Source organism: Vibrio gallaecicus (assembly GCF_024347495.1).
In the GTDB taxonomy this organism is placed as follows: Bacteria; Pseudomonadota; Gammaproteobacteria; order Enterobacterales; family Vibrionaceae; genus Vibrio; species Vibrio gallaecicus.
Genome location: NZ_AP025490.1, coordinates 749,728 through 980,413, shown reverse-complemented (window position 1 = coordinate 980,413; position 230,686 = coordinate 749,728). Strand labels below are relative to the sequence as shown.

The window sequence follows — 230,686 nt, the reverse complement described above, 5'->3', positions numbered from 1 at the left end:
ATCAAAAGATCAGCTAAAAGCGGTGATCAGTTGCCAAGGGCGACCACAGTATCAAGCTCAGTTGCAAGTTGCCTCTGTGCAAGTGTCTGAAGATGTTCAACAAGCGTCAGTAAAACGCTTTGAAGCCAACACTTCAGCACCTGTAACAACGGCACAAGCTCTATACAGTGACGGCACTCTGTTTCATGGACCAAGACTGCAAGGTATTACCTCAGTTGAACGCTTTGACGACTTAGGCTTACTGGCTCAGTGCCAATTGCCTCAGATTAAAAACAGCGACTGCGGATCATTTATTCCTAAGCAAGGTTTTGGCGATAGCCAGCCATTTGCTGAAGATTATCTGTTGCAAGCCATGTTGGTATGGGCTCGATTGAAATACGGCGCGGCAAGCCTACCGTCTGCAATCGGTGAGTTTATTTGTTACGCACCGATGCACAATGGTGACCAAGGTTGGCTAGAGCTGAGCGTGATAAAAAGCACGGCTCGTTCTCTGCAAGCTGATATCTCGCTTTACCACCAAGATGGTCGTTTAAGTGCGGTAATGAAAGGTGCCAAAGTCACCATCAGCAAGAGCTTAAACGATGCATTTTTGCCGAAGTCTAGCTCAGCAGTATCAAAGAAAGAGGCGACTAAGAACGCAGAAAAGGAGCAATTGTCATAGTGACTGTTCCTACTAATAAAGCGATGCCATTGCGCATCGCTCTTTTAGCTCAGCCAGCAAACGCGGCTGAGCTTTCTGCCGACTTATCACCTTCGCTTCCAGAGATTGTTACTGTCGTGGTTGATGGCAATTTTAATCAAGCACTTGCTCACGCCATCGAGACAGTCAATCAAGGTAATGTTGTTAAGCTTTGTTTGGATTCTCATTCTCCATCATTGTTGATGTTGAACGCGCTGACCGCTGCTCAAAACAAGATTCATCCACACGCTTATCTAGCGGGTTTTGTAGATACAGCTATCGGAGATAGCATTCAGCTAGCTCTGGATATTGCACGTCGCCCTGCGACAGATTTAAGCCATCAACAACAATATTCTGCACTTTCTGCTTCGCAGCAGTTTGATGAGTTGTTGAATATAGTTGAGGCGATATCGAGCCGTTCATTGCCGAGCCATTCATTAGCTAATAATTACTGGTTCACTGAGCCGAACAAAGCTCGTGTTTCTGCGTTAACTTTCAGTGACGATAGCCAAAAATCCACCAGCCTGATATTGACTCAAGCGACCGGTTTGCAAGAACCAAAACCCTTGCTATCAAGCGAGCGTTTGATGTTTGTGGTTTCAGGCAACGAACAAGCCGAGTTGGTTTCTCAGTTAATCTCGTTAAGAGAAGAGCTTAAATGCGTTAACGAAGCGGCAGACAGCAAACTTGCTATCGCCAGCTTGATGCATTCAAACCTAAGCCACTTTCAAAGCGTTCAACACAATGCTGGCCGTGGTGTGAACATCGTGATTCAAGCGGCTTCAATTGAGGCTGCACTACAAGAGATCTCAGCGCTAGAAAATGCGTTGCCAAAAGTAATGACTGACAATAGCCATTACAAAACGCCAGCGGGCAGTTGTTTCTCACCGATGCCTCAAAGCAAAGGTGGTGTTGCATTTGTTTACCCTGGTGTTGGCACGGTTTATCCCGGTATGTTGCGTGAATTTCACCACCATTTCCCACAGTTATTTGCTCGCTTAGAGCGCGAAGGTAACTTGAAAGAGATGCTGCAGGCTGAAAAAACCTACGCTGACGACTCGCAAGAAATGTCGCTCAGTGAGCTGGCAATTGCAGGTGTGGGCAGTAGTTATCTGTTAACACAACTGCTATGTGATGAATTCAAAGTACAGCCAGATTTCGCCTTGGGCTACTCCAAAGGTGAAGCCTCCATGTGGGCTAGCTTAAATATTTGGAAAAATCCACATGCGCTGATTGAGATGACTCAAACCAGTCCTATCTTCACTACGGCTATTTCTGGCGAACTCACCGCAGTGCGTCAAGATTGGCAGCTGAACGGCAACGAAAGCATCCAATGGAATAGCTTTGTGGTTCGCAGTGATGCGCAAGCGATTGAGGCTCTGTTACCAGAGTTTCCACGTGCTTACCTTGCCATTATCCAAGGTGACACTTGCGTACTGGCAGGCTGTGAAAGCACCTGTCGTGCTCTGCTCAAGAAACTGGGTAAACGTGGCATTGCCGCGAATCGTGTTACCGCAATGCACACCACACCAGCATTGAGCCAACATAGCCAAGTGCGTGAGTTTTACACACAACCACTGTTCGACGAGTTGCCAAAGCATATCCGCTTTATCAGCGCAGCAGGTCTACCGACTGGCGAACCAATCAATATAGACAGCGACAGCATAGCCCTTTCGATTGCCGACACTTTCTGTTCGACGCTGGATTTCACCGCGTTGATCCAGAGTGCGCGTCAACAAGGTGCTCGCCTGTTTGTTGAAGTGGGTGCCGATCGTCAAACCAGCACATTGATCGACAAGATCAATCGTAGCGACAACGTAGCCGACCAATACTGCTCAATCGCTTCCAATGCCAAAGGCGGGGACGATATTGTCACGCTCATCAAATGTATTGGTCAGCTCATTACTCATCAAATTCCACTGTCTGTCGAGCCATTTATTCAAGGGTTAGAACAACAGATCACCACGAAGCAATTAAGTGGTGTGTCTCAAGGCAGCACAATGAATCATCAAGGAGAGCTAGTATGAGTTCTCAATCGAATCAGGCTCAGAACAAACAGCAAGTGAAGTGCAATAAGATCGCGATTGTCGGTATTGCTAACCAATACCCAGAAGCTGATACGCCAAAAGATTTTTGGCAAAACTTGCTAGATAAAAAAGATTCTCGAACCACATTAAGCGCTGAAAAGTTAGGTGCTAAACCCGAAAGCTATCAGGGCGTACAAGGCGAATCAGACCGCTTTTACTGTGACAAAGGCGGCTACATCGAAAACTTCAATTTCGATAGCAATGGCTACCGCTTAACAGCAGAATCGTTCAACGGTGTTGACCAGAGTTTTCTATGGGCTTTGGATACCAGTCGTAAGGCGCTAGTCGACGCAGGCATTGATCTGAATGCCGATGTTTTAGAGCGCACAGGCGTGATTATGGGTGCCCTTTCGTTCCCAACCACACGTTCAAACGACCTGTTTCTTCCGATGTATCACTCGGTGGTCGAGAAAGCACTTAAAGATAAATTGGCTAATGACCAATTTTCACTGCTACCAACCAATGAAACCGCGCAAGACCTCAATCCTATCAATGGCGCTGCAGCACACAACGCCTCTAAGTTAGTGGCTGATGCATTGGGTTTAGGTAACGTGCAACTTAGCCTAGATGCGGCATGTGCAAGTTCAGTGTATTCATTGAAGTTAGCGTGTGATTACTTGAACACGGGCAAAGCCGACATGATGTTGGCAGGAGCGGTATCAGGTGCTGACCCATTCTTTATCAACATGGGTTTTTCCATCTTCCACGCTTACCCTGACCACGGTGTGTCGGTTCCGTTTGATAGCAACAGTAAAGGTCTGTTTGCTGGCGAAGGTGCGGGTGTTTTAGTCCTAAAACGCTTAGCTGATGCAGAGCGTGATGGCGACAACATCTACGCAGTCGTCAGCGGTATTGGCTTGTCGAACGATGGCCGTGGCCAGTTCGTATTAAGCCCAAATAGCAAAGGACAAGTCCAAGCCTTTGAACGCGCTTACGAGGCTTCGAACTTAACACCAGACAGCATTGAAGTGATTGAGTGTCACGCAACCGGCACGCCATTAGGTGACAAGGTTGAGTTAACCTCAATGGAGCGTTTCTTTGCTGACAAATTGAATGGTTCTAACCCGCCACTGATTGGCTCTGCGAAGTCCAACCTCGGCCACTTGCTGACTGCGGCAGGTATGCCAGGGATCATGAAGATGATCTTTGCGATGAAAGAAGGTGTGCTTCCGCCAAGTATTAACTTGGATAAGCCACTATCGTCGCCGGAAGGTTTATTTGGCTCACAGACTCTGCCAACACAGGTTCAACCTTGGCCAAGTAAAGCGGGCAACCCAGATCGCTGCGCGGGTGTTTCTGTATTTGGTTTCGGTGGTTGTAACGCACACTTACTGCTTGAAGCGTATTCAGACACGAGTCATGTAAACCAGACTCAAGAGTCGACTTCTCCAAGCCTACAACCGTCTAATTTAAGCATTACAGGCCTCGCGTCTCACTTCGGTTCTCTGCAAAGTATCAATGAGCTGAACACTGCGATTGAAACCAACAACGATGCTTTCATTGCTTTGCCTAAGAAGCGCTGGAAAGGCTTAGACCAACATCCAGAATTACTGAATCAGTTTGGTTTACGCGGCATTCCAAACGGCGCGTACATCGATCAGTTCGATCTCGACTTCCTGCGCTTTAAAGTGCCACCTAATGAAGATGACCGTTTGATCTCTCAGCAGTTGCTACTGATGAAAGTCGCAGACGAAGCGATCAAAGACGCCAAGCTTGTTGCAGGCCAAAAGGTTGCGGTTTTAGTCGCGATGGAAACTGAGCTTGAGATGCACCAATTCCGTGGACGCGTAAACCTGCATAGCCAATTGGCTGACAGCTTTACCAACATGGGTATTGAGCTAACACAAGACGAATACCAATCGCTAGAAACCATCGCGATGGACAGTGTGATGGACGCAGCTAAGCTGAACCAATACACCAGTTTCATCGGCAATATCATGGCTTCACGTATCTCTTCATTGTGGGACTTTAACGGCCCTGCCTTTACGATTTCAGCCGCTGAACAGTCAGTTGCTCGTTGTATTGATGTTGCGCAAAACTTGATGTCGCAAGAATCGATGGATGCAGTCGTGATTGCAGCCGTTGACCTTAGTGGCAGTGCAGAACATGTGATTCTGAAGAACAGCGTGAGCCCAGTGTCACTTTCTCCAAAATTCGGGCAACCGCAAGACGGCAGTTGGAATGCAGGTGAAGGCGCAGGTGCAATTGTTCTTGTTGAAGAAAACCAAGTAGCGAGCAACCAATATGTGGCTTACGGCAGCATCAACGCATTAGCCTTTGGTTCAAGCGAGCGTAACAACGCCGTTGTTGATGAGTTACTGACTCAAGTCGGTATGAGCTCGAACGATGTTTCTCTGCTTGAGCTTAACCATGCACCAGAGTCTTCGTCTCATCAGTTTTCGTCTCTAAGTTTAGCGAGCACAAAGACGACTCAAGCGTGTCAGCGTGTTGGTCATTGCTCTGCAGCTTCTGGCATGGCAAGCCTGCTACACGGTCTGCTGAACCTGAATCTTGCACCTCTGAATCCGAATGTCAGCTCTAAAAACGCGATTGTTGCCAACATCAGCGAAGGACAATGTTCACAGCTGCTACTAAGCCAATCGAGTGTTGAATCTCAATCACTTTCCGTTCGTTTAAGCAATGAACAGGCGAGCGATGCTAAACGTCAATTAGTTAAGCAAGTGACTCTTGGTGGTCGTGATATCTATCAACATATTGCCCAAACCCCAGTGACCAACTTGGCAACGATTCAACAGAAAGCTTCTGGTAAACAAGCAGCAAGAGTGGCGTCGATTCCAACGACAGCAAGCATTCAAGCAGCCCTTGCGCAAAAAGAGTTAGAGAAGAAAGCATTAGCGCAGAACGCGGTAGAGCCAGTCATCGAAACTCCTACATCAGTATCCCCTACTCTGGCGCCAACTCGCCACAGTCAGCTAACAGGTAACCACAGCAATATGACTCATGTCCTATCCGCTAAAAATGGCACGTCTCAAATCGACGCTAATACGGATGCAGCATTACAGCCGTCTGTAACACCACACAACCAAGCTTTTGCTCAAAACCAGCAAGCAACGCAGCAAGTACACAAAGCATTCCTGCACACTCGTGCCCAAGGCATGCAGATGGCTGATGCACTATTGAAAGCACAGTTAAACGCAATTACGTCTGGTTTAGATAGCTCAAGTTTAGAGAACAATGCCCTTTCTCAACAAACGAGTGGTCAACAAACGCTAGCTCAGCCTGTTCAAGCTCAACCAACTCAGGTTCAGTCAACGCCAGTCAACGTACTTGCGACGCCAGCACCAGTAAAACCTATCCGTAAACCATGTATCTGGGATTACGATGATCTGGTTGAATACGCTGAAGGCGATATTGCGAATGTATTTGGTCCTGACTACGCGATCATCGATAGCTACTCGCGTCGCGTTCGCTTGCCAACCACCGACTACCTACTGGTATCTCGTGTAACCAAGCTCAACGCGACAGTCAACGAGTACAAGCCAAGCACCATGACCACCGAATACGACATCCCAGTTGATGCGCCGTATCTTGTCGATGGTCAGATCCCTTGGGCAGTGGCGGTAGAATCTGGTCAATGCGATCTAATGCTGATCAGCTACCTAGGCATTGATTTCGAAAACAAAGGCGAGCGTGTTTATCGCCTGCTTGATTGTACGCTGACTTTCCTTGGTGACTTGCCTCGTGGTGGCGATACGCTGCGTTACGATATCTCAATCAACAACTTTGCTCGCAATGGCGACACGCTGCTGTTCTTCTTCTCGTACGAATGTTTCGTTGGCGACAAGATGATCCTGAAAATGGATAACGGCTGTGCGGGCTTCTTCACTGATGAAGAGCTAGCAGACGGCAAAGGTGTGATTCACACTGAAGATGAAATCAAGGCTCGTAAGCTTGCAACTAAGCAACGCTTCGACCCTATGCTGCACTGCCCTAAAACGCAGTTTAACCACCAAGAACTGCGCCACCTGCTGACTGCCAACATTGCAGAGTGTTTTGGCCCAACTCACCAATCTGATCGCCACCAGCCTTCTCTATGCTTCAGCTCAGAGAAGTTCATGATGATCGAAAAGGTCAGCCGTGTTGAACCGCAAGGCGGCACATGGGGACTTGGTCTGATTGAAGGTCACAAGCAGCTAGAGCCTGAGCACTGGTACTTCCCTTGTCACTTCAAAGATGACTCAGTAATGGCTGGTTCTTTGATGGCAGAAGGTTGTGGTCAACTGCTTCAGTTCTTCATGATGCACCTTGGCATGCACACGCTTGTTCAAAATGGTCGTTTCCAACCGCTTGAAAATGCGCCTCAACAAGTACGCTGTCGTGGTCAAGTTCTGCCACAATCGGCAGAACTGACGTACCGCATGGAAGTGACTGAGATTGGTCTAAGCCCTCGCCCATACGCGAAAGCTAACATCGATATTTTACTGAACGGCAAAGTGATTGTTGATTTCCAAAACTTGGGTGTGATGATCAAAGAAGACGACGAATGTACTCGTTATCTGCCTTCTTTAGAAACAGCTGTCGTGACCCCTGTTATCGAAAACTTGAGCCATACACCAGCAGTGAACCAACAAGCTTCAGCAAATGCGCCACTTATGGCTCAAATTGAAGACCTAGAAACTGCGCCAAACAAAGGTGTGGTTCCTCTTCAACACGTTGAAGCGCCGGTGACTCCTGATTACCCAAATCGCACACCCGATACGGTTCCATTCACTCCATATCACATGTTCGAATTCGCAACCGGCGATATCGAGAAATGTTTCGGTCCTGATTTCTCTATCTACCGTGGAATGATTCCACCACGTACTCCGTGTGGCGACCTACAGCTAACTACTCGCGTTGTTGAGATCGACGGTAAGCGTGGCGACTTCAAGAAGCCTTCATCGTGTATCGCAGAGTACGAAGTGCCAGAAAATGCATGGTACTTTGATGAAAACAGCCACCAGACCCTAATGCCTTACTCGGTATTGATGGAGATTTCACTACAACCAAACGGCTTTATCTCTGGCTACATGGGCACAACACTGGGTTTCCCAGGTGAAGAACTGTTTTTCCGCAACCTAGATGGCAGCGGCAAAATGCTGCGTAACGTCGACTTGCGTGGCAAAACAATTACCAACGATTCTCGTCTGCTTTCAACAGTAATGATGGGCACCAACATCGTACAGAGCTTCAGCTTTGAACTGAGCACTGACGGCGTGCCTTTCTACCAAGGTACCGCGGTATTTGGTTACTTCAAAGGCGCAGCATTGAAAGATCAGCTTGGTTTGGACAACGGTAAAGTGACTCACCCTTGGCACGTTGATAACAACCGCACGCCGGATGTAAACATCAACCTGCTAGACAAAACGACGCGTTACTTCAATGCACCTGTTTCTGCTACTGGTGAAGTACAAGAGCACTACCAACTGGCTGGCGGTCGTTTGAACTTTATCGATACGGTGCAGATCACCAGCGATGGTGGTAAAGACGGTCTGGGTTACCTATACGCTGAGCGTACGATTGACCCAAGTGATTGGTTCTTCCAGTTCCACTTCCATCAAGACCCAGTAATGCCAGGTTCTCTAGGTGTCGAAGCGATCATCGAACTGATGCAAACCTACGCTCTAAACAAAGACCTTGGTGCAGGCTTCCGCAATCCGAAGTTTGGTCAAATCCAATCTGAAGTGAAATGGAAATACCGTGGTCAGATTAACCCTCTGAACAAACAGATGTCTCTGGATGTACATATCACTGCGATTAAAGACGAAGACGGTAAACGTATCATCGTTGGCGACGCAAACCTGAGCAAAGATGGTCTGCGTATTTACGAAGTGAAAGACATCGCAATTTGTATCGAAGAAGCATAAACCTGACACGGGACTAGGAAAGAAAGAAATAATTATGACAACTCAAACTACAATCAATAACGAAAAGCTATCTCCGTGGCCTTGGCAGATTAAAGAGAGCACAACTCACTTTGATAACGCGGCAATGTCGACAATTTTGAAAGATTTGAGCCTTGCTTGTTACGTAGTGAACCACCCAGAAAAAGGGTTAGGTGTTAGCCAACAAGCAGAGATTGCATCGGGCGATTCAGCAAGTTCAGCGAACAGCCAACCTGTTAGCGCTTTTGCTCCAGCTCTTGGTACACAAAGCCTAGGCGACGAAGATTTTCGTCGCTGCCACGGCGTGAAATACGCTTACTATGCGGGCGCAATGGCAAACGGCATTTCATCTGAAGAGTTGGTGATTGCCCTTGGTCAAGCTGGCATTCTTTGTTCCTTTGGCGCGGCGGGTTTAATCCCGTCTCGTGTTGAGCAAGCGATTAACCGTATTCAAGCAGCACTACCAAACGGCCCTTACGCGTTTAACCTGATTCACAGCCCAAGCGAACCCGCGCTAGAGCGCGGCAGTGTTGAGCTGTTTTTGAAGCATAAAGTAAAAACTGTTGAAGCTTCTGCCTTCTTGGGGCTAACACCGCAAATCGTTCACTACCGTGCAGCTGGTCTTAGCCGTGATGCACAAGGTGAGATTCAGATCGGCAACAAGGTAATTGCCAAAGTAAGCCGTACTGAAGTTGCGAGCAAGTTTATGCAGCCTGCTCCTGCGAAAATGCTGCAAGCTCTAGTTGATGAAGGTCGAATTACAGCAGAGCAGATGGAACTGGCACAGCTAGTTCCTATGGCTGATGACATTACTGCAGAAGCTGACTCTGGTGGTCACACCGATAACCGTCCGCTAGTAACACTGCTACCAACGATTCTAGCGCTGAAAGAGCAAATCCAAGCACAGTACCAGTTCAAAACACCACTGCGTGTTGGCTGTGGTGGTGGAGTAGGCACACCTGACGCTGCGCTCGCGACGTTTAACATGGGCGCTGCTTACATTGTTACTGGTTCAATCAACCAAGCGTGTGTTGAGGCTGGCGCGAGCGAACACACACGTAAGCTGCTTTCGACAACTGAAATGGCTGACGTGACGATGGCTCCAGCGGCAGACATGTTCGAAATGGGTGTGAAACTGCAAGTGGTTAAGCGTGGCACCTTGTTCCCAATGCGTGCCAACAAACTGTACGAACTTTACACTCGCTACGATTCAATTGAAGCGATTCCAGTAGAAGAGCGCCTGAAGCTTGAGAAACAAGTCTTCCGTTCAACACTGGATAATATTTGGGCAGGGACTGTGGCTCACTTTAACGAGCGTGACCCTAAACAGATCGAACGCGCTGAAGGCAATCCAAAGCGTAAGATGGCGTTGATTTTCCGTTGGTACTTGGGTCTTTCTAGCCGTTGGTCAAACACCGGCGAACAAGGTCGTGAAATGGATTACCAAGTATGGGCAGGCCCTGCACTTGGCGCATTCAACGCATGGGCGAAAGACAGCTACCTAGACGATTACCAACAGCGTAATGCCGTTGATCTTGCTAAGCATCTGATGCACGGGGCTGCGTACTTAGCTCGTGTTAACCTGCTGACTTCGCAAGGTATCAAGCTTGATCCAGAGCTAGCACGTTGGAAGCCGACGCAAAGAATGGCGTAAGTCACTCATTACTTAGCAAACTTAAATTAGCTAGGCTCAACGAATAAAAAAAGCGACCACTTAGGTCGTTTTTTTTTGGACGTTCTTATCTAAATTAGACAGACGATTAAGAGTTTTGCATACGCTTTTTCAGTCGAGCTAAGTCAATTTCACTAGAGCGAACAGTCAACTTAATACACTCGTAATCGTACTCTTCTTTAACCACACTCATGTTTGAGCGAATCTCACCGATGATGCCTTGGCCAGAATAAGGGATGGTGATCTCTTCTTCGATCATGCCTTCTTCAGCAACACCAACGATGTACTTGTGTAGCTTCGTGATATCTAGAGGATCACGAGTCGACGTCAGCATCGCATCTGGGAATTCTTCGATCAGCTCTAATTGCTGTTCTTCAGTCAATCTATCGCACTTATTCAGCACTAATAGTTTTTCGCTGCCTTCTACACCCACTTGAGCTAATACGTCGTGTACCACATCAAGTTGTGCGCGGAATGAAACGTCAGAAGCATCAACGACATAAAGCAGCAATGAAGCATCATGCGCTTCTGCTAGCGTTGAGTGGAATGATGCAACCAGATCGTGTGGCAATTTCTTGATGAAACCCACCGTATCTGAAACAAGAATACGCGGTTGAGTGATTGGCTGAAGCGCACGAACCGTAGTGTCTAGCGTTGCGAACAGTTTATCTTCACCCACCACTTCGGTTGCGGTCATTGCACGCATCATCGAAGATTTACCGGCATTGGTGTAGCCAACTAAAGCAACAGTGAAAAGCTCCGCACGCCTTGTGCGTCGGGTCTTCATTTCATCTTGTACGCTTACTAGCTCACGCTTAAGCGCAGCAATTTGGTCACGTACGTTACGACGGTCTAGCTCTAGTGAAGTTTCACCGGCGCCCTGACCCATTTGACGCTCTTTATCGCCCTCAGCCGTTTCACGAAGACGTGGCACTAAGTAGTTTAAACGAGCGATATCAACTTGCAGACGAGCAGTACGAGTACGAGCGTGGCGGCTAAAGATTTCGATGATGATGCCAGTACGGTCAAATACTTCCACACCCAAACTCGCCTCAACAGTACGCATTTGAGATGGACTTAAATCACAGTCAAATACCACAACATCAGCGGCACCGTATTGGAAATTGCCCGTTGGAAGATCATCAAAATCTAGCTCATCGATTTCAGAATCAAACAAACCCGACTCATCAAGAAAGTCTTCATCTTCAGCTTCTTCAATAGAGCCTTGGTAACCAGTTAGATGTGCAATTTCGGCGAGTTTACCTGCACCCAACACATTCTGTCTTTGAGATGAACTGTGGTGTTGCGATTGCGTACCGACGACTTTAAACCCTAGGGTTGTCACTAAGCGAGCAAGTTCGGCAAGAGACTCTTTTGCTTCGTCACCTTTAAAATCCGGTGTCGTAATAGAAATAAGTAAAGCGTTATTCGCCGCTGGTTTTGCTGTTAGTTTCATGTATTCTTCTGTTTATGCACCAAGGTGCAGCCTAGTTTCTGGTCTAAAGTAGTGTGATCCTACGCGTTTCTACGTCAGCTTTATAGAGCTAAGGGATACTAAATCACGATATTATTGCAGTAGAAGCATATATATCGTTTATCCCTCTGTTTTTATAAGGAATAAAAAGCAAGTATAGACAACGAAAAAGGCAGCATCACATTACTTATAACTAATTGGTGATACTACCTTTGATTTAGACATGAACTTTGATTGTTAAACTAACTCAGCAACTAGAATTCGATTCTCGCTTCGGTTTGAGCATCGAAAAATACCGCCTTTGATAAGTCAAAATGAAGCGGTGCCATTTGCCCAACCGACACTTCAAACTCTGGTGACAAACGACACGCGACTTCTTGGTCGTTCACTTTAACCATTGCGATGGTATCTGGCCCTGTTGGCTCCAACACTTCCAATTGCAGATCTAGTTTTGTGGTTGCCGACACATCATCACCTTCTTGCTCAGTAATGTGTTCTGGACGTAACCCAATGACCAACTCCTTGCCATCTTGGTCACGCATACTCTGAGGCAATCGAATGTGGTGTTCTTGCTCCGCCGTGCCAGTTACTTTGATGATCGGATTCTGTTCCTCATCCAAGTCCACCATGGTTTTAATGAAGTTCATTGATGGTGAGCCCATAAAGCCCGCCACGAACATATTATTTGGCTTGGTATAGATCTCTTGTGGTGTGCCTAACTGCTGCAGTTCACCGTCTTTCATTACTGCGATGCGATCAGCCAGTGTCATTGCCTCGATTTGATCATGGGTTACATAAACAATCGTGGTATTCAGCTTCTGATGCAGACGTTTAATCTGATGGCGCATTTCAACACGCAGCTTGGCATCCAAGTTAGAAAGCGGCTCATCAAATAGATAAAGCTTAGGACGACGAGCTAGAGCACGTCCCATCGCGACACGTTGACGCTGACCACCAGAAAGCTGCGACGGTTTACGATCCAACAACTGTTCGATTTGCAGCATTTCCGCCACTCGGTTGACCTCTGCATCAATCTCTTGCTGCGGCATCTTGCGAATCTTCAGACCGAAAGCGATATTGCCACGTACCGTCATGTTTGGATAAAGCGCGTACGACTGGAATACCATCGCAATATCACGATCTTTAGGTTCTACCTGCGCCACGTCTACACCATCAATCACGATTTCACCCGAGCTAATATTTTCGAGCCCAGCGATGGTGTTCATTAGGGTGGATTTTCCACACCCCGAAGGGCCGACAAGTATCAAAAATTCCCCCGAATCGATACTAATGTCGATGCCCTTTAACGTTTCGTTGTCCGCGTTGCGATAGGTTTTACGGATCTGTTTTAAATCTAATGTTGCCATGAGTAATTATCCCTTTACTGATCCTGCCGTTAGGCCACGAACAAAATATTTTCCTGCGAAGACATACACCAACAACGTTGGCAGTGCAGCGATGATCGCGGCGGCCATGTCGACGTTATATTCTTTAACGCCAGTACTGGTGTTGACTAGGTTGTTTAATGCCACGGTAATCGGCTGAGTATCTGAGCCGGAATAAACCACTCCGAACAAGAAGTCATTCCAGATAGCGGTGAACTGCCAGATCACCGTGACCATGATGATTGGCGTTGAGATCGGTAATAAAATCTTAAAGAAAATGGTAAAGAAGCCAGCACCATCAAGCTTTGCCGCCTTGATCAATTCATCAGGAATCGAGATATAAAAGTTACGGAAAAACAGAGTCGTAAACGCCATGCCGTAGATAACGTGCACAATCACCAAGCCGATAGTTGTGTTTGCCAAACCCATTTTTCCTAACATGGTTGCCATTGGCAGCAACACCACTTGGAAAGGAATAAAGCAGCCAAACAACAACAAGCTAAAGAACAGATTTGAACCTCTGAATTGCCATTTCGTCACCACATAACCATTAAATGCACCGAGCAATGTTGAAATCGCAACCGCAGGAATCACCATTTGGAACGAGTTCCAGAAGTAGCCTTTGATGCCTTCACATTTCACGCCAGTACAAGCGGTGTCCCACGCTTTATACCAGGCATCAAACACCCACTCTTTTGGCAAGCTCATCAGGTTACCCGCCTTGATATCAGGCAGAGTTTTGAATGACGTCAGCGCCATCACGAACAATGGCATTAGATACACTAAGCAGAAGAAAAGCAGTGCTGAATAAATAAAGATTCGAGCAAAATTGATGTTATTCATCATGACTTTTTCTCCCTAAGTTCAGAGTAAAGATAAGGCACGAGAATCGCTAAGATACCGGCAAGCATCATCATGGCACTGGCAGCACCAAGGCCAATTTGTCCGCGAGTAAAGGAGTGTGCATACATAAATAGCGCAGGAAGATCCGATGAATAACCGGGGCCACCAGCCGTCATTGCCGTCACAAGGTCGAAGCTCTTAATCGCAATGTGCGACGTAATGATCACCGCACTGAAAACTACAGGGCGCAAGCAAGGTAAAATGATTTTGAGATAGATGGTAGGTAAGCTTGCCCCATCAATTTGCGCCGCTTTTATGATTGATGAATCAATACCGCGTAGCCCTGCTAAGAACATTGCCATCACAAACCCTGAAGACTGCCAAAGTGCCGCGATAACCAAGGTATACACCGACATTTCGGAGTCGACTAACCAATCAAATTTGAAGTCAGTAAATCCCCAGTCTTGCATTAGCTTTTCAATGCCAAGACCCGGATTAAGAATCCATTTCCACGCCGTACCCGTCACAATGAATGACAGCGCCATTGGGTAGAGATAGATGGTACGAATCGCCCCTTCTTGACGGATATTCTGGTCAAGCAATACCGCTAAACCAACACCAAGCAAGATGGCAATCGCCATAAATAGAAAACCAAACACACCGAGGTTGGTGATTGAGGTGATCCAGCGATCGTTATCCATCAGCTTTTCATATTGGGTTAAACCAACGAAGTTAAAACTTGGCAGAAATCGAGAGTTAGTGAACGACAGCGCTGCCGTCCAAAATATATAGCCGTAGATACACACCACTGTCACTAACGCGGTGGGCGCCAATACTATTTTAGGTAACCAATGTTGCAACCTGTCAGCAAAACTCGGTTTCGGTGCAGGCTGGCTCCTTGTGGGTTTTGGAGTCGACTCAGTCAAAACATGCTCCATAACTTATCCTTGTTGCACAATCGAGCCGATGGCTTACCTTTCGGCACCACATCAGCATCACGCATATCAGAATTGGGAGTAAAGAGTAGATAGGCTCCCTACGAGCCTACCCACCCTGGGGGTTTGGTAAAGCAACACAACCCGTCACTCACGTGCGTTGTATGTTGCTTATCAAGTTAGATTAGATAGCCGCTTTCACTGCTTTAGCTAACTTGGCAGCTGCTTGTTTAGGATCGGCATCTTTCTCGTTGAAGAAGTTGGTCACCACGTCATAGATAGCGCCTTGAGCGTAGCTTGTTGTCGCTAGGCCGTGAGCCATACTCGGAACAAGATCCCCAGACTCAGCACTTGCTTTGAAGGTTGCCATTGAGTCCAACGCACATTGGTCAAACTTAGACATGTCCATATCTAGGCGTACAGGGATAGAACCTTTGTTAAGGTTGAAGACTTCTTGGAAATCTTTGGTAAGAATGGTTTTCGCTAGGTCTTGCTGCGCTTTTTGGTTCTCTTTGTCACTTAACTCAAAGAACGCAAAGCTATCGATATTGAAAGTGAATTGGCCATCAGTACCTGGAGCTGGCGCACAGATGTAATCTTTACCCGGCACTTTGCCTGCTGCAGTAAACTCGCCTTTCGCCCAGTCACCCATGATTTGCATCGCGGCTTCACCATTGATAACCATTGAGGTTGCTACGTTCCAATCACGACCTGGAGAGTTGCTGTCGATGTAATCACGCATCTTTTTGAACTTGGTGAACACTTCCACCATTTTGTCGCCAGATAACACGTCCATATCAAGATCAACAAACGCTTTGTTGTAGTCTTCACTGCCTAGTACATCAAGTGCCACGGCTTCGAATACCGTTGCGTCTTGCCAAGGCTGACCACCATGGGCCAGTGGAATGAAACCAGCCGCTTTAATCTTGTCTGCAGCAACAAAGAATTCATCTAATGTTGTAGGAACCGTAACGCCGGATTTTTCTAAAACAACAGGGTTAGCCCAAAGCCAGTTAACACGGTGAACATTGACAGGGACCGCCACATATTCGCCATCCCACTTCATTACTTTAGTCACTACTTCTGGTAGTAGTTCATCCCACTGTTCTTGTTTCGCCGTTGCATCGAGAGACGTTAGAAAACCTAAACCACCCCACTCTTGAATATCATGACCTTTGATCTGCGCAGCAGATGGAGGATTGCCCGACACTGCTCGAGTTTTCAAAACAGTCATCGCACTTTCACCGCCGCCACCAGCAACAGCGAAATCTTTCCAAGTATGACCTTGTTCTTCAATCATCTCTTTCAGTACCGCAGCAGATTTCGCTTCACCACCGGCAGTCCACCAGTGGAGTACTTCCACTTCACCAGCTTGAGAAAATGTTGAGGCAGCAAGAAGAGATAGAGTAAGTAGGGTTTTATTGATTTTCATTATTATCTTCCATGTTTTAGCGGACTCGACGTCCGGTTCAATAAAGAGTCTACTTATTCTGATTTATAAGATTGAAACAAAAGGTAAGCCCAATGTAACGCAATTGTTACATTACACTTCTAGACCTGTGGGGATATAGACTTTGGCTTCTAAGCCACCTTGAGAAGAGTTGCGAATAATGAGATCTCCGCCATGTCCATGCAGGATATTTCGGCATATACCTAAGCCAAGACCGTGCCCTTGGTCATCCGTCGCCAGCCTAAAATAAGGCTCAAAGACCATCTCTAACTTGTCTTCTGGGATACCATCACCACTGTCTTGAATAGTGACAATAACCCAAAACTCATCACCACAGATTTCCACCATAGCTGATGAGCCATACTTAACCGCGTTGTCAATTAAGTTGGTGAGTACTCGCTTAATCGCCAGTGGTTTCGCGACCAATGGCTCTATGACAGCAGGCTCAAACTCAACCTTTGTCTGATACTGGTTATGCGACTCAATCACAGAAAGCACCATCTCGTTGAGGTCAATAACGGCATTATTTTCGTGCAAGTCGGTGTCTCTTACCGCCTGCAAAGCACCCTTCACCATCATTTCGAGCTCATCCAGATCTTTGTTGAACTTATCTTTCTTTACTTCACTCTCCAATAACTCAGCACGTAATCTAAGGCGGGTTATCGGAGTCTTTAAGTCATGGGAGATAGCAGAAAAAAGGTGCTCACGGTCCGCAACATAGCGACGAATACGTTGCTGCATACGATTAAAAGCTCGGGTCGCCGTCACCAGTTCCGTTGCCCCTTCTTCTTTTAGTTGGGGCTGCTGAATATCCATGCTCATTTCATTGGCTGCTCTTGCCAATTTTTTAAGAGGACGCACTTGGCGACGAATCATCAAGTAAGTCAGAACCAATAAAATGAGTGTCGAGGAGACCAAGAAAATCACTTGCTCACGACCGAGAATCGTATCGTCTAGTTTGACGTATGGAGCAGGTAACAATGCCGCAATGTATACCCATTCGTGACTGGTCAATTCGATTTGTACAACCAGAATGGGCGGATTCAACGGCTCTAACGTTAAAGTATGATGTGCCCACGATCGCGGGAGATCGCTTAAGTAGATATCATTTTTAAGTAAGCGAAGGTGTTCCGGTCGTGAAAAGTCTACGCGTACCGATTCCACTTTATTAAGCTTGCTACTCAAGACACTTTCTATCGCATCAATCGAGGCAGTTTTTAAGCGGGTGTCAGGGATGGGGTCGACAATCAAAGCCTCTTTATTGAAAGAAACAAAGAAACGTGTTCCTCCCATATTGCGAATTTGATCCAAAACGATATGACGATATTTGACGGGAAGAGACTGAAAGAAGGTTACCGTTGAGGCAAACATGTTCGCCATACTAGATGATGCAGAGCGAATACCTTCCAGTTCTTTGTGTTTTGATTCGCTATACCATATAGACGTAGCAATTCCTTGGGCAATAACCACAGCTAACAAAGTTAACAACAAGGTTCTTGCGACCAAAGAGTTTGGCTTGAATCGGCTTAACCAGTTCATACGAGATACTTCATACGGAGTACTGTTTTAGGAGTTAGGAGCTTCATGCTTAGTGTTGATACTGAACCGGCACGGCAAGAATATAGCCATTTCCGCGCATGGTTTTGATGTAGTGAGGATATTTACCACTGTCGCCCAGTCGGCTTCTGAGGCGGCTAAGCTGTACATCAATACCACGTTCAAAAGGCAACGCTTCGCGACCTCTGGTGGCGAAAGAGATAGTGTCACGGTCAAGAACTTCGTTAGGACGAGTTAAGAACAACATCAACAAAGAAAAGTCACTGCCTGACAAATCCATCTCTTCTGAGCTGTCATTGTGGGAAATTCGATGCGCCAGCGTATCAAGCGTCCAGTCACCAAAAATAATTTGCTTTGGCAGTGCATCACTTGGCTTGTCATCCACCACTTGGACGCGGCGCAATAACGCTTTAATACGCGCAATTAATTGGCGAGGGCTGAATGGCTTTGCAATGTAATCATCTGCGCCAATTTCCAATCCAATAATCTGGTCTGTTTCATCTGAAACCGCAGTTAACATGATAATTGGCACATTGGATTGCTTTCGTACTCGCTGACACAAAGTAAAACCATCGTCACCAGGTAGCATCACATCAAGCAGAATTAGATCTGGATAACCTTGGTTTTGTAGATGAGCTTCTAGTTCAACACCGTCTCCAACTGAAGAGACATTGAAACCAGATTTTGTGAGGTACTCTTCCAGCAGTTCGCGGATTTCTTGATCATCATCCACCACGAGAATTCGAGTATTTGTTGGCATCGCCCAAACCTATTAAATTTACAACTTATTTACATAGTGTATAGGCTGACCGATTGTTTGATTATTAGCATGGTTGTAAAGTTAGAAGAGTAGACAGATAGAGATCACATCTTGGTGACCTCTATCTACATCTTACTGACTTAGAGCGCTATTTGTTGACTATCGCAAAAGATTGATTATCACGAACAGTTGATTATCAAAAGCATTCGATTACCACGAGTAGGTAACTAAGACGAACAGCTGATCTCCATCCCTTTACCCCACTCTGGTGGCAGCGCAGCTAAGTATTCATATTCAGGGTGTTCACTGCATGGATCGGCTAGTACCACCATCAGCGCTTCAATATCACTAGTATCACCTTGCTCAGCTTTATCTATCGCAAGCTGCGCCAAATAATTACGTAATATGTACTTAGGGTTTATTCCCCTCATGCTTTCACAACGCTCTTGTGGTGAATTGTCTTCTAATTCGCAACGCTGCAAATAATTAGCCAGCCACATTTTGGCGGCTTCTCGGTCTAAGACAAGATCTATGACTTCCTGAGAATCCACCGTATCTAAATTAGACAGAGTTCTAAAGAACCTTGGGTAATCGACTCTGTTCTGCGACATCAATTCGAACATCGATTCAAACAAACGACCATCACCTTCTTGTTTTGAAAGCAGCCCTAGTTTACGACGCATCAATTGGCTGAAATAACCATTCATTTGTGGCTCGTACTGCTCTAATGCCGCTTCAAGGTCAGCTTTATCTATTAATGGTGACAGTGAATGTGCCAGTGCAGACAAGTTCCACAACCCAATTCTTGGCTGCTGATTAAAGGCATAGCGCCCTTGGTAGTCTGAGTGGTTACAAATTAAACGAGGGTCATATTCATCAAGAAACGCGAACGGCCCATAGTCAAAAGTTTGCCCTAATATAGACATGTTATCAGTGTTCATTACGCCATGAGCAAAACCATTAGCTTGCCACAGTGCGACCATTTCAGCAGTGCGATCGACAATGAGGTTGAACATGCTGGCATAAGGTTTATCATCTTCAAGGCACTCAGGGAAGTGCCATTCCAATACTTTATCGGCTAACAATTTGTGTTCAGCAATTTGATTAGTATAGAAAAGGTGCTCGAAATGCCCAAAACGTATATGAGACTCACTCACTCGGACCAATAGCGCTCCTTTCTCCTGCTTTTCACGATAAACAGGTGTATCACTGCTCATCATTGCTAGCGCACGAGTAGTAGGGATTTTCAACCCAGCCATTGCTTCACTGCATAAATATTCTCTTACTGTTGAACGAATCACCGCTCGCCCATCCCCCATTCGAGAATAAGGCGTTTTACCGGCACCTTTGAGGTGTAAATCAAAGGTTTCACCACTTTTCGCAACCACTTGCGTCAATAACAAGCCTCTTCCATCACCTAAATCTGGGTTATAAGAACCAAACTGGTGACCTGCATACTTCATTGCTAATGGGAAAAACGGTGCAGGTTCACTTGTGCCAGAAAGAGTTGAAAGCAGTTCCTCTGAACATTGTTCAAATTCCGGAAAGCCTAGCTCTAATGCTAATTTTTTATTCCAAGCAAGCCATTGAACATTGCTAAGTGAAGTGGGTTGAGCTGGAGTATAAAAGGAACGTGGAAGTTCACTGAACCGGTTATTAACAGAGATAGAATCCCAGATAGACATGAGTAACACTCTTGATGAAACAATTCGTGCCAGACTATCACATTTTAATAACAATTATTGAAGCCGTAATGATTGAAACAGTTAAAGAAATAAATTGGGAATGGATAGAGATTAATAGCTCTTGAGATTAATAGCTCTTGAAATTGATAGTGCTTGAATTCATTAAGCTTATAATGACTGAAGATGGGTTGTGGGATTTAGGACGGGTAAAAATAGAGTAGAAAAGAAGATTGAAAAGATAAAATTGAAGTGGCTAACCTAGTGAGAAAAGCCACATCGATGAGAAAGGTTGGAAAGTGTATAAAAACTAAATTGAGATGGTAATACGCGTATAAATCGAAGAATCATCATAATTACATTGTCGTTGTTACATTATGTCTGGTTACATTAACGCCAAAATGCCTACAAGAGACAAAGTTGCGAAAATCCAAGTGCGGCTAATAACGCCAAAATTACTATGTTGAATCATTTCTTGATGCTGCATATATCTCTCCTAGAGATTTGAATAAGTAACTATAATATATCGGTATAACGCTCAAATCAGCAAGCATATATATATTAACCTTTTATTACAGCATCAAGAATTTTCTGTCACATTAGCAATAATTTCTCACTTTCATAGCTAAGTGCGACTCGTCGTTGATAACAAAGCACCAGCACTGATGAACACCCCACCTGTCACTCGATTGAAGATTTTGGCTCTGCCTTGTGCAAATAACCAATTGGAAGACTTCGCTCCTAGATAAGCATAAAGCAACAGCCATGAAAGTTCCATTACAGCAAACGTTGTAGCAAACACAATAAACTGAGGCATAAGTGCTAAAGTCGGGTCGATGAACTGAGGAAACAACGCGGTAAAAAATAGAATCGCTTTTGGGTTGCTTGCACCAACAATAAAACCACTAAGAAAATGCTGCTTGTTAGTGCCTTTCGAGGGGGTATCTTCAGAAGAAAGTTGATCATAGCTTTGCTGAGAAGAACGCAAAGACTGCCAGCCAAGATAAATAAGGTATGCCGCGCCCGTCCATTTAATGATATTAAATACCACTTCGGATGAAGCGATAATCACGCCTAAACCAGTAAAAGAAAGGGTTAGAATAGTTGAAATAGCCGTTAAGCTACCTAATGCAGTAAAGACTGAAAGCTTAAAGCCGGATTGTACAGCCTTAGTCATACACAATAACGAGCTTGGACCCGGTGATGCTGTTAATACCAACACAGCAAGGAAGTAGTAAACCCACGTTTCTATAGCCATTATGAATCCTCCATGATTCACTTAATGTTCAAAAATCGAACACCAATATGTGTTAAGTATGCATATTGATCAACTAAATATTAACCACTTAATTTGTAGGCTTTAATGAATTTAGCTTATTTCTCCCATAAAAAACGCCATGCGTTGGCGGCATGGCGTTTTAATAATTCACTTGCGTTTCTACGGCTCAATCTCTGAGACTTTATGTCTGAAACTAGCGCTCTAAACGCTTAATCTCTGAACTCTATAACCACAGAAATTTATAACAACACAAACCTATAGCGACAGAAGTTTAATCTTTGTAGATTGAAAACTCATCCGCACAAGCAACTAACTGCTCGCGAGTGATCATGAACACACCATGACCGCCATTAGAGAATTCAATCCATGTGAACGGAAGTTCTGGGTATTGTTCCATCATGTGGATCATAGAGTTGCCCACTTCACAGATCAAAATACCATCTTCAGTCAGGTAATCTGGTGCATTAGCTAAAATGCGACGAACCAATTTCAAGCCATCAGTGCCAGCAGCTAAGCCTAATTCAGGCTCATGCGTAAACTCATCAGGTAAGCTGTTCATATCTTCTTCGTCTACGTAAGGCGGGTTAGATACAATCAAGTTGTACTTTTCTTTTGGTAAGTCACGGAACAAATCCGAACGAATTGGGAACACTTGCTGTTCCATACCGTGGTCTTGTACGTTTTGCTCAGCAACTTGCAGCGCGTCAGTTGAAATGTCAATCGCATCGACTTCAGCGTCTGGGAATGCGTGCGCACATGCGATTGCGATGCAACCACTGCCTGTACACATATCCATGATACGTGTCGGCTCTTCTGTTAACCAAGGTTGGAATTGCGCTTCAATCAATTCGCCAATTGGAGAGCGAGGCACAAGTACACGCTCATCAACGAAGAATTCAAGACCACAGAACCACGCTTTGTTGGTTAAGTAAGCCGTTGGAGTACGCTCATTGATACGCTTAATAACACGCTCAACAATACGTAAACGCTCGCTGCTTGTTAGGCGAGAGTTCATAACATGCGAAGGAACATCAATCGGCAGATAAAGAGTAGGTAAAATAAGTTGTACCGCCTCATCCCACGCATTATCAGTACCATGACCATAAAATAGGCCAGCAGCGTTAAAGCGACTAACAGTCCAACGAATTACATCTTGAAGCGTGTGTAGTTCTGATACCGCTTCTTCTACAAAAATCTTATCCAAAATTGTCTCCGAAAAGCGCTACAATACTGCTAATTACGTTTCAAATTAGAATTCATAACCTGATGAGCAAAAAAGACACCGACTTCGATGACGATTTCGCCTTATTCAACGATGCAGTAAAGGGCGTTAAAAAGTTGCAACAGGATACCATAATCCAGCAGCCAAAAAGAAATACCAAACAAAAAGAAATTACTCGAACTGCAAGACAAGCCAGTGACAGTGAATTCTATTTCTCGGATGAGTTCATTCCTCACTTAAGTGATGATGGACCAACTCGTTATGCTCGAGATGATGTGTCTAAATATGAAGTCAAAAGGTTGCGTCGCGGTGTGTATGTTCCCGATGTTTATTTAGATATGCATGGAATGACTCAACAAGAAGCGAAACGTGAATTAGGTGCAATGATTGCCCACTGCATAAAAGAAAGTGTGGCGTGTGCGTGTGTTCAACATGGAATTGGCAAGCACATATTGAAACAGAAAGTGCCGTTATGGTTGGCGCAACACCCCGACGTAATGGCGTTCCACCAAGCTCCTCTCGAATTTGGCGGTCATGGTGCATTATTGGTTTTATTATCGATACCAGACAAGTAACCATACAAAAGGTCTGACACCCATTAACCGATACTAAATCTATGACTCGAAGAATAAAGAAAGGGCGCATCAATCACTGATGCGCCCTTTCTATTTAATCGCCATTAAAGCAAACCAAATTCAGTTCACCTCGATATTCAAACCAACACTTCAATATCCAAACCAAAAAGACACTATGGCTGAAGCTTATGGATTAATATTCCAAAGCAATTCACCTTTACGTGTCTCTAAATCGAATTCAATACAAGCCATGCCAGAAGGTGGAAACATAGGTGGAGTCATGCCCGTAGCGAACTCTGCAGTTAAATACCCAACCAAAGGTAAATGAGAAACAAATAAAAGGCTATCTAGCTTCTCAACTTCAGCTAAAGCCAAAGTGAAATCAAACACTTCGTCAGACACACCGTATGGAGTAATGTCTTCACTGGTTTCTACCTTATCGGCATTAAATACCTGAGAAATCTCTAACCATGTTTCTTGCGCCCTTAAATAAGGGCTAACCAGCACTTTATCAAATTGACTATAGCCTTGCTCAACAGCTGCTTGTGCCACTGCCAAAGACAGTTTTTTGCCACGTTTAGTTAGGGCTCTTTCTGCATCCGAGTTCGCAAAATGTTCCGCTTCACCGTGGCGCATAATGAATATTTTCATGTTTTATCCTATCTATGTAGCATTCTCATATATCGTCATAACAGGCGAAATCGCTACTTCGTTTTTGACTCTCAATATTGAGAAACTTCAATCAATATAAATAATTATATCAAGTCGCTTGCCAAAGAGTTCGACTTTCTTAACAATCTATTAAAAAGAAACTTAATAACAAGAAAATAAATACCTGATCAAAGATATTGAAAGCACTACTAGTGATGCTTCCACACTTTCAAAACGCACTTATATCTCAAAATATGACTGCAAGATTTGCACCCACTTGTATCAGGTACATAATTTAATAATAAAAATCTCTGGAGAGACCTTGTGCATTTAAGCCCTAACGATGAACATCAATATCGCTATCTCACCTTATCAAATGGATTACGCACCTTGCTGGTAAGAGATCCCGACGCGCAAAAAGCAGCGGCGGCATTGGCTGTAAATGTCGGTCACTTTGATGATCCAGCAGACAGAGAAGGCTTAGCACACTACCTAGAGCATATGCTATTTTTAGGCACTGAAAAGTATCCAAAAGTTGGAGAGTTCCAAAGTTACATTAGCCAACATGGTGGCAGTAACAATGCGTGGACTGGAACAGAACATACCTGCTTTTTCTTTGATGTCGATTTAAATGCTTTTGAATCTGCACTTGACCGTTTCTCTCAGTTTTTCACCGCCCCTTTATTTAATGAAGAAGCTTTAGACAAAGAACGCCAAGCCGTTGAATCTGAGTACAAGATGAAGCTCAATGACGACTCTCGCCGACTTTATCAAGTACACAAAGAAATTGTTAACCCAGCCCACCCATTTGCCAAATTCTCGGTAGGTAACCTCGAAACCTTAGGCGACCGTGATGGTCAATCTATTCGACAAGAAATCTTAGCGTTCCACCAGCAAAATTATTCCGCCGATTTAATGACACTCACCCTCTCAGGGAATCAAGAGTTAGATGAGATGCAAGCTTGGGTTGAGTCGCGCTTCTCCGAGATCAGTAATCATCAACTGAGCAACAAATCTATTTCAGAACCTATCACAACCGAAGGCAGTACGGGTATTCAAGTCTTTGTTGAGCCAGTCAAAGAAATACGAAAGCTCATTTTAAACTTTCCTATGCCTTGCATGGACGAGCATTACAGCACAAAACCACTTTCCTTTTTTGCACATTTACTTGGCTACGAAGGTGAAGGCAGCTTAATGATGCAACTGAAAGAGAAAGGCTGGGTGACCTCCCTTTCTGCGGGTGGTGGCGCAAGCGGCAGTAACTATCGAGATTTTAATATCAGCGCAACTCTAACACCTGAAGGTTTATCAAAAGTCGATGATATTACTCAAGCCGTATTCCAATATATAAAGTTAATTGAACAACAAGGTATGGAAGAGTGGAGGTACCTTGAAAAGCGCGCGGTATTAGAATCAGCTTTTCGCTTTCAAGAACCGTCTCGCCCACTCGATGTTGCCAGTCATTTAGTGATGAATATGCAGCATTACCCTGAAGACGATGTAGTGTATGGCGACTATAAAATGTCTCATTATGATGATGATCTACAACGTTCTATTTTCCAATACTTTACCGTAAAGAACCTGAGATCAACTCTGGTTGCCCATGATTCTAATCCCAACAAAGAAGCAGGGTATGACTACGAAGCCAAATGGTATTTCACACTTTATTCCACTCAAGATTTCACATCGGAGCAGCAGCTAAAGTTTGCTCAAATTAACCCGAGTTGGAAATTTGAACTGCCTAGTAAAAACCCTTTCATTTGTTATGACCTTGAGCCTGCTGCCATTGAAAGTGGTCAATCTCAACCTGAGTTAATCGAAAAATTGGATGGGTTTTCTCTTTGGCATCTGCAAGACACTGAATTTAGAGTACCTAAAGGCGTTGTTTATGTCGCGATAGATAGCCCACACTCCGTGGCTAGCCCTAGAAATATCGTAAAAACTCGCTTATGTGTTGAGATGTTCCTCGATTCTCTGGAAAAAGAAACCTATCAGGCTGAAATTGCAGGTATGGGGTACAACATGTACACCCATCAAGGCGGTGTGACACTAACCCTTTCAGGCTTCAGTCAGAAACAGCCTCAACTTTTAGAAATGATATTAAAACGTTTTGCGGCGCGTGATTTTAGCGCAATTCGATTCGATACAATTAAGCAGCAACTTCTGCGCAATTGGCGCAATTCAGCTCAAGATCGTCCTATATCTCAACTATTTAACGCTATGACAGGAATGTTACAACCAAACAACCCTCCTTACTCCGTTCTAATTGAGGCATTAGAAACCATAGAAGTCGATGAACTATCTTCATTTGTTCAGGCAATCTTGGCTGAGTTACATGTCGAAATGTTTGTCTATGGTGATTGGCAGCGAGCTGATGCACATAACATGGCAACGACCCTAAAAGACGCCCTACGCGTTCAAAACCAAGCCTATGAAGAATCTTTACGACCTTTAGTCATGCTCGGTGAAAATGGTAGTTTCCAACGCGAAGTCATATGCAACCAAGATGACTCTGCAATTGTGGTCTACTATCAATGCCCTGATATTTCATCAAAAAACGTTGCGCTTTATTCCTTAGCAAACCATTTAATGTCTGCCACTTTTTTCCACGAAATTAGGACCAAGCAGCAACTCGGTTACATGGTGGGTACAGGGAACTTACCGCTTAATCGTCATCCTGGTATTGTTCTGTATGTCCAATCACCAAATGCAGCTCCAGCAGATTTAATCAGCTCGATTGATGAATTTTTGAATGCATTTTACATGGTGTTACTGGAATTAAATGAATACCAATGGCACAGCAGTAAACGTGGGTTATGGAACCAGATATCGACACCAGACACCACTCTTCGTGGAAGAGCTCAACGTTTATGGGTTGCGATAGGCAATAAAGACACCGACTTTGACCAGCGTGAGCGAGTGTTAGAAAACTTAAAAACGCTTTCACGCTCAGATATGATCCGCTTTGTCGTAAACCAACTTAAGCCTAGAACCGCTAACCGTTTGATTATGCACACACAAGGTAATGCCCATAATGAAGATGAAGCTCTGTCAGTTGGGATGGAAATTGGGTCAATTGATGAATTTCAACTTCGCCCTAAAGACTGTGAATTAGGGTAGTTCTGATTTTTAAGTAATTTTAAAACACATGATTTAAGCAACATAAACTGAACGCTTACTGAAATCGCCACGTATATAACGTACATCGAAAACCAGTAATATCAGTTTACGTCAGTGAGCTGGTTACATAAGTAGCCAATCACTCGCGAATATGGAGCTTAAATGAATCAAATCAACCCAAAGAAACTATTAAACAGCAAGTGGACGGCGGTCAATCCAGTTAAAAAAGAGAAGCACTTTTTAGTGACTGACGTAAAATTTGAAGAAGATGAAATCGTACATTGCTTAATTGAAGCTGTGATGTCTAAAAGAACAGAGTCCATTGACTGGACGGTTCTAAAAGCTCAAGAAAACTGGCTTGCTGGATGGAAATAAAAAGTAAAGTTTGACCATTCGGCTCACCAAATATAGCAATTCCATCTTAAATTTTATCTAATAAAAAACGCTTACTTTTCAGTAAGCGTTTTATTTATTGAATATTCCAAACAGGTTTGGGATTAACAAATAGCTGTGTAATCAGTTATTTGTTACTCAGGCTGACTACTTATAAAAAGTTTCGCCAAGCCCTGCTCTTGTGAGTAACCCATCACATGGCGCAAATCGGTCCCCGTATTTTTTGGCAAAATCATTCATCATTTCAACCAAAGACTCGATTCCAACTTGATCCATATAACGGAATGGACCACCTAGGAATGGAGGAAAACCAATACCAAAGATTGCACCAATATCCCCATCACGAGGGCTACGAATGATACCTTCATCTAAACAACGCACCGCTTCATTAAGCATTGGAAGTACGCAGCGCAATGAAATGTCGTTATCACTCAGTTTTGGTTCAGGCTGTAACTTCAGAAGCTTATAAACGGATTTATCCACTTCTTTGTCTTTACCTTTATAGGTATAAAAGCCCTTTCCACTCTTTCTGCCTTTACGACCATCATTTAACAGGACGTCAAACACATCAGGTCCTTGGAACCTTTCACCTAACTCATTCACTAGAATCGGGATGATTTTCGCGCCAATATCCACGCCAACTTCGTCAAGTAAAGTAATCGGTCCGACAGGGAAACCAAAATCAAGCAATGCGCTGTCTAGCTTCTCGATAGGTTCATTAGCCAGAAGCAAATGCGCAGCTTCATTCATGTATGGCGCTAGAATACGGTTAACGTAAAAACCTGCCGTATCTTTAACGACAATTGGCGTTTTACCCTGTTTCTTCGCTAACGCTACAACGGTTGAAATGGTTTCATCAGAGGTAGTTTCATGCGGAATAACTTCAACTAAAGGCATTTTTTCTGCTGGGCTGAAGTAATGTAGACCTACTACGTTTTCTGGGCGTTCCGCTTTTTCTGCAATTTTATGGATCGGCAATGAAGAAGTGTTTGTCGCAAAGATAGTATTCGCTTTTGCGTTCGCTTCAATATCCGCCACCATCGACTGCTTTAAATCCAAATCTTCAAAAACAGCTTCGATAACAACATCAATATGATTAAAGCTTGTAAAATCAATACCGCCAGAAAGTTGGAGCATGTTCGCTTCTAACCCTGACTTACTGATAATTCGACGCTTACGTTGTTTATCAAATAACTTAAAGTTGTAATTTAAAGCATTCAAAACGCCATCATTTGAAACATCTTTAATTCGGACTGGTACTTTCGCTTTAGCAACGCTCACATGGCTAATGCCCGCCCCCATCAAGCCGCCGCCTAAAACACCGACTTTTTGAACTGGCGCTGGTTTTGCATCTGCACCATTTTCTTTTTTCATTTCGGTCGTCGCAAAGAATATAGAGCGCAGAGCTTTAGATTCGGTGGTCATTACCAATTCAGAGAATCGCTTCGCTTCGTATTGTAAGCCTTTTTCAAAACCGTTTTCTAAGCCGTAACGAATCACATCCAAGATGGCATCTGTCGCAGGGTAATTACCGCGCGTCTTTTTATTCGTTTTCTTCGCAGCTTGCTCAAAAATCACTTTTCTTCCAAGACCGTTACGAGAAATCATCTTCTCTTTCGTGGAAGCTTTGCTCTTAGAAGCAATACGTTTTCCGCCTTTCTTACCTGAACCTTTAGAAGCATGCTTCTCGACGAAATCTTTAGCGACATTCAGCAAAATAGTTTGTGGGACACACGCATCGACCACACCCAATTTTTTAGCTTTCTTCGCACGTAACTGCTTACCCGTAAGAATTAAATCTAGCGATGGCAATAATCCAATTAAGCGAGGTAAACGTTGAGTACCGCCAGAACCTGGAAGTAAACCTAATTGAACTTCAGGTAAACCAAGGCGAGTTTTATCTGAATCACTGCATACTCGGTAATCACACGCTAGTGCTAACTCTAAACCACCACCTAAACATGGGCCATGGATAGCAGCAACAACCGGGTAAGGTAAGTCAGATAAGGTTTGGAACATGTCCTGACCTTGACGAGCCAGTGATTCAGCCTCGTCGACTGTTTGGCAAGCATCGAGCATGCGAACATCAGCACCTGCAATGAAGTTATCCGGTTTTAGGGAGTGAACAATCAAGCCCTTAATGCTGCTTTGTTTATCTTTTAGCTGTTCAAAAACCGCTTTCATTTCTTCTGCAAAAGCCGCTTGAAGCGTATTCATTTTTTCATTGGGAACGTCAATCGCAAGCCATGCTAGGTTCTGTTCATCAATGGTTAGGCTAAAAGCTTTTTCTGCTTGAGCCGCTGTTGTTGAGTTACTTTCTGTTGATGAGTCGATAACCGTAGACATTATTCTACCTCCAAGATCATAGCTGCACCTAAGCCACCAGCCGCACATGCAGTATTAAGTGCAAGCCCGCCGCCACGACGTTTTAATTCACGTAATGTTTGAGTCATCATTCGCGCACCAGTTGCAGCGAATGGGTGACCATAGGCAATAGAACCACCCAACACGTTGAATTTATCCATATCAATAACACCCATCGCTTTAGAGCGACCTAAGTGTTCCTGCGCAAATTTATCACAAGCGAACATCTTCACGTTTGCGAGTGCTTGAGCTGCGAATGCCTCATGCATTTCAATCAAATCTAAATCTTCAAGCTCTAAACCGGTATTCTTAAGTACTTTAGATGTTGCGTAAGATGGCCCCATTAACATGTCGCTTTCTACGCCAATCGCCGAAAATGCGTAACCTCGGATATAACCCATAATTTCAAGACCCAGCTCTTTCGCTTTGCCTTCTCTCATGAGCATTACGGCTGCGCCGCCATCAGTTAAAGGAGTCGCATTTGCCGCCGTCACACTGCCGTACTGACGGTCAAACGCCGGACGCAATTTCGCATACCCTTCGACCGTGGAGTCATGGCGAATATTATTATCTTCAGATATCGACTTTTTATAAGGAGCAGGGAAAGCCGTCATGACTTCACCTTGTATCTTTCCTTCCTTCCAAGCTTGAGAAGCTAAAGTATGGGAACGGTGCGCTAAAGCATCTTGTTGCTCACGAGTAATACCATGTGTTTTAGCCATTTGCTCAGCGGTTTGCCCCATAGACAATCCAGTCGAATATTCAGCAACCGCAGGTGGAACAGGCATGAGATCTTTAAAGGATAAAGCTTTTAGTATTTTTAGTTTTTGACCAATAGTTTTCGTTTTGCTCAAAGCCAATAAATTAGCCGCAAGTTTCTTCGAAACACCAATAGGCAATACAGAAGAGGAATCTGCCCCGCCGGCAATACCAACATCAATACTTCCCGCCATAATACTTTCCGTTACATTAACGGCAGCCTGAAAACTGGTAGCACATGCGCGAGTCACGCTGTAAGCATCAGTATGAATGTTCATTCCCGTGCCTAGTACAATTTCACGGGCAATATTGGGCGCTTCAGGCATTTGTACAACTTGCCCAAAAACCACTTGCTCAATTAACGCAGGATCAATATCAGTACGTGCAAGCATTTCACTTACGACCATTTTACCTAGGTCTACCGCAGGCACTTGGCTAAATTCGGTGCTCTGACGAGCGAAAGGGGTTCTTAGTCCGGCTACTACGGCAACGCGCTCTCCAGAGCGAGTTTTGAGTTCCTGTATGCCCATGGTTTCTCCTTGAGGGTAAGAGGTCTGACCTGAAGCATTGTAAAGAAGTTGTTAATAAAATCAAACGGACGTTTAAATAAACGTGATGCGAGTACATGAAGCTGAAAAGTAGTAGCTCAGAGGATATTGCCTAAACTTATAGTACTGAATCAGTCATAGTGCTTAATTAGCCATAGCGCTTAACTAGCCATAGCGTTTAATCAGTAAGAGTACTGAGTTGTATTTTATTCAGGCAAAAAAAAACCACACAAAGCTGTGTGGTCGGAATGTATATAAAGCAATTAACTTAGCGCCAATTGAAATAATCAGTTTCCTGATTAGGAGAAAGTAAAGTCAGCCTTCAAAAGGAAGTGTTGTCTTGCTCAACACGCTAGCCATAAATGACTAACTAGACAACAAGGTGTACTATAGCCTGTTCGAAAGCTCAGATTTTGAAGTAGATCAATTTTAATTACGATTTTACGATTTCCAATGCATGAATACGTAAAAAATAATCTATCCGCAGAGCGATAATGGAGGCTCCTGTGTCGATAATGAAAATATTCGGAAAGAAACCGGCGAATACCCCGGTCAACTCTGATATGGACAAACAAAGAAAATACGAAGCACTTGTACGTGCCTATCACGGAGACCTATTCCGCTATGCATATTGGCTGTGTAAAGACAAAAGCATTGCAGAAGATTTGGTGCAAGAGACCTGCTTAAGAGCGTGGAAATCTCTCGATAGCTTACAAGATGAAAAAGCCGCAAAATCTTGGCTCATTACTATTTTGAGAAGAGAAAATGCGCGCCGCTTTGAACGAAAACAATTTGATCTAGTTGATATAGATGACCACAGCAATGATGCTAAAGTGAGTGACGACCCACATCATCAACATGAATGGTTACAAGCTCAGATCATGAAATTAGAAGTCGATTACCGTGAACCTCTATTTCTGCAAGTGATTGGTGGATTTAGCGGAGATGAAATAGCAGACATACTCACTCTTAATAAAAACACAGTAATGACACGTTTATTCCGAGCTCGTAATCAGCTGAAAGACATGCTTGATTCCGAAGAAACCGTAAGGGGGCAACATAATGGATGATTTAGAATTTCGTCGTCGCGTTTTGTCAGATCCTAAGCATCGTGATCAAGACATTATTGGCGCACTGACCGAGAACGAAGCAAACAGTAAATTTTTAGATGATGTTTTGTCCCTTGATAAGCAAATACATCATGCAATGAAAGTGGATGTGCCGGACGATTTAGCCGACCGCATTCTTTTCAATCAAACATCAAGTGAAGAAAGCAATGTAATACGTCCTAACTTTGCCAAAAGAGCCATGGGCTTAGCTGCTTCTGTCGCATTTGTTTGTGGTTTACTCGTAGGGCAAGTGAATTGGGGGAATGTTTTGGTTCCACCAGCGCAAGCTAGCCTAGCTGATACTGCAATGAAGCATGTGGTTAATGAAAAGAGCTTTGTTAGTGTCATAGACGAACAGGTCACTTCGCAGCAGATCAATGCAAAGATGAATCCATTTGCTTTTCAATTTGATGAAGCTTTCCCGTATCACGTTTATTACCTAAATCATTGTGGTTTTGGTAAATCAAACGCTATGCACATGGTCTTTCAAGGTGAAAAAGGCAAAGTTACACTCTTTTTAACAGGCATCCCGACAGAGAAAGCTCTCGGCTTTGATGAAGAAGGTATGACAGGCTCAGTCACCCCTATTGACGACTCTAGCCTTATCTTAGTTGGAGAGAATGGAGAAGATGTGTCTAAAATTGCAGAGCAACTTTCTAAGATAATAAAACCAATGAGTTAAGTGCTCTTCACTGCAAATAGAACCATAAACCCGACTTATGCAAGATGAAGTCGGGTTTTTTATTATACATCCCACCCAAACCATTCCCCATACTAATTAAAAATAGAGTACTAGCTCTAAAAAACGATATTTATCACCAATTTCATGTCAGATAGACGCCACTTCCATAATTTTCCCCTCAAAATATCGAATGGTCGGATTTGTATATCGTATACTTCGGTCTAGGATCAGCCCCATATTGAGCAAAAGCTCAAATAAATCGCCCTTTAGAGGCGGAATAAAAAGGAAATAATAATGACTAAGCAAACGCGTCTGTTTAAAAAGTCTCTTTTAGCAGTAACAATTACACTAGCCTCTTCGCAAGCAATGGCTGCAGGCTTCCAACTTAACGCACAATCAGCAACCGGTATTGGCCGTGCTTTCGCTGGTGATGCAGTAATCGCCGATAACGCTTCTGTTATGGCTCGTAACCCAGCGGCAATGGCACTATTTGATAGTGTTGAATTGTCACTGGGTTTCGAAAGCATTACTTCAATGATTGAAGTGAAAGATGCGACATATACAGACTTCCAAGGTGGTACTCACGACGCTAGCTATGACGATGCTGGTGGTACATCAATCGCACCAAATATTCACTTAATTGTTCCTATCAATGAAAAATTTGCGGTTGGTTTTAACGCTTACTCAAACTTCGGAACAAAAACTGAATTTAGCGATAGCTATGTTGGTGGCGAGTACGGCGGCTTGACTGATGTTAAAAGCGTAAACTTAGGCCTAGCTGGTTCTTACCGCTTAAATGACCAATGGAGCTTTGGTGCCGGTCTAGATTTCATTTACGGTAAAGGTGAACTTAAACGCTCGATGAGCTCTGAAGCTAATACTCCTGGAATGGCTCCATTTCCTCAACCAGGTAGCACAGCCTTAGATGCTGAAGCTGATGGCTGGGCGGTTGGTTTTAACCTAGGTACTGTATATGAGTACGATGAGAACAACAGATTTGGTCTAGCTTATCATTACTCTCCAGAGCTAGAAGCTGAAGGTGACATTACTTATATTTCAGGTAATCCACAGGAAGCTAAGAACGATACTTTATACATGCCTCTTCCTGATCTTCTAGAGTTTTCAGGCTACCACCGATTGGAAGACACTAAATGGGCTGTTCACTACAGCGTTCAGTGGATTGGTTGGAGTTCATTTAAATCTCTTGATTCAAAAGCACACGGAACACTTAATAACTACGAATGGCAAGATGGCATGCACTACTCTATTGGTGGTACATACTTCTTAAATCGTGATTGGACTCTACGCGCAGGTTACATGTATGACACCAGCGCTCAGGATGACGTAACTTCAGTTTCTGTTCCAGATTCAGATCGTCAATGGTTCTCAACAGGTTTCACTTACCACATCAACGAAAAATCTAACATTGATTTTGGCTTCACTTACCTAGTGGGTAAAGATGTGAAAGTAAATGAAAATACTGAAAACCCAGCGTCAGGTATTATTGGTGGAGATAATATTTCTTCAATCAGTGCTACAACTCGCGCAGATGCAATCTTGATGGGTATTCAATACAGCCGCAGCTTCTAAATTTAAGCTTAAGCTAATAAACTTTAAGGGTCGCATTGCGGCCCTTTTCTTTGCCTAAAAATCCCCTTCCAACAGCTATTTAAGCTTACAAGTGTAGCCTGCAAAGGTCATTTCTAGCTACATGTGTACGCTGAAAACCCGCAACACTCACGAAACATTCAGTCAAATAATCTACCAAACACTCTTATTTAACAATTTAATCGCTAAAACACTGTTTTATTCGAATTTCATTTTTAAAGTAAAGACTCTAAACGTAAAATCACGCTACTTAAAATTAATAGTTCAGCGAACATCATAATGAAAACAAATAAGACTCTCCTATCTGCCGCAGTGGCATTCGGTTTACTTTCTACTTCGACAGTGACGCAAGCTGCTGGTTTTCAACTTGCAGAATATTCTGCAACCGGCTTAGGTCGAGCTTATGCGGGTGAAGCTGCAATGGCAGACAATGCAGGCGCACAATGGCGTAACCCTGCAATGCTGACTTACCTTGAAGGCACTCAAGTTTCTATTGGTGCTATCTATGTTGACCCGAATATTGACCTTAATGGTACATCGACCTCAATGCTAGGCACCAAAACTTCATCTAGTTCAAGTGATTTTGCACATAGCGCTGTTATTCCAAATTTTTACATCTCTCATAAGTACAACGATAAGTTTGCGTTAGGCTTTGCTGCTGGCACAAACTACGGGATGGAAACTGACCTAGGGACTGATTTCGGTGGTGCAAACCACGGTAATGAAGCGAGCGTTATCAGCATGGAGCTAAACCTTAATGCTGCATACCAAGTGTTGGACAATGTGTCTGTTGGTGGTGGTATTCGTTATGTAATGGCTGAAGGTAGCTTTGGTGCAGTTTCAACAGAAAACTCATTAGTACAAGTACCAGCTGGAACCGCTTTAAAATATATGGAAGGTGATGATACTGCTTGGGGCTGGCAAGTAGGTACAGCATGGCAAATTAATGATGATCATCGTGTTGGTTTTACTTACAAATCTGAAGTGGACTTAACACTTGAAGGCTACGCTAAAGGTCTTGGCTTCAATCAAGCAGATCCAAATGCACACAAAAGTGGTTCTATGGATCTAGCGTTACCAGCAACAGCTGAAATAGCAAGCTTCCACCAGATCACAGAGAAAGTTGCTATCCACGCGAGCATCAACTGGACTGATTGGAGCAGCTTTGAAAAACTTGTTGCTGATTTCCCAGGGGAAAGCAGCGTTGAGATCAAGCAAGAAAACTGGGAAGACAACTACCGCTTTGCGATTGGTACAACTTACCAAATGACACAGAAGCTAGCGTTACGCTCTGGTATCGCATACGACACTTCTGCAGTAAGTGACGAACACCGCACTGCAACTATTCCAGAGACAGATCGTACCTGGTTAAGTGTTGGTGCAGGTTACCAATGGTCTGAGCAACTTTCATTAGATGCAGGTTTCACATACATCCTTGCGAAAGATGCAAGCATGGTTGAAAACGATGCAACTTCAGCACCATTTGGTGGTAAATTTGAAGGTGAAGTAACTGGTAGCATTTGGCTTATCGGTGTGCAAGCAAACTACCGTTTCTAATAAGAACTTTAAACTATCTGAGTTTAAGATGATCAAAAAAGGGGCAGATGAAATCATCTGCCCCTTTTTATTTTAAGTACTACTTTTAAGAGAAAGCCAGCAGCTTAATATTCTTCATCAAGGTAGTCATCAATGAAGTCTTCCTCTTCTTGATCAAACTCTTCAATGTCTATTTCAGCTTTAAAGTCTCTGCGCTGAATATAGATTTCACGAGTCAATGCATAAGGATCTGGTGAGTCATAAAGAATAGATTCTTGAGGCACAACCATCGCTCTCTTCTCCATGCCTTCAAATGCCCATTTACCTAGACTTCCCCAAAAAGATATTAAAGACAATGGTGCGTACAAACCATCAACTTGCTCTGTTACTTCACGAGTCGTTATAGGTCCGTAGCCCGGAACCATAAAGTAAGGTCCATTTCCGACCCCATAGTGACCGACTGCATCAGAAAATGACTTATCATCGTACTTGGTTATGCCGGCGGCACTGGCAACATCAATCAAACCTAATAAACCAAATGAGCTGTTGATCCAAAAACGGTTAAAGTGATCGACGGCTTTTTCTCCATTGCCCATGATCAAGTTATTAATCATGCTTGCAGGCTCATCAAGGTTTGCAAGGAAATTAGAAATACCGCTGCGAATAGGCACCGGCGTATAATCTACATAGGCAAGAGACACAGGACGAACCAAGTATGGGTCCAAATACTCATAGTTAATCTCCCACATAGCTCTGTTAAACCCTTCAAAAGGATCATTAGGATGCGAAGGTTCAACTTGAGCCGCTGCTGTTTCTATTTCAGTATTTTCAGACTCTTGCTCTGGAACACTAGAACAACCTACAGCAAAACTCGCGGTAACAGCAATGCAGGTTAATCTCAAAAAACGTGTCGTCATGTGACCTTTTCCATAAGGGGGCTGAATAATAAAAAAGGCCAGCAATCGCTGGCCTCAATTGGTGTCGTAAGTTTATACCGTTTCGATAAGAATCGGAATGCTTACTACTGAATACTATTGATATTGTTTCTCAATATTAACTGTTACTGGCGCGCCAAGTTCTACAACTTCGCTTTCACCATACCAATCAGCATCACGTGTAGCGACATTACCATCACTGTCTAACCTTGCTCTAACCATTAAAGTATCTAAGCTGGAAAGGTTACGGCCTTGCATCATGCTGTTACCATCATCCAACACAACCGTGCGAGGAAAACTGCCAAGTGGGTAACGAGCAGCAGCAATAGGCATTGGCGAGCCATCAGCACTATGAACAGACACTATTAATACTGAGTCAGGCGAAGTATTCACTTGATCAGAGAGCGTTAAAGTCACCGCAACACTTTTACCTGCTACCGCACTCTCTGATGGGCTCATTTTCTTCTTAGCACTTTCAATGCTTCGAGCCAGCATTTCATAACGACTATCTTCAGGGCCAATCATCTGCTGCATGATGCTCCAATATTTAGCAGCACCAGCATAGTCTTGTTGCTCAAAAGCATCAAAAGCTAACAAAGAGAACACTCGAATATCCACATAATCATTTTTAATCAAGCGGCTAAGTAATAAACGAGCTTCATTTTGTTCAGCTTCATCTTGAGACAGCATTAACGCTTGCGCATAACCAAGTTGGACGTCTTCATTTTTAGGCTCAAGTTTGTATGCTCGCGCCATTGCATCGATTGCAGTTCCTGCATCACGATTAGCTAAGGCGATACGACCTAGCAGTAACCAACCTGTTGAATCTTTTGGCTGATAATGGAGGCGAGTACGAAGTGCAAGAGTAAGGTCTTCCAATTCATCATCACTAAGAACCTCTCCACTACCCGACATTAATTTTTTAGATAATGCAGGTAAGTTAGAGCTCACTTCTTGCCAGTGAAGAACTTTATCTGAAGCACCGAACTTGTAGTACATACCATAAGAAATTAACACCACTAAAAGTACAGAAGGAACAAGTACTCCAGCGATAGAAGTCTTTGTTTTCTGCTGTTTCTGTTGTGTTGGAATATCATCAAGCAGTGATTGTTTTAGATCGGCAATCAGGTCTTGTTGGTTCTCCACCAAACCTTCAGCAGCTTCTACTTCAAGTTCAGACAAGCGATCTTTATAGAAAGCTTTGTTCAATTCATCACGCAGTGCTTCATCGTTGTTCGCTTTTCTTTTCAAGAAAGGCACAGCAATCAAGGCAATTGCAGCTAGAGTTAGAACAACCGTAGAAATCCAAAAAAGCGTCATTATTCTTTATCTCCGTCGTTCTTCTCGTTTAGCAGCGCTTTTAAGCGTGCTTCTTTATCTTCATCCCAACTCTTTTTAGAGTCAGCAGTTTTTGCTTTGGTCTTACGACTTCTCAATATGATCAAACCAAAACCTAAGATGATGACAGAAAAAGGACCGACCCAAAGAATCGATGTCGCTAGTGTTAGCGGCGGATTATAGGTAACAAAATTACCGTAGCGAGCAATCATGTAATCAATAATTTCTTGCTCAGACTGCCCTTTCTTGGTCATTTCATATACTTTTTGGCGAAGATCTTGTGCAAGTTCTGCATTAGAATCACCAATAGTATTGTTCTGACATTTAGGGCAACGCAAAGTATTACTTAAATCTTTAAATTGCTGCTCTTGATCCAGTGTATCGAACTCATACACTTCAATTGCTGCCGTTGCAGTTAAAGAAATAGCGAAAGTGGCAAGTAATGCGAGTAAAACACGTTTCATCATTTCGCTTCCTCCAATAACGCTTGGTACATTGGCTTCAATGTTTCTGCCCAGTTTGTAGGATTAACGTCCCCTACATGGCGGTAACGAACAATGCCATTTGCATCAATGAGAAAAGTTTCTGGTGCGCCATAGACACCAAGGTCTAAACCAAGCATGCCATCGCCATCAAATAAACTGATCAAATATGGGTTACCCAACTCATTTAACCAACCAACAGCCTTAGTACGATCATCTTTATAGTTCATACCGATGATTTTCACGCCTTCCACAGACAACTGATTTAAATATGAGTGCTCTGCGTAACAAGTTGGACACCAAGTCGCCCAAACATTCAGTAGTAAAGGCTCACCTTTAAAGACGGCTTGGTCATACAATTTGCCAGGTTCCGCTAAGTCTTCTAATCGAAACTCAGGCACTTCTTTACCAATCAGGACAGATTCCAGTTTTGTTGGATCATCCCCTGTTTGGTTACGAACCAGTTGCGTAGCAAATATGGCGGCTAGCACCATAAATGCAACCAGTGGGATAAATAGAATCTTCTTGTTCATTTATGCCTCCTGCTCTACTGCTTCTTGCTTTTTCGATGGTTTACGAAAACGGTAACGACGGTCAGTGATTGCAATAATGCCACCTAGAGACATAATGATTGAACCAGCCCAGATCCAGCGTACAAATGGTTTGTAGTAAATACGCACAGCCCAAGATTTGTTGTCATCTAAACGTTCGCCCATTGCAATATAAAGATCGCGTGTAACGCCTCTATCGATTGCAGCTTCAGTCATCATCGACTTAGCAGTTGTGTAAAAACGTTTTTCAGCGTGCAATGTATTGATGTATTTACCTTCTTTGGTGATTTCAAAGTCAGCAATATAACCATCATAGTTAGGGCCATCTTTATCTCGTACACCAGAGAAGTAGAAGTTATATTCGTTCAGTTGGAAGTTTTCACCAGGAGCTAAACGTACATCTCTTTCGATACTGTAGTTTTGAACCATAGCAATACCAATAACAGCCACTGCTAAACCAAGGTGACCACACACCATAGCCCAATGACTACGTTGCAACTTAGTAACACCTTTCCAGAAAGTATGACGATGGGTTGCGCGCTCATGCAACTCAAAACCGTGCATGGAAATGATCCAAATAGCCATCACCCAACCAGTGAAAGCAGTACCATTGAAGCGCTCAGCTAGCACTGTGATCAGTAGACCACCGAGTGTCAGCGAAACAACACCTGAAATAAGCATAGGTTTAACAAGCTTAGATAAGTTGTCACGCTTCCAACGGATCAGAGGACCAATACCCAATAAGAACGAGAATGGAATCATCAGCCAAAAGAACAACATATCAAAGAATGGTGCGCCAATTGAAACTGAACCCAAACCAATTTGTTTATGGACCAATGGTAATAATGTACCCACTAAGACAACGACCAGCGCTGCGATAAGTATGATGTTGTTACCTAATAAAGCGTTTTCTCTTGATACAAGATCAAAGTTACCACGCACTCGTACTGCCGCGCCTTTTACAGCAAACAATAATAGTGAACCGCCAATAACAAATACTAGGAAGCCTAAGATAAACATACCGCGAGCTGGATCCGACGCAAAAGCGTGAACAGAAACCAAAATGCCCGAACGAACTAAGAACGTACCTAATAAACTTAATGAGAATGCAGAAAGAGCCAGTAACACTGTCCACGCTTTGAATGTACCGCGTTTTTCAGTCACCGCTAGTGAGTGCATTAGCGCAGTACCCGCTAACCAAGGCATAAATGATGCGTTTTCAACTGGATCCCAGAACCACCAACCACCCCAGCCAAGTTCATAGTAAGCCCACCATGAACCAAGAGAAATACCTAGCGTTAGGAACAACCATGCTGCGATTGTCCAAGGACGAGACCAACGTGCCCATGCTGTATCTAAACGACCGCTCATTAAAGAGGCAATAGCAAAAGAGAAAGCTACCGAGAAACCAACATAACCCATGTAAAGCATTGGTGGGTGAATGATTAGACCCGGATCTTGTAGAAGTGGGTTTAAATCACGACCATCAACAGGGAAGAATGGAAGAGTACGTAAGAATGGGTTAGAGGTAATAATGATGAACAGTAAAAACCCTACTGTTATCAGACCCATAATTGCCAATACGCGCGCCACTGATTCTTGTGGCATTCCACGGCTAAATGTGGCAACGGCAACAGTCCAGCCCGCTTGGATTAGAACCCAAAGCAGCAATGAACCTTCATGAGCTCCCCAAACCGCAGTAATCCGATAGTACCAAGGTAGTTGGCTATTAGAGTTACTTGCTACGTATTGAACAGTAAAGTCGTTGGTATAAAAGGCATAACATAAAATGACAAACGACACGGCTAGAAATAGGAACATCCCCCAAGACAGTGGTCTCGCGGTGTTCATTAGCATTGTGTTGTTTTTGGCTGCGCCATACAAAGGTAAAACGCTTAATAATAATGCCAAACCCAATGATAGGATCATGGCAAAATGGCCGACCTCAACGATCATTCATATGCTCCTTTTTTTTGGTCTTCCGAATATTGCAAAGGCTCATGGGTTTTCTTCATGGCTTCAGCAACTTCAGATGGCATATATTCTTCATCATGCTTTGCAAGTACTTCGAAAGCTTCGATGGTTGTTGCATCTTTTAATACACCTTGAGCGACAATACCTTGCCCTTCACGAAAAAGATCAGGAAGAATACCATCGTAAGTGATGGTAACTTTTGGACCAATATCTGCTAAATCAAAACTTACGCGTAAAGATTCTTGGTCACGTTTCACTGATCCGACAACAACCATCCCGCCAATACGTAGACGCTGCCCTACTTCAGGTTTCTTACCATCTTTACCATTTACAAGCTCAGTCGGTGTGTAGAACAAATCCATGTTCTGGTTAAGTGCATAGACCATTAAACCAATTGTCGCACTGATACCAAAAAAGATTGCTAGTACTATGCCTAACCTCTTTTTACGTCTCGGATTCATAGAGTGTTCTCCATATTTTTTGCTGCATCAATTCGCTCTTGGCGATCAATTTTTGCTTGTACTTCAGTGAGTAGCTGTTTTCCACGACGAATACTTACAATCATAAGAATAAACATCGATAAAAAGGTAATTCCAAACGCGCTCCAGACATACGAGGCATAGCCTCCCATTGCAAAGAAATCACTCAGAGATTCAAAATACATAATAATCTACCTTACTGTGCTTTTTCAGCGGCGAGTTTACGGACCCAAGGTCTATGGCTTTCTTTACTTATAATCTCGTTGCGGAAACGAATCATAGTCAGTGCACCAAAGAAGAAGGCAAAACCAAAGATATTAAGTAGTAATGGCCATAACATATCAGATGAAATTGAAGGCTGATCAAACTTGGTAATAGTTGCGCCTTGGTGAAGCGTATTCCACCATTCAACTGAGAAATGAATAATTGGTAGGTTAATCACACCAACGATCGCAAGGATGCCTGCCGCTTTGGCAGCTGTTTTTTGATCATCAAATGCGTGGTGTAAAGCAATCACACCAAGATATAAGAATAAAAGAATAAGTTCAGAAGTTAGCCGTGCATCCCATACCCACCATGCGCCCCACATTGGTTTACCCCAAACAGCACCTGTTAGTAATGCAATAAAGGTAAACACTGCACCGATAGGTGCCATCGCAAGAGCGGCCATATCAGAGAGGCGAACTTGCCAAACAAGTCCTATAAATGCTGCAATTGCCATAGACATATACACGCCCATAGACCAAATGGCAGAAGGAACATGGATATAAATGATTCTAAAGCTATCGCCTTGTTGATAGTCCGAAGGAGCAAATGCTAAGCCCCAAACAGTACCTACAGACAGGCACAATAACGCTAGAATTGAAAACCACGGCAAAAGTTTACCAGCGAGCTGGTATGAAGCCTCTGCTTTGGCGTAGGGATGTAGCCATTTCCACATTATATGTTCTCACTCTTACTTCATATTGCTCACAACAACTATTAGCTGTGATTATTATTATTTTGTATTTGCTTGTTTACCGGACTCTATGAGTCAAATAATTGTAATAAGTTCACTATCCAGAAATTAATTCACACTGACTCTCAGAGCTGCGCTGATCGCAAATGGAGTTAGAGTCATCGCCCCCATAAACATTGCCCCTAAAATGGCAAGCTGCCCATCATAAGCTACACCTAAAGCTGCAGCATCTATCGCTGATGTAGCAAAAATAAGTATAGGTATATAAAGAGGAAGAATTAACAGGCTTAATAACACCCCCCCTTTTTGTAAACCTACAGTTAAGGCAACGCCAATTGCACCAATAAAGCTTAATGCAGGTGTACCAACCAATAAAGTTAAGACAACGGCTAACCAGGTATCGAAGTCTAACGATAGGAGAACAGCCAGTAATGGACTAATTAAAATCAAGGGTAACCCAGTCAATAACCAGTGCGCTATGACTTTGGACAAGACGACCAACTGCAACGGGATGGGCATGAGCATCATTTGCTCAAGCGCTCCATCTTGGAAATCATCGCGAAATAGCCTCTCTAAAGACAATAAAGCTGACAATAAAGCTGCCACCCATACAATACCGGCCGCGATACGCGCCAGTAAGTTTGGCTCAGGACCAATACTTAAAGGGAATAAGGTAATAACAATAATAAAAAACCACAGAGGGTTAAAAATATCAGCTTGACGACGAAATGCGATAAGTAGCTCGCGTCGAATAATTGTAGTCATTGAAGAAACCATATTACTCACCCAGCTTAATTTTTCGAAGTTTAGGGCTATCTGCAAACATATCTTGGTGGGTTGTTAATAAAACAATACCACCGTTATCGGCATGTTTAGAAAAAAGTGATTCCAAAACTTTTACACCCTGTTTGTCGATTGCTGTAAGTGGCTCATCCAAAATCCAAAGCATTTGATTGCTTAACCACAAACGTGCGAGAGCAACGCGTCGTTGCTGTCCTGCGGATAACTGTCCTGCTGGTACATCTTCTCTTCCAGCTAAACCCACTTGAGCCAATGCTCCATAGATATCATCTTTTGTTGCATTGACATTATGGATAGATTGGTAAAAACGTAAGTTTTCAAATGCACTTAGCTCACGCTTTACTCCAGTTTGATGCCCTAAAAACAATAGATTTTGATGATAAGAATCACGATTAGACTGAATTGATTCACCTTCCCAATAAATTGAACCTTCATCTCGGTCACCTAAGCCCGCAATTATCCTGAGAAGTGTTGTTTTTCCCGTGCCATTCCTTCCTTCAACTTGAACAAGTTCACCCGATTTCAGTTGAAAAGAAAGTGATTCAAAAAGAACCCTTTCATCACGAATTGCAGTTAAGTTGGTGACTTCTAACATAGGTATTTTGGTCTAATCTGTAGGTAAATTGGATCTCATAATAAGTGGGCTATAGTAACACAGCACTCAAGGGACAAAATAGGACTAGGTCTTTACGAAACAACAATCTCGGTAAGAAACTGTAACTACACCATCACAATTTACATATTTTCTCTTATTTAAAGTAATTACTACTGATACATAGACTTATAAACATCGTTCTATAAATAGAGTGTAAAAAAAACAAAAAAAGAAGCCGAAGCTTCTTAATTTTAGAGTTGTTATAGGTTCGAGAACACTAGCGTCGTTGCGGTTTTCTTCTATCTTGGTGATGAGACCTTTCATGATTCGATGAAGGATCGCTGCGTAACGGTGGAACCTTTTCTTTTCCAGCTAGCTTGTTCTGTAATGACATCATCAATTCAGCTTCAGCTTTTGGTAATTCACATTCCTCAATAAGCTCATTGATACCAGCGCCAAGTTGTACCATCTTAGTCGCTCTTGTATAAAGCCGACCGTCAGTGTCTACATGTTCAAGCTCTACAATTCGTTCGCTAAGATGTTTAATAACATCTTCTTGCTCTGTCACTTTTTGACCTAAACCAATAACAACAGAACGAACTTCTAAAAGTTGTTTACTTGATTTTTGAAGTTCTTTCTCAAGATTACGAACGTGCAGTCGAGATTGATCTACTTGTTTCTGAATAACATTTTTCACACGGGTCAATAACCCGATAAGAAGTAAGCTAATCAACCCTGCTCCAATCAGTAATAAAGCAGGGCTTATTTGAAATGCATCAAACATTATAGGTGAGCCATCTCATCCCACTCGTCTTCGCTTAATAATTTGTTAAGGTCGACTAGAATAAGTAGTTTGCCGTCTCGGTTGCTCACACCTTGGATGAACTTAGCACTTTCATCAGTACCCACACTTGGCGTTGTATCGATTTCAGAAGAACGCAAGTACACCACTTCAGCTACGCTATCCACCAGAATACCAATAACTTGACGCTCAGATTCAATCACAATAATACGAGTATTATCAGTGATCTCACCTTGCATTAGACCAAATCGAGAGCGAGTATCAATAACTGTGACAACATTACCACGCAGGTTGATAATCCCTAGTACATAGTCAGGAGCGCCAGGTACAGGAGCAATTTCGCTATAACGTAATACTTCACGAACTTGCATTACATTGATGCCGTAAGTTTCCTCTTCTAGTTGAAAAGTTACCCACTGAAGCACTTCATCATTACCTTGATCTTTTCTTACTTCAACTTCGTTCATCTTTAATCCTCTTAATGTCGTGCCCGACTTATTTTTTTAATCTAATGCTTTTACATCAAGCCCTGCATTAAGCATAGCTATTAATGCTTCAACGTGAATCAAAGCACACATTTTTTCCTTCACCATACCAGCGAGCCATGGTCGTTTACCTGCCATTTCTCGCCAGCGTACTTTGTCTGCATTCAGTAATTCGGTACCTTTGAGCTCAGTACTTGCTAAGCCCCATAAGCTTTCACCAAGCATAACGATGTATTGGTACTTTTCTTTGTACTCATCATCCGTTAATTTTTCTGGCATTACCCATTTTGCAGTATCAACTACATCAAGCTGATTATCTTTATTGGTCTGAAGACCAAGATACCACTTAGGTCTACCAATCAAATGACTCACATCACCAAGTTGATGAATACCACCTAATTCATCTAGTGGGACCGCAAAAGTGACACCATTTACATCAAAATAGAGCACTTGAAAATCTTCACTTCGTATTGTGCTTTTCCAAGTATCTAAATCACTACCACCACTTTCAGTCTGTAATTCAGTTTCAGGTAGGCTTGGTGCTTCAATTTCTTTTTCTTCAATAACCGAAGTATCTTCAGCTATTGATGCTGCCGCGGATAGAGCTTGTTTAGCCCATAACGCTTCATCCGATATTCTTTCTTCAATTTCTGGTTCTGGTATATCCCAGCCTTGAATTTCTTCTTCAACAATCGCAGTATCATTAACAGGAATAGTTTCTGGAACTGCTTCTTCCGCCTGCAAAGCTATCTGCTGAGTATTTCTATCCATGACTTCATCGAGGTTTAATTCTTCCACGATGTTAGTCGATTCCAATTGACTTAGAAGCTTTTGGACATCTTCTAAGTTTGGAACTTCAAATTCTTGAGCCCTAAGTTCAGCATACGTTGAAAACGTTTTAGGCTGAGGTTGTGGCTCTGGCTCTGGCTCTGGCTCTGGCTCTGGCTCTGGCTCTGGCTCTGGCTCTGGCTCTGCAGATGATAAATCAGCCACCTGGTTAATAAGAGGACTTTCTTCATCAAATTCAGGCGTTTCATCTAATAGCGCAGTAAAGTAATCATCTAGAGCTTGTTCGCCAGATAAACTGTTAGTGATGCTCATTTATCGCCAACCTCTCAAGGTAAATAAGCAATTGTTTATACGCAAAAACACCACGGCTACCGGATGCAAAATGAGAAGCGGGGAGCCTTTTCAAACTTGCATCTCTAAATTTCGTATCTATTGGTACAGCTGATGTCCAAACTTGGTCTGGATATTCTTGCTTTAACTGAGTCAGTGTTTGTAAAGAAGCCTTCGTTCGCTTGTCATACATAGTCGGCACAATAGTTACCTGAAAAGGTGACTTTCGAGATTTCTGCATAATAGTAAGCGTTCTGATCATTCGCTCTAAGCCTTTTAATGCTAAGAATTCGGTTTGAACAGGGATCAAAATTCTGTCACTAGCAGCCAAAGCATTAACCATCATCACACCCAAAACCGGCGGACAGTCAATCAACACATAATCATATTTACCGTGCAGTGCTGTGATTGCTCTTTTTAGAATCAACCCCATACCGCTACGATTCCCCATGACACGATCAAGTGTGGCAAGTGACATATGCGCAGGAATAATATCGATCCCTTCAACTTCTGTTTTTAAAGTAAGTGGTTTAACACTTTGCTTCGAAAATTCACGAAGTTGAAAAAGATCAAATAAACTGGCTTCTACCGTATCTGAATCATAACCCAGATACGTGGTTAGTGATGCATGAGGGTCGGTATCCACAAGTAACACTCGGTGCCCTTTTTGACTAAGTAAGCCAGCTAAAGTAACCGTTGTTGTGGTTTTTCCAACACCACCTTTTTGGTTTGCAACACTCCAAACTATCATGTGCTATACCTACGATAATCCAACTTCGACAAGCATTCTTTCAGCAATTCGCTCTAATGGAAGATCTTCTGTTGAGATCCCCGCTTTCGCGACAGCTTGAGGCATACCGTAAACAACACAGCTTTCTTCATCTTGTGCCCAGATTGTTGCACCTGCCGATTTAAGCATGCGAGCACCTTCTCTGCCGTCTGCACCCATGCCTGTAAGCACCATAGATAAGACCTTATCACCGTATATTTTCGCTGCAGAACCAAATGTCACATCAACACAAGGTTTATAGTTCATTCGTTCCCCGCCATCTAGAATGCGAAGACGTGAAGAACCAGCTCTGCCATCAATCATCATTTGTTTGCCACCTGGAGCTAAATAGGCAACACCTGGCTTTAACACATCACCATCTTGCGCTTCTTTCACTTCGATTTTGCATAAAGTGTTCAAACGGCTAGCAAAAGCGGCAGTAAAGGTAGCCGGCATATGCTGAATTAGCACAATGGGATGAGGGTAATTAGCAGGTAAACGAGTCAGAATTTTTTGTAACGCAACAGGACCGCCAGTTGATGTCCCAATTGCAGTTAATTGATACTTTTTACCTGATGCTCGATATTTAGCTTTAACCACTGATGCTGGTTTTGCCGTTGTCGCTGTTTGGCGAACAGGCGCTGATGCAGTAGGAGCTGGACGAATTGGAGCTCGGCGCATCAATCCACGTTTAGAAGCGATTTCTAGAACTCGCTGCTGGAGTAAAACAACCGCATCGTCCCTATTTCGGGCAATATCTTCAAACTTCTTAGGTAAGAAATCTAGAGCACCCGCGTCTAATGCATCTAACGTTGCTTTAGCACCGTCGTGAGTCAGTGAAGAAAACATCAAAATCGGAGTTGGGCAAGCAGCCATAATTTCACGGACAGCAGTTATGCCATCCATAACAGGCATCTCAATATCCATAGTAATAACATCAGGTTTGAGCTGCTTTGCTTTTTCTACTGCTTCTTTACCATTTACTGCAACATCTAGAACTTCTAGGCGAGCCTCTGAATTAATGATCTCACTTACGCGACGGCGAAAAAAGCTCGAATCATCAACGACTAATACTTTAATCGCCATATCTATCCTTAATTAAATTCTTGAAGCAGCTGCATACTGCTTTAGTAGATCAGGCACGTCTAAAATCAATGCAATGTGCCCATCACTTGTAATTGTCGCACCTGCCATACCTGGCGTTCCTTGCAACAAGTTATCTAAAGGTTTGATAACCACTTCTTCTTGTCCAATCAAGGTATCAACCACAAAACCTACACGTTGACTGCCAAGTTGCACAATAACAACATGCCCATGTCCCTTACGCAGTTCAATAGTGCCAGCTTGCGGCGCTAACCAATTCTGTAGATAAAATAGTGGGATTGACTTGTCTCTAACAATGATAGTCAATTGCCCATCAACCACATTGGTGCGGCTTAAATCTAGATGGAAGATTTCATTTACAGATGCAAGTGGTAGTGCAAATGGGTGACCCGCAACACCAACCATTAACGTAGGTAAAATTGCTAACGTTAGAGGTACTTTGATTGTAATCTTGGTTCCTTTACCCAGCTCTGAATCGATATCAATAGAACCATTTAGAGTATTGATTGCTGTTTTAACAACATCCATACCAACACCACGACCTGAGATATCGGAAATCTTTTCTTTACTAGAGAAGCCTGGAGCAAAAATTAAGTTGAAGCACTCTTTGTTTGATAAACGCGAAGCCGCGTCTTCATCCATAATCCCTCGTTTGACCGCAATCCCACGTAATACATCTGGGTCCATACCACCACCATCGTCAACGATAGCCAGTTCAATATGGTCACCCTCTTGAGAGGCTGAAAGGATTACTTTACCAGTACGAGACTTACCAACAGACAAACGGTCTTCTGGCATTTCAATTCCGTGGTCAACCGAGTTACGAACCAAGTGAATAAGTGGATCGGCAAGAGCTTCTACTAAGTTCTTATCTAAATCAGTTTCCTCTCCACGCATTTCAAGAACGATGTCTTTTTTCAAGCTACGTGCTAGATCACGTACAACGCGAGGGAATCGACCAAATACTTTCTTGATTGGTTGCATACGCGTTTTCATTACCGCGCCTTGCAAATCAGCTGTTACTACATCTAGGTTAGAAACGGCTTTCGCCATTTCTTCATCATTACTATTTAGCCCTAAGCTCACTAGACGATTTCGTACTAGAACAAGCTCACCGACCATATTCATAATGGTATCAAGTGTTGAGGTGTCAACACGAACGGTAGCATCCGCTTGAGGCTTCTTAGTTGCCGGAGCCTTAGCTTCTTGTTTTGCTGGGGCTTTCGTTACTGGTTCAGCTTTAGCTGCCGGTTTAGGGGCAGGTGCTGGCGCAGGAGGCGGTGTTGGTATAGAAGCTGCTGGTGCAGAAGGAGCAGGTGCGGCTGCCGGTTTGGTTGCAGCATCCAATTCTTCAACAGATGGGCCATTACCCGAACCGTGCAATTGGTCAAGTAAACTTTCGAATTCAGCATCCGTCATTAGATCGTCACCAGCAAATGCAGAAGTAGCTGGCGGCGGTGTAACTGGCGGAGGTGGCGGTGTGACATCATTAGACGTAGGGCTATTGCCGGTACCATGCAACTCATCAAGCAACTTTTCAAACTCATCGTCTGTAATATCACCTGAATCAGACATCGCTGATACTGGAGCAGGTGCAACAGGGGCTGAATCAGCTACTGCGGCATTTGGAGCGCCACCTTTACCATGAAGTTCGTCTAGTAATTTCTCAAACTCATCTTCAGAGATTTCATCAACTGAAGATGCGCTAATATCTGTTGCTTGTACAACAGGCTGAACTGGCTCAGGAGCTGAAACTGGGATTTCAGGAATTTCAACAGGCGCGTCAGCAGATTCTGGTTTGCATAAGCGATGAAGCTCATCAAGTAACTCTTGAGTAGCAGGAACCAAAGGCTCTCTATCTTGCACAGCTTGAAATTGAACGTTAATAGTATCAAGTGCCTGAAGCATCGTATCCATTAAACCAGCGGTTACACTGCGTTGACCATTTCGCAAAATGTCGAAGATGTTCTCAGCACCGTGACAAGTATCAACCAGCTCCGTCAATGCTAAGAACCCAGCGCCACCTTTCACCGTGTGGAAACCACGGAAAATTGCGTTTAACAAATCTTTATCATCAGGGTTATTTTCTAATTCTACTAACTGTTCTGATAGTAATTCTAGAATCTCTCCAGCTTCGACTAAAAAGTCCTGAAGAATGTCTTCATCTAATTCGTAGCTCATACGTTACCTTTAAAATCCGAGACTGGATAACAAATCATCGACTTCATCTTGCGATGCAACCGCATCTTCACGTTCTTCAGGGTTTAGAATTGGCCCCTCAGCTTCGATGGATGCTTTTTTCTCTGCATCGGTATTCTGTTCTGATTGATTTGCCCCAAAGACAGTAAGGATCTCAACTAAGCGACCTTCGACTTCATTCACTAAGGTAATCACTTTAGTAATGATCTGCCCTGTTAAATCTTGGAAGTCTTGTGCCATTAAGATTTCGGTTAATTGCCCACGTAGTTCGGTACTATCACCTTCTACTTGAACCAACAACCCATCAATGCGGTGACATAGAGCTTTGAATTTCGCAAGCTCAATTCGACCGTGCATCAGTTCATTCCATTGCGGCCTAACTTGGAGTAAGCACTCATGAAGGTTGTCTGCAATTGGCATACAACGATCGACAGCATCCATCGTTTTGTTGGCAGCAATCTCTGTCTTATCTATGACGTATTGAAGGCGATCCCTTGCGTCAGGGATTTCGTCATTCGCGATAACACTCATGCGATCGTCAAAGTTAAATTGAGTTAATGAGTCATGTAGATCACGAGTAAGCGTACCAATCTCTTGAAGCATTGGATTATCTTGAAGGGTCGTATTATCACTATCTTCATAAATGCTTTTAACAAGAGAGTCAGCTTCTTGCTGCTCGTGATTTTCAAGCAACTGCACCAGTTTTTTTGCTTGTTCTAATGAAATCATCCTGATCAGGCCTTTCTCCGCATGTTTCTTACGCTTCTTAAATAAGCCTACATAAATGGCTGTTTGCAATTAATTAGGAAGCGCCTTGAAAACAAGTATTCCGTGCTTATAAACGCTCGAAAATCTTGTCTAGTTTTTCTTTTAGAGTTGCAGCTGTAAATGGTTTAACAATGTAACCATTTACGCCAGCTTGTGCTGCTTCAATAATTTGCTCACGTTTTGCTTCAGCAGTGATCATCAGAACAGGCAAGTGCTTAAGTTCAGCATCAGCACGAACGTGCTTCAATAGGTCGATTCCTTGCATTCCTGGCATATTCCAGTCAGTTACTACGAAATCGAACTCACCTTTTTTAAGCATTGGTAGCGCAGTTAAACCATCATCCGCTTCTTGAGTGTTATTAAAGCCCAAGTCACGTAATAAGTTTTTAACAATACGGCGCATCGTTGAAAAGTCATCAACAATGAGAATTTTCATGTTTTTGTTCAAAATTGCCTCCACTGAGTAGAACCAGTGTTGTTAGTCGTTCTGAGTCCATGCACTTAGTTTAGTGCGTAGACGCTGCATAGATTGGCTTAATATTTGGCTGACACGAGATTCGCTGACACCTAATACTTCCCCAATCTCCTTCAAGTTTAATTCTTCATCATAGTAGAGCGAAAGTACTAAACCTTCACGCTCTGGAAGTTGTTTTATCGAATCAATTAATGCTTGGCGGAATGACTCATCGGCAACACCTTGAAAAGGAGTATTATCATGTGAGTCATCATTAGGAGATATCGCGTCGTCCGACACCCCTAAATCTTCTATTCCAACCAATCTTGAACAATTGATGTCAGTAAGTGCACTGTGGTATTGCTCAAGTGAAAGTCCCATATGCTTAGCCACTTCGGCGTCACTAGGATCACGGTTGAGTACACTTTCAAGCTCTGAGATCGCGCTGCTAATTTCGCGATTATTTTTATGTACGGATCTCGGAACCCAATCTCCACGGCGGATGTCATCAAGCATCGCACCACGAATTCTTATACCGGCGTAAGTTTCAAAACTTGCACCCTTTGAGCCATCATAATTTTGTTGAGCTTCAATCAAGCCTATCATTCCTGCTTGAATTAAATCATCAACTAATACGTTAGGCGGTAATCGCCCTAATAAATGATGAGCGATACGTTTAACCAACACAGAGTACTTCTCAAAAAAAGCCTGCTGGCTATTGAGGTTTGCATGCTGATCATAAGTAAGCGCTTTATTCACCAAACGGTTCCTCTAAGAATTCATTACGATTTAGCAATCTTTCTACAAAAAACTCCAAATGACCACTAGGTGTTTTTGGAATTGGCCAAGTTAAGGCTTTATTGGCTAAAGAGCTAATTGCCAAAGCAGCTGGCGAACGAGGGAACGCATCCACTACGATCTTTTGTCTCTTAACTGCTTGTCGTACTTTATCATCTAAAGGAATACATGCTACGAGTTCGAGGCTCACATTCAAGAAGCGCTCTGTGACCAAGGTCAACTTTGCAAATAATTCTCTGCCCTCGCGGTAGCTTCTGACCATATTTGCAACAACTTTGAAGCGCTGCACCTGATGTTCTCGGCTTAATAGTTTAATTAAAGCATAGGCATCAGTAATAGATGTAGGTTCATCACAAACAACAATAACAACATCTTGAGCGGCTCTTGAAAAGCTCACTACCATATCAGATATACCAGCAGCCGTATCAATTAATAAGATGTCCATTTCATCTTCTAATGAACCAAATGCACGAATAAGACCAACGTGTTGAGCGTGAGAAAGTTCAGTCATACTCTGTGCGCCAGAAGTCGCAGGTATGATTCGAATACCATGAGGACCTTCAACAATTGCGTCTTTTAGCTCACATTCACCAGCCAGTACATGCCCTAAGTTACGTTTAGAACGAATACCTAGCATGACATCTACATTTGCTAATCCTAAATCAGCATCCAAAACCATAACCTTTTTACCTTGACGAGCCATACAAATGGCAAGCCCTAAGGTTACATTCGATTTACCGACACCGCCTTTACCACCTGTAACCGCAATTACTTTAGTAAGTGAAGGCTTTGTTAAGCGACGGAGGCCGCTAGCTTGATCATGTATCATATTTTGAGTCATATTTGTCCGCCGCCTAGAGTCCTTCGGAATCACTGTTCCAGTAATGAGGTTCATTCTCTGTTGATTTTTCAAGCAAGTCGTTAGCCTTAGCAATCATGTACTTTGGCTGTGCTATCACAATATCTTCAGGAACTCGTTGGCCATTTGCTATGTAAGCAACTGGTAATGCATTTTGAATTACTACACTGATGAATTCACCCAAACTCAATGATTCATCAAGTTTAGTCATAATGCATCCCGAAAGAGGAATGCGTCTAAAATGTTCAATTGTCTCTTGCAATACTTTGCGTTGGGCTGTAGCAGGGAGAACTAGGTAACTATGAATCACAGATCCACTCTCTTGCATTAGCGTATCTAACTGTTCCGATAAACGAACATCTCGCTGCCCCATACCTGCTGTATCGACTAAAATCAGTCGTCGATTACGTAGCTGATATATTACATCGGCTAACTCACTGGAATCTTTAGCAACTCTTACAGGACAACCCATAATTCTGCCATAAATTGATAATTGTTCATGAGCACCGATACGGTAAGTATCTGTTGTAACCAACGCGACGTTGTCTGAGCCATACTCCATAGCTGCACGCGCAGCTAATTTTGCAACTGTCGTCGTTTTACCTACACCAGTAGGTCCAAGCAAGGCAACAATGCCACCTCGCTTCAAAATATCTTTTTGAGTAACCGTTATTTGGTCTGCAACTAGTGAAAGCAAAGCCTTCCACGCTCGGGCCGGTTTTGTATCTTCGGGAATATAGCAGGCCATTTGGTCTGCAAGCTCAGAAGACACACCCATGCGTTCTAATCGTTTGATCAACATTGCTCTTAAAGGTTCACGGCGTTCGACTTCTTGCCACATCAGTCCGGAAACTTGATGCTCTAATAAACGGCGAATAGACGTCATTTCTTCTCGCATCGTTTCCATCTCGGTATCAGAGCTTTTTTGTGGGCTTGATTCACGACCTCGGTCGTAACGAGTTGGATCTAGTCGTGGAGCGGGACGCTCAACACGACGATCTTCAGAGATAAGCTTTGCCAACCCTGATTCATGACCGAAAGCGCCGTCAACATTGTGCGAACTCTTAGCCTGTCGATTTAGAAGAGCTGAAAGTGAATCTTCATTCTCCGCTTTATGCTCTTGTGTTTCATCCGCCCCGTTACTGTATTGCTTTAGCATATTGGCAAATCGTTTTGTCATCGAACGACCTGCTTCTGAGTTCGCATTCAAGCTCACTCTGTCATCTTCTAATGAACGACGTGCAGCAGTAGCTGCGGATGAAGACATTTGTGTGTATTGAGCTTGCTGCTTCTGAGGCTGAGTTAAACGTGGGTTTGAGGAGGAATTACCCGCTTCACCATCAATAGCCGCTACTATTTCAACCCCACCAGCGACTTTTTTGTTTGACATGATCACAGCTTCCGAGCCAAGTTCTTCTTTAACTTGGAGGAGCGCCGTTCTCATATCTTTGGCAAAAAACCGTTTAATTTTCAATTCAATAATCCGTATTGTTTAGGGGATCTAATTACCGACAGCTTGCACTATTCGTATCTGTTTTTCGTCTGGTATTTCTTGATAAGAAAGTACCCTTAAGCTAGGGATCGTATTCTTAACAAATTTGGCGAGTGTAGAGCGTAATACGCCAGAAGTAAGTAGCACCGCTGGTTCGCCTTTCAATTCTTGTTCTTGTGTTGCTTGGCTAAGTGATGTTTGCAACCTTTCAGCAAGACCCGGCTCTATACCAGCCGACTCACCACCCGACGCCTGCATGGTTTGATGCAAGATTTGTTCCAATTCAGGTATTAGAGTAATTACTGGCAATTCCGGCTCTATACCATTGATTTCTTGAACAATTAATCGTTTCAAAGAAATTCTCACAGCAGCTGTAAGTATGTCAGGTTCTTGACTCTTGCTTGAATACTCTGACAACGTCTGCACAATCGTTCTTATATCTCTTATAGGTATAGCTTCATTTAACAAGTTTTGTAGGACCTTAACCACAACTCCTAACTGCAATTGGTCAGGAACAAAGCCTTCTACAAGCTTAGGTGTCGAGCGACTCAGCATTTCAAGTAAGTTCTGAACTTCTTCATGTCCAATCAACTGAGAAGCATTATTCGTCAATAATTGACTTAGATGTGTAGCTAGAACTGTTGATGAATCTACAACCGTATAACCAAGAGCTTGTGCATGCTCTCGTTGCTCTTCACGAATCCAAACAGCTTCTAGGCCAAAAGCAGGGTCAATCGTCGGTTCACCGTCAATCATGCCATAGACTTGACCTGGGTTAATTGCGAGTTCTTGATCCGGTCTGATCTCTGCTTCCCCAACTGCTACACCCATCAAAGTAATTCGGTAACTGTTTGGCGTTAATTCCAGATTGTCTCGTATATGTACGGCAGGGATTAGGAAGCCAAAATCTTGCGAGAGTTTTTTTCTAACCCCTTTAACTCGTTCCAACAATTCACCACCTTGGTCTCGATCAACAAGTGGAATCAGTCTATAACCGACCTCAAGCCCTATGATATCGACAGGTTGAACGTCGTCCCAAGAGAGTTCTTTCTGGGAGGCTGCTTCCCCACCTCCTTCAACCGCAGCGGGTAAACTCGGCTCTTTTTCTGCTTTTTTCTGTTTTCTATCTATCATGTAAGCACAACCACCCGCGATAGCAGCAAGGCTTAAGAATGAAAAATGTGGCATTCCCGGTACAATACCCATCACACCTAAGATAGCAGCGGTGATCATTAAAGCTTTAGGGTTATCAAACAGTTGGAAAACTAACTGCTGCCCCATATCTTCATCAGTATTCTGACGAGTTACCATCATTGCAGCTGCGATAGAAAGAAGTAGCGATGGAATTTGAGCAACAAGACCGTCACCAATAGTCAGCAAAGTATAGATTTCGATTGCTTCTCTAAAACCTAAATCAAACTGAACCATACCGATACTCAACCCACCAATGATGTTGATGAATAGAATCAAGATACCGGCAATCGCATCACCTTTTACAAATTTTGATGCACCATCCATTGAGCCGTAGAAGTCAGCCTCTTTGGTTACTTCAAAACGACGAGTACGCGCTTGTTCTTGGTCGATAAGCCCAGCATTTAAATCGGCATCAATCGCCATTTGTTTACCAGGTAACGCATCTAGCGTGAAACGAGCACTTACTTCTGAGATACGACCAGCACCTTTGGTTACAACCATAAAGTTAATAATCATTAAGATTAAAAACACGACTAAACCAACTGCGTAGTTACCACCGATAACCACATTACCGAAGGCTTCGATAACGTTACCTGCAGCGTCGCCCCCTTCATGACCATGGAGCAATACCACACGTGTAGAAGCAACGTTTAGCGCTAGCCTTAACAGAGTTGCAATTAAAAGTACGGTAGGGAAAGCGGCAAAATCTAATGGTCTACGGGTATAAACCGTCACTAAAAGCACAACCATTGAAAGAGCAATATTGAAGGTAAAAAACATATCCAACAGAAAAGCTGGGATAGGTAATACAACCATCGCGAGTGTTGAAAGCACCATAACAGGCGCGCCAATTGCTGGCATCGCTCGGTTAGGGATGTTGGGAAGCTTATTCGCAAACGGTAAAGAAAACTTCATAAGTTATAGCTACGTCTCGGTTAATTCGGTTAAGAGCACATTTGAGATGTCTTGCTCATGTGTGAGGCTGAAAAGAAGTGCTCATAGGTATAGCAATCTCTATACCACTGTTTTCGTCAATTTAACGGCGCTGAGTTTATATTAAAAAACGAAACGAATGTATTAAGTATTTCATTCCTATCCAATATAGCTATTAATGACAAAGCAATTAGTGACGTAAATCAGGAGGTATAGGCAAGTTAGTATCTTGTAATTTAGGGCGCTGACCACCTTTCTTTCTGTATTGTTTTAGTTGGAAAACATAGGCCAGTATTTGTGCCACTGCCGTGAACAATCCATCTGGAATTTCTTGTTCCAGCTCTGTCGTATGATACAGAGCTCGGGCTAAAGGGGGTGCCGGAACAATATATATATCATGCTCTCTAGCGACTTCTCTAATCTTCATCGCCATATGGTCAACACCTTTGGCAACCACAACTGGTGCTCGGTCTTTATCTTGCTTATAACGAAGCGCGACAGAAAAGTGCTCTGGGTTAGTGACGATCACATCAGCTTCAGGCACATCTGCCATCATTCGTCTTTGAGCCGCTTCACGCTGGAGCATACGAATACGCCCTTTTACTTCTGGCTTACCTTCCGTATCTTTGAATTCATCTTTCACTTCTTGCTTTGTCATTTTCAATTGATCGGCATGCTGCCAAATTTGAAATGGAATATCGATAGCGACCACTATCAATAAAGAGCAACTAATCAATAAAATAAAATTAAGTAAGATATCCAGAGCGTGGATAATATTCTGCGGATAAACATCCAAACTCAATTGCATCAGATCAGCCTGAGAGGCTTGAATAAGATAAATCGCAACGCCAGATACAAGCGCCACTTTTAATATGGATTTTAAGAGCTCAACCCAACTTTGCAGACCAAACATACGTTTAATGCCACTGAGTGGATTCAACTTAGATGCTTTCGGCATAGCGGCTTGCATTGAAAAGTTAATACCACCTACGCCAGCTGCACCAATGACAGCAGCAACAAAGAGTGTCATTAGAATAAGGAAAAGTGGGAAAAGTAGATTAACCATCGCCCCACCTGCAATTTCTAGCAATTTTGTGACATCAAAAATCTCTTCTCGACTCAGCGAAAACAAACGCCCCATCATTTCTAATAGCGCTTTTGCCATGGATTCGCCAAACCACATCAATGCAATTGCACCAACGATAAGTACTGAAGCTGACGCTAATTCTTTTGACCTTGCAACCTGCCCTTTCTCTTTTGCCTGTTGCAAGCGTTTGGGCGTGGCGTCTTCTGTGCGTTCTTGACCGTCTGACTCTGCCAATTCAGCCTCCTAACAATTCAACCGGATCAAGCGACAAATTTGTTGCTCACCCTGCATCCAGAATAGCTCATAGTGGCTATATAAGCCGCCTAAAATATACCAGCACAGTAATAAACCAACTAGCAATGCAAATGAAAAGCCTAACGCAAAAATATTTAGCTGAGGCGCGGCACGAGTCATAACACCAAACGATAAGTTAATGGTTAGTAGAGCAATAATGCCTGAAAGAGACATAGCCAAAGCCGTTTTGAACATAATGCCCAGCCAGCCCGCCAGCTCACGAAAATCAACTGCAGTCAAAGAACCACTACCTATTGGTAGAGTTGTAAAGCTGAAAATAACCAGCTGCAGCATTTTCAAATGACCATCAGTAGCCAAGAAAAACATCGTCGCGAGGAACATGAATAATTGGCCTAAAACGGGCGTATTTTGCCCGTTTGCGGGGTCAACCATAGAGGCAAAACCCAAACTTGATTGCATACCAAGAATTTGACCAAGCATAACAAAAGTTTGAATCATGAACTGGGTAACAAAACCCATAGCCACGCCAATGACGACTTGCTCAAAGAGCGTTAAAAAGCCTTTAAACGAAAGTAATTCAATATCTTGAGGTACAGCAGGAATCGCAGGCATCACAGCAAAGGTTATGGCTAAACCTAAATAAAGTCGGATTCTTGGGGAAACAAAACGAGCTCCTGTCACCGTCATAACCATCAGCATTGCTGAGATGCGAGTATAAGGCCAAAAGTAATTTGCCAGCCAGTCGAGAACAACCGTAGTTGGGTATTCCATTCGCTAGTACAGAACCTGGGGTAAGCGTTCGATAAGCTCAAAGAAAAACTCCATCATCATTTGCGTCATCCAATGGGCAAACATCATGAGGGCAAGCAAAGTCACGATTAAACGAGGTAAGAAGCTTAATGTTTGTTCATTAATTGATGTTGCAGCTTGGAAGATTGCAACGATCAAACCAATCAACAAGCTTGGAATAATGATTGCGCACACCATGACAAGAACCATCCATAGTGCGTCTTGAAAGAGGTCGACAAATATCTCTGGATTCATAAATACTCCAGCTACAAGGCGAAGCTACCGGCGAGCGTGGATAATATGAGGTTCCAACCGTCCACCAGCACGAATAGCATTAATTTAAATGGCAAGGATACAATCATAGGGGAAAGCATCATCATACCCATAGCCATCAACACTGAGGCCACCACCAAGTCGATAATCAAAAACGGCAAGAACAGCATAAAGCCTATTTGGAATGCGGTTTTAAGTTCGGAAGTAATGAATGCCGGAATGAGCACCGCCATTGATACATCTTCTGGGTTCGTAACTTCAGCACCAGATATTTGCACAAAGGTTTCCAAGTCTTTTATTCGGGTTTGCTTCAACATGAAGGCTTTGATCGGCTCTTGAGCCACGTCAAATGCTTGCCTTGCTGAGATTTGTTCATTCAAATAGGGCTGAACGGCTTGCTCATTTACCTGATTAATCACAGGTGACATGATGAAAAAGGTTAAGAATATGGCGATGCCAATAATAACTTGGTTTGAAGGTGTTTGTTGTAAACCCATTGCCTGACGCAAAATCGACATCACAACAACAATACGAGTGAAAGATGTCATCAAAATAACCATGGCAGGCAAAAAGCCGAGCATCGTCATTAACGCCAGTATTTGCAGGTTTATGGAGTAATCTTCGCCACCTTGCGCATTCGTCGTCATTGTGAATGCAGGAATACCCGCGCCATTACCACTAATACTGGATGTTGATAAGGTTTGAGAGTTAGCTTGAGTCTGGTTAAGAGCATTGACGGTTATCGAACTTGCTCCCGCTGCATTCGCTGGGATTGAAGTCTCTAACTCAGATTGAGCAAAAGCCGATGCCGAAAATAAAATCGACATCCACAATGAAAATTGCAGAATCAGTGTTTTGGCACGGTTACTTTTTAGCATCTTTCTTTAATAGCTGGGAAAGCTGGCTTGAAAACGCGCTTTTTTCCAGCATCTCCTGTGTGAGAGGTTTATCAAGCTTAGAAATCAATTGAATTGAATGAGCTGTAATGCCGACAAGAAATTGCTCTTCTCCTGCCTGAACAATCGCAATGCGCTCTTTAGTGCCAACAGCAATTTGTCTAACAATAGACAAACCTTGCTGATTCGTCATTGTCGGGACTTGCATACGTTTGAGTAACCAAGCAAGAAACAATATGAAGACAATAACGAAAAGTAGCGACCCAAATGTGGTCGCTAAGTCTAAAGAGTCAGCACTGGCAGCAAAAGTAGCTGGAGAGATTGATACCATCAAACTGCCAATAAGCACACGAAGATTCATGTACTTAAAACGAGGCTGAATGCTCATTAACGCAGTTTCTTAATGCGTTCAGTCTGGCTAATTACATCCGTTAAACGGATACCAAACTTATCATTGACGACAACGACTTCGCCATGGGCAATCAAAGTACCATTAACCATTACATCCAATGACTCACCTGCAATTCGGTCCAATTCAACAACAGAACCTTGGTTCAATTGAAGAAGGTTACGAATGCTGATCTGAGAGCGCCCAACTTCCATCGAGATGGTGACTGGAATATCCATAATGGTATCCAGTTTACGACGTTCATCTTCAGAAATTGGGGTCGAAGAATCTGTTAGTTCATCAAGGGGCGCTGCTAGTACATCATCCACATCAATTGAAGGTGCTGCTGGGTCTTCACCAAGTGCGGCTGCCCATTCGTCTGCTAGCTTTTGGTCTTCACTAGGTTCCATTACAAATTCCTATTTAATCTTGCTTTATTCTTCAGTTTCTTCATCGCCATCAAGGTCAGACATTATATCTTTGCCTAGGAATGCGAGATCTGTTTTTACTACATGCGGTCTTTGAATTTTTTCAGAAACTTGAACCGCTAATTTTTCACCAGAACGCCCCATTTTCACACGGTAAGTCGGCAGTTCTTCTACAAACATGGTGGCATGTTCCGGCATGTCAATTGGAATAACATCCCCAGGGATCAACTCCATTAAATCTCTTAATGAAATATCACGTTCAAGTAAATTCACTCGAAAATTAACCGGAACATCCATGATTTCATCGCGCAGTGCACTGCTCCAACGCACATCAGTTTCCATTTTGTCCGACTGGACACCAGCATCCAGAAGTTCACGAATAGGTTCAACCATGGAGTAAGGCATCACGACGTGAAAATCGCCTCCACCACCGTCAACTTCGATATGGAATGAGCTAACTACAATCACTTCCGTAGGGCTAACAATGTTCGCCATGCTTGGGTTAACTTCTGAATCTAAGTATTCAAATTCAACCCCCATTACTGGAGACCATGCTTCTTTGTAATCTTCAAATACGATTTTCAGTAAAAGCTGGATAATACGTCTTTCTGTCGGCGTGAATTCACGCCCTTCGATTTTTGCGTGAAATCGCCCATCACCACCGAAGAAATTCTCAACCAGGATGAAAACTAAACGAGCCTCCATGGTAATCAAAGCGGTACCTTTCAAAGGTCTAAAGCGCACCATATTTAAACTAGTTGGTACATATAATGTATTTTGATATTCACCAAACTTCATCATTTGTACGCCGTTGATCGAAACCTCGGCTGTTTTACGCAACATATTAAATAAGCTGATTCGCATATGTCGTGCAAAACGTTCATTAATAAGTTCAAGCGTAGGCATTCGACCACGAACAATGCGGTCTTGAGAAGAGAAGTCGAAGTTAACGGCATTTTCGTCTTCGGGTTCTAATATATCATCAACTTCATCAACGTCATCGACACCATGTAAGAGTGCATCAATTTCGTCTTGGCTTAATAAATCGGTCACGAGTTACCTATTGAATAACAAAATCAGTGAATAACACTTTTTCTATAACAGGCTTGCCTACCGCTTGGGTTAAGCTTGCTTTAATATCTTCAGTTGCTTTATCACGCAGCTCTATGCGACCTGTTGGCGAACGAAGTTGGTCAACCGTGGCAGAGGCAAATGTAGCAAGCAACGTACTTTCTACTAGTGGAGAGTGGTATTTAGCCATTTCTTCATTTTCACTACCGCGCACCATAAGCTGAGCTTTGATCTGAACTAAGCGATCTTTAGAATCTCCAGATACATTAAATAAAAATGGCTGAGGAATATTTACGTAAGCGACAGGTTCTGTTGCAGCAACGACAACTTCTTCTGTTGCACTTTCTTCACTTGAAGAATCATCAGAGCCCATTAAGAAAAATGCTGCGCCACCGCCACCAACAAGTAGTACGACAACAGCTATTATGATAATGAGTAGTTTACTCTTCCCTTTTGGTGCATCTGCTTGTTGTTCATCTGCCATGATATTCTCTAAAGTAGTAATCGTTGATCTGTATGCGCTTCTTAACAAAGACATTTGTTAGTTTAAGCATAATAGCTAATTCCATCACGCTTTGATGCGACATTCAATTCAAGATTGACATCAGACTCAAGGTTTTCTCCACCTTGACCATCATTTGTGCGGTTACCGCCTGATTGTTGATCGTTTCCACCGCTGTTATATCTGTCTTGACCTTGCCCGGAACTTTGCTGCTGTACTGATGATTCAGCCAACTGTAAACCTTGCTGGGCAAGCATTTCTCTTAAACGAGGTAATGTTTGCTCGATGATATCTCTCGCTTGCTGATTCGCAACAGTGAAATGAACGTTAGCAATATCATTGTTCATCGTCATTCGGATTTGCATACGACCCAATTCAGGTGGATCAAGTCGAATATCTAAGTTCTTCAAATTCTTCGACATCATCATTTGAACCTTTTCAGCAACCTGTTCATTAGCCAGTTCTTTCGTTAGCTGAAGTGGCGCTTGTTGAGCAGCTTGAATTTCAGCTCTTGTAGGTGCGGTACTTGGCATACCTTGCTGACCAGAAGCCGCTGCAATTTGCTGCGCTAGTGTTCCTTCTTTACCATCATCTTTCTGAGTGGTTTTAGATAAACCGGCCAGTGCGGCACCACTAATGCCCGCTTTTAAAACTGCCTCTGAAGGTGATGATTTTGCTGCACTTAATGCCGCATCAGGAACTGCACTGAACGGAGTTGTTTGAGCAAATGCTGCTGTATTATCTAGGCTTGTAGACGCAACTGATGCTGAAGATGCTGCCATCGTTTTATCCGCGGCTGAGGCATTTTGTGCTAGCGCTTGCTGAACGGAAGCTGCAACACCGGTTTGAGCCGTTTTTGTCGCAATTGAATTTTCCGAACTCGCTTTATTTTCAGCCGTAACTTTTACGTCAGTTGCCGAGCTTCCCCAAGCGATAGCGTTGGTCGGGAGTTCACTTTCAGCAGCTGCCGCAGCACTATCATTATTTGGGCTCCCCACTACTTGATAATATGATTCTTGGCTAAGAATACCTTTTTGATAAGCTTCAGTATAAAGCTGTTTTGCTTGCGCTGTTACAGTTACAAGTTGCTCATTCAACGCTTGAAGGTCTTGTGTTGCTTTCTCTAACAATACTTGCTCTTCAGCTACTAATTCAGTTCCACTCGCTTGTTTAACTTGTAATTCATTAACCACAGCTTCTGCCATACTAATTTGGGCATTCAGTTGATTAATTGCCTGAGTATGCTGCTCAACTTCTATAACTAACTGCGCATCACTTTCAGATAATTCAGGAGTTCTTCCTGACTGCATCATATTCGCGGTCAGTGCTGCTGAGCTGCTTAAATTTGAAGTTTGGTTAAGTTCCGCATTCACTTTTTCATTCTGTAAGCTGGCTTCAAGCTGTTGTATTGTCACGCCCTGATTAAGTAATTGCTGTACCTGTTGATCACTTAATGAAGAGACAGGCGCTCCTTGTGTCAGCTTCATGATTGCTTTTTCATTCGCTTCTACCGCTAACTGCTCCTCGGATTTAACAAGTATCTGGTCTAAGTTTGTTGAAGGAATAGTACTAAGGGGTACACCTGCCGTTCCAGCAACAGATGCAGCCTCGCCAGCACTAGAAGAACTAATAACTTGTGAGTTAGTCATAGCTTGTGGGTTCAACATAGCTTGCGCATCTAACTTACCTAATGCCGTTATAGGTACTGATACTCCCCCACCTTCAGAGCTGACTTGAGGCAAAGCCTTGCCGTTCGCTTGCGGCTGAAGTGTCTTATTCGCTTCATCGAGCTGACCAAGTAATTTATTACCTTCATTCATCGCAGCAGAGGCTTTCACCGCAGTTTCCGCTTTGATGCTTTCGCCTTGCCCTTGAGTTGTATATTTACTTAAAGGAGAAACTGAACCTTGATCTGATTTGGTCTTAGAGTCTGATTCCCCTTTAGAGTCAGATACAACTTTAGAATCTTTGCCAACAAGGCTTTCATCTACTTCGCCTTTAGTTATTTCAGAGGTCTTCAGTGCTTTATTATCAGAGGTAACCTGCTGGTTAGATGAATCTAATGCTGCTTGAGATTTAACATCACCCTTACCCAGTTCAGATTCATCATTATTTTTAGCCTGTTTAAGCAATGTTTCTTCAGATTCATCCGAAGTAAGCTGTTGTTCGCCTTTATTTTTACTACTTCCAACACCTTCAGTTTCACTTGAAGTTTGTTCGCTTTGTTTTCCTTTGGAAGCATCTGAAGCCACTTTTTCAGAGCTATCGTCTGATCCCTCTGATACTTTGTTTTCTGATTGGTTTTTTACAGATTCTACATCTGATTTAGAACTTGTTTCCTTCGATGAAAAAGCCTCTTTGAGTGTTTCAAAGAAACCTTTAGAACTGCCACTTTCTTCTGTTTTTATATCAGCAGCATTCGACTCTAATAATGAAGAGGTTTTATGACTCGTCGAACTTGAAGGAAGGCTTATATTCATATATCTGGCTCTATCTATTCGCGTCACTGCTAACGATTAAGTAAAGCAATGAAAAGAAAGTCGGACGCATTTAAAGTAAGAGGTAAATGCGTGTATCAAAGATAGTTAAAGCAAGAAATACGCCAGAAGTTAAACAAAATGAATGTGTAGGGAGGAAGTTGGACAGAACGTCATAAAAAATGAATTCTAAAAATTGTTACGGCGACGGCTATAAAGCAATGTAGAAAACTCATCCATCTGCTTCCGTTCACGTTGGTCTTGCTGTTTCGCTTTTTCTTTCTGTTTTTTTTCAAGTAACCACTCATAAGATTTACGCTGCTTACGCAACTCCATCCAATACTCTTGGCAGTTATCAACTTGGCTTTTAAAGTGACCTTCAGCCTGTCTTTGCTTAGATAAGGTTTCATCTAACTGCGTTAGAAACCGATTCAAGTGACCATATTGACTTGCTGTTAACCCTGATTTACCACGATCAACAAGTTGCTGACAATAATCGAGACGGTATTGCTCGATTTGAGAAACTTGTTTGTAATAATCTTGGAGCTCAGAATTCGCTTTATTCAAAGCAAGCACGGCTTGATTTTCTTTGTCTTTCGCTTGTTCTAATAAAAACTCTAAAGCATTATCCATTGTCTACTACCCTCCTAATACATGCTTTAACATATTGACGCACATATCGTAAGGTACGGTTTCTTTCATTTTTTGCTGTAAGTAATCATCAAGACGTGGCTTTAGTGTAAATGCACTGTCTATCGCTTGATCGGTTCCAGGCTTATAAGCGCCGATTGAAACAAGATCTTGGTTTTTACGGCATATTGAGAGAACTTGCCTCACAGCTTTTGACATCATGACGTGTTCTTCTGTTGTTATCTGAGGCATAACACGACTCACCGACTTCTCAACATCAATAGCAGGGTAATGACCTGCATCAGCCATTTCACGCGAAAGAACAATGTGACCATCCAAGATTGCTCGTGATGCATCAGCGATTGGATCTTGTAAATCATCACCTTCAGTTAACACCGTAAAGAAAGCCGTTATTGAACCTTGTTCATCACTACCATTACCCGCTCTTTCAACCAGAGCCGGCAACTTTGCAAATACAGAAGGCGGATAACCTTTCGTTGCCGGTGGCTCGCCAACGGATAATGCAATCTCACGCTGCGCTTGTGCAAAACGAGTGAGTGAATCCATCAGCAGTAAAACATCTAAACCTTGGTCTCTAAAATATTCTGCAACTGTTAAAGCGGTTTGACAGCCTTTCAATCGCATTAAAGGTGATGAGTCAGCAGGGGCTGCAACCACCACAGAACGTTTACGTCCATCTTCACCTAAGATTTCTTCAATAAATTCTTTTACTTCTCGGCCACGCTCACCAATTAAGCCTACAACAACAACTTGCGCGGTAGTGCCTCGTGTCATCATTCCTAGAGTCACAGACTTACCAACACCGGACCCAGCAAACAAACCAATCCGTTGCCCTTTACCAACAGTGAGCAATCCATTAATTGCCTTCAGCCCAACGTCAAGAGGTTCTGAAATAGGCTTTCTAGACAATGGATTAATAGGGTCTGAGTTAAATGACGCTCTGTGCTCCGTATAAATAGCACCTAAACCGTCTAGCGGATTACCAACACCATCTATCACTCGTCCAAGTAGTTCCATACCAACAGGAATACCACTTTCAGCGGTTACAGGCGTCACACGTGCTCCGGGCAAAATACCGGTAATTTGCTCACTCGGCATCAGGTAAAGGTTATCACCAGAGAAACCAACCACTTCAGCTTCCATTTCTCCTGACATGGTTTCCACCAGACACAAGCTACCTATAGGTGCTTTACACCCAGTAGCTTCTAGCGTTAAGCCAACAACTCTCACTAAACGACCTGATGCGATAGGACGTGATTTAAGACCTTGAACTTTGTATTGGCTTAAGCGTTCGGCTAATTCAAGCATTACTCATGACCTTGATGACGGTTAGAGCCGCAGAAACTTTGGATAACGCTACGTACACGCTCTTCCATCCGGTAATTTACACTGGATTCTCCCGCTTCGATTTGTACATCTCCACGGTTTAATGCTGGCTCTGAAACCAGAGTCCAATTACGAGTATCAAGCTCACTTTCACCATAAGCCGAACGTATGATTTGTACATCTTCAGGGTTTAGTTTCAAGGTAATAGCATGCCCAGAAACAGGCAATGACTCGACAGATTCTTTCACGGTATCAAGAATAATTTGGGGGTTAGTCTGCACTTCAATATGCACAACTTCTTTAACCAAAGTTAATACCATATCCACCAACTGCTTTTCTACTTGAGCATTCATCAGCTCTAATGGCTGAGCAAACTGATTGGCTAACCCCATAAAAATAGCAACTTGCTGTTGTATGTATTCTTGACCAGCGGTCACACCTTCAAGTTTTCCTGCTTCATTACCTTCAGCGTGACCTGCAGTAAAACCTTCTTCTTTACCTTTTTCAAAACCTTGCTTAAAGCCAGCTTCTTGCCCTTGCTGCATGCCTTCTTGATAAGCACCTTGCTTAATCAATTCAATCTGCTCTTCCGTTAATATCAGCTCTTCATCTTCAATAGCTTCATCAACAGTCGGCATCCAGCTTGGGTCATAGTTAAAAGCTGTCTCTTTGGCATTTTTATTGGCATCAGAGGTGTAGTCAGGTAGCCCCCACTTTTGAGGCTGTGCCACTGTGTTATCTTCATCTGGACGAAGGAAGCCGCGTTTTCGCTCACCTGACATATGAATACCTATATAGAAATGAAATGTGCTTAAACTAATATCAAGCAATTGTGTGAAAAAATTCGTGTCGTTCAATACTCATTAAGTGAATTGGAATTACTTCATTCAATACAACAAGTATGGTTGTTCTGTATCTTCATAAAAAGAAAAGCCCCAACATGTGGGGCTTTGAGGTTTCTAAACTTATAGGAACTCGTCGGCACCACCAGACAGCATAATTTCCCCGCTGTCTGCCATTTTCCTCGCGATTCCAAGAATCTCTTTCTGCGCCGCCTCTACATCAGAGACTTTAACTGGAGGCATTGCCTCAATATCATCACGCATCATATCGGCTGCACGTTTAGACATGTTCTTGAAGATCTTCTCACGCAACCCATCATCTGCACCTTTAAGTGCTTTTTGAAGGACATCTTGAGGCACATCACGCAGCAATTTCTGAACACCCTGATCGTCCACTTCAATAAGGTTTTCAAAGACAAACATAAGGTCTTGAATTTGAGTCGCCATATCTTCGTCTTGATCGCGGATTTGATCCATCAACACCCCTTCAACGTTGTTGTCCATGTAGTTCATGATTTCAGCAGCCGCTTTCAGGCCACCAATTTTCGCGGCTTGAGCACCAGCTTGACCAGCAAACTGTTTCTCCATGATTTCGTTCAGTTCAGCAAGAGCTGATGGCTGAACTTCTTCTAAGTTCGCAATACGCATCATCAAATCTAAACGAACACGTTCAGGGAATTGAGATAATATTTCAGCCGACTGATCAGACTCTAAGTAAGATAAAACAATGGTTTGGATCTGCGGGTGCTCATTAATGATAATGCTTGCCACCTGACGCGGGTCCATCCATTTCAATGAATCAAGACCTTTCGACCCTGTTCCAAGTAAGATCTGATCAACAAGGTTATTTGCTTTATCTTCACCTAATGCAGCCACCAATGCATTACGCATAAAGTCTTCGCTGCCCATACCAATATTTGTGTATTTTTGAATATCGTCTAGAAAAGCTCGGTGAACAGCACCCACTTTTTCTTGCGATAAGTCAGCAGCACGAGCCATCGCACTACCTACACGCTGAACTTGTTTCGGTTCAAGGTGACGAATAATGCCAGCTGCATCTTCTTCATTAAGACTCAGTAATAAAATCGCTGCGCGCTCATCGCCCAATATTGAGGCGATATCGACACTTCCCGCTTCAACGACTTCACCGCCTTCCGCTTGTTCAACAATTTCGTTAGCCATCTGCCATCCAATTCTTAACTACTTGAGCCGCTAGCTCTGGTTCATTTGCTACAAGTGCTCTAACTGCTTTCAGAACATCTTCATCTTTATGCAAGTTTGGTAAATCGATGCTTGAGCCAAATTCAAATAGCTCACCACCTTCAATATCACCGCCAATTAAGCTCGTTTCTCCATCAGCACCAATTGGCATGCCATCAGGACCGTACATTTCATCGTCTTCATCGTCTGCTGGGTTAAGCAGTTTCTTCATAGCAGGACGAACCAGAACTAGAATCACAACGATGATGACTAAGGCACTCGCAAACCAACGAACCCAGTCATTAAAGTTTGGATGCTCCCAAATTGGAACATCATCAATAATTTCAGATTCCATTGGTGCAAATTGCACGCTTAGTACGTTAAGTAAGTCACCTCGCCCTTCGCTGAAACCAACCGTTCCAATTAACACCTGTTTAATTGCATTAATTTCGCTGTCACTTAGTGGTGTATGTACTACCGCACCAGTATCTGGGTTTATGGATTGACGATCTTTAATGGCAACCGAAACTGTTTGGCGGTTTACCGTGCCACTTTGTTTACGTTCATGGCTAATTGTAGTATCCAGCTCGAAGTTTCGTGTAGCTTCTTTATGTACTGAACCTTGTCCCATTGCCGAGCCATCTTTCATTTGCGCGACATCTTGCGGGATAGAAGCATCAGCCGGAGGCTGGTTACTTAACGCACCAGGTACACCACCTACAGTGCTTCCATTGTTGTAATCTTCTAGCGTGTATTCACTTCGTGTTGCAGGGGTTGTTGGATCAAAACGTTTTCTCGTTTGTTCCACCGCACTGAAATCGAGTTCAATATCTACTTGGGCGGTATAGTTTCCAAAACCAAGAATAGGGATAAGCACGGAATCAATTTTCTCGCGCAGCGCCTGCTCTTGATTTCGTTCCAGCTCATGCTCTTTACGGCGAGCCGAAGAAACTGGGTCTTGAGAACCAGAACTCAATAAACGTCCATGCTGATCAGTAACAGTAATGCGAGAGGTTTTCATACCAGGAACAGCACTTGCTACCATATCCACAACAGAATCGACTTCCTGCTGCTTTAGGTTAGTACCTGTTTTTAATGTTAAGAAAACAGATGCTGAAGCTTCTTGATTATGACGAACAAAAACACTTTGTTTCGGTAATGCTAATAGGACTTGAGCTTTACGAACTTGCTTCATTTGCTCAATGCCTTTAGCAAGTTGTCGCTCTCGGCTAAGCTTTAAGCGTTCTTGTTCTAAACGTTGAGAAACTCCGAAACCCATATCCTGCATTAAGATATCGTCTCCAGCATTTTTCTCTTGGTTTAGACCAGCGCGAACCATGTCTAATTTAAGGCTATTGTATTCACTCGCGGGAACAGACAGAGTATTTCCATCAAGTGAGTATTCAATTTTTTGTTGATCGAGGTAATCTAATACAGGAATAAGCTCTTCTGTTTCATAAGCACCAAGAGGGCGCATTTCTGGTTCTTTTACCCAGAAAAAAAGCATGACGATCAGTGCGACACAAATAGAAATAGAAAGCACTAATACCACTTGGCGAAGCAAATCGAGATCACCAACTGCCATATCGAATTTAGATGAGCTTCTTTCACCTAGATCAGGGTTCTGCCCTTCTCCATCGATGTCAGAACCTGCCACCAGCCCATGCTCACCAGCGTCATTTACTGCTAAATCTGTCGATTGATTATCATCTGCCACTATATACTACCCAACTTATACCGGCATATTCATTAGCTCTTTGTACGATTCCACCAATTTATTTCTAATTTGGATAGTCGCATCAAAAGCTACACCTGATTTGTTTCTAGCAATCATAACATCAGACAAAGAAACACTTTCATCGCCACTATCAAAGCGCGTTTGAAGTGCTCCAGAGGCTTTCTGTAGAGAATTGACGTTGTTGATAGCACTTGTCAGCATATTGCCGAAGTCTGAGCCTGCGGCTTGTCCTGTAGCTGTCGGGCGAGTATTTGCAGCTTCGACCATCATGGCCTGCATTTCACCCTGTAAACCATCTATTCTCATCTTCTACCTCAAAGGTCAAAATTCTGACCATTTGCTTCTGTTGTATTATTGACGGAGCAATTTATGTGCCACTAATGATTGAACACACTATCGTACTACATGAATAAAATAGGTGATACACCAAGTTTACTGGCTAGTTAGGTATATCAATGCCAGCATCACGCATTTTGGCTAATTTATAGCGCAGCGTTCGAGGGCTAATACCTAACTTTTCTGCCATTTCTTTTCTTCTACCATTACAGGCGATCAAGGTTTCCAAAATAATGGCATATTCTTGATCTCTCAACTCGTTACCAAGCCCCTCGCTTGAAGATAACCCTTTAGGTACTGCGCTAGCTTCGGCAACAGGCATAATATTAGGAGTGGCTATATCACCGCCTTCAACCACAAGCTGTAAGCTGCTAGCATCTTGCCAATCTACACCTTCAAGCAGAATATGTTCCCCAGTAATATTTGACTGCTCACATAAGATAAGTGCTCGTTGAATGACATTATCGAGTTCGCGAACATTTCCAGGCCACGGATAATTGACTAATTTAACAATAGCATCTTCAGAAATAGAAGGAACAGGTAGTCCCAATTTCGTACAGTTTCGCTCAACCAAATGTAATGCCAGTGGCTTAATATCACCTTTTCGCTCGCAAAGAGCAGGCCACGACAGTGGGAATACATTCAAGCGATAGTATAAATCTTCTCGGAAGTTTCCTTCTGAAACATACAGCTTTAAATCTCGGTTACTGGTTGCCAGAACTCTAACGTCAAGTTTTATACTTTTACGGCTACCTAACCTTTCAACTTCGCGTTCCTGTAAAACACGTAATAATTTAGCTTGTAGGTTTAAATCCATTTCACTGATTTCGTCCAGTAAAATAGTGCCGCCCTGTGCTTGTTCAAACTTACCTGGGCAAGCCTGAATCGCCCCTGTAAACGCACCTTTCTCATAGCCGAATAAAGTGGCTTCAAGCATGTTGTCAGGTATAGCCGCACAGTTGATTGCAACGAAAGGACCATTTTTTCGATTAGAAGCATTATGAATATAGCGAGACATAACCTCTTTACCTGAACCACTAGGACCAAGCACCATGACGTTAGCATCAGTTTTAGCCACTTTATCAGCCAACGCTAGAAGCTTTATGCTCTTTTCATCAGCAACAATGGCATCCCCATTATCATCTGATTTGACTGGTGCGTATCGACTCACCATATTCAGCAAGACTTCAGGAGCAAATGGTTTGGCCATGTAGTCAATAGCGCCTTCTTTCATCGCAGCTACAGCATCTTCAATATTGGCATACGCTGTCATTAATAGAACGGGTAGATTTGGCCAATGTTGTTTGATATTGCGTAAAAGAGCCAAGCCCCCCATCCCTGCCATTTGTACATCTGACACAACAATATCGACAGGGTTAGACTTCAGTTTCACTAGAGCATCTTCTGCACAGTCAGCCTCCAACCACTCATAACCAGCAAGGGCTAGAGTATCTATGAGAGCTTCGCGAAGACCTTCATCATCTTCTACGATTAACACTTTGCTTTGCGCCATGTGATTCTCCAGTATTAATTCAATTAATGGGGTTACTGATTTTCAGAAGTTGATCGTTCAAGTGGTAAGCACATGGTAAAGCACGCACCATCCCCTTCTTCTGATATTAACTCTAATCGACCTTCATGAGCTCGACAGACCATTTGTACAACAGCGAGACCTAACCCTGTACCTTGAGAGCGGGTTGTGAAAAACGGTTCCATGATTTTACTTTGCAATTCTTTGGGAACACCAGGGCCACTGTCTTGTACTGAGATTTTAAGCTCTCCGTTAACCGGTCTAAAAAACACATCAATTTGTGCTTCTTTTCCTGATATTTGTATCGCATTAAGGAGTAAGTTACTTAAAGCTGAAGCGATAGCATTCACATTCCCAAAGAGCTGTGTTTCTTCATGCTCAACTTCTTGACAATAATCTATTAAGTTACTTTTGAGTGATGTTTCCACCATCGGGTGAAATTCAGCAACCAAATCCGAAATAGTGAAAGGTTTCACTACTTTATTATCTCCACCCTTTGCAAACAACAACATATCATTGACTTGCTTTTCTAAGTCATGAAGCCGATCCATTAGCTTAGACTGAAAACGTTCTTTTGTTGAAGGAGGCAAATTAGGCGCAGCTAAGTTCGATGCATAAAGCATAGCACTCGATAAAGGGGTGCGTACTTGGTGAGCCAAAGACGCGACCATTCTCCCTAAAGAAGATAATCGCTGTAGATCACTGACCCTAGACTGTAATAAACGAGTTTCTGTAAGATCTGTAATTAAAATCAACTGTCCAGTTGCTGAAGCTGAAATGGCTAACCTAACTTTCCGCCCATTTTTCAACGAAATCTCATGACCATCATCATCTTTAGGATCAAAAGCACTTTGAATGACAGAGAACCACTTCTCTCCGACTAATTGCACACCGAGAATTCGGTGAGCTTCAGGGTTTGCTTCTCTTACCTCACCTTGAGTATCCAGCAAGATCACTCCAGCAGGCATTACATCCAAAACTTGCTTATAACGCTCTACCTGTTGCTCTACAGAATCTAAATGGGACTGGTTTTCTGATTCGTTCAGTTCATGCATGTCGGAAATTTGCCTCAAATACTAGAATAGCCTGACACGCAAAAAGCATACCAGGCTATTTTGTATATTTATCACAGAGTTAGCTATGCGACAAGAACTTGACTATGAGTTTATTCATTCAAACTCGCAGCTGTTCTGTGCATTCGCTTCCGAAGATTAACGCTGCAAATTATACTTTCTCATTTTTTCAACCAAGGTTGTACGTCGCATGCCCAGCATATCAGCAGCTCTTGCAACGACTCCGCCTTGCGCTTCTAATGCTTGATTAATCATGTTGATTTCCAAATCTGCCAATAACTCTTTCAAGTTAACACCTTCAGGTGGCAACTCTTGCGGAGCATTAACATGATCAACAAGCTCATCAGACTGATCGAAGCTAAAACTTTCAGAGAAGATATCCGCAAGTGCATCTTGCTCTAGCTCTTCCTCTGACGCAAATGCATGATGCTCTGGCTGAAATTCAGGGATATCACTGTATCGATACTTAGTTGGTAAGTGGTTTACATCCACTAAGCTATTTGGATACAAGATCACCATACGTTCAACAAGGTTAGCCAATTCACGTACATTGCCTGGCCAATCATGCTCCATCAATGAATTAATAGAACGCGGAGTAAAACAAATTGGCAGACTGCCTTCTGCTTCCATACGTGTCATCAACTCTTGTAAAAGCAGAGGTATATCTTCTTTGCGATCTTTAAGCGCTGGCATCTCTATCGGGAAGACATTAATACGGTAGTATAAATCTTCACGGAAAGACTCATCATCAATCATGTTTTCTAGATTACGATGAGTTGCGGCAATAACACGTACATTCGCTTTAATTGTATTGTTACCACCGACTCGCTCGAAGCTACGCTCCTGCAATACACGTAATAACTTAACTTGCATCGCCATCGGCATATCACCGATTTCATCTAAAAATAGTGTGCCGCCATCTGCTAGTTCAAAACGACCTTTACGCGAGGTGATTGCCCCGGTAAATGCGCCTTTCTCATGACCAAATAGCTCACTTTCAAGTAGATCAGGTGGAATTGCGCCACAGTTCACCGGAACAAAAGGACCAGAACGACGAGGCGAATGGTAATGAATATTACGCGCGACAACTTCTTTACCCGTGCCAGACTCGCCTAAAATCAACACATTAGCTTCAGTTGAAGACACTTGTTCAATTAAATGGCGAACGTCTTGAATACCTAAGCTTTGTCCAACTAAGCTACGAAACAATGTGTTTTTTCGCGAAGACGAAACGACCTGAACACCTTTACGACCAAGAAAGTCTTTGCAATGCCTAAGAGCATCACTCACCTGAGGGTAATTTAAAGGCAGCTCTAGTTCACCAACAAAATTGGGAAGGTCATCAACCGAGTGGTTATTCTTACTAACGATAAGCAAAGGTATATGGTGAGCATGAATGAGATGCTCACTAAATAGAGAATTGAACTTATTGTCCTTCATTGAGCCTATGATACAGCCAGCCCAAATATGAGACCAATCGATCTCATTAGCTTGTTCAGAGCTGATTACTTCGCAGCTCTCTCCTACAAACTCTAATATAGTGCTTAAGTTTCGACGATTGTTAGAGTCATCATCGATAACAAGCAGTTTTGCCAAACCTTGCATAAGTAGGATTTATTGCCTTAATAATTGGTGCGATGCAGAAAACATGGACAACGTTATCTATAAATTAATGAAGAAATCATAGGTTATGGTTAACGATAGACAATTTATGAAAATCAGCAACGAAAAAAAGCCATTAGGCTATCTAATGGCTTCTATTTTATTTGAATAAAAAAATAAGGCAACCAAGCAATTAGCTGATGTGAGCTTGGTTGGAACTTTAAATTTCTTTATATGCCAACTTCGGCAGATGTCAGGTTATGGAACTCGTTCGGAATTTGGTCCCATGCGCCTTTAATTTCGCGGATAATATCAATAACATCATCAATCGGCTGAGGATCGTTCTGATGATTAGCTGCTGATATTTGCGTGATCATAAATTCATATAGTTGATCTAAGTTTTTGGCGATATCACCACCATCATCCATAGAAAGGCAGCTACGCAGGCTAATTATGATGTCTAAAGCCTTACCTAAGCGTTCGCCTTTTACTGGAATATTACCAGCTTGCATAGCAGCTTTGCCTTGGATTAAACGCTCAATAGCACCAGCCATTAGCATTTGAACAATCTTATGGGGTGAAGCAGCACTTAGCTGACTATCCACTGATACCTTTTTATATGCTTGTAAAGAACCGCGCATAGTAACCCTCTTTTATAAAAACTTTTTATATTGCTGAACCGATTTATTTCCATGTCGATATTTATGGAGTGTTTTTCCCACTCGACTGGTTTCTGACTGCATCAATTCAACTAATTTTTTGGTTCGGCTTATTGCATCAAACCAATCAGAGCTTTGCTTTACTTCAGGGAATGAACCCAATAACTGAAGTACCTTTTGCAATAACTGTTCCCTGTTATCGACAAGCTGAGTAATTTCTTCAGTGTTTATTTCACTAATTTCAAACTTAGCAAATATTTGTCGATCTAGCTCACAAAGTTCTTCTAATTCACTCTTCATGCTTTACCTACATTGCACTCATCATGCTGCCAAGTTGTGACTGCATTTTGCTGGTCGCATCTTGCATCGCGGTAAATTTTGAATGAGTACGGCTTTCCAAGCTATCCATGCGGCGGTCAAGTGCCCCTTGGTCATCGGCTAAGCGGTAATTTTGTTCCAGTAAGCTTTTTTCACGAGTACGAATTGAACCGGTAATCCCAGTAATGCCCTGTATGGCATCTTCGACGCGCTTAGCAAATCCATTATTGCCACCAAAAAACTCACCAAGCTTGTCAAAGTTATTGTTTAGCTGGCGATCAAGCATGTCGTGGTTGATCTCTAAAGTACCTTGACGAGTGGTTGTAATACCAAATTCAGTTAGAGATTTTAGATTTTCAGGCGCTTGTTCAATGTTAGTAGAAAATACACCTTTTAGGCGTGAATCTGCATTACGCACAGTGCTGTCACCAGATAAAGGTCCTTTTTGACCTGTCGCCGGATCCACTCCAGATAAGTTTTTAGAAACTTGGTAAAACTGATTATAAGAGTTAACAAAGCTTTCAATATCTTGTCGAACACTTGAGCGATCGTACTCAACTCCAATTTCAGCTGGAGCCTTATCTCTGGGTGTTGTGCCTTTAACGGTAATATCAATACCATCAACGGCATCTTCAATAATGTTGTTATTACTTGAAAGCTGAGCCACACCATCCATCACAACCATTGAATCTTGACCAGACTGTACTTCAGACATGCCATTGTATGTATCAAAAGATTCTTGAGCTTTTGCCAATTCATCTTGTGCTTGATCGACTTCTTCAAGTAACTGTCTTTCTTCCGGATCTAACTTTGCACGTTCAATCTGCTTAGCTTGTTCTGGTGTTAATTCACCTTTTTCCACTTTTTCAGCAAGTTGAGCGCTTTCTTCTGCAAGTTTTTCTTCGATTCGAGCCTGCTCTGCTTCGAGCTTTTGCTGAGCTTCTTTAGGTGTGACATAAGAATCAGTTAATGTACCTGATGCAGTGTTTGACCACCCAGGGACATCAGAAGCCTTTTCAATGGCTTTTTCATCAAGTTCTAATTCAGGCGTATGATATGAATCTAATAATGTACCTGATGCCGTTTCTGTCCAGCCACCAATGTTATCTTCTGGCATAACGGAAGCAATAGCAGCAGCATCAATTGCCTGCTGACCAGCAAGTGCCGCAGCTTGACCGTAGCTAAGATCATTTGGATCACTCGCGTCGTTGAGATTAGATCCATCAGTCGGATCTGTGGCATTTTCTGTCGCGTTAGGATCTTTAGGTATAGGATTGCCATTTTCGTCAACGGCATTTTCCGGAGCCACCTCGTCGATTGCATCTTTAGCAATACCCGCAGGTGTTTTTAATAGGACTTCTTGTGCAGATAAGCGCGCCTTTTCTAAATCATTAACACGCTCTTCTAGTGTTTTATACTCAAGCTTTTTAAGTGGGTTACCTGATTCAGATTCAACATTAATGCTGATTTGATGATCTTTCCCAGATAAGTTTGATGCAACAATTAAGCGAGGGCCTTCCACGTCATTAATAACAGATGCACGGACGCCTGGATTTTCCGTAGCGCCGTTTATTCCTCTGACAATGTCGATAAGCTTAGAGCGATCACCGACTTGTACATCAAAGCTTTTTTCACCAAGCGAAACCTGCAGCTTGCCAGGACCAAACTTCGTGTCTTCAGATAACGCTTCTGAAGCCACTTTATGGCTTTGAGCAAGCTGCAACACATCGATGGCATATTTACCTGCTATCGCATCTGTAGTTGCAGTCGCTGAGACAACACCTTCATCAGTACTTTCAACCGTTCTTACTGCAAACGCTTTTTCCTGACGAAAGTTTGTCATCAGATCTTTCATCGAATCCAGAGATTCTCTGAGTCTTCCATAGGCACTAATACTCGAGTCTATTCGCGTTCTTTCATTGTCGATACGTTGCTGTTTAGGCACACGCTCCGAATCAACAATTTTGCTGACCATGGAATTAATATCCATGCCAGACGACATCCCCATAGGGCCTAAACTCATCAAATCACCTCAATTATACGACTTATACCTTAGCCGCCAATAAACCAGTATTGGCAGTTTGGGCTGCTAGGCGCCTTAATATTTCAAGCATTTCTTCATCAGGAATCTGGCGAATAATATCACCAGTAGTCGCTTCATAAATCGTAACGACATCCCTACCTGACTCTTCATCTACTTTAAATGCTACACCTTTATTGATAGAAGAAATAAATTCATTCATTTTTTCTACCATCCTAACTCGCTCTTCTTTATTTAACTCTTGTCTATTTTGAGCTAATTGAATCGCAGTTTCAGTAGAATTATCTTTCGGTTTTTCTACCTTTTCGGAAGACGTAACGTCTTTCAGTTTTGAAACACTTGGCGCACTACTACCTTCATCGCTAGCAAGTTTAGTGCCACTTGGTGAGCCGTAAGGCTGGACGTTCGATGTGTAGGATGATATTTCCATAACAATCTCCCTTCCGCCTTATGAGCTAACAATAGAAACTCATTCAATCAATTATAAGCCTCTATTGACTAGCTTACCTTAGGTAAGTTTAGCCCAATAAGCTTAGAGCTGCAGACGGTGACTGCTTAGCTTGTGCCAAAATTGAAGTACTCGCCTGTTGTAAGATCTGAGACTTCGTCATCGCTGTTGTTTCTTTTGCGTAATCGGTATCTTTGATACGACTCTTAGATGCATTAACATTTTCGTTGATGTTATCTAAGTTGCTGATCGCGTGATCAAAACGGTTTTGGAATGCACCAAGAGAAGCTCGTTGGCTATCTACTGACTTCAATGCACCATCGATAATAGAAACCGCTTCATTAGAACCAGCAACTGATGTTACGTCAATGTCATTTACCGTTACTTCTTTCGCATCACCGATGCTCAGTTCGCCAGCAAGGCTACCGCCAAACTCAACTTCACCATCCACTTTTTGGTTAGAAGCAAACATTTGCAGTTTACCGTCTTCACCTACAGATGCTTTTACGTCTTCACTCTGACCGTTGATGTAAGTAGCAAGTTCTTCAAGATCATTACCAGCTTTAGCATTGATAGTGATCTCTTTCTCTTCACCAAACTTATCGTTGTAAGTCATTGTCAGATCAGAACCTGCAGCTGTACGCCAAGAAGCATCTTGACCTTCTTCAGCAGCATAGCTCTTACCACCCATAGCAGAAGTATCAGTACGCATGCTACCAATAGCAAGTTGTACAGCTTCACCAGAGTCAGCACCGATTTGGAATGATTGGCTACCGTAAGTACCGTTTAATAGCTTATTACCACCAAAAGATGTGGTTTCAGCAATACGGTTAAGTTCTGTATTTAGGGCAGAAACTTCTTCTTGGATAGCAACACGCTCAGACTTGCTGTTTGAGCCGTTAGAGGATTGTAGAGATAGGTCACGCATACGTTGAAGAATGTTAGTAGACTCATTCATTGCACCTTCAGCTGTCTGTGCGATAGAGATACCATCATTTGCGTTTTTCACAGCCATATCCAGACCGCGACTTTGCGAGTTTAAACGGTTAGATATTTGTAGGCCCGCAGCATCATCTTTTGCGCTATTAATTTTATAGCCAGAAGACAGACGCTCCATCGATTTTTGTGTACCTTCAGCAGCGCTATTAAGAAAACGCTGTGCGGTCATTGCAGACACATTAGTGCTTACGTTTATTGCCATGATTGATCTCCTTTAGGCATTTTCATGTACTTCAGAGACTCTCACCTCTCATTCGTACACTACAATTTGTCTGATGTACCTCCGAGTCTCTCACCTCACATTGGTACATCTCATTTCTCTCAATCCCTTTAACGGCCTCTTTATTAGAAGCTTTAGAAAAAAAAGTGTTTTTTTTCGTATTCTTTTTCATCAATGACTAAAGTGTGATCTTTATCTAGATAATCAATCGCTCAGCCCTGAAGAAACCGATCACGCCATCTTAATACTCTTTTCTCTTATATTTATCCTAATTCACAAGCAGCCACTACTTAAATTATAGGCAATAAAAAACCCAGCCGAAGCTGGGTTCCTTTTACGCTCATCTCTCACCACGAGCTAATTCTGTGGAAAGCTTATTACTAATAGTTTTAACGTATTAGCCTAGTCAGTTTATTAACCTAGTAAGCTTAGCGCTGAGTTAGGCGCTTGTTTCGCTTGTGCAAGAATCGAGCTTGATGCTTGAGAAAGGATCTGAGACTTAGTCATCTGAGTCGTTTCTTTCGCGAAGTCGGTATCTTTAATACGGCTCTTAGAAGCATTTACGTTTTCGTTAATGTTGTCTAAGTTACTGATAGCGTGGTCGAAACGGTTCTGGAATGCACCCAGTTCAGCTCGGTGGCTATCTACGTATTTCAGTGCCGCATCAATAATAGCTACTGATTCTTGAGCACCGCCTACCGATGTTACATCGATAGTATCAACAGTTACTTGTTTGCCATCTTGCATGCCTAGTTCACCTGCAAGACCACCAGAGAACGACACTTCACCGTCAACTTTATTGTTGCCAGCGAACATTTGCAGTTCACCTTTTTCACTTACTGACGCTTTTACTAGGTCTTGTTGACCATTGATGTACGTTGCTAGTTCTTCAATATCGTCGCCTGCTTTAGCGTTAATTTGAAGCTCTTGCTCATTACCGTAGCTGTCTGTTAGCGAGATAGTTAAATCGTTTGAGCCTGATTGAACGTTCCAGTCTTTACCTTTGCCGTTTTCAGCTTGGTAGCTAACGCCGCCCATTTCAGTGTTATCAGAGCGCATATCTTTCAGTTGAAGCATTACTGCTTCACCATTATCCGCACCGATTTGGAATGATTTAGTACCGTGTGTACCGTTCAGTAGTTTGTTACCACCGAAAGACGTCGTTTCTGCGATACGATTCAATTCATCGTTTAGCGCCGTTACTTCTTCTTGAATAGCCACACGTTCAGATTTTGAGTTAGAGCCATTTGAAGATTGTAGTGACAAGTCACGCATACGTTGCAGAATGTTTGTCGTTTCATTCATTGCACCTTCAGCAGTTTGTGCAATAGAGATACCGTCATTCGCGTTACGTACTGCTACATCAAGACCACGGCTTTGAACGTTTAAGCGGTTAGAGATTTGTAGACCTGCCGCATCGTCTTTTGCACTGTTAATCTTAGAACCAGAAGCTAGACGCTCCATTGAGGTTTGTTGAGCACTGTTCGCGTTGTTTAGGTAACGTTGCGCTGTCATTGCTGATACGTTTGTATTTACATTCACTGCCATGGTGATTTCTCCAATTGATTTTTCGATATTGCGGTTTCCGACGTCTCGAAAAACCAAGTAGTTCTCTCAAAGTTACTTTTAATAACGGCTCAAAAACCCAGACCTTTAGAAAAATTTTAATAAAAATCATAAAAATTATTTAAACCTTAAAAATCAACCACTTAAAATGACGTTATTTTTAATTTAAATCTATGGATTTATCTATAAGAAATTTTTAGGCGAGTTATCAAACAAAAATAGAAGAAATAATCGAGTAAAAAGAAGTTAACTGGGAGTAAATAGAAGTTAGCTTGGAATGAATGAAGAGGGAGAAACTTGAAAGTAGCGTATAACAGAAAGGAAAAAGCCCCTTTTCCTTTGAGAGAACCGGGGCTAGTTGGTCATCAGATCCTATGTGGAGATCATCGAGAAATGAACATATTCTCGTCAGACCGAGTGCATATCTACCGTCAAAATGACAAGCGGTGAGAGATGAGAGAGCTAATCATTCAAGTAAATATGCTTGCCAGTATCCCTTGTTGCATCGCTCACGTCTGGGCATTAGCAACAAGTTCAACCAATAACTATTGCAATAGTGACATCGCAGAGTTAGGCAACTGTTTTGCTTGAGCAAGTATCGAAGTACCTGCCTGTTGCAATATTTGTGATTTCGTCATTTGCGTTGTTTCTTTCGCAAAATCAGTATCTTTAATACGGCTGTTTGACGCTTCAACATTCTCTTGAACGTTAGCCAAGTTATTAATACTGTGGCTTAAACGGTTCTGTTTCGCACCAAGGTCAGCTCGTTGTGAATCAACATAAGTCAATGCTGAATCTAAAATGCTAATCGCATTTTGAGAACCGGCAACACTTGTTAAGTCAATATCTTGAACTGATGTCTTACGACCTTCACTGTTAATACCCAGCTCAGATGCTAAACCACCAGAGATTGACATAGAGCCTTCTAAATCAGGCTCAGCAACAAACATCTGTATACGGCCATCATCCGTCACAGAAGCGTTAACAAGATGAGATTGACCATTAATATAAGTCGCTAGTTCTTCAATATCATCACCAGCTTTAGTGTTGATATCGAGAATAATCTCTTCGCCTGATTTGGTTTTAAACTCAAGTTTTAAGTCTTGAGCATTCGCTGGAACTTGCCAGTCTTTGCCTTTGCCATTTTCTGAATCAAACGTAGTACCACCCATACGGAAATCATCCGCACGAACGCTCGTTAGACCCATGATCATTGCTTCACCAGAATTTGAACCAATCTGGAAAGAGGCTTCACCAAACGTACCATTTAGTAGTCTACGACCACCGAACGATGTGGTTTCTGCGATACGGTTTAGTTCGTCTTGAAGTGCCATAGACTCTTCATTCAATGCTTCACGTTCTGCCGGTGAGTTAGTACCGTTTGAAGATTGAATCGCCAAGTCACGCATACGCTGCATTACATTAGTTGACTCATTCATCGCACCTTCCGCGGTTTGAGCAATAGAAATACCATCATTAGCATTTCGCATTGCTACATCCAGACCTCTGGATTGAGCCGTCAGTCGATTTGATATTTGCAGACCCGCTGCATCATCTTTAGCACTGTTAATTTTATGCCCTGATGACAAACGCTCCATAGAAGTATTTAGGTCATTAGAGGCTTTATTTAAGTAACGTTGCGCTGTCATAGCCGACACGTTGGTACTTACATTGATAGCCATTTTGCTCTCCTTATGAGTTCGCAAGCTTTCTGCGAAGCGGCCAGCTTTACTCTCATATGGATAAGCACTGACCGTAAATTACTTGCTAAACCCCCAAATGAGGATTTATGAACTGTTTAATCATTTCTGATTATATAGATACAAGTTGTATGCCAAGTTTTAAATTTAATGCCAATAAAAATATTAGACTTAAATTTCAACAACTTGATAGAACAAAAACAGATAACATTTTACTATCACCTGATAAGCTAAGATGTATTTGTATAAAAGATTGCCGCTTTTTTTGCCACATTCACTTTAAAACAAATACCTAAGCTACTTTTTATTCATGACTTACGATTCAAACCTCAGAATTTCGCATTCTCGCTAGAAGCACTTACGGCATAGCACATAAGGCAACTCTAGGTGACTCAACAAATTCTGAAGGAACCGTTAGATATAATTAAATAATGTTAGATCTTTCGTTTTACCAAACGCCTGCTGAGAAGCTTGCAGCGCTCGAGAGTTTTCATTAAATTCAATAATGGCTTTGGAGTAATCTAAATCTTCAAAATTACTCTTAGCTTTCGCTAAAGACAGCTTAAAATCTTCATGTTGCTGTTCTTGAATATCTAAAGTACTTAACCTTGCACCCACATCTGTGCGAGCCTTGGTGATATGAATGAAGGCGGCATGAAACTCTTCAGTGACCTGGTGAAGTTTTGCCGTAGCAGAAGTATCTGACACGGATGACTCAGCTAAACGAGACGCTTCTTTAAACGTATCGAAAATACTAAAGCTACTTCTTGGTTCTAAAGAAATTGAGTCGCCTTTGGTAATCTGCCCTTTAATTTGGATTTTGATATTTTCATATTCAATTCCGGTTTGAGGGTCAAACTCCTTTGCATCTACCACACTGCCATCTTTCTCTAATTGGTAACCAAACTTACCGTTTTGCATATCTACAAACGTGACTTTGTAGTTAGATGAATCCTGAAAGGTACTGCTTGTCGCTTTCTCTAACAGTAAATCTGAACCTGTTTGTAATTCATACTGGGGCTCAAAGTCACCAAATGGATTATCAATTTCCATAAAGAGCTTACTGCCAGGATCATTCATCGCCATTTCGAAGCTACTGGCGATGCGCATTTTTCTTTGGTAGTCATCACCGGCATAAGTCACGTTACCCTCATTATCTCTAAAGAAGGGCTGACTCTTAGGCTTAGTACCCGCAAAGGTATAGTTACCGGACTCATCTTGGGTATTCGCCAAGTTAAGGAAATTATTTGATAATTCTTGTATCTCACGCTGTTTCGCTAATCGATCTTCTGGCGATAAAGAACCATTAATCATTTCCATAACGGTTCGTTTCGCTTCATCAGCAAAACTTTCAGAGTTGGAAATAATCACTTCATGGTGCTCTAAACGGTTACGAACCAAAATAATCGCATCACCGTACTGCTTTAATTGTTCTGACTGCTGACCAATATTCTGAAGATAATGGGTTGCCAAAGGGTCATCACTCGGAGACATCAGCTTTTTACCAGAAGCGAGTTGAGCTTGGTTGTGATGCACCTTATTTTCTTGACGACGCAAATCATTTTGTACTGATTGATAGTTATGGAAACTAGAAATACGATTTAACATTTATCTATCTCCCTATCTCAGAGCTAAAATGGTATTGAATGTATCGTTCGCCGCTTGCATAACACGTGAAGAAGCCATATAAGCTTGCTGAAATTTCATCATGTTTGCCGCTTCTTCATCTAAGTTAACCCCCGAGATGGAAGCAATTCGCTCTTGGGCAGATTCTTTCTCTAATGTCGCAATATCGCTGAGTCTGATAGCGGTTGATGCTTTCAACCCGGTGCTGGTATTCAAATTATGATAGATATCAAGAACGGTAGATTCGCCGTTATCTAAATTTTTATCTGTCTGAATATCTTGTAATTTTCTTAAGTTACCGTTATCCCCCTCAGAAGGGACTAAGTTCGCGGTAAACTTATCGTTAGCAATAGCACCTTTGGTTAATTCAAACGTTGTGCCCTGAACCGTCACTGGTTCTGTTGGTGGATACGGTTGGGGCTGCATTAATACATTCCCTTTAGTATCTGTTACTGCAAATTGATCACCTTTAGGGGATACAATTACTTCAAACTCTCGCAAAGCACCCGCAGCTAAAATTTTAAATTCAGCAGTACCTTGCGCAAATGTAGTTGATGCTTCATAGCTTTGAGCCGCGATATTTTTTGGATCGACGGTATTCATTTGCATTTGAGCCGCTGAATTACGAGTTGGTCGTAAAAGGACTTTTTCGCCAAGTTCTGGTGGGTTTCTTATTTCTACCCGCATACCATCAAGATAAAAGGCATTACCACTTGAGTCAGTGCTGACCTTAATAGTTTCTCCACTTGGCTTTGTTACTACATAGTCACTGCCGTCATAACGTAAACCATATTCGCCACCCTTCAATGTTGAAGGATCATCGATGAACACGGCAACCTCGGCATTAGATTGCCCACTTGTGATAGCTCGAGACTTTGCTGATATTTCTGAATTGACGTCAGAAAAAATATTACCGCCAACTTGTCCACGTAAGTCCAAGCCCTGTGATTGGTAGGTATTCACTTCATGTGAAAAAGAAACCGCTAAACGCCCCAATTCATCCATCACTTCCGGGATTAAGTTGTCACGCATATCTAGCATGGCACCAATTTTCCCATCAATATCTTGGCTAGTAATCGGCTTAACCACTTGCCCTTCAACTATTGCCAGTCGGCGTTGATGGGTATCTGGGATGCCGTTCACCAAACGTAGTTGGCTGGCTTCGGTTCCTGACACTAATGTATGACCGTTACCAATATGGACATTAAAACCTTCAGAGTTTGAACGTGGAGTCACAGTCACTTTGGTGTAGCCAGATAACTCATTGATCAGCTTTTCATGCTCATCTCGTAAATCATTATGTGGACCTGGTGTTCTCATCATTAAGCGTTGAACATCACGAATCTCAACCGCAAGTTGATTCACACGCTCGATACCCATATCTAATTTTTTATTCGACACATCAGATTGCTTACGAATCGTTTCGTGGAATTCATTTAATGTTTGAGTAATCAAGCCTGCTTTTTCTAGTACTACTTTACGGGCACCTACATCATTTGGAGTGTCCGCAAGGGTTTTTACTGCATCGAACCACTCATTTAAGTGTTCTGGGATTTTTTGAGATGCAACGGAAGACAACATGCTAGAAAGCATATCGATATTAGATTCAGCATCACTTTTATTGGCGGCATTGGTTGTCGATAGGTTCAGTTCGTTAACGGCAAACTGATCCCACGAGCGGCGAACATTTTCCACGTGAACGCCCATACCATAAGTTTGTCCACCAAACTGGCGTGGGTCATTAACGCCTTGAATAACAGATTGACGGCTATAGCCTTCTGTATTCGCGTTCGAAATGTTATGACCTGTGGTGTTTAACTGTCTCTGAGCGGTAAGAACACTTTGTGTGCCTACATTCAGAAGATCCGACGCCATAATGCCCCCCAAAAAACTTAATATAATCAGGATTAACTGATTCAACTAACAATAGAAAAGCAAAATACATGCCACTATTTAAATTAAGATTTTAAAAGGTAAGTGTCTGAATAGATGAAAGATATAAAATAGGAAGGTTTAGCAGGAATAAAAAAGAGCTTCGATAAGAAAGCTCTTTTTTATATTTTATTACATTTGGTCAATCTTAGCTTTTACACGTAAGACTTTATCAGCATAGTTTGGATCGGTCGCGTATCCAGCCTGATGAATTCCATTAATAAAGGAGCTTGAATCACCTTTATGCTGTAGAGCCGTTTCATACCTTGGATTTTCATTCAAGAATTTCACATAATCGTTAAAACTGTCTTCAAACGAAGAGTACGAACGGAAAGAAGCTGACTCTTTAACCGGTGTTTTGCCATGAAACTCTAGAGTTTGAGTGGCAACCTTCTCACCTTTCCAACTGCGATCTGCTTTGATATTAAACAGATTATTACTGTTGCCCAAAGAGTTTTTTACCATCTTAGAGCCCCAGCCAGTTTCAAGCGCAGCTTGAGCTAATAGCAACGATGAATCCACACCTAAAGCTTGGGCTGCTTTTTCAGCGTAAGGTTTCATTGAGGTCACAAAAGACTCTGGAGAATCAAAAGATGTAGGCTGAGGTTTATTATTCATCGCCGCAATTTCAGGCGATGCAGCTTGAGTCTCAGAACGAGCGGAAAACTTCGGTCTTTCTAAAGCAGGATCAAAACCATCTGTACGGACTTTAGCTTCAGTGCCATCAGCCGCCTTGCCTGAGCTCAATTGAGCAACAATCATATCGGCTAAACCTAAAGAGCCTGAAGCACTTAATTCACTCGACATTTGGTCATCCAACATTTGACGGTAAAAATTTTCATTTTCACTGCTTAACATGTCAGACTTAAAGCTGGAGTTTGCATCACGCATTGATTTAAAAAGCATTGAAGTAAAGATAGATTCAAATTGCTTAGCCGCGGCTTGTAATGCTGCTTCTTCACCGCCTTCTTCACCATTAACAGCCTGCTGACGTAACCGGTCTAAGCTGCCAATATCATGAATAAATCCGATGTCATTATTATTCTTAATCATGTCATCGCTCCTAGATAACGATCAGCTGACCTTCAATCGCACCAGCTTGTTTCAGTGCTTGAAGTATCGCCATTAAATCAGAGGGAGCTGCACCAACCTCGTTTACTGCTCGAACAAGATCATCAAGCGTTAAACCAGGTTCAAATTTAAACATCTTGCCGTCAGCTTCGGTTACCTCAATATCGGTATCAGGAACCACTGCCGTTTGCCCACCAGCAAAAGCATTAGGTTGGCTCACATTAAGATTTTCTTTGATCGCAACCGTCATACCACCGTGAGTAACAGCAGCAGACCTTAGGCGAACATTTTTACCAACAACAATAGTGCCGGTTCGAGAGTTAACAATAATTTTTGCCGCCCCTTCTGCTGGATCGAATTCCACATTCTCGACAGCTGATAAGAAAGCAACTCGTTGGCTAATTTCACGAGGAGCGCGAATACGAACAGAAGTAGCGTCTACTGCTGATGCCATTTGAGGACCGAGGAAATTATTTACTGCATCAGCCAAACGTTGAGCGGTAGTAAAATCTGATTCAATTAAGTTAAACGTAATATAGTCACCACGACCAAATGGTGTAGGTACTTCTTGCTCAACCATCGCGCCACTAGAGATAATACCCACATTTGGGTTGTTCCCTACAATTTTAGAACCGTCATTACCTTCTGCACTAAAACCACTTACGACAAGGTTACCTTGTGCGATGGCATAAACTTGCCCATCCAAACCTTTTAGAAACGTTTGTAGAAGCGTACCGCCACGTAAGCTTTTTGCAGAACCAATAGAAGAAACAGTTACATCAACTTGTTGACCTTGCTTAGAAAAAGCCGGCAGTTCTGCTGTAACAATCACCGCTGCAACATTCTTTGTTTTTGGTTTAGTACCTGGCGGCAATTGAATGCCAAAGTTTTGCAGCATCGCGTTAAACGTTTGATCGGTAAAGGGAGTTGTTTCACCTGTACCTGGAAGACCGGTTACTAGACCATAGCCCACTAATTGGTTACTACGAACACCAGCAACTTTTGCCACATCTTTGATGCGAGCGGCATGCACACTGGTGGCAAGGAAAATCATGCTCAGTAGTATTAATGTTAGCTTTTTCATAGTAGTAACCTGTCTTTGAAGTGTTCGTGTATTTCAAAGTAAATGCTAAAAGTTCGACATTTACTGAGTTGCTATAAAGCTACATTAAAGAATCGTGCCAAGAATCCAGGCTCTTGCATATCTTGTTGTACGCCGGTGCCTGAATACTGAATTCTTGCGTTCGATACTCGGTTAGAAGCGATGGTATTATCGAAAGCAATATCATCAGGTCGAATCGTGCCACTTAGACGAATATATTCATCACCAGTGTTTAGTGTCATCCATTTTTCACCACGTACAACCAAGTTACCATTCGCCAGCACTTCAATAACTTCTACCGTGATATAGCCACTAATACTGTTACTTTGATTAGCCGATGCATCACCAGCAAACGTGTTGGTATTACTTAAATCATAAGAGAAGTTGTATTTGTCTATCGTCAACTCTTGACCACCAACCGCTAGAGGTTCCATGGATGAATCATTTGATTTAGACATATCTGCATTAGCTTTTTTAGTCGCGCGGGTATTTTCATCTAATGCCACTGTAATAATGTCACCAATACCGTGTGGTTTTGAGTCATCGTACATGCTGCCAATATGGTTCACATTAAATAAAGACCCAGTGGCTGCCGCATAGTGCTCTGGCTTCTCTTTGGGATGAATTGGCGCCCAAGCAGGGTCACCAGCAATTGGGTCGGTACGCCCACGTAAAGTATCAACAATACCTGAACTCTCTTCACTCGACTTATCACCTTCGACCGCATCGACAATCGTCGTTGCGTTTTCTTCGGCTGGCGTTTCTATCGGTTCAAGCATACTACAGCCTGACATCGAAGCGATTAAAGCTAATAAAAGGATACGTTTCATGTTGATACTCTCTCAATTACCATTAAGTAAACGGGTTAAACTTAAAGTTGTTGGTTAACAAAGCTCATCATCTTATCCACGGATGAGATCACTTTAGAGTTCATTTCATATACACGCTGAGCTTCAATCATATTAACAAGCTCCTCGGTTACGTTTACGTTTGAAGTTTCTAGCATAGACTGACGAACATTACCTAAACCGTCGAAACCCGGTACGCCTTCTTGTGGGTCACCACTTGCGCCAGTTGGTAAATATAGGTTTTGTCCAATAGGCTCAAGACCGCCTGGGTTCACAAAATCTGTAATTGTAATCTGACCAACTACAACATTATTTTGCTCGCCACGCATTCTTACGGATACTTCACCATCGTTACCAACTGTGACTGAGATTGCGTCATCAGGAATTACAATTTCTGGTTGTAAACGGTAGCCCTGACCGGAAGTCACGATAGCTCCATCACCATCTAGCGTAAATTGACCATTACGGCTGTAACCGGTTTCTCCATCTGGCATTTCAATTTGGAAAAAGCCGTCACCTTCGATCATCATATCTAAGCTGTTTGTTGTTGTTTGTGCATTACCATGCGTGTGTACTTTTTGTGTTGCCACAACTTTTGCACCTGCACCTAGCATCAAACCACTTGGAAGTTCAGTATTCTGTGAAGACTGACCACCAGGCTGGTTAATATTCTGATAAAACAAGTCTTCAAATACTGGGCGGCTTTTTTTAAAACCAATTGTTGATGCGTTAGCCAAGTTATTTGAAATGGTTGAGATATTGGTTTGTTGGGCATCTAAACCTGTTTTACTTACCCATAATGCTGGATGCATAGCAATCCCCTTAAAAGTCTATTAGCTCATACGAAGCAGTGAATCAGACGATTTGTCCATTTCTTCTGCTGTGCTCATCATTTTGACCTGCATTTCAAATTGACGCTGTAAGTCAATAAGGCTGGTCATTTCACCAACGGCATTTACGTTACTGCCTTCTACAGCGCCGGTAAGTATTTTTACCGCGGCGTCTGCTTCGTATGCCTGATCTGGGTTTTTCGAACGAAATAGACCATTCGTGTCTTTAAATAACGTTTGATTATCTGGACGGACTAACTTGATCCGATCAACCACTGCGAGTTCTTCTGCTGGAGCGCCTTGAGGAATCACAGAAATTGTACCGTCAGAGCCAATCTCAATTTTACTAAGTGGAATAGGAAGAGTAATAGGTGCGCCATTATCACCAAGAATTAGGTGACCACTGCCATTTGATAACATACCGTTTTGGTCAATCTTTAGATTACCATTACGAGTTAAGCCTTCACGACCAGTTTTATCCATAACAGAAATCCAACCGTCACCTTCAATCGTAACGTCAAGATCACGACCGGTTGTTACTACGCTTCCTTGAGAGAAATTATGACCTGGGCGTTCTGTCATGCTGAATACGCGAGTAGGTAAACCTTCACCATACGCTTGCATTGAACGAGCTTGTGCTAAATCGGCACGAAAACCTGTTGTACTCACGTTAGCAAGGTTGTTTGCGCGTAGCTGCAAAGCTTGCATATTTTGCTTAGCGCCGCTCATGGCAAGAAACAGTGCACGATCCATAATTTGCTCCAAAAAATCACATCTGGATCAATTAAAGCAATTGGCGTGCCAACATTAAAATCACTTATTTATCAAGTGATTAATTAAATTAGAGGGGAAGATTGATAACCGATATTAATCGGAAATGAAAGGATATTGCCTGCGGCAAAGGTAAAGTGGCAATTCAAACGGCAAATACATACACAGCAATAATACCCAATTCACATCTATGAATTGGGTATTATTTCGATTCAGAGCAGAACTAATTATCGGATCTGAAGGATATTTTGCTGTAGCTGGTTATGTACTTCAAGAGAACGGGAGTTCGCTTGGAAGTTACGCTGAGCGGAGATTAAATCTACCAACTCTTGAGTCATATCGATGTTCGATTGCTCAAGTGAACCATTGTTGATGCCACCAAATGAACCTTTATTCGATTCGCCCCAGATTTTATCGCCTGAGTAATTGGTAGAATCCCACTGAGTACCACCTTTTTTGTCTAGACCTTGTTCATTAGGTACACGAACCAAGCCTACACGTCCAAGCATTACATTCTCACCATTCGAATACGTACCTAGTACTGTTCCGTATTCATCAAAGTCGATCTTGGTAAGGAAACCCGTTGTTGCACCATCTTCATCAAACTTTGTCAGCTCAAATGGAGCAGCAAACTGAGTTGAAGAGTCTAAACCAAGTTTTAATACTTGTGTTGGATCGGCACCATTTAGATCCACAGGTGTTGGATTTGTAGGGTCACCAAGAGCAACAGATGTGATCGGTTGACCGTTATTCAGGCTCGCCAATGTACCATCATTGTTAAACTTCATAGTGTGACCAACGTGACCTGTAGCATTTGCCGCATCACCTGCATTGATATTTAGTGGTTTTTCACCTGCGTCATCAGTCATGGTGTAGTACGTTTGCCACGTATTCGGCTGTGTTTGATCTTTTAGGTAGTATGTCGTTAATTTGTACGACTGACCCATTGAATCATAAACGGTTGAAGAGGTTGCACGGTTATAAGTATCCGGGTCTTCAAAGTCGAATGCAGCAGGATCTTTCAAATCACCGTTAGCAGGAAGGTTTACACCGACATCGATGTTTTCTGTCTGCTTAGGCTTACCAAACTCAGCTGGAATGTCTAACGGCTTTGGCGCATAAGAAAGAACTTCACCGCTATCAGGATCAACATCGTAACCTAAAAGAAACTCATCGTTAGACGTAACCATGAAGTTATCTTTATTTAAATGGAAGGCACCATTACGGGTTAATTCATTAATCTCAGGGATCATTTTGTCTTTAGAAACAGCAAAGAAACCAGTACCACTTACACGTAAATCCATTGGATTATTCGTGTAAACGCTTGAACCTTCGTGGAACTGCTGAGCAACTTTTGCCGCCTGAGCACCGCCACCTGGAGTGGTTTTACCGTTTGTAAATAAAGAGCTTGAGTACACATCACCGAATTCAGCACGAGACTCTTTAAAGCCAAAGGTGTTTGCATTCGCAATGTTGTTACTCGTGGTGTTCAAATCTAATTGAGCTGCGGATAAACCGCTTAAAGATACATATGACATTCCAATATTCTCCTAATCTAGCTAGCTTAATTACTCAATAAAGAGCGACTACGCTTTGCCAACTTCTAATACTTCGGCAAGTCGAACTGGCGAAGTGAAACCAGCCAGATTGAGTAGTACGTTGCCATCACCTTTACCAAGAAGCACACTATTCACGTTCGCATAAGTCGAAACTGGGAATTCTGTGTTCTCACCATCAAGTAAACCCGCCGCTTTCACATTGTATTTACCCGCCGGCAATGGATTACCGTCTTCGTCTTTTCCGTCCCATTCAACACGAGTGTCACCAGCAGGTTTTGCACCAACATCCAATGTACGAACTAATTGCCCAACTTCGTTTTCAACTCTAACCATAAGGTTATCCATTGCTTGAGGAAGTTTAACCATTGCCGCCATTCCGCTGTTGCCTGCTTTCACACCTGCCGCTCCAGGAACCAACACATCTCGACCGACTAAAGAAGAAGCCTGAAGTGCTTGGTTAGATGTCATTGATGAATTCAAGCTTTCAAACTGTGTATTCATTTTCTCAATGCCATCAACGGTCGCAAATGAAGCCATTTGCGCAATCATTTGGTCGTTTCCAACCGGCTTGAAAGGGTCTTGCTGAGCAAGTTGCTTCGTTAACAAAGATAAGAAGTCTTCTTGCTTAAGCTCTTGCTTACCTGTTGTTTCATCCGGCTTCTTGTTGTCTTGAAGACTCTTTAGTTGGTCAACATAGGACAAGCCGCTTTGACCAACATTATTGATTCCAGCCATATGCTACCTCCTTATCCTTATTGACCCATCTGCAGCGTACGCAGCAGCATTTGTTTACTTGAGTCTGCTACTTGTACGTTGGTTTGGTACGCGCGAGATGCAGAAATCATATTTGCCATTTCTTCCATAACGTTAACGTTAGGTTTGTAGATATAACCTTCGTCGTTCGCTAGTGGGTGATCAGGGTTGTACTCTGCATTAAGTGGTTTATCACTTTCTACAATACCCATGACCTTTACAGGAACGGTGTGCCCACCAGCATTACGAGCCTGACTTAACTCGGCACCAAATACGGCGTGACGAGCTTTATAAGTATCTTCAGCTGAGCTGCTGATACTATCGGCATTTGCCAGGTTACTTGAGGTGGTATTTAGACGAATAGATTCAGCGCTCATAGCAGAACCAGTCACATTGAATACATTAAATAAGCTCATCTAATTACTCCCCTTTAAGTGCTTTCGTTAAGTTCTTGAATTTACTTCCTAAGAAGTCAAGAGATGCTTGGTGTCTAATTTGGTTTTGCATAAATAAGTTTCTCTCCAAATCCAAGTCCACCGTGTTGCCATCTCCTGTATCTGGTTGAGTAGGAGTTCGATACATCGTTTCTCCATTCACCGTAGTTGAGGCAGAAATATGCCGACCATCTGTTCGGCTAAGACCAATACTTGCCCCAGAACTTGCCGCCTGCAGTGATTTCTGAAAGTCTAATCCTTTTGCTTTATACCCAGGAGTGTTTGCTTGCGCGATATTGGTGGACAACACCTCAGCGTTTCGCTCACGTACACCAACAGTGTGCTGGTGAATGCCTAATGCATTATCAAAAGAAATAGCCATGTAAACCTCAACTCAAGAACTGACTTTCATAAAATTATTAAAGCAATATATATACCAACTTTAAAATGCTAAGTGGTTTTATATAAATTATACCGTTTAAATACATTTTCATTGCTGTAGGAGCTAGCAATAAATACGCCATAGTTAGAGATCTTTGGAATGTCACTCTCTCTTAAAGATATCTGTTCTTCCAGAAAAAGAAAACCCAGCACTAGGCTGGGTTTTAATAATTCTACATGACAGAGGCGCTACTTAATTGGTAACCGCTATTTTAATTTAGAGCTACTTTAATTTGTAGATAATGCCTGGGTTACAACGAACCATTTCAAATCGGTCGGTTAAACCAGTTAAAGATTCTGACGCACCAAGTAGTAAATAACCGCCAGGATTTAAACTATTTGCCATTTGATTCAACACTTTTGATTTCATATCAGGTGAGAAATAAATCAAAACGTTACGACAAAAAATGATATCGAACTTACCAAGTAACGCATAACTATCCATCAAATTTTGAGGGCGGAAGTTAACCATACGCTTTACATTATCTTTTACCTTCATTCGACCATCGCCTGCATCTTCAAAGAAAGTGCGACGACGTTCAGGAGAAAGACCACGTCCAAGAGCTAAATTGTCATAAACACCAGCACGACACATATCCAGCATACTCGCTGAAATGTCAGTCGCCGTTATTGAGACGTTAGGCAGCATTCCTGGCTTACGAGATTGAGTTTCTAAAATAGTCATCGCCATAGAATACGGTTCTTGACCAGAAGAACTTGCCGCCGACCAAATTTTAATTGGGCGTTTATTTGCCGCTACTTCCGGTAAAAGCTTATCTGCTAATACAGCAAACGGATAAGTATCTCGGAACCAAAGTGTCTCATTTGTCGTCATGGCGTCTACAGCCGCAACTCTTAGTTCACGATTTCTGCCTGAAACCACATCTCTTAGTAAATCTGATAACGAAGCTAATTTAAACTTCGTTACTAATGGGCTGAGCCTACTACGCACTAAGTATTGCTTACTGTCGCCCAGTACAATGCCACATTGAGATTCTAAAAAACGGCTGAAATCGCGATATTCTTGATCACTTATTGTTATAGCAGTCATTAATGTCTCTTTTAGTTAGTTAGAGCAGCTTTCACCGCTGCACCAAGCTCATCTGGGTTGAATTTCGCGATAAAGGAGTTTGCTCCTACTCGCTCAACCATTGCTTGGTTAAATACACCACTTAATGAAGAGTGTAAAATTACATACAAATTTTTAAGCTCTGCATGTCGTCTAATTTCGGCAGTTAAAGTATAACCGTCCATTTCTGGCATTTCGATATCCGAAATCACTAATGAAATTTGATCGTAAATGCTGCCTTCGCCTGCCATTTCAAGCAGTTTTTCATAAGCTTCTTTACCATCTTTAGCCGAAACTACTTCAAAGCCGATTGATTCAATCGCGCGTTGAACTTGCTTACGTGCCACAGTAGAGTCATCAGCTATCAGTATACGACGAACAATTTCTTTTTCTGTTTCAACTTGAGCGATAGATTCGCCAATTGAAGCATCCATTGTTTCATCTACAGGTGATATTTCAGCAAGAATTTTTTCTACATCTAGAATTTCGACAAGTTCATCGTCGATATTCGTCACGGCAGTTAAGTAATGTTCTTTGCCTGAACCATCTGGTGGTGGAAGAATTGCTTCCCAGTGCATATTAACAATTCGATCAACTGAACTCACTAAGAATGCCTGTATAGTTCGGTTAAACTCTGCAATCACGACAAAGCATTTATCAATATCAGTCGTTGGTCGACCACCAACTGCTAAACTCAAATCTATAACCGATACAGTTTGCCCACGGATATGAGCCACCCCTTTTACTAAGTGGTGCAGATTTGGCATTAAAGTAAGTTTAGGGCACTGTAGTACTTCTTTTACTTTAAATACGTTGATGCCGTAGCGCTGACGCCCCATCAGGCGAAAGGTTAATAATTCCAATCGGTTTTGACCGACAAGTTGCGTACGCTGATTCACTGAATCAAGAATACCCGACATAAGCTCATCTCCATATCAAACTTTTAATAATAAAAAGTGTTAGTCTACTACAGGCTACGAACCATCAGAGAAACAGAATGATGTATTATAATTTAAATCTACATCTTTTTTCTATAACTAAGTGTAGAGCTTTCTATAAAACTTTTGCTAAGTCTATCGGCATTTTAGCAATTTTGTTTAGTTTTTTTGCTAAAGCTGCAACATATGAACAGATAGAAATGATCCAAACTGCGGCTGAAACCCATATTTCTAATACGGTTGAACAACCTATGGGCGGAGAATTGGTCATTAAAGCAGCCAATATAGATTCGCGTGTTAAGGCGACCGATTGCCCAATTCCTTTAGAAACCAGTGCTTCTACTACCAGCAATAAGCGAAGTAGCATCACCGTATTAGTTCAGTGTGTCCCAGATGAATGGCGCATCTATGTTCCAGTGCGTATGTCAATGTCTGTACCTCTAGTCACAGCCACACGTTCTTTATCTCGTGGTGAGCTTTTAGGTCAATATGATGTGACGATCACTATGATTGAACTCAATAAATTTCGCAGACAAGGGTTCACTCAGGCCAAGCAAGTGGTTGGCGCTAAAGTGAAAAAGAATTTAAGACCTGGAGATGTCGTTGAACGAGGTGATATTTGCGTAGTATGCCGTAATGAAAAAGTTGTGATTCAAGCAATAAAAGGTGGGATGGTTATCACAACTAAAGGTACCGCCCTCACTGATGGCTCTTCAGGTGATCAAGTCAGGGTGAAAAATGACAAATCACAACGTATAATCGAAGGTGTTGTAACTGATATTTCAGAAGTTACGGTTTATTTCTAACCATTTTACTGAAAGCTTAGCCTGCCTGCATACAATATGATTTGCATGAGTAAGTAAGGATATCTATTACGTTCATTTTTTGATTACGAAACAAAAAAATTGCTAAAGTAATCACACCTAAGGTCGATATTGACTGTACAGGTTCACATAATTGTAGAAAGGCATAGATATGGCAGGCATTGATAACATACGTTCGGGGCAAACTTTTACAACGACTAATCGTTCTTCTACCGCACGTTCTGATTCTAATACTCAGGCGTCTAGCTCTGAAGTTAGCTCAAAATCATCAGCGAAAGATGCTGTTTCACTGAGTCAACAAAGTAAAGCTCTTGGTCAATTACATCAAGATATGGCTTCTCAACCTAGTTTCGACACTGCAAAAGTGGCGGCAATAAAAGAAGCGATCGCAAACGGGTCTTATACTGTCGACCCAGAAAAACTGGCTGACAACATGATCAAAATTGAGAGTGAACTAAAAGGTCTTTAAGCTTTAACTAGCTTAAGCAGGTTTTATTTATGGCGGCATTAGTAGATTTAATCAATTTTCAACTACAAAGCGCACAGTCTCTTTCTGAACTTTTAGAATTAGAGAAAGTTGCGATCACAGGTCGAAAATCTGGTGATATCGAACGCTTAGCTAAAGAGAAAGTGGTTTTAATTAATCAGCTCAATCAAACAGACCAAAGAATAGCCTCTCATAGTAATGTGAACGAATTGCGAGAAAAGCCTGAGCTCGCCGATCTTGTATCGAAGATACAATCAATAGTACATGACTGCCAACAAGCAAATTTAATCAATGGTGAAGCTCTGAATCGAGCTCAACTCAGCTTTAATAAACTGAGCAACTTGATGCAGCAAAGTCAGGGTAAAATTGGGATGACTTACAATGCCGGAGGTCAAACCCGCACCATTTCCACACTAGGTACAAACCTCAAAGCCTAGTGATCGTTTATAATTAATATTAATCGCCTCTTCTTATCTTCTTATCTTCTTATCTTCTTATCTTCTTATCTTCTTATCTTCTTATCTTCTTATCTTCTTATCTTCTTATCTTCTTATCTTCTTATCTTCTTATCTTCTTATCTTCTTAAAACAATGTAGCCCTATCTTTACAACCTTCAATGTATCACACATAAAAAAGCGGCAAGTATGTGAAATACTTGCCGCTTAATGTTTATTCTACGTCTAGATTATTAGTTACCCATATTGGATACTACCTAAGAGGTTCAATACCTGGAAATCAAACCTTATTGGCTTTTAACAATTAGAATAGAGTTTGTTGTCTTTTCTCTGGTACAGGTTGAACTTCACCGTAATCACGTAGCTTTTCCATCTTACGGATATCGAGCTGTAACTCAGTCACATAGCTATCACCAACAGGGTAACTACGGACCACTTCTGCACCACGAATCACGCCATCAACTGCACCTGAAGTTCGCTCAGTGCCAAGACGCTGATCTTCTAATTGAGCTCGTCCACTGACACGCATACCATAGACTTGTTCAGCCAACTCTCGGTAAGCATCTATCTTAGATGCACGCATAGCTCTAATTCGTTTCTCTTCATCATTACGTCCAGCTTGCTCACTAATACTTGCATAGCCCACTGCAACCAAGAAATCGTCTGATCTCATGCTTTGTAATGGCTGGCAGCCTACTAATAATAATGCAGCTAAAGCAAATATAACCGTCTTCATTGTGAGCTCCTAAGGACGAAGAATTACTGTATAAGGTTGAGTCATCGTTGGATCAGAACGAATAATAACGCCATCTTGAGTTCGAATGCTATTCAATGTATCCAAATCGCGGCCTATACGGTCTGCGGGTAAGAAGCCTTGAGCAGAAGCGACAACAACACGAGTTTGCATACCAACTACGCGAGCATTAACTAACACACCGCCTTCTTGGCGAAGCATCGTTCCTGTTAATACATATTGAACATCTTGCTCTTGAGCAAGATCTTTCCAATCACGACTGATTGCAAAGTCACCTTGCTGGGTCACTTGAATTGAGCCCGTTGTTTTAAAATCGATAACCTTAAAGCCACGACGTTGGAATTGATGAATGAAACCTTCCGATACTGAATTACCAAGCCAGTTTGTCGCATCCATATTCTGTAGATCAACAAATGATGTCACCGCAATTGGTGTTCTTGCTGACACGCTGGTATTAGAGATCATCAGATCTTCAGTCATACTCTCAACAAAAAAGTCCATAGTATGGCGCGGGCTGTCCATCAGCATAAACTGGCTACCAGAATACTCTGATTTGCCGTTATAGATGGGTGAATAGGCGCATGATGTTAGTAGCATCACACTCATTGCTACAAGCCATTTTTTCATTGTCTTAATCTCCAGATATATTTAGTGCTTACTACGCCAACTTGTTCTCTACATTACTTTCGTTGATGGATTACAATGTTGGAACGGTCCTTGCTTTTCGTTAATTGTTTAGATTTGAAAAACAGCGCCTAAATTAGCTTTATGCTTATGGATTATTTATAAGCAATATTTATACCCAACTGGTAACAATCAAATGAAAAAAATAATTTCTATTTTATTTTCAATAAGTTTATTGATAACGGCATCTTTCAATGCTCATGCTTCTTGGTATGAGGTTACCGGTGTTGCCACCATAGTTTCATCAGAAGATACCGCGAGAATACATGCTCTAGAAGATGCTGTTTATAAGGCTGTTCAATTCTCTGGCGCCGATATAGGAAGCATCAGTAACCTAAGACCTTACTTGGAAGCTTCAAAAAAAGAGTACCAATTCACCAACCATGAAGTGCGCTATATCTTGATAGAAAAAGAGCGAACCCGTGGAAATAATATGATGATCACAGCTCGAATCGACATCTACCCTTCGGCAAATGCTTGCCATGAAAGCCAATATAAAAAGACATTTTTGGTCGGCAACATCGATGTTGCCTCCCCTCAGCAAGCTGTTATGGGAAAGATCTACAAAATTGGTGACGATTTCAGTCATGTAGTGAACAGACAGCTATCACAAGAATCTCGTAGCTTTGTTTCCGTTGGAACTACTGATTATGAAATCGATAAACGTCGACCTGAAATGCTAAAGATGATTGCTCAAGATACGGGAGCTCAATACGTTATCGGCGGTGTCATTACTGATTTATCAGCCACAATAGAATCGAAACTGCTCAGAGATGACATCATCAACCGACAATTCGCTCTAGAGATGCAAGTCTTTGACGGTAAAACAGGGCACGAAGTTTACAACCGCAGTTACCGAGAAGTAGCTAAATGGCCATTCCCTAAAACCAGTGAAGTGGATACGCGCAGTGCACGCTTCTGGGCTTCTACGTACGGTAGTATGATGCTCCGTGTAAGTAGAAATATCATGCTCGACTTGGAGTCAGAAGTGTCATGCAAAATTACGTTACCTGAAGTAGCGGCTGTTTTTGGAAATACGGTCACGATGGATCTTGGACGTTTGCATGGCGTGCAAGAAGGCGATAAACTTCAGTTATGGCATACCGGCTCGTTTATTGATCAGAACGGTTTACCTCGTAATAAAGTCTCTCAAAGTGAAATGACACTAACAGTTTCTCGCGTTTATGAAAATGAAGCAGAGCTAACAGTCGATCAACCCAACCTTGCCAACAGTATTCAAATTGGCGATGTAATGAATAAAATTTTATAGCCAAAATAGTCTACTCTAAGTAATAGAGCCTTGGCATTTGGCTAAGGCTTTACTACTTCTATCAACAAACACACTTCTTTGTCATTTTTTCGTACTGTGTGTTTTAGTTTTTTGATAATTGTCGTAATCTTACTATTAACATAACTATCATTTATCAAACTTATGAGTCAGAACAATTTAATTGGTGCAACTGGCCACCGTTTTATCTCCAAAGGTAAAACTGCTTTCAAAATCCATATACATACACCTGACGATACGGTCATACACCGCTCAGTTGGTTTTGTTCGTATGGGTGAAGAAAAGGCTCTCAAAAAAACGCTGAAGTTACGCAATGAATTAGGCAAACAGCTGTGGGGGAAGTTTTGGGGGAAAATCCTTAAAGACCCGTATTTAATGACACGCTTGCCACACAGTTTAGAGCCAAAGATTGTTTTCAAACCTAACCCAACTCTTGCAGATCCTGAACATAGAGATGAATGTTATATAGCTAAATGGCGAGTATTCTCAGAAACAGGGGAATATAAATACAAGACGAAAGTATGTTCAATCAAAAGACATGGTCGGCTGTCAGCATACACACAAACCAAGCGAGTGCTTTTAGATGCGCATAAAGATGTAATAGACATACTTATCTTTATGGGGAGATTGAACAGCATTGACCTGAAGTAATGCTGTTTTCATTTATGTAATTCTATTTTTGCTTAAGTCATTCTACTTTTGGCTTAAGCATTTCAAGTCTTGGCTTCATGACTTCCAATTAAAAAGCTCTGTAAACGACTAGTTGTTTGCAGAGCTTTTTATTTACATAGCGTTTTATTTACATAGCGTTTAACACTATTTAGAGCACAACTAATCCACATTTATCCGGCAAATCTCAGCCAATGTAGAAAGCCTTCTCTGTGGCTCTTTCACATATGGGTTAGTCGTATCCCATGCGTATCCAGCTAAAATTGAACACACCATCTGTTTTATTTTTGGATTTGGGGACTGATGAAAAATCACATCTTGAAGCTCACCGGAATACCAAGACTCTACATATGTTCTAAATGTATCGACCCCCACCATGAGTGGCTTTTCATACTCTTCCAGCCAATTGACAGGGTTATTAGTCAATTTTTTTTCAAGACATTCCACCGCGAATTGTGCAGATTTCATAGCAATAGTGACACCGGAGGAAAATACTGGGTCTAAAAATTCGCCAGCATTACCTAATAAAGCATAGCGATCGGTTGCCAAGTGCTTCACGTTTGCTGAATACCCACCTATTTCTCCCGCAGGCTTTGAGTAGAGTGCATGGCTCAAAATTTCAGCTAACCCTGGCTCTTCATTAGATAGCTGCTTAAGTAACTCAATTTTATCTTCGGGGTAATTTTCAAAAAAATCAGGCTCTCCAACCACACCAAAAGAAGACGTACCGTTGCTAAAAGGGATCAACCAATACCAAACATCGGGATTCGTCGGGTGAACTGAAATCAAAATTTTATTTCGATCATATTCACAGCCATGTTCTAAAGTTGATATGTTATCTTCGATGTGAGTAAAAATAGCTTTTCTCGATGGTAAGCAAGACGGTTCTTCAAGGTTGAGCATCTTAGGTAGAACACGTCCAAACCCACTGCCATCAAGCACAAAATCAGCCTCAATCTGATACTTATCCCCACCCTCTACTTGCACATCCAAAATCGATGAATGTTCTGTAAACTGAATCGCGGTTAATTCATGTTTATAAGAAATTTTGACGCCTTGCTGCTCAGCACAATCCGCGAGAACTTTATCAAAACTACCTCTCTGAACCTGATAAGTGGTGCCAGGACCGGTAGAAAATTTATCCTCAAAATCGAATGCTGTATACACACCTTTCTTGCGAAAAGCCGCACCATTTTTATACTGAAAATGACTCTGTTTTACAGCATCAAGCATACCGGCTTGGTCGATGACTTCCATACAAGCAGGGAGCAAGCTTTCACCAATAGAAAATCGGGGAAATTCGCTTTTCTCAATGACTTGTACATCAATTCCTTTACTGTGAAGTAAGGAAGCAGCCATTGAGCCCGAAGGACCAGCGCCAATAACAACAACTTGAGTTGATAGTTTTTTCATTTATTTAAGCCACACTGCTCTTATTTTTACGATTCAACAAAGAAACGATTAGGTCTTTTAACTATCCAGCTTTAAGTTCAAGTAACGTATGACCGAGCCCAATGTCATCGGTTCGCGTTACTACCTCGAACCCAGCTTCTTCGACAATTTCTAAGAAATCTTCACTTCGGTAAAAGCGACTATTACCGTTCGCTAAGCACGTAAAATACAAAGAGGTTGCATTCAAGCTATACGACGCCGCGTCATACTTTTGAGAATCCCAAAATAGTTCTAGAATATAAACCGTCGCATCTTCAGACATATGAGAGCGAACACGCTTCAAAATACTTAGAATTTCCATTGGTGAAAAGCAATCAAGGAATTGGCTCATCCACCATACATCAGCGCCTTTAGGCAATGGTTGGTTCTTATCCAGCATGTTCGCTGGGTAAGGCGTTACACGATGTTCAAAACCATGATCTTGAGCATTCTTCATCGCCATCTCAAGTTGCTGCGGTAAATCTACAATAGTGACTTGAACATCGTCATCATAACCACAGCATTGCATTGCCCATTTACCGGTATTGCCACCAATATCGACTAATGTTTTAGGTTTCTTTTGAAATACGGTTTCCAAAAGAACTGGAAACGAACGGTCTGAATAGAAGTGATCGAAGTTAAACCAGCTTTGCTTTGCTTGCTCAGGTAATTGAGATAACCCTTGGTAAATAGTTTCCCAATTTCCAAGCTCTTTCAAGCCAGCAGGAGTGCCTTCTTTAATCGCTTCCGTTAAGTGCATCATCGCGGCATAACAAACATCCGCTGTAAAATCTAAATTGGCCTTAGTCATACCATCATGCTGTAGGAAAAACCCCAAATTCGCCAAGCGATAGTTAGGTTTATCCCATAAAACAATATTGGCGCTTAACGCCATATCAAGAAGCACTTTTACTCCGTACTCTGAAACACCTGTTGTTTCAGATATTTCTACCGAGGATAAACCTGCACTTCCAGCATCATCTAATGCTTTTAAAATGTCGAGATCACGTAATGTTCTTGCTGTATGGAAAACGATTGGAGCAAAGGAAAGCTTTTGAGCTTCTGTCTTTGCCTCTAAAGCATTAAACGGGTCAATATTATATTGCAAAACTAAAAACCTAATTTATTGAATGTAAAAATAACTTACTGTGCAGCCATAACCGCCAACTTACGCTTGATATCTACATTGAGATTATTGATCCAGCGGTTATAGTTTCGATGAATGTTTCCATCTGCATACTTAAGGTTTTCTGACTCGACATACAATATTGAATAAAATTTATCACTGTATGGAATCTCAATCACCGCATGATGAGAACGCACGTACAACTCAGCACGGAGAAGACCTGGTTTGATTTCAGACACTAGCCAGCCACGATCAATTGCCGAGTCGTAAATCGCTGATTTCACCTGTTTACTTTGAAGATTTAAAGCAACTGGAGTATCCTCGACATTCATCACTGGCTGAACTCGTCCACATCCTGCAAGAATTAAGATAAAGAATAGTGATATGACTATTTTTAGTGATTTCATGGAAATTTCCTTATTCATGTTTGAAAAATGCCCTTAGTATTTAGTGAGACACAACGCAAATCAATACTCTATGTCAAATCCATCTAAAATAATCTCGTTTAATATTGAGAAATGGGCAGCACACGCGCCTGGGCTCAACACAAAAGAAGAGTGGCAATGCTGGGCTACCGATATAAATAGCTCATGCAATGGCGAAAATAGCTCGAACAGTGACGAAAGTAGCCAAAGCAAAAGCGTGACAGAATTTAAAGCCATCCCAGCGATGATGCGCCGGAGAATGAGCGTTCAAAGTAAACTTGCCGTTCAAACTGCCCTCTCCCTTTTACAAACGCCACCGTCAATGCATGACGATAATAATTATTCCGATACTGCCGGCATTGATTATCTTATCTTTGCTAGTCGTCATGGAGAACTTCACCGAACGGTCGGTCTCATTCAGAGTATTTTAGAAGGTGAAGACGCCTCACCAATGGCTTTTTCGCAGTCGGTTCATAATACAGCTGCAGGCTTAACGACCATTGCCGCCAAAGCGCCTATCCCCCTAACATCAATATCGTCAGGGCAAGATACTTTTCATAATGCACTTATTGAAGCCGCTATTTACTTACAAGAACAGCCAAAACATAAGGTTTTGGTTATCGACTTTGATCAACCATTACCAACCATCTATTCCGAGTTCGAAGATCAAGGTTTTTCTGATTATGCATTCGGACTAGTAATATCTTCTGGCGAGCAGTATCACTTATCTCGCTCTGTAAATCGCCCAATTAGTCACTCAGAACTCGAATCTAAGACCCAAAGTTCACCCGATGATACGTTTCGTAAACCTCAAGGCATTCTGGTACTGCAGAAAATTCTATCTGATAGTGACGCTTGGAGTATTTCAGGTCAAAATCAAGCTTGGCATTGGGCAAAAAGTTAATGAGTATCCACTCTCCAAACACTAAAAAAACTAACCATGACTCATTACTTTCACGGGTGCTAAAGCGTGCAAATCAATATTGGCGAGTATTTGCTACAGGCTTGTGCTTTAGTATCTTTGGAATTGGAGGTCTTCTACTAAGCTTTTTAGTTGTTCCAATAATTGCCGCTTTATCTTCAAGTATTACTGAAAGAGAACTAAAAGTTCAGCGACTCATTCGTTTTTCTTTTAATAGTTTTTGCAGAATAATGAAGTTCACGGGTGCGATTGATTACGAGTTCATCGGCACAGAGTTATTGCAACAAGACAGAAATTGTTTGATCGTTGCTAACCACCCAAGTCTAATCGATTATGTTCTGATAGCTTCTCAACTTCCACAATGTGATTGCCTTGTCAAAGCTGCGGTTTGGGCTAACCCATTCATGAAAAGAATCGTTCGAGCAGCGGGTTATATACCAAACCATTCACCAGAAGATCTACTGGAACGATGTGAAGAACGTTTTCAACGTGGTAATGTGCTGCTGGTTTTCCCGGAAGGAACACGCACAACCCCCGGTATAGAGCCATCACTTCAACGTGGCGCAGCTCAAATTGCAACAAGAACTCAGACCGATTTACGGGTAATACACATTACCGTTTCACCAAGCTTCTTAACGAAAGAAAAAAAATGGTATCACGTACCGGACACGAAACCCTTTTTTCATGTCGAAGTGAAAGGTAAAATAGAAATTACTCCTTTTATTGAGGATGCAAATAATCTGACTTCTTCGGCTAGGCAACTTAACCGACACTTATCAGAAACAATATTCCCTCAATAAAACATTTTTAGAAGTTCAGTATTGAATTAAATATTATAACGATTAAATAAAAGAAGTAGGCAAAAGTGGAAACATTACACAACGAACTCAAACAGTTGATTATTGATGCGCTAAACCTTGAAGATATGAGCATTGATGAAATTGAAACACAAGCGCCATTGTTTGGTGACGGTCTAGGGTTAGATTCCATTGATGCATTAGAGCTAGGTCTAGCGATCAAGAAAAAATATAACATCATGATCGATGCTGATGATACGAATACTCGCCAGCACTTTGCTTCAGTAGAAAACTTAGCAAACTACATTTCATCTCAAGCAAACAACTAGACAGAATTTGTTATGACAGAAATAAACAAACAAGAAGTCTTTACCCAAGTAAAAGACGCACTCATTGAGTTATTCGAATTAGAAGCCGATGACATTACAGGTGAAGCGCACCTGTACCAAGATTTAGACTTAGACAGCATTGATGCCGTTGATCTTGTTGTGCACTTACAAAAAGTGACAGGCAAAAAAATTAAGCCAGAAGAGTTCAAAGCCGTTCGTACTGTAAACGATGTGGTTGAATCTGTAGCTAATCTATTAAAGGACGCATAAATGCGTTCTGTGCTGACTGCGCTGTCGGCAATTATCCTATTTACCTATCCAATAGCGGTGTATTTCGGGCTAAATAAGTTTGGCTTACAAGCTGTTGGATTGGTTTTAGTCGTTATGTTTGTATTGCGAATAGCAACAGGAAGCCAAGCAAAAATCAAAGAGCTAAAACATTTAGCTTGGATAAGTGGTTGTGCGGGAATTGCCCTACTTTCTTTAGGTATTTTTTTCAAGCAACATGGCTGGCTGACGTTCTACCCAGTTATCGTAAATGCCTGTATGTTAGTCGTATTTGCGCTTAGTCTTTGTCAGCCGCAGACCATTATTGAGCGTCTAGCAAGACTGCAAGAGCCCGACTTACCTCAAAGTGGTATTGATTACACTCGTAACGTAACCAAAATCTGGTGCTTGTTCTTTTTAGTCAATGGATCTATCGCGCTTTACACCTGCTTCCAACCTCTCGAGGTATGGACTCTGTATAACGGTTTAATCAGTTACCTACTTGCTGGGTCTTTATTCGCTATAGAGTTTTTTATTCGACAACGTCTTCGCAAGAGTTAACTCGCTATGCCAACAACTTCTCATTACTGCTCTTTGAGTGAACTCACTCGAACTTCCAGATCTCCTAATTTTGCTGTCTGTTTTGATGATGACCACATTAAAACTTGGCAAGAGTTAACTCACGACACTCAATTTTTGATTGGCTTTCTTGAGCAAAATCACTATCAAAAAATTGCCCTTTGCACACAAGACAGTTACCTATTCACGTGCATGTTTTTAGCGAGTGTCATCACTCAAAAGCACATTGTGTTACCGGGAAATGTTCAGCCAGCAGCTCTAGATGAACTGTCAGAGCAATTCGACTGCCTTATGGTAGATGACAGCGTTGCCACGATACCTAATGAGAAGATAAGCATATTCAATATTTCAGCATTGCTGGAAACGAAAGAATTCGCCAATCCAATAGAATCTTTTCCTCTCAATCAAGAATTATCTCTCGATTTAGTTAAGCTGACTTTGTTTACTTCTGGCTCTAGTGGAGCACCAAAAGCGATCCAAAAAACGTTGGTACACATTGAAAACGAGATAAATGAACTAGAGGCAACTTGGGGAAAGCTTCTCGATAACTCCCAAGTCCAAAGTACGGTTTCTCATCAGCATATTTATGGCTTATTGTTTCGCGTACTTTGGCCCTTATGTGCAGGAAGAGCGTTTGCTCGTCATAATTTGGACTACCCAGAACAAATCATGACTCACGCAACCAAAGAAACCACTTTAGTTAGTAGCCCTGCACTTTTAAAGCGCATGACAACTGAGTATTCTCCAAAACATATTCGTTGCGTATTTTCTTCAGGTGGTCCATTAAGCTTTGATTCTGCTCAGCAATCTAATCAGCTTTTAGGCTCGTTGCCTATTGAAGTATATGGCAGCACTGAAACTGGCGGCATAGCCTTTCGTCAACAATGGGACACTTCCACACCATGGCAGCTATTTGATTGTATCGAAGCAGCTTTAAACAGTGAGAAATGCCTTAAATTAATCTCGCCTTACATCGATAAGTTTAATTGGTACCAAACCGCCGATGAGTGTGAAATGGTGAGCGATAGCCAATTCATCTTGAAAGGTCGAACCGATCGAATCATCAAGATTGAAGAAAAGAGAGTTTCTTTAGTTGAAGTCGAAAAACGGTTAGAGCAATTACCTTGGATCGATGAATGTGTTGTGATCCCTTTTGAAGAACCGGAACGTTTAATTTTAGCTTCAGTTATCGTGCTTTCTAATGAAGGGCGATCAAAGTTTGATACAATGAGCAAAGGCAAGTTCTGGTTGTTGTTACGCTCTGAGCTAAGAAATTGGTTAGAACCTATTGCCATTCCTAGGCGTTATAGAATCCTCGATGAGATTCCACTTAATAGCCAAGGAAAGCGTTTAATATCAGAAATAGAACAACACATAAAACAGTAAACTGACTCAGCTTTACCGAACTCGCTCAGTATCAACATCAGCTTCAAAGGCATAACAGCAAAATTATGGATAAAAGAAAGCCGGCAATCATTGCCACTAACACTGCAGACCAACAATCAACATTAACCCTGCATGTTGCCCATGATCTTCAAGACTTTGAAGGTCACTTCAAGCACTTCCCTATTTTGCCTGGCGTTACCCAAATCGACTGGGCGCTTTTTTATGCCATTCAAGAATTAGACGTTCCACCTAAATTCAAAGGTATGGAAGTCATTAAATTTCAAGAGCCTATTCTTCCTGATTCAACCATCACTTTGTCTTTGTCTTGGGATACCAGTAAGCAGAAGTTGGCTTTTCGCTACACTTCCAATGATGGTGAACAGACTCATTCATCAGGAAAAATGAAGCTTGGTGAGAAAAATGAATAACTCTACTCCCAATGGCGAAGCTACCGTACCCAATGACGAAGCTATCTTAGAGGGAGCCTTGAAGTCTTACCGAGCCTGCTTTCTGATTCCTTGCTATAACCATGGCTCAACCATTTCTAGTGTATTGGAGTCCTTAGGTGGCTTTAATCTACCCGTTGTTCTTGTTGATGATGGCAGTGATATTCATACCAAAAATATACTGCAAGAAGCTTCCCGACCCGCTCACATTTCTCTTGTTACTTTAAACGAGAACCAAGGGAAAGGCGGAGCAGTAAAAGCTGGGATAAAAAAAGCACATGAATTAGGGTTTACTCATGCCATCCAAATCGATGCTGATGGTCAGCATGATCTGGATGCTTTGCCTAAACTACTGCAATCATCTCAAGCTCGACCTGAAAACTTGATTTCAGGTAAACCGATTTACGATGATACTGTTCCTAAAGCTCGCTTGTATGGTCGCTACATGACCCACATATGGGTATGGATAGAAACCCTATCTCTATCAATCAAAGACAGTATGTGTGGCTTTCGAGCCTACCCAATAGAAAAAACCCAGCACGTTCTAAGTAAGTACGATATCGGTTCAAGAATGGATTTCGATATCGAGATCTTAGTGCGCTTGTATTGGGAAGACTGCGAAATAGACTTCATCGATACCAAAGTCATTTATCCTGAAGGCGGAGTTTCTCATTTTGATGCCTTGTGGGATAACGTCAAAATTAGCTGGATGCACACTCGCCTATTCTTTGGCATGCTCCCACGAGCACCAAAGCTTATTGCTCGCCATTTTAAGAAGCCATCGACATCTAGCGTTAATGCATCTACACATAAGATGAGCAATACTAACACTGCAATATCTTCTGAAGACTCGAAAGGCAACGAGCCTCATTGGTCGAGAACACAAGAACGTGGAACTGTACTTGGTATTAAGCTATTGCTTGCCATTTACACCCTACTGGGGCGTAAAGTATTTAACGTGATTTTGCATTTAGTCATGCGTTATTACCACCTGACTGGCACTCGTGCACGTACAGCTTCCGATCAATATTTATTTCAGTTAAAAGCTTACGCTGAACAACAAAATATAGAGCTTCCAAAAGATCTGACTAGCTACAACCATCTGCTGTCCTTCGGCCATACCATGCTTGATAAATTAGCTGCATGGAAAGGTGATTTTTCTGTCGATAACTTATCTATCCATGGACAAGATCAGTTTGAATCTATGGTTGAAAATAAGCAGGGAGTTCTGATTTTAGGATCACACCTAGGCAATATTGAATTGTGCCGAGCACTGGGTCGAAGACATTCACATATAAAGATCAATGCACTTGTTTTTACAGAACATGCTGAGCGCTTCAACTCTGTCATGAAAGCGGTCAACCCTAGCTCCGATCTTAATCTTATCCAAGTCAGCTCTATGGGGCCCGATACCGCAATTCTTTTGCAACAAAAGCTAGAGCAAGGGGAATGGATTGTGATCGTCGGTGACAGAACATCCACCAGCAAAGAAAGTCGTTCTGTTTGGGCAAACTTCTTAGGTAAAGAAGCCCCTTTCCCACAAGGTCCTTTCATGCTGGCTTCCGTACTCAAAGCGCCTGTTTTTCTGCTCTTTGGGTTACGTGATGACAACAAAACAAAACCTCACTTCAACGTCTATTTTGAGCATTTTAGCGATAAGATCGTATTGCCGAGAAAGACTCGAGAACAATCATTGCAAGAAGTGGTTCAGCAATATGCAAACCGACTTCAACACTACACTTTAAAAGCCCCATTGCAGTGGTATAACTTTTTTAACTTTTGGACATTAAGCAGCCAGCACCATGACAACAAAGACACCAAATAACATCACTTTCGGTGCAGAGCGCCTGACTATTGAAGACGTTGTAGCAATCTCTCAAGGCGCTACCGCGAGCATGAACAACAGCCAAGAATTCACTTCAAAGATCGACCGCGGTGTGGCTTTCCTTGAACGTCTACTCAAAGAAGAAGGCGTGATTTATGGCGTAACAACGGGCTATGGTGACTCTTGTACTGTTGCTATTCCACCTAACTTAGTTGATGAACTGCCACTGCACCTGACTCGCTTTCACGGCTGTGGTTTAGGTGAAGTACTCAGCCATGAACAAGCTCGTGCAGTACTGGCAACCCGCTTATGCTCACTATCCCAAGGTGTATCAGGAGTGACTCACGACCTGCTTAACCAGATTGTCACTTTGATTAATAAAGACATTTCACCACGTATCCCTCAAGAAGGTTCCGTTGGTGCAAGTGGTGATTTAACGCCTCTTTCTTATTTAGCTGCCGCTTTAATTGGCGAGCGCGACGTAATTTACAAAGGGGAAGTTCGCCCAACAAATGACGTTTACCTAGAACTGGGGATTTCACCGATTAAGCTCAAGCCAAAAGAAGGCTTAGCGCTAATGAACGGTACTTCAGTGATGACAGCTCTAGCTTGTATCGCTTATAAACGTGCTGAATACCTTGCCCAGCTGTCTACTAAGATCACGGCAATGGTTTCCGTTGGCATGCAAGGTAACGATTTCCACTTTGATGAAGCTTTATTCGCGGTAAAACCACATCCAGGGCAACAACAAGTGGCGGCTTGGTTGCGTGATGATTTACAAGCTGAGCGCCCACCAAGAAACAGTGACCGCTTACAAGATCGTTATTCACTGCGTTGTGCTCCTCATGTTATTGGCGTAGTACAAGATTCTCTGCCGTGGTTACGTCAGATGATTGAAAACGAATTAAACAGTGCGAATGACAACCCAATCATTGATGGCGATAACGAGCGTGTTTTACACGGTGGTCACTTCTATGGCGGTCACATTGCAATGGCAATGGACACCCTAAAAACAGCGGTTGCTAACCTTGCCGATTTACTTGACCGTCAAATGGCGCAGTTGATGGATTACAAATTCAACAATGGGCTACCTTTCAACCTAACTGGTGCAGAAGGCGAAAGAAAACCGATTAACCATGGCTTTAAAGCGGTACAAATCGGCATTTCAGCATGGACAGCTGAAGCTTTAAAACACACCATGCCCGCTAGTGTTTTCTCTCGCTCTACTGAGTGTCATAACCAAGATAAAGTCAGCATGGGCACCATTGCAGCTCGTGATTGTTTACGTGTTTTAGAGTTAACAGAGCAAGTTGCTGCCGCCTCTTTATTAGCGGGTACTCAAGCGCTTGAACTGCGTAAGCGTCATAATGAATTAGATGAGCACCATATGAGTGAAAATCTAAAGCACATTCGAGATGAAGTGCTAAAAGAGTTTTCATTTGTTGTGGAAGACAGGCCGCTTGAAGGAGATCTTCGCCATTTCATTGGACGAATCCAAAGCCAACATTGGTCGCTGTATTAAGCTAACATGCTATTTATGAATATTACATTAGCCAATATTTCATTAACGAACATTCCATTAACGAGCCTTAGGAATTGAGAGTGCATATGTCTGAGATCCTTCATCCACTTGAAGCAGAGGTGACCATAGTGACATCTTTTCAAGATGCTGATCCTATGGGCGTTATCTACCATGGTAATTACTTTCGATTTTTTGAAGAAGTAAGACGCATCATGATGGATCAACTTCAGTATAACTATCTAGAGATGAAGGACTCTGGCTACATGTGGCCAATCATTGATACTCGAGTTAAATATGTAAAGGCGATCCCTTTTCACCATAAGATAAAAGTCTCAGGTCGATTAACAGAGTGGGAAAACCGTCTACGTATTGATTATGAGATTCACGATGCCGAAACCGGAGCTCGCATGACTCGCGCTCATACTATGCAAGTTGCGGTTGATATCGAAAGTGAAGAGATGTGTTTTGCTTCTCCTTCAATTTTCATCGATAAAGTAACTTGTTGGCATCAAAATGGTTATGTGGAAAGCAAATAAAATGGTGACACGCAGAATGATATTTAGACAAAACATAACCACTCTCTTTCTACCACTATGTTTAATTTTCTGTGCTTTTTTTAGCACATTAGCGACAGCTCAAGAGACAGAGATAAAGTCTTTAGAGCAATTACAAACGACTTTAAACCATCAGAATATTGTTCGTGGCAACTTTGAGCAAGTCCGTGAAGTCGCGATGTTCGATCAGCCACTTTCCTCACAGGGTTCGTTCGTTTTGGATAAAGATAACGGGTTGGTATGGGATCAAACCATTCCTTTTCCTGTAAAGCTGATCCTTACTGACAACAAGCTCAGCCAGAGATTTGCGGATCAACCCGCTCAAATCATCACAAATCAAGATAACCCAATGGCATTCTATTTTAGCCATATTTTTCTTGCCGTATTCCATGGTGATACAGAGCAACTGAAAGATCAGTTTGACCTATCCTTCACGCCTATGAATAACTCAGAGAGTGGTAACCAATGGAAGCTAGAACTTACGCCTAAAAGCGCGCCATTAAACGCTGTCTTTCGACGTATTGCATTGTCAGGCTCACAAGATATTCATTCTATCTCTCTTGAAGAAATTAGAGGAGATAGCACCACAATTCACTTTAGTCAGCTGACTCATCAACCACCAAGGCTAACCGATGCAGAAGCGCAACAATTTAAGTTCTAAGCTCGCCTTACTCTGGCTGATCATCGTTGTATTTTTTAGCGGATTGTTGATAAAGCAATTCGCTTTTTCACCTTCTATCCCTATTGAAACCAATATCCTTAGATTACTTCCTCAAAACCAGCAAGACCCAATTGCTGAGCAGGCTTTCCAACAAATCTCAGCTTCAATGAGTAATCAAGTAGTATTTATGGTCAGTGGGTCTTCTAAAGAAACGGTTATTTCAGCAGTGAAACAGTTTGAGCGAGATCTCCACCAGTTAAATCAGCGTATTAAACAGCCTTTATTTGAAGACATACAAGGAAAGATCAGCCAGCAGACACAGGCAAAATGGGCCGATTTTTATTTTCAGCACCGATCTCAGTTGCTCACCCCATCTCAAAAAAAAATGCTGGAGCAATCTCCAAAGCAGCAGACACAATATGTAATTCAATCGCTCTACAACCCTTTTTCAGGAGTAACGGCAACTGAACTGGTTAGTGACCCATTCTTGTTGTTTCGAGATTACCTAAATGAAGTTGGTTCTCAATCTAGTAATTTTACTTTCAAGAATGGGTATTTAACCGTTACAAAGAACGAGCAGTTTTACATCTTGGTGACAGCTACTCTTAAAGAGTCACCTTATAGTTTACAAACTCAAAGTCACCTTTCTGAAATCATAGAGCTAAAGAAACAAGTCGAAGGTCAATTTGAAGTCGATATTTTTCATACCGGAGTCGTGTTCTATGCGGACTATGGAACGCAAAGCGCGAAGTCAGAAATCAGCACCATTGGTATTGGCTCATTAATCGGGGTTATTTTACTGATTTGGTTTACTTTCCGCAGTGCGCTTCCACTCGCATTAGCATTACTTTCCATTAGTACCGGATTGCTGGTTGCCTTAGCCAGTACTGTCGCCATATTTGGACAAGTACATCTTTTTAGCCTTGTTTTTGGGGCTAGCTTGATTGGTGTATCAATTGATTACGCTTTCCACTACCTCACCGATAGATTAGCGGCTGGGCAATCATGGAATAGCCAGAAAGGCTTAAAACACATATTCGTCGCTATTTCTCTAGGTTTAGCAACGAGCCTTGTTGGTTATCTTGGCTTGTTAGCCGCACCTTTTCCCGGCTTACAACAACTGGCCTTATTTTCATCAATTGGTCTAATCGCTGCTTACGTGAGCGTTGTATGTTGGTATCCAGTACTGGCTGAAAAACCAAGTGCCGATGCTCCTTTGCCATTAACCAAGATCTGGGCAATGTGGTTTTCGCTGTGGGATAAGCCCCAATTTAAGGTCATATTACCTTCTGCTTTATTCGTATTAAGTTTGGTTACTCTTACCCAAGTAAGCTACAACGACGACATTCGTCAGCTGCAAGCTATGCCGGACTCCCTTAAGCATCAAGAAGAATTGATTGCTTCTTTATCAGGCGTCAGTCAATCGCAAGATATGCTGTTAATCACAGAAGAAGATCCTCAATTACTGCTGTCTAAAATTTCTCATGTCTCAAAAGATTTAGATAGATTGATTGAACAAGGAGTGATCACGGGTTATCAAAGCATTAATCAATATTTACCGACTATTGCAGAGCAAGAACAAAACCATCAACTTGTTCAGCAATTGTATCTATCACAGCAAGCCTCACTTCAATCCACGTTGGGCTGGAAGAAGTTTCCAGAGATAACACCATTTACCCCATTTAATGTACAAGATTTTTTAGCTTCACCTGTTTCAAAACCAGTGAAACCGCTTTGGCTTAACCCTATTGATGGTCTCTCAGCCTCTGTTGTGTTAATTAAAAGCATCCAAGATCCTGAAGTATTTCAAAACTGGTTAGCATCAAAAACAGCACATCAAGATTCAGAAAATAACCCAATCAGGTATTTGAACAAAGCGAATGAAATATCTGATTTGTTTACTCAATATCGTACAAAAGTCACCGAGCTACTAATCATCGCTCTGGCTGTAATTTTAGCTGTACTTTCCGTTCGTTATGGTTTCAAACATAGTGTACTCATGGTCACTCCATCGTTAATCGCAGGAGTATCGGGATTAGCCATTACTGCGCTATTAGGGTCATCGTTGAACTTGTTTAATTTACTCGGGCTTATCTTAATTTTAGGGATAGGGATTGATTACACCTTATTTTTTGCTGAGCAGAAAAAGAGCCAAAGCACTTTATTAGCAGTCACCTTATCTTGCTTAACGACACTGCTGTCATTTGGGCTACTTTCTCTAAGTAACACCCATGCTATTCATAGTTTTGGCATTACTGTACTAACCGGGATTTTTGTTGCTTGGCTATTATCCCCGATGGCGTTACAGCGCCCTCAACAATCAGTATGAAAGCATAGGAACTAAGACTCGTGAGTGTGAAGATAAAAGACATTAAAACCTGGCGTTTTATTCATTTCAGTTTAATAACTTGTATTGCGCTACTTCTAAACGCTTGCTCGATGAATGCTTTGCAGCCTAAAGGATCGTCTGTCACGATAGAACCGGGCATTGATCTGACTTTACCTCAGCCTTATGAGTTAGGTTATTCAGTCACAGCTAGCCAACTGATCAGTGCGACATGGGAAGACAAAACTCATCAGTTACCCGTTCAGCTTCAAGTCGATGCAGATAAAGTCATTCTTGCAGGATTTTCTTCATGGGGAACACGAATTCTATCTTTGACATATCAAGACAATCAAATAGACACCGACATTCTCACCGGGTTAGATCAAACCTTGCCTCAACCAGAGCAGATCTTATTCAACTTAATGATTACACTTTGGCCAATAGATGCATGGCAGCAACCATTGCAAGCGATTGGGTGGTATATGGTAGAAACGAATGAGACTCGAAAGATATTTGATGAGAGCGACCACGCCATTATCGAAATCACTTACCAATACCCGGCAGATGAAAAACCAAGTGATACCCAACCTGACAAGTTAGCGAAAAAAGTGACCTTCAAGCACCTCACTCAAGGCTATAAAATTAAGATTCAAACCCTAAATTCAACCATCGTTAATCCGCCAATAAAGAACGAGTAACTATGCCTATTTATATTCATGACTGTGGTTTCCATTCCGCCCTTGGGTCACAAATCACAGATATACACCATCGTTTAGAAAGTGGTTACAACCCTAATATGGTTGAAGACTTACAGATTTTAAATGACGGAAAAGCGACGATTGTTGGTAGGGTTTCGGAATCATTACCGAACCTTCCTGAGTATTTGCAAAAATTTAATACTCGCAATAACCGCCTTGCACTTTCAGCTTTGAAACAAATTGAGCCGACTATTGAGTTGATGAAAAAGCAATATGGGACAGATCGTATTGCTATCGTCGTGGGCACCAGTACCTCAGGCATTGCTGATGGTGAAACTGCCTTTAAGCACAAATTAGACAATGGACAGTTCCCTGGTGACTTTAGCTATTCACAGCAAGAGTTAGGCAATATCACAGACTTTTTAAGCCAGTATTACGATATTAATGGTCCTCACTACGCGATTTCGACCGCTTGTTCTTCAAGTGGGCGAGTTTTCTTAACTGCTCAACGCTTATTAAATTCGGGAATGGTCGATGCGGTATTAGTCGGCGGAGCCGATACATTATGTAAGCTTACATTGAATGGATTCCATGGGCTTGAAGCTCTGTCATCCACTTTATGCCAACCATTTAGTTCAAAAAGAAATGGCATCAATATCGGTGAAGCGGCAGCCTTTATGTTGCTGAGCAAAAATAAGCCAGCAAGTGATAGCAGACCGACTATTGCATTACTAGGCGCGGGTGACAGTTCCGATGCTCATCATATTTCAGCGCCCCACCCTGAAGGTAATGGAGCTGAACAAGCAATGAAAAAAGCATTGCATGCCGCTCAGTTATCTCCTCAAGATATTGGTTATATCAATGCTCATGGTACTGCGACCCCATTAAATGATTCGATGGAAAGCAAAGCAATACACAGAGTATTTGGGGCTAAAGTGCCAGTTAGTTCCACTAAACCTATTACTGGGCATACTTTGGGGGCAGCAAGTGCAGTCGAAGCCGCTATTGCGTGGCATATACTGAAGCACAACTTACCGCTTCCCTTACAAAAATGTCAGGATAAAGCTGCTGACATCGACATTGATTTGATAAACTGCCCACAACAAATAAAAAAAACAAATATCTTAAGCAACTCGTTTGCTTTTGGTGGTAACAACATTAGCCTTATTTTTGGTGTCGTAAATGACTGATATCCCTTCCATTGATGTTTTACTTCCTCACGATGCTCCAATGATTTTCATCGATAGAGCCATCAAAGTTGAAGATGAATCCATCCATTGCCAAGTCACGATTAGTGAACAGAATCTATTTTTTGATAAAGAAACCCAATCCATACCTGCTTACGTAGGCATTGAATTTATGGCGCAGTCTATCGCGGCTTGGTCGGGCTACCACGCACACCAAAAAGGAAAAGAAGCGCCTATCGGATTTTTATTAGGTTCTCGGCGATATCAAGCACAGTGTGATGAATTTTCGGTTGGACAAACCCTAGATATTTTTGCAGAGCAATTGATGGAAGATAATGGCATGGCGGTTTTTACAGCAAACATTAAATGTGCTGGTGAACCATTAGCTCAATGTCAGTTAAATGTGTACGTCCCAACTCAAGAAAAATTACAAGAAATGAAAACTAGGAGCCAGTCATGACTCGTCAAGTACTCGTCACGGGTGCCAGCAAAGGCATCGGCAAAGCAATCGCCATTCAACTGGCAAAAGATGGATTTGAAATCGCCGTTCATTACATGGGCGACAAAGCAGGTGCGCAGGCAACACTTGAATCGATTAAAGCACAGGGCGCTTCAGGGCGCTTAATCCAATTTGATATCAGCAACCGAGCGCAATGCCGTGAAACCTTAGAAGCCGATATTGAACAACATGGTGCTTACTATGGTGTTGTAAATAATGCCGGAATTACCAGAGATACCGCTTTCCCAGCCATGACTGAAGAAGAATGGGATGGGGTGATTCACACCAATCTAGATAGCTTCTACAACGTCCTACACCCTTGTGTGATGCCTATGGTTCAAAAACGTAAAGGCGGGCGCATTGTTACTTTGGCTTCTGTTTCTGGGATCATGGGTAACCGTGGTCAAACCAACTATTCAGCGGCAAAAGCAGGTGTGATTGGTGCAACCAAATCGCTCGCGCTTGAACTAGCTAAACGAAAAATCACAGTAAACTGTGTGGCTCCTGGTCTAATTGATACAGGCATGGTTGATGAGCATGTGAAAGAACACGCGTTACCGCAAGTTCCGCTCCGCCGTATGGGCGAGCCAGAAGAGGTCGCAGGGCTTGTCAGCTACTTGATGTCTGATATTGCTGGCTATGTGACACGCCAAGTAATTTCAGTGAATGGAGGCTTAGTATGACCCGCCGAGTTGTCGTCACTGGAATGTCAGGTGTCACCGCTTTTGGTAATGATTGGCAGCAAATCGAACCTAAACTCAAAGCTTGTGAAAATGCCACTCAGTACATGCCAAGTTTTGAGCAATATGATGGTCTAAACACCAAGCTTGCCGCTCCAATTGATGGTTTTGAGCTGCCAAAACACTACAAGCGTAAACAAGTTAGAGGTATGGGACGTGTGTCCCGCCTTGCTACTGTTGCGACTGAAAATGCTTTAGAGCAAGCCGGTTTAATCGGTCATGATATTCTCACTAACGGTGAAACGGGTATTGCCTACGGATCTTCAACGGGTAGTACAGACGCAGTTGGTGCATTTGGTGTGATGCTAAATGAAAAATCAACACGCGCAATTACAGCGACTACCTATGTTCAAATGATGCCGCATACCGCAGCAGTCAATGTCGGTCTGTTTTTTGGTTTAAAAGGTCGAGTAATCCCAACCAGCAGCGCATGTACATCTGGTAGCCAAGCCATTGGTTATGCCTATGAAGCGATCAAACATGGTTACCAAACCGTTATGGTTGCCGGTGGTGGCGAAGAACTTTGCCCGACAGAATCAGCCGTGTTCGACACATTATTTGCCACCAGCCTTAAAAATGACAACCCGAAGACATCACCTAGCCCGTACGACAAAGATCGAGATGGGCTAGTTATCGGTGAAGGTGCTGGCACGTTAGTTCTTGAAGAATACGATCATGCAGTAGCTCGTGGCGCTAAGATCTATGCTGAAATCATTGGCTTTGCGAGTAATTGTGATGCTGCGCATGTCACGCAACCTCAAATGGAAACCATGCAAATTTGTATGGAAAAAGCACTAAAAGACGCCAAACTTCCAGCTGAGAAAATTGGGTTTGTTTCTGCTCATGGCACCGCAACAGACAAAGGTGACATTGCCGAAAGTAATGCAACGGCCAATATCTTTGGTGAAGTACCCATTAGCTCTTTAAAAAGCTACTTCGGGCATACTTTAGGGGCATGTGGCGCCATTGAAGCATGGCTAAGTTTAGAAATGATGCACTCCGGTTGGTTTAGCCCGACTCTTAACTTAGAAAATATAGATGAAAACTGCGGAAAGCTGGATTACATCACAGGTACAGGTCGAGAACTGGAAGTCGAGTACTTAATGAGTAACAACTTTGCTTTCGGCGGAATTAATACCTCAATAATTTTCAAAAAAATCTAATTCGAAAACTCTTTATTAGTAAATAAAGAATGTTATTGCAGACAAGAACAAAAAGGGGGCAGTAACCGAAGTTACTGCCCCCTTTTCTTTTATGTCATTGCATATTAAGCGTTAGCTTCACGCTCAGCAATGAATTCTAGAGCCATCTTGATACGAGCAACAACACGCTCTTTACCAACAAGTTCCATTACTGCGTCAACAGAAGGAGACTGACCGCCACCGGTTACTGCTACGCGAAGTGGCATACCGATTTTACCCATTCCGATCTCTAGCTCTTCACATACAGCAGCAATAACACCCTCTTTGATGTTTGCAGTTGTGAAGTCTTCAAGTGCTTCAGCTTTCGCCAATGCTAGCTCTAGTGGACCTTTTGCTACGCCACGTAAGTGCTTCTTAGCTGCGCCAGCTTCAAACTCAGAGAAATCTTCGTAGAAATAGCGAGATTGCTCAGCAAGTTCAATAAGCGTATTACAACGCTCGCCAACTAGCTTGATCACTTCAGTGATTGCAGGACCATTAGCAGTATCAATCTTCTGCTCATCTAGGTGCCATTGTAGGTATTTTGCAACGTACTCAGGTTCAGAAGTTTTAATGTAGTGGTTGTTCAACCAAAGTAACTTATCAGTGTTGAACGCAGATGCAGACTTGCTGATCGCATTTAAGCTGAACAAGTTAATCATCTCTTCTTGAGAGAAGATTTCTTGGTCACCGTTAGACCAGCCCAAACGAACTAGATAGTTGTTTAGAGCATTTGGCAGGTAACCTTCATCGCGGTATTGCATTACAGAAACAGCACCGTGACGCTTAGAAAGTTTCGCACCGTCATCACCAAGAATCATTGCACAGTGAGCGAAAGTTGGAACTGGCGCGCCTAGTGCTTCATAGATGTTGATTTGACGAGGTGTATTGTTGATGTGGTCTTCACCACGAACAACATGTGTGATACCCATGTCCCAGTCATCAACCACAACAACGAAGTTATAGGTTGGTGCACCGTCTGTACGACGGATGATCAGGTCATCAAGTTGGCTGTTTGAGATTTCGATACGACCACGAATTTGGTCATCAAAAACTACACTGCCTTCTTTCGGGTTGCGGAAACGGATAACGCATGCATCACCTTCGTTTGCTGCTTCGTTTGCTGCAACAATTTTAGGGTGGTTTGCATCGTAACGAGCCATTTCTTTGTTTGCTTCTTGCTCTTCACGAATTTCGTCAAGCAGTTCTTTAGATGCATAACATTTGAATGCTTTGTCTTCTGCAAGAAGTTTATCAACCATTTCATTGTAACGGTCAAAACGCTTAGATTGGTAGTAAGGACCTTCATCCCACTCCATACCCATCCATTGCATGCCTTCTAAGATCGCATCTACTGCTTCTTGAGAGTTACGCTCTAAGTCAGTGTCTTCAATACGAAGAACAAATTCACCGCCTTGGTTTTTAGCAAACAGCCAAGAGTAAAGTGCAGTACGTGCACCACCAACGTGAAGATAGCCAGTAGGGCTTGGAGCAAAACGAGTTTTAACCGTCATTTAAATACCTTAGAGATGGATGTGCAGCGATATAATCAATACCAGCTGCGGATACAAGGGTAAAAGTGGCGACATTTTACCACCCTAAGGCAAATCTACAATGCTAGAAATTACTTTAAATTACGCATCGCCCATTGCATGAATTCTTGCTGTTGCTCAGCATCCAATTTAGAAAAATCACTTTGCAACATTGCGACATTTTTTATCTCAGACATTGGTACTGTTTTCTTCACTTTTCCTGATACTTCATTTCCAGATTTTTGATTGTACTCAGCAACTTCTCTTTCAAAGTCTCTAAAACCTTGTAAACCACCTTTGTTCAACTGACCAAGTTCATACTGAACCGCTTCACCATTCTCAGCCGACAATGTGATAACCGGTGAACGTTCAAATTTTTTCGCATCTTCTATCGTACGAAATGTTGGGTAGTTAATGGATAACACTTGATCTGGCTGAGCTTCAAAACTCAATAGAATCGGTTGAGAATCGTACTTTCTGCGTTTTCCGTCTTCAAAAACAATTTGTCCAACGGTTAATGCCAATTGGTTTTTTCCATCTTCTAATTGGATAGTGTTTTGAGCGGTAAAGTGAGAAGCCGCAATAGCTTCACCGTTGAGAACTTGAGGAACCATCTCTTTTTGAAGTATTAATGTTCCGCTAGCCATAGCAAAGGAAGAAAATAGAAAAGGAATAGCACCAAGCAATAAAGATTTTTTTACAGTCATAATAATTACCAATTTAACGAGGAAAGGGCATGACATGCATACCCTTATTTAGCTTCACATCAATCTACAATGCTTTTCAAAAACATGTGTTAATTGAAGGTTAGAAGTAGTATTCAACACCTACAGAAAGCTCATCGTAATCTGCTGATTTCCAACGTTCACCTGTGTTGTCAATCGTTTCAGCACCGTCACCAAAGTCTAAAGTACGTGCACGAACATAAATAACCGCAGAAGGATCTACAAAGTACATCACTTGTGCAGAAATCACGTTGTCGTCTGTGTTATCAATTGTTTTGCCGTTACGCTCAAGTTCGAAGTTTGCTGCGTAGCCCAACTTGTATTGCCAATCACCAGTGGTGTACATCAAGCCTGCAGACATTGCGTCTTGCTTCTCATCTGTACTGCCTGCTGATGCTTCCATCATTTTATATTGTGCGAAGAATGAAATGCCGTTATCAAACCAACCTTGCATACCAACTAAGTAAGTATCGTTCGACCAATTAGCTCCTTCAGACACAATATTACGGTTTGCTTCATACGCAGCATCAAATTGGATTGGACCTAATTTGTAGTGTGCCGCTAAGCCACTCCAGTAATCATCCCCTTCACCTAAACCAGCTTTATCACCAGCACCTACAGCAACATCAAATGACAGCGCCTCGTTGTACATTGGGCTATCCCAACGAATGGTATTTGATTGACGATCTTGATACTTAGCTCCGCCGATCGCACCACCCCAGTCATATACATCACCCAAACCTGGGTTAGATGCAGGCCAATCAACTAATTCGTACATAGGTGTTAACACACGACCTAAACGAACTTGACCTAGTGATTCACTTTCGAAACCAACAAACGTATCACGCTCACCAAGACCAGCACCTTCACCACCGAAGCTTGGATCTACATAACCACCTTCAATTTGCCAAATAAACGTTGGACCAAAGTTTGCGAAATCTTTCTTACCGCGGAAACCAATTCGTGATTCGTTATTTAGTTGTGTCCCGCCTAGATTGTCATCTGTTGCGCTAACGCCAGAATCGTAATCACGATAAGCCGCTTGCATTGCAATGATGCCGTACACTTCATAAGAAAATGAGTCTTTCGTTAAATAGTTTTTTGCTGCATCGCTGTTTGCGCCTTCGGCAAATGCTGCGCCACTGAACATCAGCGTTGAAACTGCTGCACCTAGTAATGTCTTTTTAAAAGTAGACATAAGATTAACCCCTATACATTTTTTTAATTTTTATCGTTTATCACTAGCCTTGAAGGAAACCATCCTTGAAAATCAGTGTCTTAAACGAACGTTCTATTTATGGACGAGGCAAATATGGCAAACTTTTTTTTTGTAGAAAAACATTCAAATACCAAATCAGATCTGCATCAAAATACGATTTTCTAAAAAAACAAAAAACCTTTGAATACTTTGTTTTGAAGGTTTTATATAAAAAAAAATGACGTTAATTAAATTTTGACGAGTGATTTAGATCACTAAAAATCTTAAATAATTAGAAATTTATAGGTTGATATCACGTAAAAAAAATTGTTATTCAGGGAACTTTATATTCATTGATAAGGAATTTTGAAGTCACTCGCAATGCTAAAACCAGCAAAAATGGGCTTTGGGGCGATTTTGACGTTTGTTTTCAGTCACTCATTTTGTAATTAACTGTGTAGATTAGTTTGACCTTCACCTAAGGGTAAGGTTTAAGCTGTGTGTAAATGAGGTCTGGAGAATCAAGATGAATCACTATGTAACAGTATTAAGTGGGCTTAACTGCATGGGTTGCGTGGGAAAACTACGAACGCATTTAGAACAGCTGCCAGCTGTATCTATCAACTCAATTACGGTTGATTCTATCGATATTTCAACCACATTAAGCTTTGTCGAAGTATCTAACGAAGTGAAGTCGCTAGGTTATCAACTTGGTCACTCATGGCATTTAACACTATCTGGTTTGAATTGCGGTAAGTGTGTCAATAAACTCAAAAGTGCCTTTGATTCAGAAAGCTTAATTTATGATTTGAACATCACGACCACTGAGTTAATGGTTAAATCCTCCCTACCCGAATCTCACATCATTACTACAGTCGAAAATGCTGGTTTCAGTGCCGTCACTTATTACGAGCAAGAAGATAAGTTGGTATCTAAAGAACTAGATGATAGTAAGCCGGAAGAAAAGCTCACTCTCCCTCAAGCCGATAATCAAAGTTTTCATTTATTATTACAGGGAATGACTTGTGCTAGCTGTGTATCTTCCGTTGAAAAATCAATATCAGCAGTACCTGATGTTGATAAAGTTCAAGTGAACCTAGCTGAGCAAACCGCCCTTTTATTCACATCAAAAAGTAGAACTGAAATAGAAAACCTCGTAGTGAATGCCGTTTCAGCTGCGGGGTATCAAGCTCAGTTTGTTGATGATGCTCAAACACAACAGCAGAAACAAAAAGAACAGCAAGCTTTAGTTCAAGCTGCATTTCACAAGAATGCTTTCTACGCCTTGATGCTTGGTGCTCCCCTCATGCTTTGGGGAGTATTTGGCGGCAATATGATGATTAGAAATCCAACCGACCAAATCATTTGGGGGATTATCGGAATACTTTGCTTCATTCTTCTCGCAACTTCCGGAAGAAGTTTCTTTAAAAATGCACTTCAATCACTACGCCACCAGCGCGCTACAATGGATACTTTAGTTGCGCTTGGTACTGGGGCAGCTTGGTTTTATTCTATGTTGGTTGTGGTTTTTCCTTTTTGGTTTCCTGAAGCCTCGCGTCATGTCTATTTTGAAGCCAGCGCGATGATCATTGGTTTAATTTCACTTGGTCACTACATTGAAGCTAAAGCGAAAGCGCAAACGACCCAATCGCTGCAAGCACTCATCAATCTTCAACCACAAAAAGCGACGGTAATCATTGATGATAAGGAGCAAGTCGTTCCTTTAGAAGCCATTCAGGTTGGAATGACACTTAGAATCAAGCCAGGTGAGAAAATTCCGGTTGATGGAAAGGTCCTCACTGGTGAATCTTATGTTGATGAATCCATGCTGACAGGTGAACCTTTACCAAGTGTGAAAAAGGTTGGAGATTCTATTTCAGCAGGAACCATCAATAACGATGGCAGCTTGATTATTGAGGCTGTCGGGGTAGGTTCAAGCACTATGTTAGCTCGAATAATCCAAATGGTGCGCCAAGCGCAAAGCAGTAAGCCTGCCATTGCCAAATTAGCGGATTCGATTTCTGCCATTTTTGTACCTGTTGTTGTCGCTATAGCACTTTTTTCTGCTTTCATTTGGTTTATTTTTGGTCCACAGCCAAGTGCGAGCTATATGTTAGTGGTGTCTACCACTGTTTTAATCATCGCTTGCCCGTGCGCTTTGGGTTTGGCTACTCCCCTTTCAATTACAGTCGGTGTTGGTAAAGCGGCCGAATTAGGGATCTTGATAAAAGATGCCGATGTCTTGCAGTCGGCAAGTAAAGTGGAAGCGGTTGTCTTTGATAAAACTGGCACGTTAACTCAAGGTAAGCCAACCATTCAGAAAGTATTCCCTTTTGGTGTTTCCGAATCAGAATTAATGACCATGGCTTATTCAGCGGAAGTGGCTTCCGAACATCCTTTAGCAAAAGCGATCTGTCAATATGCTCATAATTTGAACCTAGCATTATTGCCTGCTCAAAATTTTTCAAATGAACGAGGGAAAGGGTTGCATGTCATTATTGATGGTCAATCAGTCAATGTCGGATCTTTCAATTATTTAACTCAGTTAAACATTGAAATGGACCATGCAAAACCAGCAATCAATGAATGTGACCAGTCAGCTTGGAGCCCAATATTTATTGCCGTAGATAACCAACTGATAGGCGTTGTAGGTATCTCAGACGCTTTAAAAGATGAGAGTAAAATTGCGATTAAGCAGTTGAAAACGTTAGGCATCCATTCTGTTTTATTAACTGGTGATAATTCAATCGTCGCTAAGGCAATAGGTAAAGAATTAGGCATAGATGAAATTATTGCTGATGTTTTACCAGAACAAAAAGCAGAACATATTATTCGCTTACAAAATCAGTACCAACATGTCGCAATGGTCGGTGACGGTATCAATGATGCTCCAGCTCTTGCTCAAGCTAATATTGGTATCGCGATGGGAAGTGGTAGCGATGTGGCTATCGAAAGTGCCCAGATGACGCTTCTTAATTCTTCTCCCCTTGCGGTTATCAATGCGATTGAACTTTCGCAAGCAACGGTTAAAAATATGAAGCAAAACTTGTTTGGGGCTTTTGTCTACAACTCTTTAGGGATCCCTATTGCTGCTGGTGTACTTTATCCATTTTTCGGATTTTTACTCAGCCCCGTTTTTGCCGGTGCGGCTATGGCACTATCTTCTATTACTGTAGTCACCAACGCAAACCGGTTGCGGTTATTTAAACCGACAAACAATCATTCAAAATCATAAGCTTAACCATATAAAATCAATTCAGACAACATGATTTACCTTTAATGAGGCTCACTATGAAAATTAAAGCTCTTTCAATTGCAGCGCTTGCCGTCGTTTCTCAACAGGCATTTGCGACCGATGTTCTTAACCATAAATCACCTTATTGTGGCTGCTGTACTGAGTGGACAGAACATATGAAAGAAGCAGGGTTTCACGTAAAAGAACGTTTACATGAAAATATGAATCCAATTAAGGAAAAGTTGGGTGTAACTCCTCAGCTTGCTTCTTGTCATACTGCCGAAATCAATGGGTATGTATTTGAGGGACATATTCCCGCAAAAGATATTAAAGCCTTTTTAGAGAACCCGCCACGTAATGCTAAAGGCTTAGCAGTACCAGGCATGCCAATGGGATCTCCAGGAATGGAGTATGGTGATCAGAAAGATGAGTACTCAGTGTATGCATTTAATGAACGTGGACAAACGTTTGAATACCGACTTTACCAACCAAAATAATTAAGTCTGACTCGTAGAATGTAAAAAAGTCGATAGGTCGAATTTACAAAGAAAAAAAGAGCCTAGTCAAATCTGTAATCAGGCAGATGACTAGGCTCTTTGCTTTGGACAGTAAAGCAAACTGGGTGCTTTAATTTACAGCGTTAAAACTACCGCTTAGAAGCCGTAAGATGCACCGAATACGAATGCATTGTTTTCGTTATCAGCTTGGTTACGGAATTCAAAGTAAGGTTGAACACCTTGACGAGTCCATGTTGCACGAAGCTCGTGATCCATCGTGTTATTGGCATCACTCATAACGTAAACGTTGTTGTAGCTAACCGCTAAATCTTCATTTACAGAGTAGCCAATACGGTTGTCGAAACGAGTTTGGTCGTCAGCTTTGCTGTCTTCCATTGAATGGTAACGAGTACGGTTGCTGATAGAAATACCATTATCGAAGTTGTAGCCAATCTTAACAAGTGGACGGTACTGTACTGTCTCGCCATTGTTTAGTAGATGGTGGTAACCAGCAGCAACCCATAGGTTGTCGTTGATATTGTACATCTGCTCTACACCTAGAGTGATGTATGGCGAGTTACCCATGCCGCTGTCTTGAACAGCATCATCATCGTATTTACCTAGAGAGATGCCATCGAACTCAGTCAATAACGTTGTACCAGAGTCAAACGTATGACCAGCTTCTAGAGTCGAAGATACTGATGGATCGAAATCAGAATGAAGTTGAACGTTACCTGTTACGTAAGAAGAACCAGCAAAAGCACTAGAAGCAAAAGCAAGAGAAAGTGCACTTAGAGCGATAATTTTTTTCATAATAACTGCCTTAATTTTTATTTGTAGCGGTATGTCTTCGGTAATTCATTCACCTTCACCACTTCGTTAATTAGTGCCTCCTTGGCATGCGACGCATCTTGCATTAATTAATTTGACTCACAAAATAAAACAGTAACTTTAGTGATCTTAATCACAACCAAACAAGTCTAAGATTTTTTACTCGTTAAAAATCAAATACTTAATAGTTTTATTAAATTTACTGACAAAAACGAAACTTAATTCGCAGTGATAAAGATCACGATTAATCATAACAATTACAACTATTTCCTCTTCGACATCACATTAGATTTAGAGGTTTTTATTTTGGTCTTATTTTTTGATGCGAATAATGTGATCAGCGTCACCAAGTGTGCCAGAGCAATGGGGGATATTTCTCTCTTTAAAACTAAAAAAGCCCCCCTAACTAGGGAGGCTTCGATTACAAAAAATCAGATTAACGTAACGTGGTCACTCGACTTACTCTTTCTCCACTTGCCGAAATTGAGCGAATAGAAACTTCACCACTTACTGTTGGGCGTTGCTCATCTTCATAAATTAGCCAGTTTTCACCATCAACAGAATATTGAAGTTCAACACCTGGGAACTGAACGTTCATAGCCAGTTTTCCGTCTTCAATTTTCGCTCCTGGTACAGGTAAGCGATAATCAATGCCCGCTTTTTCCAATTTAGCTAATTCACGTTGACCAAGAATGCTAGCAAAGCGGTTATAGTCTGAATCAAGTCCATCTTGGTCAACTAAGTTGGTCTCTTGAGAATACTCAACTCCAACTTTGTAGTCATTTTCCCAATCAGCTCTGTGCCATGCTCTTTCTGCAGCTGCTAATACTCGTGGGAATACCATGTATTCATATTGTTCATCGGTACGAACCGTTTCTGACCATAGCTGTGCTGATAGTCCGTAGAATGGTTTTGCCTCTATTTCACCTTTACCGGTGAAGCCATTTCCGTCACGGTCTAATGATGTTTCAGCATTTTGAGGCATGTTTTCTGGTGCGAAGCCAAACATTTTACGAGTGTCAGTTGCACGAGTTGCCCAGTAATAGCCACGTTCTTTAGCATCTACTTCATACGGCATATCCATGTACACGTAGTCTGGGTTTGAAACGATAACGTCATATCCCTTCTTAGACCAATCATAAACTGATGATGTGCCACCCCAGTAAAGAACATCCCAGAAGTTAACGCGGGTTGTTTCTGTTGCGAAGACTTCAGCGCCCTCTTCTACGTATTTCAATCCATCTTGCCAAGCTTGGAAGTGAGGAATACCTTTCTCAGCAACAATTTTCGATACTTCTTGAGCGAAGTAACCAGGTAAATGACCAAAATCGCTCACTTCACCACTTGCCACTAGGCTTTGACACTGAGGTGATTGTGCAAAAGGTTTATCTTGTTTAGATAGGTCAATATCCCCTTTCCACGCCACTTTTTCTTTTGAATCTAGATCTTGGAAACCAGCACCAAGTTTAATGTTTTTCGCTTCATCCCCACCGAAATGCCAAGTCGTTAATGGCATGCCAGCTTCATTATGCATAGCCGCTACTTCAGAAACGACTTTGTCTACAAAGCGAGTCGATGACTCTAAACAAGGGTTAATGAAGCTCTTTTTGTCGTAAAATTGAATCGTAGTAACGTTCGAAGTGTCTTGTGGATCCATCAAGCGATATTCGCTCGCCTCTGCTTCTTTCCCTTCTTCCATCAAGCGAGAGTAACGTGCTTCCATCGATACAACAGCAGATCTTGCGTGAGCTGGCATATCAATTTCTGGAATAACTTCGATTTCACGTGCTTTTGCGTATTTTAGAATCTCAACATAGTCTGATTTGCTAAAGAATCCAGAACCGAAGTTATCAGTTGTTGGCCCTGAACCAAGCTGAGGCAGTAAGCAGCTTCTCTCGTCTAAATCAAAACAACGATTTGAACCAACGTCTGTTAACTCTGGTAAATCAGGGATTTCTAAACGCCAGCCTTCATCATCTGTTAAGTGAAGATGCAATTTGTTCATCTTGTACGCCGCCATTTGATCCAACGTTGCAAGAATGGCTTCTTTTGAGTGGAAGTTGCGAGCAACGTCCACCATCACACCACGGTAATCAAAGCGAGGGGCATCATTAATAGAAAGAAGTGGTAGGGACTCAACATTATCGCTATCTATCAGACCAAAGATAGATTGCACCGCATAAAACGCACCGGCTTTATCGAAGGCTTTAATCGCAATGCCATCAGCTTCAATGTTTAGTTGATAAGCGCCTGTTCTAGCAAGCTCACCAGTGAAGTCTGTAGGAACAACAGTGATTTCAACAGGTAAATCACCACTAACATTCACACCTACCACATCAGAACGGCTTTCAAGGGCTGAAAACTGCTCTTCGCTAAAGATAGCTTCTGGCAGGGCAATACCATCAGCAATACTTACAGACCCTTTACCTACCTCAACAGACATAGGGGTTGGAAGTAAAGTCGTTGTCACATCTAGTGATTTTAGATCTTCATTCTTTTCAAAGCGGGTTACTGCTGTTGCCATGACATTATTATCATCAGGAGTACGCTTTAAGTTATTGCCTTCTAGACCACGAACAAACGATGCTATGTCTTCAGTGTTCAGCGAAGCTATCATCTTGGGTTCAGTGTTAGGTGATGCAACAAAAGCTCCTGGCATAAAGTCAGTTTCAAATAACTGCCAGTACTCACTTGTAAGAGGAAGGGACACTTCTTCACCTGCGGCAAAACCATCAAACTTCTCAGTAGGTTCTAGCTTATGCAAGTCACCTGTCAGACGAGTAATTTTGAACTGCTCATTATCAACATCTAATATGAGACGGATACTGTGGAAGTAAATCGCCCAGTCTTTCGAATCAACCGCTTCACCTTGGTTAACTAACGTCATGTTTACTTTATTACAAGATGCCCATTCAGCCCCTAAGTCCTGACATTTCAGACCTTTAGTTGCGCCATGGTTAGTAATAACTTCATATTGAATATCTAGGTTATCGGCGAGTGAGTTAACAACTTGCTGCTCTGAAGTTTGTGTTGCCGCACATCCCGTCAAACCTGCAAGTACTGAAACTGCAATTAAATGTCTCTTTAACATATTTACCTACCCATAAAAGTTTAAATCTAGCGTGAAACGTAAAAGGTTCGTTTCAAAGTTGAATAAACTATAGGGTGTTATTTTTCAGCGTGAATTAAATCAACATTGAAAAGTGATCAAGTTCAAACCGTAAAAAATATAAAAACTAATTAGCATTAAAAATCATTGAGTTACGATTAACGATCATTCCGTTATTTTTATTTTGACGGAATTTTTGAGATTTAAGTCACAAGAAATAAGAAGGAAGTAGTCTTTTTTTATTCAACAAGTCACTGTTGATTTTACAGAGTCGAATTCATATTGAAAATTTGCTGAATAGAATGTGAAATCACTCCCAAAAAAAACGTCAAAACTATCTCGGTAAAATAGATTTTGACGTGATCTAACTCGATTAACTAGGATGACCCTGTGCGACTACTTGTTTTATTTTCAAACCTTCTTTGTGTCATTGGTTACCTATCTGCCACCGTTTCTGCAGAACCTCTCTACTGGTCTGCGAAAAAAGACAATAAAGAATTCCTCATTTTTGGTTCTGTGCATGTGGGTAGCTCTGAAATGCACCCATTACCTAAAGCTGTCACTGAATATTTAAGTTCAAGTGATGGCTTGATACTAGAAACGGATGTCAGAAAAGAATCAGAGATTCGTTACCCTAAAAACCAAATAACAACAAAAAGTATTCTGACAGCTGAACAAAAAAGACAGCTTACGCATATTAGCCAATCGTTGAACCTCAATAGTCAACAAATGCTCAATGCTGCGCCTTGGGTAACCGCATTAACCGTGCAAATAAAACGTTTTCAGCAACTTGGCTATGAGAACCAATACGGGATAGATAACTACTTAGGCATACAGGCAACACTGAAAAATAAGCCGGTTCTGTCACTTGAACCTATGCAATTTCAAATTGATCTCATTAGCGGGCTTAAAAATGATGGGCAAGAGCTATTGGTCAGTGGTTTAAATGAATGGGAACATTCTGAGAGTAATACTCACTGTTTATTTGAAAGTTGGGAGTCTGGCGATAAACAGAATCTACAGGAAATGGGTGGAAGCTCTGATATGAGTGATGAAATGATCGAGCGATTTGTTTTTAAACGCAATCACGACTGGGCTAAACAATTAGACGGGAATGACTTAGTTAGTAGCAACAGCAGGCATTTAATTGTTGTAGGCACTCTTCACTTGGTTGGAGAACAAAACCTTATACTTTTGTTAAAAGATAAAGGTTTTACCGTTAGGCAATTATCGACAAGTAAAAAAGCACCTTGTGCCTTTGTCCATTAATCGCTTTTATTCATAAATGGCTTACATCTATTAATAGCTAGGTTACACAGCCGTAGTGAATTCGTTACGGCTAACAATCTTTTTTACACCAACAAACCCCATCAAAGCTATTTCAAATCACCCTGAGTCCATCTGAATGGATATAAGTTTAAAGCCATAAAAATCAAAACCACTCAGTTTAATGCTGTTACTGCTTTGTTTTATACAAGTGAAGCTTTGTTTAGTTTAAGCAAAAAATTATTTAGCTCATACGAAAAAGGCTCTGCATAAATGCAGAGCCTTTTTCTTAATATGGTCGGTGAAGAGGGATTCGAACCCCCGACCCTCTGGTCCCAAACCAGATGCGCTACCAAGCTGCGCTATTCACCGAGATATCTAACTGGCTTATTGCCTGTCGATGGAGCGTATAATACGGATTCTGAATTTATGCGCAAGCGGTTTTCATCGTTTTTTTTAAATAAAAAATCATTCGAACAAAACTCATACAATTAAATAAAAATGTGATTAAAAACACAGCTAAGGAAACATATCTTTAACTTATGAAACAAGATTGATCCAGATCAGGGAGGTTATTGCTCCAATGAATAAACTCACATTTGTCATCTTAAACTTTGAGGTAAACACATGGACTTTTGGCTTGATCTCCTATTTGGTAACGCGGTAGGGCTATCATCAATGATAGTCATCTTTGGAGCACTTGGTCTTATGATGTTTTATGGAGGCTTCTTCATCTACAAAGTTATGACTGACACTCCTCACTAAAATCGCCAAGCCTTTATCATTCATAGTAAGAGTGGATGATAATTATTAGCTTAGCACCGGAGTTGATATTTATTGTCGCCTCCGGTTTTTTACTTTCCTCTGAATTCAGAATCATTTGTCTTATTCCACTTCTTAGATTCACTTTCCTCTTTTAGCCCTATTTCATACAATAGCTTCAACATGCAACATAGCTGACTTGAGGTGAACAATATGTCTCATGATAACGATCTAGATTTATTCCAACAAATGATGGGAGATGTAAAGCGTATTGACCAAGATACCGCTGAGCATCAAAAGGTTCATCGCGTTACAGACGCACAGCTAGCGAAACGTGAAGCGGCGATGTGGCTGTCTGATGATGACCAAGATTATTTGTCTCTCGATTACTGCCCTATGATCAAACCAGACGATATCATCGAATATAAAAAAGATGGTGTACAAGACGGTGTGTACAAAAAGCTACGCTTAGGAAAGTACCCAATTCAAGCCAAATTAGATCTACACAGAAAAACGCTGAAAGACGCCAGAAATGACATTCTCTCATTTTTACGTCAATGCTTGGCAATGGATGTACGAACGGTGTTAATCGTACATGGGAAAGGTGAACGATCTAATCCACCCGCACTGATGAAAAGCTATGTCGCTAACTGGATGACTCAAATTAACGATGTACAATGTGTCCATTCTGCTCAGGCCTTCCATGGCGGTAGCGGCGCTGTGTATGTCATGCTCCGAAAAAGCAATAGCAAGAAACTAGAGAATAGAGAAAAGCACCAAAAACGTATGAGTCAGTAACCTTATAAGCCAGTGAGCTACCTTTAAAACATTTAGTTTCCTTTAAGCTAGCTAGTATCCCGAAAGATAGTTAATGCTGAACACTAGTGTTGGTGCTAAAATCACGTAATCACTAAGCAACTACCTCGTAGTTGCTTTTTATTTTCAAATAAATCCGTTGTGAAACGCTAAAAGAGAAGATCATGTCACAAGATTCCCAAGCTAAACGCCTCAATAAATTCATTAGTGAAACTGGTTTTTGCTCACGCCGTGAGGCTGACAAACTTATCGATGCTGGACGCGTCACTATCAATGGCAAAATCCCTGAAATGGGTACTAAAGTATTGCCCGGTGATGATGTAGAAATCGATAATAAACCGGTACGTTCGAAAGAGAAGCCTGTTTATATCGCTTTAAATAAACCAACAGGAATTACTTGTACAACTGAGCGCGACATCCCTGGAAATATCGTTGATTTTATTGGTCACCATAAACGTATTTTTCCTATTGGACGTTTAGATAAACCTTCTGATGGCTTGATTTTCCTAACGAATGATGGCGACATTGTTAATAAGATCCTTCGAGCTGGTAATAACCACGAAAAGGAATATGTTGTTCGTGTTGATAAGCCAATCACTGGTGAGTTTCTAAAGAAAATGGCAGCAGGTGTGCCAATTTTAGATACCATCACACTTCCTTGCCATGTTGAAAAAGAAACAAAATTCTCTTTCCGAATTACTTTGACTCAAGGTTTAAACCGCCAAATTCGACGTATGTGTGAAGCACTTGGCTACGAAGTATTTAAATTGCGCCGTGTTCGTATTATGAATATTTCTTTAGACGGTATTCCTAATGGTAAATGGCGTTATTTGAGTGATGATGAAGTCACAGAGATCCTTTCGATGTGTGGCGATTCAAGTAGTACAGAAGAAGCATCAAAACTAGATGCTAAAGGTCGCCATATTAATAAAGCAACTGATGCTAAGCTTTATGACAGCCGTGAAGAAAACCAATCTTCAACCGCGCGTCGTAATCAAAAAGAGAACCGCCCACGTACTTTCCGTGGAAACAATGCGGATGAATTCAGACATGCTCCAAATTCAAAACGCGGTCGCTCACGCACAAGCGATGAAAATAACTCAGGGCAAAATCGTAAGAAAGAGGGAGGATGGAATTCAAACTCTCGCCCAAATCAATCAAGTTCAAATAAGCCTGCTGCAAAGCGCACTGGTGGAACGTTAAGCTTGAAGAAATAGTAAAAGCGAGTCGCTACTCAATACTCGTTTCTATAAACGCCGACCATAATGACTTGGTCGGCGTTTTGGTTTTGGTTTTGGTTTTGGTTTTGGTTTTGGTAAGAGGAAACGATAGATAACACGTATATTCTTAGTTTAACTCCGCCCGCCCGCAAACATGCTAATTAAAGACATAAGCCAGAAAACTTAGCTCTGGTTAATGATGCTAAGTCGTTAGGAGTGAGTTCAATCTCTAGCCCCCTCTTCCCAGCACTCACGCAGATAGTTTCAAGTTCCTTTGCACTTTCATGAATAAATGTCGGTAATGCTTTTTTTTGCCCTAAAGGGCTAATACCACCGACGACATACCCTGTTGTCTTTTGGGCAATATCAGGGTTAGCCATTTCTGCTTTTTTCCCGCCACCAGCTTTTGCTGCAAGTTTTAAATTCAGTTTCCGATCAACAGGAATAACCGCCACAGCCAAGTTCTTTGGCTCACCATTAAGGCAAAACAATAACGTTTTAAATACTCGATTTGGATCTTGCCCAAGAGCTTCAACCGCCTCTAAACCATAACTATCATGGCTTGGATCATGATCATATTGATGGACTTTATGAGAAATTTTCTTCTTCTTCGCTAGGTTAATCGCCGGAGTCATTCTGAACCTATGATGAAATGAATAAATATAGAAAGGTATACGCGTCTCTTCAGCTAAATAAGCAAACTGTCTGACCAAACATGGCTAAAGAGAAAGTAACACCAATAAAAAAGCGATGCCGGAGCATCGCTTTAGTTAAATTTATCGAAATGTAATAGTCAAACTATTCTTCAATCAATTTACTTGTAAACCATTTCACCAGAAGGAGCATACTTATTTACATCAACTGGGCTGTTTGCTTCTAGGTATTCTTTTAGTACTTCAGCATCCACAAAACCAGTATTAACGAAGCCAGGGTGACCTGTTAGTTTTGGATATCCGTCACCACCAGCAGCATTGAAGCTTGGGATAGTGAAACGGTAAGTTTCATCAAGACGTAGTTGCTTTCCGCCAATGAATACATTGGACACTTCGCCATTAGCAACGGTCATTGAGATACCAGAAAATTGAGCGTAAGCGCCAGAATCAATTGGTTTAGTCGCGACTACATTGAGGTAGTCCAATACTTCTTTACCAGACATGTCTGTGTAAGTCAGGATATTAGCAAAAGGCTGAACAGTCAGTACATCTTTGTATGTTACTTCGCCACCTTCAATAGAGTCACGTACACCACCAGAGTTCATTACGCCGAAGTCAGCTTTTGCACGCTCTTTATGAGCAGTTGCAATTAAACGACCAAGGTTAGTCTGTTGGAAACGAACAACATTGCGGTCACCTTCAAGTTTACCGTTAGTGTCTGCAATTTTAACTTCTAGCTGTGCTTGACCTTGCTCTTGGAATGGGCGAAGGAATTCAAGAAGCTCTGCATCTTGTGCGATTTCTTCTTCAATAAGAACACGTTTCTTCTTACCGTCAACCTTCACTTTCTTCTTCAGGTTAACAGGGATTAAGTCGTAACTTACCATCTCTAGTTCACCGTTACGGAACTCGTAATCAGCACGACCTACATATTTACCCCATTCATGAGCTTGAACGATGTAAGTACCATTTTGTACATCAGGACGACATTCGTCACCTGGCTTAAATGTTTTGCTGATTACATTTGGAGCTTCCATACATACAGGTTCTTGTGAGTGACCACCAACGATCATATCAAGAGAGCCTTCATCTAGGTAACGGGCAAGGGCTACATCACCAGGAGCATTTACACCACGTTGACCATTTTCATAGTGACCCATGTGCGTTACAGCAAAAATAAGGTCTGGCTTTTCAGTTTCTTTAAGTTCAGCAATCAGCTCTTTTGCTTCTTCTTTCGGGTCACGGAAGTCGATGCTTCCAATAAACTCAGGGTTACCAATTTTTGCTGTATCTTCAGTCGTTAGACCAATAACAGCAATCTTGATACCTTGCTTCTCAAACATCTCGTAAGCTTGGAATTTACGTTCACCAGTGGCTTTATCGTAGATGTTAGCTGAAAGCATTGGGAAGTTAGCCCAATCAATTTGCTTATCAAGCACTTCAAGAGAGTTATCAAACTCGTGGTTACCTAATGCCATTGCATCGTAACCGATCTTGTTCATGCCTTTAAAATCAGGTTCTGCATCTTGCAGATCAGACTCAGGAACACCAGTGTTTACATCACCACCAGATAAAAGCAGTACGCTACCGCCTTCTGCACGAATTTCTGCACGAAGTTCATCAATTAGCGTTTTACGAGCAGCCATGCCGTACTCGCCATATTTATTCTGCCAAAAACGACCATGGTTATCATTCGTGTGTAGAACAGTCAATTTGTAAGTTGTGTCTTCATTCCAATCTTGAGTTGCTTGCGTTGCACAACCAGAAAGAGTGGCAAGAATAGCAGCACTTAGCGCTGTTTTTAGAATAAGGCGTTGCTTCATTGTCATACCTTTGAACTTTGTGGGATCCACTACTGAAAATTTAGGTCCATATCATGTACTTGTGACACGCTTAAAACCTGCAAAACTCGATCTAGTTTAAATTAACAAACCAAATGAGACATTAAGATTTCATGTTTATGTCGAATTGATCACCTTAATTGCCTTCATAAGCTGCAACAAACGCCAACCTTTGCATGACTCAATTCAAATGATCACAGGCAAACGTTTTACTGTGATTTCACATCACTTAGTTTTTATTGAGAAGTGACTCAATAAATAAACAGTTTCAGAGTACGTCTCGACATTATAGGCACAAAAAAGCCGGCTGATATGCCGGCTAATCAAGTTCGATACTATTTGATATCGATATGGTCGAAACCTTTAATTAAATCATCCAGCGCTTTCATTTGCGCTAGGAATGGTTCTAATTTATCTAACGGTAATGCCGACGGTCCATCACAACGAGCTTGATCAGGATTAGGGTGTGCCTCGATAAATAGGCCCGCAATTCCTGTCGCTAGACCTGCTTTCGCTAACTCAACAGTTTGCTCACGACGACCACCAGAAGCCGCACCTGATGGGTCACGCATTTGCAGTGCGTGAGTCACATCAAAAATAATTGGGCTGCCATTCGATGATTTTTTCATCACACCAAATCCAAGCATATCAACTACGAGGTTGTCGTAGCCCATGCAAGCACCACGCTCACAAAGAATAATGTTGTCGTTGCCACACTCAGCAAACTTATCAACAATATTGCCGACTTGATTTGGGCTCATGAATTGAGGTTTCTTTACGTTAATCACTGCGCCTGTTTTTGCCATTGCTTCAACCAAATCAGTTTGGCGAGCAAGGAAAGCAGGAAGTTGAATCACATCCACAACATCGGCTACAGGCTGAGCTTGAGCTTCTGTATGAATATCAGTAATGATTTTAACGCCAAAAGTGTCTTTTAATTCTTGGAAAATTTTCAGACCTTCTTCCATACCAGGACCACGGTATGAATGAACAGAGCTACGGTTAGCTTTATCAAAAGATGCTTTGAATACGTAAGGGATACCCAGCTTCTCAGTCACCTTCACGTAATGTTCACAGATTTGCATTGCTAAGTCGCGAGACTCAAGCACATTCATTCCAGCAAATAGCGTAAATGGCTTATCGTTTGCGATTGGCATATCGCCAATATGAACTATTTTCTGTTCCATCTTGTTCTCTCTAAATAATTATAAATTAGTGAACGATGACTGACGTTTCATTCATTGCGTTCACTTGAGATTTCAGTAATTCAGATGCAGGGTCATCAGGGCATTGATCAATAAAGTATTGATAATCCGACGCTGCAACTTGATGGCAATCGAGCTGTTGGTAAATAAAACCACGATCGCGAATTTCATATGGATCGTCTGGTACAAACGTTAGTGCAAGATCTGTACATTTTAAAGCCAGCGTGTAGCGCTCTTCACGCAATAAAGCACTTTTTAACAACGCTAACCATTTACCGATAACCATTGGGTTGTCTGCACTTTCTAAATGCTCACTCTTCAACTTAGCCAGAGGACCATCATGCCCAATTAACCAGGCACTTAACGTTTGCACGCCAACGTATTCACCATTGAACGGGTTAATGTATACAGGAGCTTGCTCAAACCAATTTACTTTAATTAAAAACTGCGTCGGAAATGAAACGCCTTCCACGGGAAACCCAAACTTACGCGCTAAGAAAAGGAAAATAGCCCCTAAGCTAACAGGAATGCCTTTACGCCGTTCCAACACTTTATCTATAAAAGCGTTCTCAGATGAGAAGTACGCATCTTTGTCACCGCTAAAACCCCACTCATGGAAAAATAAGCGTAAGAAAGATTCAAATTTTTGCTGTTCATCTTGCTCATTAACCAAGGCAAACTCTGCTTCATTGAATAATCTTATTAGCTCTTGTTCAGCCCAATGATCTTGAGTTTCTGGGTTAACCGCTTTATTTAATAGAAGAGCACCTTGAGCAAGCTCTAGTTGATCAAGGTCTTCATCAAAAAATTCATACATGTGACATTAACCAAAAAAGGTAGGAGTTTTTGTGATTGCGATTTTACCCGCCATAGCTAACCAACCTAGAGCACCAAAGAATGAAAAGGTTCTAATTAGCTTGTTTTTACCAAATTTTAAAGCAAAGAATCCAAGACCAATAAATGCCATTACGCAGGTTAGTTTTTCAGTTAACCAAGGCGCCGAAGGAGTAAATGGAATAAACCCAGTGATGTAAATCAGCCCAAAACCAGACAGTAGTAATAATGAATCATTAATATGTGGAAAACGCTGCAGGAAAGGGTGTTTCAGCATAGGAGAATTCGCCATCATCAATGCGTAACGAACAGACAACAGTAAAGCACTCAAACCAACTGTTAATAAATGAAAATGTTTCAAACCTTCGTACATGGATTCCCTCTAAAACTTCCAGTTTTACTCAATGAGTAATTGTGTATGCAATTTATTATAAACCAGCCTTACGGCAAGTAACGACCTAAGGTGACCCTATCATTGCCACCATAGTCTTTTTCTGTAATCACGTCTAAATAGCCTAATGCTTGCATGATCTCTCTCACGGCAAGACCTTGGTCATAACCATGCTCAAATGCCAGCCAGCCATCATTTTCTAGAAAATTAACGGCATGTTTGGCTATATATTTAATATCGGCTAAGCCTTTTTCTTCCGCCACTAATGCAGTTATCGGTTCAAAACGAACATCGCCTTGCTCAAGGTGCGGATCGTTTTTTTCGATATATGGCGGATTTGATACAATTAAAGCAAACTTTGTACCAATAATTCTTGAGCCTTCAGATACAAGCGGTTCGAACCAACTACCTTGATAAAAATCAGCATTCTTAATGCTCAAGTTAGCCGCATTTTCCGTCGCTAGTTGCTGAGCTTCAGGGCGTAAATCAATGCCTATTACCTGTCTATTAGGCATTTCAGATGCAAGCGCAAGTGCTATAGCGCCGGTACCAGTTCCCAAATCAAGAATATTGCCATCTTTACCGTGGGTTTTATCTAACGCCACTTCCACCAAACGCTCAGTATCTGGGCGAGGGATTAATGTCGACGGAGAAACCTTTAAAGGTAAAGACCAAAATTCACGCTCACCCACAATATAAGCAACAGGTTCACCAGTTAAGCGGCGATTTAACAAAGCAAAAAATTGAGATTCTTGATCTAACGTGAGGTGCTTTTCGGGCCAGGTAAGCAGGAATGATCGTGGCTTATCTAATGCATGGCAAAGTAGTACAGCAGCATCAATTGAGGGCGATGTATTATCGCCCTCTTGAAGCTGTACGATTGCTGCCTTTAATGCACTTTCAACCGTAAATGTTGACAACATATGCTTAGTTATTTTCAGCCAGTGCAGCGAGCTGATCCGCTTGGTGCTCTTGAAGAACAGGATCTAACAAGCTTTGTAGGTCGCCTTCTAATACTTCATTCAAACGGTAAAGTGTTAAGTTGATACGGTGATCAGATACTCGACCTTGTGGGTAGTTATAAGTACGAATACGGTCACTACGATCACCAGAACCTAGTAAGTTACGACGTGTATCTGAAATCGCGGCAGCACGACGCTCTTCTTCAGCTTGAACGATACGAGCCGCAAGTACTGCCATCGCTTTCGCTTTGTTTTTATGTTGAGAACGCTCATCTTGACACTCTACTACTGTACCTGTTGGTAAGTGAGTAATACGGATTGCTGAATCCGTCGTGTTAACGTGCTGACCACCCGCACCAGAAGCGCGGAATGTATCGATTTTTAGATCTGCTGATTTAATTTCTGGTAAATCCGCTTCTGGGATTTCAGGCATGATGGCAACAGTACAAGCTGAAGTATGTACTCGACCTTGAGATTCAGTTTCAGGCACACGCTGAACACGGTGACCGCCTGACTCAAACTTCATGGTGCCATATACACTTTCGCCACTAATTTTAGCAATCATTTCCTTGTAACCGCCTTGTTCAGAAGCATTACTGCTCATGACTTCGACACGCCAGCCTTTTTTCTCTGCAAATTTAGAATACATGCGGAAAAGGTTACCTGCGAAAATACCGGCTTCATCACCACCCGCACCCGCACGAATTTCTAAGAAACAGTTACGCTCATCATTCGGGTCTTTTGGCAGCAATAGAATTTGTAGATCGTCAGTCAAACGCTCAATGGCTTCTTTCGCTTCTTTGATCTCTTCTTGAGCCATTTCACGCATTTCTGCGTCATCTTCATTTGCCATATCTTCAGCAGCTTCTAAATCTTCTTGCGCTTGCTGGTAGGCCTGGAAACACATAGTCACTTCTTCTAGCTGTGAATACTCACGAGAAAGAGCACGGAATTTATCTTGATTCCCAATAACATCAGGGTCACCAAGCAGGTGTTGAACTTCTTCATAACGTTCAACAAGTGTTTCAAGCTTTACTAGAATCGAGGCGTTCATAATTTCTTATCTTGTTGGAGGTCTATAATATTATTGAGGGTCTTCAAGGCCCAAACTCTGTCTAATGACCGTTAATTTTGCAGGTTCTCCTTGCTCTGCAGCACTTTGTAGCGCACGCGTAGGAGCATGGATCAATTTATTGGTGAGCTTATTACTAAGCTCAAGTAAAACTTTTTCAGGGTCACCGCCTGCGGCAAGTGCCTGTAAACTTTTACTGAGTAATTCTTCTTTTATTTCATTTGATGATTGGCGATATTCGCGAATACTGTCTACCGCTTGTAACGATCGCATCCAGCTCATGAATGCTGCACTTTCTTCACTGACAATCGCTTCAGCCTGAATCGCTTCAACTTTACGTTGCTCAATATTGCTATCTACAATTGACTGTAGATCATCCACAGTATAGAGATAGGCATCGTTAAGATCACCAACTTGAGACTCTACATCTCGAGGAACAGCGATATCGACTAAAAGTATAGGTTGATGTTTTCTTTGTTTAAGTGCTGTTTCAACCATGCCTTTACCGATAATAGGCAAAGGGCTTGCTGTTGAACTAATAACAATATCGGCTCTAGATAAATGGTCTGGAATTTCATTTAAGCTGATGACTTCCGCTCCAAACTCTTCAGCTAATCCTAATGCACGTTCGCGAGTTCGGTTAGCAACAATCATTTTTGTACAACCATTTGCAGAAAGGTGTTTAGCAACAAGCTCTATCGTTTCTCCAGCTCCAACTAATAAAACAGTCGACTCTTCAATAGATTCAAAGATATGTTTAGCAAGCGTACAAGCTGCATAAGCCACTGAAACCGCACTTCCGCCGATTTCAGTTTCAGTTCGAACCCGCTTAGCAACCGAAAACGATTTCTGGAAAAGCTTTTCCATAGCTGCGTCTACAGATTTATGTTCTCGAGAATCTGAATAGGCCTGTTTAACTTGCCCTAATATTTGAGGTTCGCCCAAAACCAGTGAATCTAATCCACAAGCAACACGCATAAGATGTTTTATCGCCGCTTGTTCTTCATGGATATATAAACTTGGTTTTAATTCTTCAGGGCTCACTTGATGGAAAACCGACAACCAGTCGATCAGCTTACTTTTCGCAGCGCCTTTAACGTCACAATAAATTTCAGTTCGGTTACAGGTTGAAAGTATGACACTTCCATTTACGTGTGCATTTGCGCCAAGTTGCTCTAAAGCCCCAGATAGTTTATCTGGACCAAAAGCGACTTTTTCTCGCAATTCAACCGACGCTGTATTGTGATTGATACCTACGGCAAGCAAAGACATGTATCAGAAGTTCTCGATCAAGGATTAGAAATTAGGACGCGAATTTTACTTGATGCATGGCTCTATTTAAAGAGCAAGCGGGATTTGTTTTCCAGAGTTCGTGAGTTCAATGCTATAGTAATTGTGATTTTCCCAAAAAATTGAATAAGTTGTGAGCAAAATGGATAAGCTTCATAGAATTACTTCTCTCTTTTTCATCGCCCTAGTGATGGTCGGTTGTACGTCAATTCCAGAACAAACCACTAGCGTAGAATGGCAAGCTCATTCATATCAACTATCTCAAATTCAAAGTTACCGGGCTTCAGGCAAGCTTGGTTATATCTCACCGGAACAAAGACAAAGTTTAAATTTCACTTGGACACACTCTAAATCGAGCAGCCAACTCAGGTTAACTACTTTTCTAGGGCAAACCGCTCTCAATCTAACAGTGGATAAAAACGGTGCAAAAGTTGTTACTTATGACGACCAAGTGTTCACTCACAAAAATGCCACTATATTAGTGAAGCAATTAACTGGGCTTCAGATTCCGGTTCAGCACTTGCCGCAATGGTTACTGGCACTACCTGAACAAGCCGATACATACCAATTGAATGCCATCACTAACACATTAGACTCTCTAACTAAGCAAGTGAATGGTGATACTTGGACAATAGATTTCAGTAAATATCAAGACATCGAACTACCGAAGAATAATCTTCAAGATGACCTCAATAGTAGTGAGCAATTAACAACAATCCCACTACCATCACGATTATCTTTCAAACAAGACAGCAACAAGATCAACATTGTTATTTCTAAGTGGACACTCACGAAATGATTTTAAGCACAACGCATTGGCCATCCCCGGCTAAACTTAACTTATTCTTGTACATTACAGGTCGAAGAGCCAATGGCTACCATGAACTACAAACTCTTTTCCAGTTTGTAGAATTTGGTGACAAGTTATCCATTACAGCTCACGAACGCTCCAATGACATTACCATCACTCCAGAAATTCCAGGGGTAGCCACTCAAGATAATTTGATTTGGAAAGCCGCAACTGCCCTTCAAGAGTTCCATAAGCAAGAAAACAGTCCAGAGTCCAGCTCACGAGTATTAGGGGCTGATATTTCCCTGGAGAAAGTTCTTCCTATGGGTGGCGGCATTGGAGGCGGTTCTTCGAATGCTGCAACCGTGTTAGTCGCGCTTAACTATCTATGGCAACTTAAACTATCTGATGATCAACTAGCAGAAATAGGTTTGAAGCTCGGTGCTGACGTTCCTGTATTCGTTCGAGGCAATGCAGCCTTTGCTGAAGGGGTTGGAGAGCAGCTTCAACCCGCTAATCCGGATGAAAAATGGTATCTCGTAGTTAAACCTCAAGTGAGCATAGCAACTGTAGACATATTCACACATTCAGAATTAACTCGAAATACACAAAAGCGAGCGCTATCAACGCTTCTAGAGGAAGAATACGTAAACGATTGCGAAAAAATTGTGCGAATGCTGTACCCAGAGGTTGATAAGCAACTTTCATGGCTGCTACAATACGCGCCGTCGAGATTAACTGGCACTGGTTCATGCGTTTTTGCTGAATTTAATAGCAAGAAAGAAGCAGAATCGGTTCTAGAAAAACTACCTGACACTGTTTCTGCATTTATTGCCAAAGGTCGTAACACTTCACCTTTAAAAGAAACTTTGGCTGAATACCAATCAGCCCACCCACAATCTATTTAAAACTGGACGCAACCCGAGGTTTCCACCGTGCCTGATATGAAGCTATTTGCTGGTAACGCAACACCTGAACTAGCCCAACGTATTGCTGATCGTCTATACATCTCTCTTGGCGATGCTACTGTAGACCGTTTTTCTGATGGCGAAGTCGCTGTACAAATCAATGAAAACGTTCGTGGTAGTGATGTATTCCTGATTCAATCAACTTGTGCACCAACCAATGACAACCTTATGGAATTGGTGGTAATGATTGACGCAATGCGCCGTGCTTCTGCTGGCCGTATTACTGCTGTAATCCCTTACTTCGGTTATGCCCGTCAAGATCGTCGTGTACGTTCTGCTCGTGTGCCAATCACTGCAAAAGTTGTTGCAGATTTCCTTTCTAACGTTGGTGTTGACCGCGTTCTTACTATCGACTTACACGCAGAACAAATCCAAGGTTTCTTCGATGTACCTGTTGATAACATTTTCGGCACTCCAGTTCTTCTAGAAGACATGGCTAACCGTGGTCTAGAAAACCCAGTTGTGGTTTCTCCGGATCTTGGTGGTGTTGTACGTGCTCGTGCTACAGCTAAAGCGCTAGGTGATGTTGACATCGCTATCGTTGATAAGCGTCGTCCGCGTGCAAACGTTTCTGAAGTTATGAACCTAATCGGTGATGTTGAAGGTCGTGACTGCGTTATCGTTGATGACATGATCGATACTGGTGGCACACTTTGTAAAGCAGCTGAAGCGCTTAAAGAGCGCGGTGCTAAGCGTGTATTCGCTTACGCAACTCACGCTGTTTTCTCTGGAACTGCTGCAGAAAACATCCGCAACTCAGTTCTAGACCAAGTTATTGTTACTGATTCAATCAAGCTTTCTCCAGAAATGGCAGCGACAGGTAAAGTTACTGAGCTAAGCCTTTCTCGTATGCTTGCTGAAGCGATTCGCCGTATCAGCAACGAAGAATCAATCTCTGCAATGTTTAACTAATCAAAGCCTCACCACTTTGTTTTAAACATTTACAGTGAGAAAAATATTAAGCACTTCATTTATTGAAGTGCTTTTTTTATGCCTAGTGACCATTAAAATTGTTTATCCAGTAAAGAATTGTTGAGTTATTAAGCTAGCTCGCACCTTTTTAATAAACTGTGATATCATACGGCGCTTTTTGAAATACCAAGAGAGATCCTTACCTTGAGCCAACAAATAAAACTTCTCGTTGGACTGGCTAATCCAGGTCCCGAATACGCCAAAACTCGACATAATGCCGGGGCTTGGGTCGTTGAAGAATTAGCACGAGTACATAATGTTACCTTGAAAAATGAGGCTAAGTTTTTCGGTTTAACAGGTCGTATTATGGTTCATGGAGAAGATCTTCGTTTACTGATCCCAACTACATTCATGAACTTGTCAGGAAAAGCAGTTGCTGCTCTTTCTAAGTTTTATCAGATAAAACCTGAAGAAATTATGGTTGCCCACGATGAACTAGACCTCCCCCCTGGTGTTGGTAAGTTCAAAAAAGGCGGAGGTCATGGCGGACACAATGGTCTGAAAGATATCATCAGTAAACAGGGTAATAATAAAGAATTTTATCGTCTCAGGTTAGGCATTGGTCACCCTGGGCATAAAGATAAAGTTGCAAGTTATGTATTAGGAAAAGCTCCTACTAAAGAACAAGAGTGTATTGAAGCCGTCGTTGACGAATCAGTACGCAGCCTAGACATCTTATTAAAAGATGGTCTACCAAAAGCACAAAATCGCTTACATACGTTCAAAGCAGAATAAGGTTTATATCATGGGTTTTAAATGTGGCATCGTTGGTCTACCAAACGTAGGCAAGTCAACTCTGTTTAACGCACTGACTAAAGCGGGCATCGAAGCAGCAAACTTTCCGTTTTGTACTATCGAACCAAACACAGGTATCGTTCCAGTTCCGGATCTTCGTTTAGATGCATTAGCAAAAATTGTTAATCCACAAAAGATCCTTCCTACAACAATGGAATTTGTGGATATCGCTGGTCTTGTTGCTGGCGCTTCAAAAGGTGAAGGTCTAGGCAATAAATTCCTAGCAAACATCCGCGAAACTGACGCTATCGGTCACGTTGTTCGCTGCTTTGAAAATGAAAACATTGTTCACGTTTCTGGCAAAGTATCTCCAATAGAAGATATTGAAGTAATTAACCTTGAGCTGGCTCTTGCTGATTTAGACAGTTGTGAACGTGCTATTCAGCGTAATGCTAAGAAAGCAAAAGGCGGCGACAAAGACGCTAAATTTGAAATTACGGTCCTTGAAAAGCTGCTACCAATTCTTACAGAAGGTGGCATGGCTCGTACTGTTGAACTGGCTAAAGAAGAATTAGCAGCAATTGACTACCTAAACTTCTTAACTCTAAAACCAACAATGTACATTGCAAACGTTAGTGAAGAAGGTTTTGAGAACAACCCTTACCTAGATGCAGTTCGTGAATACGCAGAGAACGAAAACAACGTTGTTGTTGCGGTTTGTGCTGCAATCGAATCAGAGCTTTCTGAGTTAGATGATGAAGACCGTGAAGAGTTCCTAGCAGACATGGGCATTGAAGAACCAGGTCTTAACCGAGTCATCCGCTCAGGCTACGAATTACTGACGCTTCAAACTTACTTCACTGCTGGTGTAAAAGAAGTACGAGCTTGGACTATCCCAGTAGGTGCAACTGCACCTCAAGCTGCAGGTAAGATTCACACAGACTTCGAAAAAGGCTTCATCCGTGCAGAAGTTGTTGGTTTTGATCATTTCATCGAATTTAACGGTGAGAGCGGAGCAAAAGATGCAGGTAAATGGCGCTTAGAAGGTAAAGAGTACATCGTGAAAGACGGTGATGTGGTGCATTTCCGTTTCAACGTATAGTCCTTCATATAAATACCTAAAAAGGTCAACGATTACGTTGACCTTTTTTTGTTTTAATCCCCTTTACTCTCTGCTAATTGGTAAAATTAACTCTTCCAATACTCAGCTTTTTAACCTAGGTTTCTGATGACAAATGCGCCTCTTTGACTAAAAAGGAATCGAACAGATGTTTATTCGTGATTTATTCAAAAAAAAAGTTGACGGGTTTCACTCAACTACGCATAATGCGCCCCGTTCACAGCAAAGCGGCAACGTTTAAAAGTGAGCAAGGAAATTAAAAATGGCTACTTAGCTCAGTTGGTTAGAGCACATCACTCATAATGATGGGGTCGCAGGTTCGAATCCCGCAGTAGCCACCATTTCCTAAGCACTTTATTTGTTATTAAACATATGTATATTAACAACAAAGAGTTTTTAGGAAAGTAAAGCGGTCGTGGCGGAATTGGTAGACGCACCAGATTTAGGTTCTGGCGCCGAGAGGTGTGAGAGTTCAAGTCTCTCCGACCGCACCATATTGAGATATCTTAATTGATATCGTTGTTGGGCTATCGCCAAGCGGTAAGGCACTGGCTTTTGATGCCAGCATTCCCTGGTTCGAATCCAGGTAGCCCAGCCATATTATTAAGTGTAATTATCTGTCAAAAGATAATGGCATTGAAAGCAAGATTATATTATATTGTCTCGCTCTCAGATGGCTACTTAGCTCAGTTGGTTAGAGCACATCACTCATAATGATGGGGTCGCAGGTTCGAATCCCGCAGTAGCCACCATACAACGTTATTTAGACAAACCATAAGTCTTCTTAACTATACTCTTCGCTAGAGTAAAAGCTTTGCTGCGGTCGTGGCGGAATTGGTAGACGCACCAGATTTAGGTTCTGGCGCCGAGAGGTGTGAGAGTTCAAGTCTCTCCGACCGCACCATTATTTAGATGTCTTAAATGATATCACTGTTGGGCTATCGCCAAGCGGTAAGGCACTGGCTTTTGATGCCAGCATTCCCTGGTTCGAATCCAGGTAGCCCAGCCATTACAACGTTACTTAGACAAACCATAAGTCTTCTTAACTATACTCTTCGCTAGAGTAAAAGCTTTGCTGCGGTCGTGGCGGAATTGGTAGACGCACCAGATTTAGGTTCTGGCGCCGAGAGGTGTGAGAGTTCAAGTCTCTCCGACCGCACCATTATTTAGATGTCTTAGATGATATCACTGTTGGGCTATCGCCAAGCGGTAAGGCACTGGCTTTTGATGCCAGCATTCCCTGGTTCGAATCCAGGTAGCCCAGCCATTACAACGTTACTTAGACAAACCATAAGTCTTCTTAACTATACTCTTCGCTAGAGTAAAAGCTTTGCTGCGGTCGTGGCGGAATTGGTAGACGCACCAGATTTAGGTTCTGGCGCCGAGAGGTGTGAGAGTTCAAGTCTCTCCGACCGCACCATTATTTAGATGTCTTAGATGATATCACTGTTGGGCTATCGCCAAGCGGTAAGGCACTGGCTTTTGATGCCAGCATTCCCTGGTTCGAATCCAGGTAGCCCAGCCATTACAACGTTACTTAGACAAACCATAAGTCTTCTTAACTATACTCTTCGCTAGAGTAAAAGCTTTGCTGCGGTCGTGGCGGAATTGGTAGACGCACCAGATTTAGGTTCTGGCGCCGAGAGGTGTGAGAGTTCAAGTCTCTCCGACCGCACCATTATTTAGATGTCTTAGATGATATCACTGTTGGGCTATCGCCAAGCGGTAAGGCACTGGCTTTTGATGCCAGCATTCCCTGGTTCGAATCCAGGTAGCCCAGCCATTACAACGTTACTTAGACAAACCATAAGTCTTCTTAACTATACTCTTCGCTAGAGTAAAAGCTTTGCTGCGGTCGTGGCGGAATTGGTAGACGCACCAGATTTAGGTTCTGGCGCCGAGAGGTGTGAGAGTTCAAGTCTCTCCGACCGCACCATTATTTAGATGTCTTAGATGATATCACTGTTGGGCTATCGCCAAGCGGTAAGGCACTGGCTTTTGATGCCAGCATTCCCTGGTTCGAATCCAGGTAGCCCAGCCATTACAACGTTACTTAGACAAACCATAAGTCTTCTTAACTATACTCTTCACTAGAGTAAAAGCTTTGCTGCGGTCGTGGCGGAATTGGTAGACGCACCAGATTTAGGTTCTGGCGCCGAGAGGTGTGAGAGTTCAAGTCTCTCCGACCGCACCATTATTTGATAATGAATCTATTAGATTCATTATGGCTACTTAGCTCAGTTGGTTAGAGCACATCACTCATAATGATGGGGTCGCAGGTTCGAATCCCGCAGTAGCCACCATACAACGTTACTTAGGCAAACCATAAGTCTTCTTAACTATATACTCTTCACTAGGCTCTTTGCTTAGGTTAGAGGAAAGCTTTGCTGCGGTCGTGGCGGAATTGGTAGACGCACCAGATTTAGGTTCTGGCGCCGAGAGGTGTGAGAGTTCAAGTCTCTCCGACCGCACCATTATTTAATAATGTATCTATTAGATTCATTATGGCTACTTAGCTCAGTTGGTTAGAGCACATCACTCATAATGATGGGGTCGCAGGTTCGAATCCCGCAGTAGCCACCATACAACGTTACTTAGACAAACCATAAGTCTTCTTAACTATATACTCTTCACTAGGCTCTTTGCTTAGGTTAGAGGAAAGCTTTGCTGCGGTCGTGGCGGAATTGGTAGACGCACCAGATTTAGGTTCTGGCGCCGAGAGGTGTGAGAGTTCAAGTCTCTCCGACCGCACCATTATTAGAAACCCAGCTTTTAGCTGGGTTTTCTTCTATCTGGTATCTAGTAAATCTGTAATACATATCACTAATAATTCATATTTTTTTGCTCATCAACTATTACTTTTTAGTAGACAATAACGTTCACATACAAAAGAGTGAGCACTATGAAAAGTATCCCCCTAAATATCGGATGTTACACAGACTCCCCAAGTAAGAGTAAAGGTATCTACCAAGTAGTACTTGATTTAAAAACAGGTACACTTTCTGATCTTGAATTAGCGGTAGCCTGCAGAAACCCCTCTTTTGTACTTTCTACTAACCTAGGCTTATATGCCATTTCTGAAGTTGACCAGCAATCGAGTCCAAAACTGCTGCATATTCCTGAAGCACTCTCTTCAACCAAAGTAAACTCTAAAGCTATTTCTGGTGATCACCCATGCCATATTGCGATATCTTCGGATAGGAAATATATAATCACATCGCAATACTCATCCGGATCATTCGATATATTTAGTCTTAAGATCAATGGCAGTATCGATAAAAAACTATTAACTCTCTCACCTAGTGGGAAGGGACCACATCCAGATAGGCAAACAAGATCACACGCTCACCAATGTGTTTTTTTAGAATCTGAATCTCAGTTTGCAACCGTTGATTTAGGTGCTGATCAGATTTGTTTTTATTGCTTCGATGAAGAACAAGATGAGATTTTAAATCAACCAACCCAGATAATTAACGTCCCTCCTGGCAGTGGTCCTAGGCATTTAACATTCAATGATGCAGAAACTACATGTTATGTAGCTTGCGAATTATCTGAAACAATCTTAGTTCTGAGCAAAGAATATGGTTCTTGGAAGCAGATACAAGAAATAGACTCACTACAACAGGCAGCAAAAGGTGAAGCAGTAGCGGCGATAAAACTCTCACCGGACGGAAAGTTTTTGTATGTTTCAAACAGGCATCAATCAGAGATTAGTTGCTTTAAAATATGCGCACAGAGTCATAAACTTGATTTTATAGGTAGCTACTCTACTGAAGGGGAGTTCCCACGAGATTTCTTGATTACTCAAGATGGTAATTGGCTTGTTGCAGCTAACCAGCAATCAAACAATTTAACGTCATTTAAGATCGATAGAGAATCAGGCGCTCTTTGTTACACCCAGTCTTCACTCACTCTTGATGCTCCTGTTTGTATCTCAGGCTGATGCGTATGAAAAAGGAGAGCAAAGCGCTCTCCTTACAGTATCTCAAACAACTTTTATTAATTAAGCTTTAAAGACCTAAGGCATATTTTAATACCTTATCTTTAATAGGTCCTGACTGCTCCGCCACCTTTAACGCAGCGTTCCTCACGAATTTTAATGGTCCTATATCATTACTAAAGGTCTTATAGAAGAAATCCATTCCACCTTGCATCAGTAGATTATCTCCACGACGACGGGCTTGATACCGCCGTGCCACTAAATCAGATAAACCACCCTTCTCTTGGCTGGCTTCTAATAATACAGACACATCCTTAAAGCCTAAATTCACGCCCTGCCCTGCTAATGGGTTAATAGTATGAGCAGAATCTCCTACCAAAATGCAGTTATTTTTTGAGTATTGCTGAGCATGACGACGAGTAAGAGGGAAAGAGCCAGACTGAAGAACTTTAATTTCACCAAGTTCAGGTGGAAAATGAGACTTAATTTCAGATCTCAATTGCTCTTTACCCATATTAGAAAGCTGGCGAATTCTTGACGGCGAGTCATACCAAACCAAAGAACCTTGCCCTTGTAACTTTTCAGAAACCATTAGAGAAGGAAGGGGAAGAAAAGAGCGAGGTCCAGAAGAGGTAAATTGCTGCCAAGTAATATCTTGTTGGGGTAACTCTGTTGCAACATTGATTAGCATGCAATGTTGTCGATAGTCCCAAGCCGTAATGCCAATTCCGGCTTGCTGTCGAACGGCTGAGTTTGCACCATCTGCACCAACTACCCACTTCGCTGACAACCGAGCGCCTGATTGAAGCTTAACTATGTTGATTTCACCAAATTCAATCGTATCCAGTTTTTCAGGACACAAGAGTTCCAAATTATCGTAGGCGCTAAACTCAGCCCATAAACCTAATTGAATAAGCCGATTTTCTACAATATAGCCTAGACGTGGTAATTCTAAGGACTCAGCATCAAACCGTGTACGACACTCTGGATGTTCCCAAGTCTCTAAACGACTATACGAACATACACGCATTGACTCTATCGCGTCCCATGCGCCTAATTCATTGAGTAAGTCGACAGACGCTTGCGAGATAGCCGACACTCGAATATCCATTGGTTGTGATGCTTCAAAAGGCTTAGGAGACAAACCATCAACTACAGCAACCTTCATACCCTGTTTAGCAAAGCCTATTGCGGTTGCAGCGCCAACCATGCCACCACCAACTACTACAATGTCATAAGTATTCATATTGGTACTTTATCAATTTGATTTATTAACTGTTTTTAATTGTACGTTCTCATAACCAAATTGTAACCCAAAACCTTATCCTGCATATGGTCAAAGCCCTTACCTAGCCTGACGTTAAATAGATTTGAGCCAATCACTAGTCAGTAGGTTTTTAAACCAGTACAATACGCCGCTTGCCGCTGAGCAGCCAGCTGTGACAAAGAAATACACGAAGATTACAGTAAGGCTAAGCGGATATACACTGGGCGATTTGCTCCCTTAAATTAAACTAACGATCGAGCGAACAAAAAATGAGTAAGAAACTGCTAATTAAAACTTGGGGCTGTCAGATGAATGAATACGATTCATCAAAAATGGCCGACCTGCTTAACGCTGCAAATGGCTATGAGCTAACTGAAGTACCTGAGGAAGCAGACGTACTACTCCTGAATACTTGTTCTATCCGCGAAAAAGCGCAAGAAAAAGTATTCCACCAACTTGGTCGTTGGAAAACACTAAAAGATAAAAAAGAAGGTGTGGTAATCGGTGTGGGTGGCTGTGTTGCTACTCAAGAAGGTGATCACATCCGTCAGCGTGCACCATACGTAGACGTTATCTTTGGTCCACAAACTCTACACCGTCTGCCAGAAATGATTAAATCATCACTGTCTAATGAAAAGCCAGTAATGGATATTTCTTTCCCTGAGATTGAGAAGTTCGATAACCTTCCAGAACCAAAAGCGGACGGCGCAACTGCGTTCGTTTCTATCATGGAAGGTTGTTCTAAGTACTGCACTTACTGCGTTGTACCGTACACTCGTGGTGAAGAAGTTAGCCGTCCAATGGATGATGTACTCTTTGAAGTTGCTCAGTTAGCAGAACAAGGTGTACGTGAAGTTAACCTACTGGGTCAGAACGTAAACGCATACCGTGGTCCAACACACGAAGGTGACATCTGTACATTCGCAGAACTTCTTCGTCTCGTTGCTTCTATCGATGGCATCGACCGCATTCGTTTCACGACAAGCCACCCGCTTGAGTTTGGTGACGACATCATTGAAGTTTACAAAGACACTCCTGAGCTAGTGAGCTTCCTTCACCTACCAGTACAAAGTGGTAGTGACCGCATTCTTACTATGATGAAGCGTCCTCACACTGCAATCGAATACAAATCAATTATTCGTAAACTGCGTAAAGCTCGTCCTGGTATTCAAATCAGCTCGGACTTTATTGTTGGTTTCCCAGGTGAATCTAAGCAAGATTTCCAAGATACAATGAAGCTAATTAAAGAAGTTGATTTCGATATGAGCTTCAGCTTTGTTTTCTCTCCTCGCCCTGGCACGCCAGCAGCAGATTACCCGTGTGATGTTCCTGCACAAGAGAAAAAAGATCGCCTGTGGGAACTGCAACAGACAGTAAACACACAAGCTATGCGTTTCTCTCGTCTAATGCTAGACACAGAGCAGCGTATTCTTGTTGAAGGTCCATCAAGAAAGAACCTAATGGAGCTTCGTGGTCGTACAGAAAACAGCCGTGTTGTGAACTTCGAAGGTTCTGCTGATCTTATCGGTCAATTCGTAGATGTGAAGATCACAGAGGTATACACAAACTCGCTGCGCGGTGAGTTAGTTCGTACAGAAAAAGACATGGGTCTACGCGTTGTAATGACTCCAGCTGAAATGATGGAAAAAACAAAACGCGAAGACGAGCTAGGTGTAGCGACATTTACGCCATAGGCAATACAACTGTTTGAGCACAAAGCGCAAACACAAAGCTTGAAATTACCTAACTAAGTGACCATCTTAGAAATAGGGATATCACCATCAGAAGCCCGGTCTAAATCGGGCTTCTTGCTCTTTTTTTTATTTAAGAGTGAGTGGCACAAAATGAGAGGCTAATTTGAGCAATAAAATCGTTACCTTAGAGATAAATCTAGAGCCAGCAGACAACAAGCGCTTGGCAAGTTTATGCGGACCATTCGACGACAACATCAAGCACCTTGAGCGTCGTCTTGGTGTTGAGATTAATTACCGTAGCAACTTCTTCACAATTGTTGGTAAGCCTCACACCACAGCCGCAGCTTTAGACATCATCAAACACCTCTATGTTGAAACAGCTCCAGTTAAAGGCAACATAATCGATATCGAACCAGAACAAGTGCATCTGGCAGTCACCGAGTCTGGCATTTTGGAGCAACACGCTGAGTCTGAAATTGACTACGGTAAAGAAGTAACCATTAAGACTAAAAAAGGCGTGATCAAACCTCGTACGCCAAATCAAGCACAATACTTAATGAACATGGTCACCCATGACATCACCTTTGGTATTGGTCCTGCTGGTACAGGTAAAACTTACCTAGCCGTTGCAGCAGCTGTCGATGCACTTGAACGTCAAGAAGTTCGTCGAATTTTACTGACTCGCCCTGCTGTTGAAGCCGGAGAGAAACTTGGTTTTCTACCGGGTGATTTAAGCCAAAAAGTAGACCCATATTTACGTCCACTTTACGATGCTCTCTTTGAGATGCTTGGCTTCGAGCGTGTTGAGAAGCTGATTGAACGTAACGTGATTGAAGTTGCACCATTGGCTTACATGCGTGGTCGAACATTGAATGATGCATTTATCATTCTTGATGAGAGCCAGAACACCACGGTAGAACAGATGAAAATGTTCTTAACCCGTATCGGTTTTAACTCACGCGCGGTAATCACGGGTGATATCACTCAAATTGACTTACCTCGCGGCGCTAAGTCAGGTCTGCGCCACGCGACTGAAGTGCTTAGTGAAGTGGATGACATTAGCTTTAACTTCTTCATGTCTGAAGACGTCGTTCGCCACCCTGTGGTTGCTCGTATCGTCAACGCTTATGAAAAATGGGAAGCCAAAGATCAGAAAGAACGTAAAGAGACTGAAAAACGTCGACGTGAAGAACGTGAAGCAAAGTTAGTAGAAGCTCAAGCAGTACACGCTCAATCGGATATAAGTTCATAAACTGATCTAAAGATGATTAGCTCATTGATGATTAAAACTGAGAATGCGTCGATTTAGCATGAATCATAAATAAATCTATTCGTGGTTCATGGATCTTGTGATTTGGGATCTTAAAGTTTATAGAGCTTAAGGTTCATGAAATAACGAGCTTCCATGGACGTTACGTTACCGATTGATACAAAATATAAATCTGCAAAAGCAGAATAAAATGATAAAAGCTGGAACAAGGTGATACACAATGTCTATTGAACTAGATCTGCAACTTGCGGTCGAAAATGAACAAGATCTTCCAACAGAAAAAGATATACAACTTTGGCTAGATAAAACGATCACTGCATTTCAACCTGATGCTGAACTAACAGTTCGTATTGTTGATACTAAAGAAAGCCACCAGCTAAACCACGAATACCGTGGAAAAGATAAACCAACCAATGTGTTATCTTTTCCCTTTGAAGCGCCTCCGGGTTTTGAAATCGACCTACTTGGTGATCTTGTTATCTGTAAGCAGGTCGTCGAAAAAGAAGCTAAAGAGCAAAATAAGCCTCTGCTAGCACACTGGGCGCATATGATTGTACACGGCAGTCTCCATCTGCTAGGTTATGATCATATTGATGATGACGACGCTGAAGAGATGGAGTCACTCGAAACAGAAATCATGCAAGATATGGGTTTTGAAGACCCTTATATTCTAGAAAAGTAAATTGATTCTAGTAAAGTAAATTGCAGAGAAACAATAGCTCATCGAACTTATGGTAATCATAAGAGTCTGAGTTGTTATGTGTGCTATCACACATTTGATAGCGTTATTTTTTGAGAAATCATGAACGAAGGTATCCCCCCCTCATCTGAGGGAAGTAAAAAATCTGAAGGTCCGAGTAGAAAGTCCTTCTTTGAACGCCTAGGCCAACTATTTCAAGGTGAAGTAAAAGACCGCCAAGAGCTCGTAGATGTCATCCGCGACTCTGAAATTAATGACCTGATTGACCATGACACCCGAGATATGCTTGAAGGTGTAATGGAAATATCCGAGATGCGAGTACGCGATATTATGCTGCCTCGCTCTCAGATGGTTACAGTTGAACGCACCGATGATCTAGATACATTAATCGGTCTTCTTACTGATGCTCAACACTCTCGCTACCCAGTGATTAGTGAAGACAAAGACCATGTAGAAGGCATTCTATTAGCGAAGGACCTACTTAAGTATTTAGGCTCAGACAGTGCCCCATTCGACATAGAGCAAGTGATACGCCAAGCAGTGGTTGTTCCTGAAAGCAAGCGAGTAGATCGTTTGTTGAAAGAATTCCGCGAAGAGCGTTACCACATGGCTATCGTAGTCGATGAATTTGGCGGTGTTTCTGGTCTAGTAACCATTGAAGATATCCTCGAAGAAATCGTTGGTGAAATTGAAGACGAATTTGACGACGAAGAAGAACTCGATATTCGCAAGTTAAGTAAGCATACTTTTTCTGTAAAAGCTTTAACGACCATTGAAGAGTTTAACTCTACGTTCAATACGAGCTTCAGTGATGATGAAGTGGATACAGTGGGTGGTATGGTCATGACTGCATTTGGTCACTTACCTACTCGCGGTGAAATAGTAGAACTCGAACACTACCATTTCAAAGTTATGTCAGCAGATAATCGACGAGTCATCCAACTCCAAGTCACTATCCCTGACGAACAACCTCTTCCAACAGTCGAAGAATAACGAATTCTCTGTATCAAGAGACAAGAAAATTAGATGACTAAACTATTTACTCATCGCCTACTACGGTCGCTTGCGGCCGTTTTTGTTGGCGCTTTAACAATCCTCGCATTCGCTCCCTATCAAATCTGGCCTATTGCTATTCTTAGCCCTGCCTTGCTTTTATTCTTGATAAATAATCAAAGTGCTAGAAGTGCATTATGGATAGGCTATGCATGGGGATTTGGTCAATTCGCTTCTGGTATCAGCTGGGTTTATGTCAGCATTGATGGCTTTGGTGGAATGCCACTTGCCGCCAACCTTTTCTTAATGGCACTGCTTGTTGGCTACCTCGCTATTTACTCAGGGCTATTTTCTTGGGGGCTTAATCGATACTTCCCTAGCAATAATTTATCTCGCTTCTTTCTTGCAGCGCCTGCGTTATGGCTAATTACCGATTGGTTGCGCGGTTGGGTAATGACAGGCTTCCCGTGGCTCTGGCTGGGGTACAGCCAAATAGATGCACCGATGGGCTCATTTGCACCGATTGGCGGTGTTGAGTTAATCACACTCGCAATTATTATTTCTGCGTCAGCTATTACTTACAGCACCATAAATAAATCGTGGTCTCTACTTTTGATCCCTATGGTTATTTTAAGTACTGGTTTTGGCATCAGGAATGTTGAGTGGGTCACCCCAAATCCTGAGAAAACAACGTCTGTTGCGCTCATTCAAGGTAATGTCGACCAAGATTTGAAATGGTTACCAAGCCAACGCTGGCCAACCATAATGAAATATACAGATGCAAGTCGCCAAAATTGGGATGCTGACATCATCATTTGGCCAGAAGCAGCAATCCCCGCTTTTGAATTAGAAATACCATCATTTCTAAGTAATCTAGATAGCGCAGCTAAAATGAATAACAGCGCGATCATCACTGGGGTTTTGAATCAGTCAGATGACAGTAAATACTACAACAGTATTCTATCGTTAGGAGTTAATCCTTACGGTGACTACACTTACGATCCAAACGAACGTTACCACAAACACCACTTATTACCATTTGGAGAGTTTGTACCTTTTGAGGATATCTTGCGTCCGTTAGCACCATTCTTTAATTTGCCAATGTCGTCATTTAGCCGTGGGGATTTTGTCCAACAAAATGTAGTCGCGAATGGTCGCCATCTTGCTCCGGCTTTATGTTATGAGATCATATTTAATGAGCAAGTCAGACAAAATATTACGGATGACACAGATTTCATTCTGACTCTTTCTAATGACGCGTGGTTTGGTCGTTCTATCGGCCCCTTGCAGCATATGGAGATTGCAAGGATGAGAGCTTTAGAGCTAGGTAAGCCCCTAATACGATCTACCAATAATGGTGTGACGGCCGTAACTGATCACAAAGGTAAAATCATAGAACAAGTGCCACAGTTTGAAACCGCAATCTTAAAAGCGGAGTTAACCTCAACTGACGGACAAACTCCTTATCGAATAGTCGGTACCTGGCCTCTCTATATTTTGGTTGCTTTCAGTATGGTGATTGCTTTTATTAATCGTCGAAAAGAAACCCTAGCATAGAATGATCAAAAAACGGCTCCTAGTACATGGTCAAACCAAGTTCTAGGAGCCGTTTCTATATGCTTCGATTTATATCTGAACTCTTAGCTTCTGCATTTCTGCATTTCTGCATTTCTGCATTTCTGCATTTCTGCATTTCTGCATTTCTGCATTTCTGCATTTCTGCATTTCTGCATTTCTGCATTAAAATACTAAGGCTTTAAAGCTTTTCGAGTAAAGGCTGTTGAGTGACATTTCGTACATGGAATAATTTGCGTCGCATGGTTATAGTCGGTTTGGTGCCCGCATTCATCGCAAATTAACGTTCCTAAACCAATGACTTCCCCACTTTGGTACAAGCCTTGATGCTCTAGATCTTGGAAAAGCTCAACCCATTCAACTTTAGTCCTATCAGTAATATCGAGTAAACCCTGCCAAACTGAATCTGCAATCATCAAATAAAATGGACCACTTTTGCTCTCTTCATAGTTATCTGAGAACTCTTTAAGATCCGATTTAACATAAGCTGAAATGAGTGATATTTCATCTTTAGTCATGTCATTGGCGGCTTTAGCAAGCTGACTAGATGTCTCTAGCTTATTATTAAACTCTTCTGGGCTATGTTTGAGTGTCTCAATTACATCTTCCATTAACTCTTCATAAAGCGCTTTTTTCTTAGGCATAAGCCACCTCCATAGCATTGACTATTGTTGTACTACGTTCCTTTAGGTATTCTATGACGATCTGTAAGATTCTGTTCTAACCGAACTCACAAATTCCAAGATAACCGGATACCATCGATGCAAGAACAATATAACCCGCAAGAGATTGAACAAAAGGTTCAACAACACTGGGACAACAACGAAACCTTCGTTGTAAGTGAAGACCCAAATAAAGAAAAATTCTACTGTCTTTCTATGTTCCCTTACCCAAGTGGTCGACTGCACATGGGTCACGTGCGTAACTACACGATCGGTGATGTGGTATCTCGCTTCCAACGTCTACAAGGCAAAAACGTAATGCAACCTATCGGTTGGGATGCGTTTGGTCTACCTGCTGAAAACGCAGCAGTAAAAAACAAGACAGCTCCAGCACCATGGACTTATGAAAACATTGAGTACATGAAAAACCAGCTTAAGCTTCTAGGCTTTGGTTACGACTGGAAACGTGAATTCGCGACTTGTACACCTGAATACTACCGCTGGGAACAAGAGTTCTTCACTAAGCTTTACGAAAAAGGCTTAGTTTACAAGAAGACTTCTTCTGTTAACTGGTGCCCGAACGACCAAACTGTACTTGCAAACGAGCAAGTAGAAGACGGTTGCTGCTGGCGTTGTGACACTCCAGTAGAACAAAAGAAAATTCCACAGTGGTTCATTAAAATCACTGAGTACGCTCAAGAGCTACTAGACGATCTAGACAACCTTGAAGGTTGGCCTGAAATGGTTAAGACCATGCAGCGTAACTGGATCGGTCGCTCTGAAGGTGTTGAGCTATCTTTCGCTGTTAACGGTGAAGAAGCGCCACTAGAAGTGTACACAACTCGTCCTGATACATTAATGGGTGTTTCTTACGTAGGTATCGCTGCAGGTCACCCACTTGCAGAGAAAGCATCTCAAAACAACCCTGAGCTTGCAGCATTCGTTGAAGAATGTCGCAACACTAAAGTTGCTGAAGCTGAACTAGCAACGATGGAAAAGAAAGGTATGGATACTGGCTTAACAGCTATCCACCCTCTTAATGGTCGTGTTGTTCCTGTTTACGTAGCAAACTTCGTTCTTATGGATTACGGCACAGGTGCGGTAATGGCGGTTCCAGCTCACGATCAACGTGACTACGAATTCGCAACTAAGTACGGCATCGATATCATCCCAGTAATCAAACCTGAAGATGGTTCTGAACTAGACGTTTCTGAAGCGGCTTACACTGAAAAAGGTGTACTGTTCGATTCTGGTGAATTCGATGGTCTTGCGTTCCAAGAAGCATTTGATGCAATTGCTGCAAAGCTTGAAGCTGAAGGCAAAGGTAAGAAGACAGTAAACTTCCGCCTACGTGACTGGGGTGTTTCTCGTCAGCGTTACTGGGGCGCTCCAATCCCAATGGTAACGACTGAAGATGGTGAAGTTCACCCAGTACCTGCGGATCAACTACCAGTTATTCTTCCAGAAGACGTGGTAATGGATGGCGTAACTAGCCCAATCAAGGCAGACAAGTCTTGGGCTGAAACAACATTCAACGGCGAACCTGCTCTACGTGAGACAGACACCTTTGATACGTTCATGGAGTCTTCTTGGTACTACGCTCGTTACTGTTCACCACAAGCTGATGACATTCTAGATCCTGAGAAAGCAAACTACTGGCTGCCAGTTGACCAATACGTTGGTGGTATCGAGCACGCATGTATGCACCTGCTTTACTCTCGTTTCTTCCACAAGTTGCTACGCGATGCAGGTTACGTAACGTCTGACGAACCGTTCAAGCAACTACTATGTCAAGGCATGGTTCTAGCGGATGCGTTCTACCATGAGAACGAGAAAGGTACGAAAGAATGGATCGCACCGACTGACGTAACCGTTGAACGCGATGGTAAAGGTCGTATTGAATCAGCAGTTGATAACGAAGGTCGCAATGTTGAACACTCAGGCATGATCAAAATGTCTAAGTCGAAAAACAACGGTATCGACCCGCAAGAGATGGTAGACAAATACGGTGCAGATACCGTGCGTCTATTCATGATGTTTGCTTCTCCTGCAGACATGACTCTTGAATGGCAAGAGTCTGGCGTTGAAGGTGCTAACCGCTTCCTTAAACGTGTTTGGAAACTGGTTCACGCTCACTCTTCTAAAGGTGCTGCTGAATCTGTTGATCCTTCAGCTCTATCTGGTGATCAGAAAGCGCTTCGTCGTGACGTTCACAAGACTATTGCTAAAGTAACGGACGATATCGATCGTCGCCAAACGTTTAACACGGCAATCGCTGCAATCATGGAGTTAATGAACAAGCTTGCGAAGGCACCTCAAGAATCAGCACAAGATCGTGCAATCCTTGATGAAGCTCTAAAAGCAGTAGTTCGTATGCTTTACCCAATGACTCCACACATCTCTTACGAAATGTGGATTGCTTTAGGTGAATCAAACGTAGACTCAGCAACATGGCCAACTTTCGATGAAAAAGCGCTAGTTGAAGACGAGAAAACCATTGTTGTGATGATCAACGGTAAGCTACGTGCGAAACTGACTGTTGCAGCTGATGCAACGGAAGAGCAAGTTCGTGAGCTTGGTCTAAACGACGAGAATGCTAAGAAGTTCCTAGATGGCTTAACGATTCGTAAAGTTATCTTCGTACCAGGTAAGCTTCTTAATATCGTTGCTAACTAATCGTATTAAGCGAATTTAGTTAAACAGCTAAAAACGAACTTTATTCATTTTTAGCTGTCTTTAGACAGGGTATTTTATGCCCTGTCTACTTATTTAAGTGCTTTAAAACCAGCCAACGCAATAGCATTTAAAGCCCTTAAATAAGTATTCTACCTTCATGAGAGCCATAAAATAATGCGCCTGATTTCATTATCTTCATTCAAAGTTACTGCTATTGTTTTAACTGCCAGCTTGCTTAGTGCGTGTGGCTTCCACTTACGTGGCGACTATTCAGTGCCAGAAGAACTCAATAAGATCTCAGTATCTAGCTACGATCAATACAGTACTTTCACTCGTATGGTCAAAGGTCAACTGCGTATGAATGATGTAGATATTGTTTCACCATCAAGTACAACACCAAACCTACATCTGATCAGTGAAGCTATTAGCGAGCGTACTTTATCCCTTTACCAAAATACCCGAGCGGCAGAAAAAGAGCTGACATTTAATGCTTCTTACCGCGTGACAATCCCTGATCTTGGTGAAAAAACATTCTCAACAAGTGTGACTCGTAGTTACCTAGATAACCCATTAACTGCCCTAGCTAAATCTGAAGAACGCGACATGATTGAAGATGAAATGCGTAAATTAGCGGCTAGCCAGCTTCTTCGTCAGATGGCACGCTTAAAAGCTAACATTGCTGCGAATGAAATGAACTTAGAAGAACTTGAACAGATACAAGTTAAAGAGCTAGAAAAGCAGTACAACATTAAAAATGTTGAGGTAACGCCTAGTTCAACTGAATCAGTTCAGTAATAGGCGAAATTAATGCGTATTTTTGCCGACCGCTTAACCGAACAGCTGAATAAACAACTAAGCCGTGTTTACCTTATCTTTGGGAATGAGCCCCTGCTACTTCAAGAAAGTCGAGAAGCTATCCAAACAGTGGCAAAGCAGCAAGGCTTTGACGAACGTCATAGGTTTGCAATTGATAACAGCATGGACTGGAATCAAGTATACGACTGCACCCAAGCACTAAGTTTGTTTTCCAGCCGTCAGATCATTGAGTTAGAGTTGCCTGAATCTGGTGTAAATGCATCTATTGCAAAAGAGCTACTCGCACTATCCGATCATATACACGACGATATTATGCTCATTGTGGTCGGGACTAAACTGACAAAAGCTCAAGAGAACGCGAAATGGTTTAAAGCCTTATCGAACCAAGGTCATTGGGTCAGCTGTTTAACACCCGATGCTCAGCGTCTACCTCAATTTGTTCAGACTCGGTGCCGCGCTATAGGTTTATCTCCTGATGCTGAAGCCACTCAAATGCTGGCACAATGGCACGAAGGCAACCTATTTGCACTCACTCAAAGCTTAGAAAAATTAGCGCTTCAATACCCAGATGGTCAGCTCACTCTTGTCCGATTAGAAGAATCTCTCAGTAGGCACAACCATTTCACACCTTTTCACTGGATAGATGCACTTCTTTCTGGAAAAGGAAACCGTGCTCAGCGTATACTCCGCCAACTTGAAGCTGAGGGCGTAGAAGCTGTGATTTTACTGCGTAGCCTGCAAAGAGAGCTAACTCTTCTTTTGCAAATGCAGCAGCAATTGAAACAGATGCCAATTGGACAAGTATTTGATAAGTACCGTATATGGCAATCTAAAAAATCGCTTTATAACGCAGCGCTAACAAGGGTGTCGCATAAACAACTACACTCACTGTTTGCTTTGCTAACCCAAGCTGAATTGTATGCAAAAACGCAATACGAACATTCTCCTTGGCCACTAATTCATCAATTGAGCGTGGAGTTTTGTCTCCCATCAGCTTCGATACCATACCCAGCTTAAAAGCATGGTATGATCCAAACAACATTGTATTAAGATTTAAGGAACACCAAGTGTTACGTGAAGAATTAAAAGATTTTCTTGCTGATAAAGCCGACGACATGAAAGCCGAGTCTATTGTTACTATTGACGTAGAAGGCAAATCAAGCGTTACAGATTTCATGATCGTTTGTACTGGAACATCAAAACGTCACGTAGCTTCCATTGCACAGCACGTTGCAGATGAAGTGAAGAAAGCAGGTCTTGATCCTCTAGGTATGGATGGAGAAAAAGAAGGTGAGTGGGTTGTACTAGACATGGGTACAAGCATGCTTCACGTAATGCAAGCAGAGCACCGTGAGCTATACCAACTAGAAAAGCTTTGGGGCTAAGTTTTGAAGATACAGCTAATCGCAGTTGGCACTAAAATGCCCAAATGGGTTGAAGAAGGCTTTCAAGAATATCGCCGACGCTTCCCACACGATATGCCACTTGAGCTAATTGAAATCACAGCTGGCAAACGCGGAAAAAATGCGGATATTGCTCGTATCTTACAAAAAGAAGGAGAAGCAATGCTAGCCGCAGTACCTAAAGGCAACCGCATTGTGACTCTGGATATCCCGGGTAAGAAGTGGGACACTCCACAACTTGCAGAACAACTTGAAAACTGGAAATTAGACGCTCGAGATGTGTCTATTTTGATTGGTGGTCCAGAAGGGCTGTCTCCTGCATGTAAAGCAGCAGCAGATCAAAGCTGGTCTCTTTCTGCACTAACGCTTCCACACCCTTTAGTGCGCGTTATTATGGCAGAAAGCTTATACCGAGCTTGGAGTATCACAGCCAATCATCCGTATCACAGAGAATAGGCTTTAATGTTACGCAGACGTAGCCAAATCCGTGATTACAAAGCAGAAGCACGACTATTTACTAGCCGTGCTTTTGTTGCGTTTATAGGCATTGTAATCATGATGGGCACCTTGGTTGCCAACTTGTACAATATCCAAGTCAACCAATACCAAGACTATAAAACGCGCTCAAATGACAACCGCATAAAAGTTGTCCCTATCGCCCCCAACCGCGGGCTTATTTACGATCGTAATGGGGTTTTATTAGCAGAAAACCGCCCTGTTTTTAACCTAGAACTCACCCCTGAAAAAATTAAGAATATGGACGAAACACTCGTTCGTCTTCAAGCTCTTCTCGATATCACTCCTGAACGTATTGAACGCTTTAAAGAACGACGTTATTCACGCCGCTTTAAATCTGTCCCATTACTTACTCAGCTAACAGAAAAACAAGTGGCCGTATTTTCTGTTAATCAACACAAATTTCCAGGCGTAGAAGTGACGGGCACTTTGAAACGTTTCTATCCATTCGGGGATGTACTGACACACGTTATTGGCTATGTTTCTCGTATCAATGATCGCGATATTCAACGATTAGTGAGGGAAGAAAAAGATGCGAATTACAAAGCGACTCGAGACATCGGTAAGCTTGGTATCGAGCGTTACTACGAAGATATGCTACATGGTACGGCTGGCTATCAAGAAGTCGAAGTAAACAGCCGTGGTCGAGTGATTCGTACCTTAAAATTTGTCCCTGCGATTCCGGGTAAAGATATTGTCTTAAACTTAGATATCGACTTACAGCTTTACGTTCACAAACTATTAGATGGTCGAAGAGGCTCAGCCGTTGTCCTTGATCCAAAAGATAACGGTGTTTTAGCGATGGTTTCTAGCCCAAGCTACGATCCAAATGCTTTTGTGCATGGTATCTCAAGTAAAAACTACAATGCCCTGCTAACTGACAATAACCGTCCATTAGTAAACAGAGCGACACTTGGCATCTACCCTCCTGCTTCAACGATTAAACCGTTCATCGCAGTGGCGGCACTTCAAGAAGGCGTGATTACTCCTAAAACGACTCGTAATGATCCAGGCTACTGGAAAATCCCAAACTCTAAAACTAAGCCATTTAGAGACTGGTTACGTTGGGGGCACGGTGTTGTTGATATAAGAAAAGCAATTGAAGAATCTGTAGATACTTTCTTTTACCAAATCGCTTTTGATATGGGTATTGACCGCATATCTTCTTGGATGATGATGTTTGGTTTCGGTGATTACACCGGCATTGATATTTACGAAGAAAGCAAAGCTAATATGCCGACTCGTGATTGGAAAATGGCGAGGCACCGCACACCTTGGTATCAAGGTGATACAATCCCTGTAGGTATAGGGCAGGGTTATTGGACGGCAACCCCAATGCAAATAGCAAAAGCAACATCAGTACTCGTTAACGATGGTACTGTTATTGCCCCTCACCTATTGCGCTCAACTATCGAAAATAGCCAGGCATTTACTACACAGCAATTATCAGAAGTAGAGACTTATCCGCCAGTTTCAGGGGTACCTCAAACATACTGGAATATAGCCAAAGACGGCATGATGCTGGTTAACCATGGTAAGAAAGGAACAGCCCGTCGATCTTTCCAAAAAATGTCGTACATAACGGCAGGTAAATCCGGCACAGCGCAAGTCTTCGGACTAAAAGAAGATGAAGAGTATAACGCTGATGAAATAGCAGAACATCTGCGAGACCACGCTTTATTTACTGGCTTTGCTCCACTTGAAGATCCCCAAGCGATCGTTACCATCGTTCTTGAAAACGCTGGCGGAGGCTCCTCAAACGGTGGACCAGTGGTAAGACGAATATTCGACCATATTATTCTTGGCTCAGATAAAGCCAAAGATAAGGCAACAAAATAATGAAACTTGATCCTTCAACAGGGCAAAACCGAGCTTTATTTGAACGGTTCCATATCGATCTCCCATTGTTACTTGGCATCCTTGTTCTGATGGGATTCGCGTTACTAATAATGTATAGCGCCAGTGGTCAAAGTTTAGCAATGATGGACCGCCAAGCCATGCGAATGGCTCTATCTCTAGGCGTGATGCTAATACTGGCTCAAATCCCTCCGCGGACGTATGAAACTCTTGCTCCTATCTTATTTGCTGGTGGCATTATTTTACTGCTAGGGGTTCTATTTTTTGGTGAAGCATCAAAAGGAGCACAGCGCTGGTTGAATCTAGGGTTTGTTCGTTTTCAGCCATCTGAACTCCTCAAACTTGCCGTTCCTTTAATGCTTGCACGCTTTATCGGTAAACGAGCTTTACCACCAACATTGCAAACTTTGGCTATCTCTTTAGTGATGGTTTGTGTACCCACGATATTAATTGCAAAACAGCCCGATCTTGGTACATCAATTCTAATCGCAGCGTCAGGTATTTTCGTTATTTTCTTAGCTGGGATTAGCTGGAAAATAATCACTGGTGCCGCCTTGGCTTTAGGGGCATTTGTCCCTGTTTTATGGTTCTTCTTGATGAGGGAATACCAAAAAGTACGTGTGAGAACATTGTTTGACCCTGAATCTGACCCTCTAGGCGCGGGATATCACATTATTCAAAGTAAAATTGCGATTGGATCTGGAGGAATTTCAGGAAAAGGTTGGCTGCAAGGCACTCAATCACAATTGGAGTTTTTACCTGAGCGACATACCGACTTTATTTTTGCCGTTATTGCTGAAGAATGGGGAATGGTTGGGATCTTATTTTTACTTTCTATCTACTTATTTATCATTGGTCGAGGGTTAATTCTTGCTAGCCAGGCACAAACCGCTTTTGGTCGCATGATGGCAGGTAGTATTGTATTGAGCTTCTTTGTTTATATTTTTGTAAATATTGGCATGGTAAGCGGCATTCTTCCGGTAGTCGGTGTTCCACTACCATTAGTCAGTTACGGAGGTACCTCTATGGTTACCTTAATGGCTGGTTTTGGCATATTGATGTCAATTCATACACACAGAAAAGCATTTTCAAAGGCAACTTAATCCATGCTATTAAAAAAATCGTCTGCTAAACAATGGGCGGCAATTTCAGGTTTGGTCATTTTAATCAACGGTTGTTCTGCACCGTCAGGTCGCTACTCGATTGATTCAGATATTGCACCTGACGCACCAATTTCAGTCGAACACTTAGAAGATGCTCACCCGAAATATGAACCTTATAGCCTGGGTGGAAATACAAATTACACTCTCCGAGGCAGTAATTACACCATAGTAAAAGATACAAAAGGCTTTACAGAAGAAGGTAGAGCGTCTTGGTACGGTGAAAAATTTCATGGGCACCTCACTTCAAATGGTGAGATTTATGACATGTACTCAATGTCAGCAGCTCATAAAACTTTACCTATTCCAAGCTATGTAAAAGTGACCAACACCGATAATGGAAAAACAACCATCGTACGTGTGAATGACCGAGGTCCATTTCACGAAGGCAGGATCATTGACCTAAGTTACGCAGCGGCGTATAAGTTAGACGTATTAAAAACGGGCACAGCCAACGTTAAAATTGAAGTCATTACTGTTGAGATGCCGACTGATGCAAAGAAGAAAGCAGCTCTACCGCAATACATTATTCAAATAGCTACATCACCTCATAAAGAACGAACTGAACGTTTGGCTATCGATATGAGTGAAAAACTGTCAGTTGGAAGCTTTGTACAATCGGAAAGTGGCAAGCATAGACTCATGCTAGGTCCATTTCATGACTATGCGCTAACCCAAGAAACGCTAGAACAAGTTAAAGTAGCCGGCTATCCGTCAGCTTTCATCAAAAAACAAACTATGGCGCGTCAATAATCAAGAACAACTTCTGGCATTACCTTCACTGGTGTGACAGAGTGATTCTGGTAAGATACCGTCAGTTAACCAAAAAATTGCATTCAAAATGACTAATACTACTAAAATTGTTAAATCTATTTTCGCTACTTCCGTTGCCCTTTCTGCAACTTTAGCTTCATCGTCATTCGCAGCACCAATAGTAACGCCTGATGCGCCTCAAATTGCAGCTAAAGGTTTTGTTCTAATGGATTACCATTCAGGTAAAATTCTTGCTGAAAAGGAGATGAACACTAAGCTTTCTCCAGCTAGCTTAACTAAGATGATGACTAGCTACGTAATCGGTCAAGAACTGGAACGTGGCAACATCAACCTAACGGATGATGTTGTTATCAGTGAAAATGCTTGGGCAAAAAACTTCCCTGATTCATCAAAAATGTTCATCGAAGTGGGCACAACAGTAAAAGTTGATGACCTAAACCGCGGTATCATCATTCAATCAGGTAACGATGCTTGTGTAGCAATGGCTGAACACATTGCAGGCTCTGAAGATGCATTTGTCGATTTAATGAATGCGTGGGCAAGTTCAATTGGCATGAAAGATACGAATTTTGCCAATGTTCACGGTCTAGATAACGATAACCTATACTCGACTCCTTATGATATGGCTTTGCTTGGTCAAGCGTTAATCCGTGATGTTCCAGACGAATACCGTATCTACTCAGAGAAAAAATACACATACAACGGCATTACTCAATACAACCGAAATGGTTTGTTATGGGATAAGAGCATGAACGTTGACGGTATCAAAACCGGTCATACAAGTAATGCAGGCTACAGCTTAGTAAGCTCTGCCACTGAAGGTAAAATGCGCCTAGTTGCAGTTGTTATGGGTACGAAAAACGCAAACGCTCGTAAAACAGAAAGCAAAAAGCTACTTAGCTATGGCTTCCGTTTCTTCGAAACAGTTGCACCTCACAAAGCTGGCGAAACATTCGTTGATGAGAAGATCTGGATGGGTAACAAAGACACGCTTGCTCTAGGTGTCGATGAAGATACATTTGTGACTCTACCTCGCGGTCAAGCTAAAAACCTTAAAGCAAGCTTTGTACTTGAGAAAGAGCTTGAAGCTCCAATTAGCAAAGGTACGCAAGTTGGTAAGCTATACTACCAAGTAGATGGCGAAGATGTAGCTGAGTACCCATTACTAGCTTTAGAAGATGTTGAACAAGGTAGCTTATTTAGCCGTCTTTGGGACTACCTAGTTCTTCTATTCAAGGGCTTGTTCTAAATAAAGTTACTTAAGTTCACTCTAGTAATTTAAACAAAAGCCGCCAAATGCGGCTTTTGTTGATCTTGAGTTCAATGAAGTTTACCAGTAATATTCCGCCCTTATTACTGAGGCTTCAAGACCTCACACGCTTTATCAGCGTTATGCTGAAGTAGTATAACGTCTTTCATTTTGGAGCTAATCATGAATATCAATTCTGATGCAAAACTAAAAGATCTCTTAGAGTTCCCTTGCTCATTCACTTACAAAGTTATGGGCTACGCTAAACCTGAACTAACGGAATTAGTACTAGAAGTGATTCAGCGCCACGCTCCTGGTGACTACACCCCAACAGTTAAACCAAGTGCAAAAGGCAACTATAACTCTGTTTCCGTTAATATCACTGCGACTTCAATTGAACAGGTTGAAGTTCTGTATAAAGAACTGGGTGAAATCGAAATAGTAAGAATGGTTCTGTAATTACAGAGTTCCTAAAAACAGCGGCTTTATGCCGCTGTTTTCATTTACAGCTCTAAAATATCAGAGGTTGATTCAACTTTAATTTCAATAAATACAAAGAAAGTTGAAAAACCTTGCAGTCCGTCTGTAGTTAGAATCAAGTTTCACGTTTATAATGCGTTCACTTTATTAATCCTTGAGGGAGTGCTGATTTGCAAAATAAACTAATCGTAAAAAAATTAGGTCGCCAGGATTATGAACCTGTATGGAAAGCCATGCATAAGTTCACCGACGAACGCACAGCAGAAGATGTAGACCAAGTTTGGTTGGTTGAACACAACCCTGTATTTACTCAAGGACAGGCCGGAAAAGCTGAACACGTATTAAACGCAGGGGATATTCCCGTAATTCAAAGTGATCGTGGAGGACAAGTGACATACCACGGTCCTGGTCAGCTTGTTGCTTACTTCCTAATCAACATCCGCCGAAAAAAAATAGGAGTGAGAGATCTCGTTACACATATTGAGAACCTCGTAATCAACACTCTGAAAGCATACAATATCGAATCAGCCGCGCGACCAGATGCCCCTGGGGTTTATGTCGACGGTAAGAAAATTTGTTCTCTAGGTTTACGAATCCGCCGTGGCTGCTCATTTCATGGGTTAGCACTCAACGTTGATATGGACCTTTCTCCTTTCCTACGAATCAACCCATGCGGTTACCAAGGAATGGAAATGATCCAAGTAAGCCAACTAGGTGGTCCAGAACGACTAGAATTAGTAGAGCAGCAACTCATACAAGAGCTTGTTACCTTATTAGGTTACGACCAAGTAGACATTCAAGCCACCAGCAATATTACAGCAGAAGCATAAAATCATGAGCAAACCAATCCAAATGGAAAAAGGCGTTAAATATCGTGACGCTGACAAAATGGCATTAATTCCCGTAAAGAATATGCCTGCTGAACAGAAAGAAGTTTTGCGTAAGCCAGCTTGGATGAAGATTAAACTTCCTTCAGACAGCAAGCGCATTCAAGAAATCAAATCAGCAATGCGTGAAAACAACTTACACTCTGTTTGTGAAGAAGCTTCGTGCCCTAACCTTGCAGAATGTTTTAACCACGGAACGGCAACCTTCATGATTTTAGGTGCCATCTGTACGCGTCGTTGTCCTTTCTGTGATGTTGCCCATGGTCGCCCAGTGACACCTGAAGCTGAAGAGCCTCAGAAGCTTGCGAAAACTATCAAAGACATGAAGTTAAAATACGTTGTTATTACTTCAGTTGACCGTGATGACCTTCGTGATGGTGGAGCAAAGCACTTCGCTGATTGTAACCGTGAAATTCGTGAACAAAATCCAAACATTCGCATTGAAACTTTAGTACCAGATTTCCGTGGTCGAATGGACGTTGCTCTTGATCTACTAAAAGACAACCCGCCAGATGTATTTAACCACAACTTGGAAACGGCACCTCGTCTTTACCGTAAAGCTCGCCCAGGTGCGAACTACAAGTGGTCACTACAACTACTTCAAAAGTTTAAAGAACAGCACCCAAGCATCCCAACCAAATCTGGTGTAATGATGGGACTAGGTGAAACTAAAGAAGAAATCATCCAAGTTTTAAAAGATTTACGTGAACATGGTGTAACTATGCTGACACTTGGTCAGTACTTAGCACCAAGCCGCCACCACTTACCAGTAGAACGCTACGTGCCGCCTTCTGAGTTTGATGAGTTAAAAGAAATAGCGTTAGAGCTAGGCTTTACTCACGCGGCTTGTGGTCCATTTGTACGTTCTTCATATCACGCAGACCTACAAGCTCAAGGCATGGAAATTAAGTAAGCTCACTTTCCATCTATAGCTAGAAGCTTCTTTTTGAAGCTTCTATCCATACCTCGACCTAAAATGAGTTATATAAAAAAGGCGCGAACCATTATTTGGTTCGCGCCTTTTTGTTTTCTCATTTTATTGGAATCAAATTTCATCAATGAACTTGAGAGGAATGAACTTCCAAAGTATTTTTTACATTAAAGCTTAAGTCAGCTAATGAGTTAACTGGCTTAAAATATTCTTATCCAAATGACGCCCAAATGACCGTTGCAACGAGTACTGGACATACAAACTTCACGTAGACCGGCCATACCTTGCCAAACCAACCTTGTTGAAATTCAGGGCAACCTTTCTCCAATTCCTTAATCTTTGACTTTCGGTTCCAAACCCAACCACCATACAAACAAAACATAAGTGCTGCCATTGGTTGTAAGTACTGGGTTGCAATCATCGCAACAAGACCAAACATCGCAGAAAAGTTGTAAACAATCACAATACTAAACAAAGCAATCGCTCCCCCTAGCACCCAACTTGTAGGGGTTCTCTTAGTATTAAAACGCTCGCTCACCAACGCTACAGGGCATTCAAGCATAGAAATAGAAGACGTTAATGCTGCAATCGTAAGCAGTAAAAAGAAAACAATGGAGAATATTTGTCCAAGGAAACCTAAGCTATCAAACATAAGAGGTAATACGGTGAACACTAGAGTATCAGAGCTCAGTAAAGAGCCATCATCAGCATAGATTTGAACCCCTTTTTGCATTGCAACAAACATTGCAGGCATTACTACCAAACCAGCAATGAAAGCAACCGCTGTATCGACAAGGGTTACATTCAAAGCCATCTTTGGAAGGTTTTCTTTTTTACTTAAGTAAGATCCGTAAATCAACATTGAACAACCGCCTATCGTCAACGAGAAAAAGCCTTGTCCCATTGCCGCTAAAATCAGCTTTCTGTCCCAGACTTTTTCAAAATCAGGCACTAGGTAATGTTTTAAACCTTCCATTGAGCCTTGTTGAGTCATGATATAAATGAAGAGTAATCCAAATAGGACAAATAGTGCTGGCATTAATCGAGTCGACCACTTTTCAATACCTTGTTTTACGCCGCCTTGTACGATGAGAATTGTTAAAATATAAAACGCAACCGTTCCAAAGACGTTTCGCTCAACACTAAATCCTTTAAACCATTCTGCTATTTCAGAAAAGCCAACAAGCTCAGCTATCGCTCCAAAAAGAAAGCAAATCAACCATCCGCCGACGATGCTGTAAAACGCTAATACTGCACTTGGCACACTTAATCCAACCCAGCCCACAAGTGCACCCGCTTTTTTTCCAAGTGGATGACTTGTTAATGAACGCATACTGTCTACAGGGTTGGCTTGACCATGACGGCCGATTGCCATTTCCACAACCAGCATAGGAAATGCCACAACAAAAATCATAAATAAGTAAACTAGCAAAAACGCACCGCCACCGTTGCTGGCCGCTTGCGTAGGAAACCCCCATATGTTCCCTAAACCGACTGCCGCTCCGGCTGCCGCTAAAATAAAACCGAGGCGAGAGCTAAAATGCTCCCTTGTTGAGTGTGAAGTTTGTTGGTTCATATAATCCGCAACTTATATCAGTGAACTAGCTTGGTAGTACAATACTGAAACACCCATAACTTCTCAACTACTGATAATCACATAAACCCAAAAAAAACCACTTTAACAGACCAATTTAACCAAATGACAACCAAAAGGCAGATATAGAAACCAACTAGAGCAACATAATCAACATTATAAACCCACACAAGAACATCTAAATATCTAGTTAAAGCTTACATTCAGTCACTCTTGGTACTCTATACCCACAAAAAAAGCACCATAAGGTGCTTTTTAACTCAATATTTATAAGACTGGTATATACAAACTCAAGCGCTATTAAATAGTGAATACTTGGTAATCTTTTAAGTTAGGAATAGATTTATGGAGTTGCTGTTCTTGTTCTGCCATGTCATCTAAAGAATCACAAAACTCTTCAGTTTCTTTTTCAACTTGCTTTGAATGTTCAGCAAATCGTTCCTCAACTTTTTGTTTTAGTTCTGCCATATCTTCAGTTAATTGAGACAAGTTAAGCCCACCTTCTTTCGACATTTTTTCTGACATCGCATTAAAGGCACTGGTAATAAATTCTTCATTGAAAATTTCCATTGCTTTATCAAGGTCTTCAGACCAATTGCTTGCCATTGAATCGAAACTTTCAGCAGGAAGTACTAAGTCACCATCTTTGTAATATCGAGCTTCAAGATCAGCAAAAAATGTTTTCATTGATTGCTTAACATTATCGAATGCTTCTGGTGAGTCAAAACTCGCGGCAATATCATCAATCACATCATTAGCAAGTGTCAGACCTTCACGAGCGATTGCTTTCGCTCGTGGTAAATATTCAGTCATACTTTCACGGTATTTTTCTACTGCGGCTTGTTGGTTATCATCAAGCTCAATTTTTTCCCCATGAATATATAAGTTGTTCCCAGCATCAAATACAGCAGTGCCACCATTGGTTTGGTGAATTTCAACTTGCTTTTCATCAATGTGTATTTCATTCTTTAAATCAACACGGCACTGAGCGGCTAAAGCCGGCTGGCTGAGTAAAGCCGATGCGATCAATATAATTCTTTTCATAACACACTCTCGTTTGGCAACATCTTAATCATACCTATTCTCTATACCTAAATGTCAGAGAAACGTTCACAGGCAATTGTCACCATTTCACTGCACTAACGGGGGCTTCTCATATCTACCTTTAAATGATGCACAAAATCTCATAAATATACGAGGTGCCTGCAACATTAAATTCAGCCTCATCTCCTGCTTCTTTGCCCATCAATGCCTGACCAAGGGGAGCGTTAACAGTCAATATCGACACATCATGCCCTTGCCAATCAACCGATAAACCTCCTGCACTTGGACCAATAAAAAAATGCTTTTCATTATCGTCTTCGTCAACGACAACGAGATAACTCGTCATTGTGATAGATTCACTTTCACGAAACACTAATTCTCGGTAACTACGAATATCGTCTTCACATTCCTGAACTCGAATAGCTTGCCCATGAGCCAAATAAGAAGCTTCCAAAGCCAAAGTGTCGTATTTATGCTCTGGTACGGTTTCTTCATCGGTTGCTGCGTCAATGGCTCTCTGAGTCGCGGATAAGGCAACTTGTAAGCGCTGTTCAAGCTTGTTTAATATTATTTGTCGAAGATCGGATTTATTCATAGTTTTGCTGGGCTTTTTTTAGGGGGTACAGAATAGAATTAGGTACAATCAGGTGCAAGTATTATGGTTGGAACAAGCGTAGATAAAGGTATTAACGCATGAAGAAACGTTCAATACTTTGAATATTTCACACCAATACTCATCTTGGTAGCAAATCAATAGGAATAAAAATGATAGAGCAGACATTAAAACAAGTCTTTGGCTTTGATTCTCTACGTTACGGGCAAAAACAAGTCATAGACAATGTGCTGGAAGGCAACTCAACTGCGGCTATCTTTCCTACTGGTTCAGGAAAATCTCTTTGCTATCAATTGCCAGCCCTAGAATTACCTCATTTAACTTTAGTGATCTCCCCTTTACTGGCTTTAATGAAAGATCAGCTGGCTTTTCTACACAGTAAAGGAATCAATGCGGCTGCTATTGAATCTAGCCAAGATAGACAAACGACTCAGCAAGTGATGCAAGCTGTACGAAATGGTGAGACTAAAATCCTCATGATCTCAGTAGAGCGTCTTAAGAATGAGCGTTTTCGTCAGTTTATTTCTCAGGTTCCTATTTCACTATTGGTTGTCGATGAAGCTCACTGTATCTCTGAGTGGGGACATAACTTTCGACCAGATTACCTCAAGTTGCCTCATTACCAACGTCAGCTCAATATCTCTCAAGTATTATTATTAACGGCAACGGCAACCAGTTCTGTTATCGAAGATATGAAGTCTAAGTTTTCGATAGATGAAAAGAACGTCGTGGTTACGGGCTTTTACCGACCAAACTTAGACTTATCTATTCAGCCCTGCACCGAACCTGTAAAACTTGAAACCTTATGTGATGTTGTGAACCAAGCAGCTCAACTGCCAACCATTGTGTATGTCACTTTGCAGCAAACTGCTGAAGGGGTGGCACAACAATTACGAAATGTAGGTATCAATGCCATTGCTTACCACGCAGGTTTGAAACCTGAAGTAAGGGACAGCATCCAGAAGCAATTTATGCATGATGACATTCATTGCATCGTTGCCACTATCGCATTTGGTATGGGGGTGGATAAATCGAATATCCGTCGAGTTATTCACTTCGATTTACCAAAGTCGATAGAAAACTATTCTCAAGAAATCGGTCGAGCAGGAAGAGATGGCGAACGCTCTGAATGCATTTTACTTGCTAATAAAAATGGTCTCAGTACATTAGAAAACTTTGTCTATGGCGACACACCAGACAACATTGCCATTCACTCGGTATTAGAACAAATTTACCAGCATGAACAACAATGGGAAACCATGTTGAACCAACTGTCTAGAGAAACCAACATTAGACAGCTACCACTAAAAACTCTTTTAGTTTACCTTGAGTTAGCGGGTGTCATTGAGCCCAAATACAGCTTTTTTGCGGATTATCGATTTAAGTTCATTCGTTCTAAGGACCAAATCCTCAATCAATTCCATGGCGAACGCAGAGACTTTGTAGAAACGATCTTCCAATGCTCCCCTCAAGCTCGGGTTTGGTGCCAAATTGACTTCGAGACTCTATGGAATCACTTTCAAGCAGATCGACAACGAGTGATCGCCGCCCTGGATTATTTCCATGAACAAGGCTGGATAGAACTTGAGAGTAAACAAATCACCGATGTCTACGCAGTCAAAAATACAACGTTAGATATTCACACTCAATCAGAACAACTAACCGAATTATTCAAAATAAAAGAAAACAATGAAGTTGAGCGATTAGCTCAAATGCTCAACTTCTTCGAAGCCGATACATGCTTAAGCTCACGACTGGCAAATTACTTTGCTGATGATAAAGCGCCAAAGCAATGTGGGCACTGCTCAGTTTGTCGTGGAGAAATAGCTTCTTTGCCTGGACACATTGTCGATCCTATTGATGAAGAAATGGCGCAACAATGGATAAGTGAGTTTTTAGCTAATGCGACACAGTTAATTACCGATGAAGCCATTGCACGTTTTCTGAGTGGAATCGCAACACCTTTATCAACCAAGATGAAAGCCAGTAAAATGATGGGATATGGAAAATTAGAACAGTACCCTTTCAGTAAAACTTTACAGCTAGTCCAGCGCTTAGAAAGAATCTAGTCGCATTAGTACGCCCATGAGAAGTGAGCGCTTTTCATGGGTTAGAAAAAGCTAAGTTGCTTCATTTGCTCTTTGGGTTGCAACATAACATTTAATCCTAGTAAACGAATCTCTCGCCCTTCTTGCCGCTTCAGTATCTCTTCAAGCAATTGTTTAAAGTGCTGTAAATCAAGGGAGGTTTGAATATGTTCAATCGTAGTTTGTTGGAAGTCTGCAAACTTTAACTTAACCCCCTGCTTGATGATCGACTTACTCGGGCTTGCCTTTTCTAATCGGCGTTCTAACTCTGGGAACAACTTCTCTTCAATCACTCTCCAGCATTCTGCATACGTTGAAATATTTTCGCTGAAAGTCCTTTCTACACCTACTGATTTCCGTTCTCTTTCAATAACAATTTCTCGGTCATCAATCCCATGGCTTCGCTTCCATAATGATGCACCTTGTCTACCAAACTGAAGCAGTAAATTACGGTAGTCACTATTTTTAATGTCTTTACACGTGTAGAAACCTGCTTGATTCAACTTTTCAATACTTACCTTACCCACTCCAGGTATCTTTTCTAACGGTAAATTATCAATAACATTTTGAACTTCATGGGGAGGTATAACAAACTGCCCATTTGGCTTATTCAAATCTGAAGCTACTTTCGCTAAAAATTTAATAGGGGCAATACCTGCCGAAGCCGTTAGGTTGAGCTCATTCCAGATATCGCGTCGAATAGCTTCAGCAATCAATGTTGCAGAGCCATAGCAAGCAGGGGAATCAGTCACATCAAGATAAGCTTCATCTAACGACAAAGGTTCAATCAATAAGGTATAACGAGTAAATATTTCACGTATCTTTTTCGATACTTCTTTATAAACTTGCATTCTTCCGGGAACAACAAGTAAATGAGGACAAAGTTTTAATGCTTTTCCTGTAGGCATAGCAGAGCGAATACCAAACTTACGCGCTTCGTAATTACATGTACTCAACACACCACGTTGTTTTTCATGCCCACCAACAGCAAGAGGACGATTTCGATATGCAGGGTTATCCCGCATTTCTACCGCTGCGTAAAAGCAATCCATATCAACATGGATGATCTTCCTCACAACATTCAATTCCATAACTGCCACTTACAAACTGTATAAATAAACAGTATACATCTAATAAAAAAAAATGGGAATAACCTCGACTAGAGCCCAAAAAATTTTATCTTCTATAGCTATATCAGTATCTGATATTATTATTAGATTAGTATTTGATCGATAAGTAGGGATAGCTTTTGAGTAACAAAATACTGGTCGTTGAAGATAGCCGAGCTTTTAGAAATTACCTCTATCAGCAACTTAGCAGTAACGGTTATGAAGTCGCAATGGCTGAATCAATTGAAGAAGCAGAATTAATTTTAGCGCATGACACGGATTTTCTGTGTGCTGTGCTCGATTATTGCCTCCCTGACGGTCAAGATGGCGAGATTATTGATTTAGTCCTGAGCCACAAACATAAAGTCATTGTACTAACGGCAATGTTTAATGATGATGTTCGTGAAAGTGTGCTAGCTAAAGGAGTGTTAGATTATATTCTAAAAGATAGCATGGCATCTGTTAGCTATTTACTTCCTCTCATCAAGCGTATTACCAATAATAAAAATCACAAGGCTTTAGTTGTTGATGACTCTTCTGTCGTGAGGCGCTATGTTGTTCAACTTCTTGAACATCAATATATACAAACGGTTCAAGCGGTCGATGGTGAAGAAGCATTAAGCATTCTACAAAATGACCCTGATATTACTTTTGTGGTAACTGACCATGATATGCCAAAGAAAGATGGCATCTCAATGATCCGAGATATACGTGTTCATCATGACCGCCACCAGCTCGCGATTCTTGGTCTTTCAGGCAGCGATGACCGTACAATGACAGCTCGATTCCTAAAAGCTGGCGCAAATGACTTCCTATATAAACCCTTCAACCAAGAAGAATTTTTCTGTCGAATCCATCAGTTACTCGATATGAAAGAAGCCTCAAACGAACTATTCAGATTAGCGAATGAAGACTCACTAACAGGCTTATGGAATCGTAGATTCTTATTTAACCAAAGTTGCAAAGGGTGTGAAAACCGTAATGTTGCGATGATGGATATCGACTTCTTTAAAAAAGTGAACGATACCTATGGACATGATGGTGGCGACCGTGTCTTAGTTGAAGTCAGTAAAATTATTAAAGAATTTTTTAAAGATGAAGTCACCGTCCGATTCGGTGGCGAAGAGTTTTGCATTCAATCATGCAAACCTCTTGATGAATTTATTACCGTGTTAGAAGCTATGCGACAAGCGATTGAAGACGCTGAAATTAGCCATGGTGACACAACTATAAAAGTCACAATTAGCATTGGTGTTACAGGCGCAAAAGCTACGTTAAATGAACAGATTAAAGAAGCCGATGATAGACTTTATGTCGCGAAAGGGAATGGTCGAAATCAAACCGTTAGTCAGTGAGAAAAGATATCACACACAGTTTTTGGTATTAAGGTTAAACAATAAAAACAGCTGTTAATAAAGAATGGCTCAATATATGTAAAGTTAAGTAAACCTTATAAAAACAAAAAAAGCTCAAGATTATTTCTTGAGCTTTTTTATTGAGTGGTCTGCAGCTTATAATTCTAAGAAATTAAGCATTTAAACAACCTAGTTTAATCATTATACGTATTAAGCTATGCGATCTTTTTCCCAAGCAGCGACTTGCTCTTCACGAGCTGCTAACTTTTCAGCTCGATAAGCTTCACGAGCTTCACGCTTTTTACGAGCATCACAAGGCTCTGGACAGTTGCATACTTTATCAATACCAACTGCACCTAAACCACCGCAACTGCCCTTCACTACTTTTTTCTGCACAATATAGCCGATTGACATCGCACAAATTACTGCAAGAAAAACACCGAATGTAATAAGAAATGTATTCATAACTCTCTCGCTAATTATTATTAGAGCAAGCTCTATTTATTTAAATATGATTTAAAAGCTTCTGAAGACAACTCTTCAAAACCTTCAGCAGTTTTCACCACCATTAACACTGGAATATCATGCTGGTTTGCTATTTCCATACCTTTATCTTCACCTAAGACCATTAGCCCAGTGGACAAGCCATCAGCTGTCATTGAAGATGGAGCTAAAACCGTTACAGACACGACTTTATGGTTGATCGGTTTGCCCGTTTCTGGATTGATGATATGCGAGTAACGAATGCCATCACGTTCAAAGTAATTACGATAATCACCTGAAGTAGCGACAGCCATATCACCCGGTTCAATAATTTCTTGAATAGTGCGTTCATCGATACTTGGCTTTTCAATGGCAATACGCCAAGCCACACCTTCACGGTTTAAACCTTTTAAGCGAATCTCACCACCGACTTCCACCATGTAGTTATGGATACCTAAAGATTCAATAAAATCGGCTATCACATCGACTCCCCAACCTTTTGCTATAGTCGATAAATCAACATACAAGTTAGGCATATCTTTCGTTAAGGTCGTCTTAGTAGCACTTAAATGGTGAATACCAATTTTAGCTTTACGTGCACTAAGCTCTTCATCAGTAGGGACAACTTCAGGGCGTGCCTCTGGACCAAACCCCCATAGATTCACTAATGGACCCACTGTCACATCTAATGCACCTTGAGTAAGACCGTTCAAACGTATCGCTTCTTTCACAACAATAGCGGTTTCTTCTGATACTGGGAATCCGTCGTTCCCTTGGTATTGATTAAAACGGCTAAGCTCTGAATCTGGACGATAAGTCGACATTTGGTCATTAACTTCTTCAAGTAAACGATCGACTTCTGTATGAATATCCTTAGATTCTGGAAACTCTTCACCCGTAATATATTTAATATTATAGCTAGTGCCCATTGTTGGACCACTAAGATGAACCTGCTCTCTAGGCTTTTCACAACCTGAAAGAAACATTAAAGAAGCTACTGCAACAAGCCAAATTCTCACTTGCTTACTCCTGCTATAGTTGAGGGATTTATATAATAAAAAGTCAGCTCGAAAAAAGCTATTTTTGTTATATAAACCATTAATAATTCGAACGAAATATCTAAGGTAATCCTTAGAAAAACAAATGGCTGGCTCATGAGAGCCAGCCATAATATCAATCACTTAAATGGATTAACCACCGAAGTCATCTAGAAGAATGTTTTCATCTTCTACACCTAGATCTTTAAGCATGCCGATAACAGCTGCGTTCATCATAGGTGGACCACACATGTAGTACTCACAATCTTCAGGAGCTTCATGATCCTTCAGGTAGTTCTCGTACAATACGTTGTGGATGAAACCTGTGTAACCGTCCCAGTTGTCCTCTGGTTGAGGATCAGACAGTGCACAGTGCCACACGAAGTTTTCGTTCGCAGCCGCTAGGCCGTCGAAATCTTCAATGTAGAACATCTCACGCTTAGAACGAGCACCGTACCAGTAAGACATCTTACGAGTAGAGTTAAGACGCTTAAGCTGGTCGAAGATATGTGAACGCATTGGCGCCATACCTGCACCACCACCGATGAATACCATTTCATTGTCTGTGTCTTTAGCAAAGAACTCACCAAATGGACCAGAAATAGTACATTTGTCGCCTTCTTTAAGAGACCAGATGTATGAAGACATCACACCAGGAGCTACGTCAGGGTTGTTTGGTGGCGGAGTTGCAATACGCACGTTAAGCTTGATGATGCCTTTCTCTTCTGGGTATGAAGCCATAGAGTAAGCACGGATCGAATGCTCTTTAACGATAGACTCGTAACGGAACAAGTTGAACTTATCCCAGTCACCACGGTATTCCTCAGGAATATCGTAATCTGCGTATTTCACGTGATGTGGTTCAGCTTCAATCTGAATATAACCACCCGCGCGGAACGGAACTTCTTCACCTTCAGGGATAGCTAGCGCAAGTTCTTTGATGAAAGTAGCTTCGTTATCATTAGAGATAACTGTACATTCCCACTTCTTAACACCGAAGATATCTTCGTCTAGTTCAATCTCCATGTCAGTTTTCATAGCAACTTGACATGCAAGACGTTCGCCTTCACGAGCTTCGCCTTTTGTGATGTGATCAAGTTCTGTTGGTAGAATATCGCCACCACCAGACTTAACTTTCACACGACACTGACCACAAGAGCCACCGCCACCACAAGCAGAAGATACGAAGATGCCTGCACCAGCAAGAGCACCAAGTAGCTTACTACCAGGTTGAGTAACGATCGCCTTCTCAGGGTCGCCGTTTACAGCAATAGTGATGTCACCTGATGGTACTAGCTTAGATTTAGCGAAAAGAATCACTAGTACTAGAGCCAATACAATAATGGTAAACATCGCTACGCCAAGAATAATGCTTTGCATTTGTTATTCCTTATTACTGGGTGCTTACCCTACAGTTGAACACCAGAGAAAGACATAAAGCCTAACGCCATTAAACCAACTGAAATAAACGTAATACCTAGACCACGAAGACCTGGAGGTACGTCTGAATATTTCATCTTCTCACGGATACCCGCAAGAGCGACGATAGCTAACATCCAACCCACACCAGAACCGAAGCCGTAAACAACAGATTCAGCAAAGTTGTAGTCACGAGTTACCATGAAAGATACACCACCAAAGATTGCACAGTTAACTGTGATCAATGGAAGGAAGATACCAAGTGCGTTGTACAAAGGTGGAAAGAAACGGTCTAGAACCATCTCTAGGATTTGTACAAGTGCCGCGATAACACCGATGAATGCGATGAAGTTAAGGAAACTTAAATCGACACCTTCAACAAGCGCATTTTCTTTTAGGATATGTGTGTAAACAAGGTTGTTCACAGGAACAGCGATTGTAAGTACTACAACTACCGCAACACCAAGACCAAAAGAAGTTTTAACTTTCTTAGATACCGCTAGGAATGTACACATACCTAGGAAGAAAGAAAGCGCCATGTTTTCGATGAAAATCGATTTAACTAGCAGACTAATATAATGTTCCATGACTACCTTACCCCTTCGCTTCTACTTGTTCTGGTTTGAACACACGAATTGCCCAAATCAAGAAACCAATTAGGAAGAATGCAGAAGGTGCTAGAAGCATCAAGCCGTTTGGCTGATACCAACCACCGTTGCTCACTAGTGGTAGAACTTCCATACCGAATAACTTGCCAGAACCTAGCAACTCACGGAAGAAACCAACAGTGATAAGAACGAAACCGTAACCAAGACCGTTACCAAGACCATCGATTAGAGATGGGATTGGCGCAGACTTCATAGCAAATGCTTCAGCACGCCCCATTACAATACAGTTAGTAATGATTAGGCCTACGAATACAGACAGCTGCTTAGAGATGTCGTATAAGTATGCTTTAAGTACTTGGTCTACCACGATTACTAATGATGCAATGATTGCCATCTGAACGATGATACGCACGCTGTTAGGAATGTGGTTACGGATTAAAGAAACGAAGAAGTTAGATAAAGCAGTAACAAACATTACCGCGATAGTCATAACAAATGCTGTTTCTAGTTTAGTGGTTACCGCAAGAGCAGAACACACACCAAGAACCTGTAACGCGATCGGGTTGTTGTCCAACACCGGCGCTAAGATGCTCTTTTTAATCTCTTTTGCACTAGACATTAGTTCAGACCTCCGTCACGAACTTTTGCTAGGAACGGACCAAAGCCCATTTCGCCTAACCAGAAGTCAAATGTGTTTTGAACACCAACACTTGTTAGTGTTGCACCAGAAAGACCGTCAACACCGTGCTCAGAACCAGCAGGAGCACCACCTTTAACTACTTTAATAGCAGGTTTGTGGTTTTCGTCGAATAACTTCTTACCAACGAATTGTGCACGCCAAGTTGGGTTTTCTACTTCACCACCAAGCCCAGGAGTTTCACCTTGCTCGTAGTAAGTAATACCAGAAACAGTGTTGCCATCTGTTTCTACCGCAACGAATGCGTACATCATTGACCATAGACCGTTACCGTGAACAGGGATGATAACTTTAGAAGTTTCAGCACCATCTTTCACTAGGTATACAGTACCTGTGTTAGCACGACGAAGGATCTTTGCAATGTCTTCTTCCGAAGAAAGCTTAATAGACTGTGCAGGATCTTTTGCCGCTTTACGTTGGTCGTATTTAGCAGCGTCTTCGTCGATGAATTCACCAGTAGCGAAATCAACTAAACGAGGTACGATATTCTCTGCGTAAAGCGCTGGAATATCACCTGCAAGGTCAATTCCCGCAACTTCAAGGATCTTAGTTTGCTGATCCAGAACTGCGTTAGCTTGTTGCTTAGGTTTAAGAACGACTGCAGCTGTTGAAACGATGATTGAGCACACTAGGCTCAATGCGATAACAACAAACAGCGTCTTTTTAATGCTATCGTTATTACTTGCCATAGCGCGCTAGTCTCCGCTTAATGTTCTTCTCGATTACAACGTGGTCAAACAGAGGAGCAAATAGGTTTGCGAATAGAATCGCAAGCATCATGCCTTCTGGATATGCAGGGTTAACTACACGGATCATTACACACATTGCGCCGATTAGGATGCCGTACCACCACTTACCTTTATTGGTAAATGAAGCTGATACTGGGTCTGTCGCCATAAAGAACATACCAAACGCGAAGCCACCTAGAACTAGGTGCCAGTGCCAAGGCATGCTGAACAATGCGTTAGTGTCAGAACCAATCACATTGAATAGCGTAGATACTGCAATCATACCGATCATTACACCAGCAATGATACGCCATGAAGCGATACGCATGTAGACGATCATCGCAGCACCGATTAGAAGTGCTAGAGTCGATACTTCACCAATAGAACCTGGAATGTTACCAATGAATGCATCCATCCAAGTGATTGCTTCACCTGTTGTTACGTTCATTAGTGCACTACCACCGCCTTGAGCCCACTGGCTAAGAGCAGTTGCACCAGAGAAACCATCAGCAGCAGTCCAAACTACGTCACCAGAGATCTGTGCAGGGTATGCAAAGAATAGGAACGCACGACCAGCAAGTGCAGGGTTTAAGAAGTTACGACCTGTACCACCGAAGATCTCTTTAGCAACAACAACACCGAAGGTAATACCTAGTGCCGCTTGCCATAGAGGAAGTGTTGGCGGAACGATAAGCGCAAATAAGATAGAAGTTACAAAGAAACCTTCGTTAACTTCATGCTTACGCACCATACAGAACAGAACTTCCCAGAAGCCACCAACAATAAATACTGTTGCGTAGATAGGTAGGAAGTAGGTCGCTCCTAGTAGCATTTTACTGCCAACACCTGCATCAGCGCCTAAGGAGGCACCAAGCATTTCGGTTAACCAGTAGTGCCAGTTACCAGCGATTACAGATGCTAATTCCGCGCCTGCATACATATGGTTAAGAGCAGCAATAGCTTGGCCGCCCGCGTTGTACATACCCCAGAACATTGCAGGGAATACCGCGAACCAAACCATGATCATGATACGTTTTAAATCAACGCTATCACGAACGTGTGAGCTTTTTTTCGTTACAAGACCTGGCGTGTAAAACACAGTCGCTGCAGCTTCGTAAAGCGCAAACCACTTCTCGTGTTTACCACCTGGCTCGAAATCATGCTCGATGTCCTCAAGAAACTTTTTAAGGCCCATGAAAATTACCCTTCCTTCTCAATTGTATCTAGGCATTCACGAAGTAGTTGACCGTACTCGTACTTACCTGGACATACAAAGGTACACAATGCTAAGTCGTCTTCATCTAGCTCTAACGCACCGAGTGCTTGTGCACTATCAACGTCGCCAGCACATAGATCACGAAGCAGCAATGTAGGTTCCATATCTAGAGGCATTACGCGCTCGTAGTTACCGATTGGAACCATTGAGCGATCACTACCGTTTGTTGTCGTTGTCATGTTAAACAACTGACCTTTAAACAGGTGACCAAGGAATGAACGAGTAACAGAGAACTTATCCTTACCAGGCATAGCCCAGCCGAATAGATCTTTATCACGACCTTCACGTAGAACGGAAACTTGCTGATGGTAACGACCAAGGAAAGCATGTGGACCTGATGCTTCAGTACCTGAAAGTACAGAGCCAGAGATCACACGAACTTCGCCTGGAATTAACTCACTGTCTGTTAACTCTTCAAGGCTAGCACCAAGCTGAGTACGAACTAGACGTGGGTTATTAACCACAGGGCCCGCTAGAGAAACAACACGATCAGTGTAAATCTCACCAGTAAGGAATAACTTACCGAATGCGATAACATCTTGATAGTTAATGCTCCACGCTACAGTTTCTGCATTTACCGGGTAAAGGTAATGCATGTGAGTACCAGCAAGACCTGCTGGATGTGGGCCATCAAAGACATGCTCTTCAACGTTTGACTTAGATGAGCGAGGCAGGCTAGTGCCTTTCTTACAAACGTAAACTTTACCGCTAGTCAGAGTTGAAAGGAGGTCTAAACCAGCAACGAAAGCATCAGACTGTTCGTTAATGATTAACTCTGGCTCAGCTGCTAAAGGATTAGTATCCATAGCAGTTACGAAGATAGCCTGAGTTTCAGAATCAATAGCTGGAACCTTGCTGAACGGACGAGTACGCAAAGCAGTCCATGCACCAGACTCGACTAGTTGAGCTTTAACCGTTTCACGGTCAAGGCTTGCTAGTTGGTCAGCTGCATAGTTATTGAACGTGATTTGCTCATTGCCTGCCACTTCAATCACAACTGACTGAAGTACACGCTTAGCACCACGGTTAATTTCAATAACTTTACCACTTGCTGGAGAAGTAAATACTACACCTGGGTTCTTTTTATCAGCAAAAAGAACTTGGCCTTTCTTCACTTCATCATCAACGCGGGCATGCATCGTAGGACGCATACCAACGTACTCTTCGCCAAGCAAGGCGACTTTAGTGATGGACTTACCATCATTAATCACCTGGGATGGAGTTCCTGCGATAGGAAGATCCAAACCCTTCTTTATTGTAATCATACGCACTTGCACTACTTTATCGGGAAAAAGATTCTTTAATTGCGTAAATTCAGGGTGTTATTAATTCACCCTTAGACACGACATTACAGTGTCCGGTTTCGATGTGTTTAAAACATCAAAATCGCAACAATTTCTTAATAAACCAATCACAAAAATGGATTGAGATTTATCAGGTGCGGTAGTCTACCATTTTTTGGGAACTTGATGCCATGACCAATAACTTGAATAGCGGTTTTATTTGCTGGGAATTGAAGTATATAGCCCTTTGAATGTCTATATTTTTGACATACCGCACAGATGAACCAGTCATATAACCTGTTTTAAATACGGAGTTTAACACTCTGTCACAACTTGAAATTTACACACACTTGTTGAAACACTGTTAATAAAAACATTACTCATTGTAGGTATTTGTAATGTTCATTATCTCGACATAAACAGGCTAAATATGTTGCATTATTATCGATAGAAAACTAAAAAAGGCGGCTAAGCCACCTTTTTTATTCAAACACTTTTTACAATTTATTCAGCTTTGCTTCCGCCCATGCACATTGGGCTATCAGGCACACTGCTGAACTGCTTCTGCCATTCATCTTTAGTATAAGTATGAATAGATAGTGCATGAATATTATTAGCCAGCTCTTCAGATAATGCTTTATTCACAGCCCTATGGCGACCAATCAAGCGCAACCCTTCAAAAACATCACTCACTACAACGACCTTAAAATGACTTTCAGAACCAGCCGGAACATTGTGCATATAACTTTCATTCACAACGTTTAAATGCGTTGGATCAAATTCATTGTGCAGTTTTGTCTCAATAATTTCTTGGATCATCATGATTCCTTTATTGCGCTCTCATATTGTTTATACATCCAGTATAAACCTAAACATGCAACCTGTCTGACAAAATATTCCAGAGAGAGTGCGGTTACCTCCAGTTTTTTCTATCTTGTTGAAACAGCATTTGAGACAATATCTTTGTTATTTCTCATATAAGTATCCCAAAGAATGAAAACTGAATTTACTTTTAACAGCAGAACGCTGGCTTTACACCGCTTTCCAAAGCGTTCAAATGAAACGCTTCAAGCTTGGGATGCTGGAGACGAATACATAATTCAACATGTAGAAGAGCTAAATCTAGAGCCAGGCAAACACATTTTGATTATGAATGATCACTTTGGTGCTCTTTCAGCTTGGTTCTCTGAAAAACATGATGTCACCATGATGAGCGACTCGTTTATTTCTCAGCGTGGTGCACTTAAAAACCTACAACGAAATCAATGTAACCGCGTGACTTTCCTTAATACCATGGAAGAGATTCCACATGGTATTGATTTAGTACTCATGCAGTTACCTAAAACAAACCGACACCTAATTTGGCAGTTGAGTCAGCTTCGTAAAGCCCTACCTGAAACTTGCCCAATTATTGGTGTTAATAAAGTGAAAGAGATCCATACGTCTACGCTGAATCTTTTTGAAAAATATTTAGGTGCAACTACTACTTCTTTAGCTAAGAAGAAGCATCGCCTGATTTTCTCTTCTGCAAACTGCCAACCTATCCATGATGTTGATCCATACAATGAGTGGGAAGTAGATGGAGAAAGCATAAAACTAAAGAATTTACCGAATGTCTATTCAGGTGAAAGCCTAGATCAAGGCGCTCGTTACATGCTTGAACATATCCCTCAAGATCCGGAGCTTCGCCACATTATTGATTTAGGGTGTGGTAATGGTGTACTCAGTGTCAAAGCTGGGCAATTAAACCCTCAGGCTCGAATTACTTGTGTTGATGAAAGCTTCATGGCTGTCGAGTCTGCTCGCCAGAATGTCATTGATAATTTGGGAGAAGAAGGCAATTTCCAGTTTATCGCAAACAACTGTTTAGACGGCTTCAAGAAAAACAGTACCTACTTAGTAATGTGTAACCCTCCATTCCACCAGCAACAAGCAATTACAGATCACATTGCATGGCAAATGTTCTGTGATGCAAAGCATGTTCTTAGTAATGGAGGCAAATTAATTGTTATTGGGAACCGACACCTCGGATACGATGTGAAATTAGCTCGTCTATTTGGTGAAGCAAATGTCGAGACTCTCGAATTGAACCAGAAGTTTGAGATTTTACAAGCGACTAGAGAACCTGCTAACTTTAATAAATAGCATTGAAGACTGAATCAAAGAATGATCACAAATACCATTTGTAATGCGTATTTTAAAAGGATAGAAGAATGAAAAAACTAGTTTTGGCTGCATCACTTGTTGTTCTTACGGCTTGCTCTGCACCTCAAAAAGAGCAAATTAGCGTCATCCCGACAGCGTCGTTGAGTACAAGTAACCTAGTAGAGAATAAGACTTACACACTTTCCAGCAAAGATGTACGTGCTGCTCAGTATGTGGCTTTAGTGGATAGCGGCCGTTCAAACATTGAACCTATCCATGCTCAGCAAAATATGCGTATTACTTTAGAAAATGCAATTGCTCAGCAGTTTGAATCACAAGGTTATCGCGCTAGTGTAAATAGTGAAAACTCAGTTGTACTAGAAATTCAAGAAGCACTGGTAACAGTAAAGCACACCATTATGGAGAACCAAATGGATGGTAAAGTGACTTTAGAAGTAACCGCTGAAACGCCTCAAGGTAAACTAGTAAAAACCTTCAAAGGCACGGCTGTTCGCACAGGTACATTAAGTGCTTCAAACGACGATATTTCAATGGTACTAAATGATGTCATTAATCTTGTTTTAGCTGATATCTCGAATGACCAAGAACTACAAAATTACATGAAGGAGCGCTTCTAATGCTTCGTCTAGTATCAACTATTGCTCTACTTGCATTCAGTGCCGCTTCTTGGGCGGGTCCAAAAGTTTCAGTAGAAACTACATTGGGTAATTTCACAATCGACCTTAATCAAGAGAAAGCACCGATTTCCGTAGCTAACTTTTTGACTTACGTTGAAGATGGTAGCTACGTAGGCAGCCAATTTCACCGAGTTATTCCTGGCTTCATGGCACAAGGTGGTGGCTTTGATAAAGATATGAACCGCCTACCAACTAATGCGCCCATCAAAAATGAAGGCTACAACGGATTAAGAAACGAACCCGCTACGCTTGCTATGGCTCGCACTAATAATCCAGACTCAGCAACTCGTCAGTTTTTCATCAACTATTCTGACAATGGCTTTTTGAATGCTGAACAGTCTCCTCCTGGTTATGCTGTATTTGGCAAAGTAGTTGAAGGGTTTGATGTTGTTGAAAAGATGGCCATGATTCCAACAAAACGAATTGGCAGAATGTCAGACATTCCAGTAGACCCAATCGTCATTACAAAAGTAACCCTTCTTAAGTAAACGCTTCCAACGCCCTTAACATCCGTCAAGGGCGTTTTTCTTCGCAAGGACGTTTTTATGTCATCAGGTTCGTCATCCCTATCGTGGATGCAAACTTTCCGTAGCTATCTTGATAAGCGACTGCTTTGGGTATTCATGCTGGGCTGCTCGAGCGGCTTCCCTTGGGTTCTCATTGGTTCCAATATGTCTGGCTGGTTGAAAGATGCGGGGTTAACTCGAACTGCTATTGGTTATTTCGGCAGTGTCTTTGCTGTCTACGCCATTAACTTTTTATGGGCACCACTGGTTGATCGAGTAAAATTGCCAGTATTACATGCCATTTTAGGTCAAAGGCGCAGTTGGATATTTTTCTGCCAAAGCTTCGTACTTGTATGTACTTTTTTTATCGCAGGCGTTAACCCAGCCAATGACCTTGTGCTTACATCAATGCTTGCCTTAGGCGTTGCCATTGCTTCAGCAACACAAGACATTGCAATTGATGCTTATCGTATCGACAGTTTCCCTAAATCTGAGCCGTCTAAACTCCCTCAAGCTTCTGCTATGGCGGTTATTGGTTGGTGGACTGGCTATTCACTCCCTGGTTACCTTGCATTTATTAATGCTGACTCTATTGGTTGGAATGGTGTTTATTACGGCATGGCAGGTGTTGTTGCTCTATTAATGCTGTTTACCTTACTTGTCGGTGAACCTAAAACTAAGCGTGAAGAACTTCAAGCTCAAGCTCAACAACGACACAATCAGGTTGTAGGTTCTAAAGTTCTAGCTTGGTTTACAGTTACGGTTATTGAACCTTTCTATGATTTCTTTAAGCGTAATGGTGTTCAAGTTGCTATCACTCTATTGCTATTTGTTTTCCTATTTAAGATAGGTGAAGCCTTCTTAGGAAGAATGTCGATCACTTTCTATAAAGAAATTGGCTTTAGCAATGAACAAATCGGTCATTACTCAAAATTGATTGGTTGGGGGGCAACTATATTCTTTACGTTATTAGGTAGCGTCTTCAACGTGAAATTTGGCATTGTACGCGGCTTGATGATTGGTGGTGTTGCAATGGCAGGTAGTAATTTGATGTTTGCTTGGATAGCTCAAGCAGGTCCAAGTGAGACCTTGTTCTTAGCAACAATAATTGTCGATAACTTTACCACTGCATTTTCAACGGTTGCTTTCGTTTCCTTTTTAACACTTCTGACAGGACAAGCCTTCTCGGCAACTCAATACGCCCTACTTGCTTCCTTGGGTAACTTTGGACGGACGACGTTAGCATCATTTAGTGGAGAGCTTGTTGATTACCTTAATGACTGGTCAACCTTCTTCATCTTAACGGCATTAATGGTTGTTCCTAGTTTGATCATGCTTTATTCATTACGACACTTCTTCTCGAAGTTGCTCGATGACGCTCGTAACCAAAAAGACTAACTAAATAGCATAATCGATAACTACGTTTGTCGATTATGCTGCCTTTCTGTAGCCTACTTTCAACTCTCCACCCTGAATTTATCATCGAGTTGAGGTTTAATAATTTTATGCCCTCAATGAAAGATCTCACATTGTCTCGATAAACTTTTCACAATCTTCCATCCATACCCAGCTATTACTCTTAACTTCACATTTTGATATTAAAAAAGTTCAATAAATGGCAGCCCCAAAAGCCAACAACTAGACTCTGTTGTTTACGTAAGATGCATCACAAAAACTGATCAAATCGTTTGCTTTGAATATAAAACAATCAATGAAACGATAAAATAACCAGACTTCACACGTTCAATAGAAATAAGGGTGCATCAGAATTCATATGCATTTAAAAGTTCCGCCATTTCGATCATTAGTGTGATGAGTGTCACCATAATAATTTTAATTTGCACTCTTTCTCACTTTTAATTGAGAACAAAATCGCTATCATGCTCGGCATTCGGACAAAATCAAACACGCATGGATAGCGGGTTACTTACTTTAAATATAGAGAGTTCCATTATGCGCAAATCACTTTTAGCTCTTGGCCTAATTGCAGCAACATCTGCACCAGTTATGGCTGCTGACTACTCAGACGGCGACATCCACAAAAACGATTACAAGTGGGTGCAATTCAACCTTATGGCTGCAGTTGATGAACTTCCAGGTGAATCTTCACATGATTACCTAGAAATGGAATTTGGCGGTCGCTCTGGAGCTTTCGATCTTTACGGTTACGTTGACGTGTTCAACCTAACTTCAGATCCAGGCAGTGACAAAGATGGTGCTGAGAAAATCTTCATGAAGTTCGCACCTCGTATGTCTCTTGACGCAGTAACAGGTAAAGATCTTTCTTTCGGTCCAGTACAAGAGCTATACGTTTCTACTCTTATGGAATGGGGCGGCAACTCTGGTGTTAACACTCAAAAAGTTGGTCTTGGTTCTGACGTAATGGTTCCTTGGTTAGGCAAAATTGGCCTAAACTTCTACGGTACTTACGATTCAAATAAGAAAGACTGGAACGGTTTCCAAGTATCAACTAACTGGTTCAAACCTTTCTACTTCTTCGAGAACGGTTCATTCATTTCTTACCAAGGTTACATCGATTACCAATTTGGCATGGAAGATGACTTTGCAGCGCTAAACACCTCAAATGGTGGTGCTATGTTTAACGGTATCTACTGGCACTCAGATCGCTACTCAGTAGGTTACGGTCTTAAAGGCTACAAAGACGTTTACGGTCTTAAAGACGATGGTCTAGCTGGTAAAACTACTGGCTTCGGTCACTACTTCGCAGTTACTTACAAGTTCTAATAGAACTGATAAGAAAACTTCCTAAATGGCACCCTCGGGTGCCATTTTTATTGCTTTCATTTTTTACCTCGTTATTCTTAAGTTCCAAAGCATTTCTCTAAGGTATCCCTATGAATATTGGTATCGTCGGTCCTGGCGCTATTGGTTCTTTATGGGCAATAAAACTTTCTCAAGCTGGGCATAATATCGCGCTATATAGCCGAAAAACAAACTCAGAGCTGTCTATCACATTAGATCAGCAGCCTCCTGTCGTATTCACGAATAATAATCACCAATTGCTAAGTCATTGTGATCTCATCATCGTCACAGTCAAAGCATGGCAAGTAGAGAGTGCTATCACTCCCCTTCTCGCAACCCTGCATCGTGATACCATTTTAATGTTCATGCATAACGGCATGGGAGCAGTTGATTCGCTCTCCAATGATATTCATCACTTTCCTATTGTATTAGCGACCACAACCCAGGCAGCGTTTAAACCAAGCCCTGAAAGTGTGCTTCATACAGGTCAAGGCTCCACCCAATTAGGGAGTTATAATGCATTGGGTGATCAGTGTTCTTTCCTTTGTGATGTATTGAATCATGCATTGCCTGAAGTAAAATGGAATCAGTCCATTCAGGAAGCCTTATGGCAAAAGCTCGCCATTAACTGCGCTATCAATCCATTAACGGGTCTGAATCAAATAAAAAATGGGCAACTGGCAGAAGCTAAATATCAAGAAGAGTTACAGCCGCTTATTACAGAGTTAGAATCAGTCATGACTGCTGAAGGTATTCCAACAAGTAAGCGTGAATTACAAGAAACGATCAATCATGTTATCCATGCTACTGCTCAAAATAACTCTTCAATGAAACAAGATATGCTTTATCATCGCCCGACTGAAATAGACTTCATTACTGGTTATCTACTAACTACGGCTGCCAAGCATAATATTGATGTTCCCGCGAACTTAGCTTTGTACCACCGCGTTAAGCAAGCCGAGCAGCATTACGAAAAAGCCAAATAGTATTTACAAAGCGTTTTTCAGCACCATATCTGCATTAATAAAAGAACCATACATTTAGGTAACCCCATGTTTGACATCCATAATATTCGAGCTCAATTTCCCGCTCTTAACCAAAAAATTAATGAGCAATCATTGGTTTACCTAGACAGCGCAGCCACTACTCAAAAACCCCAAGTCGTCATTGATGCCATCAGCCAGTATTACTCAAAACAAAATGCCAATGTTCATAGAGGTAGCCACAGTTTAACGGCACAAGCCACCAGCCAATTTGAAGCCGCTCGCGACAATGTTGCTGAATACCTTGGGGCAAGTTCGAGTAAAGAAATCATTTGGACAAGAGGAGCAACTGAAGCTCTGAATCTTATCGCTCAAACTTATGCGAGAAGCACTCTAAAAGAGGGCGATGAAATACTGGTCAGCGAAATGGAACATCACGCTAACATCGTTCCTTGGCAAATCGTGGCAGAGCAAACGGGTGCTAAGGTTGTGAAACTACCAGTGGATGACAACTGCCTGCTAGACTTTGCTGAATTCGAGAAACGGTTAAGCCATAAAACGAAAATAGTGGCGGTTGCCCATATTACCAACGTGACCGGTACTCGGTTACCCGTTGAGAGCATCATCAAGAAAGCCCATCAAGTTGGTGCTATTGTCGTTGTCGATGGCGCGCAAGGCATCGTTCATGAAACGCTTAATGTTCATGAATTAAACGCCGACTTTTACGTATTCTCAGGTCATAAACTATATGCTCCAGCAGGTATTGGCGTACTTTACGGAAAGCTAGAGCTATTGGATTCAATGCCGCCTTGGCATGGTGGTGGCAAGATGGTGGAACGCGTGTCTTTCGAAGGAACCACTTACTCTGAACTGCCAGGAAAATTTGAAGCCGGAACTCCCAACGTTGCAGGCGCAATTGCTTTAGATACGGCAATTGGGTGGTTAAATCAGTTTGACCAGCAATCTGTGGAAGCTCACATCCATCACCTGCAAAATAAAACTTATGCAGCTTTATCCAAGATTGATGATATTAAGGTGCTCGGCTACCAAGAAAAGGCAAGTGTGATTACCTTTGTGATGGATGGAGTACATCACCAAGATATTGCAACACTTCTAGATCAGCAAGGCATTGCGGTTAGGGCTGGTCACCACTGTGCTCATCCACTTATGGATAAGCTGAATGTGACCGGAACCGTAAGAATTTCGTTTGGAATCTATAACACTGAAGATGATGTGAATAAGCTCATTTCTGCAATAGAGAAAGCCGTCGATATGCTTTAAGGATAAATGTCCATACAAGGTTCGAACTTCGATCTATTCTCGATGGCTGAACAAACAATGATCGCGATAGCAAATAGCAAATAGCAAATAGCAAATAATTTATCAAAGGCAGTAACGGATTATGCTGGCGTACTTTTCAGGTTTTACATTAGGCCTATCACTCATTTTAGCGATAGGCTCACAAAATGCCTTTGTATTAAAGCAGGGCATAAAAAGGCACCACATTTTTTTAATCTGCCTGATCTGTGCATTGTCTGATGCTATTTTAATTTCGCTTGGGGTGGCAGGGTTTGGCTCGATTGTCACCCAATACCCAAACATTGAAGTATTCGCTCGATATGGTGGGGCGGCATTCCTTGCTGTTTACGCATTTATGAGCTTTCGATCTGCAGTTACTGTTTCTCACGCGATAGGAAACGAACAAGTAGAACAGGCATCAGCTATGAAAACGGCAATGATTTGTTTGGCTTTTACTTGGTTAAACCCACATGTGTACTTAGATACCGTCGTTTTACTCGGCTCTATATCCACTCAATACCAAGGGCAACAGCTGAACTTTGCATTAGGGGCGATCACAGGGTCATTCGTGTTTTTTTTCAGCTTAGGTTATGGAGCAAGATTACTCGCTCCATTATTCTCAAAGCCTAAAGCGTGGAAGGTTCTAGAGTTTTTTGTAGGATGCATGATGACATTTATCGCTCTATCTTTACTGATATAGCGATGTATTGAAGTTGTGTCAGAATGATTTTATTTACAGATAAGGCTGTTCTACGATGAAACCTAAACAGCGGAGCCTTTAATCTGCTCAATGCTTTTGATTTGTGCAATGATGGCTTTTAGCCCATTACCACGAGATGGGCTCAAGTGAGTAATTAAACCTAACTTTTCAAAGTAACCATCAATATCGAACGCTTGTATTTCATGAGCCGTTCGTCCATCAAACGCAGCCATAACCAAAGCAATTAAGCCTCGTACGATTCGGGCATCTGAATCTGCGCAGAAGAACCATTGCTCACCGATTTTTTGGCTGACTAACCAAACTTTGCTTTCACATCCAGCAACCTTGACTTGCTCGCTTTTTAAATCTTCAGGCATTACAGGAAGCTTTTTTCCCCACTGTATTACTTGGCGATATCTATCTTCCCACCCAGAAAAAGACTGCATTTTTTCTGCTATATCTTGATGAGTAATTTCAGTGCCAAAAGGCGATACTGGGAATTGAGTCATTGTTTTATCCAATCAAACGAAATATCTAATGTAACGAAGAGGCAAGTGGCATTTCTTATTCAAATCAATCAAGTATTCATATCAAAAATAGAAATAAAACATCACCTTTAGAAGACCACATCTTAAAAGCTATTCATTAAATACAAACAAACTTTAGCTGTGCTTCTGAACAATTCTTTCAACAATACGAGAAACTGCAACAAACCCGAATGAAGCCGTCACTACGGTTGCTGCACCAAAACCAGTCGCGCAGTCCATACGTTTGGGACCTTCAGCCGTCGCTTTTGCGGCGCAAACACTGCCATCAGCTTGAGGGTATTTCAATTGTTCGGTAGAAAATACGCAATCAATACCAAATTTACGCTGTGGATTTTTCGGAAAGTTATGGTGACGGCGTAAAGTATCCTTCAGCTTTTTCGCTAAAGGGTCTTGAATGGTTTTTGTTAAATCTGCAATTTTGATCTGTGTTGGATCAACTTGACCACCAGCTCCGCCAGTCGTAATCACCTTGATTTTATTACTGCGGCAGTAAGCAAGCAAAGAAGCTTTTGCCTTCATGCTATCAATCGCATCCAGTACATAATCAAAGTCTTTAGACAGATACTCAGCTTGGTTATCAGGACCAATAAAGTCATCAATTAAGTTGACCTTACATTCAGGGTTAATCAGCTTAACGCGCTCTGCCATTACTTCAATTTTACTTTTACCAACAGTGCCCGACATAGCGTGTATTTGACGGTTAATATTCGTCACACATACGTCATCCATATCGATCAACGTTAGCTCGCCTAAACCAGTACGAGCCAATGCTTCAACCGCCCATGAACCCACACCACCAATACCAATTACACAGACATGTGCAGCTCGTAAAATGTCCACTTCACTATTACCGTATAAACGTCGTGTACCGCCAAAACGTTGGTCGTAATTTTCTGAAGCTGGAGTGGTTAATTCACGCATGTTGCCGCCAATTTTATTCGATGGAAAAAGAAAGAGTGCGTTTTATACGCACTCTTGGTTTAAAAGTCTAGGTTAAGCATAGGACCTTTTACTATTCAGCTTTCTCTGGAGGCATTGCCCAAGGTGCTTCAGTCGCACTGCCATTTAAACCCAGCTTCCAAACGCGACCAAAATGTTTGTAGTGACCGGCTTCTGTCCCAGCTCTAGGTCCCATCCCGTGGTACAAATCTAGGTGATTCTGCTTTACAGCTCCGCCTGTATCTAACACAAGTAGCAAACGAAGTTGATGTGCACCACTCCATGTACCATCAGCATTCAACAGTGGCACTTCAGCCAATACTGGCGTCCCCATCGGAAGTATAGAGCGATCACCCGCTACCGCCGCCATTGGCAATAGAGGAATTCCCGCACTGCCCATTACTGAAAGATCGTCTTTTGACTGGAAAAAGACAAAAGATGGGTTTTGCTCTAGTAGTTCTTTTACAACTTCCGGTTCATTCGCGAGCACCCACTCTTTAATTGCTTTCAAAGACATTTTCTCACGAGGTACGAGTCCTCTTTCAATCAAGACTCTTCCGATACTGACGTATGCCTTATTGTTTTTACCTGCGTAAGCGAAATATTTAAGCGTATCGTCGTCTCCAAAATGAACGAAACCACTGCCTTGTACTTCCATCATAAATGGGTCAATACGATTGGCAGCATAACCTAACTCTAAACCCTGCCCTTCTAAAGCACCGTCATAAATTTCAGCGCGAGTTGGGCATTCTTTATTACATTCAGGGAGAGAGTAAACAGGGAATCGATATTCAGCGTCTGGTTCATGACGCAGTTCAATAACAGGAGAGAAATAACCGGTGAACAGCACATTACCTTTATCATCACCACCACCAAACTGAGCTGCTTCTACGCCATAATTTGCAAGTTCGATAGGGTCTCCACTTTGCAATGCCCATGCTTCTAGCTGCTGGTACAGTGGTTGGAAGATGTTTGCCATTGAAGGAGATTTATTGACTACCATTTCCGCTTGCTTTGAAAATGCGGTGTAGTCTCTTGGAACACCAGATTCGACTTGCTCAACTTTATTTAAAGTTTGAGGAAACTCGCCATCTAAATACTGTTGAGCGCGTTCGGTAGGTTGTGCACAGCCAAAAAGAAAAGAAACCGCTATGGCTGGAAAAAGTTTTTTAATCACAAGAGTTATCCTAAAATTTCTATCCTTTGAGGATGACAAAATACCTTGGATAACACAATCTTAGTTTGTAAGACTTTACGATAAGTTAACCTTATCTCAGTGCATTATTCTCGCTGCCTTCTAGCTTAAATAATGGGTTGTAATAACCATCCGATTCTAAAATCATCTCAGTATTTTCAGCATTAATCATTCTAAAACGATACGTTTTATCGCCAGCATTATATTCAAAGTGGTTGCCATCAAATTTAAAATCTGTGGCTACAATTGAACCAGAAACTGACACACCTCGCTCACTTAGTACGAATTCATCTTTTGCATAATGAGCCACTTTTTGCTCAACCCAAGTACCATAAATCACATTCTTAGGAATGTCTGATTGATTCATTCGAGTGATGACGTCCACAAATAAAGCGGCAACCGCAATCGTCCCTACTAAAGCCAGTAGCATTAAGCTTCTCTCTAGCAGTTTTCGCTTGAATGCTGATTTAGCTTGCGCTTGCTTATTCGCTTCATCATATAAGCTTTTGGTTACTTCATTTATCTTATTTTTTTTCACTGATACTGACATGTCATGCACTGAGTAGAACGTTCCGTCGATATTCTACACGTAGTTAAAATACAGAATAAAGTATGTTTTGATAACTTTGCACTTTATTCCAAAAAACAGCTTGTCATAAATTAATTATAAATGCTAAATTTAAGAATAGATATGCAATATGGATTTTAACTGTGAAAATTAGAAGTACTGCGCTAGTAAAAGGGTTTCGACAGTCCACCCCCTATGTCAATGCTCACCGAGGTAAAACCATGGTCATCATGCTTGGTGGCGAGGCCTTTGCAGATAAAAACTTCGGCAACATTATCAATGATATTGCCCTACTTCATAGTTTAGGCGTTAAGATTGTCTTGGTTCACGGCGCTCGCCCTCAGATAAATCAGATCCTAGAAAAGCAAGACTGCCATACTCCTTATCACAATAACATTCGTGTTACTGATGAGCATGCATTAGGGTTAGTTATGCAAGCTGCAGGTCAGCTACAATTAGCCATCACCGCTCGCCTCTCAATGAGCCTAAACAACACACCAATGGCAGGAACTCAACTGAATGTCATGAGTGGTAACTTTGTCACGGCTCAGCCACTAGGAATCGATGATGGCACAGACTACTGTCATAGCGGGCGAATTCGTAGAATAGATATCGAAAGCATTAACCGAACATTAAGCCAAGGTTCCATTGTTTTACTCGGTCCTATTGCCAGCTCAGTCACTGGTGAAAGCTTTAATTTGCTCTCGGAAGAAGTCGCAACCCAAGTCGCCATTCGCCTTAAAGCCGACAAACTGATTGGCTTTTGTTCAGAACAAGGTGTGATAGGTGAGAATGGCAACGCAATTGCCGAGCTATTTCCGAAAGACGCCCTTCATATTTTAGAAGAACTCACCACAACTCAAAATCCAACAGAAGACCAGAGTTCGGGTACTTTACGTTTTTTGAAAGCCGCCGTATCCGCTTGTCGAGCTGGTGTACCTCGATGCCATTTAATCAGCTACAAAGTGGATGGCGCGTTAATACAAGAGCTATTCTCATTAGATGGGATTGGAACACAAATCGTGATGGCCAGTGCCGAGCAAGTACGCCAGGCGCAAATTGATGACATAGGAGGGATCTTCGATTTAATTCGTCCTCTTGAAGATCAAGGTATCCTCGTCCGTCGCTCTCGTGAACAACTCGAGCAAGAGATACATCGTTTCACTATCATAGAGAAAGATGGGCTAATTATTGGCTGCGCTGCACTCTATGCTTACCCGACAGACCATATGGCAGAAATGGCTTGTGTGGCAATTCACCCAGACTATCGTGATGGTAACCGTGGGCTGCTGCTGCTTGATTATATGAAACATCAATCCAAATCTAATGATATTGACCAAATATTTGTTCTTACCACTCACAGCCTTCATTGGTTCAGAGAACAAGGCTTTTATGAAATAGGAGTGGATGAATTGCCAATGGAAAAACAAGGTTTGTACAATTTTCAAAGGAAATCAAAAATCTTAGCTTTAAACGTCTAGATAGTTTCAATACTTATGTATTGTTACTCGTGAAATACCATGAAAATAAAGTAAACACTCTAAGTCTCACTTGTAAGACACTTTTGTATTCAATGTAATCGTTTACGGCTTGTTTTTTATAAATTATGCACTTTCATTCACAAGCAAGTTTGTATAGAATTTACTCGTTTTTGAGGGTGCTCCCTCATAATTGGAAAAGACAACTCAAAAAGAAGTTGTTACTGCACGGATTGCTAAAAACATTAACTCACTGTTTTCAAGATGTAGTAGTGAAGGCTAGCGTTAATAACTATAAGCAAAAAGAGCAAATTTTATGAGAACCATTATTTGTAATTCGCTGCAAAGCTTTTGGGATATGGCTGATAACCAGTTTTTAGAAGGCTTAGATGTCCACTGTGTTTTTCCAGCCAGTGAGAACCTAAAAGAGTTTATTTTAAACTGTCAAAATCAGTACAAAATAAACCACATATCATTTACACGAGCACTTACGGGTTAACTAACCTAAGCAAATGCTCGAGTGAGTAACCAGGGATGGTTACTTAGCTATATGTTACTTAGCTATATTTGCCCCAGACATATATACATCATCCATATTACTCAGCACACAAGGCGGCTAACCAGCCCACTCATTCGCTCTGTTCTCACTTTAATACCACGCTTCAAAACTCCAGTATCACTGAACATCATTAAACGACTTTTTGCACGTGTAATACCGGTATAAATCAATTCACGAGTTAAAATCGGGCTGAACTCCGGTGGTAAAATCATTAAGGTCAGATCAAATTCACTACCTTGAGATTTATGAATCGTCATCGCATAAGCGGTTTCATGATCTGGAACTCGACTCGGTAGAATAGATTTCACGCTGCCATCCGGTAATTCAAAGTACACCTTCAAACGAGCAGCCTCTCCTTCTCGGCTATCGTCTGTAGCATCCAGCATACAGATCCCAATATCACCATTATAGAGACCAAGACCATGATCATTTCTTGTCACCATAACAGGACGACCGTGGTACCAAAGCTCATCATTATTAGGTTGAATTAATCGTCTGGCTGCTAGCGCTTTTTCTATACGGTGGTTCAACCCCGAAACGCCAAAGTCACCTTCTCGAATCGCACATAACAAGCGGCACTGACTAAATAATTCGAGAACGGATTTCGCTTTTTGATCCTGTGCTTTTACTCTTAATTCTTGTTCTTTGCGTATTACATTGAATTCATCAGTAGCCGGTTCTTTTTCACCAATATTTAAAGGGATTGCATCTAATGGTTCATCAATTTTATTGAGATAACGACCATATTCTGTCACTAATGTACGGAGCATTAAGTTATAGCTATCACTCGACAACATGTGATTTTCGATGTCATCAAACCCAGCATTAAATACTTTATCAACTTGGTGAGAGCTTCCCATATTAATGGCTTTAGCTAACTGACCAATGCCTGAACGCGCATCAAATCGATAGCTCTTTTGCAACATACACAAGCTATCAGCAATAGAAGGATGTTTAGCGAGTTTCGACACTTTATTCAGAGCCTCAAACCCTGTCAGTGACGCAATTAACGCACCTTGTGACGAGCTATACCCAGACTCCGTAAACGAACAAATATCACCAAGAATTGCCCCCGCTTCCACTGAAGCAAGCTGATCTTTATCACCGAGTAATATTAGCCTTGCATGATCAGGTAAAGCATCCACCAACTTATACATCATAGATAGATCGACCATTGAAGCTTCATCAACCACTAATATATCAAGATGCAATGGGTTATTACGATTATGCCTGAACTCGGCACGGTTCGGAATTGCCCCTAAAAGGCGATGCAAGGTGCTGGATTCTGTAGGAATATTATTTTTAACTTCAGGTGAAATCGGTAATTGCTCAATAGCTTTACCAATTGATTCGGTCAAGCGAGCTGCTGCTTTTCCTGTTGGAGCAACTAGTTTGATGATTGGTAAGTTTGTAAACTCACCGTTATTTTTACCTAGGCTTTGCTCAACCATAGCGGCTAATAGCTTAGCAACGGTTGTGGTTTTTCCGGTACCAGGACCACCAGAAATAACGGTAAACCTCCGACTTAATGCCACCGCCGCTGCCACTTTTTGCCAATTTAAACAAACTGACAATGGTACTAAAGTATCAAGAGTTTGCAGATCAGGCACTTGAGTTGCATTTTGTAACTGCTCATCAATCGCAGCCCAGTTCAATGACGACTCTTCAACAACATCAAGATGATCACACACAAGTTGCTGTCTCAACACTTGAGTACTTTTATGACTTGCTGCCGCTTTAGCTAAGGCATTAAATAAGAAATGATAACTGCGAGAAAAGAGGCGATCTAACGTTTGGCTTAAAGCCTGATTTTGCTCAGAACTGAATTCAACTGGTTTACTCAAGCGGTTTAAAGTGTTGGCTAAAACAACCTCATAATTCCAATAACGGTGTAAGTAAACCCTTTGTCCATCAAACATCAAAGGCTTAGCATCTTCAGATTGGTCAAGCCCAACAAGATGAGAGTCATTTAGGATGCTCAGCCAATCAATATTAATTAACCTTTGGTTAAGTTGTAAGGCAGCCTCGCCGTATAACCCAAGCAAATGAGCAAAGTCGATATAAGTATTTGATTTAGAATCTGAGCCTTTACTGGAGTTAAAAAGGTAAAGTTGGACACAGATATTACCTTTTCCTAATTCATTACTGACTACTCCAGCGATAAAACCAAGTTCTTGCGATCCTTGCTGAGCTATAAATCGTGCGAATTGATAATCCAGCTGACGTAAAGACCCTTTACCTGCCAACAGTTTTAAAATGTCGAGTAATGAAGCCGAATTAAAATCAATAGGTGTCATTATAAAAGCTCCATTTGTCCGGCTTCGTCATCATTTAAAAGTGCATCTCGTCTATCAATGATTTTTCCATCAATCAATTGGTCCATTTCATCTAAAAGCTCAAGAGAGGGTTTAGCTGAAAATATCCCTTGTTGTGATTGCCTATCGATACCACGCAAAAATAGATAATACACACCACCAAAATGAGTGTCGTAGCGGTAGTTAGCCACTCGACTTCGAAGATATCGGTGAAGTGCAAGTGCATAAATTTGATATTGTAAATCGTATCGGTGATCAGCCATTGCCGATTTCAAGGCTTCACCATGATAAACACTCACATCGTCACCTAAATGGTTAGATTTCCAGTCCAATACGTAATATTTGCCTTGGTGCTCAAAGACTAAATCAATAAAGCCTTTCAGCATTCCTTGCACTGTTTGAAAGCCTAAATCCCCAGCTTTAGCCGATAAAGGATCGTGATATTGAATTACCCGATTCAATTCTGAAGAACTAAGCACTTCTATCGGCAACAAGAATTCCATCTCAACCAACCGCTGAGACTCTCCTTTACTGGATAATTTTAAATCTTTTCCATCAAGTGGAGTATTAAGAACGGTATCGACCAGTTCTTGTAAAATTGGCAACCATTCGGCTTCATATTGCTCAGATTCAAGTAGCTGTAAAATGACCTGTTCATTACGTTCTGAAGTCGCAGGTTCTGTGAATTCTACCTCTTCAAACAAAGTATGCAGAAACGTTCCGGGGCGAGCACCTCTGGGAAAGGTAAATATTGATCGCTCTGGTTCAATAAGTTCCAACTCATCTTGCTCTTCAGCAGAGTCAACATCGAGCCCTGATACTTCAATAGTCGCATCATGACTTGCACTGTGATGACCTTGTTTTACTAATCCTGAGTAACTTGTAATTCGCCACCCACGATCAATGTGGGTCTGTAAAGTTCTGGCTTCTAATGCTTCAGCTTGCTCTTCATTAGCTTTAAAAACATCAGCATGAGCCGTTGGAACTTCTGCTAAAACAATACTTGAACTATTCGTTTCTAAACCCGCTAGTTTTTGCGTAAGTTCTGCAATGCCTAACTCTTCACCATTTTGTACTAAATGCCCCATGGCACTTAGGTGAACACCAGTCGGCTCTTTCGTTGAGCGACCTTTTCTCAAAGGTGCCATACCGATGTAACACCCATAAACAGCTCGAGTAAGCGCTACGTATATTAAGCGTAAATCTTCAGCTAAACGCTCTTTATCTGCTTGGGCAAGGGCTTGCGGGCTGCCAGTAATATCTAAAACCGTGGCATCGGTTCCATGGTCATAATATTTACCTTCGCTTGCTTCGCGGTAACTAGCAACGAAAGGTAAAAAGACTAAGTCATATTCCAATCCTTTAGATTTATGGATCGTGACAATCTGAACGAGGTTTCTTTCTGATTCAAGGCGTTGTATGTCATCTTCATTTCCGCCTAACCCATTTTGTGCATCAGCAATGGATTCTGCTAACCAGCGCAGTAAACCATAGTCACTATCAAGCTCCTGCCTTGCTTGCTGTAAAAGTTCACCGATGTGCATTAAGTCGGTAAGTGAGCGCTCACCATTTTCTTCTTCTAGCAATCTTTCTGCTAAATGGCGCTTACTGATAACACCACGCAACATGGGTAGCACACCGCGGATTTGCCAAAGCTTGCGGTATTCGCGGAATTCATTCACCACGTTTTCCCATACGACTTCATCGTTATTCAATTCATCAAGAGATGCCGCATCCAATGCAAATAATTCTGAAGCTAAACTTGCTCTCAGGGCTCTGTCATTTTCAGGGGTCAGTACCGCTTGTAATAGGCGCTGGATATCTTGCGCGACAGAGCTAATGAACACACTGTCTCTGTTTGACAGATAAACACTTGCAATACCTTGCTCTGCTAATGCGTTTTTAACTAACCGACCTTCACTTCCGGTACGAACGAGTACCGCAATATCCCCAGCAGCAATAGCATGCAGCTCTTTACCTGAATCAAAGAAAGCTTGCCCTTGCTGAGAAGCCGTAAGAATGGTTTGAATTTGACTCGCAGTCGCCTCTGCCATCGCCTTATGATATTCGCCTTTCGGCAGTGGCTTATCTTCTGCTTCTTGTAACCAAAAGGTCATGGCTTGCTGGGTTTTACCATTCATTACCCATTTTCTTTTATCAGCACTAGGGCTAGCTGATACCGATAAGAAAGGGATATCCTGGTCATAAATGAAAGGACTATCAGGCGTTGCGAACACCTGATTGACAGCACTAACCATATCAGCACTTGAGCGCCAGTTTGTCCCTAACGTGTAGTGAGCACTAACTTGGTTACGAGCTTTGATGTAAGTAAAAATATCCGCCCCACGGAAGCCGTAGATTGCTTGCTTGGGATCGCCGATCATAAACAAGCCGCATTCTGGGCTGTCTAAATAAATACGGCTAAAAATACTGTATTGCAGTGGATCGGTATCTTGGAATTCATCGATCATTGCAACGGGGTATAAGCTTCGAATTCGTTCAATTAACAGTGATTGCTCATCCATATCGATTGAAGCAGATAACTGAGTCAACAAGTCATCAAAAGACAACCATTGCTTTTGCTGCTTAGCCTTTGCCAACATTTCTCTACAATGTTGGATGGCATGCGCCAATAGAGGTGCTTTAAGGTCTGCTGGATTCGCTAAAAACTCCTCGATAGCTTCGAAAACTGCATGCTGCGGTGCCGTTCCTTTGGGTGTTTTTTCATTTAATGTGCTTTGCGAGAACTTTTCGAGTTTATCCGGAACAATGTAATCATAAGTCTCACTGTTCGCCCAAGCCGTAACAGCTTCAAGCCAAGTAGGTAGTGACTTTTTGGTATAGCTTCGCTTATTAACATCAGACCCAGATATTAACGCTAAGAAGTCAGCCTCTGAGTCTAACCATAGCTTTTTCAGAGCTTTGATTTTATCTAGGTTCTGATTATGTAGGCTTTGCAAGTCACCGCTCATCGCTTCAACAGTAAGTTTAAGTGGAGAGCCAGTCAGATAACGGTTTACATCAGCCAGTAAAGCCGAAGGTGACCCCCAGATATTACGAACTTCACCAACCAATTGCATCGGCAATGGGTAGAACTGACGTCGCCAATAATCAGCGACCACTTGCGCTTTCAAGTGACTTTCATCAGTGACAAATTCATTGTCAAAACGGCTGCCAGACTCAAAAGCATTTTGCGTTAGCATTCGCTGACAAAAGCCATGAATAGTGTAGACCGCAGCTTCATCCATCTGCCTTTCAGCTTGCAATAAAATCGATGCCGCTTGAGCGTGATTAGAGACTTCTTCTAATAGTGGTGCAATAACAGGGTCGTGGCTAACTCCACGAGCAAAAGCAATCCTGGCATCATGAATTCTAGAGCGAATGCGGTCTCTTAACTCTGCTGTAGCCGCCTCAGTAAAAGTCACGACTAAGATTTGATCGACAGTCAAAGGTTGCTGGTGACGTGTGCCTTCTGATTCTTCTGAAGTCGCAGAGCCATGACCTAATAACAAGCGTAAATACAAACCTGCAATAGTGAAGGTTTTACCTGTGCCCGCAGAAGCTTCAATGAGCCGCGCACCATGCAAAGGAAATGTCATGGTTTGAAGAGGCGTCGCCACTATTGAATTCGCCTGAGACGTTACTGTCATAAATGCACACCTTTCAATATCAATTTTGTGTTCGTTATTGTCATCATTCAATTATCTGAATTGGGTGATCCCAGCTTAAATCGCGAGGGTTTCCTTTACCTCAGACCCCATAGCAAATAACAGTCGCTCTAAATGCATGTGATCTTTCCCATAAAATGGAGGGAATTATGAATATTTATTTACTCTATAGAATGTTGTGAGATCTCACTCACGGTTAACATTTCATGTGCCCGTTACTATGCGCGCCATGAGTTAGCTATATTTTGTTACATTTTGCTAACCAAAAGAATCATGGTCCCTCTGACCTATGGCCGCACAGCGAACGCCCTACACTAATAATGATTTACTGGCGGCCACTTTACCTTTCTGCTTTCTTGCCTTCTGTTTTCCTAGCTTTCTAATTCTCTGTTTTCCTAACTCAGCTTATCTACTGCTTTATTTACCTTCCTAAAGCTCTTTAGACATATCTCTTTAAAATCAGAACGCTAACTGCTTGATTGGTTATTCCTGATCTTTAGGGTCGATGGCTGATAAACGAGGAGCTTGTAAGATTCGGCTGGAATATAAACGAGCTTGAGCGGCAAGTTCATCATTCCATTGCGGCCAGATACGAGAAATATAAGTATCACGACCTTCACCAGTAAATGCATAACTATCGTTAAAAGTATCTGCCATTTTCTTGAATGACTTTTCTTCATCATCCACCCACTTACCTCGGCTAAAGCCCGCCTCAACATTTGCAAGTGCCGTTTTAGGGAAGTAAGGCAGCGGCGCTGTCATTCCTTGATAAAATAGCTCAACGAATTCACCTAATAACTCGACCGCTTTCTGAGCGTTATTAAGCGGTGCATAAGTTAAATGCACAACGCCTTCTTTTTTATCGTAGCCAATAATATGGGTGGATTTTGTATTCCCCATAGCAGCGCAACACAAGTGATCAATCCATGCTGATAAGTAGTCTTGTGAGCGTATTTTTCCGCTTCGGTAACGAACTAAGCCTGATCGATAGTTTTGAGTTAACCAACCCGTTAAGCGGACTGGTTTACCTTCACCAAGAACGTTGAGTTCAATATTCACGTCTATATCGCTTTGGATAGAACCGCTCACAAAGCGAATTTCTTTGGCTAACTCTTCGGCTTGGACTCGATTCGTTTCAAACTCTATGTCACCAAATGCACCAATAGGTAACTTACCTTGCGCTTTTTGTTCAGACACAAATTGCGAAACGGCTTCATCAACATTGTCTGAATTGTCGAGCAATACTTGCAGTAAATCATTCTTAAGTTGGAAACTTTCCAGCCCATTTAGCACAAACGGTTCATCATCTTCCATTACTGGTAGCGGTGGCTCAAACATCACTTTTAAGCGACGATTGAAGAAGTACTGCACAGGTAAGCGCCAGAATCGTTGCAATTCAACCAAATCAAGTTCTAAAGGATAAGTCGCACCATGTAAGTACTCATCCAAGGAACGGTTAAAATCACCACTTCTTTGCCCTTGTCTGTTTGCGGCAGGTAACCATTCTCTCGCGTAGCTATTCATAGCTGGTGCTAAATCATGATTAAAAGCCGAAGGGCTAAATGGCGTCATTGAATGTTCAAACGTTATGGCTTGCTCTAAGTTTTCACCCGAATCATCACTAGGCAATGCTTGCTGCCCTTCCAAGCAATAATTCTGCTGGCAATATTCCAATAACTCAGCCACTAAGACAGAAGGAACACGCTCTGTATTATCTTGAATTGAGCGACCAACAAAGCTGATATATAAGCACTCTTGAGCCGATAGCATGGCTTCTAAAAAGAGGTAACGATCATCATCTCGGCGGGATCTATCACCAGGGCGGATTCGACCATTCATTAAGTCGAACCCTTCGGGTGGAACTGAACGTGGATACACTCCATCATTCATTCCTAACAAACACACGGTTTTAAAAGGGATAGAACGCATTGGCATCAAGGTGCAAAAGTTAACTTGACCAGCAAGGAATCTTTGGCTGATTCGAGCACCGGATAGTTTGTTATTTAGATATTGGTAGATAATGCTTGGAGACAACTCTTCTTCAAATAGTGCATCATCCAACTGCTCTTTGAGTTGAGAAAGCGCATCTCGGATTGATTTCAGTACAACTTCACCCTCAAGCTCAACCGCAAAGAAATCATCAATCATAGAAAGCAATACTTCTCGCCACGCATCAATAGACTGAGAACGAGTAAGCAAATCACGATAATGGGCAATGCGTTCAATAAAGTGGGCTAATTTCCCGGCAAGTTCTGCGTTTATACCCTGAACTTCATTGTAAGCAGCAATGGAGTCTCCATGGCTTTCAAATAAGCCAGCAGAGTCAGACATTGCATAGCCCAGTAACATTCTTTGAATCCCGAATAACCAAGTATTTTGCTCAGTTGCGGGTAGTTCGAACTCTTCAGCAGTTGAAGCATCCACTCCCCAACGGATCCCTGCTTCTTCTACCCATTGCTTAGCTTGTTCAAATTGAGATTCATCTATCTCGAACTTTGCCATCATTGCGGGTATTTCAAGCAACTCAAGAAGCTCAGAAGCAAGGCAACGTGTATTAGGTAACGCCACCAGCTGCATGAAAGCAGCAAGAATTGGGCTTTCTTGGTCGGCGGTTCTATCTGAAATGGAATAAGGGATATATCGCTCACCAGGAGCATTACCAAACACCGCCTGAATGGCAGGGCTATAGGCATTAATATCAGCCACCATCACAATGATGTCGCGTGGTTTTAAGGTTGGATCTGCATCGAACATCGCTAGAAGTTGATCATGAAGTACTTCGACTTCTCGCATTGGGCTGTGACAGGCATGCACAGTCACCGATCTATCACCAAGTTGAATAGCTTGCTTATGTTGGCTTGAATCTAGTATGTGATCGTCTTGATGTTCTTCTAGCTCTAAAATATCGGCTTGGAGCTGGTGTAATAGAGTATCGCGTGGCACATCAATGAAAAACTCATGCTCTTCACACTCCGATTGCGATAACAAAAGTAAATTATCACGTCCTAGTTTACCTAACGATGCTAGTAAACTGTTCCCAACGGCGTGCCCAGTATGCAATTCATCTTCTACGACATTCGCTTCTATGCCATTTTTTAATGGTGACGCTTCTCTTTCTAATTGAGGTGCACCATTAACCAGAGCAAATTGTTTTCTTTGGTTTGCTTCAATCCGAGCGATGGTTTTTCTATCTCGAATATCTCCCCAGTAGTGCCGGCAAGGATTGGTAAACATTAAGTGAACATCTATACGCTCACCCAGAGCTTTTAAGGCATCCATATAACGAGGTGGAAGCGAAGAAATGCCAAAAACAAACAATCGCTTAGGAAGCTTGTCTAAGTTGGCTTTATTGGCAATCAGCGCTTCAATAAAATCATGGTATAAGTTGCCACGGTGATATTTAGATTGCCCTTGAGATAGCGTTTGTTCATACAAAGCTTGCCACAAAATAGGCTGCCAAGGATGCTCTTGCTGCCCTTCTTCATCTAGCAATTCAGCAATAGAATCCCCGAGTTCCCAACTCGCCATCCATTCAGGTCGGTACACTAAATAGCCATCAAAAATATCGGCAATCTTTTCAGCCAGTTGATATAGCTTAGAGCTATCGTCATCGTTTTCTAAATAACGCTGTAATGGTAAGAATTCGGGTAATTCTAGCTTAGCAGGGAGCAGGCTCATCAACTTCCACGTCATCGCTTCTTTATTAAAAGCACTGCGTTTTGGGACATCAGGTAAGACTTGGGTAAACATTTCCCAGATGAATGTGGCAGGTAGTGGGAACTCTAAATTAGCCGCAATACCAAACTCTTTTGCCAACGCCATTTTTAGCCACTGAGACATACCAGGGCTTTGAACAAGAATCTGTTCTTTATCAAATGGATTAGCTAAGGGATCATTCTTAATTAAATGAACGAGGATAATTTTTAAAGTATCAACTTTATTGGAATGGTAAACAGTAAACAAAGTGCACTCACGTTAATCTTGCCACAATATACAGCCAGATTAGCATAAGTGCCGAGTTCGGATGAGGAATATAAGCTTATGAAATACTGAAAACTTAACGTCTGTTTACGTTTTGAACGAGTGCTTGGTCAGAATCCACTCTACAAAGTTCGAAGGATACGGTGTGGCTGATAATTCATGTAATATCTCACGGCGACATAAGTTACAACAGAAGTCGCGATGACTAATTCTACATACGCTAAGACATAGATTTGATTGATAAACTGAGCCTCAATACCCACACCTTGCATCCAAGTCGCCATTTTAAATAATGCGGTTGCCCCGATAACCATTGGGAAAGTAAAAGCCGCATAACCCGGGCTAAATGGTAGACGAAGCAGCTTAAAGAACGCGACATAAATAATGAATGTCATGAGTATTGCAATACCAAACAGCAAGCTAATAATAACAGGCGATGGTTCTGGAGAAACCGTTAAATAGCCCGCTAACGATAAGCTTGCCGGTGCAGCCATAATCGCAATCGTTGGTTTCGCTGCATCTGGAATTTCATTACGAAACATTAATCGATAAATCATAAGTGGCAGCATTACCGCATAAACGATCAAACCAAAAATCAAGACAGTATTCGCGACCGGCTCCAGCGTTGGATTCCCAGAGAAAGAAACATCCGCCACAATAATACCAATCGGTGGCACAAACCAACTTGGCACCATATGGTGAATCTCAAACTGTTTTGCTCTGTGGTACAAAAAACTCGCTAGAAAAATAACGTGTAAAGCAACAGATGCTAGCCATACCGCCTCTTGCAAGAATTGAGAAATAGGACCTAATGATGCAGAAACAATCATGCAGCCCATAGCAAAAGTTGGAACAACACTGCCCACAACAGGATGAGCTAAGTCTTCACGTAGCAAATGTCCGTGAATCAAAAATTTAACGGCTAAAATGAGCAGCAAACTCGCCGCGATTGCAGCGCTAACCCACTGAACGACACCAGGTGTATGCATAACACCTTGCGAGACTAACACTCCATCCCAGCACCACCCTAAACTCGCAATGGCTAATGCTAAGCCTGCCATTGGGGTTGGGGCACCTGTCAAACTATGTTGTATGCGTTGAATCATATTAGCCTCTCTTAAACTCTCTCACTTAATTCATTCACCTTAACTTGCGAACTCATCAGCTTGTTGAAGCTATAATACGCTTGCACAATGTTTACTAATATCCAATTATATATAACAAGCGTTCAGAATAACTAAACACTACTCCTATGATCTACAAACTATTTCTTATAGGGCTATAAAAATAATCCTCTATGAGCAACAAACAACGCCTCTATGAGCTAGAAAAACCATGCCTCTATGAATTAGGAAAGCTATGTCCAATATTTCAATTAAGCAGCTAAAAGTGTTTGTCACCATTACTCAGCACTCAACGCTCACATCGGCATCAGAAGCTTTATTTTTATCTAAAGCTGCGGTAAGCATGGCGTTGGGCGAAATGGAAAAACAACTCGGTCACTCTTTATTTGATCGTGTTAATAACCGCCTTGTGATCAATCAAGAAGGTCAAAAGTTATTACCACTTGCAGATGAAATATTGCACCGAGCCGCTGGTATTGATGAACTGTTCGGTGACGAACAAGCCTTAAGTGGCTTACTGAAAGTTGGTGCAAGCGATACAATTGGTAATCAAGTCGCGCCCTATATTTTGTCAGGTTTTCGCCAGCAAACTCAGCATCAAGATCAAAGCTTGTTCATTTCCAATAGTGCACTTATTTGCCAAAAACTGGTCGACTACGAACTCGACATTGCGCTAATTGAGGGAAAGACTCAGCACAATGAACTGATTTCCAGCCAATTTAGTGATGATGAAATGTGTATCGTTGCTCAAGCTAATCACCCTCTAGCCCAACTAGATCAAGTTTCGTTGCACGATTTAGAAAGCAGCTATTGGTTATTGCGAGAATCCGGCTCTGGGACTCGTGAATTTTTTCTTCGAACCGTTGCGCCTCGTTTAGAGCACTGGTACGAATCATTTGAATTGAATACGACTGAAGCCATCATCAACTCCGTTTCTGCAGGGCTCGGTTTTGCGTGCTTATCTCAACTCGCGGTACAACCAGCCATTCAAGATGGGCGAGTAAAAGTATTGAATGTGCCATTAGATATGAAGCGAAGATTTTGGTTACTGGTTCATAAAGACAAATATCAAAGCCCCTTACTCAAATCCTTTATGGAATACTGCCAACACTGGCAGCAACAAATAGACTAGGCTCCCAATGATAGGGATCCCATAGGCATTCAACTGGACTTTAAGCCTGTAAAACTGTATAAAAAGCCAGTAAAAATCAACCAAACTTTGAGGACTAACCATGGCTGTTATCGTTAAGTACGTGGTCGAACGCAACGGAGAAGAGAAAATGACTTTTACCTCTAAAGCCGAAGCTGACGCTTATGACAAAATGCTGGATATGGCAGATGAATTATTCACTTTACTTGGTGGAAGTGAATTAATCGAAGATGAAGGTAAGCAAGAAGAACTTGCAATGTACCTAGCGAAGAACAAAGAAGAAGTTCTTTACGCTTTAGGTGCTAAGCGCAAACCGGCTCCGAAAAAAGCTCAGAAGCTTGAAGCCGTTGAAGACGCAGAAGAAGATGCAGCATAACTAGCTAATTTCTTTATAAAAGCGCTAATAGTTAACTTTATTTAGAGTTCATTATTGGCGTTTTTTTATAATTATCGAAATATAATAAGCACTTTTTATAGTCGAAATTGCTCTAAATATTCACTTGCATGAAAGTGTGATAAAGATCTAATCTATTGTCATCAGGTGATGGGGTTCCACCTAAGCTTTCGCTTCAACCGCCCGTTCTTTTCGAACAGTGCTAATGACTCCTACAGAATCGAAAACAGGTAAAACTGTTGGGTGTATCGTTATTCCTATCACTTTATGTGAGCATAAGCTCGCAACGACATTTGGAATATCGGCACAAAAGATCTGTAGTGAATTTAGCCACACCTCTTCCAACATGTCCTGCTTTCTCAACGCCTAGGTCTTAAATGACTTTATTAGTGAGAAAACATTATGCATTACTCTTCAGAAATTCAATCTATGTGCCCAATTCAAAGGGGCGAACTACACGCATCTGCACCTATTCCTATTGAAGGAGCAATGATCAGCCCAAAAGATGTGATTGCCATATCAGGTCTTAGCCATGGCGTTGGCAGTTGTGCTCCTCAACAAGGCGCAGCAAAGCTCACCTTAAATGTTAAAAGTGGCATTGTAGAAGAAGCGCTAATCGAAACAATAGGTTGCTCAGGTATGACTCAGTCTGCAGCAATGGCAGCTGAAATCCTCACTGGAAAAACCATTCTTGAAGCTCTAAATACTGATTTGGTGTGTGACGCTATAAATGTCGCAATGCGTGAGATATTTTTGCAGTTTGTCTATGGACGTACTCAATCTGCCTTTTCTAAAGGAGGTTTAGAAGTAGGCGCAGCCCTAGAAGACCTAGGGCAGACGCAGCGCAGCCAAGTTGGTACCAGTTACGCGACAAAAGCCAAAGGCGTTCGCTATATGGAATTGGCAGAAGGCTACGTCACACTCTTAGCGCTTGATGAAAGTAGCGAAGTAATTGGCTACCAGTACCTCAACCTTGGGAAAATGATGAAAGCCATCAATGAAGGTACTCCTGCTGATCAAGCCGCTAAACTCGCGACCGGAACCTATGGTCGATTCGATGAAGCCGTTAAAACCATTAACCCACGCCAAGCTTAGAGATTTCTATTATGAATAATCAATTACCAGAACATGCACTCAATATATTGAATGAAATGGATTTATCTTCTCTTGAGCAAGCCTATCAGTACTGCATGGAACGAAATATCGACCCAAAGACAACAGTAATGGAAACTCAACCTATCGCGTTTGAAAGCGCAGTAAACGCTTATACTTTAGGAACTGCACTAGCACTTTTCCGACACCCCAAGAATGCAGAGCAAGCAGCGACGATCATTGGTGAAGGCTTACAAGCATTCACCAAGACAGGCAGCGTGGCTGAGCAGCGTCAAGTGGGCATTGGGCATGGCGATCTCGCGGCTCGTCTACTTAATGAAAAAAGCCAATGCTTCGCTTTTTTAGCAGGACATGAATCTTTTGCCGCTGCTGAGGGAGCAATAAAAATTGCATTAAACGTCAACCAATCACGAGAAACACCGCTGAAAGTCATTCTTAACGGGTTAGGTAAAGATGCTGCCTATTTGATTTCACGGATTAATGGTTTTACCTATGTGCGCACTCAATTCAACTACGACACGAATGAACTGGTTGAAATAGAACGTAGACATTTCTCTAAAGGTCCGCGAGGTGACATTCTTTGCTACGGCGCTGATGATGTCCGTGAGGGTGTGGCAATTATGCATAGAGAACAAGTGGACGTAAGCATTACTGGAAACTCAACTAACCCAACTCGCTTTCAGCATCCTGTTGCTGGCATCTACAAAATGGAGCGTAACAATCAAGGGTTACCTTATTTTTCCGTTGCTTCTGGTGGCGGTACTGGCAGAACGCTTCACCCTGATAATGTAGCAGCCGGTCCTGCTTCTTATGGTATGACAGATACAATGGGAAGAATGCACGCAGACGCACAATTTGCAGGTAGCTCTTCTGTGCCTGCTCATGTGGCTATGATGGGGTTTATTGGTATGGGTAATAACCCTATGGTGGGAGCAACCGTTGCCTTAGCTGTTGCAGTGAGCCAAGCATAGTATCGCTTTACCCAATGTAGAAGCTGTATATAAAAAATCAGCCAGCAAATTGCTGGCTGATTGGTATCAATATCATCAATTTAGATGTCAGTGATTAGCTTGCTGGGCAGCCTTTCACTTCTTGGCCGTTACTCATATAAATAAGTTTGCCAGCTTCTGGTGCATAATCTGCAGCAGTAATTTGCGGGTTAGCAGCAAAAAACTCACGCAGTACAAATGCATCTGTTAACTGAGTAGATTCAACATCAATCACTGGGTAATCATCACCACCTGCAGCACTGAAGCTAATAACAGAGAAAGTGTACGTTTCTGCTAGATCAAAACCTTTATTGTTGATGTCGCGAATCGTTACATCACTCAAATCACAGTCAACCGTTAGGCTAATATTATCCAATTGTGCATAAGCACCAGAGCCTGCTGTCTTCGTTGCAACTACGTCTAAGTAGTCTTTCACTTCAGCACCGGTCATTGTTGCTTTTGTAACGAAGTTACCAAATGGTTGAACCGTCAATACGTCACGGTACGCTACATCGCCCGCTTCAATAGAAGCACGAACACCACCTGAGTTCATCACACCAAAATCAGCATTCACTAATTCATACGTGCGGTAAGCCTCGCCTAGCAAGTGACCAAGGTTAGTTTGCTCAGCACGAACCACACCACGTTCACCTTCTAATTTTCCATCAGTATTAGAGATGATCACGTCAAGTAACTCTTGACCTTGTTGCTGGTATGGATAAAGGATTGATTTAACTGTTGGATCTGGCTTAATTTCAGATTCAATGAACTGGTAATCACCATTTTCATCTTTTTCTTTTAAGTTCACCGGTACAAGGTCATATTTCGCTAGGTGTAACTCACCACCGTAAAATTCAAAATCAGCACGACCTACATATTTGCCCCACTCATGCGCTTGCATGATGTAAGTACCATTTTGCTGATCAGGCTTACAATCGTCACCCGGTTTGAAATCTGCGTACTCATTACCTTCCATACAAACTGGGTTTTGTGAATGACCACCGATGATCGCATCAAGTTGTCCTTCTTCCAAAGAACGCGCCAGTAAAACATCACCAGGTGCTTCACTACCGTGCAGACCGTTTACATAGTGACCCATGTGTGTCGTAGCAAAGATTAAATCAACCTTTTCATTAGCGTTGATTTCGTCAATCGCTTTACGGATTTCTACTTGAGGATCACCGAAGTGAACCGTTGCGACATTATCTGGGTTAACTAGTTTTGCAGTATCTTTTGTCGTAAGACCGATAACCGCTACTTTTAAGCCGTTAATGGTAAATACTTTGTATGGGTCAAACAGTCTTTCTTCAGTAACAGTATCGCCATCTTTTACGTAGATGTTTGCCGCTAGCATTGGGAAATCTGCAAGCTCTTCTTGCATTTTCAGTACATCTAAGGAGTTATCGAATTCATGGTTACCTAGCGCCATTGCATCATACTGAAGCAAGTTCATACCTACGAAATCTGGCACTGCATCTTGCATATCTGACTCTGGCACACCAGTGTTGATATCACCGCCTGATAATAAGATAGTCTCGCCGCCATTTGCAGTCACTTCAGCTCGAATGCTGTCAATCAGTGTCTTACGCGCAGCCATGCCGTACTCGCCTTTACTGTTTTCCCAGAAACGACCATGGTTATCGTTTGTGTGCAAAACTGTAAATTTTGTACAAGATTCAGCAGTATCACATGTCAAAGGTGCATCGTTACTATCTGAGCCACAACCGACCATTGCGACACCAATAGAAAGTACCAATAGAGACTTAGTAAAATTCATAGCAGATCCTTCATTTATCGTTATAGATATCAATATGGCGGGTAATATACTGATATTTTGCAGTGTGTTAGTGATCACCATCTTACTTTTCTTGGTATGAGTGGGGCTTTTTTCAGTCGCTGCTAGGCACTACTAGAAATAAACAAAAGTCGTATTATCTAAATAGTTTATGACCTTTTTTATAGAAATTGAGATCTGCCTTATTGAATAATTTTGAAGTCATCATAATTGATTGATTATTTCCCTATATTGGGTGTTTTATCGGCTTTAACTTCGCACTATCTGGAATTCTGCCTCTATTTTTAATCCCGCATGATCAAAGTGAAGCAATAAAGCAAGCAATATCCAATAAATGAAATATATCTCTAAAAAGACAAGCAATATCATTTTACAGACTTTCTCCCCATACACTCTTTCATAACAAGAGCGCTCTCTTTATGATGTTCCTAAGATGAAAATATCATGCGATAGCTGCTCGCTATCCATAGACCAATTCAATACATGGAGATTCAACATGGCTTACTTTTCACTGGCATTCGGTACGGCAACCAAAAACCGCGACAATAAAATCATTGAAGCGTTTTTCCCTAACCCACTTCTAAATCCAAGCGATGCGCTAGTCTCTGCGGTAGCAGAAGTTGCTGGTTACACTGAAGGCAACCAAGCTATTGAAATCTCTGCTGCACAAAGTGCAGAGCTTGCAAAAGCATTCGCAGCGAATGACGAAGCTGCCAATGCCTCTTTTGCTGAAAAAGCAGCAGCTTCACAGCAGCCTCTTGTTCTTGTTGTTCTAGCAACTGACGAAAAGCCAACTTCTGTTTCTGAAGGTTTCCTTAAGCTACAACTTATCTCTAACCGCCTAGTTCAACCACACGGTACAGTACTAGACGGTATTTTCGGTCTTCTGCACAACATCGCGTGGACAAACAAAGGTCCAATTGACCTTCCTGAACTAGCAGATCGTCAAATCGAAGCTCGCCTTGCAGGTGAAACTCTATCTGTAGATTGCGTAGACAAGTTCCCTAAAATGGTGGATTACGTAGTACCAGCTGGTATCCGTATTGCTGATACATCTCGTGTACGTCTTGGCGCACATGTTGGTGAAGGCACAACAGTTATGCACGAAGGCTTCATTAACTTTAACGCGGGTACAACAGGCGTGAGCATGGTTGAAGGTCGTATCTCTGCAGGTGTTGTGGTCGGTAACGGTTCAGATATCGGCGGTGGCGCTTCTATCATGGGTACACTGTCTGGTGGCGGTACTATGGTTATTTCTATCGGCGAAAACTGCCTACTAGGCGCAAACGCAGGTCTTGGCTTCCCAATGGGCGATCGTTGTACTGTTGAATCTGGTCTTTACGTCACTGCAGGAACTAAAGTTCGCATGCTAGATAAAGAAGGCAACGAAGTCGAAATCATTAAAGCTCGCGATCTAGCTGGCGTTTCAGATCTATTGTTCCGTCGTAACTCTGTGACAGGTCAGATTGAATGTCTTGCTAACAAATCAGCAGTTGAACTAAACAGTGAGCTACACAGCAACAATTAATAGATAGTTTAAATTGCGAAATCAAACTCTGACAATTTTATAAGTTTAAGCGTTTGATTAAAAAGCCGTTAATTCGAGAGATTTAACGGCTTTTTTAGCTAAAAAATAAGCACTCGCAACAATAGAACTTAATGGCGTATTCCAATTCATAAAAAACCTAAAAATACTGTCATTTGTCAAACTGAATAATTTAAAAAAAAACGAAAAAAACTCTGTACAAAAAACCATCCAGCGTTATCATAGCGCCAGTTGTTCAGAGAGTTATTAAATGCAGCATCAAGTACAAGTAAAACTTCCACTATTAAAACTTAGTTTTTGTAGTTAGGCGTTTCCCTTTTATTTAGCATCACATTATATAATTCAATACATTAACAATCTGTTAATATTGAACGTTTTTCAATTAAATAAAATAAGGGACATAACATGTCTAACTCAAATACTGGTATCGTAAAATGGTTTAACGAAGAGAAAGGTTTCGGTTTCCTTACTCAAGATAACGGCGGCGCAGACGTATTCGTACATTTCCGTGCTATCGCTTCTGAGGGTTTCAAAACTCTTAAAGAAGGCCAAAAAGTGTCTTTCGAAGTAGAGCAAGGCCAAAAAGGTCTTCAAGCTAGCAACGTTATCGCTCTTTAATTAGAACTTTAATGTCGTAGCTAATACGAATAAATGAAAGGTCGCCTCTAAGGCGGCCTTTTTTGTATCTGGGATTTACCTCTTAGGTAACAAGATAAACTCCTGCCACGATCCAACTATCTGTCTCTGTCTCTGTCTCTGTCTCTGTCTCTGTCTCTGTCTCTGTCTCTGTCTCTGTCTCTGTCTCTGTCTCTGTCTCTGTCTCTGTCTCTGTCTCTGTCTCTGTCTCTGTCTCTGTCTCTTACGAGTTAAAGCCTAAACAAAGAAAAAGGGCAATGCTTTCGCACTGCCCTTTCATATATTTGGCTACTTTAATTAACCCGTGGTCATTAACCTATGTTTTTACGTGCATTTTGGAACATACGCATCCAAGCACCGTTTTCACCCCAAGTTTCTGGAGCCCATGAGTTTGCAACCGTACGGAATACACGCTCTGGGTGAGGCATCATAATAGTTACACGACCATCAGTTGTTGTTAGACCTGTGATAGCGTTTGGCGAACCATTCGGGTTGTTCGGGTATTGCTGCGTTTGGTTACCGTTGTTATCAACGTAACGTAGAGCAACCGTACCTGAGTTTTCAATCGCGTTTAGGTGGTCGTTGTCACGCACTTCTACGCGGCCTTCACCATGAGAAACAGCGATTGGCATACGAGAACCTTCCATGCCGTTGAAGAATACAGAGTCTGACTTCTGAACTTCTACTAGGCTGAAACGAGCTTCGAAACGCTCTGATTCGTTGCGAACGAAACGCGGCCAGTATTCAGCGCCTGGGATAAGTTCACGCAGGTTAGACAACATCTGACAACCGTTACACACACCTAGAGAGAACGTATCTTCACGCTTGAAGAAGTTTTCAAATTGGTCACGCGTAGAGTCGTTAAACAGAACTGACTTAGCCCAACCTTCACCTGCACCTAGTACGTCACCGTAAGAGAAGCCACCACATGCTACAAGACCGTTATACTCTTCTAGAACCGCCTGACCCGTTAGGATATCGCTCATGTGAATATCAGTTGCTTCGAAACCTGCACGGTCGAATGCTGCTGCCATTTCAACGTGAGAGTTAACACCCTGCTCACGTAGAATTGCCATCTTAGGCTTAGCGCCTGTGTTGATGAACGGCGCAGCGATATCTTCGTTAACATCAAAGCTCAGTTTCACGTTTAGACCTGGGTCTGAATTGTCTTTCTTCGCTTCGTGTTCTTGGTCAGCACAAACTGGGTTATCACGTAGACCTTGCATCTTATGCGTCGTCTCAGCCCAGATAGTACGTAATTCAGTACGGTTACGTTCAATTACTACAGTCTCACCAGACTTAATTACTAGCTCATCAGACGCTTCCCCTTCACCAACAACGCTACCGATTACGTGTGAGCATGCTTCTAGACCGTTTGCTGCAAGAGTAGAAAGAACTGCGTCTAGGTCGTCGTTACGAACTTGAATTACCGCACCTAGCTCTTCGTTGAAGAGTGCTGCTAGTGTATCTTCGCTGTTCTCTGATGCAGATAAAAGCGCTGCGATATCAGCGTTAACACCACAGTGACCTGCGAACGCCATTTCAGCTAGCGTTACGAATAGACCGCCATCGCCTTTATCGTGGTAAGCCACAACTTGGTCGTTCGCTACAAGCGCTTGAACGCCTTCGTAGAAACCTTTTAGCTGAGCTGTGTTGTCTACATCTGCAGGCTTGTCACCAAGCTGCTTGTAAACTTGCGCTAGTGCTGTAGCACCCATACGGTTTTTGCCGTTACCTAGGTCGATAAGAACCAGTGACGTGTTGCCTTTGTCAGTACGAAGCTGAGGCGTAATCGTCTTACGCACATCTTCAACACGAGCAAACGCAGTGATAACAAGAGATAGCGGAGACGTTACTTCTTTCTGCTCGCCGTTCTCTTCCCACTTAGTCTTCATCGACATTGAGTCTTTACCCACAGGGATAGTTAGACCCAGTGCTGGACATAGCTCTTCACCGACTGCTTTCACCGCTTCGTAAAGACCTGCATCTTCACCTGGGTGACCCGCTGGAGACATCCAGTTAGCCGACAGTTTAATGTGTTTAATATCACCGATGTTAGTCGCAGCAATGTTAGTGATTGCTTCACCAACGGCTAGACGAGCTGACGCGCCGAAGTCTAGAAGTGCCACTGGCGTACGCTCACCAAGAGACATTGCCTCGCCATGGTAAGAATCGTAACTTGCAGCTGTTACTGCACAGTTTGCTACTGGAACCTGCCATGGACCAACCATTTGGTCACGAGCTACAAGACCTGTTACCGAGCGGTCACCGATAGTGATAAGGAATGTTTTCTCTGCCACTGTTGGTAGGCGAAGAATACGGTCAACCGCTTCGTTTAGTTCGATACCAGAACGGTCAATCGCAGGGTTGTTTGCTTTTAGCGTCTTCGCGTCACGGTGCATCTTAGGTGTTTTACCTAATAGGATGTCCATTGGCATGTCGATTGGCGTGTTGTCAAAATATGAATCTTCTAATTTAAGATCACGTTCTTCTGTTGCTTTACCAACCACGGCATATGGTGCGCGTTCACGTTTACAAATCGAGTCGAATGTTGCCATATCTTTATCAGCAACCGCCATAACGTAACGCTCTTGAGATTCGTTACACCAGATCTCAAGTGGGCTCATGCCCGGCTCATCGTTTGGCACGTCACGTAGATTAAAGATACCACCACGCTCGCCATCATCTACTAGCTCTGGAAGAGCATTCGAGATACCGCCCGCGCCCACATCGTGGATGAATGCGATTGGGTTCGCATCACCAAGCTGCCAACAACGGTCGATAACTTCCTGACAACGACGTTCCATCTCTGGGTTTTCACGTTGTACAGAAGCAAAATCTAAGTCTTCAGAAGAAGAACCCGAATCCATTGAAGATGCAGCACCGCCACCAAGGCCGATGTTCATTGCTGGACCGCCAAGAACGATTAGGCTTGCTCCTACTGGGATCTCTTTCTTCTGAACATGATCATCACGAATGTTACCTAGACCACCAGCCAGCATGATTGGCTTGTGGTAGCCACGTACTTCTTCACCTGCGTGAGAGTTTACTTTCTCTTCGTAAGTACGGAAGTAACCTAATAGGTTTGGACGACCAAATTCGTTGTTGAATGCTGCGCCACCAAGAGGACCTTCAAGCATGATATCCAAAGCAGTAACAATACGGCTTGGCTTACCAAAGTCAGTTTCCCAAGGTTGAACGAAGTTTGGGATCTTAAGGTTAGATACAGAGAAAGCAACCAGACCTGCTTTTGGTTTACCACCAATACCTGTTGCGCCTTCATCACGAATTTCACCACCTGAACCTGTTGATGCGCCAGGCCACGGGGAAATTGCTGTTGGGTGATTGTGCGTTTCAACTTTCATCAAGATGTGTGTTTTCTCTTGGTGGTAGTTGTACTGGCGAGTTTCAGGATCTGGGAAGAAACGACCGACTTCTGAACCCGTCATTACCGCTGCGTTATCTTTATAAGCAGACAGAACGTGCTCTGGCGTCGTTTCAAAGGTGTTCTTAATCATCTTAAACAATGATTTATCTTGTTTAACGCCATCGATAGTCCAATCAGCGTTAAAGATTTTGTGACGACAGTGCTCTGAGTTCGCTTGTGCAAACATCATTAGCTCGATGTCAGTCGGGTTACGACCTAGCTTTTCAGTGAAGCTTTCAAGAAGGTAATCAATCTCATCTTCTGCAAGCGCAAGACCTAAGGTAACGTTTGCTTTTTCAAGCGCTTTACGTCCACCAGTTAACAGGTCAACTTCCGCATAAGGAGCCGGCTCAGCAACCGTGAATAGTGCCGCTGCTGATTCGAAGTCAGTGAAAACCACTTCCATCATACGGTCGTGCAGAATAGCTTTCAGCTCAACGAGTTGAAGCTCAGAAAGTTCAGAAGAGGTTTTAATGTAGAACGCAGTGCCGCGCTCTAGACGTGACACTTTAGCCAGTCCACAGTTGTGTGCGATATCTGTTGATTTTGAAGACCAAGGCGAGATCGTGCCCGGGCGTGGCGTTGCAAGTAACAATAAACCTTCAGGTTCATGCTCTTCAATCGTAGGACCGTAAGTCAGTAACTTTTCTAGCTTCTCAACTTCAGACGCGTCTAGGTCTGCTGTTAAATCAGCAAAGTGGGCAAACTCAGCGTAAATACCTGTTACAGGTAAGCTTAATTCACGACAAAGCTCTAAAAGCTTGTTAACACGAAACTCAGATAGAGCTGGGGAGCCACGCAAAATTCTCATGTGCTTAGGTCTCTTATGCAGTTGATTAAGATGATATTGGAATAAATTCAGCCAGTTACGTGATTATTTAAACTCGTTCTTCTACAATATTTGCGAAGGTAACCAAACCTATACCGATTGCACCTCTTCAATGCGAGCGCATTATAAAGCATTTCTTTTTGTGACGTAACACCAAAAGCAACCGTTTGCGTTATTTTTTTTATTCATGAGTGTAAATGGTAAATTTGCTGGTGAAATCACCTCTTTTATAAGTGTTTATTTAAAGCCGCTTTGCCAGCCTCTCGGGGTTTGATATAAAGGGGGTTCAACTTTTCGAGATTTCATTTGATGCCAAAGTTTACTTCTTCTTTTTTCTCTAAATTACTCATTCTAACGTTAAGTGCTCTAGGGCTATTAGGCTGTCAGATTGAATCTGAACCAAAAAGTGTTCTTGACCAAATAAGGGAACGCGGCGTGCTTCGAGTTGGCACCCTCAACAATCAACTTTCCTACTATATAGGACCAGACGGTCCTGCTGGTTTAGACTATGAACTGGCTCAAGAATTTGCGAGTCAGCTTGGCGTGAAGATGGAGATCAAACCCGCCTACCGCTTATCAGAACTATTTCCAGCCCTGAAAAAAGGTGAAATAGATATAATCGCAACAGGATTAACCCAAAATTCAAATTTGACGAGATCATTCAGGGCAACCCCTGCTTATTATTATGTCAGCCAGCAGGTGGTGTATAAAAAAGGTCAGTGGCGTCCAAGAAATCTAAAACAACTGATTGAGTTTGAAAATAATCGCCAACTAGAGCATACCGCCGAATTTGAGAAAGCTGCATTAAATGTAGAGTTGGACGATAGTGTGAGCAGTGCTTTACCGGCCAATAAGCCTGATATAATTCAACCACTTTCCCCTTCTTTAGTTGTCGTGAAAGAATCGCACTTTGAGCCCACTCTGAAAGAGCTTCAAAAAGAACACAGCGACTTTATTTACCAAGCTGTGAATAATGCAGACATAAATGATCTCCTTAGAAAGGTATCTAAAAATGAGCTTCTATTTACGGTGGCAGATTCAGTTGAGCTATCTTTAGCCCAACGCTTATATCCTGATCTCGCTCTTGCCTTTGAACTAACTGAAGATCAACCGATCTCTTGGTACTTGAATAAGTCTGAAGATGAAAGCTTATACGCCTTACTCATTGAGTTTTTTGGAAATTATAAACAATCAGGACAGCTAGCAAGCTTAGAAGAAAAATACATTGGTCACATAGGTACTTTTGACTATGTCGATACACGAGCTTTCATCCGTGCACTAGATAGTAAACTGCCAAAATGGTCACCTCTTTTCCAAAAATACTCTCAAGAGTTTGATTGGCGAATGATCGCAGCTTTAGCCTACCAAGAATCGCATTGGAACCCAGTGGCTAAATCCCCGACTGGCGTACGCGGCATGATGATGTTGACCTTACCCACAGCTAAAAGTGTAGGAGTGACTAACCGGCTTGACCCGAAACAGTCAGTTCAAGGTGGCGTAAAATACTTAGGTAGGATTGTGCGACGAGTGCCAGATTCGATTACAGAACACGAAAAAATTTGGTTTGCCCTAGCCTCCTATAATGTTGGTTTTGGTCACATGATGGATGCTCGACGTTTAACCAAATCACAAGGTGCAAACCCTGACTCATGGGCGGATGTAAAAGAGCGGCTTCCTTTACTCAGACAGAAAAAGTACTACAGCCAAACTCGTTATGGGTATGCACGAGGCGATGAAGCGCAGAATTACGTTGAGAATATACGACGTTACTATCAAAGCATCATAGGCCATGTTGATAAACAAGCATTAGCAGAGCAAGCTTTGGAAATGGACGACCTCATTGTCATCACTCCAACACCTTCAATATCAGGTGCGCAACCAATCATTAAACTTGATGACTCTGAACAACAAGAAAAGCCTAAGGAATAAAGCAAAATCTTAAAATAAGTTATGTGGGGGGAAAGAGCCGACTTACCGTCGTTATCCTTACCCCCCCACTTTTATAAAGATATATTTACTAAAAATTCAAGCAGCCGCATCCTATGTCATATTGTGGTAATAAAATCGTTCTATAACGTCGCTATACTCATAAAGTTAGAAACAAACAACGTATCTCCACTTACAATTGAATAATAGGATTACACGAAGAATGAAATTAAGACATCGACTAAAGCCAAAGCGCCTTGATAAGACTGTTGCTGCTAATCGTCGGAAGCGTATGCTTGCAAACAATAAGAAGAAAATCATTTGGCGCAATCGCGCATTTATGCAAATGATAGTTGAATAGACACGCTAAGAGCGGCTTTCTTTCTCATCTAATAATCTCTCTTGCTTTCTTTTCTCTTTAATTTCTTTACGTCGTCTTTTAAAGAAAGCCTGCAGCTGCTCTCGGCATTCATTCTCTAATAAACCACTGTCAACATCGGCATAATGGTAGGATGCTTGGCTTTCAAATAAGTTTAACACTGTCCCTGCTGCGCCAGACTTCAAATCAGGGGCACCAAATACAATTCGTTTAACACGGCTATGGAGCAAAGCACCTGCGCACATAGGGCAAGGCTCTAAAGTGACATAGAGCGTTGTATCAAGCAGTCGATAATTTTTAAGCGTTTGACCCGCTTTACGAAGTGTTTCAACTTCAGCATGTGCAGTTGCATCATGCCCACCTATCGAGCGATTCCACCCTTCGGCAATTATATTTCCGTCTTTAACTAAAACGGCACCAACTGGGACTTCCCCGTTATCTTCGGCTTGTGAAGCAAGCTCAATAGCTCTACGCATAAACAATTCATCTTGAGCAGTAAAGTGGTTCTCTGGCAATGCTTGTTCCTCAAGTTTTCTTTATACGCGTAGATTAACGCGATCTTTTGAATATTCAATAAAAAAGCCCGTACATATCTGTACGGGCCTTATCAATTATTTGTTCAGCCTCATCCTCTCTTGATAATAATCAGAAAGGAATTTTCCTTACATTGTGTAAGTGTAAGGAGCTTGGATACCCAGTGGAATACCTAGAGCCCAGTAAGCAAGTAGGAAGATACTCCAACCGATTAGCATTGCAATCGAGAATGGCATCATCATAGAAGCAAGAGTACCAATACCTGTCGACTTAACGTAACGCTGACAGTAAACAACCACTAGCGGGAAGAATACCATCAGAGGTGAAATGATATTCGATACAGAGTCACCTACACGGTAAGCCGCTTGAGAAAGCTCTGGAGAAATACCAACAACCATTAGCATTGGAACTAAAATAGGACCAATCAGTGCCCATTTTGCTGATGCCGAGCCAACAAGCAAGTTAACAAATGCAGTCAGAAGAATCATACCAACAACAGTTGCCTCACCAGGAAGGTCCATTGCTTTCAGACCTTCAGCACCGTACAACGCTAGCATAGTACCGATGTTTGATTGACCGAATGCAGAAAGGAATTGCGCACAGAAGAATGACATTACAATGTAAGCACCCATTGTTGCCATTGTCTCTGACATTGCTTTGATTACATCATTACTACTTTTAAAAGTACCCGACACACGACCATAAACAATGCCTGGAATGATGAACAAGATGAAAATCAAAGGAACAATTGATTTCATGACTGGCGCAGAGAATGACGTTAACTCACCTTCTGGAGAACGAAGTGCTGAGTTTTCAGGCATTAATGCAGCAATAAGCAAACCAATACCAGCAACCATTGCCCAACCAGCGTATCTAAATGCTTTTGCTTCAATATCCGTAAACGTACCAAGATCTGGTGCAGTTTCTGCATCTTCATCAATTGGAAGTTTAGCTAAGCGTGGCTCAATGATTTTCTCAGTAACATACCAACCAATCGCAACAATTAAAATTGAAGATAAGCCAGTAAAGAATATGTTCGCTAGAGGGTTAATCACATAGGCAGGGTCAAGAACATTTGCCGCAGTTTGTGTGAAGC

The 230,686-nt window shown here is 42.0% G+C and carries 199 protein-coding genes, 20 tRNA genes and 1 riboswitch (2 of these 220 running past the window's edge); of the genes, 100 read left to right on the top strand and 119 right to left on the bottom strand.

The window, feature by feature from the left end; all coding sequences use genetic code 11:
* The 4 genes in view from OCU78_RS04420 to pfaD are tightly spaced (at most 34 nt apart) and all read left to right on the top strand, a layout consistent with a single transcriptional unit that may run on beyond the window.
* Positions 1 to 661, top strand: partial view of a type I polyketide synthase gene (locus OCU78_RS04420; RefSeq protein WP_137372353.1) — the final stretch only. It extends 7,172 nt beyond the left edge of the window; only the last 661 of its 7,833 coding nucleotides appear in the window; its start codon lies beyond the left edge, outside the window; its stop codon occupies positions 659 to 661.
* Positions 661 to 2,706 carry a PfaB family protein gene (locus tag OCU78_RS04415; RefSeq protein WP_137372352.1) on the top strand — a complete coding sequence of 682 codons (2,046 nt, stop codon included), beginning with the start codon at positions 661 to 663 and terminating at the stop codon, positions 2,704 to 2,706. The genes OCU78_RS04420 and OCU78_RS04415 overlap by 1 nt, the downstream gene beginning before the upstream one ends.
* The gene (locus OCU78_RS04410) at positions 2,703 to 8,633 is read left to right on the top strand and encodes a hotdog fold thioesterase (RefSeq protein ID WP_137372351.1); all 5,931 of its coding nucleotides are present in this window, start codon (positions 2,703 to 2,705) and stop codon (positions 8,631 to 8,633) included. The genes OCU78_RS04415 and OCU78_RS04410 overlap by 4 nt, the downstream gene beginning before the upstream one ends.
* Positions 8,634 to 8,667: 34 nt before the next feature.
* Positions 8,668 to 10,305: an eicosapentaenoate synthase subunit PfaD gene (pfaD, locus tag OCU78_RS04405; protein ID WP_137372350.1), complete on the top strand. Its 1,638-nt coding sequence runs from the start codon at positions 8,668 to 8,670 to the stop codon at positions 10,303 to 10,305.
* A gap of 106 nt (positions 10,306 to 10,411) precedes the next feature.
* On the opposite strand, the gene hflX is transcribed toward pfaD, so the two are convergent.
* From hflX to prmB, 10 genes are all read right to left on the bottom strand, one after another.
* Positions 10,412 to 11,779, bottom strand: coding sequence for a GTPase HflX (hflX, locus tag OCU78_RS04400; protein WP_012603471.1), 1,368 nt, complete (start codon positions 11,777 to 11,779; stop codon positions 10,412 to 10,414).
* A gap of 272 nt (positions 11,780 to 12,051) precedes the next feature.
* Positions 12,052 to 13,164 (bottom strand): ABC transporter ATP-binding protein, encoded by a 1,113-nt coding sequence (locus OCU78_RS04395; RefSeq protein WP_137372349.1) that lies wholly within the window; start codon positions 13,162 to 13,164, stop codon positions 12,052 to 12,054.
* 6 nt (positions 13,165 to 13,170) lie between these two features.
* Positions 13,171 to 14,028 carry a carbohydrate ABC transporter permease gene (locus OCU78_RS04390; RefSeq protein ID WP_004736059.1) on the bottom strand — a complete coding sequence of 286 codons (858 nt, stop codon included), beginning with the start codon at positions 14,026 to 14,028 and terminating at the stop codon, positions 13,171 to 13,173.
* The gene (locus OCU78_RS04385) at positions 14,025 to 14,963 is read right to left on the bottom strand and encodes a carbohydrate ABC transporter permease (RefSeq protein ID WP_009848503.1); all 939 of its coding nucleotides are present in this window, start codon (positions 14,961 to 14,963) and stop codon (positions 14,025 to 14,027) included. Before OCU78_RS04385 ends, OCU78_RS04390 begins: the two co-directional genes overlap by 4 nt.
* Before the next feature lie 181 nt (positions 14,964 to 15,144).
* Positions 15,145 to 16,392, bottom strand: coding sequence for an ABC transporter substrate-binding protein (locus tag OCU78_RS04380; RefSeq protein ID WP_004736057.1), 1,248 nt, complete (start codon positions 16,390 to 16,392; stop codon positions 15,145 to 15,147).
* Between the two features lie 111 nt (positions 16,393 to 16,503).
* Positions 16,504 to 17,949 (bottom strand): ATP-binding protein, encoded by a 1,446-nt coding sequence (locus OCU78_RS04375; RefSeq protein WP_137372348.1) that lies wholly within the window; start codon positions 17,947 to 17,949, stop codon positions 16,504 to 16,506.
* Between the two features lie 49 nt (positions 17,950 to 17,998).
* Positions 17,999 to 18,727 (bottom strand): response regulator, encoded by a 729-nt coding sequence (locus OCU78_RS04370; RefSeq protein WP_137372347.1) that lies wholly within the window; start codon positions 18,725 to 18,727, stop codon positions 17,999 to 18,001.
* Between the two features lie 227 nt (positions 18,728 to 18,954).
* Complete coding sequence (locus OCU78_RS04365) at positions 18,955 to 20,412, bottom strand: protein adenylyltransferase SelO (RefSeq protein WP_137372346.1); 1,458 nt, start codon at positions 20,410 to 20,412, stop codon at positions 18,955 to 18,957.
* Between the two features lie 622 nt (positions 20,413 to 21,034).
* Positions 21,035 to 21,667 carry a LysE family translocator gene (locus OCU78_RS04360; protein WP_137372345.1) on the bottom strand — a complete coding sequence of 211 codons (633 nt, stop codon included), beginning with the start codon at positions 21,665 to 21,667 and terminating at the stop codon, positions 21,035 to 21,037.
* A 292-nt stretch (positions 21,668 to 21,959) separates the two neighbouring features.
* Positions 21,960 to 22,892 carry a 50S ribosomal protein L3 N(5)-glutamine methyltransferase gene (gene prmB, locus OCU78_RS04355; RefSeq protein ID WP_137372344.1) on the bottom strand — a complete coding sequence of 311 codons (933 nt, stop codon included), beginning with the start codon at positions 22,890 to 22,892 and terminating at the stop codon, positions 21,960 to 21,962.
* Between the two features lie 62 nt (positions 22,893 to 22,954).
* Here prmB and smrB point away from each other — a divergent pair, with 62 nt between their 5' ends.
* Positions 22,955 to 23,485, top strand: a complete 531-nt coding sequence (smrB, locus tag OCU78_RS04350; RefSeq protein ID WP_137372343.1) for an endonuclease SmrB — start codon at positions 22,955 to 22,957, stop codon at positions 23,483 to 23,485.
* A gap of 186 nt (positions 23,486 to 23,671) precedes the next feature.
* Here smrB and sixA read toward each other — a convergent pair whose 3' ends face one another.
* On the bottom strand, positions 23,672 to 24,136 hold the full coding sequence (gene sixA / locus OCU78_RS04345; RefSeq protein WP_137372342.1) for a phosphohistidine phosphatase SixA: 465 nt from the start codon (positions 24,134 to 24,136) through the stop codon (positions 23,672 to 23,674).
* Positions 24,137 to 24,460: 324 nt separating this feature from the next.
* Between sixA and OCU78_RS04340 the strand changes: the two genes are divergently transcribed.
* Together OCU78_RS04340 and OCU78_RS04335 are read left to right on the top strand one after the other, a co-directional pair.
* Positions 24,461 to 27,256 (top strand): insulinase family protein, encoded by a 2,796-nt coding sequence (locus tag OCU78_RS04340; RefSeq protein ID WP_137372341.1) that lies wholly within the window; start codon positions 24,461 to 24,463, stop codon positions 27,254 to 27,256.
* A 162-nt stretch (positions 27,257 to 27,418) separates the two neighbouring features.
* Complete coding sequence (locus OCU78_RS04335) at positions 27,419 to 27,631, top strand: TIGR02450 family Trp-rich protein (RefSeq protein ID WP_137372340.1); 213 nt, start codon at positions 27,419 to 27,421, stop codon at positions 27,629 to 27,631.
* 165 nt (positions 27,632 to 27,796) lie between these two features.
* On the opposite strand, the gene fadJ is transcribed toward OCU78_RS04335, so the two are convergent.
* Complete coding sequence (gene fadJ / locus OCU78_RS04330) at positions 27,797 to 29,995, bottom strand: fatty acid oxidation complex subunit alpha FadJ (protein WP_137372339.1); 2,199 nt, start codon at positions 29,993 to 29,995, stop codon at positions 27,797 to 27,799.
* Positions 29,995 to 31,302, bottom strand: a complete 1,308-nt coding sequence (fadI, locus tag OCU78_RS04325) for an acetyl-CoA C-acyltransferase FadI (protein WP_137372338.1) — start codon at positions 31,300 to 31,302, stop codon at positions 29,995 to 29,997. Before fadI ends, fadJ begins: the two co-directional genes overlap by 1 nt.
* Before the next feature lie 512 nt (positions 31,303 to 31,814).
* On the opposite strand from fadI, the gene OCU78_RS04320 reads away from it, so the two are divergent.
* From OCU78_RS04320 to OCU78_RS04305, 4 genes are all read left to right on the top strand, one after another.
* On the top strand, positions 31,815 to 32,390 hold the full coding sequence (locus OCU78_RS04320; RefSeq protein ID WP_137372337.1) for a sigma-70 family RNA polymerase sigma factor: 576 nt from the start codon (positions 31,815 to 31,817) through the stop codon (positions 32,388 to 32,390).
* On the top strand, positions 32,383 to 33,111 hold the full coding sequence (locus OCU78_RS04315) for a DUF3379 domain-containing protein (protein WP_137372336.1): 729 nt from the start codon (positions 32,383 to 32,385) through the stop codon (positions 33,109 to 33,111). Before OCU78_RS04320 ends, OCU78_RS04315 begins: the two co-directional genes overlap by 8 nt.
* Positions 33,112 to 33,402: 291 nt before the next feature.
* Positions 33,403 to 34,701: an outer membrane protein transport protein gene (locus OCU78_RS04310; RefSeq protein ID WP_180033680.1), complete on the top strand. Its 1,299-nt coding sequence runs from the start codon at positions 33,403 to 33,405 to the stop codon at positions 34,699 to 34,701.
* Between the two features lie 297 nt (positions 34,702 to 34,998).
* Complete coding sequence (locus tag OCU78_RS04305) at positions 34,999 to 36,276, top strand: outer membrane protein transport protein (protein ID WP_137372334.1); 1,278 nt, start codon at positions 34,999 to 35,001, stop codon at positions 36,274 to 36,276.
* 104 nt (positions 36,277 to 36,380) lie between these two features.
* On the opposite strand, the gene OCU78_RS04300 is transcribed toward OCU78_RS04305, so the two are convergent.
* The 60 genes from OCU78_RS04300 to OCU78_RS04005 all read right to left on the bottom strand — a co-directional run bounded on the left by OCU78_RS04300 (position 36,381) and on the right by OCU78_RS04005 (position 97,116).
* Positions 36,381 to 37,172 carry an MlaA family lipoprotein gene (locus OCU78_RS04300; RefSeq protein ID WP_137372333.1) on the bottom strand — a complete coding sequence of 264 codons (792 nt, stop codon included), beginning with the start codon at positions 37,170 to 37,172 and terminating at the stop codon, positions 36,381 to 36,383.
* A 114-nt stretch (positions 37,173 to 37,286) separates the two neighbouring features.
* Entirely contained in the window at positions 37,287 to 38,510 is a 1,224-nt protein-coding gene (gene ccmI, locus OCU78_RS04295) for a c-type cytochrome biogenesis protein CcmI (RefSeq protein ID WP_137372332.1), read from the bottom strand.
* On the bottom strand, positions 38,510 to 38,992 hold the full coding sequence (locus OCU78_RS04290) for a cytochrome c-type biogenesis protein (protein WP_167494005.1): 483 nt from the start codon (positions 38,990 to 38,992) through the stop codon (positions 38,510 to 38,512). Before OCU78_RS04290 ends, ccmI begins: the two co-directional genes overlap by 1 nt.
* Entirely contained in the window at positions 38,992 to 39,543 is a 552-nt protein-coding gene (locus OCU78_RS04285; protein WP_137372330.1) for a DsbE family thiol:disulfide interchange protein, read from the bottom strand. Before OCU78_RS04285 ends, OCU78_RS04290 begins: the two co-directional genes overlap by 1 nt.
* Positions 39,544 to 41,517 (bottom strand): heme lyase CcmF/NrfE family subunit, encoded by a 1,974-nt coding sequence (locus OCU78_RS04280; protein WP_137372329.1) that lies wholly within the window; start codon positions 41,515 to 41,517, stop codon positions 39,544 to 39,546.
* Positions 41,514 to 41,996 (bottom strand): cytochrome c maturation protein CcmE, encoded by a 483-nt coding sequence (gene ccmE / locus OCU78_RS04275; protein WP_137372328.1) that lies wholly within the window; start codon positions 41,994 to 41,996, stop codon positions 41,514 to 41,516. Before ccmE ends, OCU78_RS04280 begins: the two co-directional genes overlap by 4 nt.
* Positions 41,993 to 42,199 carry a heme exporter protein CcmD gene (gene ccmD / locus OCU78_RS04270; protein ID WP_137372327.1) on the bottom strand — a complete coding sequence of 69 codons (207 nt, stop codon included), beginning with the start codon at positions 42,197 to 42,199 and terminating at the stop codon, positions 41,993 to 41,995. Before ccmD ends, ccmE begins: the two co-directional genes overlap by 4 nt.
* A gap of 11 nt (positions 42,200 to 42,210) precedes the next feature.
* Entirely contained in the window at positions 42,211 to 42,954 is a 744-nt protein-coding gene (locus OCU78_RS04265) for a heme ABC transporter permease (RefSeq protein ID WP_137372326.1), read from the bottom strand.
* Between the two features lie 126 nt (positions 42,955 to 43,080).
* The gene (ccmB, locus tag OCU78_RS04260) at positions 43,081 to 43,749 is read right to left on the bottom strand and encodes a heme exporter protein CcmB (protein ID WP_137372325.1); all 669 of its coding nucleotides are present in this window, start codon (positions 43,747 to 43,749) and stop codon (positions 43,081 to 43,083) included.
* 1 nt (position 43,750) lies between these two features.
* Entirely contained in the window at positions 43,751 to 44,368 is a 618-nt protein-coding gene (gene ccmA / locus OCU78_RS04255) for a cytochrome c biogenesis heme-transporting ATPase CcmA (protein WP_137372324.1), read from the bottom strand.
* 277 nt (positions 44,369 to 44,645) lie between these two features.
* Complete coding sequence (locus OCU78_RS04250) at positions 44,646 to 45,152, bottom strand: DUF2802 domain-containing protein (protein ID WP_137372323.1); 507 nt, start codon at positions 45,150 to 45,152, stop codon at positions 44,646 to 44,648.
* Positions 45,152 to 45,637: a chemotaxis protein CheW gene (locus tag OCU78_RS04245; protein ID WP_137372322.1), complete on the bottom strand. Its 486-nt coding sequence runs from the start codon at positions 45,635 to 45,637 to the stop codon at positions 45,152 to 45,154. Before OCU78_RS04245 ends, OCU78_RS04250 begins: the two co-directional genes overlap by 1 nt.
* A 36-nt stretch (positions 45,638 to 45,673) precedes the next feature.
* Positions 45,674 to 46,756, bottom strand: a complete 1,083-nt coding sequence (locus OCU78_RS04240) for a chemotaxis protein CheW (protein ID WP_137372321.1) — start codon at positions 46,754 to 46,756, stop codon at positions 45,674 to 45,676.
* Positions 46,743 to 47,525, bottom strand: a complete 783-nt coding sequence (locus OCU78_RS04235; protein ID WP_137372320.1) for a ParA family protein — start codon at positions 47,523 to 47,525, stop codon at positions 46,743 to 46,745. The genes OCU78_RS04240 and OCU78_RS04235 overlap by 14 nt, the downstream gene beginning before the upstream one ends.
* A 9-nt stretch (positions 47,526 to 47,534) precedes the next feature.
* On the bottom strand, positions 47,535 to 48,629 hold the full coding sequence (locus tag OCU78_RS04230; RefSeq protein WP_137372319.1) for a protein-glutamate methylesterase/protein-glutamine glutaminase: 1,095 nt from the start codon (positions 48,627 to 48,629) through the stop codon (positions 47,535 to 47,537).
* Between the two features lie 12 nt (positions 48,630 to 48,641).
* Positions 48,642 to 50,828, bottom strand: coding sequence for a chemotaxis protein CheA (locus OCU78_RS04225; RefSeq protein WP_261856024.1), 2,187 nt, complete (start codon positions 50,826 to 50,828; stop codon positions 48,642 to 48,644).
* Between the two features lie 9 nt (positions 50,829 to 50,837).
* Positions 50,838 to 51,575: a protein phosphatase CheZ gene (locus OCU78_RS04220; RefSeq protein ID WP_137372317.1), complete on the bottom strand. Its 738-nt coding sequence runs from the start codon at positions 51,573 to 51,575 to the stop codon at positions 50,838 to 50,840.
* A gap of 106 nt (positions 51,576 to 51,681) precedes the next feature.
* Positions 51,682 to 52,050, bottom strand: coding sequence for a chemotaxis response regulator CheY (gene cheY, locus OCU78_RS04215; RefSeq protein ID WP_012603445.1), 369 nt, complete (start codon positions 52,048 to 52,050; stop codon positions 51,682 to 51,684).
* A 42-nt stretch (positions 52,051 to 52,092) separates the two neighbouring features.
* Complete coding sequence (locus OCU78_RS04210) at positions 52,093 to 52,827, bottom strand: RNA polymerase sigma factor FliA (protein ID WP_137372316.1); 735 nt, start codon at positions 52,825 to 52,827, stop codon at positions 52,093 to 52,095.
* Positions 52,820 to 53,707: a MinD/ParA family protein gene (locus OCU78_RS04205; RefSeq protein WP_137372315.1), complete on the bottom strand. Its 888-nt coding sequence runs from the start codon at positions 53,705 to 53,707 to the stop codon at positions 52,820 to 52,822. Before OCU78_RS04205 ends, OCU78_RS04210 begins: the two co-directional genes overlap by 8 nt.
* Positions 53,708 to 53,720: 13 nt before the next feature.
* Positions 53,721 to 55,199 carry a flagellar biosynthesis protein FlhF gene (flhF, locus tag OCU78_RS04200; protein ID WP_137372314.1) on the bottom strand — a complete coding sequence of 493 codons (1,479 nt, stop codon included), beginning with the start codon at positions 55,197 to 55,199 and terminating at the stop codon, positions 53,721 to 53,723.
* Positions 55,200 to 55,226: 27 nt separating this feature from the next.
* The gene (gene flhA, locus OCU78_RS04195; protein WP_137372313.1) at positions 55,227 to 57,326 is read right to left on the bottom strand and encodes a flagellar biosynthesis protein FlhA; all 2,100 of its coding nucleotides are present in this window, start codon (positions 57,324 to 57,326) and stop codon (positions 55,227 to 55,229) included.
* Between the two features lie 208 nt (positions 57,327 to 57,534).
* Positions 57,535 to 58,665 (bottom strand): flagellar biosynthesis protein FlhB, encoded by a 1,131-nt coding sequence (gene flhB / locus OCU78_RS04190; protein WP_137372312.1) that lies wholly within the window; start codon positions 58,663 to 58,665, stop codon positions 57,535 to 57,537.
* A 9-nt stretch (positions 58,666 to 58,674) separates the two neighbouring features.
* Positions 58,675 to 59,457, bottom strand: coding sequence for a flagellar biosynthetic protein FliR (gene fliR, locus OCU78_RS04185; protein ID WP_137372311.1), 783 nt, complete (start codon positions 59,455 to 59,457; stop codon positions 58,675 to 58,677).
* Between the two features lie 3 nt (positions 59,458 to 59,460).
* Positions 59,461 to 59,730, bottom strand: a complete 270-nt coding sequence (gene fliQ / locus OCU78_RS04180) for a flagellar biosynthesis protein FliQ (protein ID WP_137372310.1) — start codon at positions 59,728 to 59,730, stop codon at positions 59,461 to 59,463.
* Positions 59,731 to 59,741: 11 nt separating this feature from the next.
* Positions 59,742 to 60,575, bottom strand: coding sequence for a flagellar type III secretion system pore protein FliP (fliP, locus tag OCU78_RS04175; protein ID WP_373367621.1), 834 nt, complete (start codon positions 60,573 to 60,575; stop codon positions 59,742 to 59,744).
* A gap of 37 nt (positions 60,576 to 60,612) precedes the next feature.
* A complete protein-coding gene (gene fliO / locus OCU78_RS04170; RefSeq protein ID WP_240701713.1) occupies positions 60,613 to 61,005 on the bottom strand; it encodes a flagellar biosynthetic protein FliO in 393 nt (130 codons plus the stop codon).
* 26 nt (positions 61,006 to 61,031) lie between these two features.
* Complete coding sequence (fliN, locus tag OCU78_RS04165; RefSeq protein WP_137372307.1) at positions 61,032 to 61,442, bottom strand: flagellar motor switch protein FliN; 411 nt, start codon at positions 61,440 to 61,442, stop codon at positions 61,032 to 61,034.
* Positions 61,443 to 61,466: 24 nt separating this feature from the next.
* Positions 61,467 to 62,513: a flagellar motor switch protein FliM gene (gene fliM, locus OCU78_RS04160; protein ID WP_137372306.1), complete on the bottom strand. Its 1,047-nt coding sequence runs from the start codon at positions 62,511 to 62,513 to the stop codon at positions 61,467 to 61,469.
* 7 nt (positions 62,514 to 62,520) lie between these two features.
* Positions 62,521 to 63,015: a flagellar basal body-associated protein FliL gene (gene fliL / locus OCU78_RS04155; RefSeq protein WP_137372305.1), complete on the bottom strand. Its 495-nt coding sequence runs from the start codon at positions 63,013 to 63,015 to the stop codon at positions 62,521 to 62,523.
* 62 nt (positions 63,016 to 63,077) lie between these two features.
* The gene (locus OCU78_RS04150; protein WP_137372304.1) at positions 63,078 to 65,513 is read right to left on the bottom strand and encodes a flagellar hook-length control protein FliK; all 2,436 of its coding nucleotides are present in this window, start codon (positions 65,511 to 65,513) and stop codon (positions 63,078 to 63,080) included.
* A 186-nt stretch (positions 65,514 to 65,699) separates the two neighbouring features.
* Positions 65,700 to 66,143, bottom strand: a complete 444-nt coding sequence (gene fliJ, locus OCU78_RS04145) for a flagellar export protein FliJ (protein ID WP_137372303.1) — start codon at positions 66,141 to 66,143, stop codon at positions 65,700 to 65,702.
* 6 nt (positions 66,144 to 66,149) lie between these two features.
* Positions 66,150 to 67,469 carry a flagellar protein export ATPase FliI gene (fliI, locus tag OCU78_RS04140; RefSeq protein WP_137372302.1) on the bottom strand — a complete coding sequence of 440 codons (1,320 nt, stop codon included), beginning with the start codon at positions 67,467 to 67,469 and terminating at the stop codon, positions 66,150 to 66,152.
* On the bottom strand, positions 67,469 to 68,269 hold the full coding sequence (gene fliH / locus OCU78_RS04135) for a flagellar assembly protein FliH (RefSeq protein WP_137372301.1): 801 nt from the start codon (positions 68,267 to 68,269) through the stop codon (positions 67,469 to 67,471). Before fliH ends, fliI begins: the two co-directional genes overlap by 1 nt.
* Before the next feature lie 183 nt (positions 68,270 to 68,452).
* On the bottom strand, positions 68,453 to 69,511 hold the full coding sequence (gene fliG, locus OCU78_RS04130) for a flagellar motor switch protein FliG (protein WP_137372300.1): 1,059 nt from the start codon (positions 69,509 to 69,511) through the stop codon (positions 68,453 to 68,455).
* Positions 69,504 to 71,246, bottom strand: a complete 1,743-nt coding sequence (fliF, locus tag OCU78_RS04125; RefSeq protein ID WP_137372299.1) for a flagellar basal-body MS-ring/collar protein FliF — start codon at positions 71,244 to 71,246, stop codon at positions 69,504 to 69,506. Before fliF ends, fliG begins: the two co-directional genes overlap by 8 nt.
* Positions 71,247 to 71,261: 15 nt before the next feature.
* Positions 71,262 to 71,573: a flagellar hook-basal body complex protein FliE gene (fliE, locus tag OCU78_RS04120; RefSeq protein ID WP_137372298.1), complete on the bottom strand. Its 312-nt coding sequence runs from the start codon at positions 71,571 to 71,573 to the stop codon at positions 71,262 to 71,264.
* 133 nt (positions 71,574 to 71,706) lie between these two features.
* The gene (locus OCU78_RS04115) at positions 71,707 to 73,116 is read right to left on the bottom strand and encodes a sigma-54-dependent transcriptional regulator (protein WP_137372297.1); all 1,410 of its coding nucleotides are present in this window, start codon (positions 73,114 to 73,116) and stop codon (positions 71,707 to 71,709) included.
* A gap of 32 nt (positions 73,117 to 73,148) precedes the next feature.
* Entirely contained in the window at positions 73,149 to 74,189 is a 1,041-nt protein-coding gene (locus OCU78_RS04110) for a sensor histidine kinase (protein WP_137372296.1), read from the bottom strand.
* Positions 74,190 to 74,345: 156 nt separating this feature from the next.
* Positions 74,346 to 75,812 carry a sigma-54 dependent transcriptional regulator gene (locus OCU78_RS04105; RefSeq protein WP_137372295.1) on the bottom strand — a complete coding sequence of 489 codons (1,467 nt, stop codon included), beginning with the start codon at positions 75,810 to 75,812 and terminating at the stop codon, positions 74,346 to 74,348.
* A 227-nt stretch (positions 75,813 to 76,039) separates the two neighbouring features.
* Positions 76,040 to 76,450: a flagellar export chaperone FliS gene (fliS, locus tag OCU78_RS04100; protein WP_137372294.1), complete on the bottom strand. Its 411-nt coding sequence runs from the start codon at positions 76,448 to 76,450 to the stop codon at positions 76,040 to 76,042.
* Positions 76,451 to 76,462: 12 nt separating this feature from the next.
* Positions 76,463 to 76,768 carry a flagellar protein FliT gene (locus OCU78_RS04095; protein ID WP_137372293.1) on the bottom strand — a complete coding sequence of 102 codons (306 nt, stop codon included), beginning with the start codon at positions 76,766 to 76,768 and terminating at the stop codon, positions 76,463 to 76,465.
* A gap of 7 nt (positions 76,769 to 76,775) precedes the next feature.
* Positions 76,776 to 78,809 carry a flagellar filament capping protein FliD gene (gene fliD / locus OCU78_RS04090; RefSeq protein WP_137372292.1) on the bottom strand — a complete coding sequence of 678 codons (2,034 nt, stop codon included), beginning with the start codon at positions 78,807 to 78,809 and terminating at the stop codon, positions 76,776 to 76,778.
* A 22-nt stretch (positions 78,810 to 78,831) separates the two neighbouring features.
* Positions 78,832 to 79,257 carry a flagellar protein FlaG gene (gene flaG, locus OCU78_RS04085; RefSeq protein WP_137372291.1) on the bottom strand — a complete coding sequence of 142 codons (426 nt, stop codon included), beginning with the start codon at positions 79,255 to 79,257 and terminating at the stop codon, positions 78,832 to 78,834.
* An 88-nt stretch (positions 79,258 to 79,345) separates the two neighbouring features.
* The gene (locus OCU78_RS04080; protein ID WP_137372290.1) at positions 79,346 to 80,476 is read right to left on the bottom strand and encodes a flagellin; all 1,131 of its coding nucleotides are present in this window, start codon (positions 80,474 to 80,476) and stop codon (positions 79,346 to 79,348) included.
* A 432-nt stretch (positions 80,477 to 80,908) separates the two neighbouring features.
* Positions 80,909 to 82,042, bottom strand: coding sequence for a flagellin (locus OCU78_RS04075; RefSeq protein WP_261856023.1), 1,134 nt, complete (start codon positions 82,040 to 82,042; stop codon positions 80,909 to 80,911).
* A gap of 563 nt (positions 82,043 to 82,605) precedes the next feature.
* Entirely contained in the window at positions 82,606 to 83,742 is a 1,137-nt protein-coding gene (locus tag OCU78_RS04070) for a flagellin (protein ID WP_137374800.1), read from the bottom strand.
* Positions 83,743 to 84,174: 432 nt separating this feature from the next.
* A complete protein-coding gene (gene flgL / locus OCU78_RS04065) occupies positions 84,175 to 85,368 on the bottom strand; it encodes a flagellar hook-associated protein FlgL (protein ID WP_137374801.1) in 1,194 nt (397 codons plus the stop codon).
* A 12-nt stretch (positions 85,369 to 85,380) separates the two neighbouring features.
* Positions 85,381 to 87,261 (bottom strand): flagellar hook-associated protein FlgK, encoded by a 1,881-nt coding sequence (gene flgK / locus OCU78_RS04060; RefSeq protein ID WP_137374802.1) that lies wholly within the window; start codon positions 87,259 to 87,261, stop codon positions 85,381 to 85,383.
* Between the two features lie 189 nt (positions 87,262 to 87,450).
* Complete coding sequence (gene flgJ / locus OCU78_RS04055; protein ID WP_137374803.1) at positions 87,451 to 88,371, bottom strand: flagellar assembly peptidoglycan hydrolase FlgJ; 921 nt, start codon at positions 88,369 to 88,371, stop codon at positions 87,451 to 87,453.
* A 10-nt stretch (positions 88,372 to 88,381) separates the two neighbouring features.
* Positions 88,382 to 89,473 carry a flagellar basal body P-ring protein FlgI gene (locus OCU78_RS04050; protein ID WP_137374804.1) on the bottom strand — a complete coding sequence of 364 codons (1,092 nt, stop codon included), beginning with the start codon at positions 89,471 to 89,473 and terminating at the stop codon, positions 88,382 to 88,384.
* Between the two features lie 71 nt (positions 89,474 to 89,544).
* Entirely contained in the window at positions 89,545 to 90,321 is a 777-nt protein-coding gene (gene flgH / locus OCU78_RS04045) for a flagellar basal body L-ring protein FlgH (protein WP_137374805.1), read from the bottom strand.
* Positions 90,322 to 90,362: 41 nt separating this feature from the next.
* Entirely contained in the window at positions 90,363 to 91,151 is a 789-nt protein-coding gene (gene flgG, locus OCU78_RS04040) for a flagellar basal-body rod protein FlgG (protein ID WP_137374806.1), read from the bottom strand.
* Positions 91,152 to 91,172: 21 nt separating this feature from the next.
* The gene (gene flgF / locus OCU78_RS04035; protein WP_137374807.1) at positions 91,173 to 91,922 is read right to left on the bottom strand and encodes a flagellar basal-body rod protein FlgF; all 750 of its coding nucleotides are present in this window, start codon (positions 91,920 to 91,922) and stop codon (positions 91,173 to 91,175) included.
* 245 nt (positions 91,923 to 92,167) lie between these two features.
* Entirely contained in the window at positions 92,168 to 93,478 is a 1,311-nt protein-coding gene (flgE, locus tag OCU78_RS04030) for a flagellar hook protein FlgE (RefSeq protein ID WP_137374808.1), read from the bottom strand.
* Positions 93,479 to 93,526: 48 nt separating this feature from the next.
* On the bottom strand, positions 93,527 to 94,234 hold the full coding sequence (gene flgD, locus OCU78_RS04025) for a flagellar hook assembly protein FlgD (RefSeq protein WP_137374809.1): 708 nt from the start codon (positions 94,232 to 94,234) through the stop codon (positions 93,527 to 93,529).
* 17 nt (positions 94,235 to 94,251) lie between these two features.
* Positions 94,252 to 94,668: a flagellar basal body rod protein FlgC gene (flgC, locus tag OCU78_RS04020; protein WP_137374810.1), complete on the bottom strand. Its 417-nt coding sequence runs from the start codon at positions 94,666 to 94,668 to the stop codon at positions 94,252 to 94,254.
* A gap of 4 nt (positions 94,669 to 94,672) precedes the next feature.
* Entirely contained in the window at positions 94,673 to 95,068 is a 396-nt protein-coding gene (gene flgB / locus OCU78_RS04015; RefSeq protein ID WP_137374811.1) for a flagellar basal body rod protein FlgB, read from the bottom strand.
* A 282-nt stretch (positions 95,069 to 95,350) separates the two neighbouring features.
* Positions 95,351 to 96,178 (bottom strand): protein-glutamate O-methyltransferase, encoded by an 828-nt coding sequence (locus tag OCU78_RS04010; RefSeq protein ID WP_137374812.1) that lies wholly within the window; start codon positions 96,176 to 96,178, stop codon positions 95,351 to 95,353.
* Positions 96,179 to 96,189: 11 nt separating this feature from the next.
* Complete coding sequence (locus tag OCU78_RS04005; protein WP_137374813.1) at positions 96,190 to 97,116, bottom strand: chemotaxis protein CheV; 927 nt, start codon at positions 97,114 to 97,116, stop codon at positions 96,190 to 96,192.
* 77 nt (positions 97,117 to 97,193) lie between these two features.
* Here OCU78_RS04005 and flgA point away from each other — a divergent pair, with 77 nt between their 5' ends.
* From flgA to OCU78_RS03990, 3 genes are all read left to right on the top strand, one after another.
* A complete protein-coding gene (gene flgA / locus OCU78_RS04000) occupies positions 97,194 to 97,940 on the top strand; it encodes a flagellar basal body P-ring formation chaperone FlgA (RefSeq protein ID WP_137374814.1) in 747 nt (248 codons plus the stop codon).
* A gap of 169 nt (positions 97,941 to 98,109) precedes the next feature.
* The gene (gene flgM / locus OCU78_RS03995; protein WP_137374815.1) at positions 98,110 to 98,427 is read left to right on the top strand and encodes a flagellar biosynthesis anti-sigma factor FlgM; all 318 of its coding nucleotides are present in this window, start codon (positions 98,110 to 98,112) and stop codon (positions 98,425 to 98,427) included.
* 29 nt (positions 98,428 to 98,456) lie between these two features.
* Positions 98,457 to 98,882 carry a flagella synthesis protein FlgN gene (locus OCU78_RS03990; RefSeq protein WP_137374816.1) on the top strand — a complete coding sequence of 142 codons (426 nt, stop codon included), beginning with the start codon at positions 98,457 to 98,459 and terminating at the stop codon, positions 98,880 to 98,882.
* A gap of 322 nt (positions 98,883 to 99,204) precedes the next feature.
* Here OCU78_RS03990 and flgP read toward each other — a convergent pair whose 3' ends face one another.
* Together flgP and OCU78_RS03980 are read right to left on the bottom strand one after the other, a co-directional pair.
* The gene (gene flgP / locus OCU78_RS03985; protein ID WP_137374817.1) at positions 99,205 to 99,636 is read right to left on the bottom strand and encodes a flagellar assembly lipoprotein FlgP; all 432 of its coding nucleotides are present in this window, start codon (positions 99,634 to 99,636) and stop codon (positions 99,205 to 99,207) included.
* A gap of 9 nt (positions 99,637 to 99,645) precedes the next feature.
* On the bottom strand, positions 99,646 to 100,281 hold the full coding sequence (locus OCU78_RS03980; protein ID WP_137374818.1) for a FlgO family outer membrane protein: 636 nt from the start codon (positions 100,279 to 100,281) through the stop codon (positions 99,646 to 99,648).
* Positions 100,282 to 100,474: 193 nt separating this feature from the next.
* On the opposite strand from OCU78_RS03980, the gene OCU78_RS03975 reads away from it, so the two are divergent.
* Both OCU78_RS03975 and OCU78_RS03970 read left to right on the top strand, forming a co-directional pair.
* Positions 100,475 to 101,608, top strand: a complete 1,134-nt coding sequence (locus OCU78_RS03975; protein WP_137374819.1) for a flagellar assembly protein FlgT — start codon at positions 100,475 to 100,477, stop codon at positions 101,606 to 101,608.
* 162 nt (positions 101,609 to 101,770) lie between these two features.
* Positions 101,771 to 102,277, top strand: coding sequence for a Fe3+-citrate ABC transporter substrate-binding protein (locus OCU78_RS03970; RefSeq protein WP_137374820.1), 507 nt, complete (start codon positions 101,771 to 101,773; stop codon positions 102,275 to 102,277).
* Positions 102,278 to 102,457: 180 nt separating this feature from the next.
* Here the strand turns inward: OCU78_RS03970 and OCU78_RS03965 are convergent, their stop codons facing one another.
* From OCU78_RS03965 to OCU78_RS03955, 3 genes are all read right to left on the bottom strand, one after another.
* Positions 102,458 to 103,708, bottom strand: coding sequence for an NAD(P)/FAD-dependent oxidoreductase (locus tag OCU78_RS03965; protein ID WP_137374821.1), 1,251 nt, complete (start codon positions 103,706 to 103,708; stop codon positions 102,458 to 102,460).
* Between the two features lie 61 nt (positions 103,709 to 103,769).
* Positions 103,770 to 104,834, bottom strand: coding sequence for a methyltransferase (locus OCU78_RS03960; protein WP_218941093.1), 1,065 nt, complete (start codon positions 104,832 to 104,834; stop codon positions 103,770 to 103,772).
* Positions 104,835 to 104,869: 35 nt separating this feature from the next.
* Positions 104,870 to 105,259: a hypothetical protein gene (locus OCU78_RS03955; protein ID WP_137374823.1), complete on the bottom strand. Its 390-nt coding sequence runs from the start codon at positions 105,257 to 105,259 to the stop codon at positions 104,870 to 104,872.
* A 70-nt stretch (positions 105,260 to 105,329) separates the two neighbouring features.
* Between OCU78_RS03955 and OCU78_RS03950 the strand changes: the two genes are divergently transcribed.
* From OCU78_RS03950 to OCU78_RS03870, 17 genes are all read left to right on the top strand, one after another.
* On the top strand, positions 105,330 to 106,181 hold the full coding sequence (locus OCU78_RS03950; protein ID WP_137374824.1) for a beta-ketoacyl synthase chain length factor: 852 nt from the start codon (positions 105,330 to 105,332) through the stop codon (positions 106,179 to 106,181).
* Positions 106,181 to 106,999, top strand: coding sequence for a lysophospholipid acyltransferase family protein (locus OCU78_RS03945; RefSeq protein ID WP_137374825.1), 819 nt, complete (start codon positions 106,181 to 106,183; stop codon positions 106,997 to 106,999). The genes OCU78_RS03950 and OCU78_RS03945 overlap by 1 nt, the downstream gene beginning before the upstream one ends.
* Before the next feature lie 65 nt (positions 107,000 to 107,064).
* A complete protein-coding gene (locus OCU78_RS03940) occupies positions 107,065 to 107,325 on the top strand; it encodes a phosphopantetheine-binding protein (protein ID WP_137374826.1) in 261 nt (86 codons plus the stop codon).
* A 12-nt stretch (positions 107,326 to 107,337) separates the two neighbouring features.
* Positions 107,338 to 107,595 carry an acyl carrier protein gene (locus tag OCU78_RS03935; RefSeq protein WP_137374827.1) on the top strand — a complete coding sequence of 86 codons (258 nt, stop codon included), beginning with the start codon at positions 107,338 to 107,340 and terminating at the stop codon, positions 107,593 to 107,595.
* Entirely contained in the window at positions 107,596 to 108,153 is a 558-nt protein-coding gene (locus OCU78_RS03930) for a COG4648 family protein (RefSeq protein WP_137374828.1), read from the top strand.
* Between the two features lie 6 nt (positions 108,154 to 108,159).
* Complete coding sequence (locus tag OCU78_RS03925) at positions 108,160 to 109,557, top strand: AMP-binding protein (RefSeq protein ID WP_137374829.1); 1,398 nt, start codon at positions 108,160 to 108,162, stop codon at positions 109,555 to 109,557.
* Between the two features lie 65 nt (positions 109,558 to 109,622).
* Positions 109,623 to 109,985 (top strand): ApeI family dehydratase, encoded by a 363-nt coding sequence (locus tag OCU78_RS03920; RefSeq protein ID WP_137374830.1) that lies wholly within the window; start codon positions 109,623 to 109,625, stop codon positions 109,983 to 109,985.
* Positions 109,978 to 111,828, top strand: coding sequence for a glycosyltransferase family 2 protein (locus OCU78_RS03915; RefSeq protein WP_137374831.1), 1,851 nt, complete (start codon positions 109,978 to 109,980; stop codon positions 111,826 to 111,828). Before OCU78_RS03920 ends, OCU78_RS03915 begins: the two co-directional genes overlap by 8 nt.
* Positions 111,806 to 113,350, top strand: a complete 1,545-nt coding sequence (locus OCU78_RS03910) for an HAL/PAL/TAL family ammonia-lyase (RefSeq protein ID WP_137374832.1) — start codon at positions 111,806 to 111,808, stop codon at positions 113,348 to 113,350. The genes OCU78_RS03915 and OCU78_RS03910 overlap by 23 nt, the downstream gene beginning before the upstream one ends.
* Before the next feature lie 86 nt (positions 113,351 to 113,436).
* Positions 113,437 to 113,886, top strand: a complete 450-nt coding sequence (locus OCU78_RS03905) for an acyl-CoA thioesterase (protein ID WP_137374833.1) — start codon at positions 113,437 to 113,439, stop codon at positions 113,884 to 113,886.
* A 16-nt stretch (positions 113,887 to 113,902) separates the two neighbouring features.
* Positions 113,903 to 114,565 (top strand): LolA family protein, encoded by a 663-nt coding sequence (locus OCU78_RS03900; RefSeq protein WP_137374834.1) that lies wholly within the window; start codon positions 113,903 to 113,905, stop codon positions 114,563 to 114,565.
* Positions 114,537 to 116,894, top strand: coding sequence for an MMPL family transporter (locus OCU78_RS03895; RefSeq protein ID WP_137374835.1), 2,358 nt, complete (start codon positions 114,537 to 114,539; stop codon positions 116,892 to 116,894). Before OCU78_RS03900 ends, OCU78_RS03895 begins: the two co-directional genes overlap by 29 nt.
* 110 nt (positions 116,895 to 117,004) lie before the next feature.
* Entirely contained in the window at positions 117,005 to 117,589 is a 585-nt protein-coding gene (locus OCU78_RS03890) for a DUF3261 domain-containing protein (RefSeq protein ID WP_137375000.1), read from the top strand.
* Positions 117,590 to 117,591: 2 nt separating this feature from the next.
* Positions 117,592 to 118,779 carry a beta-ketoacyl-[acyl-carrier-protein] synthase family protein gene (locus OCU78_RS03885; protein ID WP_137374836.1) on the top strand — a complete coding sequence of 396 codons (1,188 nt, stop codon included), beginning with the start codon at positions 117,592 to 117,594 and terminating at the stop codon, positions 118,777 to 118,779.
* Positions 118,772 to 119,236 (top strand): hotdog family protein, encoded by a 465-nt coding sequence (locus OCU78_RS03880; protein WP_137374837.1) that lies wholly within the window; start codon positions 118,772 to 118,774, stop codon positions 119,234 to 119,236. Before OCU78_RS03885 ends, OCU78_RS03880 begins: the two co-directional genes overlap by 8 nt.
* Positions 119,233 to 119,958: a 3-ketoacyl-ACP reductase FabG2 gene (locus OCU78_RS03875; RefSeq protein WP_137374838.1), complete on the top strand. Its 726-nt coding sequence runs from the start codon at positions 119,233 to 119,235 to the stop codon at positions 119,956 to 119,958. The genes OCU78_RS03880 and OCU78_RS03875 overlap by 4 nt, the downstream gene beginning before the upstream one ends.
* Complete coding sequence (locus OCU78_RS03870) at positions 119,955 to 121,178, top strand: beta-ketoacyl-ACP synthase (RefSeq protein WP_137374839.1); 1,224 nt, start codon at positions 119,955 to 119,957, stop codon at positions 121,176 to 121,178. The genes OCU78_RS03875 and OCU78_RS03870 overlap by 4 nt, the downstream gene beginning before the upstream one ends.
* Before the next feature lie 104 nt (positions 121,179 to 121,282).
* Here the strand turns inward: OCU78_RS03870 and gltX are convergent, their stop codons facing one another.
* From gltX to chiP, 3 genes are all read right to left on the bottom strand, one after another.
* The gene (gltX, locus tag OCU78_RS03865; RefSeq protein ID WP_137374840.1) at positions 121,283 to 122,710 is read right to left on the bottom strand and encodes a glutamate--tRNA ligase; all 1,428 of its coding nucleotides are present in this window, start codon (positions 122,708 to 122,710) and stop codon (positions 121,283 to 121,285) included.
* A gap of 110 nt (positions 122,711 to 122,820) precedes the next feature.
* Positions 122,821 to 123,435 carry a YccT family protein gene (locus OCU78_RS03860; RefSeq protein ID WP_137374841.1) on the bottom strand — a complete coding sequence of 205 codons (615 nt, stop codon included), beginning with the start codon at positions 123,433 to 123,435 and terminating at the stop codon, positions 122,821 to 122,823.
* A 100-nt stretch (positions 123,436 to 123,535) separates the two neighbouring features.
* Complete coding sequence (gene chiP, locus OCU78_RS03855; RefSeq protein ID WP_137374842.1) at positions 123,536 to 124,651, bottom strand: chitoporin; 1,116 nt, start codon at positions 124,649 to 124,651, stop codon at positions 123,536 to 123,538.
* A 496-nt stretch (positions 124,652 to 125,147) separates the two neighbouring features.
* On the opposite strand from chiP, the gene OCU78_RS03850 reads away from it, so the two are divergent.
* The gene (locus tag OCU78_RS03850; RefSeq protein WP_373367632.1) at positions 125,148 to 127,886 is read left to right on the top strand and encodes a heavy metal translocating P-type ATPase; all 2,739 of its coding nucleotides are present in this window, start codon (positions 125,148 to 125,150) and stop codon (positions 127,884 to 127,886) included.
* 44 nt (positions 127,887 to 127,930) lie between these two features.
* On the top strand, positions 127,931 to 128,383 hold the full coding sequence (locus OCU78_RS03845) for a DUF411 domain-containing protein (RefSeq protein ID WP_180033746.1): 453 nt from the start codon (positions 127,931 to 127,933) through the stop codon (positions 128,381 to 128,383).
* 156 nt (positions 128,384 to 128,539) lie between these two features.
* Here OCU78_RS03845 and OCU78_RS03840 read toward each other — a convergent pair whose 3' ends face one another.
* Both OCU78_RS03840 and OCU78_RS03835 read right to left on the bottom strand, forming a co-directional pair.
* A complete protein-coding gene (locus OCU78_RS03840; protein WP_137374845.1) occupies positions 128,540 to 129,196 on the bottom strand; it encodes an oligogalacturonate-specific porin KdgM family protein in 657 nt (218 codons plus the stop codon).
* A gap of 454 nt (positions 129,197 to 129,650) precedes the next feature.
* Positions 129,651 to 132,305, bottom strand: a complete 2,655-nt coding sequence (locus tag OCU78_RS03835) for a beta-N-acetylhexosaminidase (RefSeq protein ID WP_137374846.1) — start codon at positions 132,303 to 132,305, stop codon at positions 129,651 to 129,653.
* 408 nt (positions 132,306 to 132,713) lie between these two features.
* Between OCU78_RS03835 and OCU78_RS03830 the strand changes: the two genes are divergently transcribed.
* The gene (locus tag OCU78_RS03830) at positions 132,714 to 133,592 is read left to right on the top strand and encodes a TraB/GumN family protein (protein WP_137374847.1); all 879 of its coding nucleotides are present in this window, start codon (positions 132,714 to 132,716) and stop codon (positions 133,590 to 133,592) included.
* 292 nt (positions 133,593 to 133,884) lie between these two features.
* Here the strand turns inward: OCU78_RS03830 and OCU78_RS03825 are convergent.
* Positions 133,885 to 133,961 (bottom strand) — tRNA-Pro (locus OCU78_RS03825).
* 255 nt (positions 133,962 to 134,216) lie between these two features.
* On the opposite strand from OCU78_RS03825, the gene OCU78_RS03820 reads away from it, so the two are divergent.
* The 3 genes from OCU78_RS03820 to rluF all read left to right on the top strand — a co-directional run bounded on the left by OCU78_RS03820 (position 134,217) and on the right by rluF (position 136,384).
* Positions 134,217 to 134,354 (top strand): DUF3149 domain-containing protein, encoded by a 138-nt coding sequence (locus OCU78_RS03820; protein ID WP_137374848.1) that lies wholly within the window; start codon positions 134,217 to 134,219, stop codon positions 134,352 to 134,354.
* 210 nt (positions 134,355 to 134,564) lie between these two features.
* Positions 134,565 to 135,149, top strand: coding sequence for a DNA endonuclease SmrA (gene smrA / locus OCU78_RS03815; protein WP_137374849.1), 585 nt, complete (start codon positions 134,565 to 134,567; stop codon positions 135,147 to 135,149).
* A 182-nt stretch (positions 135,150 to 135,331) separates the two neighbouring features.
* Entirely contained in the window at positions 135,332 to 136,384 is a 1,053-nt protein-coding gene (gene rluF / locus OCU78_RS03810) for a 23S rRNA pseudouridine(2604) synthase RluF (RefSeq protein WP_137374850.1), read from the top strand.
* A 164-nt stretch (positions 136,385 to 136,548) separates the two neighbouring features.
* On the opposite strand, the gene ybaK is transcribed toward rluF, so the two are convergent.
* From ybaK to hemA, 8 genes are all read right to left on the bottom strand, one after another.
* Entirely contained in the window at positions 136,549 to 137,022 is a 474-nt protein-coding gene (gene ybaK, locus OCU78_RS03805) for a Cys-tRNA(Pro) deacylase (protein ID WP_137374851.1), read from the bottom strand.
* 179 nt (positions 137,023 to 137,201) lie between these two features.
* A complete protein-coding gene (gene ushA, locus OCU78_RS03800) occupies positions 137,202 to 138,863 on the bottom strand; it encodes a bifunctional UDP-sugar hydrolase/5'-nucleotidase UshA (protein ID WP_137374852.1) in 1,662 nt (553 codons plus the stop codon).
* A gap of 353 nt (positions 138,864 to 139,216) precedes the next feature.
* Positions 139,217 to 140,068 (bottom strand): 3-deoxy-8-phosphooctulonate synthase, encoded by an 852-nt coding sequence (gene kdsA, locus OCU78_RS03795; RefSeq protein WP_137374853.1) that lies wholly within the window; start codon positions 140,066 to 140,068, stop codon positions 139,217 to 139,219.
* A gap of 25 nt (positions 140,069 to 140,093) precedes the next feature.
* Positions 140,094 to 140,903 (bottom strand): SirB1 family protein, encoded by an 810-nt coding sequence (locus OCU78_RS03790; protein ID WP_137374854.1) that lies wholly within the window; start codon positions 140,901 to 140,903, stop codon positions 140,094 to 140,096.
* A 6-nt stretch (positions 140,904 to 140,909) separates the two neighbouring features.
* A complete protein-coding gene (locus tag OCU78_RS03785) occupies positions 140,910 to 141,293 on the bottom strand; it encodes a SirB2 family protein (RefSeq protein WP_137374855.1) in 384 nt (127 codons plus the stop codon).
* A gap of 68 nt (positions 141,294 to 141,361) precedes the next feature.
* Complete coding sequence (gene prmC / locus OCU78_RS03780; protein ID WP_137374856.1) at positions 141,362 to 142,234, bottom strand: peptide chain release factor N(5)-glutamine methyltransferase; 873 nt, start codon at positions 142,232 to 142,234, stop codon at positions 141,362 to 141,364.
* 4 nt (positions 142,235 to 142,238) lie between these two features.
* Entirely contained in the window at positions 142,239 to 143,327 is a 1,089-nt protein-coding gene (prfA, locus tag OCU78_RS03775) for a peptide chain release factor 1 (protein ID WP_137374857.1), read from the bottom strand.
* Between the two features lie 30 nt (positions 143,328 to 143,357).
* Positions 143,358 to 144,617, bottom strand: coding sequence for a glutamyl-tRNA reductase (gene hemA, locus OCU78_RS03770; RefSeq protein ID WP_137374858.1), 1,260 nt, complete (start codon positions 144,615 to 144,617; stop codon positions 143,358 to 143,360).
* Positions 144,618 to 144,777: 160 nt separating this feature from the next.
* Here hemA and lolB point away from each other — a divergent pair, with 160 nt between their 5' ends.
* The 25 genes from lolB (at position 144,778) to OCU78_RS03645 (ending at position 153,163) form a co-directional block, all read left to right on the top strand.
* Positions 144,778 to 145,434 carry a lipoprotein insertase outer membrane protein LolB gene (gene lolB, locus OCU78_RS03765; RefSeq protein WP_137374859.1) on the top strand — a complete coding sequence of 219 codons (657 nt, stop codon included), beginning with the start codon at positions 144,778 to 144,780 and terminating at the stop codon, positions 145,432 to 145,434.
* Entirely contained in the window at positions 145,431 to 146,333 is a 903-nt protein-coding gene (ispE, locus tag OCU78_RS03760) for a 4-(cytidine 5'-diphospho)-2-C-methyl-D-erythritol kinase (RefSeq protein ID WP_137374860.1), read from the top strand. Before lolB ends, ispE begins: the two co-directional genes overlap by 4 nt.
* 27 nt (positions 146,334 to 146,360) lie before the next feature.
* A complete protein-coding gene (locus OCU78_RS03755; protein ID WP_012603389.1) occupies positions 146,361 to 147,305 on the top strand; it encodes a ribose-phosphate pyrophosphokinase in 945 nt (314 codons plus the stop codon).
* Positions 147,306 to 147,509: 204 nt separating this feature from the next.
* The gene (pth, locus tag OCU78_RS03750; RefSeq protein ID WP_137374861.1) at positions 147,510 to 148,100 is read left to right on the top strand and encodes an aminoacyl-tRNA hydrolase; all 591 of its coding nucleotides are present in this window, start codon (positions 147,510 to 147,512) and stop codon (positions 148,098 to 148,100) included.
* Between the two features lie 10 nt (positions 148,101 to 148,110).
* Positions 148,111 to 149,202: a redox-regulated ATPase YchF gene (ychF, locus tag OCU78_RS03745; protein WP_137374862.1), complete on the top strand. Its 1,092-nt coding sequence runs from the start codon at positions 148,111 to 148,113 to the stop codon at positions 149,200 to 149,202.
* Between the two features lie 282 nt (positions 149,203 to 149,484).
* Positions 149,485 to 149,561, top strand: a tRNA-Met gene (locus OCU78_RS03740).
* A 68-nt stretch (positions 149,562 to 149,629) separates the two neighbouring features.
* Positions 149,630 to 149,714: transfer RNA gene (locus tag OCU78_RS03735), tRNA-Leu, on the top strand.
* Positions 149,715 to 149,743: 29 nt separating this feature from the next.
* A tRNA-Gln gene (locus OCU78_RS03730) sits at positions 149,744 to 149,818 on the top strand.
* A 77-nt stretch (positions 149,819 to 149,895) separates the two neighbouring features.
* Positions 149,896 to 149,972, top strand: a tRNA-Met gene (locus OCU78_RS03725).
* Between the two features lie 67 nt (positions 149,973 to 150,039).
* Positions 150,040 to 150,124 (top strand) — tRNA-Leu (locus tag OCU78_RS03720).
* Between the two features lie 30 nt (positions 150,125 to 150,154).
* A tRNA-Gln gene (locus OCU78_RS03715) sits at positions 150,155 to 150,229 on the top strand.
* A 68-nt stretch (positions 150,230 to 150,297) separates the two neighbouring features.
* Positions 150,298 to 150,382: transfer RNA gene (locus tag OCU78_RS03710), tRNA-Leu, on the top strand.
* 30 nt (positions 150,383 to 150,412) lie between these two features.
* A tRNA-Gln gene (locus OCU78_RS03705) sits at positions 150,413 to 150,487 on the top strand.
* A 68-nt stretch (positions 150,488 to 150,555) separates the two neighbouring features.
* Positions 150,556 to 150,640: transfer RNA gene (locus OCU78_RS03700), tRNA-Leu, on the top strand.
* 30 nt (positions 150,641 to 150,670) lie between these two features.
* Positions 150,671 to 150,745 (top strand) — tRNA-Gln (locus OCU78_RS03695).
* A gap of 68 nt (positions 150,746 to 150,813) precedes the next feature.
* Positions 150,814 to 150,898: transfer RNA gene (locus OCU78_RS03690), tRNA-Leu, on the top strand.
* A 30-nt stretch (positions 150,899 to 150,928) separates the two neighbouring features.
* A tRNA-Gln gene (locus OCU78_RS03685) sits at positions 150,929 to 151,003 on the top strand.
* 68 nt (positions 151,004 to 151,071) lie between these two features.
* Positions 151,072 to 151,156, top strand: a tRNA-Leu gene (locus OCU78_RS03680).
* A gap of 30 nt (positions 151,157 to 151,186) precedes the next feature.
* A tRNA-Gln gene (locus OCU78_RS03675) sits at positions 151,187 to 151,261 on the top strand.
* 68 nt (positions 151,262 to 151,329) lie between these two features.
* A tRNA-Leu gene (locus OCU78_RS03670) sits at positions 151,330 to 151,414 on the top strand.
* 32 nt (positions 151,415 to 151,446) lie between these two features.
* Positions 151,447 to 151,523, top strand: a tRNA-Met gene (locus tag OCU78_RS03665).
* Between the two features lie 86 nt (positions 151,524 to 151,609).
* Positions 151,610 to 151,694, top strand: a tRNA-Leu gene (locus OCU78_RS03660).
* 32 nt (positions 151,695 to 151,726) lie between these two features.
* Positions 151,727 to 151,803 (top strand) — tRNA-Met (locus tag OCU78_RS03655).
* An 86-nt stretch (positions 151,804 to 151,889) separates the two neighbouring features.
* Positions 151,890 to 151,974 (top strand) — tRNA-Leu (locus OCU78_RS03650).
* A 148-nt stretch (positions 151,975 to 152,122) separates the two neighbouring features.
* Positions 152,123 to 153,163 carry a lactonase family protein gene (locus OCU78_RS03645; RefSeq protein ID WP_137374863.1) on the top strand — a complete coding sequence of 347 codons (1,041 nt, stop codon included), beginning with the start codon at positions 152,123 to 152,125 and terminating at the stop codon, positions 153,161 to 153,163.
* Positions 153,164 to 153,230: 67 nt separating this feature from the next.
* Here the strand turns inward: OCU78_RS03645 and OCU78_RS03640 are convergent, their stop codons facing one another.
* Positions 153,231 to 154,406 carry a 2-octaprenyl-3-methyl-6-methoxy-1,4-benzoquinol hydroxylase gene (locus OCU78_RS03640; RefSeq protein WP_137374864.1) on the bottom strand — a complete coding sequence of 392 codons (1,176 nt, stop codon included), beginning with the start codon at positions 154,404 to 154,406 and terminating at the stop codon, positions 153,231 to 153,233.
* A gap of 290 nt (positions 154,407 to 154,696) precedes the next feature.
* On the opposite strand from OCU78_RS03640, the gene miaB reads away from it, so the two are divergent.
* From miaB to lnt, 5 genes are all read left to right on the top strand, one after another.
* A complete protein-coding gene (miaB, locus tag OCU78_RS03635) occupies positions 154,697 to 156,121 on the top strand; it encodes a tRNA (N6-isopentenyl adenosine(37)-C2)-methylthiotransferase MiaB (protein WP_137374865.1) in 1,425 nt (474 codons plus the stop codon).
* A gap of 163 nt (positions 156,122 to 156,284) precedes the next feature.
* Positions 156,285 to 157,373 (top strand): PhoH family protein, encoded by a 1,089-nt coding sequence (locus tag OCU78_RS03630; RefSeq protein WP_137374866.1) that lies wholly within the window; start codon positions 156,285 to 156,287, stop codon positions 157,371 to 157,373.
* A 238-nt stretch (positions 157,374 to 157,611) separates the two neighbouring features.
* Positions 157,612 to 158,073, top strand: a complete 462-nt coding sequence (gene ybeY, locus OCU78_RS03625) for an rRNA maturation RNase YbeY (RefSeq protein WP_137374867.1) — start codon at positions 157,612 to 157,614, stop codon at positions 158,071 to 158,073.
* A gap of 120 nt (positions 158,074 to 158,193) precedes the next feature.
* Positions 158,194 to 159,084, top strand: a complete 891-nt coding sequence (corC, locus tag OCU78_RS03620; protein ID WP_137374868.1) for a CNNM family magnesium/cobalt transport protein CorC — start codon at positions 158,194 to 158,196, stop codon at positions 159,082 to 159,084.
* A 33-nt stretch (positions 159,085 to 159,117) separates the two neighbouring features.
* Entirely contained in the window at positions 159,118 to 160,641 is a 1,524-nt protein-coding gene (gene lnt, locus OCU78_RS03615) for an apolipoprotein N-acyltransferase (protein ID WP_137374869.1), read from the top strand.
* Between the two features lie 191 nt (positions 160,642 to 160,832).
* On the opposite strand, the gene OCU78_RS03610 is transcribed toward lnt, so the two are convergent.
* Positions 160,833 to 161,303, bottom strand: coding sequence for a zinc ribbon-containing protein (locus OCU78_RS03610; protein WP_137374870.1), 471 nt, complete (start codon positions 161,301 to 161,303; stop codon positions 160,833 to 160,835).
* Between the two features lie 117 nt (positions 161,304 to 161,420).
* Between OCU78_RS03610 and leuS the strand changes: the two genes are divergently transcribed.
* The 12 genes from leuS to lipA all read left to right on the top strand — a co-directional run bounded on the left by leuS (position 161,421) and on the right by lipA (position 174,052).
* On the top strand, positions 161,421 to 163,997 hold the full coding sequence (leuS, locus tag OCU78_RS03605) for a leucine--tRNA ligase (RefSeq protein WP_137374871.1): 2,577 nt from the start codon (positions 161,421 to 161,423) through the stop codon (positions 163,995 to 163,997).
* A gap of 174 nt (positions 163,998 to 164,171) precedes the next feature.
* Positions 164,172 to 164,792, top strand: coding sequence for an LPS-assembly lipoprotein LptE (locus OCU78_RS03600; RefSeq protein WP_137374872.1), 621 nt, complete (start codon positions 164,172 to 164,174; stop codon positions 164,790 to 164,792).
* Between the two features lie 12 nt (positions 164,793 to 164,804).
* On the top strand, positions 164,805 to 165,830 hold the full coding sequence (holA, locus tag OCU78_RS03595; RefSeq protein WP_137374873.1) for a DNA polymerase III subunit delta: 1,026 nt from the start codon (positions 164,805 to 164,807) through the stop codon (positions 165,828 to 165,830).
* Between the two features lie 50 nt (positions 165,831 to 165,880).
* The gene (gene rsfS / locus OCU78_RS03590; protein ID WP_137374874.1) at positions 165,881 to 166,198 is read left to right on the top strand and encodes a ribosome silencing factor; all 318 of its coding nucleotides are present in this window, start codon (positions 165,881 to 165,883) and stop codon (positions 166,196 to 166,198) included.
* A gap of 3 nt (positions 166,199 to 166,201) precedes the next feature.
* Complete coding sequence (gene rlmH / locus OCU78_RS03585; protein ID WP_137374875.1) at positions 166,202 to 166,672, top strand: 23S rRNA (pseudouridine(1915)-N(3))-methyltransferase RlmH; 471 nt, start codon at positions 166,202 to 166,204, stop codon at positions 166,670 to 166,672.
* Positions 166,673 to 166,678: 6 nt separating this feature from the next.
* Positions 166,679 to 168,571 carry a penicillin-binding protein 2 gene (gene mrdA / locus OCU78_RS03580; protein WP_137374876.1) on the top strand — a complete coding sequence of 631 codons (1,893 nt, stop codon included), beginning with the start codon at positions 166,679 to 166,681 and terminating at the stop codon, positions 168,569 to 168,571.
* Entirely contained in the window at positions 168,571 to 169,692 is a 1,122-nt protein-coding gene (rodA, locus tag OCU78_RS03575; RefSeq protein ID WP_137374877.1) for a rod shape-determining protein RodA, read from the top strand. The genes mrdA and rodA overlap by 1 nt, the downstream gene beginning before the upstream one ends.
* 3 nt (positions 169,693 to 169,695) lie before the next feature.
* The gene (locus tag OCU78_RS03570) at positions 169,696 to 170,502 is read left to right on the top strand and encodes a septal ring lytic transglycosylase RlpA family protein (protein ID WP_137374878.1); all 807 of its coding nucleotides are present in this window, start codon (positions 169,696 to 169,698) and stop codon (positions 170,500 to 170,502) included.
* A gap of 88 nt (positions 170,503 to 170,590) precedes the next feature.
* Positions 170,591 to 171,772, top strand: a complete 1,182-nt coding sequence (locus OCU78_RS03565) for a serine hydrolase (protein WP_137374879.1) — start codon at positions 170,591 to 170,593, stop codon at positions 171,770 to 171,772.
* Between the two features lie 180 nt (positions 171,773 to 171,952).
* Complete coding sequence (ybeD, locus tag OCU78_RS03560; RefSeq protein ID WP_137375001.1) at positions 171,953 to 172,231, top strand: DUF493 family protein YbeD; 279 nt, start codon at positions 171,953 to 171,955, stop codon at positions 172,229 to 172,231.
* A gap of 191 nt (positions 172,232 to 172,422) precedes the next feature.
* Positions 172,423 to 173,082: a lipoyl(octanoyl) transferase LipB gene (gene lipB / locus OCU78_RS03555; RefSeq protein WP_137374880.1), complete on the top strand. Its 660-nt coding sequence runs from the start codon at positions 172,423 to 172,425 to the stop codon at positions 173,080 to 173,082.
* A 4-nt stretch (positions 173,083 to 173,086) separates the two neighbouring features.
* Complete coding sequence (gene lipA / locus OCU78_RS03550; RefSeq protein WP_137374881.1) at positions 173,087 to 174,052, top strand: lipoyl synthase; 966 nt, start codon at positions 173,087 to 173,089, stop codon at positions 174,050 to 174,052.
* A gap of 229 nt (positions 174,053 to 174,281) precedes the next feature.
* On the opposite strand, the gene OCU78_RS03545 is transcribed toward lipA, so the two are convergent.
* From OCU78_RS03545 to OCU78_RS03535, 3 genes are all read right to left on the bottom strand, one after another.
* Positions 174,282 to 175,646 carry a sodium-dependent transporter gene (locus tag OCU78_RS03545; protein ID WP_137374882.1) on the bottom strand — a complete coding sequence of 455 codons (1,365 nt, stop codon included), beginning with the start codon at positions 175,644 to 175,646 and terminating at the stop codon, positions 174,282 to 174,284.
* Between the two features lie 318 nt (positions 175,647 to 175,964).
* Positions 175,965 to 176,708 (bottom strand): YggN family protein, encoded by a 744-nt coding sequence (locus OCU78_RS03540; RefSeq protein ID WP_137374883.1) that lies wholly within the window; start codon positions 176,706 to 176,708, stop codon positions 175,965 to 175,967.
* Between the two features lie 121 nt (positions 176,709 to 176,829).
* On the bottom strand, positions 176,830 to 177,303 hold the full coding sequence (locus OCU78_RS03535) for a GreA/GreB family elongation factor (protein ID WP_137374884.1): 474 nt from the start codon (positions 177,301 to 177,303) through the stop codon (positions 176,830 to 176,832).
* Positions 177,304 to 177,473: 170 nt separating this feature from the next.
* Here OCU78_RS03535 and OCU78_RS03530 point away from each other — a divergent pair, with 170 nt between their 5' ends.
* Positions 177,474 to 179,390, top strand: coding sequence for a RecQ family ATP-dependent DNA helicase (locus OCU78_RS03530; protein WP_137374885.1), 1,917 nt, complete (start codon positions 177,474 to 177,476; stop codon positions 179,388 to 179,390).
* 41 nt (positions 179,391 to 179,431) lie between these two features.
* Here the strand turns inward: OCU78_RS03530 and dinB are convergent, their stop codons facing one another.
* Positions 179,432 to 180,499, bottom strand: coding sequence for a DNA polymerase IV (gene dinB / locus OCU78_RS03525; protein WP_137374886.1), 1,068 nt, complete (start codon positions 180,497 to 180,499; stop codon positions 179,432 to 179,434).
* Between the two features lie 158 nt (positions 180,500 to 180,657).
* Here dinB and OCU78_RS03520 point away from each other — a divergent pair, with 158 nt between their 5' ends.
* Positions 180,658 to 181,872, top strand: coding sequence for a GGDEF domain-containing response regulator (locus tag OCU78_RS03520; protein ID WP_137374887.1), 1,215 nt, complete (start codon positions 180,658 to 180,660; stop codon positions 181,870 to 181,872).
* A gap of 210 nt (positions 181,873 to 182,082) precedes the next feature.
* Here the strand turns inward: OCU78_RS03520 and nqrM are convergent, their stop codons facing one another.
* The 9 genes from nqrM to bolA form a co-directional block, all read right to left on the bottom strand.
* Positions 182,083 to 182,337 (bottom strand): (Na+)-NQR maturation NqrM, encoded by a 255-nt coding sequence (gene nqrM / locus OCU78_RS03515; protein WP_137374888.1) that lies wholly within the window; start codon positions 182,335 to 182,337, stop codon positions 182,083 to 182,085.
* Between the two features lie 32 nt (positions 182,338 to 182,369).
* Positions 182,370 to 183,374 carry an FAD:protein FMN transferase gene (locus OCU78_RS03510; protein WP_137374889.1) on the bottom strand — a complete coding sequence of 335 codons (1,005 nt, stop codon included), beginning with the start codon at positions 183,372 to 183,374 and terminating at the stop codon, positions 182,370 to 182,372.
* A gap of 171 nt (positions 183,375 to 183,545) precedes the next feature.
* Complete coding sequence (gene nqrF, locus OCU78_RS03505; RefSeq protein ID WP_009848376.1) at positions 183,546 to 184,772, bottom strand: NADH:ubiquinone reductase (Na(+)-transporting) subunit F; 1,227 nt, start codon at positions 184,770 to 184,772, stop codon at positions 183,546 to 183,548.
* 29 nt (positions 184,773 to 184,801) lie between these two features.
* Complete coding sequence (gene nqrE, locus OCU78_RS03500; protein WP_032551424.1) at positions 184,802 to 185,398, bottom strand: NADH:ubiquinone reductase (Na(+)-transporting) subunit E; 597 nt, start codon at positions 185,396 to 185,398, stop codon at positions 184,802 to 184,804.
* A 7-nt stretch (positions 185,399 to 185,405) separates the two neighbouring features.
* The gene (locus OCU78_RS03495; protein WP_008223083.1) at positions 185,406 to 186,038 is read right to left on the bottom strand and encodes an NADH:ubiquinone reductase (Na(+)-transporting) subunit D; all 633 of its coding nucleotides are present in this window, start codon (positions 186,036 to 186,038) and stop codon (positions 185,406 to 185,408) included.
* Positions 186,038 to 186,805 (bottom strand): Na(+)-translocating NADH-quinone reductase subunit C, encoded by a 768-nt coding sequence (locus OCU78_RS03490; RefSeq protein WP_137374890.1) that lies wholly within the window; start codon positions 186,803 to 186,805, stop codon positions 186,038 to 186,040. Before OCU78_RS03490 ends, OCU78_RS03495 begins: the two co-directional genes overlap by 1 nt.
* On the bottom strand, positions 186,795 to 188,039 hold the full coding sequence (locus OCU78_RS03485; RefSeq protein ID WP_137374891.1) for an NADH:ubiquinone reductase (Na(+)-transporting) subunit B: 1,245 nt from the start codon (positions 188,037 to 188,039) through the stop codon (positions 186,795 to 186,797). The genes OCU78_RS03490 and OCU78_RS03485 overlap by 11 nt, the downstream gene beginning before the upstream one ends.
* A 5-nt stretch (positions 188,040 to 188,044) precedes the next feature.
* Positions 188,045 to 189,385, bottom strand: a complete 1,341-nt coding sequence (locus OCU78_RS03480) for a Na(+)-translocating NADH-quinone reductase subunit A (RefSeq protein ID WP_137375002.1) — start codon at positions 189,383 to 189,385, stop codon at positions 188,045 to 188,047.
* Positions 189,386 to 189,907: 522 nt separating this feature from the next.
* Complete coding sequence (gene bolA / locus OCU78_RS03475; RefSeq protein WP_137375003.1) at positions 189,908 to 190,222, bottom strand: transcriptional regulator BolA; 315 nt, start codon at positions 190,220 to 190,222, stop codon at positions 189,908 to 189,910.
* 174 nt (positions 190,223 to 190,396) lie between these two features.
* On the opposite strand from bolA, the gene OCU78_RS03470 reads away from it, so the two are divergent.
* The 8 genes from OCU78_RS03470 to OCU78_RS03435 all read left to right on the top strand — a co-directional run bounded on the left by OCU78_RS03470 (position 190,397) and on the right by OCU78_RS03435 (position 198,497).
* Complete coding sequence (locus OCU78_RS03470) at positions 190,397 to 191,548, top strand: methyltransferase (protein ID WP_137374892.1); 1,152 nt, start codon at positions 190,397 to 190,399, stop codon at positions 191,546 to 191,548.
* 68 nt (positions 191,549 to 191,616) lie between these two features.
* Positions 191,617 to 192,186, top strand: a complete 570-nt coding sequence (locus OCU78_RS03465) for a YajG family lipoprotein (RefSeq protein ID WP_137374893.1) — start codon at positions 191,617 to 191,619, stop codon at positions 192,184 to 192,186.
* Positions 192,186 to 192,734, top strand: coding sequence for a peptidylprolyl isomerase (locus OCU78_RS03460; RefSeq protein WP_137374894.1), 549 nt, complete (start codon positions 192,186 to 192,188; stop codon positions 192,732 to 192,734). Before OCU78_RS03465 ends, OCU78_RS03460 begins: the two co-directional genes overlap by 1 nt.
* Before the next feature lie 57 nt (positions 192,735 to 192,791).
* On the top strand, positions 192,792 to 194,150 hold the full coding sequence (locus OCU78_RS03455; RefSeq protein ID WP_137374895.1) for an AmpG family muropeptide MFS transporter: 1,359 nt from the start codon (positions 192,792 to 192,794) through the stop codon (positions 194,148 to 194,150).
* A gap of 555 nt (positions 194,151 to 194,705) precedes the next feature.
* Complete coding sequence (locus OCU78_RS03450) at positions 194,706 to 195,497, top strand: nucleoside-specific channel-forming Tsx family protein (protein WP_137374896.1); 792 nt, start codon at positions 194,706 to 194,708, stop codon at positions 195,495 to 195,497.
* Between the two features lie 110 nt (positions 195,498 to 195,607).
* Positions 195,608 to 196,501: a 2-dehydropantoate 2-reductase gene (gene panE, locus OCU78_RS03445; RefSeq protein ID WP_137374897.1), complete on the top strand. Its 894-nt coding sequence runs from the start codon at positions 195,608 to 195,610 to the stop codon at positions 196,499 to 196,501.
* A gap of 66 nt (positions 196,502 to 196,567) precedes the next feature.
* Positions 196,568 to 197,779, top strand: coding sequence for a cysteine desulfurase CsdA (gene csdA, locus OCU78_RS03440; protein ID WP_137374898.1), 1,212 nt, complete (start codon positions 196,568 to 196,570; stop codon positions 197,777 to 197,779).
* Between the two features lie 121 nt (positions 197,780 to 197,900).
* Positions 197,901 to 198,497, top strand: a complete 597-nt coding sequence (locus OCU78_RS03435) for a LysE/ArgO family amino acid transporter (RefSeq protein WP_137374899.1) — start codon at positions 197,901 to 197,903, stop codon at positions 198,495 to 198,497.
* Between the two features lie 62 nt (positions 198,498 to 198,559).
* Here the strand turns inward: OCU78_RS03435 and csdE are convergent, their stop codons facing one another.
* The 4 genes from csdE to OCU78_RS03415 form a co-directional block, all read right to left on the bottom strand.
* Positions 198,560 to 199,006 (bottom strand): cysteine desulfurase sulfur acceptor subunit CsdE, encoded by a 447-nt coding sequence (gene csdE, locus OCU78_RS03430; protein WP_137374900.1) that lies wholly within the window; start codon positions 199,004 to 199,006, stop codon positions 198,560 to 198,562.
* 153 nt (positions 199,007 to 199,159) lie between these two features.
* Positions 199,160 to 199,966: a tRNA cyclic N6-threonylcarbamoyladenosine(37) synthase TcdA gene (tcdA, locus tag OCU78_RS03425; protein WP_137374901.1), complete on the bottom strand. Its 807-nt coding sequence runs from the start codon at positions 199,964 to 199,966 to the stop codon at positions 199,160 to 199,162.
* Between the two features lie 91 nt (positions 199,967 to 200,057).
* Positions 200,058 to 201,170, bottom strand: a complete 1,113-nt coding sequence (gene mltA / locus OCU78_RS03420) for a murein transglycosylase A (protein WP_137375004.1) — start codon at positions 201,168 to 201,170, stop codon at positions 200,058 to 200,060.
* Positions 201,171 to 201,252: 82 nt separating this feature from the next.
* Complete coding sequence (locus tag OCU78_RS03415; RefSeq protein WP_137374902.1) at positions 201,253 to 201,729, bottom strand: DUF2850 domain-containing protein; 477 nt, start codon at positions 201,727 to 201,729, stop codon at positions 201,253 to 201,255.
* A gap of 161 nt (positions 201,730 to 201,890) precedes the next feature.
* Between OCU78_RS03415 and argA the strand changes: the two genes are divergently transcribed.
* On the top strand, positions 201,891 to 203,228 hold the full coding sequence (gene argA, locus OCU78_RS03410) for an amino-acid N-acetyltransferase (RefSeq protein ID WP_137374903.1): 1,338 nt from the start codon (positions 201,891 to 201,893) through the stop codon (positions 203,226 to 203,228).
* Positions 203,229 to 203,541: 313 nt separating this feature from the next.
* Positions 203,542 to 203,724, top strand: a complete 183-nt coding sequence (locus OCU78_RS03405) for a hypothetical protein (RefSeq protein WP_137374904.1) — start codon at positions 203,542 to 203,544, stop codon at positions 203,722 to 203,724.
* A gap of 101 nt (positions 203,725 to 203,825) precedes the next feature.
* Here OCU78_RS03405 and recD read toward each other — a convergent pair whose 3' ends face one another.
* The 4 genes from recD to OCU78_RS03385 all read right to left on the bottom strand — a co-directional run bounded on the left by recD (position 203,826) and on the right by OCU78_RS03385 (position 214,854).
* Positions 203,826 to 206,081 (bottom strand): exodeoxyribonuclease V subunit alpha, encoded by a 2,256-nt coding sequence (gene recD / locus OCU78_RS03400; RefSeq protein WP_137374905.1) that lies wholly within the window; start codon positions 206,079 to 206,081, stop codon positions 203,826 to 203,828.
* The gene (recB, locus tag OCU78_RS03395; protein ID WP_137374906.1) at positions 206,081 to 209,749 is read right to left on the bottom strand and encodes an exodeoxyribonuclease V subunit beta; all 3,669 of its coding nucleotides are present in this window, start codon (positions 209,747 to 209,749) and stop codon (positions 206,081 to 206,083) included. Before recB ends, recD begins: the two co-directional genes overlap by 1 nt.
* A gap of 501 nt (positions 209,750 to 210,250) precedes the next feature.
* A complete protein-coding gene (gene recC, locus OCU78_RS03390) occupies positions 210,251 to 213,730 on the bottom strand; it encodes an exodeoxyribonuclease V subunit gamma (RefSeq protein ID WP_137374907.1) in 3,480 nt (1,159 codons plus the stop codon).
* A gap of 140 nt (positions 213,731 to 213,870) precedes the next feature.
* On the bottom strand, positions 213,871 to 214,854 hold the full coding sequence (locus tag OCU78_RS03385; protein WP_167494068.1) for a TDT family transporter: 984 nt from the start codon (positions 214,852 to 214,854) through the stop codon (positions 213,871 to 213,873).
* 253 nt (positions 214,855 to 215,107) lie between these two features.
* On the opposite strand from OCU78_RS03385, the gene OCU78_RS03380 reads away from it, so the two are divergent.
* The 4 genes from OCU78_RS03380 to OCU78_RS03365 all read left to right on the top strand — a co-directional run bounded on the left by OCU78_RS03380 (position 215,108) and on the right by OCU78_RS03365 (position 218,500).
* Positions 215,108 to 216,004: a LysR family transcriptional regulator gene (locus OCU78_RS03380; RefSeq protein WP_137374908.1), complete on the top strand. Its 897-nt coding sequence runs from the start codon at positions 215,108 to 215,110 to the stop codon at positions 216,002 to 216,004.
* Between the two features lie 100 nt (positions 216,005 to 216,104).
* A complete protein-coding gene (locus OCU78_RS03375; RefSeq protein ID WP_137374909.1) occupies positions 216,105 to 216,398 on the top strand; it encodes a YebG family protein in 294 nt (97 codons plus the stop codon).
* Between the two features lie 155 nt (positions 216,399 to 216,553).
* A riboswitch (Fluoride riboswitch) is annotated at positions 216,554 to 216,638 on the top strand.
* Positions 216,639 to 216,818: 180 nt separating this feature from the next.
* Complete coding sequence (locus OCU78_RS03370; RefSeq protein WP_137374910.1) at positions 216,819 to 217,511, top strand: iron-sulfur cluster assembly scaffold protein; 693 nt, start codon at positions 216,819 to 216,821, stop codon at positions 217,509 to 217,511.
* Between the two features lie 11 nt (positions 217,512 to 217,522).
* Positions 217,523 to 218,500 (top strand): GGGtGRT protein, encoded by a 978-nt coding sequence (locus tag OCU78_RS03365; protein WP_137374911.1) that lies wholly within the window; start codon positions 217,523 to 217,525, stop codon positions 218,498 to 218,500.
* A gap of 94 nt (positions 218,501 to 218,594) precedes the next feature.
* On the opposite strand, the gene ushA (OCU78_RS03360) is transcribed toward OCU78_RS03365, so the two are convergent.
* Positions 218,595 to 220,295: a bifunctional UDP-sugar hydrolase/5'-nucleotidase UshA gene (gene ushA / locus OCU78_RS03360; RefSeq protein WP_137374912.1), complete on the bottom strand. Its 1,701-nt coding sequence runs from the start codon at positions 220,293 to 220,295 to the stop codon at positions 218,595 to 218,597.
* Positions 220,296 to 220,809: 514 nt separating this feature from the next.
* On the opposite strand from ushA (OCU78_RS03360), the gene dapD reads away from it, so the two are divergent.
* Both dapD and cspE read left to right on the top strand, forming a co-directional pair.
* The gene (gene dapD, locus OCU78_RS03355; protein WP_137374913.1) at positions 220,810 to 221,841 is read left to right on the top strand and encodes a 2,3,4,5-tetrahydropyridine-2,6-dicarboxylate N-succinyltransferase; all 1,032 of its coding nucleotides are present in this window, start codon (positions 220,810 to 220,812) and stop codon (positions 221,839 to 221,841) included.
* 423 nt (positions 221,842 to 222,264) lie between these two features.
* On the top strand, positions 222,265 to 222,477 hold the full coding sequence (cspE, locus tag OCU78_RS03350; protein WP_137374914.1) for a transcription antiterminator/RNA stability regulator CspE: 213 nt from the start codon (positions 222,265 to 222,267) through the stop codon (positions 222,475 to 222,477).
* 329 nt (positions 222,478 to 222,806) lie between these two features.
* On the opposite strand, the gene purL is transcribed toward cspE, so the two are convergent.
* Positions 222,807 to 226,733: a phosphoribosylformylglycinamidine synthase gene (gene purL, locus OCU78_RS03345; RefSeq protein ID WP_137374915.1), complete on the bottom strand. Its 3,927-nt coding sequence runs from the start codon at positions 226,731 to 226,733 to the stop codon at positions 222,807 to 222,809.
* A 327-nt stretch (positions 226,734 to 227,060) separates the two neighbouring features.
* Between purL and mltF the strand changes: the two genes are divergently transcribed.
* The gene (mltF, locus tag OCU78_RS03340) at positions 227,061 to 228,680 is read left to right on the top strand and encodes a membrane-bound lytic murein transglycosylase MltF (RefSeq protein WP_137374916.1); all 1,620 of its coding nucleotides are present in this window, start codon (positions 227,061 to 227,063) and stop codon (positions 228,678 to 228,680) included.
* A 363-nt stretch (positions 228,681 to 229,043) separates the two neighbouring features.
* On the opposite strand, the gene tadA is transcribed toward mltF, so the two are convergent.
* Both tadA and OCU78_RS03330 read right to left on the bottom strand, forming a co-directional pair.
* Positions 229,044 to 229,571: a tRNA adenosine(34) deaminase TadA gene (gene tadA / locus OCU78_RS03335; RefSeq protein ID WP_137374917.1), complete on the bottom strand. Its 528-nt coding sequence runs from the start codon at positions 229,569 to 229,571 to the stop codon at positions 229,044 to 229,046.
* A 147-nt stretch (positions 229,572 to 229,718) separates the two neighbouring features.
* A protein-coding gene (locus OCU78_RS03330; RefSeq protein ID WP_137374918.1) for an AbgT family transporter crosses the window boundary here: on the bottom strand, positions 229,719 to 230,686 show its 3' portion. 595 nt of this gene lie beyond the right edge of the window; only the last 968 of its 1,563 coding nucleotides appear in the window; its start codon lies off the right edge, out of view — the gene reads right to left on this strand; the stop codon is at positions 229,719 to 229,721.

Excerpts from the sequence above, each read along its gene's own strand:
- OCU78_RS04280 (WP_137372329.1), bottom strand. The coding sequence starts at position 41,517 with ATGATCGTTGAGGTCGGCCATTTTGCCATGATCCTATCATTGGGTTTG.
- fliP (WP_373367621.1), bottom strand. The coding sequence starts at position 60,575 with ATGTCGATTTTATTTTCGGCATCGGCTTTTGCTCAATCTGAGTTAGAG.
- fliG (WP_137372300.1), bottom strand. The coding sequence starts at position 69,511 with ATGGCTAACGAAATTGTTGAACAAGCGGAAGGCGGTGAAGTCGTTGAA.
- flgC (WP_137374810.1), bottom strand. The coding sequence starts at position 94,668 with ATGAGCTTATTTAATGTATTCAATGTGACTGGTTCTGCTATGAGCGCT.
- ispE (WP_137374860.1), top strand. The coding sequence starts at position 145,431 with ATGATTTTAAGCACAACGCATTGGCCATCCCCGGCTAAACTTAACTTA.
- tcdA (WP_137374901.1), bottom strand. The coding sequence starts at position 199,966 with ATGCGTGAATTAACCACTCCAGCTTCAGAAAATTACGACCAACGTTTT.
- kdsA (WP_137374853.1), bottom strand. The coding sequence starts at position 140,068 with ATGGAACAGAAAATAGTTCATATTGGCGATATGCCAATCGCAAACGAT.
- OCU78_RS03875 (WP_137374838.1), top strand. The coding sequence starts at position 119,233 with ATGACTCGTCAAGTACTCGTCACGGGTGCCAGCAAAGGCATCGGCAAA.
- OCU78_RS03470 (WP_137374892.1), top strand. The coding sequence starts at position 190,397 with ATGAAAACTGAATTTACTTTTAACAGCAGAACGCTGGCTTTACACCGC.
- OCU78_RS03840 (WP_137374845.1), bottom strand. The coding sequence starts at position 129,196 with ATGAAAAAAATTATCGCTCTAAGTGCACTTTCTCTTGCTTTTGCTTCT.
- OCU78_RS04070 (WP_137374800.1), bottom strand. The coding sequence starts at position 83,742 with ATGGCTATCAATGTAAGTACCAACGTGTCGGCTATGACAGCGCAACGT.
- OCU78_RS04115 (WP_137372297.1), bottom strand. The coding sequence starts at position 73,116 with ATGGCGCAAAGCAAAGTGTTAATCGTAGAAGATGATGAAGGTCTTCGC.
- ccmB (WP_137372325.1), bottom strand. The coding sequence starts at position 43,749 with ATGGTTTCTTCAATGACTACAATTATTCGACGCGAGCTACTTATCGCA.
- flgB (WP_137374811.1), bottom strand. The coding sequence starts at position 95,068 with ATGGCTATTTCTTTTGATAATGCATTAGGCATTCACCAGCACACTGTT.
- OCU78_RS03845 (WP_180033746.1), top strand. The coding sequence starts at position 127,931 with ATGAGGCTCACTATGAAAATTAAAGCTCTTTCAATTGCAGCGCTTGCC.
- OCU78_RS04110 (WP_137372296.1), bottom strand. The coding sequence starts at position 74,189 with ATGCATGAACTGAACGAATCAGAAAACCAGTCCCATTTAGATTCTGTA.
- fliS (WP_137372294.1), bottom strand. The coding sequence starts at position 76,450 with ATGCGCGGTTCTTTACAAGCATATAAAAAGGTATCAGTGGATAGTCAG.
- OCU78_RS03465 (WP_137374893.1), top strand. The coding sequence starts at position 191,617 with ATGAAAAAACTAGTTTTGGCTGCATCACTTGTTGTTCTTACGGCTTGC.
- OCU78_RS03645 (WP_137374863.1), top strand. The coding sequence starts at position 152,123 with ATGAAAAGTATCCCCCTAAATATCGGATGTTACACAGACTCCCCAAGT.
- OCU78_RS03860 (WP_137374841.1), bottom strand. The coding sequence starts at position 123,435 with ATGACTGTAAAAAAATCTTTATTGCTTGGTGCTATTCCTTTTCTATTT.
- OCU78_RS03980 (WP_137374818.1), bottom strand. The coding sequence starts at position 100,281 with ATGAAAAAATGGCTTGTAGCAATGAGTGTGATGCTACTAACATCATGC.
- OCU78_RS03955 (WP_137374823.1), bottom strand. The coding sequence starts at position 105,259 with ATGAAATCACTAAAAATAGTCATATCACTATTCTTTATCTTAATTCTT.
- fadI (WP_137372338.1), bottom strand. The coding sequence starts at position 31,302 with ATGGGCATACAGGAACTCAAAACTCGCTCTGGAGAGCGCGTTGCCGTA.
- smrB (WP_137372343.1), top strand. The coding sequence starts at position 22,955 with ATGAGCAAAAAAGACACCGACTTCGATGACGATTTCGCCTTATTCAAC.
- fliI (WP_137372302.1), bottom strand. The coding sequence starts at position 67,469 with ATGCTTGAATTAGCCGAACGCTTAAGCCAATACAAAGTTCAAGGTCTT.
- OCU78_RS04385 (WP_009848503.1), bottom strand. The coding sequence starts at position 14,963 with ATGGAGCATGTTTTGACTGAGTCGACTCCAAAACCCACAAGGAGCCAG.
- fliD (WP_137372292.1), bottom strand. The coding sequence starts at position 78,809 with ATGAGTTTAGGCCCTATGGGGATGTCGTCTGGCATGGATATTAATTCC.
- lnt (WP_137374869.1), top strand. The coding sequence starts at position 159,118 with ATGACTAAACTATTTACTCATCGCCTACTACGGTCGCTTGCGGCCGTT.
- OCU78_RS03435 (WP_137374899.1), top strand. The coding sequence starts at position 197,901 with ATGCTGGCGTACTTTTCAGGTTTTACATTAGGCCTATCACTCATTTTA.
- mltF (WP_137374916.1), top strand. The coding sequence starts at position 227,061 with ATGCCAAAGTTTACTTCTTCTTTTTTCTCTAAATTACTCATTCTAACG.
- OCU78_RS03975 (WP_137374819.1), top strand. The coding sequence starts at position 100,475 with ATGAAAAAAATAATTTCTATTTTATTTTCAATAAGTTTATTGATAACG.
- fliE (WP_137372298.1), bottom strand. The coding sequence starts at position 71,573 with ATGAGAATAGATGGTTTACAGGGTGAAATGCAGGCCATGATGGTCGAA.
- OCU78_RS03785 (WP_137374855.1), bottom strand. The coding sequence starts at position 141,293 with ATGTACGAAGGTTTGAAACATTTTCATTTATTAACAGTTGGTTTGAGT.
- fliN (WP_137372307.1), bottom strand. The coding sequence starts at position 61,442 with ATGGAACCTAGTGAAGACCAAAAGCTAGCAGACGAATGGGCAGCCGCA.
- flgJ (WP_137374803.1), bottom strand. The coding sequence starts at position 88,371 with ATGATTAAGAATAATAATGACATCGGATTTATTCATGATATTGGCAGC.
- OCU78_RS03380 (WP_137374908.1), top strand. The coding sequence starts at position 215,108 with ATGTCCAATATTTCAATTAAGCAGCTAAAAGTGTTTGTCACCATTACT.
- OCU78_RS03485 (WP_137374891.1), bottom strand. The coding sequence starts at position 188,039 with ATGGGCCTTAAAAAGTTTCTTGAGGACATCGAGCATGATTTCGAGCCA.
- nqrE (WP_032551424.1), bottom strand. The coding sequence starts at position 185,398 with ATGGAACATTATATTAGTCTGCTAGTTAAATCGATTTTCATCGAAAAC.
- OCU78_RS03490 (WP_137374890.1), bottom strand. The coding sequence starts at position 186,805 with ATGGCAAGTAATAACGATAGCATTAAAAAGACGCTGTTTGTTGTTATC.
- ccmD (WP_137372327.1), bottom strand. The coding sequence starts at position 42,199 with ATGTATTTTGAATCTCTGAGTGATTTCTTTGCAATGGGAGGCTATGCC.
- OCU78_RS03945 (WP_137374825.1), top strand. The coding sequence starts at position 106,181 with ATGAGTATCCACTCTCCAAACACTAAAAAAACTAACCATGACTCATTA.
- chiP (WP_137374842.1), bottom strand. The coding sequence starts at position 124,651 with ATGTCTACTTTTAAAAAGACATTACTAGGTGCAGCAGTTTCAACGCTG.
- miaB (WP_137374865.1), top strand. The coding sequence starts at position 154,697 with ATGAGTAAGAAACTGCTAATTAAAACTTGGGGCTGTCAGATGAATGAA.
- leuS (WP_137374871.1), top strand. The coding sequence starts at position 161,421 with ATGCAAGAACAATATAACCCGCAAGAGATTGAACAAAAGGTTCAACAA.
- OCU78_RS04010 (WP_137374812.1), bottom strand. The coding sequence starts at position 96,178 with ATGACTGCTATAACAATAAGTGATCAAGAATATCGCGATTTCAGCCGT.
- OCU78_RS04250 (WP_137372323.1), bottom strand. The coding sequence starts at position 45,152 with ATGTTTGATGCATTTCAAATAAGCCCTGCTTTATTACTGATTGGAGCA.
- nqrF (WP_009848376.1), bottom strand. The coding sequence starts at position 184,772 with ATGCAAAGCATTATTCTTGGCGTAGCGATGTTTACCATTATTGTATTG.
- OCU78_RS03365 (WP_137374911.1), top strand. The coding sequence starts at position 217,523 with ATGAATAATCAATTACCAGAACATGCACTCAATATATTGAATGAAATG.
- OCU78_RS03905 (WP_137374833.1), top strand. The coding sequence starts at position 113,437 with ATGTCTGAGATCCTTCATCCACTTGAAGCAGAGGTGACCATAGTGACA.
- OCU78_RS03450 (WP_137374896.1), top strand. The coding sequence starts at position 194,706 with ATGCGCAAATCACTTTTAGCTCTTGGCCTAATTGCAGCAACATCTGCA.
- fliH (WP_137372301.1), bottom strand. The coding sequence starts at position 68,269 with ATGTCAGGTGAGCGAAAACGCGGCTTCCTTCGTCCAGATGAAGATAAC.
- OCU78_RS03640 (WP_137374864.1), bottom strand. The coding sequence starts at position 154,406 with ATGAATACTTATGACATTGTAGTAGTTGGTGGTGGCATGGTTGGCGCT.
- ybeY (WP_137374867.1), top strand. The coding sequence starts at position 157,612 with ATGTCTATTGAACTAGATCTGCAACTTGCGGTCGAAAATGAACAAGAT.
- csdE (WP_137374900.1), bottom strand. The coding sequence starts at position 199,006 with ATGACTCAATTCCCAGTATCGCCTTTTGGCACTGAAATTACTCATCAA.
- OCU78_RS04050 (WP_137374804.1), bottom strand. The coding sequence starts at position 89,473 with ATGAAAAAGCTAACATTAATACTACTGAGCATGATTTTCCTTGCCACC.
- csdA (WP_137374898.1), top strand. The coding sequence starts at position 196,568 with ATGTTTGACATCCATAATATTCGAGCTCAATTTCCCGCTCTTAACCAA.
- holA (WP_137374873.1), top strand. The coding sequence starts at position 164,805 with ATGCGTATTTTTGCCGACCGCTTAACCGAACAGCTGAATAAACAACTA.
- sixA (WP_137372342.1), bottom strand. The coding sequence starts at position 24,136 with ATGAAAATATTCATTATGCGCCACGGTGAAGCGGAACATTTTGCGAAC.
- OCU78_RS04410 (WP_137372351.1), top strand. The coding sequence starts at position 2,703 with ATGAGTTCTCAATCGAATCAGGCTCAGAACAAACAGCAAGTGAAGTGC.
- dapD (WP_137374913.1), top strand. The coding sequence starts at position 220,810 with ATGGCTTACTTTTCACTGGCATTCGGTACGGCAACCAAAAACCGCGAC.
- OCU78_RS03610 (WP_137374870.1), bottom strand. The coding sequence starts at position 161,303 with ATGCCTAAGAAAAAAGCGCTTTATGAAGAGTTAATGGAAGATGTAATT.
- ccmE (WP_137372328.1), bottom strand. The coding sequence starts at position 41,996 with ATGAATCCGAGACGTAAAAAGAGGTTAGGCATAGTACTAGCAATCTTT.
- OCU78_RS03930 (WP_137374828.1), top strand. The coding sequence starts at position 107,596 with ATGCGTTCTGTGCTGACTGCGCTGTCGGCAATTATCCTATTTACCTAT.
- bolA (WP_137375003.1), bottom strand. The coding sequence starts at position 190,222 with ATGATCCAAGAAATTATTGAGACAAAACTGCACAATGAATTTGATCCA.
- OCU78_RS04375 (WP_137372348.1), bottom strand. The coding sequence starts at position 17,949 with ATGAACTGGTTAAGCCGATTCAAGCCAAACTCTTTGGTCGCAAGAACC.
- OCU78_RS04005 (WP_137374813.1), bottom strand. The coding sequence starts at position 97,116 with ATGTCGGGTATTCTTGATTCAGTGAATCAGCGTACGCAACTTGTCGGT.
- OCU78_RS03895 (WP_137374835.1), top strand. The coding sequence starts at position 114,537 with ATGCAGAAGCGCAACAATTTAAGTTCTAAGCTCGCCTTACTCTGGCTG.
- OCU78_RS04105 (WP_137372295.1), bottom strand. The coding sequence starts at position 75,812 with ATGCAAGGTTTGGCAAAACTGCTTGTTATCGATGATGACTCTAACAAT.
- OCU78_RS03920 (WP_137374830.1), top strand. The coding sequence starts at position 109,623 with ATGGATAAAAGAAAGCCGGCAATCATTGCCACTAACACTGCAGACCAA.
- smrA (WP_137374849.1), top strand. The coding sequence starts at position 134,565 with ATGTCTCATGATAACGATCTAGATTTATTCCAACAAATGATGGGAGAT.
- ushA (WP_137374912.1), bottom strand. The coding sequence starts at position 220,295 with ATGAATTTTACTAAGTCTCTATTGGTACTTTCTATTGGTGTCGCAATG.
- panE (WP_137374897.1), top strand. The coding sequence starts at position 195,608 with ATGAATATTGGTATCGTCGGTCCTGGCGCTATTGGTTCTTTATGGGCA.
- ushA (WP_137374852.1), bottom strand. The coding sequence starts at position 138,863 with ATGAAGCAACGCCTTATTCTAAAAACAGCGCTAAGTGCTGCTATTCTT.
- flgD (WP_137374809.1), bottom strand. The coding sequence starts at position 94,234 with ATGGCTGGAATCAATAATGTTGGTCAAAGCGGCTTGTCCTATGTTGAC.
- OCU78_RS04315 (WP_137372336.1), top strand. The coding sequence starts at position 32,383 with ATGGATGATTTAGAATTTCGTCGTCGCGTTTTGTCAGATCCTAAGCAT.
- dinB (WP_137374886.1), bottom strand. The coding sequence starts at position 180,499 with ATGGAATTGAATGTTGTGAGGAAGATCATCCATGTTGATATGGATTGC.
- nqrM (WP_137374888.1), bottom strand. The coding sequence starts at position 182,337 with ATGAATACATTTCTTATTACATTCGGTGTTTTTCTTGCAGTAATTTGT.
- OCU78_RS03535 (WP_137374884.1), bottom strand. The coding sequence starts at position 177,303 with ATGAATAAATCCGATCTTCGACAAATAATATTAAACAAGCTTGAACAG.
- OCU78_RS04370 (WP_137372347.1), bottom strand. The coding sequence starts at position 18,727 with ATGCCAACAAATACTCGAATTCTCGTGGTGGATGATGATCAAGAAATC.
- cspE (WP_137374914.1), top strand. The coding sequence starts at position 222,265 with ATGTCTAACTCAAATACTGGTATCGTAAAATGGTTTAACGAAGAGAAA.
- OCU78_RS03540 (WP_137374883.1), bottom strand. The coding sequence starts at position 176,708 with ATGAAAAGAATTATATTGATCGCATCGGCTTTACTCAGCCAGCCGGCT.
- OCU78_RS03835 (WP_137374846.1), bottom strand. The coding sequence starts at position 132,305 with ATGTTAAAGAGACATTTAATTGCAGTTTCAGTACTTGCAGGTTTGACG.
- OCU78_RS03415 (WP_137374902.1), bottom strand. The coding sequence starts at position 201,729 with ATGTCAGTATCAGTGAAAAAAAATAAGATAAATGAAGTAACCAAAAGC.
- OCU78_RS04300 (WP_137372333.1), bottom strand. The coding sequence starts at position 37,172 with ATGACGACACGTTTTTTGAGATTAACCTGCATTGCTGTTACCGCGAGT.
- prmC (WP_137374856.1), bottom strand. The coding sequence starts at position 142,234 with ATGTTGTCAACATTTACGGTTGAAAGTGCATTAAAGGCAGCAATCGTA.
- OCU78_RS04240 (WP_137372321.1), bottom strand. The coding sequence starts at position 46,756 with ATGAGCATCACTAACAGTTTATCTGGCGAACAAGCTCTAGATGATTAC.
- OCU78_RS03565 (WP_137374879.1), top strand. The coding sequence starts at position 170,591 with ATGACTAATACTACTAAAATTGTTAAATCTATTTTCGCTACTTCCGTT.
- flgK (WP_137374802.1), bottom strand. The coding sequence starts at position 87,261 with ATGGCGTCGGATCTTCTGAATGTAGGCACACAAAGTGTTCTTACCGCT.
- OCU78_RS03600 (WP_137374872.1), top strand. The coding sequence starts at position 164,172 with ATGCGCCTGATTTCATTATCTTCATTCAAAGTTACTGCTATTGTTTTA.
- OCU78_RS03460 (WP_137374894.1), top strand. The coding sequence starts at position 192,186 with ATGCTTCGTCTAGTATCAACTATTGCTCTACTTGCATTCAGTGCCGCT.
- OCU78_RS03880 (WP_137374837.1), top strand. The coding sequence starts at position 118,772 with ATGACTGATATCCCTTCCATTGATGTTTTACTTCCTCACGATGCTCCA.
- OCU78_RS04235 (WP_137372320.1), bottom strand. The coding sequence starts at position 47,525 with ATGATAGTTTGGAGTGTTGCAAACCAAAAAGGTGGTGTTGGAAAAACC.
- OCU78_RS03990 (WP_137374816.1), top strand. The coding sequence starts at position 98,457 with ATGGCGGCATTAGTAGATTTAATCAATTTTCAACTACAAAGCGCACAG.
- gltX (WP_137374840.1), bottom strand. The coding sequence starts at position 122,710 with ATGACGGTTAAAACTCGTTTTGCTCCAAGCCCTACTGGCTATCTTCAC.
- OCU78_RS03455 (WP_137374895.1), top strand. The coding sequence starts at position 192,792 with ATGTCATCAGGTTCGTCATCCCTATCGTGGATGCAAACTTTCCGTAGC.
- OCU78_RS04290 (WP_167494005.1), bottom strand. The coding sequence starts at position 38,992 with ATGAAACGTGTTTTACTCGCATTACTTGCCACTTTCGCTATTTCTTTA.
- flgG (WP_137374806.1), bottom strand. The coding sequence starts at position 91,151 with ATGCATCCAGCATTATGGGTAAGTAAAACAGGTTTAGATGCCCAACAA.
- OCU78_RS04320 (WP_137372337.1), top strand. The coding sequence starts at position 31,815 with ATGGAGGCTCCTGTGTCGATAATGAAAATATTCGGAAAGAAACCGGCG.
- OCU78_RS03790 (WP_137374854.1), bottom strand. The coding sequence starts at position 140,903 with ATGTATGAATTTTTTGATGAAGACCTTGATCAACTAGAGCTTGCTCAA.
- ychF (WP_137374862.1), top strand. The coding sequence starts at position 148,111 with ATGGGTTTTAAATGTGGCATCGTTGGTCTACCAAACGTAGGCAAGTCA.
- OCU78_RS04390 (WP_004736059.1), bottom strand. The coding sequence starts at position 14,028 with ATGATGAATAACATCAATTTTGCTCGAATCTTTATTTATTCAGCACTG.
- flaG (WP_137372291.1), bottom strand. The coding sequence starts at position 79,257 with ATGGAAATATCATCCTACACATCGAACGTCCAGCCTTACGGCTCACCA.
- recD (WP_137374905.1), bottom strand. The coding sequence starts at position 206,081 with ATGACACCTATTGATTTTAATTCGGCTTCATTACTCGACATTTTAAAA.
- OCU78_RS03495 (WP_008223083.1), bottom strand. The coding sequence starts at position 186,038 with ATGTCTAGTGCAAAAGAGATTAAAAAGAGCATCTTAGCGCCGGTGTTG.
- fliQ (WP_137372310.1), bottom strand. The coding sequence starts at position 59,730 with ATGAATCCAGAGATATTTGTCGACCTCTTTCAAGACGCACTATGGATG.
- OCU78_RS04150 (WP_137372304.1), bottom strand. The coding sequence starts at position 65,513 with ATGAATATAAGCCTTCCTTCAAGTTCGACGAGTCATAAAACCTCTTCA.
- fliR (WP_137372311.1), bottom strand. The coding sequence starts at position 59,457 with ATGGAATACCCAACTACGGTTGTTCTCGACTGGCTGGCAAATTACTTT.
- OCU78_RS03385 (WP_167494068.1), bottom strand. The coding sequence starts at position 214,854 with ATGATTCAACGCATACAACATAGTTTGACAGGTGCCCCAACCCCAATG.
- purL (WP_137374915.1), bottom strand. The coding sequence starts at position 226,733 with ATGAGAATTTTGCGTGGCTCCCCAGCTCTATCTGAGTTTCGTGTTAAC.
- pfaD (WP_137372350.1), top strand. The coding sequence starts at position 8,668 with ATGACAACTCAAACTACAATCAATAACGAAAAGCTATCTCCGTGGCCT.
- ccmI (WP_137372332.1), bottom strand. The coding sequence starts at position 38,510 with ATGACGCTTTTTTGGATTTCTACGGTTGTTCTAACTCTAGCTGCAATT.
- OCU78_RS03890 (WP_137375000.1), top strand. The coding sequence starts at position 117,005 with ATGAATGCTTTGCAGCCTAAAGGATCGTCTGTCACGATAGAACCGGGC.
- OCU78_RS04305 (WP_137372334.1), top strand. The coding sequence starts at position 34,999 with ATGAAAACAAATAAGACTCTCCTATCTGCCGCAGTGGCATTCGGTTTA.
- OCU78_RS04365 (WP_137372346.1), bottom strand. The coding sequence starts at position 20,412 with ATGTCTATCTGGGATTCTATCTCTGTTAATAACCGGTTCAGTGAACTT.
- OCU78_RS04395 (WP_137372349.1), bottom strand. The coding sequence starts at position 13,164 with ATGGCAACATTAGATTTAAAACAGATCCGTAAAACCTATCGCAACGCG.
- OCU78_RS03405 (WP_137374904.1), top strand. The coding sequence starts at position 203,542 with ATGAGAACCATTATTTGTAATTCGCTGCAAAGCTTTTGGGATATGGCT.
- lipA (WP_137374881.1), top strand. The coding sequence starts at position 173,087 with ATGAGCAAACCAATCCAAATGGAAAAAGGCGTTAAATATCGTGACGCT.
- hemA (WP_137374858.1), bottom strand. The coding sequence starts at position 144,617 with ATGTCTTTGCTTGCCGTAGGTATCAATCACAATACAGCGTCGGTTGAA.
- OCU78_RS03915 (WP_137374831.1), top strand. The coding sequence starts at position 109,978 with ATGAATAACTCTACTCCCAATGGCGAAGCTACCGTACCCAATGACGAA.
- flgF (WP_137374807.1), bottom strand. The coding sequence starts at position 91,922 with ATGGATCGTGCACTGTTTCTTGCCATGAGCGGCGCTAAGCAAAATATG.
- OCU78_RS03965 (WP_137374821.1), bottom strand. The coding sequence starts at position 103,708 with ATGAAAAAACTATCAACTCAAGTTGTTGTTATTGGCGCTGGTCCTTCG.
- OCU78_RS03480 (WP_137375002.1), bottom strand. The coding sequence starts at position 189,385 with ATGATTACAATAAAGAAGGGTTTGGATCTTCCTATCGCAGGAACTCCA.
- OCU78_RS03925 (WP_137374829.1), top strand. The coding sequence starts at position 108,160 with ATGCCAACAACTTCTCATTACTGCTCTTTGAGTGAACTCACTCGAACT.
- rodA (WP_137374877.1), top strand. The coding sequence starts at position 168,571 with ATGAAACTTGATCCTTCAACAGGGCAAAACCGAGCTTTATTTGAACGG.
- OCU78_RS03970 (WP_137374820.1), top strand. The coding sequence starts at position 101,771 with ATGAGTCAGAACAATTTAATTGGTGCAACTGGCCACCGTTTTATCTCC.
- OCU78_RS03570 (WP_137374878.1), top strand. The coding sequence starts at position 169,696 with ATGCTATTAAAAAAATCGTCTGCTAAACAATGGGCGGCAATTTCAGGT.
- OCU78_RS04230 (WP_137372319.1), bottom strand. The coding sequence starts at position 48,629 with ATGGCGATTAAAGTATTAGTCGTTGATGATTCGAGCTTTTTTCGCCGT.
- OCU78_RS04335 (WP_137372340.1), top strand. The coding sequence starts at position 27,419 with ATGAATCAAATCAACCCAAAGAAACTATTAAACAGCAAGTGGACGGCG.
- ybaK (WP_137374851.1), bottom strand. The coding sequence starts at position 137,022 with ATGACTCCGGCGATTAACCTAGCGAAGAAGAAGAAAATTTCTCATAAA.
- OCU78_RS04075 (WP_261856023.1), bottom strand. The coding sequence starts at position 82,042 with ATGGCAGTGAATGTAAATACAAACGTATCAGCAATGACAGCGCAACGT.
- OCU78_RS03530 (WP_137374885.1), top strand. The coding sequence starts at position 177,474 with ATGATAGAGCAGACATTAAAACAAGTCTTTGGCTTTGATTCTCTACGT.
- OCU78_RS04095 (WP_137372293.1), bottom strand. The coding sequence starts at position 76,768 with ATGAAGAGTGAATTAGAAGAACTTTGTGAGCTAGATCGACAAATATTT.
- hflX (WP_012603471.1), bottom strand. The coding sequence starts at position 11,779 with ATGAAACTAACAGCAAAACCAGCGGCGAATAACGCTTTACTTATTTCT.
- OCU78_RS04205 (WP_137372315.1), bottom strand. The coding sequence starts at position 53,707 with ATGACTCAAAATATGATACATGATCAAGCTAGCGGCCTCCGTCGCTTA.
- OCU78_RS03950 (WP_137374824.1), top strand. The coding sequence starts at position 105,330 with ATGTCAAATCCATCTAAAATAATCTCGTTTAATATTGAGAAATGGGCA.
- OCU78_RS03375 (WP_137374909.1), top strand. The coding sequence starts at position 216,105 with ATGGCTGTTATCGTTAAGTACGTGGTCGAACGCAACGGAGAAGAGAAA.
- flgE (WP_137374808.1), bottom strand. The coding sequence starts at position 93,478 with ATGTCATATGTATCTTTAAGCGGTTTATCCGCAGCTCAATTAGATTTG.
- flgH (WP_137374805.1), bottom strand. The coding sequence starts at position 90,321 with ATGAAACGTATCCTTTTATTAGCTTTAATCGCTTCGATGTCAGGCTGT.
- flhA (WP_137372313.1), bottom strand. The coding sequence starts at position 57,326 with ATGAAGTTTTCTTTACCGTTTGCGAATAAGCTTCCCAACATCCCTAAC.
- flgA (WP_137374814.1), top strand. The coding sequence starts at position 97,194 with ATGATGTATTATAATTTAAATCTACATCTTTTTTCTATAACTAAGTGT.
- OCU78_RS03935 (WP_137374827.1), top strand. The coding sequence starts at position 107,338 with ATGACAGAAATAAACAAACAAGAAGTCTTTACCCAAGTAAAAGACGCA.
- rluF (WP_137374850.1), top strand. The coding sequence starts at position 135,332 with ATGTCACAAGATTCCCAAGCTAAACGCCTCAATAAATTCATTAGTGAA.
- cheY (WP_012603445.1), bottom strand. The coding sequence starts at position 52,050 with ATGAAAATTCTCATTGTTGATGACTTTTCAACGATGCGCCGTATTGTT.
- fliL (WP_137372305.1), bottom strand. The coding sequence starts at position 63,015 with ATGGCAGATGAACAACAAGCAGATGCACCAAAAGGGAAGAGTAAACTA.
- OCU78_RS03910 (WP_137374832.1), top strand. The coding sequence starts at position 111,806 with ATGACAACAAAGACACCAAATAACATCACTTTCGGTGCAGAGCGCCTG.
- prfA (WP_137374857.1), bottom strand. The coding sequence starts at position 143,327 with ATGAACGCCTCGATTCTAGTAAAGCTTGAAACACTTGTTGAACGTTAT.
- flgP (WP_137374817.1), bottom strand. The coding sequence starts at position 99,636 with ATGAAGACGGTTATATTTGCTTTAGCTGCATTATTATTAGTAGGCTGC.
- OCU78_RS04225 (WP_261856024.1), bottom strand. The coding sequence starts at position 50,828 with ATGAGCTACGAATTAGATGAAGACATTCTTCAGGACTTTTTAGTCGAA.
- OCU78_RS04245 (WP_137372322.1), bottom strand. The coding sequence starts at position 45,637 with ATGAACGAAGTTGAAGTAAGAAAAGATCAAGGTAATGATGAAGTGCTT.
- OCU78_RS04265 (WP_137372326.1), bottom strand. The coding sequence starts at position 42,954 with ATGTGGAAATGGCTACATCCCTACGCCAAAGCAGAGGCTTCATACCAG.
- flgL (WP_137374801.1), bottom strand. The coding sequence starts at position 85,368 with ATGTTAAATCGTATTTCTAGTTTCCATAACTATCAATCAGTACAAAAT.
- OCU78_RS04080 (WP_137372290.1), bottom strand. The coding sequence starts at position 80,476 with ATGGCAATAAACGTAAGCACTAATGTGTCTGCAATGACCGCACAGCGT.
- OCU78_RS03900 (WP_137374834.1), top strand. The coding sequence starts at position 113,903 with ATGATATTTAGACAAAACATAACCACTCTCTTTCTACCACTATGTTTA.
- flgM (WP_137374815.1), top strand. The coding sequence starts at position 98,110 with ATGGCAGGCATTGATAACATACGTTCGGGGCAAACTTTTACAACGACT.
- OCU78_RS03820 (WP_137374848.1), top strand. The coding sequence starts at position 134,217 with ATGGACTTTTGGCTTGATCTCCTATTTGGTAACGCGGTAGGGCTATCA.
- corC (WP_137374868.1), top strand. The coding sequence starts at position 158,194 with ATGAACGAAGGTATCCCCCCCTCATCTGAGGGAAGTAAAAAATCTGAA.
- OCU78_RS04380 (WP_004736057.1), bottom strand. The coding sequence starts at position 16,392 with ATGAAAATCAATAAAACCCTACTTACTCTATCTCTTCTTGCTGCCTCA.
- fadJ (WP_137372339.1), bottom strand. The coding sequence starts at position 29,995 with ATGTCTACGGTTATCGACTCATCAACAGAAAGTAACTCAACAACAGCG.
- OCU78_RS03545 (WP_137374882.1), bottom strand. The coding sequence starts at position 175,646 with ATGAACCAACAAACTTCACACTCAACAAGGGAGCATTTTAGCTCTCGC.
- mrdA (WP_137374876.1), top strand. The coding sequence starts at position 166,679 with ATGTTACGCAGACGTAGCCAAATCCGTGATTACAAAGCAGAAGCACGA.
- fliO (WP_240701713.1), bottom strand. The coding sequence starts at position 61,005 with ATGAATCTTCGTGTGCTTATTGGCAGTTTGATGGTATCAATCTCTCCA.
- recB (WP_137374906.1), bottom strand. The coding sequence starts at position 209,749 with ATGACAGTAACGTCTCAGGCGAATTCAATAGTGGCGACGCCTCTTCAA.
- OCU78_RS04220 (WP_137372317.1), bottom strand. The coding sequence starts at position 51,575 with ATGATTTCATTAGAACAAGCAAAAAAACTGGTGCAGTTGCTTGAAAAT.
- OCU78_RS03870 (WP_137374839.1), top strand. The coding sequence starts at position 119,955 with ATGACCCGCCGAGTTGTCGTCACTGGAATGTCAGGTGTCACCGCTTTT.
- fliJ (WP_137372303.1), bottom strand. The coding sequence starts at position 66,143 with ATGGATAATGCTTTAGAGTTTTTATTAGAACAAGCGAAAGACAAAGAA.
- lolB (WP_137374859.1), top strand. The coding sequence starts at position 144,778 with ATGGATAAGCTTCATAGAATTACTTCTCTCTTTTTCATCGCCCTAGTG.
- ccmA (WP_137372324.1), bottom strand. The coding sequence starts at position 44,368 with ATGTTAGAAGTCACCAACTTAACTGCAATTCGTGATGAAAGGGTTCTT.
- OCU78_RS03370 (WP_137374910.1), top strand. The coding sequence starts at position 216,819 with ATGCATTACTCTTCAGAAATTCAATCTATGTGCCCAATTCAAAGGGGC.
- OCU78_RS04360 (WP_137372345.1), bottom strand. The coding sequence starts at position 21,667 with ATGGCTATAGAAACGTGGGTTTACTACTTCCTTGCTGTGTTGGTATTA.
- OCU78_RS04285 (WP_137372330.1), bottom strand. The coding sequence starts at position 39,543 with ATGAACAAGAAGATTCTATTTATCCCACTGGTTGCATTTATGGTGCTA.
- OCU78_RS03885 (WP_137374836.1), top strand. The coding sequence starts at position 117,592 with ATGCCTATTTATATTCATGACTGTGGTTTCCATTCCGCCCTTGGGTCA.